Raw genomic sequence first — 230,686 nt, forward strand, 5'->3', positions numbered from 1 at the left:
GATGACGAGTAGTTGATCTGCCCGGCGGAGCCGTAGAGGCCGACGACCGAGGAGATGAGGATGACGCGCCCCCACTTGGCCCGCAGCATCCCCTTCGCGGCGCGCTTGACGACGCGGAAGGCGCCGCCGAGGTTGGTCGAGACGACGGAGTCGAAATCGTCCTCCGTCATACGGAGCAGCAGTGTGTCCTTCGTGATGCCGGCGTTCGCGACGACCACCTCGACAGGGCCGAGCTTCTGCTCGACTTCGGTGTATGCGGCATCCAGCGAGGTGGCATCGGTGACATCCGCACGGACCGTCAGCGTCCCCTCCGGACCCTCCCCCGAGCGCGCGGTGACCGCGACAGCGAACCCCTCCGCCACGAATCGCTCGGCGATCGCACGGCCGATGCCGCGGTTGCCTCCGGTGACCAGGACGACGCGCTCGCGGGACATTCTTCTCCTTGCTCCGAGGCGGGTGGATCGCACCAGCCTACCGGCGCGGTCGAACGGTAGTCTGGAGTCAACTCGCCTGAAGGAGACGGACGTGACCGACGCCACGAACACCCCGCCGCAGCCCACGGACGTGCCGCCGGCACCCCCTGCGCCCGACGCCTCGTCGCCGGTCGCCCCGCCGTACACGCCCCCCGCGTACGGTCAGCAGCCGACCGCCACTCCCGGGTATGTCCAACCGTCGTACCCGCAGTCTGGCTATGGGCAACCCGCCTACGGTCAGCCTGCCTACGGCCAGCCCGCAGCCGGCTACGGGTACGCGCCGGCCCGGCCGACCAACGTCCTCGCGATCGTCTCGCTCGTCGCCTCGATCGCGGGCCTCACGATCCTGCCCTTCATCGCCTCCATCGCCGGCATCATCACGGGTCACATGGCCCTGAAGCAGCTGAAGACCTCTGGCGAGCAGGGTCAGGGTCTCGCACTCTGGGGCACCATCCTGGGTTGGATCGGCGGGGGCATCCTGGTGCTCATCCTCCTGATCTGGGGCTTCTTCTTCGTGATCTTCGCTGCCACCGCCGGCAGCGTCGGCATGTCGTCCTGAGGAGCCTTCCCACGTCTCGCCGCGCCCCACACGACCGCACACCGTCGGCGACCTCGCTCACCACCGCACCCGAGGTCGACGCGCGGTCCCGCACACGCCGATACGTCATCATGATGTCGGTCAGGGTCCTGTGCTTCATCCTCATGGTCACGGTGACCCCGTACGGCTGGCAGACCTGGATCTTCGCCGCCGGCGCAGCAGTCCTCCCCTATCTGGCGGTCGTGATCGCGAACGTCGGTAACGGGGACGAGGTCGTCGTCGCCGAACGCCCCTCTCGCGAGATCGAGTCGACACCATCGGCATCCACGCCTCCGGAGGACCCGAATGGAGGCGTCATCCGCATCCAGGAGAGCCCCCCGCAGGAGGATCGATGAATCCCGCGGCGGGAGGATCGGGTGCTGCACAGTGCTCGCGAGCAGGATGCCGCGCCGACGCCGCATGGCAGGTGGTGTGGCGCAATCCCCGCATCCACGCCGTGGATCGCCGCAAGGTGTGGGCCGCGTGCACCGATCACGTCGAGTTCCTGCGCGACTACTTGGCTTCGCGCAACTTCCCGGTCGAGGTCCTCGCCCTCGCGCCCGCGTCCGCACCATGAACCGCGAGACGACGCTCCGCTGGAGCGGGTACGTGGCGATGGCCATCGTCTTCGCCATCGCCTGCGCGATGCTGTCCAACTGGCAGTTCTCCCGCAACGCGGAACGGGACGCAGAACTCGCTCTCGTGGAGAGCAACTACTCGCAGGCGCCCGTGCCGTTCGACGAACTGCTGCCCGACGGCACGTTCGATCCCACCGACGAATGGCGGCCGGTCGAGCTCACCGGACGCTACCTGACGGATGAGAGCCTTCTGGTGCGGAACCGACCGCACGGCGGCACGAGCGCATTCGAGGTGCTGGTCCCCCTCCGCACGGGCGACGGTCGCGTCGTCCTCATCGACCGCGGCTGGGTCCGGCCCGGCGACGACCAGCCCGCCCCGGACAACATCCCCGCGCCGCCGACGGGCGAGGTGACGGTCGTCGGCCGCCTCCAGCCCGGTGAGGCCGCCGCCCGCGAAGGTCGCTCGGCCGCCGACGGTCAGGTGCCGACTATCGACCTGCGTCTGATCGGGCAGGAGACGGGCCAGGCGGGGAGCCTCGTCGAGTCCGCCTACGTGCTGATGACCGAGGAGACTCCGGCACCCGCCGAGCGTCCGAACGCCCTCGAGGACCCGTCCGCGGATCCCGGGCCATACCTGTCGTACGCGATCCAGTGGATTCTGTTCGCCGTCATGGGATTCGTCTTCATCTGGTACATGATCCGCACCGAGATCCGACACCGCCGCGAGGACGAGGAGAACGGTCCGAGGACCCGGACCCCGCGGAGCGCGCGTCGCCGCGACCGCGACATGGAAGCCGAAGACGAGCTGATCGACGCCCGCTGAGATCGCGCAGCTGCGCGCTGGATCAGGCCAGCGTGATGAGGTCGATGTAGTCCCGACCCCAGATGTCCTCGACGCCGTCCGGGAGGATCAGTACGCGCTCGGGATTGAGTGCCTCGACGGCGCCCTCGTCGTGCGAGACGAGGACGACAGCGCCCTCGTAGTGTGCAAGCGCGCCGAGGATCTCCTCACGGGATGCCGGGTCGAGGTTGTTCGTCGGCTCGTCGAGCAGCAGCATGTTCGCGGACGAGACGACCAGCGTCGCGAGCGAGAGGCGCGTCTTCTCGCCACCCGACAGCACGCCGGCCGGTTTCAGCACGTCGTCGCCGGTGAACAGGAACGAGCCGAGCACCTTGCGCGCTTCGGTGGCCGTGATGTCGGGTGCTGCCGACATCATGTTGTCGAGGACTGAACGGGTGACGTCGAGGTTCTCGTGCTCCTGCGCGTAGTACCCGATCTTCAAGCCGTGGCCAGGCTCGATGATCCCGGTGTCCGCCTTGTCGACTCCGGCGAGGATGCGCAGGAGAGTCGTCTTACCGGCACCATTGAGGCCGAGGACCACGACGCGGGAACCACGGTCGATCGCGAGGTCGACACCGGCGAAGATCTCGAGCGAGCCGTACGACTTCGAGAGGTTCTTCGCCATGAGAGGTGTCTTGCCGCAGGGAGCCGGCTTCGGGAAGCGCAGCTTCGCGACCCGGTCGTCCTGACGGACGTCATCGAGACCGGCGAGGAGCTTCTCCGCCCGCGCGACCATCTGGTGCGCAGCGGCTGCCTTGCTGGCTTTCGCACCGAACCGCGCAGCCTGCTGCTGGAGCGCCGTCGCCTTCTTCTCGGCGTTGGCCCGCTCCTTGCGGCGACGCTCCTCGTCGGCGGCGCGCTGGCGGAGGTAGTTCCTCCAGTTCATGTTGTAGACATCGATGACCTGGCGCATCGCGTCGAGGTAGAAGACCCGGTTGACGGTCTCGCCGACGAGATCGATGTCGTGGCTGATCACGATCAGCCCGCCCTTGTAGCCCTTCAGGAACTCCCGCAGCCACACGACGCTGTCGGCGTCGAGGTGGTTCGTCGGCTCGTCGAGGATCATGGTCTGCGCATCGGAGAAGAGGATGCGGGCGAGTTCGATGCGGCGGCGCTGACCGCCCGACAGCGTCTTGAGCGGCTGATCGAGAATGCGATCCGGGAGCGACAGGTTGTGAGCGATCGAGGCCGCCTCGGCCTCCGCCGCGTATCCGCCGAGGGCCTCGAAGCGCTCGGTCAGCGAGCCGTACTTCCGCATCGCACGGTCGGCCACCGCGGCATCCGTCGACGCCATCTGCTCAGCGGTCTCCCTCATCCCGATCGCCAGCGACCCGAGGCCGCGAGCGTCGAGGATGCGGGTGCGTGCGAGCATTTCCGGATCGCCCGAGCGAGGATCCTGCGGAAGGTATCCGAGTTCACCCGTGCGGTCCACCCCGCCGTCGGCCGGGATGAGATCACCGGCGAGCACCTTGGTCAGCGTCGTCTTCCCCGCACCGTTGCGGCCGACGAGACCGATCTTGTCGCCGGGCGACACGCGGAACGACACGTCCGACATGAGCGTGCGTGCACCGACGCGGATCTCTAGATCGTGCACGGCGAGCACAGCGGACATCCGTTCTTCCGGGGGAAAGCGGCCGAGTGGCCAAACCCCCAGTATACGGCGCTCGCGTGACGTGATCGCTCGTGGGTCACCGTCGCGCTGCCTATGCCGCGTCTATGAAGTTCCCACGATGTAGCCGTCGCGTTCAGCGGGAGCCGCGAGGTCCCACAAGACTGGATCGGAAGGAGCCTCATGAACGTTCTGCTGGGGGTCGGGATCACCGACGGACCCGTCGTCGTCATCACCGACCTGGTCGCGGCGATGAGTCTCTTCGCCCTCCTCGTCCGTCGCCCGTCGCGACGTTGGAGCCGTCGGCGCTGGCTCATCACCTCGGCGGTGACGACACTCCTGGGCGCCGCGACGGGTCTGGGGATGACGTGGCTTCTCTCCGACCGCCTCGATCTCTTCGACGCCGACCTGACTCCCGTCTCCCGCGGATGGATCGTGGCAGGTTTCGCCGGCGTCGCGCTGTCCCTCGTATCACTGTGGCGGGCCACCTGGCGGCGCGCCGTCGGCAGCGTTCTCGCGGCAGCGCTTTTCGTGGGTACAGCGACGATGGGAGTGAACATCGATTTCGGCCAGTACCCCACGATCGGCAGCGCGCTCGGGATCTCCTCCATCGAGGAAGGACTCCCCCACATCGTCAAGGCCGGCGAGGACGCACCCTCGATCGCCTCATGGCGCGTTCCGGCGGACATGCCTTCGCACGGCACGCTGAGCTCCGTCCACATCCCCGGTCCGGTGTCGCACTTCGACACCCGTCCTGCCGTCGTGTACCTGCCGCCTGCCGCCCTCGCCCGCAACCCGCCCCGGCTGCCCGTGCTGATCATGATGTCCGGGCAGCCGGGATCTCCCCAAGACCCACTCGTCACCGATCATCTGCGCGAGAGGCTGGACGAGTACGCGTCAGCGCACCGAGGTCTCGCACCCATCGTCGTGTCGCCTGATCAGCTCGGCTCGCCGGGCATCAACCCGATGTGCCTCGATTCGGCGCGCGCGGGCGACTCCGCGACCTATCTGACCGTCGACGTCCCTCACTGGATCCGGACGCACCTCAACGCGACTCTCACGCCAGGATCGTGGGGCGTGGGCGGGGCTTCACAAGGCGGGACGTGCGCGAGCCAGTTGGGTGCGGGGCATCCAGAGCTCTTCAACGCCATCCTCGACGCCTCGGGACAGCAGTACCCCGGGCTGGGCTCGTACGCGAAGACGATCGCAGACGGATTCGGCGGAGATCTCCGCGCATTCGAGGCCGCCCAACCGTCGACGATCATGGCGGCGCACGCCCCGTACGCGGACACGATCGCCGTCTTCGGCGTGGGAGCGCTGGACAGCAGGTTCATGCCGGGCATCAAGATCCTCGCAAAGGACGCTCGTGCCGCGGGAATGTCGACGCACTACGTCGAGGCGCCGAACACAGCGCACGATGCTCACGCCTGGGGCGCGATCTTCGCCCACGGCCTCCCGTTGATCGCCGCGCACTGGGGGCTCGACCGATGATGACGATCCCGGCCGCCGCATCCGGCGCGGCACGCCGCAGGGCCGTTCTCACCGCCGGCGTCGGCGCAGCGCGGTCCGTCCCCGTGACCTGGGTGATCACCGCCATCGTCGCTCTCGCGAGCATCTACCGCTTCACTCGGCCCCCGGGGGAATCCCGGCGCACTCTCGACGCGATCACCGCCACGGGCTTCGACACGGTACTCCTCAACCATGACTGGCTGTCGGTGTTCACCGCCGTCTTCTTCGTCCCGAAGCCCGGAGGCCTGCTTCCGACCCTTCTCGCGGTGATCATCGGTCTCGCCTGGAGCGAGCGCCGCATGGGGCATGTCCGAACTCTCGGGGTGTTCGCCGCCGTGACAATCCTCGGCGTCATCCTGGGCCTGTCGGCTCAGGCGCTGGGGCTCGTGTCCAACTTGTACGGAGCACAGGCCGGCAGGAGTCACCACGTCTTCGACCCGACGATCGCCGTCGCCGGGACGATCATGGCGGCGAGCGCGTACGCGAGACCCCTCCTTCGTCGGCGGGTGCGGATCGTCGGCTTCGCCGTCTTGGCGGTCCTGGTGCTCTACGCCGGGTCGCCGGCCGATCAGTATCGCCTCGGCGCGGGGGTCGTCGGTGTCCTGGGAGGGGTGTTGCTCGCGCGTCGGGCGTTCGGTCTCCGACGCCTCCGCGCGAGCCGTCGCGAGGCGCGGACCCTGCTGGCAGCGGTCGTCGTCGTCACTGCTCTCGGCCCGGTGGTGTCGATACTCGCCCCTCGCAGCACCGGGGTCCTGGACCCACTCGGCTCCTTGTTCCGTGACGACCTCCACGATCCCGCCTTCGTGACCGCGCACTGCGAGACCGGGGATCTGACACGGCAGTGCCTCGATGCACTCGCCTTGACCCGACTCGACGGACCGGGCGCGGTTCTCGTGACGATCCTCCCGCTCGTCGCCCTGCTACTGGCCGCCCGCGGCATCCATCGCGGCCGACGAGTCGGCTTGTACCTCGCGATCGCCTTGAACGCGATGTTCGCCGTGCTGGCGGCGGTGTACTACGGTTTCCTCCCTCTCATCGCCTCCTCTGAATACACGCGGTTCCAGTCCGCCGCGGCCGAGCAGTACGGCGCCTTCGACCTCGTCGCCACCTTGGTACCGGCAGGACTCGCGATCGTCCTCCTCCTGGCCCGCCCGCTCTTCCCCCCTCCGAACACCGGCCACCCCGCCGCGCGGTTCCTCATCCTGAGCGTGCTGACCTTCGTCGGAACCGCCGCCGTCTTCCTGGCGATCAGCTGGTTCGCGCGAGACCAGTTCTCACCCGCCGCGACGGTCTCGGCACTCATCCTCGACCTGCCCGAACACGTCATCCCAGTGGGGTTCCTGGCTTTCGAGCCCGTGGACATGGTGGCGACGGGACCGATCGCCACCCTCGCTTCCCAGACCTTCGGGCCACTGTTCTGGGTCCTCATCATCGCGATCGCCTGGCGCGGGATGCACAGTCGGTTCCCCACCGACACCGGCCACGGCGCCGCCCGAAACCGCGTCGTGGGCATGCTCCGGGGCGGCTCGGTCGGCACGCTGTCGTGGATGACCACGTGGGAGGGGAACAGCTACTGGTTCGCCCCCGGCGGCGACGCCGTCGCATACCGCGTGATCAACAACGTCGCCATCACGACCGGCGATCCGATCTGCCCAGCCGGCCGCGCCGCAGAAACGGCGGAACTCTTCGCGCGATGGTGCGCCCATCACGGCTGGACCGTCGCGTTCTACTCGATCACGGACGAACTCCGCACTTCCCTCGCCGACCGCGGCTACGGCTCGGTCGCCGTCGCGGAGGAGACCGTCGTCCGCCCCATGGGCTGGTCCCTCCAGGGCGGCAAGATGAAGGACGTACGCACAGCCGTGAACCGCGCCGAGAAGGAGGGCCTCACCGCGTCGTGGGTACGGTTCCGTGATCTGCCGCCGCGGCACGCGGCGCAGGTGCGCGACATCTCGGAGCTTTGGGTCGCCGAGAAGGACCTCCCCGAGATGGGGTTCACCCTGGGTGGGGTGGATGAACTGCAGGACGACGACGTCAGGCTCATGATCGCCGTCGACGCCGAAGACCGCGTGCACGCCGTGACCAGCTGGCTGCCGACGTACCAGAACGGCCGCATCCGCGGGTGGACCCTCGACTTCATGCGGCGTGCGCCGGACAGCATGAACGGCGTCATGGAGTTCCTCATCGGTCGGACCATCCTCCAAGCTGGGGAACAGGAGCTCGACTTCGTGAGTCTCTCGGGAGCACCTCTGGCCGTGGACGTCGATCCGGAAGGGCAGTCGGCGTCCCTCCGCGCCGTACTCGCCGTACTCAGTCGCTCGCTCGAGCCCGTCTACGGATTCAGGTCCCTCCTACGGTTCAAGACCAAGTTCCGTCCCGAGTTCCACCGGTTGCACCTCGCCTACGCCGATCCCTTCGCCCTGCCGGCGATCGGCCTCGCACTCGCCCGCGCCTATCTCCCGGGCCTGACCGCGAGGCAAGCGGTGCAGGCCTTCGGTCGTCGGAGCCCGTCGCGGATGCCAGCGTCGCAGTGAGGACCGGTTTCCACCCCCGGCCGAGTCGATGTAAGGTTAGGCGACCCTAATCACCTCTCTCAGGAGACCTCCGTGCCTCGCATCCGCACCGCGCTCGCTCTCGCCGCCGCATCCCTTCTCGTCCTGACAGGTTGCGCCACCAGCAGCGCCCCGGACGCGGGCGGTGCCGCCTCGACGTCGACGGAGGCGAGCGGCTTCCCCGTCACCATCAAGAACGCCTTCGGGCAGACGACGATCAAGAGCAAGCCGGAGCGCGTCGCGACGGTGTCCTGGGGCAATCAGGAAGCAGCTCTCGCTCTCGGCGTCGTGCCGGTGGGCATGCCCGCTGTCACCTGGGGCGACGACAACGGCGACGGCATCCTCCCCTGGGTGGAGGACAAGCTGAAGGCCATGGATGCGAAGACGCCCGTGCTGTTCGACGAGGCGCAGGGAATCGACTTCGAGGGGGTGGCCGACACCGCGCCCGACGTGATCCTCGCCGCCTACTCCGGCTTGAACAAGGCGGATTACGACAAGCTCAGCAAAATCGCTCCCGTGGTCGCTTACCCCACCGTCGCATGGGGCACCACCTGGCAGGAGCTGACGGTGACCAACGGTACGGCGCTCGGACTCAAGGCGCAGGCGGAGGAGCTCGTCACGAAGCTCACCAAGACCCTGGATGACGAGGTCGCGAAGTACCCCGAGATCGCCGGCAAGAAGGTGATGTTCAGCTCCTACGACGCGACGAACCTCAGTCAGATCGGCTTCTACTCGCTCGCGGACCCGCGCGCGAAGTTCCTGGAGGACCTGGGCATGGTCCCGCCCAAGACGGTCGAAGAGCAGTCGAAGACGTCGACGGAATTCTGGATCACCAACAGCACCGAAGACATCGAGCGCTTCAGCGACGTCCAGGTGATCGTGACGTACGGGGATGACTCGACGCTCGCCGCCATGCAGGCGGACCCGCTGCTGTCCCGCATCCCTGCCGTGAAGAACGGTGCCGTCGTGGTCCTGCCCGCCGTGAACAGCCCTCTCGCTGCGGCAGCCAACCCGAGCCCGCTGTCGATCCCGGACGCGCGTACCGGCGAGTACATCAAGATGCTCGCCGAGGCGGCGAAGAAGGCCTCGTAAGGCGCTTCCCCCCGTAGACGTGTCCACTTCTCTCGCACCCCGCGCGATCGTCGCCGCGGCCCCGCCCTCGGGGCGGCGGCCGCGGCGACGCCGCCTGACCTGGCTCGTCGTCCTCGTTGCGCTCGTCGCGCTGGCCGCCGTCCTGTCGGTGACGTTCGGAGCGAGGTCCGTGAGCCTCCACGACATCCTCGGCGGCGTATCGGGAGACATCGACACCGCCTCCGCTGCAGCCGTGGCCAAGCGCGTCCCGCGCACGATCCTGGCACTCCTCGTCGGCGCCGCGCTCGCCATCGCCGGCACCGTCATGCAAGGCGTGACCCGTAATCCGCTCGCGGACCCGCAGATCCTGGGCATCAACGGCGGGGCCTCCCTCGCCGTCGTCATCGGCCTCGCGTTCTTCGGCATCTCGGATGCCTTCGGGTACATCTGGCTCGCCATGTTCGGTGCGGCCGTCGCAGCCCTGTTCGTGTACATGGTCGGATCACTCGGGCGGGGCGGCGCGAGTCCACTGAAGCTCGCGCTCGCCGGAGCGGCGACCGCCGTGGCGTTCACGTCGCTCATCAGCGCGATCCTCCTTCCCCGCATCGACGTCATGAGCGTGTTCCGGTTCTGGCAGATCGGCGGCGTGGGCGGCGCAACGGCCGATAAGAACCTGCTGGTCCTCCCCTTCCTCATCGTCGGCGCCGTGATCTGTCTCGCATCTGCTCGTGGGCTCAATTCGCTCGCACTCGGCGACGATCTCGCGGCGGGACTGGGCGAGCGGGTGCAGCGGGCGCGCCTGATCGCCGCACTCGGCGCAGTGATCCTCTGCGGCGCCGCCACGGCGGTGGCGGGACCGATCGGGTTCGTCGGGCTGATCGTCCCCCACGTGTGCCGGCTCCTCGTCGGCCCCGACCACCGCTGGCTACTCCCCGTATCCGCGCTCGTCGGAGGTGGGCTCCTGGCCGTCGCCGACGTGGTCGGCCGCGTGATCGCTCCACCCCAGGAGGTCGAGGTCGGCGTCGTCACCGCCCTCATCGGCGCTCCCTTCTTCATCGCCATCGTCCGACGACAGAAGATGCGTGCACTGTGACCGCGGCATCCATCCACCGGCCCACGGTCGACATCGTCGCGCGTGGACGGTCGCGCCGGGCACGCCGGCGTCTCGTCGTCACGACGGTTCTCGCACTCGCCGTCGCGGTGATCTACGCCGTGTCGCTCATGGTGGGTCAGACCTTCTACTCCCCCGCCGAGGTGTGGGGGGTCATGACCGGTCAGCTCGTCCCCGGCGCATCGTTCACCGTCGGTGAGCTCCGCCTGCCGCGCTCGACGGTCGGCCTGCTCGCCGGAGCCTGCTTCGGGATCGGCGGCGCCGTCTTCCAGACCATGCTTCGCAACCCGCTCGCCAGCCCCGACATCATCGGGATCAATGCCGGGGCGAGCGCTGCGGCCGTCGTCGGCATCGTATTCCTCTCGCTCGACCAGACTCCGGTGGCGGTCCTGGCAACGGTCGGGGCCCTGGTCACGGCTCTGACGATCTATCTCCTCGCGTTCAAGGACGGCGGCGCCGGCGCACGTTTCATCCTGATCGGGATCGGCGTCGCGGCGATCTTCAACAGCGTGGTCTCGTACGTGCTCTCACGCGCTGCCGAGTGGGACCTCCAGGCGGCGATGCGCTGGATCACCGGCAACTTGAACGGGGCATCCTGGAACGAAGCCGTGCCTCTCGCGGTGGCCGTTGCCATCGGCGTCCCCGTCATCCTGTGGCTGACGCGCGATCTCGAACTCATGCGCCTCGGCGAAGACACCGCTGCAGCGCTCGGGGTCCCGGTCGAGCGGCGCCGGATCATGCTCATCATCGCCGCCGTCGCACTCCTGGCCTTCGCTACCGCGGCAGCAGGACCGATCTCCTTCGTCGCCTTCCTCGCCGGTCCCATCGCGGCGCGGATGCTGGGCCCCGTGGGGTCGCCTGTGCTCGCCGCCGGTCTGTTCGGCGCCCTGCTCGTCCTCGTGGCGGACCTCGTCGGACAGTACCTCCTCGGCCTCCGCCTGCCCGTCGGCGTCGTCACCGGTGTCCTCGGTGCGCCGTACCTCATCATCCTTCTCATCCGCAGCAGCCGCTCGGGAGGCTCCCTATGACCACCCACCGCACCCTCTCCGCGGAGTCCATCTCCCTCGCCTACGGCGACCGCACGATTGTCGACGCACTCGATTTCACGGTCCCGGCTGGGCAGGTGACTGCCATCGTCGGCGCCAACGCGTGCGGGAAATCCACGCTGCTCAAGGCGATGGCGCGCCTGCTGTCACCGAAGTCGGGTCGCGTCTTGCTGGACGGCAAGGACATCCATCGGATGCCGACGAAGCACATCGCCCGCGACCTCGGGCTCCTGCCCCAGTCGCCCATCGCTCCAGAGGGGATCGCCGTCTCGGACCTCGTCAGCCGGGGCCGCACGCCGCACCACGGGCCGCTCGCCCGGTGGACCTCAGCGGATGACCAGGCTGTCGCCGAGGCCCTCGAGGCGACCGACATCGTCGCGATCGCGGATCGGCCCGTGGACGAGCTGTCGGGCGGCCAACGTCAGCGCGTCTGGATCGCGATGGCTCTGGCTCAGCAGACGGACGTCCTGCTGCTGGACGAGCCGACGACGTTCCTCGACGTCAGCCACCAGATCGACGTCCTGGACCTGCTCACGGATCTGAACCGGTCCCGTGGCACGACGATCGTGATGGTCCTCCACGACCTCAACCTCGCGGCACGGTACGCGGATCATCTGGTCGCCATGTCGGCGGGCCGGATCTTTGCCTCCGGGAAGCCGGGGACGGTCCTCACGGCCGACACGGTTCGCGAGGTGTTCGGCCTCGAGAGCCGCGTCATCCCCGACCCCCTCACCGGGCGCCCACTGGTACTCCCCATCGGCCGCCACCACGTCCCCGCGCCGCTCGACGGCGCCGTCCGCTGACCCACGGAGCGACCCGATGTCTTCGAACACCATGGCCTTCTTCCGCGCACCGGTCGCCTCGATCGCCGAGGTGACCCCTAGTTTCCGCCGGTTCACCTTCAAGGACACCGCCCTCTCCGCCTACGGCGACCCCGGATTCGACCAGCGGGTGAAGATCCTGTTCCCCACGCCGACGGCACCGATCGAATCGATGCCGACCGGCGAGGACTGGTACGACCAGTGGCGAGCCCTCCCCGACGAGGCACGGCCCGTCATGCGGACGTACACGACGCGGGCCGTCCGCAACGCCGACAACGAGGTCGACATCGACATGGTCGCCCATGAGGTGATGGGACCCGCCTCGGCGTGGATCGCCGACGCGAAGGCCGGTGACGAGGTACTCATCCTGGCACCCACGACCGCTCACACCGGAGTCAACTACGGGATCGACTTCGTCCCGCCCGCCAAGACCGAGAACATCCTCCTCGCCGGCGACGAGACCGCAGCGCCGGCGATCGCGCGGATCCTCGAACAGCTCCCCGCTGACGCTCGAGGCGTCGTCATCCTCGAAGTGCCGCACCCGGAGGACGTCGCCTACCTCCCCGCGCATCCGGGCTTCGAGATCATCACCGCGGCCCGTGCCGGAGAGGATCATCGTCACGACCACCTGATAGCGGCTGTCACCCAGGTCGCCGAGCGGCTCGTCCCGGAGGGGATCGGTGCCGAGGTCGAGGAGATCGACGTCGACCACGACATCCTGTGGGAGGTCCCCCGGACGGCGAAGGGAGGCGCCGCTCTCAAGAGCGCCCGGCTCTACGCGTGGCTGGCAGGCGAGGCATCCGCGATCAAGGCGTTGCGCCGCCACCTCGTCAGCGAGGTCGGGGTGGACCGCCGCGCTGTCGCCTTCATGGGCTACTGGCGCCTCGGACGGTCCGAGAACTGAAGAAGCGGTGCGACATCGTCGCACCGCTTCTTCGTCGGCCGAATGGCCGCGGGGTCGGATCAGATCGAGAATCCGAGCGCGCGCATCATGTCGCGACCGTCGTCGGTGATCTTCTCGGGACCCCACGGCGGCATCCAGACCCAATTGATCCGGAAGCGGTCCACGACGCCGTCGAGCGCCTGACCGGTCTGCTCTTCGAGGACGTCCGTCAGCGGGCAGCCGGCGGAGGTCAGCGTCATGTGGATGACGAGTGCGTCGTTCTCGTCATCCCAACCCAGGTCGTAGATCAGCCCGAGGTCGACGATGTTGACCCCCAGCTCGGGGTCCATGACATCCTTCAGGGCCTCGGTGACCTCGTCGTACTTCTCGGGTGCGAGCGTGTCGGTCATGCGAGAATCCTAGGCCTGCTCGCCGCCGACCGGGGCGAGGAAACGGTCGTAACCCTCGTCCTCCAGCCGTGCTGCGAGCTCGGGGCCGCCCTCTTCCGCGACGCGACCGTTCACGAGCACGTGGACGAAGTCGGGCTGGATGTAGCGGAGGATGCGGGTGTAGTGCGTGATGAGCAGCACGCCCATGTCGCTCTGCTCCTTCGCGCGGTTGACACCCTCGGAGACGATCTTGAGTGCGTCGACGTCGAGGCCCGAATCGGTCTCGTCGAGGATCGCGAGCTTGGGCTTCAGGAGCTCGAGCTGGAGGATCTCGTGACGCTTCTTCTCACCGCCGGAGAAGCCCTCGTTGACGTTGCGCGCCGCGAACTTCGGATCCATGCGCAGGTTCTGCATGGCACCCTTCACGTCCTTGGTCCACGAGCGGATCGAGGGCGCTTCGCCGTCGATGGCCGTCTTCGCGGTGCGTAGGAAGTTCGTGACCGTGACGCCGGGGATCTCGACCGGGTACTGCATCGCCAGGAACAGACCGGCGCGCGCACGCTCGTCGACCGACATCGCGAGGACGTCCTCGCCGTCGAGGGTGATCGTGCCGCCCGTGACGGTGTACTTGGGGTGCCCGGCGATCGTGTACGCGAGCGTGGACTTGCCGGAGCCGTTCGGGCCCATGATGGCGTGGGTCTCGCCCGTGCGAACGGTGAGGGTGACGCCGTTGAGGATCGGGGTCTCGCCGGCTTCCGTCTCGACCGTCACGTGGAGGTCGCGGATCTCGAGGACAGACATGTCAGCTTCTTTCTTCAGTTCACGGCTTTGGTCACGGCGGGGTCGATGAGGATGTCGTCCCCGTCGATCGTGACCTCGTAGACGGGCACCGGCTCGTAGGCCGGGAGGTTCAGGGGGCGGCCGGTGCGCAGCGAGAACGCGGACCCGTGGGCCCAGCACTCCAGCGTCTCGCCCTCGACGAAGCCGTCGGCCAGCGAGATGTCGCCGTGCGTGCAGGTGTCGCCGATCGCGTGGACCTCGCCCTGACCGTCGAGCACCACGGAGATGGCGACGCCGCCGACCTCGACGCGCACCGCGGTGTCCTGCTCGAGCTCACTCAGCTGGAGCACCTTCTGGGCGGTCACTCGGCACCCTCCCCGACGAGCTCGGCCTCGATGGCGGCGATGAACTCGTCCTCGAGGGAAGGGATGCCGATCTTCTGCACGATCTCGGCAAGGAAGCCGAGGACGACGAGTCGTCGAGCCTGCTCCTCGTCGATGCCGCGGGCCTGCAGGTAGAACAACTGCTCGTCGTCGAACCGGCCCGTCGCACTCGCGTGCCCCGCGCCGACGATGTCGCCGGTCTCGATCTCGAGGTTCGGGATGGAGTCGGCGCGGGCCCCGTCGGTGAGGACGAGGTTACGGTTCGCCTCGTAGGAGTCGGTGCCGACGGCATCCGGCCCGATCAGCACATCGCCGATCCAGACAGTCCGCGCGGACGCGCCCTGCAGCGCGCTCTTGTAGAGCACGTCGCCATTGGTGTGGTCGCCCTTGTGATGCAGGTACACCTGGCTCTCGAGGTGCTGACCCGCGTCGGCGAACGAGAGACCGTACAGGCGACCCTGCGCGCCGGAACCTGCCAGTTCGACCGACGGGTTCACCCGCACCACGCCGCCGCCGAGGCTGACGACGATGTGGGTGAGGGTCGCATCGCGGTCGACGCGAGCCTGGTGAGCCGCGAGGTGGACGGCATCGTCGTCCCACCGCTGCACGGACACGACGGTGAGCGCCGCACCGTCCCGGACGATGATCTCGACGTTCTGCGCCTGTGCGGCGGATCCCTCGTGACGGAGCACGACCGTCCCGCGCGAGTTCGCCTGCGCCTCGATCACGACGTGTGCATGCGCGACGCCACCGCGACCCGTGAGGGTCACGATCACGGGCTCGTCGAGTTCGACGTTCGCCGGGATGCGGATGAGCGGCGCCTCGGGCTCCTGCGCCCACGCGATCGCGCTGACGACGTCCTCCGGACGGAAGATCTCGCCGCGGGGCGCCTCGTCCTTCTGCAGACGACGGTGCTCCACGGCATCAGGACCGCTCACCTCGACGCCGATGACGTCGTGCGGCGCCTCCTCGTCAGCCAGCAGGGGCGCGACGCGGTCGAGCGGCGTGTGCTTCCAGTTGACCTCGCGCCCGGTGGGCGTGCCGAAGTCGGCGGGATCGAACGACCACGGGCGCTCCGAACGGGTCTGCACGGGCACGCCCTGATCGGTCACTTTCGCCGCAGGGTCGATGTGGCCCTTCGCATCGGATGCGGGGGCCTGAGTCGCTGTCGTCATCAGCCGACGGATCCTTCCATGCCCATCTCGATGAGCTTGTTCAGCTCGAGGGCGTACTCCATGGGCAGTTCGCGGGCGATCGGCTCGATGAAGCCGCGCACGATCATCGCCATCGCCTCGTCCTCGGGCATGCCGCGGCTCATGAGGTAGAACAACTGCTCCTCGCTGACCTTCGAGACGGTCGCCTCGTGGCCGAGCTGGACGTCATCGACGCGGATGTCGATCGCCGGGTACGTGTCGGACCGCGAGATGGTATCGACCAGCAGCGCGTCGCACCGCACGGTGTTGGCGGAGTGGTGCGCGTTCGCGTCCACTCGCACCTCGCCGCGGTAGCCGGCGCGGCCGCCGCCGCGGGCGATCGACTTCGAGACGATGGACGACTGCGTGTAGGGCGCCATGTGGATCATCTTCGCGCCGGCGTCCTGGTGCTGACCGGGACCGGCGAAGGCCACGGACAGGGTCTCTCCCTTGGCGTGCTCCCCCATCAGATAGATCGACGGGTACTTCATCGTCACCTTGGACCCGATGTTGCCGTCGACCCATTCCATCGTCGCGCCCTCGTGGGCGACGGCGCGCTTGGTGACGAGGTTGTAGACGTTGTTCGACCAGTTCTGGATCGTCGTGTACCGAACGCGAGCGTTCTTCTTCACGATGATCTCGACGACGGCCGAGTGCAGCGAGTCGCTCTTGTAGATCGGCGCTGTGCAGCCCTCGATGTAATGGACGTAGCTGTCCTCATCGGCGATGATCAGCGTCCGCTCGAACTGCCCCATGTTCTCGGTGTTGATCCGGAAGTAGGCCTGCAATGGGATCTCGACGTGCACACCCTTGGGGACGTAGACGAACGACCCGCCGGACCACACCGCCGTGTTCAGAGCCGCGAACTTGTTGTCGCCGGCGGGGATGACCGTGCCGAAGTACTCCTCGAAGAACTCGGGGTGCTCGCGCAGAGCCGTGTCGGTGTCCATGAAGATGACACCCTGCTGCTCCAGGTCCTCGCGGATCTGGTGGTAGACGACCTCGGACTCGTACTGGGCGGCGACGCCGGCGACGAGACGCTGACGCTCGGCCTCGGGGATGCCCAGCTTCTCGTAGGTGTTTCGGATCTCCTCGGGGAGGTCCTCCCACGTCTGCGCCTGCTTCTCGGTCGAGCGCACGAAGTACTTGATGTTGTCGAAGTCGATGCCCGAGAGATCGGCGCCCCACGTCGGCATGGGCTTGCGGCCGAACAGCTGGTACCCCTTCAGACGGGTCTTCAGCATCCATTCGGGTTCGTCCTTGAGGGCGGAGATCCCGCGGACGACGTCCTCGTTGATCCCTCGCTGCGCGACGGCACCCGCGGCATCCGCGTCGTGCCAGCCGAATTCGTAGACCCCCAGGCCTTCGAGTTCGGGGCGGTCGATGAGCACATCCGACATGAATTTCCTCCTCACGGGCGGCAACGGTGTCATCCGTTCCGGCATTCCCTCCCGCGAGAGGAGTGCACGAGGGGGATGCCGCTGCTGGCCGCTCTGACGACGCGATACCGCGCCTAGAATCGTTGTGCGGGCTGCGATGGGGATCGCGCTCGCCGACTGCTTCATTCTACAGGCACGGCCGTCCCCCGCGGCGTGCCGGCCCGCGCCCGGAGGCGACCCCATGCTCATCACCGCGTCGACACCGACCGCCCCGCCCGTCACGCGGATGCCGCGTCTGCTGCGTCTGGTCGCCTGGCTCTCCTTCATCGCCGAGACGCTCATCATCGGCACCGGCGGCGCCGTCCGACTCACCGGCTCGGGCCTCGGCTGCCCGACATGGCCGACGTGCACGCCGGAGTCGCTCGTCGCGACGCCCGAGATGGGCATCCACGGTGTGATCGAGTTCGGCAACCGCACGCTCACGGGACTCGTCGGCATCCTCGCGCTGATCGTCGTGGTGCTGGTGTGGCGGATGCGGCGAGCTCGTCGCGACCTGTTCGTCCTGGCGCTCATCGTCCTCGGCGGCGTCGTCGCGCAGGCGATCGTCGGCGGCATCACCGTCCTGACGGGCCTCAACCCCTTCATCGTCGGCTTCCACTACGTCGTGTCCCTGATCCTCGTCTGCGTCTGCGCCGCGTTCCTGGTCCGCATGAAGGAGCCGGCGGGTCCGCGCGAGCGGGTCGTTCCCGCCTGGTATTCCCGTGTGGCTCACCTGACGACAGCCGTTCTCGCCGTGACGATCGGCTTCGGCGTTCTGACCACGGGCGCCGGGCCTCATTCGGGTGACGCCGCCGCCGGGCGCAACGGCTTCGATGCCGAAATCCTCGAGCACGTGCACGCCTGGCCGGGCTACACCCTCCTGGCCCTGACGGTCGTTCTCCTGGGCGTCGCGTGGGCGCGACGGCTTCGTCCGCGCACCTGGGTCACCGTGCTGTTCGCCGCCGAGGTCGTGCAGATCGCCGTCGGCCTCTACCAGGCGCGCAACGGCCTCCCCGAGATCGCCGTCGGCGTGCACATGGTGCTCGCTGCGCTGACCGCGGCCACGATGACGGTCGTCATCCTGCGCCTCAAGGCACCGGTGGCGGCGGCGGCGTCGTCTCACTGACATCTCATAGGGTCCGCATCACTCCCGTCAGGGTCCGTCGGGAACAGTGGCCCGGGCCGCCTGAATCCGGGCGGCTCCGACCCGGAGGAGATTCGATGAACACCCGCCCCCGCCTGACCCGCAGCATCCCGTTCTGGCTGCTCGTCGCAGGCTCCCTCGCATCCAGCGCCGCCGGCGCCGTCATCCTGATCGACAAGCTCGGGACGATGGAGACCGCGCTCACCGCCGGAACCGCGACCGGCGTGGAGGTCTATGTCGGGCAGATCTGGGCCGTCCTCGGCGCGATCCTGATCGGTGTCGGCGCGATCGGCCTGCTTCTGGCCTTCACGCTCGGCTCCCTGCGTGCGTTCGCAACGCCGCGCGAGCAGGTCGCTCCCGTGGCCGAATCATTCGACGACGAGATCGAGACCGAGGCGTCCGACGCGTCTGCGACGACCGAGCAGCCCGTCCTCGACGGGGCCGCACGCTGATCGACCGGTCGACCCGTTGCGTCAGAACGGCAGCAGCGGGTCGACCGCGATGGCGACGAACAGCAGGGTCAGATAGGTGATCGACGCGTGGAACACGCGCATCGGCTGCATCTTCTCGCCACGGACGGCGCGTGCGTACAGGACGTGCGACTCGTAGACGAACCAGCCGCCGAAGACGAGGGCCGACACGGTGTAGACGAGCCCCATCCCCGCGACCGGGATCAGCAGCAGCGAGCTCGCGACCGTCGCCCAGGCGTAGAGGATGACCTGCAGACCGACCTGTGCGCCGTCGCGCGTGGCCCCCAGCATGGGAACGTCGACCTCGGCATAGTCGCCCTTGTACTTCATGGACAGCGGCCAATAGTGCGGCGGCGTCCAGAGGAAGACCAGAAGGAACAGGATGAACGGCGTCCACGCGAGCGAGCCCGTGACGGCGGACCAACCGATGATGACCGGGAAGCAACCGGCGATGCCGCCCCAGACGATGTTCTGCTCGGTGCGACGCTTCAGAAGGATCGTGTAGATCACGACGTAGAAGAAGATGGCGCCGGCGCTGAGGGCGGCAGCCACCCAATTCGTGGACGCCCAGAGCCACACCGTCGAGACGATGGCGAGGGTCCACGAGAAGACGAGCGCACCACGAGGCGACACCTCACCGGTCACGAGGGGACGGTTCTCCGTCCGCTTCATGTGAGCGTCGATGTCGCGATCGAGGTACATGTTGAAGGATGCCGCCGAACCCGCGCTCATAGCGCCGCCGAGGACGGTCGCGACGATGAGCCAGAGGTTGGGAAGGCCGCCCTCCGCCAGGAACATCACCGGAATGGTCGTGACCAGGAGGAGCTCGAGGACACGAGGCTTCGTCAACTGGATGTACGCGCGGACGGTGCGGCCGACCGACTGTCGGGCGGGCGCTGATACGCGCGCGCCGGTGTCCGTGAGTGCCATCGCCCCTGCCGTGTAGATCGTCCTACCGAGTCTACGGCATCCGTCATGGACGGTCCCTTGCGCGGATGCCTCGGCACTTCGCTCACAGCGCACGTCACAGAGCGCCACCCCGGCCTCGGCGGGGGGTCCGCATCGATATGCTGAAAATCCCGGCGCGGGACGCTCCCTCTTCTTCCGAGATCAGCGGCCGTCTGCGCGGAATCACCGACGAAAGGTTTCCAGGTGTCAGAGCTGGTTTGGGACGAGATCGATCGACGCGCGGTTGACACCGCACGGGTGTTGGCGGCGGATGCCGTCGAGAAGGTCGGTAACGGCCACCCGGGGACTGCTATGAGCCTCGCGCCCGCGGCCTACCTGCTCTACCAGCGCGTCCTGCGCCACGATCCCTCCGACACTCATTGGCTGGGCCGCGACCGGTTCATCCTGTCGGCGGGGCACTCCTCGCTGACGCAGTACGTGCAGCTCTACCTCGGCGGATTCGGCCTCGAGCTGGACGATCTGAAGGCGCTGCGCACGTGGGGCTCCCTCACCCCCGGCCACCCCGAGTACGGCCACACGAAGGGCGTCGAGATCACCACGGGCCCGCTCGGCCAGGGGCTCGCCTCCGCTGTCGGCTTCGCCTACGCCGCGCGCTACGAGCGCGGTCTCTTCGACCCCGAGGCGGATGCCGGCACCTCGCCGTTCGACCACCACGTCTTCGTCATCGCCGGTGACGGCGACCTGCAGGAGGGCGTCACCTCCGAGGCCGGTTCGCTCGCCGGGCACCAGCAGCTCGGCAACCTGATCGCGATCTACGACTCGAACCAGATCTCGATCGAGGACGACACGAACGTCGCGTTCACCGAGGACGTTCAGGCCCGGTACGAGGCCTACGGCTGGCAGGTCCAGACGGTCGACTGGAAGAAGACGGGCGAGTACGTCGAAGACGTCGCCGCCCTCCACGCGGCGATCGAGGCCGCGAAAGCGGAGACCTCCAAGCCTTCTCTCATCGTCCTCAAGACGATCATCGGCTGGCCCGCACCCGGCAAGCAGAACACCGGCAAGATCCACGGCTCCGCGCTGGGAGCGGACGAGCTCGCCGGCACCAAGAAGGTTCTCGGGTTCGATCCCGAACAGAGCTTCGCGGTCGCCGACGACGTCCTGGCGCACACACGCTCACTGGCCGATCGCGCCGCGACCGACCGTGTGGCCTGGCAGGAGTCGTTCGACGCCTGGGCCGCCGCCAACCCGGAGCGCAAGGCCCTCCTCGACCGACTCGAAGCGGCGACGCTCCCCGACGGCATCGCTGACGCACTTCCCTCTTTCGAGCCGGGCAAGGATGTCTCCACCCGCGCCGCCTCGGGTGTCGTGATCAACGCTCTCGCGGCTGAACTGCCCGAGCTGTGGGGCGGATCTGCTGACCTCGCCGAGTCCAACCTGACCACGATCAAAGACGCGAAGAGCTTCATCCCGTCCGAGTGGTCCACCCATGAGTGGTCGGGTGACCCTTACGGCCGTGTGCTGCACTTCGGTATCCGCGAACACGCCATGGGCGCGATCATCAACGGCATCAAGCTGCACGGGCCGACGCGTCCGTTCGGCGGCACGTTCCTGATCTTCAGCGACTACATGCGTCCCGCGGTGCGACTGGCTGCGCTCATGAACATCCCCTCGGTGTTCGTCTGGACTCACGATTCCGTCGCCCTCGGCGAGGACGGCCCGACGCACCAGCCGATCGAGCAGCTCGCGACCCTGCGCCTCATCCCGAACTTCACGGTGGTGCGTCCTGCAGACGCGAACGAGACAGCCGCTGCCTGGCTCGAGATCCTGCGGCGCCAGGACGGACCGACCGGCATCGCCCTGACCCGCCAGAACATCGCCGTCTTCCCGCGCGGCGAGAACGGCTACGCGACCACCGAGGGAGTCGCCAAGGGCGCGTACACGCTGCTCGATGCGCCGGAGGGAGAGCCGGACGTGATTCTGATCGCCACCGGCTCCGAGGTGCAGCTGGCCGTTGCCGCCCGTGAGACTCTCGCCGGCGAAGGGATCGGCGCCCGCGTCGTCTCGGCGCCCAGCCTCGAATGGTTCGCCGAGCAGGACTCGGAGTACCGCGACTCGGTCCTTCCCTCGTCGGTGAAGGCCCGCGTCTCGGTCGAGGCGGGAGCCACCGGGCTCTGGCGCGCGGTCGTCGGCGACCGCGGACGCACCGTCGGCATCGACCACTTCGGCGCCTCCGCCGACTACAAGACCCTGTTCGAGAAGTTCGGCGTCACCGCCGATGCGGTCGTGGAAGCGGCCCGCGCAACCGTCAAGGAGAACGCATGAGCACCCCCACTGAGGACTTGTCCGCCGCCGGCGTCAGCATCTGGCTCGACGACCTTTCGCGGTCGCGCATCGACACCGGGAACCTCGCTCAGCTGATCGAGACCCGCGACGTCGTGGGCGTCACGACCAACCCGTCGATCTTCCAGGCTGCCATCGGCAACAAGGAGGACGACTCCTACGACGCGCCTCTCCAGGCGCTCGCGGGCAAGGGTGCGGACGTCGACACGGCGATCTTCGAGATCACCACCACCGACGTGCGCGACGCCGCGGATATCTTCCGTCCCGTGTTCGACCGCACGGACGGCGTCGACGGTCGGGTGTCGATCGAGGTCTCCCCCGATCTCGCACACGACACCGACGCGACCGTCGCGCAGGCCAAGGAGCTGTGGGCCAAGGTCGACCGCCCCAACGCCCTCATCAAGATCCCCGCAACCCTCGCCGGTCTGCCTGCGATCAGCGCCGTGCTGGCCGAGGGGATCTCCGTCAACGTGACGCTCATCTTCAGCCTCGAGCGCTACGCCGCCGTGATGGACGCCTACCTCGACGGCGTCCGCCGGGCCAAGCAGAACGGTCACGACATCTCGACCCTCCACTCGGTCGCCTCGTTCTTCGTGTCGCGCGTGGACACCGAGGTCGACAAGCGCCTCGAGGCGGTCGGAACCGACGCGGCAGCCGCGCTGAAGGGCAAGGCGGGCATCGCGAACGCACGTCTCGCCTACGAGCTGTTCGAGAAGCGGTTCGCGGAGTCGGACGCTGCGGAACTGATCGCCGCCGGCGCGAACGTACAGCGCCCCCTGTGGGCATCGACCGGCGTCAAGGATCCCGCGCTCCCCGACACCCTCTACGTGACCGAACTGGTCGCCCCGGGTACGGTCAACACCATGCCCGAGAAGACGCTCGAGGCCACGTTCGACCACGCGAAGGTCACCGGCGACACGGTGACGGGTGCGTACGAGGACGCCCACCGCGTCTTCGACCAGCTGGCCGAGGCGGGCGTCGACCTGGTCGACGTCACTCAGGTGCTCGAGGATGAGGGTGTCGAGAAGTTCATCGTGTCCTGGCATGACCTGCAGAGCACGGTGCGCGCGGCCCTCGACAGCGCGCGCTGAGCGATGGTTGTGGAGATCTCGCGGGGGACCAACCCCCTCCGCGACCCCGACGATCGTCGGCTCAACCGCATCGCGGGACCGAGTGCGCTCGTGATCTTCGGCGTGACGGGTGACCTGTCACGCAAGAAGCTCATGCCTGCCGTGTACGACCTCGCCAACCGCGGGCTTCTCCCGCCCGGTTTCGCACTGGTCGGGTTCGCCCGACGCGACTGGGAGGACCAGGACTTCGCCAAGGTGGTCTACGAGGCGGTGCGCCAGCACGCTCGGACGCCGTTCCGCGAGGAGACCTGGAACCAGCTGCTGCAGGGCATCCGGTTCGTCCAGGGCGAGTTCGACGACCCGTCGTCCTTCAGCCGTCTCCGTGAGACGGTCGAGAAGCTCGACACCGAGCGCGGCACGATGGGCAACCACGCCTTCTACCTCTCGATCCCTCCGAAGGACTTCCCCGTCGTCGCGCGACAGTTGCGCGATTCGGGCCTCGTCGACGAGCACGCGGACGGCGACACGTGGCGTCGCGTGGTCATCGAGAAGCCGTTCGGCAGCGACCTGCAGACCGCGCGGGAGCTGAACGAGGCCCTCGAAGTCGCGTTCCCCGCCGACGCGATCTTCCGGATCGATCACTACCTCGGCAAGGAGACGGTCCAGAACATCCTGGCGCTGCGCTTCGCCAACGAGCTGTACGAGCCGCTGTGGAACGCCAACTACGTCGACCACGTGCAGATCACCATGGCCGAGGACATCGGCGTGGGCGGCCGTGCGGGCTACTACGACGGGATCGGCGCCGCCCGCGACGTCATCCAGAACCACCTGCTGCAGCTCCTCGCCCTCACCGCGATGGAGGAACCCATCTCGCTCGACGCGGAGCACCTGCGCGCCGAGAAAGAGAAGGTGCTCGCCGCGGTCACGCTGCCCGAGGACCTCTCGACGGCAACGGCTCGCGGACAGTACGCCGGCGGGTGGCAGGGCGGGGAGGACGTCACCGCCTTCCTCGACGAAGACGGCATGGACCCGCAGTCGCGCACCGAGACGTACGCCGCCATCAAGCTGGAGATCGCCACGCGCAGGTGGAACGGTGTGCCGTTCTACCTGCGGACCGGCAAACGCCTGGGCCGCCGCGTGACCGAGATCGCTGTCGTCTTCAAGCACACTCCTCCCCTGCTGTTCCTGCGCTCGCAGGCGCTGCAGCTGGGGCAGAACGCGCTCGTCATCCGCATCCAGCCCGATGAGGGCGTGACGCTGCGGTTCGGCTCCAAGGTGCCCGGTGCCGGCAATGAGGTCCGCGACGTGACCATGGACTTCGGCTACGGCCACGCGTTCACCGAATCGAGCCCCGAGGCCTACGAGCGACTCATCCTCGACGTCCTCCTCGGCGATCCGCCGCTGTTCCCCCGGCACGAGGAAGTCGAGCTGTCCTGGCGCATCCTCGATCCGGTCGAACAGTACTGGGCGGAGCAGGACGAGCCGCTCGAACAGTACTCCCCGGGCTCCTGGGGTCCCCCGTCCGCCGATGAGCTCTTGGCCCGCGACGGCCGCGTCTGGAGGCGTCCATGATCGTCGATCTGCCCGACACCACGGTGTCCACGATCGCGAAGAAGCTCGTGAGCGTGCGCGAAGAGGGCGGCGCCGTCGCCCTCGGACGCGTCCTCACCCTCGTGATCGTCTCGACAGGCGGCCTGGACGAGGAAGCGATCGATGCGGCGAATGCGGCATCCCGTGAACACCCGATGCGCGTCATCGTCCTCGTCGTCGAACCCGACGCTCCGACCGGACTGGACGCGCAGATCCGCGTCGGCGGCGACGCGGGCGCGAGCGAGGTCGTCGTGCTGCGTGCCCGTGGCGCGGCCGCCGGCAACCAGGAGAGCCTCATCAACGGGCTCCTCCTGCCCGACGCCCCTGTCGTCGCCTGGTGGCCGGATGACCCGCCCACCGACACCGCGCACTCCCCCATCGGTCGCATCGCGAAGCGACGCATCACGGATGCCTCGACGGAGCCGTTCTCGCCTGACCGTCTCGAGCAGCTCGGCTCCGGCTACGAGCCCGGCGACACCGACCTCGCTTGGACGCGTCTGACGCACTGGCGCGAGCAACTGGCCGCGGTCCTGGACCAGCCGCCGTTCGAGCCGGTGACGGCCGTCCGAGTGGTGGGTGCCGGCAGCTCGCCGTCCACGGGACTCCTGGCCGCGTGGCTGCGGCTGAAGCTCGACGTGGCCGTGGAGTGGCATTATACCGACGCAGAGGAATGGGCTCACGGCATCCGCTCCGTCACGCTGTCCCGCTCGTCCGGCGACATCGTCCTGGAGCGCACGAACGCGACGGATGCCACGCTCACGCAGCCGGGCCAGCCCACGCACGACATCGTGCTGCCGCGTCGATCGCTCCGCGAATGCCTGGCGGAGGAGCTGCGTCGCCTCGACCCGGACCTCTTGTATGGTCGAGTGATCACCGAAGGGTGGGAGCTCCTCGACCCTCCCACGAGGTAGGAGTCGCATGTCGGAGTTCCGCGCGGAGAAGCGCGTCGTCGTCAGCCCGGATGCCCGGGCCCTGGCCGAAGGTGTCGCGAGGCGCTTCTTCCAACGGATCTCGTCGCGTGCCGCCGAAGGGAAGACGACGCACGTCCTCCTGACCGGCGGCACCGCGGGCACCTCCGTCCTGCAGGCGGCGGGAGAGAGCCCCGCTCGGCACGACGTCGACTGGTCGAACGTGCACTTCTGGTGGGGCGACGAGAGGTTCGTGCCGGCGGATGACCCCGCCCGCAACGAGAACGCGGCGCGGGAGGCATTCCTCTCCCGCATCGACGTCCCGACCCGGAACGTCCACCCGATCGCCGCTGCCGGCACGGGCCGCAGCCACGACGAGGCAGCCGCCGACTACGCCTCGGAGCTCGCCGCACACGGTACCGCGGAGCAGGCGTGGCCGCGGTTCACCATCGCCTTCCTCGGCGTCGGTCCGGACGGCCACATCGCCTCGCTCTTCCCCGATCGGGGCGAGATCGGCGACACCGAGAACTCCGTCCTCGCTGTGCGCGATTCGCCCGTCCCGCCGTCCGACCGCATCACGCTGACGCGCCCGGTCATCAACTCGTCGCGGCGCGTGTGGCTCGTCCTGCCCGGCACGGACAAGGCATCCGCTCTCGGACTCGCGCTCGCGGGTGCGAGTTACCACTCCGTTCCAGCGGCTGGCGCGAAAGGCCGCAAGCAGACCGTGTTCTTCGTCGATGAGGCGGCCGCTCAGGGTGTACCGGAGGAACTGATAGACCCCGAGTTCTGAAAGAACCCGGGGTCTGTCGAAGAGTCGAGTGAGGCTCAGTCCTGGCCGCGCCGCTCCCGAAGCTGCTGGAGCGCGTCGCCGAGGATCGACTCGGCTTCCTCGTCCGTCCGTCGCTCCTTCACATAGGCGAGGTGCGTCTTGTAGGGCTCCGTCTTCGCGACCGCAGGCGGGTTCGCCTTGTCGCGGCCGGCGGGGAGACCGGAGTGAGGCGAATCGATCGTCTCGGGGATCTCCTCCTCGGCGATCCCGGCGGCGAAGTAGCGCACCGTCTCGTTGCCGAGCGCGTCCCAGTAGGACACCGCCACGCGGTCGGCGTGGTGGCCGTGATCCTGCTCCCCCATGGGACCGGCGCCGACGCGCGTGCCCCGGATAGCGTTTCCCCCGGTTGCCATCAGATGCTCTGGAACTTGGTGATGAGCCCGAGCGCCACGATGGCGACGAACCAGATGAGCGCCAGCACCACGGTGAAGCGGTTGAGGTTGCGCTCGGCCAGGCCCGAGGAGCCCATGGCGGAGCTCATGCCGCCTCCGAACATGTCGGAGAGGCCGCCGCCGCGTCCCTTGTGCAGGAGGATCAGAAGCGTGAGCAGGAGGCTGGTGATTCCCAGCAGCACCTGCAGCACAAGCTGGAGGATGTCCACAGTCGTTGAAAGCCTTTCGGGTCGCCGAGTGACTCAGCGTTCGCACGAGTATACCGGCTGAGCGGTGCGACGCCGTGAGGCGCCGCACCGCTCGAGCTCATACGCCGACGTGCTTCTGGTATCGGATGATCGCGGCGAACTCGTCCGCCAAGAGGCTCGCGCCGCCGACGAGGGCGCCGTCGACGTCGGGCTCGCGCATGAAGCTCGCGATGTTGCCGGACTTCACCGATCCGCCGTACAGGATGCGGGTGCGCTCGGCAGCGGTCTCCCCCAGCGACTCCGCGACCACAGTACGCAGCGCCGCGCAGACCTCCTGAGCCTGCTCGGGCGACGCGACCTGACCGGTCCCGATGGCCCACACGGGCTCGTAGGCGACGACGACGTCCGCGTCGGAGGCCACACCTTCGAGAGCGGCACGCAACTGCGCGACGGACACGGCCGTGGGGCCGGACTCCTCGCGCTGCTCGAGTGTCTCGCCGACGCAGATCACCGGAACGAGGCCGTGCCGCAGCGCGGCCTGGACCTTGCCGGCGACGACCTGGTCGGACTCCGCGTGGTACTCACGACGCTCGGAGTGACCGATGATCACGTAGCTGACATCGAGCTTCTTGAGGAACGCGCCGGAGACCTCACCGGTGTAGGCGCCGGAGTCCTTCGTCGACACGTCCTGCGCACCCAGGGCGAACGGGATCTTGTCGGCGTCGATGAGGGTCTGCACCGTGCGGATGTCGGTGAACGGCGGGAACACGGCGACCTCGACCGAGTCGGTCTCGTGCGCGGCATCCTTCAGCGTCCAGTGCAGCTTCTGGACGAAGGCGACCGCCTGCAGGTGGTCGAGGTTCATCTTCCAGTTGCCGGCGATGAGCGGGGTGCGGGTCACGCTTCCCATCCGAGGATCTCCAATCCGGGGAGCTTCTTGCCCTCGAGGAACTCGAGGCTGGCTCCACCACCGGTGGAGATGTGGCCGAAGGCGTCGTCGGTGAAGCCCAGCTGACGCACGGCGGCCGCTGAGTCGCCGCCCCCGACGACGGACAGACCGTCGACCTCGGTGAGGGCTTGCGCGACGGTCTTCGTCCCCGCGGCGAAGGCTGCCATCTCGAACACGCCCATGGGCCCGTTCCAGAAGACCGTCTTCGCCCCGCGGATCGCGTCGGCGAACAGCTCGGCCGTCTTCGGTCCGATGTCGAGGCCCATGCCGTCCGCACCGAAATCGGTGTCTTCGAGGGCATCGGCGGATGCCACGACGTGGTCCGCGTCGGCTGCGAAACCGGACGCCATCACGGCATCGACCGGAAGGATCAGTTCGACGCCGCGCTCGCGCGCCGTCTCCATGTATCCGCGGACGGTGTCGAGCTGGTCGACCTCGAGGAGGCTCTTGCCGACCTTGTGGCCCTGGGCCGCGAGGAAGGTGAAGAGCATGCCGCCACCGACGAGGATCTTGTCCACGCGCGGCAGGAGGTGCTCGATGACACCGAGCTTGTCACTGACCTTGGAACCGCCCAGGACGACCGCGTACGGACGCTCGGGACGCTCGGTGAGGCGATCGAGGACGTCGACCTCCTTCTCGATCAGGAGGCCGGCAGCCGATGGGAGGAGCTCCGCGAGGTCGTAGACCGACGCCTGCTTGCGGTGAACGACACCGAACCCGTCGGAGACGAGCGCATCGCCGTGCGCCGCGAGCTGCTCGGCGAAGCCACGACGCGTCGCGTCGTCCTTCGCCGTCTCGCCGGCGTCGAAGCGGAGGTTCTCGAGCACGGCGACCTGGCCGGCCTCGAGGCCCGCGACGACATCACGGGCCGAGTCGCCCACGGTGTCGGTGGCGAAAGCGACGTCCTGACCCAACAGCTCGGACAGTCGCGTCGCGACGGGCGCGAGGCTGTACTTCGCGTCAGGCGCCCCGTCCGGACGACCGAGGTGGGAGACCGCGATGACGCGCGCCCCCTGCTCGACCAACGCACGGAGCGTGGGGATGGCCGCACGCACGCGGCCATCGTCCGTGATGACGCCGTCCTTCAGGGGGACGTTGAAGTCAACACGGACGATGACGCGCTTGCCTGCGAGCGAACCCAGCGAATCGAGGGTGCGCAGAGCCATCGTCAGAGCTTGCTGGCGACGAGCTCGGTGAGGTCGACGAGACGGTTCGAGTAGCCCCACTCGTTGTCGTACCACGACGAGATCTTGACGAGGTTGCCCGAGACGTTGGTCTGGCCCGCGTCGAAGACCGACGAGTGCGGGTCGAGCTGGATGTCGCTCGAGACGATCGCGTCGGTGTTGTACTTCAGGTAACCGACGAGCTCGCCCTCGGCTGCAGCCTTCTCGAATGCCGCGTTGATGACCTCGGCGGTCAGCCCCTCGGTCGGGGTGACGACCGTGAGGTCGACGATCGAGCCGGTGGGCACGGGGACGCGGTACGACGACCCGCTCAGCTTGCCGTTCAGCTCGGGGAGGACGAGGCCGATGGCCTTGGCCGCACCGGTGGCGGCGGGGACGATGTTGATCGCGGCGGCGCGGGCGCGGTGCAGGTCGCCGTGGGGGCCGTCCTGCAGGTTCTGGTCGGCGGTGTACGCGTGGGCGGTCATCATGAAGCCGCGCTCGATGCCGAAGTTGTCGTTGAAGACCTTGGCGATCGGGGCGAGGCAGTTCGTGGTGCAGGACGCGTTCGAGATGACGTGCATCGTCTCGGAGTCGTACGAGCCGTCGTTGACGCCCATCACGAAGGTGCCGTCGACGTCGGTGCCCGGCGCCGAGATGATGACCTTCTTCGCGCCGCCGTCGATGTGCTTCTTGGCGTCGGCCGCCTTGGTGAAGCGACCGGTCGACTCGATGACGATGTCGACGCCCAGGTCGCCCCAGGGCAGGTTGGCGGGGTCGCGCTCTTCGAAGACCTTGATGGTCTTGCCGTTCACGTTGATCGAGTCCTCGGTGTACGAGACCTCGGCGTCGAGGCGACCACCGACCGAGTCGTACTTGAGGAGGTGAGCGAGGCTCTTGTTGTCGGTGAGGTCGTTCACCGCCACGATCTCCAGGTCAGCTCCCTGCGCGAGTGCCGCGCGAAGGAAGTTGCGTCCGATACGGCCGAAGCCGTTGATGCCGATCTTGACAGACACGTTGTCTCCCGTTTTTCTTCGCGCACGCCCCATGGACGGGGTCGACCCGCGATGTGCTGGAAATGAGAGAGGATGCCGGGGCTCAGCCCCCGTTGCCGGGAGGAGCCCGGCATCCTCACCTGTGAACGACCCTACTACTAGAGCAGGCCCGCCGTCTTCTCGCGCGCGGCGTCGAGACGCTGTGCGACGTTCTGCCAGTTGGCGATGTTCCATGCCGCCTTGACGTAGTCCGCCTTGACGTTGAGGTAGTCGAGGTAGAAGGCGTGCTCCCACATGTCGAGCTGGAAGATCGGGACGGTGCCCTGGGCGGTGTTCGACTGCTGGTCGAACAGCTGCTGGATGATCAGCTGCTGGCCGATGGGGTCCCAGCTGAGGACGGCCCAGCCGGAGCCCTGGATGCCCGTGGCAGCCGCGGTGAAGTGCGCCTGGAACTTGTCGAAGCCGCCGAAGAACTCGTCGATGGCTGCGCGCAGCTCGCCCTCGGGCTCGCCACCGCCGCCCTGCGACGCGGGAGCCAGGTTGGTCCAGAAGATCGAGTGGTTGACGTGTCCGCCGAGGTTGAACGCGAGGTCCTTCTCGAGCTTGTTGACGTTCGCGAGGTTGCCGGTCTCGCGCGCCTCCGCGAGCTGCTCGAGGGCGGTGTTGGCTCCCGTGACGTACGCCTGGTGGTGCTTCGAGTGGTGAAGCTCCATGATCTTGCCGCTGATGCTCGGCTCGAGCGCGGAGTAGTCGTACGGGAGCTCAGGCAGGGTGTACTTCGCCATGTCCTCTTCCTTCTGTCGGTGCCGCGCACGCGGCGCGGCCGGTCGGATTCATCCTATTGAGGACCAACTCACCGGGCACCCGGTTGCTTCCCGGGAAGAGGGGATGTATCCCGTCAGTCCTCGAGACCGGCGGGGACGGCTGACTCCGTGTCAGGGATCCCGTCCTGCGCGGCCTTCTTATCCGCCATCGCGAGGAGACGGCGGATGCGGCCCGCGACGGCATCCTTCGTCAGCGGCGGATCGGCGTGGTGCCCGAGCTCGTCGAGGCTCGCATCCCGGTGCGCGAGGCGGAGGTCGCCGGCCTGCTTGAGGTGGTCGGGGACGGTGTCCCCGAGGATCTCGAGCGCGCGCTCCACACGCGCGCAGGCAGCGACGGCGGCCTGCGCGGACCGGCGCAGGTTGGCGTCGTCGAAGTTGACGAGGCGGTTCACCCCCGCGCGCACCTCCCGACGCTGACGCATCTCCTCCCACGCGGCGGCGGTCTTCTGCGCGCCCATCATGAGCAGCGTGGCGCGGATCGCCTCGCCGTCACGGACGACGACGCGAGGCACCCCGCGCACTTCGCGGGCCTTCGCGGCGATACCGAGGCGGTGTGCGGCGCCGACGAGTGCCATCGCCGCCTCGCCGGAGGGACATGCCACCTCGAGTGCTGCGGAGCGGCCGGGGTCCGACAGGGTCCCGGCGGCGAGGAACGCCCCGCGCCACACGGCGGCGAGATCCGGGCGCGCTCCGGTGGTCAGCTTGTTGGGAAGACCGCGGACAGGACGGCGACGGTTGTCGAGCAGACCGGTCTGCCGAGCGAGGGTCTCACCGCCCTCGATGACGCGAACGGCGACGAGATTGGCAGCGCGTCCGCCCGAGGACTGCACGTGAGCCAGTTCCGGACGGACACCGTAGATCTCGACGAGGTCGCGGGCGACGCGGCGGGCCAGGATGTCGGTCTCGACCTCCGCCTCGACGGCTACCCGACCCGCGATGGAGTGGAGCCCTCCCGAGAACCGGAGGATCGTGGTCAGCTCTGCGACGCGCGCCGTGGGCCGGGGATCACGGACCGAGGTGAGTTCCGTCTTCACGTCAGCAGTCAGCGGCACGGCGATCCTTCGGTGGGGGCGATCGGGGACAAAGGATCAGCTTACTCGCGCACCGGTCACTCGCGACCCAGGTCGCGGTGCGTGACCCTCACCGCGACGCCGGATTCCGCGGCCAGACGCTCGCCGAGCTCGATCGCCGTGACCACTGATCGGTGCTTGCCGCCGGTGCAGCCGATCGCGACAACCGAGTGTCGCTTGTTCTCACGCTGGTACCCCTGCAGAACGGGATGGAGAGCCGCCGCATAGGTATCGATGAATTCGCGAGCGCCCTCCTGCTCGAGAACGAAGTCGCGGACGGCGTCATCCTCCCCCGTCAGGGCGCGCAGGGACGGGTCCCAGTACGGATTCGGCAGGAAGCGCATGTCCGCCACGAGGTCGACGTCGGGGGGAAGGCCGTACTTGAAGCCGAAGCTCATCACCGAGACCGTGTGACGGGCGTCGCCGTCCGCGCTGAACAGGTCGACGATCCGGTTCGCCAGCTGATGGATGTTGAGCGCACTCGTATCGACGATGACGTCGGCGGCCTCCCGGATCGCCGCGACCCGCTCGCGCTCGCGTCGGATGCCGTCGAGGATCGTCCCCTCCCCCTGCAGGGGATGCGGGCGCCGTACGGCCTCGAAGCGGCGCACGAGCACCTCATCGGCGGCATCCAGGAACAGGACACGCAGCTGACGTCCGTCCCGAAGCGAACGTGTCACCGACGGGAGCTCGCCGAACAGCTGGCGCCCGCGGACGTCCACGACGGCGGCCACCTTCGGAAGGGCGTCTGCCGCGAGAGCCGTCAAGTCGAGAAGGTGCGACAGCATCTGCGGCGGAAGGTTGTCGACGACGTACCAGTCGAGATCCTCGAGAGCGTTCGCCGCGGTCGTCCGGCCGGCGCCGGACATGCCCGTGACGATCAGGACCTCGCCTGCCGTCTGGCCGTCCATTCCTGCTCCGCCCTTCACGCGTGTGGACTCAGCCTAACCACCGGACCCGCCCGCGACCGAACCGGTGGCGAGATGAGAATGGATGCTGGAGGCCAGCCGAGGGCCGATGCCGGGAAGCTCCTGGATCTCTTCCGGAGAGGCCTGCTTCAGCTTGCTCACCGAACCGAAATGACGGAGCAGCGCCTTGATCCGCGATTCCCCCAGCCCGGGGACCTCCGCGAGGACCGTCGTGATGTCGCGGCCGCGCTTCTTGCGCTGATGAGTGATCGCGAACCGGTGCGCCTCATCGCGCAGACGCTGCAGGAGATACAGGGCCTCGGAGGAGCGCGGCAGGATCACCGGGAAGTCGTCGTCGGGGAGCCACACCTCCTCGAGCCGCTTCGCGATGCCGCACAGGGCGATCTCCTCATGGCCCGAGTCGCGGAGCGCGCGGGCTGCGGCTGCCACCTGAGGCTGACCGCCGTCGACCAGGAGCAGCTGCGGGCGGTACGCGAAGCGGGGCCGTTTGCGCGTGGAATCCACCTCGCCCTCGGCCGTCGGATCGACCGCGTCCTGTTCCGCCTCGTCCCGATCGATGTGGGCGAGCCGCCGCATGAGCACCTGGTACATGGAGTCGGTGTCGTCGGTGGTCTCGCTCACCGAGAAGGAGCGGTACTGATCTTTGCGGGGCAGCCCGTCCTCGAAGACGACCATGGAGGCGACCACCCCGGTTCCGCCGAGGTGCGAGACGTCGAAGCATTCGATCCGCAGCGGAGCCTCGGACATTCCGAGCGCCTCCTGCAGGTCGGTGAGCGCCTTGGTCCGAGACGTGTAGTCGCTCGTCCTGCGGGTCTTGTGCAGCATGAGGGCCTGCTGGGCGTTCAGGGTCGCCGTGCGCATGAGGTCCGCCTTCTGACCGCGCTGGGCGATCTGGACGGTGACCTTCTTGCCTCGCCGCGACTGCAGCCATTCCTCGAGTTCGGCGGTGTCGTCGGGCAGGGTCGGGACGAGCACCTGCCGGGGGATGTCCTCGGCCCCGGCCGCCCCGTAGGCACGCTGAAGGATCTGGTCGACGAGCTCGGGACCGGAGATGTCGAGCTCCTTGTCGATCGTGGTCGCGCGCACGCCGCGCACGCGTCCGCCGCGGACGATGAAGTGCTGGACCGCGGCGGAGAGCTCGTCCTCGGCGACGCCGAACAGGTCGGCATCCGTGTCCTCGCTCAGGACCAGTGCGCTGCGGTTGAGGACGGCGTCGAGAGCCTGCAGCTTGTCGCGGTACGAGGCCGCGGTCTCGTAATCCATGGCGGCGGCGGCTTCGCGCATGCGCGCTTCCATTCGCTTCGTGTAGCGCTTGTCACTGCCCGACATGAACGCGATGAAGTCATCGACGATCGCGCGGTGCTCCTCGATGGTGACCTTCATCGAGCACGGGCCGCCGCATCGGCCGATCTGACCGGGGAAGCACGGCCGCCCCGTCGCCATCGCCTTCTTGTAGGACGAGTCGCTGCAGGTGCGGATCGGGAAGACCTTGATGAGCTGATCGATGGTGTCGTGGACCGCCCACACCTTCGGGTACGGACCGAAGTACTTCGCCCCGCGGATGCGGCGGTTCCGCGTCACGATCACCCGCGGCGCCTCGTCGCCGAGGGTCACCGCCATGTAGGGGTAGGACTTGTCGTCCTTGTACCGGACGTTGAACGGCGGCGAGTACTCCTGGATCCAGGTGTACTCGAGCTGCAGCGAGTCGATGTCGGTCGCCACGACCGTCCACTCGACCTTCGCGGCCGTCGTCACCATGCGGCGCGTGCGCTCGTGCAGCGTGTGGAGCGGCGCGAAGTAGTTCGACAGCCGCGCGCGCAGGTTCTTCGCCTTGCCGACGTACAGGATCCGGCCGTCCGCGTCGAGGAACCGATAGACGCCGGGGTCGGTGGGGATCTCCCCCGGCTTCGGCTTGTACGGCAGGACGGAGGCCACCTCAGCCCGCCTTGCGCGCGGGCGCCACGTCCAAGAGCTCGGCGAGGAACTGACCCGTGTGGCTCTCGGGAACCGCCGCGACCTGCTCCGGCGTGCCCGTCGCGACGATCGTGCCGCCGCCGGACCCGCCCTCGGGGCCGAGGTCGATGACCCAGTCCGACGACTTGATGACGTCGAGGTTGTGCTCGATGACGAGGACGGAGTTGCCCTTGTCGACGAGGCTGTTCAGGACTTCGAGCAGGCGCTGGACGTCTTCGAAGTGGAGGCCCGTGGTCGGCTCGTCGAGGACGTAGATCGTCCTGCCGTTCGACCGACGCTGCAGTTCGGTGGCGAGCTTGACGCGCTGCGCCTCGCCGCCCGAGAGCGTCGTCGCGGACTGCCCGAGTCGGACGTAGCCCAGACCGACGTCGACCAGCGTCTTGAGGTACCGGTGAATCGCCTGGATCGGTTCGAAGAACTCGGCTGCCTCGGAGATCGGCATGTTGAGCACTTCGGCGATGTTCTTGCCCTTGTAGTGGACCGTCAGGGTGTCGCGGTTGTAGCGCTGGCCGTGGCACACCTCGCAGTCGACGTAGACGTCGGGCAGGAAGTTCATCTCGATCTTGATCGTGCCGTCACCAGAGCACGCCTCGCAGCGGCCGCCCTTGACGTTGAAGCTGAATCGACCCGGCTGGTAGCCGCGCGTCTTCGCCTCGGTCGTCTCGGCGAACAGTGATCGGATCCGATCGAAGACGCCGGTGTACGTGGCCGGGTTCGAGCGGGGCGTCCGCCCGATGGGCGCCTGATCGACGTGGACGACCTTGTCGAGGTGCTCGAGGCCGGTCACACGGGTGTGCTTGCCGGCGACGCGACGAGCTCCGTTGAGCTTTGTCGCGAGGACCTCGTAGAGGATGCCGTTCACGAGAGACGACTTGCCAGACCCGCTCACGCCGGTGACGGCGGTCAGGACGCCCAGGGGGAAGTCCACCGTGACGTTCTGGAGGTTGTTCGCTCGCGCACCGACGACACGCAGCTGGCGGCCCTTGTCGATCTTCCGACGCTTCTTCGGCATCGCGATCGCGCGGCGTCCGCTGAGGTAGGCGCCCGTGATGGACTCCTCATCCGTCAGGAGCTGCTCCACGGGACCGGAGTGGACCACGTTGCCGCCCTCAACACCCGCGCGCGGGCCGATGTCGACGATCCAGTCGGCCGCGTGGATGGTCTCCTCGTCGTGCTCGACGACGACGAGCGTGTTCCCGAGGCTCTTGAGACGTACGAGCGTCTCGATGAGTCGACGGTTGTCGCGCTGGTGCAGCCCGATCGAGGGCTCGTCGAGGACGTAGAGCACGCCCGTCAGGCCGGAGCCGATCTGCGTCGCGAGACGGATGCGCTGCGCCTCACCGCCCGAGAGCGAGCCCGCGGCGCGGCTGAGGCTCAGGTAGTTCAGTCCCACCTGGATGAGGAAGTCGAGACGGGCGCGGATCTCTCGGAGCACCGCAGCCGCGATCGTCGCCTCGCGGTCGGTGAGGGCCATGTCGGCGAAGAAGGCCTGCGCCTCCCCGAGGCTGAGCCGCGAGGCATCCGCGATGGAGTGCCCGTGGACGAGGACCGACAGGACCTCGGGCTTGAGCCGGTCGCCGTTGCAGACCGGACACGGTACCTCACGCAGGAACTCCGACCACCGCTGGCGCTGCGTGTCAGTCTCGGCCTGGGTGAACTGGCGCTCGATGTAGGGGATCACGCCCTCGAACCCGGACGCGTAGCGCATCTCGCGTCCGTAGCGGTTCTTCCACTTGACCGTGACCTTGTAGTTCTCACCCGACAGGACGGCGTCCTGGATGTCGGCGGGCAGCTTCTTCCACGGAGTGTCGAGGGAGAAGCCGAGGTCGTCGGCGAGCCCCACGAGCAGGCGTTCGTAGTACTGGAACAGCCCTTTGCCCTGGGTCGTCCACGGGACGATGACGCCCTCGGCGATGGAGAGTTCCTCGTCGCCGAGGAGTAGCTCGGTGTCGACGGACATGCGCGTGCCGAGCCCGGAGCAGGCGGGGCAGGCGCCGAAGGGTGCGTTGAACGAGAAGGTCCGCGGCTCGATCTCGGTGAGCTGCAGGGCGTGGCCGTTCGGGCAGGCGAGCTTCTCGCTGTAGCTCTGCCACGCGTCGTCACCCTCTTCGTCGACGAAGTTGACCTGGAGGATGCCGCCGGCCAGGCCGAGTGCCGTCTCCACCGAGTCGGTGACACGAGTCAGGATGTCGGGGCTCGCGACGAGGCGGTCGACGACGACTGCGATGTCGTGCTTGTAACTCTTCTTCAGGGTCGGCGGCTCGGCGAGCTGCACAGCCGCGCCGTCGACGATCGCGCGGGCGTAGCCCTTCGCCGACAGCTCCTTGAAGAGGTCGACGAATTCGCCCTTCTTCTGTGACACGACGGGGGCGACGATCTGGTACCGCGTCCGCTCGGGCAGCTCCATGAGCTGATCGGCGATCTGCTGGACCGTCTGTCGCTGGATGCGCTCACCGCACTCGGGGCAATGGGGCACTCCGACCCTCGCCCACAGCAGCCGCATGTAGTCGTTGATCTCGGTGATCGTGCCCACCGTCGAGCGCGGGTTGCGGTTGGTCGACTTCTGGTCGATCGAGACGGCGGGGCTGAGACCTTCGATGAAGTCGACGTCCGGACGGTCCACCTGCCCCAGGAACTGCCGCGCGTAGGAGCTGAGCGACTCGATGTACCGCCGCTGACCCTCGGCGAAGATCGTGTCGAAGGCGAGACTCGATTTGCCCGACCCGGACAAGCCGGTGAAGACGACCAACGAATCGCGCGGGATCTCGAGGTCGACGTTCTTCAGATTGTGGACGCGGGCGCCGCGGACACTGAGTTTGGAGGCGTGGGGAACGGGGACGATGGGCACCGAACAATCCTAGGTTGGGCCACCGACACCGGCTCCGGTCTTCGCTCCGGGCGATCAGTCCGCTACCGTCGTGCGGCTCCCGGCGAAGGGCTGCAACCCGTCCCGGAGGCGCTCGACGTCGTCGGCGGCGAGCCCGACGCGCTCCATCACCTGTCGCGGAACGTCCAGCGCGCTCTCGCGAAGGGCGCGACCCTCGTCCGTCAGCGCAATGTCCAGGACACGCTCGTCGGTCGCGCGACGCCGACGCACCACACGCCCCTGCGACTCCAGGCGTTTGATCGTCGGGGACAGGCTGGCGGGTTCCACGGCCAGAACAGCTGCCAGCTCTCGCAGCGATTGCGGGTCTTTCTCCCACAGCGCCAGCATCACCAGGTATTGCGGGTGGGTGAGACCGAGGGGCTCGAGGATCGGACGGTAGATCGAGACGACGTTGCGTGCCGCGGTCACGATCGCGAAGCAGAGCTGGCTCTCCAGCCTCAACACGTCGTCGTTCATTCCGATCCTCATCCCACTAATAGTTAGTACACTAATCATTATGGACGATGACCGGGAACCTCGACCCCCACTCCGTCAACGCATCCGCGCAGCAGGCGGCTTCTACAAGTGGTGGAACAGTCGTCTCATCCGGTACGCCGGCCCTGCATCCGTCGGCCCGTACGAGACCGAGCCGGAACCGGTGCGTACCGAGCGCGCGTGCCCCCTATGCGGCCGGCCGATGTCTCAGCACACGTTCGACCGCACCGGCGAGCGCCCCCTCATGCACTGTCCCTGACCGCGCTCGCAGCGCCCGGTCAGGCGTGACCTGCCCGCTCCATCGCCCGGTCAGGCGTGACCTGCCCGCTCCATCGCCCGCAGCTCCTTCTTGAGGTCTTGCACTTCGTCGCGAAGACGCCCCGCGAGCTCGAACTTCAGTTCGTCGGCAGCCGCCAGCATCTGCCGGGTGAGATCTTCGATCGTGGCCTCGAGTTGGTTCGCCCCCTCCGCGGCGATCCCCTCGCGGCGGAGCTGTGGTGTCGGGCTCTTGCCCTTGCCCGACTTCGTCTTGCCTTTGCCGCGGCTGTCCATCATGTCGCGCGTGTCGCTCGCCTCTCGGGCGAGGGCGTCGGTGATGTCCGCGATCTTCTTCCGCAGCGGCTGCGGGTCGATGCCGTGCTCGAGGTTGTAGGCGATCTGCTTCTCGCGACGTCGTTCGGTCTCCTCGATCGCGGCCGCCATCGAGTCGGTGATCTTGTCGGCGTACATGTGCACTTCACCTGACACGTTTCGCGCCGCACGACCGATCGTCTGGATGAGAGATGTCCCCGACCGGAGGAATCCCTCCTTGTCGGCATCCAGGATCGCCACGAGTGACACTTCGGGGAGGTCGAGACCCTCTCGAAGGAGGTTGATGCCGACGAGCACGTCGTAGACGCCCTGGCGCAGCTCGGTCAACAGCTCGACGCGGCGGAGCGTGTCGACGTCCGAGTGCAGGTAACGCACCCGCACGCCGTGCTCGCCGAGGAAGTCGGTGAGCTCCTCCGCCATCTTCTTCGTCAGCGTCGTCACCAGTACGCGCTCGTCCTTATCGACCCGTACTCGGATCTCTTCGAGCAGGTCGTCGATCTGCCCCTTCGACGGCTTGACGATGATCTCGGGGTCGATGAGACCCGTCGGACGGATGATCTGCTCGACCACACCGTCGGCGATCCCCATCTCGTACTTCCCGGGGGTCGCCGACAGGTAGACGCTCTGGCCGATGCGCTGCTTGAACTCGTCGAAGCGCAACGGACGGTTGTCCATCGCGCTCGGCAACCGGAACCCGTGGTCGACGAGGGTGCGCTTGCGGGAGGCATCCCCCTCGTACATCGCACCGATCTGCGGCACGGTCACGTGGGACTCGTCGATGACCAACAGGAAGTCGTCGGGGAAGAAGTCGAGCAACGTGTGCGGCGCCTCGCCCGGCATCCGGCCGTCGAGGTGACGCGAATAGTTCTCGATGCCCGAGCAGAACCCGAGCTGCTGCAGCATCTCGAGGTCGAATGTCGTGCGCATGCGCAGTCGCTGCGCCTCGAGGAGCTTGCCCTGCGACTCGAACTCTTTCAGCCGCTCCTGGAGCTCGTGCTCGATCGTGCCGATGGCGCGCTGGACCGTTTCGGTACCGGCGACGTAGTGGGATGCCGGGAAGATCGGGACGCTCTCGAGCTTCTGCACCACATCGCCTGTGAGCGGGTGCAGCATGTACAGCGCTTCGATCTCGTCGCCGAAGAGCTCGATCCGCACGGCGAACTCCTCGTACACCGGAATGATCTCGATGGTGTCGCCCCGCACGCGGAAGTTACCGCGCGAGAAGTCGACGTCGTTGCGGTTGTACTGCATCGCGATGAACTTGCGGATGAGGGCGTCGCGGTCGTACCGCTCCCCCACCTGCAGGGCGACCATCGCCCGGAGGTACTCCTCCGGGGCGCCGAGGCCGTAGATGCACGAGACGGTCGACACCACGACCACGTCGCGCCGACTCAGCAGCGAGTTCGTCGTCGAGTGGCGCAGCCGCTCCACCTCGGCGTTGATCGAGGAGTCCTTCTCGATGAAGGTATCCGTCTGGGGAACGTAGGCCTCGGGTTGGTAGTAGTCGTAGTAGCTGACGAAGTACTCGACCGCGTTGTTCGGCAGGAGATCGCGGAATTCGTTCGCGAGCTGCGCCGCGAGCGTCTTGTTGTGAGCCATCACGAGTGTCGGCCGCTGGACCTGCTCGATGAGCCACGCCGTGGTCGCGGACTTGCCGGTACCCGTCGCGCCGAGCAGCACGACGTCCGTCTCGCCCGCGTTGATGCGCGCGGCGAGATCGGCGATCGCCTGCGGCTGGTCGCCGCTGGGGACGTACTCGCTGATGACCTCGAACGGCCGAACGGATCGCGTGGTCTGCATGGATCCAGCGTAGGCCGGACCTCCGACACCGGCTCCGTCGTTCGCCGTCGGCGTGCGGAGCGCGATCAGGCGGTGAGGCGGTTCCAGAGCTCGTCGGTCTGCGCGATCGTCTCGTCGAGAGAACCGGCTGTGTCGATGACGACATCGGCGATCGCCAACCGCCTCGCGTCGTCCACCTGGGCGGCCATCCGTGCATCCGCGTCAGCGGGGGTCATGCCGCGCAGCGAGAGGAGCCGCTCCCGGCGCAGCTCCGCCGGAGCGTGCGCCACGACGATCAGCTCCCACGGATCCTCCGCGCGCGCCTCCAGCAGGAGGGGCACGTCGTAGACGACGACCGCGTCCGCGTCCGCATCGAGAGCGGCGCGGAAGCGTCGGGCGGACTCGGCGCGCACCGCGGGGTGGACGATCGCGTTGAGGCGACCGACGGCATCCGGGTCGCCGAACACGCGTGACGCGAGTCCGGCCCGGTCCAGCTCGCCGCCCGGGGCCACCATGTCGACTCCGAATTCGGCTGCGATCGCATCGAGGACCGGCGAGCCGGGTCGCTGCACCTCTCGGACGAGCGCGTCGGCGTCGACGACCACGGCACCGTGTTCGGCGAGCCGGCGAGCGATGGTGGACTTCCCCGAGGCGATTCCGCCGGTCAGCGCGATGAGAGGCACCCTCCGAGGATGCCACGGCTGCGTCAGGCCAGGTGCGAACGCGCTTCCTCGAGACCGCCGAACAAGACGGATGCCTCGAGGCTCCGAGAGGCTCGCATCGCCGCCTCCCGAGCGGCGTTCATCAGGACGGTCGGGTCGTAGCCGACCGTCTCCGTCAGCCCGACGCCGATTCCGACGACCGGAAGAAGACCCGTCGGGTTGTCGGCGAGGTCGTCGATGCACCCTCGGTAGATCGCCGCACCCTGCCGCCGTGCGTCCGCCGCGGTCGTCGCCACGCCGCACACGGCCAACGTGGCGTCACCGTCCTCCCCGACGAAAGCCGATGCCGGCGCGTGACGCCGGACCGACCGCCGCCACTGCGCCGCGAGCTCGTCCGCAGCATCCGACCCGAACGCGGCCGCCATCTCGTCCAGTCCGTCGACGTGCACGATGATCACGCTGACGAGTTCCCGGCGCCACCCGGCACGTTCGGTCATGTCTCGCAGCGCGTCGCGGTAGGTGCGCCCCAACAGGATGCCGTCGGCCGCGACGCCGTTCTCGCTGAGCCATTCGTACCGTTGGGTCGCGCTCTTCGCCGCGCGCAGGATGGAGGTGACCACGACGGCGACCATCGTCAGGACGACGGTCGCGATGTTGGCCGAGATGGAACCGAACCATGTCAGGAAGAAGGTCCCCTCGGGACCGTCGAGGACGAAGACGAGGAGGCGAGCCCCGTAGAAGGCCGCCCCGGCGAACAGGACCACCGACAGGAGGTGGGCGTTGCCGATACGGCCCATGGGTCGACGCATCGCCTCCCAGCCGCCGGCCAGGAAGAACACCACGATATGGGCGGCCATGACGGCCCATCCGCCCCACGCGCCCTCGACCGGGACGCGGATGACGGCGGCGAGGAACGTGGTCACGGCGAGGGCACCGACGATCACCGACGACCATCCGATGGGGCGGTCGTTGAAGCGGCGGTTCCCCAGCCACATGAACGCAGGCGTGAGGGCGAACGCGGAGTTCCCGATGGCGATCGCCACCGCTCCCCCGATGCCCGCCGCCCAGGTGATGTAGGCGAACGACGTGGCCGTGCCGCACAAGTATGCGACCGCCCACAGACGCCCCGCCCCGGCGTCGCGGCGGCGCAGCGTCTCGATGACGAAGATGCCGGTGGCGACGAAGGCGACGAGCGCCGTCATGACCGTCACCGAGAAGAGATCCAGTGTCATCCTTCGCCCTTCCCTGCCGAGCCCGCGACGGCTGCCCTCGCCGGCAGCCGGACCATGAACGTCGTACCCTTGCCCTTGGTCGAGGTCACGGTGATGTCGCCGCCGTGCGCCCGGACGATCTCCCGGCTGATGGCGAGCCCCAGCCCTGTCCCTGCAACGCCGGACTCCGCTCGGAAGAACCGCTCGAACAGCCGATCCTGATCCTCGGGCGTCAGACCGATCCCGGTGTCGCGCACGAGGAACCACGAGACATCACCGTCCGTGGAGCTGCTGAGGGTGATCGAGCCGCCGTCCCGGTTGAACTTGATGGCGTTGCTGATGAGGTTGTCGGCTACCTGACGGATCCGGGCGGGGTCGACGAAGGCCGGGGTCTCCAGCACGTCGTCGGACTCGATCCGGATGGCGCGCTCGCGGGCGATCGGTGTGAGGTCGGATGCCGATGCCCGAACGACGGACCCCAGGTCGTGCATCACGGGTGAGATCGTCACTTCCGCTGACATCCGCGACGCCGTGGACGCCGCCAGGATGCCGGACACGATGCCGAGCAGCCTTTCACTGTTCCGGTACGCGACGTCCACCTGACGGCGCACCGATTCGGAGAGGTCCTCGGTGTCGAGGACGAGCTCCAGGTAGCCGAGGATCGACGTGAGCGGTGTCCTCAATTCGTGCGAGACGGAAGCGACCAGACTGTCCCGCGCCTTGAGCGCCGTGCGCTCGTCGGTCACGTCGCGCGCGACGAGGACCACGCCCGCCGGATTGCCGTCGGCATCCCGCATGCGCCGCGCCGTCAGACTCAGAGCCGCACGGCGGGAGTCCGAGACCGCGTACCAGACGACGACGTCGCTGAAGGTCTCCCCCCGGATGATGCGGGACAGCGGACGATCCTCGGTCGCCAGCGGTGTCTCCCCGTCGGCGGCGAAGATCAGCTCGCCACCATCGGCCCTGCCGAATCCGGGGATCCGCTGCTGGAACCGACCGAGGGCGTCGTTGACGAAGGTGATCTCGCCGTCGGCGCCCACGCGAAGGACGCCGAAATCGACGGTGTCGAGGACCTCCGTCAGCAGTTGCTCCTGTCGACTCGCGTGACGGAGCGCCGCCGTGAGGCGCTGCGCCTGACGATCGAGCAGGACACGCTGAGCGAGGAAACGACGTGTCGAGTTGTAGGTGGATGCCCCGATGGCTATGACGACGGCCGGGAGGACGATGACCGCCCAGGTGAGCTGGAAGTCGGGAACGAACAGCAGAGCGACCCAGTACGAGCCGATGGAACCGACGCAGGCGACGATGAACCACAGTCGACCCATCGAGGACAGCCACATCGTCGGAAACGCCCAGAGCAGACCGATCCCCGGCACGTCCGACGTGCGCATGAGCCCGATCGCGACGATGTCGAGGAGAGGGATGACTGCGACCCAGGACGGGTGGAGCCGTGACCAGGGGACGGCCAGACTCGCAAGGGCAGCGACGACGACGATGATGACGCCGGGCGCGAACTGCGGAGCATCGGCGAGCCATCCGCTGGGCAGACCCGATAGGAAGATCGCCGCCACGATCGCCGTCAGGAGAATCTGATTGTTGGCGGCGACCCTGTCCCGGAGCTCGGTCAGCGGGAGCTGACGCGACGGGGCGTCGAAGAAGCGATGCACACGCGTAGCCGCCCGGTCGGACGACGATCGATCCGCGGTCGATCCTTCGTTCTCTTGGGCCACACCTGCACGTTACCGGGCGCCAGGCCCGTCGGCATCCGTCGGTACAACGACCGAGGGGCCGGAGCACACGGCTCCGACCCCTCGATTCAGGTGTTGTCGATCAGCGACCGGACAGCTTCTCGCGAAGAGCAGCGAGCGCCTCGTCGTCGGCGAGGGTGCCGGCGCCGCCGGAGACCTCGGACGAGAAGGACGACGAGCCCGAGTCGGCGGGAGCAGCAGCCTCGGCCTCGAGAGCCTTGGCGACAGCGGCCTTGTGAGCCTCCCAGCGACCCTGAGCAGCCGCGTACTCGGCCTCCCAGGCGAGGCGGGCCTCGTCGAAGCCTTCCTTCCACTGGTTGGTCTCGGGGTCGAAGCCCTCGGGGTACTTGTACTCGCCGTTCTCGTCGTACTCGGTGACCATGCCGTAGAGCGCCGGGTCGAACTCGGTGCCGTTGGGGTCGACAGACTCGTTGGCCTGCTTGAGCGAGAGCGAGATGCGGCGACGCTCGAGGTCGATGTCGATGATCTTGACGAAGACCTCTTCACCGACGGAGACGACCTGCTCGGCGAGCTCGACGTGCTTGCCCGAGAGCTCGGAGATGTGCACGAGGCCCTCGATGCCGTCAGCGACGCGGACGAACGCACCGAACGGAACGAGCTTGGTGACCTTGCCCGGAGCAACCTGACCGATTGCGTGGGTACGGGCGAAGACCTGCCACGGGTCCTCCTGCGTCGCCTTCAGCGACAGCGAGACGCGCTCGCGGTCCAGGTCGACCTCGAGGATCTCGACGGTGACCTCCTGGCCGACCTCGACGACCTCGGATGCGTGCTCGATGTGCTTCCACGAAAGCTCCGAGACGTGGACGAGACCGTCGACGCCACCGAGGTCGACGAACGCACCGAAGTTGACGATCGACGAGACGGTGCCCTTGCGGACCTGGCCCTTGTGGAGGTTGTTGAGGAAGTTCGAGCGCGACTCGGACTGCGTCTGCTCGAGCAGAGCGCGGCGCGAGAGGACCACGTTGTTGCGGTTCTTGTCGAGCTCGAGGATCTTCGCCTCGATCTCCTGGCCGAGGTACGGCGTGAGGTCGCGGACGCGGCGCAGCTCGATGAGCGACGCGGGCAGGAAGCCGCGGAGGCCGATGTCGACGATGAGGCCACCCTTGACGACCTCGATGACGGAACCGGTGACGACGCCGTCGTTCTCCTTGATCTTCTCGACGTCTCCCCAGGCACGCTCGTACTGTGCGCGCTTCTTGGAGAGGATCAGGCGGCCTTCCTTGTCCTCCTTCTGGAGGACGAGAGCCTCGACCTGGTCGCCGACGTTGACGACCTCGTTGGGGTCGACGTCGTGCTTGATCGACAGTTCGCGCGAGGGGATGACGCCCTCGGTCTTGTAGCCGACGTCGAGGAGGACCTCGTCGCGGTCGATCTTCACGACGGTGCCTTCGATGAGGTCTCCGTCGTTGAAGAACTTCAGGGTCTTCTCGACCGCGGCCAGGAAGTCCTCAGCAGATCCGATGTCGTTGATGGCGACCTGCTTGGTGGCCGGGGCGGTCGTTGCGTTAGTCATGTAGGGGGTTGTCCTTGGATGGTGTTGTGATCAGGCTCCGGGGCTCGTCCGCACGAGGACGTGCGGCAGCCGCTCGGAGCAGAGTGGTTGTCGTTGCGATGTCGCGAGCGCACGGCGGATGAGCCACGCGTGCGACGCTCCATGCTATCAGAGGGCATCCACGTAGTACCAGCGTCCGACCCGGCGGACGAAGCGGCTGTCCTCCTCCATCGTCGCGACTTCGCGGGCGGCGCCCTCGCGCCAGGACGCGCGGAATCGCACGCGGCCGGAGCGGCCGTCCGACGCGGTGTCCGAATCGAGGACGACGAGCCCCATCCACTCCGTGTCGGGATCGATCGTCAGGTCGTCGGGCCGAGTTCCCGGGAACCACGTGTCGACGAGGTGCCGGGCGTCGCCGAGCGCGAACGCGGTGTACCGCGACCGCATGAGGTCCTCGGGCGTTTCGGCCGCCTGCCCGTCGAGCACCGGCCCGCAGCAGGAACCGAAATCGCGCCGACCGCACGGACACGCCGCCTCGGCGGCGAGTCGACGCCCTCGATGAGCGGATGCCGCGGCCCCGAACGACATGATTCCTCCCCACACGGAACAAAGACCCGAGTGAGCCTACGCGCTGTGGACAACCCGTGGAGAAGCGATGCGGGTTCACTACCGTGGTCGCATGATCGCTCGACGCACCGCAGCGCTGCTGGCCGCGACCGCTCTCGCCGCCGCCCTCTCGGCGTGCGCCCCGACCGCCTCCCCCACGCCGTCGCCGACATCGACCGGGTTCGCCTCTGAGGAGGAGGCCTTCGCCGCCGCGGAGGCGACCTACCGTGCGTACGTCGACGCTCTGAATGATGTCGATTTGTCCGACCCGGCGACCTTCGAGCCCGTGTACGCGCTGACGTCGGGCGATGCGGCTGACCAGGAGCGCAGAACCTTGAGCGCCTATCACGCGGACGACTTGACGGTCGCCGGCCAGTCGAAACTGACGGTACTTGAGCCGGTCGACTGGGACCCGGGGACCGGCCGCGCGCGCTTGGCCAGCTGCGTCGACGTTTCCCAGGTCGACGTGAAGGATCCTGCGGGAAAGTCCGTCGTCGCGGCTGAACGCCCCGACGTTCAAAGCGTTCTGGTCACACTGCAACGAGACGCTAGCCAGGGCGAGTTCAAGATCATCGCTCTCGACGGACGCGATGGACAGCCGGCATGCTGACGGGAGTCGTCGCGATGCTAGTTGCCCTCGCTCCCCTTGCACAGGTGCCACAGTCCTCGAGCGCCTGCAGTGGAGGCGGGTGGGTCACCACGTGCGAGACCTCGAACAACGGGTCATCCGTCTCTATCGGAGCGACCCGCGGTGAGTCGTCGTCCCCCGATCGTCCGCAGAGCGGCCCTCGCGGCGGCGGCTCGTCGATCGCGCCTCCTCCGCCACCGAACCCCGACGCCGTCTACCCCGGCGGCCGGACCCGCGACGAGTGGCTCGCGGAATGCGCGTTCAACCAGGCGTGCGCGGGCGCCTCCGTCGCGCCGGGCGGCGCACCGATCCCCGGCACCGAACAGGCCGAGCTGCCACCGGCCGAACCCGACGCCCCCGTCGCACCCGACCCGACGACGGCGACCATCCAGGACGTCGCGGAGTTCGCGCCCGCGCCGCCGCCGATCGTCGGTGAACCCGACGGCATGGGTGTCGTGGGGATGCCCACCAACTTCGTTGTGGGCGCCGAGCAGCACGTCGTCAGGGGCGAGATCTTCGACATCCCGGTCACAGTCCGCTTCACGCCCGTCTCGTACGCCTTCGCGTATGGCGATGGCGCCGTGCGGGAGACCAGGACCGCCGGCACGTCATGGGAAGACCTCGGCGTTCCCCAGTTCACCGCGACCGACACCAGCCACAGCTACGACGCGGCAGGTGAGTACCAGGCGGGCGCCACGATTCGCTACGCGGCCGAGGCGGATGCCGGCGGCGGCTGGTTCCCCATCGCCGGTCTGCTCCAAATCGACACACCGACCACCGTCATCCGGATCGTCGACGTCGAGACCGCCCTCGTGCAGCGCACCTGCGACGAGGACCCGGGCGGTCCCGGCTGCTGAGTGCGAGGATGAGCGCGTGACCGAACGCCTCATGCTGCTGGACTCCGCGAGCCTCTACTTCCGCGCCTTCTACGGTGTGCCCGACACAGTCAAGGCCCCCGATGGCCGCCCCGTGAATGCGGTGCGCGGGTTCCTCGACATGATCGCGAAGCTCGTGACCACCTACGAGCCGACCCACCTGGTCGCATGCTGGGACGACGACTGGCGGCCGCAGTGGCGCGTCGACCTCATCCCGTCCTACAAGGCACACCGCGTCGCCGAGTCCGTGGCCGCGGCACCGGACGTCGAAGAGATCCCGGATCCGCTCGAGATCCAGGTGCCCGTGATCCGCGAAACGCTCGGCACGCTCGGCATCCCCATCATCGGCGCTTCGGAGCACGAAGCCGACGACGTCATCGGGACGCTCGCCTCGACGAGCACCATCCCGGTCGACGTGATCACCGGCGACCGCGACCTCTTCCAACTCGTCGACGACGCCCGCGGCATCCGCGTCATCTACACCGGCCGCGGGATGAGCAAGCTCGAAGAGCTGACGGATGCCGCGATCGTCGCCAAGTACGGCATCCTGCCCTCGCAGTACGCGGACTTCGCCGCGATGCGCGGGGATGCCTCGGACGGCCTGCCCGGCGTTGCGGGCGTGGGCGAGAAGACCGCCGCCACCCTTCTCGCTGCACACGGCGACCTCGCGGGCATCCGACGGGCGGCCGAGGCGGGAGAGGGCATGAGCGCGGGAGTGCGAACGAAGATCCTGGCCGCCTCGGATTATCTGGACGTCGCACTGCGTGTGGTCGAGGTGGTGCGAGACCTCCCACTCCCCGCCCCCGACTCTCGGATCACCGCCCCGGGCAGAGCGGACGTCGACACGCTCGCGGAAGCCTGGTCGCTCGGCTCTTCCATCACCCGCGCGGCGGACGCTCTGACCAACCGGTCCTGACGACTCAGCGGGTGGCTTTCCATTCGCGCAGCCGCGTCAACGGCCACGTGGTGACGATCCGTTCCGCCGGCACCCCCGCACGTTCAGCTCGCGCAGCCCCGTGGTCGAGGAGCGACAGCTGTCCGGGCGCGTGCGCATCGGAATCGATGGAGAACAGGCATCCGATCTCCAACGCGAGCGCGAGCAGGTCGTCCGGCGGGTCCTCCCGCTCAGGACGCGAGTTGATCTCGACCGCGGTGCCGTGCTCCGCGCACGCCTCGAACACTGCTCGCGCATCGAAGACCGACGGCGGACGCGTTCCCCGCGACCCCGACACGAGTCGCCCGGTCACGTGACCGAGGACGTCCACGCGAGGATCGGATGCCGCAGCGACGAGTCGGCGCGTCATCGACGCCCGCTCCATGCGCAGGGCCGAATGCGCGGAGGCGACCACGACATCGAGCGATCGCAGCAGGTCATCCGTCTGATCGAGTGAACCGTCATCGAGGATGTCGACCTCGATGCCGCTCAGGAGCGTGAACGAGTCGTCGGAGAAGTCCGGGATCAGGTCCAGCTGCTCCCGCAAGCGCTCCGCCGACAGCCCGCGCGCGACGCGCAGCCGGGGCGAGTGATCGGTCAACGCCAGGTACTCGTGCCCGAGGGTGCGGGCCGCGTCGACCATGAGATCGATCGGCGTCAGCCCGTCGGACCAGTCGGAGTGCGCGTGAAGGTCACCGCGCAGGAGCATGCGAAGGCCGGAAGGCTCCACGGGCGCGACGCGTTCGCGCAGTTCGGCGAGATACGCCGGAACCCGCCCTGAGAGAGCCTCTGCGATCACCTTGTACGTGGAGTCTCCGATGCCCTTGCGTGATCGGAGTCGACCCACGTCCGCCCGCTCGTCGGCGCTCAACCCGGTGAGAGTCTGAGCCGCAGTGCGGAACGCCTTGGACTTGTACCGCGAGGCCCGGTCGCGCTCGAGGAGCTCCGCGATCTCGGTGAGCGCCTCGACAGGGTCCATGACCGTCTCAGCGTCCGCTCGCGGCGACCCAGGCGTCGAGCTTCGCGCGGGCGGCACCGGAGTCGACCGCCGCCGTCGCCTCGGCGTATGCGTCCGCAAGGCGTTCCACGAAGGGGCGTTGCAGCTCGGCGGCATCCCGGAACAGGCGGTACGACACGATCCCGGCGGCCGCGTTCAACAGGACGATGTCGCGCACCGGCCCCGCCTCGCCGTCCAGAACCCGCCGCACGACACCCGCGTTGTGGATCGCATCGCCGCCGAGCAGGTCCGCGATCTCCGCACGAGGGATGCCGAGATCCCGAGGATCGAGGTCATGCTCGCGCACATCGCCGCGGCTGATCTCCCACACCCGGCTGTGGCCGGTCGTCGTGAGCTCATCCAAGCCGTCATCCCCGCGGAAGACCAGCGCTGTCGCCCCGCGGGTCTGGAACACGCCGGTGATCAGCGGGACGCGGTCGAGATGGGCGACGCCGACTGCGTTCGCCTCGGCACGCGCCGGATTGCAGAGTGGCCCGAGGAAGTTGAACACGGTCGGGATGCCGAGCTCAGCGCGCGTCGGCCCCGCGTGCCGGAAGCCGGGGTGGAACGCCGACGCGAACGCGAATGTGATGCCCACCTCGTCGAGCACCTGAGCGACCCGCTCCGGGGACTGGGCGAGGTCGACGCCGAGTGCCGCCAACACGTCGGACGAGCCCGACTTCGAACTCGACGCGCGGTTGCCGTGCTTGACGACCGGGATGCCGCTGGCCGCCACGACGACCGACGCGGTCGTCGAGACGTTCACTGTCCCGTAACGATCACCGCCGGTGCCGACGATGTCGAGCACGTCAGCCCGCACCGGGAGAGGCACTGCCGCCTCGAGGATGGCGTCCCGGAAGCCGACGATCTCATCGACAGTCTCGCCTTTCGCGCGAAGACCGACCAGGAAGCCGGCGAGCTGCGAGGGCGTCGCGTCCCCCTGCATCACCTGACGCATCGCCCAGGTCGATTCGGACACGCTGAGGTCCTTCCCGTCCAGCACCGTGGTGAGGATCTCGGGCCAGGAGTACATGTCCGCCATGACCCCCGATCCTACTCAGCACTCTGACAGGCGACTCCCGGCGGGCCCATCGGCCGCCCTGACGGCAAGGAAAGACGGAAGTACCTTCAGGAATGCGAAACCCTCCCCCAACATCGGCCATAATGGGGAGCGTGACGACCACTCCCGCGACATACAACCAGGCGCTGCGTTCGGTGAAACGACCGGACCCCGTTGCCGTCGGCACGATCGTGTGGCTGGGCAGCGAGGTCATGTTCTTCGCCGGCCTCTTCGCCATCTACTTCACGATCCGCAACACCTCGCCGGAGCTGTGGGCCAGCCGCACCGAGCTGCTGAATGTGCCGTTCGCGGCCGTCAACACGCTCATCCTGGTGCTGTCCTCGTTCACCGCCCAGGCCGGCGTCTTCGCCGCCGAGCGTTTCCAGCCCTACCGCCGCGGTTCGATCTGGAACTTCCGCCAGTGGGGCATGGTCGAGTGGTTCTACCTGACGTTCATCATGGGCGCCGTCTTCGTCTCGGGCCAGGTGTGGGAGTACGCGACCCTGGTCGCCGAAGGCCTGCCGATCAGCGAGGACTCCTACGCCTCCGCCTTCTACATCACGACCGGTTTCCACGCCTTGCACGTGACGGGTGGCCTCATCGCCTTCCTCCTCATCATCGGCCGTGCGTTCGCGGTCAAGAACTTCGGCCGGAAGGAGATGACCTCCGCGATCGTCGTGTCCTACTACTGGCACTTCGTCGACGTCGTGTGGATCATCCTCTTCGCCGTCATCTACTTCATCCGGTAATACAGAGCGGAGCTGAGTTCCTCAATGGCATCCAAGACCCCGCGTCGGCAGACGGGCCGTCGCAGCAAGTGGGCGGCCGCCGCTCTGATTGGCGTCGGCCTGCTGCTGACGGGTGGCATCTACGCCGGCGCGTCTGCAGCGATGGCTTCGACATCCTCGAGCGACTCGGCATCAACGCTGACCGTCGAGGACGGCAAGAAGCTGTTCCAGGCCAACTGCGCGACCTGCCACGGCCTCGACCTCGAGGGAACGGCTGACGGCCCGTCGCTGTACGGCGTCGGAGAGCTGTCGGTCGAGTTCCAGGTCTCCACGGGCCGCATGCCGCTGCAGGCCCAGGGCCCGCAGGCCCCGCAGAAGGCTCCGCAGTTCACGGAAGACCAGATCAAGGCGATGGCCTCGTGGGTCCAGTCGGTCGCACCCGGCCCGACCTATCCCGACAAGCGGATCCTCGACGGGGAGGGCGACCTCACCCAAGGCGCGGAACTGTTCCGCATCAACTGCGCGATGTGCCACAACGTCGCCGCAGCCGGTGGCGCGTTGACCGAGGGCAAGTACGCCCCCGCGCTGACCAAGACCAGCCCGTTGCACATCTACGCCGCGATGGTCACCGGCCCGCAGAACATGCCGGTGTTCAACGACATGACGATCACGCCCGATGAGAAGCGCGACATCATCTCGTCGCTCATGTACCTGCAGAAGAGCGAGCCCGTGGGTGGTTTCACCCTCGGCTCCCTCGGCCCGGTCTCCGAAGGCCTGTTCATCTGGATCTTCGGCATCGGCACACTGATCGGCATCTCGGTGTGGATCACCGCGAAGTCCAACTGACGTAACACTGACGAAGAATTCCAGGACGAGGAGCACAATGTCACACGAGGAAGAGCCGCAGGCGCTCGAGAAGGCTCACCAGCCTTCGTCGGGACTCGTCGTCGCGGTCGCCGACCCCGTGCAGAACCCCGGTCTGCCGCCCCACCGTGAGCGGATGACCGACAAGGACCCGGCGGCGATGAGCCGCGCGGTCCGCACCGTCTACACGCTGTTCTACATCTCACTCGCCGCCAGCCTCTGGGCCGTCGCGGCGTACATGCTCTTCCCGATCGAAAGCGGTGAATTCGGAGACATCCGGAGCAACAACCTCTTCATCGGCCTCGGCATCGGGTTCGCTCTGCTGACCATCGGCATCGCTGCGATCCACTGGTCGAAGGCGATCATGCCCGACAAGGAGCACATCGAGGCGCGACACTCGACCCGCGGTAAGGAGTCGACGCGCGAAGCGGCCGTCAACGTCTTCCGTGAGGCGAACGAAGAATCCGGCTTCGGTCGTCGCACCGCTATCCGAGGCGGTCTCATCGCGGCGGTCGTCGCGTCGATCGTCCCCGGCGTGACGCTCTTCCGGGGCCTCGCTCCGCACTCCTCCGAGGAGAACCCGCTGGCCGGTGACCCGGTCGCCCTCCTGAAGCACACCATGTGGACGGAAGGCGAGCGTCTCGCGCACGACCCTTCCGGCCTGCCCATCCGCGCGGCTGACGTCGCGCTGGGATCAGCGGTCCATGTCATCCCCGAGTCCCTCAAGGATCTCGGTCACCTCGAGGGCTACCTGGAGGAGAAGGCGAAAGCAATCGTCCTCCTCATGCGTCTGCTCCCCGAGCAGCTCCCCGCCGAGTACAACCGCCTCGACTGGTCCTACGACGGGATCGTGGCGTACTCGAAGGTCTGCACGCACGTCGGATGCCCCGTCGCGCTGTACGAGCAGCAGACCCACCACCTTCTCTGCCCTTGCCACCAGTCGCAGTTCGACGTGTCGCGCGGTGCCGAAGTCATCTTCGGCCCTGCCGCGCGGCCGCTCCCGCAGCTGCCGATCACCGTGGACGCAGAGGGCTACCTCGTCGCCAAGAGCGACTTCGAAGAGCCCGTTGGGCCCAGCTTCTGGGAGCGTCATTGAGCACCTCGACTGAATCAGCGCCGGCGACCGCCCTCGCCACGCCGGCCGACAAGCCCCTCGGCGGCCGGTTCATCGGCGCGACGGCGAACTACATCGACGAGCGCACGAGCATCTCGGGCCTCGTCAAGGAGATCGGTCGCAAGATCTTCCCCGACCACTGGTCGTTCATGCTCGGCGAGATCGCTCTGTGGAGCTTCGTCGTCGTCTTCCTGTCGGGCTCGTTCCTGACTTTCTTCTTCGAAGCGTCGATGGCTCCGACCCACTACGACGGCGCCTACGTTCCGTTGCGTGGCATCGAGATGTCGGCCGCCCTCGAGTCGACCCTCCACATCTCGTTCGACCTCCGCGGCGGACTCCTGGTCCGTCAGATCCACCACTGGGCCGCGCTGCTGTTCATCGCCGCCATCGGCGTGCACATGCTCCGTGTCTTCTTCACCGGTGCGTTCCGGAAGCCGCGCGAGCTCAACTGGGTGATCGGTTTCGTGCTGTTCATCCTCGCGATGGCGCTCGGCTTCACGGGCTACTCGCTCCCGGACGACCTTCTCTCGGGTAACGGCCTCCGCATCATCGACGGCATGATCAAGGGCCTCCCCCTGATCGGCACGTGGACCTCGTATCTCCTCTTCGGCGGGGAGTTCCCCGGCAATGCGATCGTCGGACGCCTGTACACCCTCCACATCCTGTTGCTCCCGCTGATCCTGATCGCCCTGATCGCGGCGCACCTCATGCTGATGATCATCAACAAGCACACGCAGTTCGCCGGCCCCGGCCGCACGAACGACAACGTCGTGGGCTACCCGATGGTCCCGATCTACATGTCGAAGATGGGCGGCTTCCTCTTCATCACGTTCGGCGTGCTCGTGCTCATCGCCTCGATGTTCACGATCAACCCGATCTGGAACTACGGACCGTACGACCCCTCCCCCGTTTCGGCGGGTACTCAGCCCGACTGGTACATCGGGTTCGCCGACGGCGCGCTGCGTCTGGCACCGTCGAACCTCGACGTGGTCCTGTTCGACCACACCTGGTCGTTCGGCATCCTTCTGCCTGTCGCCGTGCTCGGTCTGTTCATCGTCCTCGTCGCGATCTACCCCTTCATCGAGGCGTGGGTCACCGGCGACAAGCGTGAACACCACATCGCTCAGCGCCCGCGTCACGCCCCGACGCGCACCGCGATCGGTGTGGCCGGTGTCATCTTCTACGCCGTCCTGTGGGCCGCGGCCTCGTCGGACATCATCGCGACGCACTTCCACCTCACGATGGAAGGCGTGATCCACACGTTGCAGGCGCTGCTGTTCGTCGGCCCGATCGTCGGTTACTTCGTCACGAAGCGCATCGCGATCGCGCTGCAGAAGAAGGACCGCGAAATCGCGCTCCACGGCTACGAGTCAGGTCGCATCGTCCGCCTGCCCGGCGGCGAGTACATCGAGGTCCACCAGCCGGTCGACGCCTATGAGCGCGTGAAGCTGATCGACTTCGAGATTCACGAGCCCCTGGTCGTCCGGCCGAACGACAACGGCCGCATCCCGTGGCACGAGAACTTCCGCGCGTCGCTGTCGCGCTGGTTCTTCGAGGACCGCCTGTCCCCGGTCACGCAGGCCGAGGTGAATGCGGCGATCGCTCACCAGCACCACGAGCTCGAGCACATCGATCACGAGGAGCAGGAAGAGATCCGCGGCGCACACGAGCGTGCCGGCGCCGTGGATGCCCCGCTCCACCCGATCGACGACGGACACAACCCGGAGACCGCCAACCGTCCCTCGAACATCATCGTGGTGGACGAGGAGTCTCCCAAGAAGGACAACCGACCGAGCGACTGATCGCTCTGGCAGGAAAGCGGCGGGGTCTGACCGGAAGGTCGGACCCCGCCGCTTTCTCGTGCCCGTAGCGTCGATGTCATGACCCTCTCCCCCGCATCCGTCCTGTCCTACTTCGAGACGAAACTCCTCGTCGAGACCGACCCGAGCGACGTCTATGCGGCACAGCGGGCGAGTCAACAGTTCGTCCTCGTCGACGTGCGCAACGCCGAGGCGTGGGATCAAGGGCACGCTGCGGGTGCGATCCACATGCCCCATCGCGAGATCGTGGCGCGGGCCGCGACCGAGATCGCGCCGCACGTCCCGGTCGTCGTCTACTGCTGGAGCCCTGGATGCAATGGCGGCGCGCGCGGGGCGGTCGAGTTCGCACGCCTCGGCTACGCGGTGCGGGAGATGGTCGGTGGCTTCGAGTACTGGGCGAGGGAGGGCCTGCCGGTGGAGGATGTCCGTGGGCCGATCCCCCGCCGGTTCGACCCGCTGGTCATGCCCGTCCGCGCGGCGCCATGATCTCGTAACGCCTCACGCCGTCGCCAGTCCGTCCGGCATCCTCCCGAACTGCAGAGACCACCGCGGTCACGTTCTCGCGCGACGAGGCTCGCAGGGAAGGCGGGCGGCCGCAGGTGCCGCCTGCCGAAGTCGCGCACGCCGAAGTCGTCCTCACCGTTTCCGCCGGCAGTGAGGTTCCGGAGCGGGCGGGTCGAGGCCACCTCCGCCGGGCCGGTGGCCTTCGGTGCCCAGCAGCCACGGCGCTGAGGTCGTGCATCCGCGGCCGAAACGAGATCGCGGTACGGACGAACGCCAACGCCGTCCGCCACGGTTGCGGCGGACGGCGTTGTGAGAAGAAGGGAACCGACGTCCGAACTGACGCCTGCGTGAAGACGCGAGGCTCAGCGGGCGAAGTAACCCCGGTAGTACTCGTAAACCCAGCCGACGATGGCGACGACGAAGATGCCGACGCCGATCGGGATCATGAACTCTCCGACAGCCAGCCCGATGAAGGCGATCGCTGCCGAGCCCGCGAGGACGAGTGGCCACCAGGACCAGGGCGAGAACTCCCCCATCTCGGGGTCACCGTCATCGATGTCCGCCGTCAGCGAGTCCTCGGGCAGCGTGCCGCCCTGAGCCTTCTCGACGCGGCTGGAGTAGAACGCGATCATCGCGGCCATCATCGTCACGAAGACCAGGCCGACGGATCCGACCCACTCGATCCGGTTGAACACCGGCAGCTGCGGGTGGGCCAGGATGTTCCACCCGACGTACACGACGGCGACGAGGGCGAAGAACGCCGACAGCACCCACCAGAGGTTGACGTTGGTCTTCACTTACTTGACCTCACCGTTCGACAGATCGACCACCGGAGCGTCGGGTGCGTCCTTCGCAGGACCCACGCCGACGGGGATGCCGGCTTCGGGGTGGTTCAGGTCGAAGGCGGGCCGCTCGCTGCGGATCCGCGGGATCGACGTGAAGTTGTGACGCGGCGGCGGGCAGCTGGTCGCCCACTCGAGCGAACCACCGTAGCCCCACGGGTCGTTGACCGTGACGCGCGGTGCGGTTCGAGCCGTGATCCAGACGTTCAGGAGGAACGGAACCATGGATGCCGCAAGGATCATCGACCCGATCGTCGAGACCTGGTTCTGCCAGGTCCATCCGTCCGCTGCCGAGTAGTCCGCGTAGCGGCGGACCATGCCGTCCGCTCCCAGCCAGTGCTGGATGAGGAAGGTCATGTGGAATCCGATGAACAGCAGCCAGAAGTGCACGAGGCCGAGACGTTCGTTGAGCATCTTGCCGGTCCACTTGGGCCACCAGAAGTAGAAGCCGGCGAACATCGCGAATACGACGGTGCCGAAGACGACGTAGTGGAAGTGCGCGACGACGAAGTACGAGTCCGACACATGGAAGTCGAGCGGGGGCGACGACAGGATGATGCCGGTCAGACCACCGAAGACGAAGGAGACGAGGAAGCCGAGCGCGAACACCATCGGGGTCTCGAAGGTGATCGAACCTCGCCACATCGTGCCGATCCAGTTGAAGATCTTCACGCCCGTCGGGACGGCGATGAGCATCGTCATCAGCGCGAAGAACGGCAGGAGGACCGCGCCGGTGACGTACATGTGGTGGGCCCACACCGAGACGGAGAGTGCGGCGATCGCGATCGTCGCGTAGACGAGGGTCTTGTATCCGAAGATCGGCTTGCGGCTGAACACCGGGAAGATCTCCGACACGATGCCGAAGAACGGCAGGGCGATGATGTAGACCTCGGGGTGTCCGAAGAACCAGAAGAGGTGCTGCCAGAGCAGGACGCCGCCGTTGGCCGGGTCGTAGATGTGAGCGCCGAGGATGCGGTCCGCCGCAGCTGCGAAGATCGCCGCCGCGAGGACCGGGAACGCCATGAGGATCAGGATGCTGGTGACGAGGGTGTTCCAGCTGAAGATCGGCATACGCCACATCGTCATACCGGGTGCTCGCATCGTCATGATCGTGGTGATGAAGTTGACACCACCGAGGATCGTGCCGAAACCACTCATGCCGAGACCCAGCATCCACAGGTCACCACCGGCGCCGGGGCTGAAGCTCTCGCCTGCCAGCGGCTGGTAAGCGAACCACCCGAAGGCCGCCGCACCCTGCGGGGTGAGGAAGCCGGCGACGGCGATCGTCGATCCGAAGGTGAAGAGCCAGAACGCGAACGCGTTCAGACGCGGGAACGCCACGTCGGGAGCACCGATCTGCAGGGGCAGCAGCGCGTTGGCGAAACCTGCGAACAACGGCGTCGCGAACATCAGCAGCATGATCGTGCCGTGCATCGTGAAGAGCTGGTTGTACTGCTCCTTCGTCGGCACGATCTGCATGCCGGGCTCGAAGAGCTCGGCACGGATGATCAGGGCCATGACGCCACCGAGCATGAAGAACAGGACCGAGGCGATCAGGTACATGTACCCGATCGTCTTGTGGTCGGTGGAGGTGATCCACTTGACGACGATGTTGCCCTTGTGCTCGACGCGCGAGCTGCTGAGGAGCGCAGCCTGGCGAGGGGGAAGCGTCGGGGCCGGAGGTGCGATGGTGGCCATCAGTTGTGTGCTCCCTCAGCGGCGGGCGCGCCGGTGCCGGGCGCGTTCTGTTGCCGGTCGAATGCGTCGTCGATGTCGCCGGTCTGACCCTTTGCCTTCAGCGACGCGATGTAGTTCTCGTACTCGGACTCGGAGACGACCTTCACGTTGAAGAGCATCATCGAGTGGTACTGGCCGCACAGCTCGGCGCACTTGCCGACGAACGTGCCTTCCTTCGTGGGCTCGAAGGACCAGTAGTTCTCGCGACCGGGGTACATGTCCTTCTTGTAGAGGAAGTCCACGATCCAGAACGAGTGGATGACGTCGCGCGATTCGAGCTGCAGCGTGACCTTCTTGTTCACAGGCAGAACGAGCTCGGGGATGTCGTTGGTGATGTTGCCCTCGGCGTCGGTCTGCGCCTGGACGCCCATGGTCCACACCGGGTCCTGCGGGTCATCGCAGTTGTTGCCGTTGTACTGGAAGTCCCACGCCCACTGCTTGCCGATCGCCGTGACGCACACGTCGGGGTTCTCGTACTGCGTCTCGAGGATCGCCTGGTCCCGCGCCGTGAAGGCGAAGAAGCCCAGGACGAGGATGACCGGAGTGATCGTGAAGAACATCTCGATCGGCATGTTGTAACGCAGCTGGACGGGAAGACCCGACTGCCCCTTGCGCCGACGGTAGGCGATCGCCGCCCAGCCCATCAGGGCCCACGTGATCACACCGACGGCGAGGACGACGATCCACGACGTGGTCCAGAGGCCCGCGATCATCGACGTGTGGTTCGTCGCCTGCCCGCCTCCCTCGTCGAAGCCGGGGAGGAAGCCGTTCGCTGTCGTGGGGCTGCACGCCGCAAGCGTGACCGCGGAGGCGATCGCGAGCGGGAGGGCTACCCAACGGAGTCGGCGGTTGACGCGCACGGTGCACCTTTCGGGGACATGAAGGTCAGACTCATGCCAGTCTAGGGCAACCTCTTACGGGATTCCGGCCATCCGCTCAGGATGCCGGGGCCCGGGAGGGAACCTGGGATGGATCAGTGGAAGCTGTCGCCGCAGGCGCAGCTGCCCGCAGCATTCGGGTTGTCGATCGTGAAGCCCTGCTCCGAGATCGTGTCCTTGAAATCGATCTTCGCGCCGTCGAGGTACGGCACCGACATGTCGTCGACGATCACCTCGACGCCGTCGAAGTCGACCGTCTTGTCACCGTCGAGGTAACGCTCGTCGAAGTAGAGCTGGTAGATCAGGCCCGAGCATCCGCCCGGCTGCACGGCCACGCGCAGGCGCAGGTCGTCACGGTTCTCCTGCGAGAGCAGGCTCTTCACCTTGTCGGACGCTGCCTCGGTGAGGGCGACGCCGTGCGCGGGAACGGTCTCGGTGGACTGCGTGGCGATGTCGGTCATGACTCTCCCCATGGTCGGGCCGCCAGTGCTCTTCAGGAACGGGGGCGGCGTGCTGAGTCGATTCTACGTCTCGTCGCACGGTCCGGCCCGGCGACGCGGTGATCCGCCCGCGCGGATCAGTCGGACGCGTCGAGGGATTCCAGCAGAAGCGCCTCGGACAGCAGCGCGTGGCGGAACGTGTCGACGTGGAGCGATTCGTTCGGACTATGCGCCCGCGCGTGAGGGTCTTCCACACCGGTCACGAGGATTTCCGCGCCCGGGAACTCCCGGACGAGGTCCGCGATGAACGGGATGGACCCGCCCACGCCGATGTCGACAGGGGTGCGGCCGTATCCGCTCTCGAGAGCGGCGCGCGCCTTCTCGACGGCCGGACCCGAGGTGTCGACGAGGAAAGGGTTGCCGAAGTCGACGTCGCGGAAACTCACGCGCGCTCCGAACGGCGCGTGCGCGCGCAGGTGCGCCTCAATCGCGTCGAACGCCTCCGACGCCGCCTGACCCGGCGCGACCCGGGTGCTGATGACGACGGAGACCTTCGGCGACAGGGTGTTGGAGGCGTTGCGGACACTCGGCGCGTCTATCCCCGTGATGGTGATGGACGGCTTGTTCCAGATCCGGCTCAGGATCTCGTCGCGCCCGATGGGCGAGACTCCGTCCGGCAGTCCTGCTTCGCTCCGAAGCGTCTCCTCGGTATAGGGCGGGGTCGTGGCATCCCGGGACTCCAGTCCCTCGACCGCCACGGCACCATCCTCGTCCCAGAGGGTCGCCAGAAGAGTGACGGCCGCCATCATCGCGTCCGGAACGGCCCCGCCGAACATCCCCGAATGCGAGGCATGGTCGAGCGTCTCGATGTCGAGAGTGAAGCGCGCGTTGCCGCGCAGCGACACCGTCAGCGCCGGGGTCTCGGAGTCCCAGTTGCCCGAATCCGCGACGACGATGACATCGGCACGGAGCGCATCGGCGTTGTCGCTCAGGAACTGCGCGAAGGACGTGGATCCCGCCTCCTCCTCGCCCTCGAAGAACAGGTTCACACCGAGGTCGAAGTCGTCACCGAGCGCCTCTTTCAGTGCGCGGAGCGCACCCAGGTGAGCCATGATCCCGGCCTTGTCGTCGGCGGCGCCGCGACCGTAGATCCGACCGTCGCGGAGCGTCGGCTCGAAGGGCGGCGACTCCCACAGCGACTCATCGCCGACAGGCTGCACGTCGTGGTGCGCGTAGAGCAGGATCGTGGGCCGACCGTTCCGAGGCGCTCGGGTCGCAAGGACGGCCGGCATCCCCTCCTCCCCCGTCTCGGGGACGACAGCGGTCTTGATCTCGACCCGCTCGAAGATGCCGAGATCGTCGACCAGAGCCTTCACCGCCTCGGCGCTGCGCTGCACTTCGGACCGATCGAACCCGGGGAAGGCGACGGAGGGGATGCGGACGAGGGCTCCCAGATCGGCGAGAGCGGCGGGGACCTGGGTGAGGGCCGCCTCCCGCACCGCAGCGGACCGGGTGGTGTCGGAAGTCATGCGGGTAATCTTATGGGGCACGCCTTTTTCGCCGATTCCGAGGAACCGCCCCGTGGCAAAGACACCGCCCCCCGCTGACACCACCCCCGACGCCCCCGCCGGCTCGGGGAAGAACCGCCCGACGCCGACGCGCGCCGAGCAGGAAGCGGCGCGCAAGCGGCCCCTCGTCGCCAACACGAAGGAGGCGCGCGCCCGCGCGAAGGCGGAGCTTGCTGCACAGCGCGAGAAGGCCCGCGTCGGCATGGCGAACGGGGACGAGCGGTACCTGACTCCACGGGATCGCGGACCCCAGCGCCGATTCGCCCGCGACTACACCGATGCCGGATGGCACTTCGGTGAGCTCATCATGCCGCTGCTGGTGATCGTCATCCTTTTCGCCCTCGTTCCCAACACGGCGATCGTGTTCTACGCCTACGTCGGACTCTGGGCCTACCTGCTGTTCGTGGTCGCCGACATGGCGCTCCTCTCCCGCAAGGTGAAGAAGCTGGCTGCCGCCAAGTGGGGCGACCGTCGCGAGAAGGGCCTCGGCTGGTACGCCGCGATGCGGTCGGTGCAGATGCGCTTCATGCGCCTCCCGAAGCCGCAGGTCAAGCGCGGCGAATACCCGAACTGAACTGTCATCGCGAAGGGCCCGCACAGGATCGTGCGGGCCCTTCGTCGTTCCGACGGGATGCCGCCGGTCAGCGCACCAGGCCGCGGTTGATCTGCCGCCCCCAGAACGGTCCGCGGTAGACGAACGCGCTGTAACCCTGAACGAGATCGGCACCCGCCGCGAGCCGTTCGCGCACGTCATCAGCCGTCTCCACTCCTCCGGCGGCGATGACGCAGAATTCGGCAGGGACCGCCGCCCGCACCCGGCGCAGCACCTCCAGCGAGCGCTCGCGCAAGGGAGCGCCGGAGAGTCCACCCGCGCCCATGGCGTCGACCTGATCGGCATCCGTGGTCAATCCGGTCCGGGCGATCGTCGTGTTCGTCGCCACGATCCCTGAGAGACCGGCGTCGACCGCCATCGTCGCGATGCCGTCGATCTCGTCGTCGGAGAGGTCCGGCGCGATCTTCACGAGCAGGGGTGTGTCGCCGGCGGCATCCTTCACCGCCGTCAGCAGCGGGCGCAGGGTCTCTACGGCTTGCAGCCCGCGCAGTCCGGGCGTGTTCGGGGACGAGACATTGACGACGAGGTAGTCGGCGACGGGCGCGACCAGTCGTGTGCTGGCGACGTAGTCCGAGGTGGCGTCGGCGACGTCGACGACCCGCGACTTCCCGATGTTGACGCCGAGGACGGGGCGCCGACGGCGACGACGCATCCGGGCGAGGCGCTCCGCGACCACCGCCGCACCCTCGTTGTTGAACCCCATGCGGTTGATCAGCGCGCGATCCGCGGGCAGGCGGAACAGACGGGGGCGCGGATTGCCGTCCTGTGCGATCGCCGTGACCGTGCCCACTTCGATGTGCCCGAAACCGAGGGCATGAAGGCCGAGCGCCCCGACCGCGTTCTTGTCGAACCCGGCGGCGATGCCGAAGGGTGAGTCGAAGACGAGGCCGAGCGCCTCGGTCCGAAGCTCCGGGGAGGGTCGAGTCAGTCCGCGTGCGATCGCGGACAACGGAGGCACGGCGGCCAGGCGAATAACCGCCATACCGAGGTGATGGGCGGTCTCGGGGTCGAGCCGGCGCAGGACGAGGTCGAAGAGGAGTCGGTACATCGGCTCCCAGCCTAGAGGCGGCGTCCGCGGCGTTACGCCGAGGCGTCCTCGCGGGGAGCGCGCTGCGCCTGGTCCGCGCGCAGCAGCGCGATCGCCGCATCGAAATCGTCGAGCGTCTCGAACGCCTGGTAGACGCTGGCGAACCGGAGGTATGCGATCTCGTCGAGTTCGCGGAGCGGGCCGAGGATCGCGAGCCCGATCTCGTTCGTGTCGATCTGCGAGACACCCGTCTGACGGACCGACTCCTCGACGGCCTGGGCGAGCATTGCGAGGTCCGCCTCGGTGACCGGGCGACCCTGGCACGCTTTGCGAACGCCCGACATCACCTTCTCGCGACTGAACGACTCGATCACCCCGGAGCGCTTGATGACGTTGAGGCTCGCGGTCTCGATGGTCGAGAATCGGCCGCCGCATTCGGGGCACTGACGGCGGCGGCGGATGCTGAGACCGTCGTCGCTCGTGCGCGAGTCGACGACACGGGAGTCGGAGTGGCGGCAGAACGGGCAGTGCATGGCGGCATCCAGCCTACGCGTCGAAGCGCGCCGTGACGGCCTCACCGTGCGCGGGCAGCACCTCGGCGTTCGCGAGGGTCACGATGTCGCGGTGCACCGCCTGCAGCGCGTCGCGATCGTAGGCGATCACCTGTTGCGGCCGCAGGAACGTGGATGCCGAGAGGCCCGACGCGTACCGCGCCTGACCACCGGTGGGGAGCACGTGATTGCTGCCGGCGAGGTAGTCGCCCAGGCTCACGGGGGTCCACTGTCCGACGAAGACCGCGCCGGCGTTGACGTACTCCTCGGGACGGGGGTCGCGCAGGTGGAGTTCGAGATGCTCGGGAGCGTACGCGTTGCTGAATGCCGTGGCCGTCGCGATGTCGTCGACGAGAACCACGGCGGACTGCGGACCCGAGAGCGCCTGCGCCACGCGTCCCGCGTGGTGGGTAGCCGACGCGCGCACCTCGACCGCGGTCACGACCTCCTGGGCGAGCGAGGCCGAATCGGTCACGAGAACGGCCGCAGCCTGTTCGTCGTGTTCGGCCTGGCTCACGAGGTCGGCGGCGATCAGCCGCGCATCGGCGGCGTCGTCGGCGACGATGAGGATCTCCGTCGCACCTGCCTCGGAGTCCGTACCCACCATCCCCGCGACGACGCGCTTGGCGAGCGCCACGAAGTTGTTGCCGGGCCCGGAGATGACGTCGACCGGGGCGAGATCGATCTCGGGGACGCCGTGCGCGTACGCTCCGATGGCCCCCGCCCCGCCCATGGCGTAGACCTCGGTCACCCCGAGGAGCTTGGCAGCCGCGAGGATCACGGGGTGGACGCGGCCACCGTGATCACGCTGCGGAGGCGAGGCGAGCGCGACCTCCTGGACGCCCGCCACCTGCGCCGGGACCACATTCATGACCACGCTCGACGGATAGACGGCCTTGCCTCCCGGAACGTAGACGCCCGCACGGCGAACCGGCCGCCAGTGCTGCTCGACCCGAGCGCCGGGGCCGATCTCGGTCACGACGGGAGCAGGCACCTGCGCAGCTGACGCGAGCCGTACGCGGCCGATCGCATTCTCGAGGGCTGAGCGGATACCGGGATCCAACGCTGCGAGGGCTTCGTCGAGGTGCGCTGCAGGAACCCGCACCGCGTGACCCTCGACACCGTCGAAGCGCGCGGCCTGCTCGCGGAGCGCGACCTCGCCCCGCGCTGCGACGTCGGCCACCACGGCGGCGGCCGTCGTGAGCGCCTCGTCCCGCGCAGCCGTGGCGCGGGGAACAGCAGCGAGGAGGTCGGTCGACGTGACGGCGCGACCCCGGAGGTCGATCGTTCGGAGCATCCCTCCAGGCTACCGGCGCCTCAGCCCCGGGTGACGCCCGAGACGTCGGTCAGATACCCGATCCGGCCGTCCTCGTGGCGGACGACGAACGAGTCGCCGCGATCCTCGATGACGAGAGCCCACGCCGTGGGGCCCACACGGAACAGCGGAGCGCCGTTCTCGTCGACGACGTCGCGCTCGACGGGAGCCAGTGCCCAGAACGCCTGATGCGCCGACGCGGGTGCCGTGGCCGGCTCGTCGTCCTCGACCGGGGCTCCGAACGGGGTCGGGTCCGGCTCGACTTCCGGTGCCGCCATCGTGAAGCGTGCATCGGAGAGAGGACGCGCGACCACAGGACGCGCGCGACGCGCGATGCGGTGAGCGGGCGCCTCCGCCCGGTGGAGGAAGTCCTCGTGGAACGGCGGGATGAACGGCGCGAAGACCGTCAGCGCGACCCCGGCCGCCATCAGGAGGACCTCGACCCACACGACCCAGCTGCTCAGCCAGACACCGGTGGCGGCACCGCGGGCGATGTTCGTCCACAGCCAGCTCAACCAGAGGACCGCGGAGACGGAGAACGCGACGGAGGCGAACTGATCGATGCCGAGCGAGCCCACACGCCGGATGCCGTCCGGCGAGAAACGGCGAAGAGTGATGAGGAACACGGCTACCGTCGGCGCGGCGATCGTCAGGACCCAGTCGATGCCGGACGTCCACACGGTTCCGCCGCCGAGGAGACGGGTGAACTGGTTGTCGCCGTAGAGCGGGAAGAAGGAGAACAGGAACGCCAGGGCCCACACGCCGAGGAGCGAGACCTCGCGAAGGGAGAAGGGGCCGATGCCGTACTGCGGCGGGATGTGACCCGCTCCGGATGCCGCGGCCGACGGCTCGTGCTCGACGGGTGCCGCGGGGGTCTCCGGCTCGTCGGCGACCGTCTCGGCTGCGCCGGGCTCGAGAGTCTCGACCTCCGTCGCGGCTTCCGTTGAGAAGTCGTACGCCTCGGTCTCACGATCGACGCTGGGCACCTCGGTCGACGCGCTCTCCGGAGCCCGCACGACCGTGACGTCGAGGTCCTCGACGGTGCTGCCGGCGTCATCCGGCAATTCGGGGTTCGTCTTCTGGTCGGTCACGATGCTCCTTCCGAACAGCGCGGATCCGCGCCGCCTGCGATCCTACCTGCGTCGGCCCTGCGGATCAGCCCGCATGACACGGCCTGTCGCTCCTGCTCAGCCGAGGCATTGGGGACCGAGGAGACCCTTCAGCTCGCCGTACAGGTCGACGGTGACCCCCACTTGAGCCGGCACCTCGAAGACTTTCGCGACGCCGCCCTTGTGCAGCTTCAGTGTGACCTCGGTCGTCCCCGGGTGGCGGTCGAAGACCGCCGCGAGCTGGCCGATCGTCGTCTCCGTCGCCCGGTGCTCGGGCAGCAGCAGGACGAGCGGACCCGCGGCATCCACTGATCCGAGATCCGGGATGAACGCCGACTGCCCGTGCAGGTTCCGGCCGTCATCGCGCTGCGACACTCGCCCTCGGACGACGAGGATCGAGTCGGCTTGCAGCATCGACTGGAACTCGGCGTAGGTCTTGCCCATGAACATGACGGTGACCTCGCCGTCGAAGTCCTCGACGGTGATCATGCCGTAGGGATTGCCGCTCTGCTTCGCGACGCGGTGCTGAACACTGGTGACGAGGCCCGCGACGGTGACGATGTCGCCGTCGGAGATGTCCTCCGAGACCAGCAGGTCGTGGATCGAGGTCGACGCATGCTTGGCGAGCGGGATCTCGAGCCCGGCGAGAGGATGATCCGAGACGTACAGACCGAGCATCTCGCGCTCGAACGCGAGCTTGTCCTTCTTCGTCCATTCGGGACGTTCCGGAACCCGCGCGACCTGCTGCGGCTCGTCATCGCCCCAGAGGCTGTCGAAGTCGAACCCTACCTCGCCGTTCGCCTCGCGCCGCTTGTCGAGGACGGCCTGTTCGACCGCATCCTCGTGGATCTCCATGAGGGCGCGCCGCGTCGAGCCGAGCGAGTCGAAGGCGCCGGCCTTGATGAGCGACTCCACCGTCCGCTTATTGGCGACGTGCACGGGCACCTTGCCGAGGAAGTCGTGGAAGCTCGTGTACGGGCCGTCGGCGCGGGCAGACACGATGCCGTCGACCACGTTGGTCCCGACGTTGCGGACCGCGCCGAGGCCGAAGCGGATGTCCTCCCCGACGGCGGCGAAGAAGCGGATGGACTCCCCCACGTCGGGCGGCAGCACCTGGATGCCCATGCGGCGGCACTCGTTGAGGTACACCGCCATCTTGTCCTTCGAGTCGCCGACGCTCGTGAGAAGGGCGGCCATGTATTCGGCGGGATAGTGCGCCTTGAGGTAGGCGGTCCAGTAGGAGACGAGGCCGTACGCGGCGGAGTGGGCTTTGTTGAAGGCGTAGTCCGAGAACGGCAGGAGGATGTCCCACAGCGACTTGATCGCCGCCTCACCGAAGCCGCGCTCCTTCATGCCGCCCGAGAAACCCTCATACTGCTTGTCGAGCTCGGACTTCTTCTTCTTACCCATCGCTCGGCGGAGGATGTCTGCTTGGCCCAGGGAGAACCCGGCCACCTTCTGCGCGATCGCCATGACCTGCTCCTGATAGATGATCAGGCCGTAGGTCGTGTCGAGGATCTCCCGCAGCGGCTCCTCGAGCTCGGGATGGATCGGGGTGATCGGCTGCACGCCGTTCTTGCGGAGCGCGTAGTTCGTGTGCGAGTTCGCCCCCATGGGCCCGGGACGGTACAGCGCGATGACGGCCGAGATGTCCTCGAAGTTGTCGGGCTTCATGAGGCGCAGGAGCGACCGCATCGGCCCGCCGTCGAGCTGGAACACGCCCAGCGTGTCACCGCGACTCAGGAGGTCGTACGCCGCCCGATCCTCGAGTTCGAGGTGCTCGAGGTCGAGTTCCTCTCCTCGGTTCGTCCGGATGTTGTCGAGAGCGTCCGAGATGATCGTGAGGTTTCGAAGCCCCAGGAAGTCCATCTTGATGAGCCCGAGCGTCTCGCACGACGGGTAGTCGAACTGCGTGACGATCTGACCGTCCTGCTCGCGGCGCATGATCGGGATGATGTCGATGAGCGGTTCGCTCGACATGATGACGCCGGCGGCGTGGACGCCCCACTGGCGCTTCAGGCCCTCGAGTCCGAGGGCGCGATCGAAGACCGTCTTGGCGTCGGGGTCGGTGTCGACGAGGGAACGGAACTCGCTGGCTTCCTTGTACCGCGGGTGCTTGGCGTCGAACATGCCGCCGAGTTCCATGTCCTTGCCCATGACGGGCGGCGGCATGGCCTTCGTGAGGCGCTCGCCCATCGAGAAAGGGAAGCCGAGGACACGACCGGCATCCTTCAGCGCCTGCTTCGACTTGATCGTGCCGTACGTCACGATCTGCGCGACGCGCTCGGAGCCGTACTTCTCGGTCACGTAGTCGATGACCTCGCCGCGGCGCCGGTCGTCGAAGTCGACGTCGAAGTCGGGCATGGAGACGCGGTCCGGGTTCAGGAAGCGCTCGAAGATCAGGCCGTGCTCGAGCGGATCGAGGTCGGTGATGCGCATCGCGTACGCCACCATCGACCCGGCACCGGAGCCACGGCCGGGACCGACGCGGATGCCGTTGTCCTTCGCCCAGTTGATGAAGTCGGCGACGACGAGGAAGTACCCCGGGAAGCCCATCTGCAGGATGATGCCGGTCTCGTACTCGGCCTGCTTCCGGACACGGTCCGGGATGCCGCCCGGGTAGCGGTAGTGCAGCCCGGCCTCGACCTCCTTGATGAGCCAGCTGTCCTCGGTCTCGCCGTCCGGCACGGGGAAGCGCGGCATGTAGTTGGCGGAGGTGTTGAACTCCACCTCGCAGCGTTCGGCGATCAGGAGGGTGTTGTCGCACGCCTCGGGGTGGTCCCGGAAGAGCTGACGCATCTCCTGCGCGGTCTTGATGTAGTACCCGTCGCCGTCGAACTTGAAGCGGTTGGGGTCGTCGAGCGTCGAACCGGACTGGACGCACAGGAGCGCCTCGTGCGCGTCCGCCTCGTGCTGGTGCGTGTAGTGGGAATCGTTGGTCGCGACGAGCGGGATGCCGAGATCCTTCGACAGCCGGATGAGGTCGGTCATGACGCGGCGCTCGATCGAGAGGCCGTGGTCCATGATCTCGGCGAAGTAGTTCTCCTTGCCGAAGATGTCCTGGAACTCGGCCGCCGCGGCGCGTGCGGCGTCGTACTGCCCGAGGCGCAGGCGGGTCTGCACCTCGCCGGACGGACACCCCGTCGTGGCGATGAGGCCCTTGCCGTACGTCTGCAGCAGTTCGCGGTCCATCCGCGGCTTGAAGTAGTAGCCCTCGATGCTCGAGAGCGAGCTCAACCGGAAGAGGTTGTGCATACCCTCCGTGCTCTGGCTCCACATCGTCATGTGGGTGTAAGCACCCGACCCCGAGACGTCGTCGCTCTTCTGGTCGGGCGATCCCCACGCCACGCGAGACTTGTCGCTGCGGTGCGTGCCAGGGGTGACGTAGGCCTCGAGTCCGACGATCGGTTTGACACCAGCCGCCTTCGCGGCTCGGTAGAACTCGAAGGCCGCGAATGTGTTGCCGTGGTCGGTGACGGCGATCGCCGGCATCCCGTAATCGGCGGCCGCCTGCGTCATCGCTCCGATCTTGGCGGCCCCGTCGAGCATCGAGTATTCGCTGTGGACGTGCAGATGAACGAAGGAGTCGGATGCCACCCATCGAGTCTACGTTCCGGTTCCGACACGGCGCCTAGGCTGGTCGACATGACCACCCCCGAGTTCGTCCTCGCCCTCCGCGAGAAGATCGGCACCGCCCCGCTCCCCCTCGTCGGGGTCACCGCGATCGTCTTCCGCGACGAGAAGGTCCTGCTCGGCAAGCGCGCGGACAACGGCGAGTGGCAGGCGGTCTCGGGGATCGTCGAGCCCGGCGAGGAGCCCGCCGACACCGCCGTCCGGGAATGCCTCGAGGAGGCGGGCGTCGTCGTCCGCGCGACGCGACTGGCCGCCGTGCAGCAGATCCCCCGCATCGTCTACGAGAACGGCGACGAGGTCGACTACCTCGATCTCGTCTTCCGGTGCGACTGGGTCTCGGGCGATCCGCATCCCGCCGACGGCGAGCTGACCGAGGTCGGCTGGTACGGCCTGGGCGAACTGGTCGAGGTCGATCAGACGCACGTCCGCAAGATCGCGCTCGCCATCGCAGAGGACGATCCCGCGACGTTCGCCGGCGGTCGCTGAGTCCGACCGACCGCGAGGACCTCACTGATCGCGGAGGATCTCCAGCGCTCCGGCCAGATCCGCCGGGTAGTCCGAGCGGAAGGTGACCCAGTCCCCCGTCGCCGGGTGCGCGAACGACAGCTCGTGGGCGTGGAGCCACTGACGCGTGAGCCCCAGGCGCTGCGCCAGGGTCGGGTCTCCCCCGTAGAGCGGATCGCCGACGCAGGGATGCCGGTGCGCGGCCATGTGCACGCGGATCTGGTGCGTGCGGCCGGTCTCGAGGTGCACCTCGAGCAGCGAGGCCCGAGGGAACGCCTCGAGGGTCTCGTAGTGCGTCACCGAGTCCTTGCCGTCGGGGATGACGGCGAACTTCCAGGAGTGGTTCGGGTGGCGGCCGATCGGCGCGTCGATCGTGCCGACGAGGGGGTCGGGGTGCCCCTGCACGACCGTGTGATAGACCTTGTCGACCTCGCGCTCCTTGAACGCGCGCTTGAGCGCCGTGTAGGCGCGCTCGGTCTTCGCCACGACCATCAGGCCGCTCGTCCCGACGTCGAGCCGGTGGACCACGCCCTGGCGCTCGGGAGCCCCGGAGGTCGCGATGCGGAAGCCGGCAGCCGCGAGTGCACCGACGACCGTCGGACCCTCCCACCCGAGCGACGGGTGAGCGGCGACGCCGGCGGGCTTGTCCACCACGACGATCTCGTCGTCGTCATGGATGATGCCGAGGTCCGGCACGGCGATCGGCACGATCTCGGGCGCGCGCTTGTCTTCCCAGTCGACCTGCAGCCATGCTCCGGCGACGAGCTTGTCGGACTTGCCGACGGTCCGAGCGTCGAGCTGCACCCCGCCCGCCTCGGCGACCTCGGCGGCGAAGGTCCGCGAGAATCCGAGCAGCTTCGCAAGCGCGGCATCGACACGCGTACCGTCCAGCCCGTCGGGGACGGGAAGACTACGGCTGGGCATGAGGGTCTGGCGGCGTCGTGGCGTCAGCGTCTGCATCCGTCGGAGCCGCGGCGCGCGCGGCATCCTTCTCACGGGTTCCGTCGAAGCGGAGTCCGATGAGGACCAGGATCGCCACGGCGATCATCATCGTGACGATGAACATGTCGGCGACGTTGTAGATCGCCGACGGGAACCACAGCCACAGCCAGGGCGTGTGGATGAAGTCCACGACGTGTCCGACGAGGAAACCGGGTGCGCGCAGCAGGCGATCGGTGAGGTTCCCGAGGATGCCGCCCAGCAGCAGTCCGAGCACGACGGCCCAGGCTCGGGTGCGCACACGGGTGATGCCCAGCGCGACGATCGCGATCGCGGCTGCGGCGAGGACGAGGGTGAAGACCCAGGTCACTCCCTCGCCGAGCGAGAACGCCGCGCCCGGATTGAACGTCAGATAAAGCTGGAGGAAGTCCCCGATGACGGGCACAGCCTGCCGTTCGGGCAGGTTCTCCAACGCGAGGTACTTCGTGAACTGGTCAGCGGCCAGCACCAGCACCGCGAGGATCGCGATGGTGGTGCCGGCCGCTGCTGCGCGCAGTGTCGTCCGCGCCGCGGACGTTCGGCTCGACAATGTGCGAATGGTCAGGACGCGGGGATGGGCGTGGAGCCCGACGTTCCGGCGACGTCCAGGTCGCGGAGCTTGTCCTCGATGAAACCGCGCAGCTGAACGCGGTAGTCGCGCTCGAACTGACGCAGCTCGCTGATGCGGCTTTCGAGCGTGCCACGCTCGCTCTCGAGGCGGGTGATCTCGTCGCGTGCCTTCGAGCGGGCGTCGTTGAGGATGGCGTCGGCCTCGGCCTGCGCCTCGGAGATGAGCTTCTCCTTCTGCGCCTTGCCTTCGGCCACGTGCTCGTCGTGCAGACGCTGCGCGAGCTCGATGATCCCGGCGGATGCGGCGGCCGGGGCGGCGTTCGCCGCGACGGGGGCCTCAGCCGGCTCGGCGGGAGCGGAAACCTCTTCGACGACTTGGGTCTCGGGGGCGGCTTCGGCCTCGGGAGCGGACTCCTGTGCGGCGGGGGTCTCGCCGGACTCGTAGGCGGCGAGCTTCGCCTTCAATTCCTCGTTCTCGGCGATGGTCTTGCGCCACTCGATGACGATCTCGTCCAGGAAGTCGTCGACCTCGTCGGGGTCGAAGCCCTCCTTGAAGCGAACATGCTGGAACTGCTTGGTGACGACGTCTTCGGGAGTCAAAGGCATGTGTCTTTCCTCTTTCGGGGCTCAGGGGGCGGGCCGGTCAATGAAGACCCGCGAGGCGCGAGCCGTACCCCGACAGCATAGTCCGCGGCTGTCACGGGTGCGACGACGGCGAGGTCAGTATCGGCTCAACACCTGCGTGATGGACAGCAGCACGAAGCAGATCAGCATCGTGATAGGGAACGCGAGGTCCAGCGCGATCGGTCCGATGCGCAGCGGGGGGATGAAGCGGCGGAAGAATTTGATGGGCGGGTCCGTCACAGTGAACACGACTTCCGCCACGACGAGCCAGCCGCCGCGGGGACGCCACTCCCGATTGAACATCGGGATGTACTCCAGAACCAGACGTGCCAGGAGGAACAGCACGTAGATGAGCAGGAGCGCGTTGAGGATCCCGGCGATGAGGCCGATGACCGACACGGCGTCAGTGGGTGAAGGGGGTGGAGTCCGTGTCGCCCTGGGCGATCGCGCCCTCGCCGGACACGGCGACGTTCTCCGGCGAGAGCAGGAAGACCTTGCTCGTCACGCGTTCGATACGTCCGTACAGACCCAGCGACAGACCGCTCGCGAAGTCGATGAGGCGGCGCGCGTCGGCGTCGCTCATCTGCGAGAGGTTGATGATGATCGGGATGCCGTCGCGGAAGTTCTCTGCGATCGCCTGCGCGTCGCGGTACTGCTTCGGGTGGACCGTGACGATCTCGCTCACCGTCGTCGGGGCGGGCTGACGGACGACGGCGGGACGGTGGATGGGCGTCACCGGCGCGGTCTTGTTCTCGACCTGCTTCTCCCGGCTCTCGCGGCGGGGAGCCGGCTCTTCGTAGACCTCTTCCTCGTCGGCGAGGCCCAGGTACACCATGGTCTTCTTGAGCGGGTTCGACATCGCATCCTCCGTATTGCTCGTCTGTGACGAGGCTATCCGTGCACGGGCCTCGGGCCCGTGATTGCCGAACCGATCCGCAGGTGTGTCGCACCCGCTGCGATCGCTTCGACGAAGTCGCCGGTCATCCCGGCGGAGATCCACGTGGCATCCGGCACGATCGTGCGGACGCGGTCGGCGTAGGAGGCCAGGCGCTCGAAGGCGGGCGCAGGCTCCTCACCCAGGGGGGCGACGGCCATGACGCCGCGCAGGCGGAGCGACGGGCACGTCGCGGCGACGTGCTCGGCGAGCTCGGCCACACCCGCCGGGGCGACTCCCCCGCGCCCCGGATCGTCGGTCAGATTGACCTGGATGAGGACATCGAGAATGTCGGTGTCGACATCCTCGGACCGCGCGGCGTGCAGCGCGTCGGCGAGACGGGAACGGTCGAGCGAATGCACGGCATCCGCATCGCGTCGCACCGCACGGGCCTTGTTCGTCTGGGCCTGTCCGATGTAATGCCACCGGACCGGGTCCCCGGCATAGGCCTCGCGCTTCGCGGTGAGCTCCTGCTGGCGGTTCTCCCCGACGTCGGCCACACCGAGGCGGGAGAGGTCCTGAACCAGGTCGACCGGGTGGAACTTCGTGACGACGATGCGGGTGATCCCCGAAGGATCGCGGCCCGCCGACCGAGCGGCATCCGAGATGCGCGCGTCGATGTCGGCGAGCCGCGAACGCAGATCCACGAGCCTGTTACTTCAGGAAATCGGGGATGTCGAGGTCGTCGTCGCCGAATGCCGAGTCGTAGTCGCTCGACGAGGACGACGCCGAGACGGACACCGACTCGCGCGAGCCGGCGTTCTCGGCGGCTGCGAGGTCGCGAGCCACCGTGTCGGCCGGCAGCGGCGGCAGGACCGGGGCGGATGCCGGGCGGCTCGCCGTGATCGGCTCGACCTTCACCTGGGGCTCGCCCCCGTCGAAGCCTGCCGCGATGACCGTGACGCGCACCTCGTCGCCGAGGGTGTCGTCGATGACGGTACCGAAGATGATGTTGGCCTCGGGGTGCGCGGCTTCCTTGACCAGCTGAGCCGCGTCGTTGATCTCGAAGATGCCGAGATTCGAGCCGCCCTGGATCGACAGCAGCACGCCGTGCGCACCCTCGATCGAGGCCTCGAGCAGCGGGGACTCGACCGCGAGCTCGGCGGCCTTGATGGCGCGGTCGGCACCGCGCGCGGACCCGATCCCCATGAGCGCGGATCCCGCGCCCTGCATGACCGACTTGACGTCGGCGAAGTCGAGGTTGATGAGACCCGGGGTGGTGATGAGGTCGGTGATGCCCTGGACACCGGCGAGGAGGACCTGGTCGGCCGTGGCGAACGCCTCGATCATCGAGATGCCGCGGTCGCTGATCTCGAGGAGACGGTCGTTCGGGACGACGATGAGGGTGTCGACCTCTTCCTTCAGCTTCGAGACGCCGGACTCGGCCTGGGTCTGACGGCGGCGTCCTTCGAAGGAGAAGGGCTTGGTCACGACACCGATCGTGAGGGCGCCGATCGACTTCGCGATCCGCGCGACGACGGGAGCGCCACCCGTGCCGGTGCCACCGCCCTCACCTGCGGTCACGAAGACCATGTCGGCGCCGGCGAGGGCCTCTTCGATCTCCTCGGCGTGATCCTCGGCGGCGCGTCGGCCGACCTCGGGATCGGCGCCGGCGCCCAGACCACGGGTCAGTTCACGACCCACGTCCAGCTTGATGTCGGCGTCGCTCATGAGCAGCGCCTGGGCGTCCGTGTTGACGGCGATGAACTCGACGCCGCGAAGGCCGAGCTCGATCATGCGGTTGACGGCGTTGACACCGCCACCGCCCACGCCAACGACCTTGATCACAGCAAGGTAGTTCTGGTTCTGGCTCACGCCGGCCTCCGTATCGTCCTGAACCTCGAGTGCAAACCTTCAACCTCAACCAGAGGTTTAAAGAATTGCCGAGTATGCAATTCCTGATTCCGAAGGTATGCGGCGCCGAGGCGCCCGGCCGCAGCGCGGCGGCGTGTCGCCGGATCGGATTCTTCCGTCAGCGGATGACGACCGCGGTCGGCGACGAGACGTCGTATTCCTCGACCTCGGACGGCGGCTTCGCCGTCATCGCGGCGGTCAGGACGCGAGCCTTCTCCCGCGGCTCATCCGGACTACCCCAGACCACGTCGGCACCGTCGATCGAGAGGGTGACATCCTCGGTCGTCGTCGCCGACATGGCACTGATCTGCGAGCGGAGGTCGGCCGGGAGCGACCGGTAGACGGCGCCCACCGCGCGGAAGGCACGGGATCCCGCGCCTCCTGCCGCGTCGATCACGGGGTACCCCTTCGGCGCGTCCTTCGTCGTCGCGAGCACGACTCCGGCAGCGTCGACGAGAGAGAAGCCGGCCTTCGTCGAGACGACACCGACCGGTGTCCGCTCGACGATACGGACCACGAGCTCCTGCGGCGGCCGCGCTTCGATCGAGTAGCTTTCGACCAGGGGGAAGGCGACGAGAGCCGCTTTCACCTCGCTCGAATCGATCATCGCGAGGGGTGTCCCCCTCTCACCGGAGAGCGCCTTCTCGACAGCCGCCGCCTCGAGACGGTCGGTGCCCACCACGGTGATCGTCGACACCGCGAACAACGGACTGTAGGCCGTCGCGACGGCGCCGAGAGCGACGAGGACGACGGCCGCGAGCGCGCCGAGCGACGCGTAGCGCCGACGGCGCTGGCGGACCGTGAATCGTCGGACCTCGCGGCGGAGCGCACGACGGCGGGCGCGCGCCGCCGCCCAGACGTCTCGCACTCCGAGCGGACGCTCCACCTCGGCATCCGGAGCAGGCTCCTGAGACGCGACATCGTCCGCCTGTGCCGGCTGCTCGAACGGGATGACGCGGCCCAGCCGGCCGGACCGCGCAGGCTCGAAGGCCTCGGCATGCTCGTCCGCTACCCGCGGGTCATCCGCCGGGGCGGAGGCGACGGGTCGCTGTTCCTTCGCCGACAGCGTCTCCGTCGTCTGTCCGCGCGGTGGCTCCGCGGCGCGGCGCGCCGTCGGCGTCGACGGGAGGGGCGACGGCCGCCGCATCTCAGTCCCGCCCCATGATCAGTTCTCCGCCGAGCCGAGGGCGTCGAGGACCCGCGGGATGATCCGGTACACGTCACCGCATCCGAGGGTGATGATGTAGTCGCCGGGGCGGGCGATGGATGCCGTGTACTCGGCGGCCTGCTGCCAGTCGGCGACGAATCGCACCCGGTCCTGGTCGTCGAACGCTCCGCTGACGAGAGCGCCGGTGACCCCCGGAACAGGGTCCTCGCGGGCACCGTAGACGTCGAGGACGACGGTCTGGTCGGCGCGCGACTCGAGCACCTCGGCGAACTCGCGGTACATCGCCTGCGTCCGCGAGTAGGTGTGCGGCTGGTGGAGGGCGATGATGCGCCCGTCCCCGACGACGGTGCGGGCCGCCGCCAGGGCCGCGTCGACCTCCGTCGGGTGGTGCGCGTAGTCGTCGTAGACCGACACACCCGATCGGATGCCGTGCAGCTCGAACCGGCGGACGGTGCCGCCGAACTCCTCGACCGCGCGGACGGCGCCCTCGAGGTCGTGGCCGAGCGTGAGGAGTACGGCGACGGCACCTGCGGCGTTGATCGCGTTGTGCGCACCCGGGACGGCGAGGGCGCCGGATGCCGACCGTCCGCCGTGATGGATCGTGAAGGACACCGGCCCCTCGGTGACGATCTCGCTCACGCGGACGTCGGCGTCCGCCGACGTGCCGAACGAGACGACGTTCCGGTGCGTGAGCGCGTTCGCGACCTCGCGGGCACCGGGGTCGTCGGAGGAGATGACGACCGCCTGCGAGGCGGCATCGGCGAACCGGACGAACCCGTCGTAGAACGCCTCGCGCGACCCCCAGTGGTCGAGGTGGTCGGGGTCCACGTTCGTGATGAGCGCGACGGCCGTGTCGTAGAGCAGGAACGAACCGTCCGACTCGTCCGCTTCGATGACGAACAGGTCGTCGGATCCCGTGCCGCTCGAGACGCCGAGCGAGGCGATGACGCCGCCGTTGACGAAGGTCGGATCGGCGCCGATCGCTCGGAGCGCCGTGACGATCATGCCGGTCGACGTGGTCTTGCCGTGCGCCCCGGCGACGCTCACCAGACGACGGCCGCCGACGAGCCAGTGGAGCGCCTGCGACCGGTGGATGACGGGGATGCCGAGCTCTTTGGCGCGAAGGTACTCGGGGTTCTCAGGCCAGATCGCCCCGGTGAACACGACCGCATCGACGCCGTCGGGCAGATTGGCGGCGTCGTGGCCGACGTGGACCTCGGCTCCCCGGGCTGCGAGGCCCTGCATGGCGGCGCTGTCGGACCGATCCGACCCTGAGACCCGGATGCCGCGATCGAGGAACATCCCGGCGAGTCCCGACATCCCGGAACCGCCGATCCCGATGAAATGGGCGGCGGTGATGTCCGTGGGGATGGGGTGCGAGAGATCGGGGCGAATCATGGCCCGTCAAGTCTAGGTCGGGGTCACAGGGAGAACGCCGCGGCGCGCTGGCGCGAGCGGCTCAGCAGGCAGCGCAGCGCCTCAGCGACCGAGGGCGCGGTCGATGAGGCCGAGGACGTTCTCGCTCCCCGAGCGCGTCCCCACCGTCGAGGCCCCGTCGCGCATCCGCTGACGTGCCGTCGGATCGGTCAGTAGCGGCACGACGGTGGAACGGATGCGGTCCCCCGTGAGTTCGCCGTCGGGGATGAGCACCGCCGCGCCCGCGGAGACGGCGGCCGACGCGTTGAGCGCCTGCTCGCCGTTTCCCACCGCGTAGGGCACGTAGACCGCCGGGATCCCGAGCGCGCTGATCTCGCTGACGGTCGCCGCTCCCGAGCGCGACACGATCATGTCGGCGACTGCGAACGCCAAGTCCATCCGGTCGATGTACGGAACGATGCGATAGGCGGGATCGCCCGGGTCGGCGATGTCGTTGCGCTCCCCCGCGGCGTGGAGGATCTGCCAGCCGGCCGCGACGACGTCCTGCCACGATTGCGCGAGAGCACGGTTGATCCGCACGGCGCCGAGAGACCCGCCGAAGACGAGGAGCACCGGCCGCGACGCGTCGAGCCCGAAGGCGGTGATCGCCTCATCGCGCAGGGCCGCACGGTCGAGGTGGACGATCTCGGGACGCAGCGGCATCCCGACGACGTCAGCGCCCCGCAGCGGGGTGCCCTCGAACGCGACCCCGGATGCCGCGGCCCGCCGCGCGCCCAGCACGTTCGCGAGCCCTGGCTTGGCGTTGGCCTCATGGACCACGGTCGGGACTCCGGCACGCCCCGCCGCGACGTAGGCGGGCGCGGAGGCGTACCCGCCGAATCCCACGACAACGTCGACGCCGCGCTCGCGGATGTGCGATCGGACCTGTCCTACGGCGCGGGCGAATCGAGCCGGAAAGCGCAGAGCCGCGGCATCCGGTCGACGCGGGAACGGCACCTTGTCGACGAACAGCAGCTCGTACCCGCGCAGGGGGACCAGACGCGCCTCGAGTCCTTCCCGTGTGCCGAGGACCAGCACCGTGGCGTCGGGTTCGCGAGCCATGAGGGCGTCGGCGACGGCGAGCAGCGGGTTGACGTGGCCCGCGGTCCCGCCGCCGGCCAGAAGGTACGTGGTCACCGGATCGAGCCTACCGGCGGGCAGGTGCGGCGCTCGGCGCCGAGGTGGGCAGCGTCCGGGCGAACGCGAGGAGCACCCCGCACGCCATCAGGACAGACACGAGCGACGTGCCTCCCTGCGACATGAACGGCAACGGGACGCCCAGCACCGGGAAGAGCCGCAACACGACGCCGATGTTGATGAGCGCCTGTCCGATGAGCCAGACCGTGATTCCGCCCGCTGCGATCCGGATGAACGGATCGGGCGTCTTCCGGACGATGTGGAAGGCCCCGACGGCGAGGAGGGTGAACAGAGCCAGGACGACGACGCACCCGATGAGGCCGAGCTCCTCGCCGACGATCGCGAAGATGTAGTCGTGCGACGCCGCCGGGAGCCACGCGTACTTCTCGCGCGAGTTGCCGAGACCGAGACCGAGGACACCGCCGCTTGCGAGGCCCCAGATGCCGTGGAGCGGCTGGTAGCAGCCCTTGTAGTAGTCGTCGAGGCAGTTCGGATCGAGGAAGCTCGTGATGCGGGCCATGCGGTTGGGGCTCGTGACCGCGAGGAACGCGACGACGGCGACCGCGACGATCACGGGGATGATGAACACCCGCAGTTTGACGCCCGAGAAGAAGAGGGCCCCGAGCAGGATCAGCACGAGGATCATGGCCGTGCCGAGGTCCTTGCCCGCGAGCACCGAGCCGATCACCATGACGGACACCGGGACCACGGGGATGAAGACGTGTCGCCACAGGCCCAGGAGGGTGTGCTTGCGGTACAGGACGTACCCCAGCCAGAGGGCGAACGCGAGTTTCAGGAACTCGGACGGCTGCGCCTGGATGCCCGCGATCGAGATCCAGTTGCGGTTGCCGTCGAAGCCGTAGCCGAGACCGGTGAAAACGAGAAGCTGACCGGCCTGCGCGACACCGAGCGCGATCCAGGAGATCCGCTTCCAGAACAGCATCGGCAACCGGCTCAGCACGAACATGAGCGGGATGCCGACCACGGCGAACACGCCCTGCTTGATCGCGGTCTCGAAGGGACCGCCCGCGCCCGAGGTCGCCATGGTCGCCGACAGCACCATGACGAGCCCGAAGATCGTAAGGATCAGCGCCGTCGAGGCGATGAGGAGGAACTCGCTCGGGACCGGAGCGAAGGCCTTGCCGAGGGCGACACGCGCCGTGAAGGCCGAAGACCCGCGGTCAGCCGGATCCGACGGGGCCGGACGGTCGGTCGTGGTTGTCACCGGCGTCCCTTCCGATCCGTGCGTTCACCGCGTCGGCGAAGCGCCGACCGCGATCCGAGTACGAGGCGAACTGGTCGAAGGACGCCGCTGCCGGAGCGAGGAGGACCACGTCTCCGTCCTGCGCGACGCCCGCCGCCAACGCGACGACCTCGGTCATGACGTCCTCAGTCTGGGCGTGGTCGACCTCGAACAGCGGTACCGCCGGGGCGTGTCGCGCGAAAGCGCGCACGATGTCCGCGCGGTCGATGCCGATCACGATCGCGGCCGCGACCGAGGGGCCGCGGGATGCGACGAGTTCGTCGATCTCCACGCCCTTCAGGAGCCCCCCGAGGACCCACACGGCTCCCGGGTAGGCCTGGAGGGAGGATGCCGCGGCGTGCGGGTTGGTCGCTTTGGAGTCGTCGATCCAGGTCACGCCGTCCGACACCGCGACGACCTCGATCCGATGCGGATCGAGACGGAACCCTCGCAGCGCATCTCGGACGGCGGCCGGGGGAACGTCGATCGAGCGGGCCAGGGCCGCCGCGGCGAGGATGTTCGCGACGACGTGGGGTGCCGCGAGCCCCGCCTCCGCGAGCTCGTCGACCGTCGTGAGTTCCAGTGCGTTCGTACGGCGCTCATCGAGGAAGGCGCGGTCGACCAGGATGCCGTCGACGACGCCGAGATCGCTCGGGCCGGGAACACCGAGATCGAAGCCGATGGCGCGGCATCCCTCCACGACTTCGGCGTCTTCGACCATCTCCCGCGTCGCGATGTCGCTCTTGTTGTAGACGCAGGCCACGCGCGTCTGCTGGTACACGACCGCCTTCGCGTCGCGGTAGGCGTCGAACGACCCGTGCCACTCGAGGTGGTCCGCAGCGAGATTGAGGCAGACGCTGGCGTACGGCGACACCCGTCCGGCGTCGTCCGAGAGACCCAGGTACCAGAGCTGGTGGCTCGAGACCTCGACGACGAGCACGTCGAAGCCCGCGGGGTCCCGGACCGCGTCGAGCACCGGCACCCCGATGTTCCCGCACGGGGCGGCGCGAAGGCCACCCGCCACGAGCATCGTCGCCGTCAACTGGGTCGTGGTCGTCTTGCCGTTGGTGCCCGTGATGAGCATCCACTCGGCCGGCGTACCGTCGGGCCGGAGGATCTTGTCGCGGACGCGCCAGGCGAGCTCGATGTCGCCCCACACGGCGACCCCGACCTCACGTGCCCAGGAGACCACGGGGTGGTGCGGCGGGAATCCGGGCGACGCGATGACGACGTCCGGGCGGTGGGCGATCAGCCCCTCGGGGACGGAATCGAGGGGCCCCTCCCACAACCCCGCACCGATGACGGGGAGCAGCCGGGCGTACTCGTCGCTCGCCGTCTCAGTGACGACGAGGACGTCCGCACCCAGCTCGGCCAACGTGTCGGCGACCGAGAACCCCGTCATCGACAGGCCGAGGACGACGACGCGCAGACCCGACCAGTCGGCGTGCCAGCTGGTCAGGCGAGTGAGGTCCGCGGTCACAGGGCCGCCAACCAGCCGACGTAGAACAGTGCGACGCCGAAGATCGCGAGCATGCCGGCGATCACCCACATGCGCACGACGATCGTGATCTCGGGCCAGCCTCGCATCTCGAGGTGGTGATGGAACGGACTCATGAGGAAGAGCCGCTTGCCACCGGTGGCCTTGAAGTAGTACCGCTGCAGGATGACCGATGCGGGAGCGATGATGAACACGCCGGCGAGGACGATCGAGAGGATCTCGGTGCGGCTGAGGACGGCCATCGCGACGATGACACCGCCGATGGCCATCGAACCGACGTCACCCATGAACATCTTCGCCTTCGGGGCGTTCCACCAGAGGAATCCGACGAGGGCGCCGACGAAGGACGCAGCGACGACCGTGAGGCCCATGGGGTCACGCGTGTCGTAGCAGGCGGCGGTGTACTCGGTCACGAGAGCGGCCGAGTGGCAGCGCTGCTGCAGCTGCCAGAAAGTCACCAGACTGTAGGCCGAGACCGTGAAGATGCCGGCTCCCGTGGCGAGACCGTCGAGTCCGTCGGTGAGGTTCGTGGCGTTGGACCATGCGACCGACATGAACGAGATCCACAGGAGGTAGAGGATCCACCCTGCCACGGCCCCGAGAGCCATGAAGGACAGCGTCGGGATGTCGCGGAAGAAGGAGATGTAGGCGGACCCCGGAGTCTCGCCGTACTGGTTCGGGAAGTTCAGCGCCATGACGGCGAACGGCACGGCGACGGCCACCTGGCCGACGATCTTGCGCCACCCCGACAGACCGAGGCTCCGCTGGGAGCGGACCTTCATGTAGTCGTCGATGAAACCGATGATCCCGAGGCCGACCATCATCCACAGCACGAGCAGGCCCGAGACGGTCGGTTCGGTGCCCCCGGTGTAACTGCCCACGAAGAAGCCGACGATCGTTCCCAGGACGAAGACGATGCCGCCCATCGTGGGCGTCCCGCGCTTGGTGTGATGGCTCGGGTTGTTGATGTCCTCGGGTGTGCGGATGACCTGCCCCCAGCCGATCTTCCGGAAGAGCCGGATGAACAGCGGGGTGAGGAACAGGGTGAAAGCCAACGAGATCGTCGCGGCGGCCAGCAGGGATCTCACGAGAAGAATTCTCCCAGACGGTCGCCGAGGAACCTGAGCCCGGCGGAGTTGGAAGACTTCACCAGCACGCGATCACCGTCGCGCAGCTCGGCCGTCAGGTAGTCGTAGGCTTCGTCGGCGGTCTCGAAGAAGACGGCTTCGCCATCCCAAGAGCCCTCGCTGATCGCGGCCAGGTAGAGCCGTCGCGCAGCGGTGCCGATCACGACGATGCGCTCGTAGCGCAAGCGCACGGCCTGCAGTCCGATGCGATCGTGCTCCTCCCCCGCCTGCTCACCGAGCTCGGACATCGCGCCCAGCACCGCGACCTTCCGCTGGCCGGGAGCGGTGATCTGGGCGACCGTCCGCAGCGCTGCGGCCATCGAGTCGGGGCTCGCGTTGTACGCGTCGTTGATGATGCGGACACGGTCCGTACCGAGTGGCTGCATCCGCCAGCGTTCCGCGATCTCGACCGTCCCGATGCGAGCGATGGCATCGGACGGATCCACGCCGAGCAGCTGCGCGACCGTGATGGCTGCGAGGGCGTTCATGACATGGTGCTCACCGAGCACCTTGAGGTGCAGTGGCAGCTCGCGCCCGTCGACGTGAACCGTCGCGGTCGTTCCGGATGCCGTGACCTCGACATCGTCGGCGCGAACGTCCGCTGCGGCGCCGCGACCGAACCACCGCACGTCGGCGCCGCGCTCTTGCGCCGCAGCGGCCATCGCAGCGACGCGGGCGTCGTCTGCGTTGAGAACCGCGGTCCCGCCGGGCCGCAGAGCCTGGACGAGTTCGGTCTTCGCCTTCTGCGTCGCCTCGACACCCCCGAACCCGCCCGCGTGGGCGAGCCCGACCATGAGCACGGCACCGATGTCGGGCGTGATGAGACCCGCGAGTTCCGCGATGCGACCCGGGCGCGATGCGCCCAGCTCGCTGACGAGGAAGCGGGTGTCGTCGGTGACGCGGAGCATCGTGACGGGCGCGCCCACCTCGTTGTTGAAGGACGCGCGCGGGGCGACGGTCGGCCCCTCGTCCTCGAGGATCCGCGCCAGCAGGTTCTTCGTCGTGGTCTTGCCGTTCGAGCCCGTGATGCCGACGACCTGCAGGTTCCCGGCCGTACGTACACGCGCGACCACGTCCCGAGCCAGGGCGGCCAAGGCAGCGACGGCGTCGGGGACGACGATCTGCGAGATCTCCGTGTCGACGCGACGCTCGACGATGGCGAGCGTGGCGCCGGCTTCGGCGGCGACGTCGACGAACAGGTGTCCGTCGGTGACGTCGCCGGGCTTCGCGACGAAGACCGAGCCCGGCCCCATCTCTCGCGAATCGGTGTCGACCGTGCCTGCGACAACGGTCTCAGGCGTGTCCGCACCGTGGAGGTGGAGGGTGCCGCTGACGGCGTGCGTCACCTCGGCGAGCGTCATCCGGATCATGCTGGGGGTCTCCTCGTGCGCTCGGTTCAGCCGGTGACGGGCAGGAGGGGGGTCTCCGAGCCCGACGGCATGATGCGGTAGTGCGTGAGCACCTGCGCCATCGCCTTCTTGAACACCGAGCGGTTGGCCGACGACATGCGCTGCTTCTTGGGCTCGTCGAAGACCGTCAGGACAACATACTTCGGATCCTCGGCAGGAGCGAAGCCGACGAGCGACGTGAAGTACAGGTTCTTCTTGTAGCCTCCGCGACCGTCGGAGATCTGAGCGGTGCCCGTCTTGCCTGCCATCCGGTAGCCGGGGAGGGCCACGTCATCGGCGAGCGTCCCCTGAGCGAACACGTTCTCGAGCATGAGCGACACCTCCTTCGCCGTCTCCTCCTTGATGACGCGTTCCGGGGCGGCGACCTTCGGGTGGATGACCTCGCCGTCCGCCTTCGTGCAGGATTCGACGAGGGATGCCGGCATCCGGACCCCGCCGTTGGCGAATGTCTGATACGCGTTCGCGACCTGGACGGCGGTCACGGTGAAGGCCTGACCGAAGGTCGTGGCGTACTTCGTCTGGTTGTCCCAGGTGTCGGCGGGCCGGAGGATCCGTTCGGGTTCGCCGGACCAGCCCAGACCGTCGGCCTCGCCGGCCCCGAACTTCTTCAAGTAGTCGTATCGGGTCTGCGGATCGACCATCGCACCGAACTGCGACATCGCGACATTCGAGGAGGTCACGAGTCCGCCGTTGAGTGTGAGGTCCTGTGTCGCGTGCTTCTCGGAGTCGTTGACGACCGCGCCGTTCTTGAACACCATGCGGTCGGGAACCGTGACGGTCGTGCCCGGCGTGACGCCCGCCTGCTCGATGGCCGTCGCCGCGGTGACCGGCTTGAACGTCGAACCGGGTTCGAACGAGGTCCGGAGGAGGCGGGAGCCGCGGTCCTCGGACTTACTGGCGCCGGGGTCGTTCGGGTCGACCGAGTCCGTCTCGGCGATCGCGCGGATCTTCCCCGTCGCGACCTCCATCACGAGAATCCCGCCCCAGTTGGCCTGGTAGCGGTCCGTCTCCTCCGCGATCAGCTGCTGCATGTACCACTGCAGGTCCGAGTCGATCGTCAGCTTGAGTGTGCCGCCGTCGACGGCGGGCTTCTCGACGGCCGTGCCGGGGATCGTCACGCCGTTCGCGCCGCGCTGGTACTTGATGCTCCCGCTCGTGGGTTCGAGACACGAGTCCTGCAGCTTCTCGACGCCCTCGAGAGGCTCTCCGTCCGATCCCACGAACCCGATGATGTTCCCGGCGACCGCGCCGTCCGGGTACGAGCGCGAGGCGACTGGTTCGAAGGAGAGGAAGGGGATCCCGAGATCGTCGAGCTCTCGGAACTCCGCCGTGGACACGAGACGCTTGATGACCTGGTAGCGGCTTCCGGAGTTCTTCGCGTATGCGTCGTCGACGATCGCGCGGACCTCGTCGGCGCTCTGTTCGGTGACTTTGGCGATCTCGGCTGCGATCTCCGGCCACGTGACCATCACGGTGTCACCGGCGTCGTCCTTGACGATCGCCCCGGTGTCGTCGCGGAGGGACATGCCCTGTTCGGCGAGGTGGGGGTCGATGACCACGTTGTACCGGAGCATGCTGGTGGCGAGCGGGTTGCCCTTCGCGTCGACGATGGCGCCGCGCGCGCCTTCGAGCGTCGTTGTCTTCTGCATGCCTTTGCTGAAGGCGTCCTCGACGTGCTGGCTCGCGTTGACGACCTGGATGTCGATGAGACGGGCGACGAAGGCGACCAGCACGACCAGGACGACGGCGAGGGCGACGACGGTGCGACGGCGCGGACTGCGGGTTGCTCGAGTCGTCATGTTCTCAGTGTGTGGCGGGGGTCGGAAGTCCGTCGGTGATGGACGGGGGTGTCGGCGTATCGGCCAAGAGCTTCTTGTCGATCGAGACCCCCGTGTCGAGGCTCGCCTCGGGGTCGGTGACCAGCGGAACCCCGGCGACGAGCGCGTTGGAGACCGCGGCCCGCGACAGCGCTTCGATCGACGATGCTTCGGACGCCCCCGTCTTCGGCCCGAGGGTCGCGCCGTCGCTCAGACGGATGTAGCTGGGCTCGCCGCCGGCGACCAGGCCGAGGGCAGCAGCGTTCGCGGCGAGGAACTGCGGCGAGCTGAGGCCCGCCACCTCGTCCTCGAGGATGTTCTTCTGATAGTTCACGTCGCGCTGCTGCGCCGTGAGGTTCTTCACCTCGAAGGCGTCCTGCGTCGTGACGATGGACAGCCCCATCTGCACCCCGGCGATCGCGAGCGCACCCGCCACGGCGATGATCCCGAACGCACGCCGGGGACGACGCCGCGGCTGCGCCGCGACGCTCCAGCCGGCGCGACCGACGGGTCGGAGAGCAGGAGCCGCCGAACCGAGGAGGACCTCATCGGACGCGGTGTCGGTGGCGGTGGTGGCCAGGGCCGAAGCGCTCATGACGCCTCCCTCACTCTCTCGGCCGCACGCAGCCGCACCGGGGTGGCACGGGGGTTACGGGTCTTCTCTTCGTCGGACGCCAGCTCTGCACCTTTGGTGAGGAGCCGGAAACGGGGGGCATGCTCGGGCGGCTCGATCGGGAGACCGGCGGGAGCGGTCGACCTGGTCGCTTCGGTGAACACGCGCTTCACGAGTCGGTCTTCGAGCGACTGGTACGACATGACGACGACCCGGCCCGAGACGGGAAGGATGCCGAGGGCCGCCGGAAGGGCCCGCTCGAGCACCGTCAGCTCGCCGTTGACCTCGATGCGGAGGGCCTGGAAGACGCGCTTGGCGGGGTGACCGCTGCGCTCGCGCTGGACGGCCATCGGCGTGGCTGCGATGAGGATGTCGACGAGGTGCGCGGAGCGCTCGATCGGAGCCTCCTGCCGTGCGGCGATGATCGCCCGGGCGTAGCGGCCGGCGAGCTTCTCGTCGCCGTAGCGTTCGAAGATCCGTCGCAGGTCGCCCTCGCCGTACGTCGCGACGATGTCGGCTGCGGTCGTGCCGGCGGACTGGTCCATCCGCATGTCGAGCGGGGCATCCTTCGAGTACGCGAAGCCGCGGTCCGCCTCGTCCAGCTGCAGCGACGAGACACCGAGGTCGAAGAGGATGCCGTCAGCGTGCGGGAAGCCGGCACCGCGGACCGCGTCGGCGATGCCGTCGTAGACGGTGTGCACGAAGGTGACGCGGTCGCCGAAGCGGGAGAGCCGCTCCCCCGCGATGCGGAGCGCGTCCGTGTCGCGGTCGAGACCGATGAGGTGAGCGGTGGGGAAACGCTCGAGGAGGGCCTCGGAGTGTCCGCCCATACCGAGGGTCGCGTCGACGACGACGGCGCCGTCGTGCTGCAGCGCAGGAGCGAGCAGCTCGACGCAGCGGTCGAGCAGGACGGGGGTATGGATCTCGTCGTGGGCCATGATTCCTTCGGTTCCGCCGGGCCCTCGACCCCGATCCCCATCCGCTCCGACCTGGCGCCGGGGAAGTGCGTCAGGGCGTGCGGCTGGGAGTCGCAGTCGAGGATCAGAAGAGTCCCGGGATCACCTCCTGCTCCATGTCCGAGTACGTGTCCTCGTTGCTGTCGGCGTAGGCGTTCCACGCCTCCGCGTTCCAGATCTCGGCATGTGCACCGACGCCCGTGACGATGAGTTCTCGCTCGAGGCCCGCGTAGGTGCGCAGGTGGGGCGGAATGGTGATGCGGTTCTGGGAGTCGGGCTTCTCAGCGCTCGCGCCCGAGAGGAACATGCGCTGGAAGTCGCGCGCCTGCTTGTTCGTCAGCGGCGCTTCGCGGATGCGCTCGTAGACCCGCTCGAACTCCACCGAGCTGAAGACGTAAAGACAGCGTTCCTGACCGCGCGTGATGACGACGCCGGGGCCGAGGTCGTCGCGGAACTTGGCCGGAAGGATGACTCGGCCTTTGTCGTCCAGCTTGGGGGTGTGGGTGCCCAACAACATCGCTCGGTCACCCCCTTCGTCCGGCCCGCTCCAGGATGACGCCACTTTACTCCACTTTCCTCCACTCCGCGACAGTTCCGGGCATCCGGCATCCTCGGCGCACCACCGGGCGACGACGGAGCGGGCCCGGGCGTCCGCAAAGGCACAAAAAAAGCACCGACCCGGAGGTCGGTGCTTCAGAAGTGGAGCGAGGTGGAGGGTGTCCGATCAGCGATCGTCGTTGCGGCGGTCCCAGCGGTCGTTCATGCGATCCATGAAGGAGGCGGATGCCGGAGCGTTCGCCGTACGAGGCTTGCGCGTGCCGGTGGCGCTGCGCGCAGCAGCGGCGCCCTTCGCCGGAGTGAACGCGAGAACGACGCCGCCCACCATGACGACGAAGGCGATCACGCCGATCACGATCAGCGATGTGGCCACGCCGACGACGAGTCCCGCGATGCCCAGCAGGACGATGACGGACCCGTACACGATGTTGCGGTAGCTGAGCGGGGCCGCCCCGCGGTCCGCGCTGACAACATCGGCGTCGTTGCGCATGAGATGGCGTTCCATCTCGTCCAGCAGACGCTGCTCCTGCTCTGACAGTGGCATGCATCCCCCTCGGTTCGGTCCGTCAAGTGTACGCGTCCGCGCGATCACTAGGCTAGGCCTGTGTCCTCCTCTCACGACCCGATCGTCGCCGTTTCCCAGCGAGTCGAGAGGTTCCTCGGGGCGCAGCGCGAGGCGGCATCCGATTTCGGCGACGAAGCGCGCGCCTTCGTGGCCTCCGGGGCCGCCGCGGCGACCGGCGGCAAGGCCTTCCGAGCCCGCTTCTGCCTCGCGGGATGGCGGGCAGTCGCCACCGCGAACGGCGGCACTCCGAGCACCCCGGAAGAGGTCATCACCGCCTCCGCCGCGCTGGAGATCTTCCACGCCGCAGCGCTCGTGCACGACGATGTCATCGATCGATCCGACACCCGGCGAGGACGGCCTGCTTCCCACCGAGCGTGGGAAGCGGAGCACCGCGCGAACGCCTGGGCGGGTGACGCCGATGAGTTCGGCCGGTCCGCCGCGATCCTCCTGGGCGACCTCCTCGTGGCGTGGAGCGACGACCTGCTCGAAGAGGGGCTGGCGGATGTCGAGAACCCGCGGGCGCATCGTGCACGCACGGAGTTCGCACGGATGCGCCGCGAAGTGACCATCGGGCAGTTCCTCGATGTCGCGGAGGAGTCCGCCTACGTCGTCGCCCCCGTCGACACGCACCCCGATCGCGCCCTACGCGTCGCCTCTCTGAAGTCCGCTCGGTACAGCGTGCAACACCCGCTCCAGCTCGGCGCCACGCTCGCGCACGCAGACGACGAGCAGTACCGGGCGCTGGCGGCGTTCGGCCACCCCGTCGGCCTCGCTTTCCAGCTACGCGACGACGTCCTCGGTGTGTTCGGCGACAGCGCGGTCACCGGCAAGCCCGTGGGCGACGACCTTCGCGAAGGCAAGCGCACGCTCCTCATCGCCTATGCCCGCGCGTCGCTCGGCGCCAGTGCGCTCCGCGTGTTCGACGAACTCGTCGGCGAGCGGGACCTCAGCCCCGACCAGGTCGTACATCTGCAGCAGACGATCGTCGACACCGGCGCACTCGCCCGGGTCGAGCAGCTGATCGCCGATTGGGCGACCGAGGCCGACCGCGCCCTCCGTGGGGCACGACTCGGCCATGCCGCAGTGGGCGAACTGCGCGACCTCGCTCAGGCGGCGACGGTCCGCGCCGCCTGACGGACAGGCATCCGCTCGGTCAGGCGAGCGTCTGCGCGACCCGTCGGACCTCGCTCTTGCGCCCCTGACGCAGAGCCTCGATCGGCGCGAAACCGATCGACTCCTCGGGTGCGAGAAGCCAGTCGATGGCCTCGTCATCCGTGAAGCCGGCGTCGTGCAGGACGATGATCGTCCCCCGGAGCGACGAGAGCGGCGCGCCGTCGACCAGGAAGACGGAGGGGACTCGCGGAGCCCCGAACCGGCGGGAGGCGACGAGCTGATGTTCGTCGAGCATCCGCCGCACGCGCCCGACCGGCTCTCCGGTCAGCTCGACCAGTTCGGGAAGACTCAGCCAATCAGTGGACACGGGCGTAGAAGAACTCACGGTTCCACTATCGCATCCGTTGCGCCGAGCATCCCTCATCGTCGCGAGTAACACCCGCCACATGCACCCCACTGATTGACAGCAGTCACACCGGCGTGTCACGGTTTCGGAGGGGAAATCGACGATCTGGGGCTGAACGAAGGAACACCTGTGTACAGGAACGACGTCATGCCCGCTGCCCTGCGCCACAGGAGCGCCCCCGCCGTGATCGGATCGATTGCGCTCTCGCTGTCGCTCATCCCGGTCGACGCAGCCATCGCCGACGAGCACGAGCGCTCGGCTCCCGAGCCGCTCTCAGCGAAGGTGCACGTCTCCCCCGCGGTAGCCGTGCGTGCTGAGGCTGTCGTCGGGACGCCCGCGGCGAAGAGCGCGGTCCGAACGCATGTCGTGGCCCGCGGAGAGACGGTCAGCGCGATCGCGGCGGCCAACCGCGTCCGCACGGCCGACGTCCTCGCATGGAACGGTCTCGGATGGCGCTCGGTCATCCATCCCGGTGACGTCCTCCGGCTCGGGCCGAAGGCGGAGAAGACGGACACCTCCCCCTCCCGAGCTGCCGAGACGTCGGCGTCCGCCTACACGGTCCGCTCCGGCGACACGCTCTGGTCCATCGCCACGCGACACGGGATGAGCGCCGCCTCTCTCGCGCGTGCCAACGACCTGGGGTCCTCCTCGATCATCCACCCCGGCCAGAAGCTCACGGTCACCGCCCTGTCGTCGCCGCGCGCCGCGACGACGACCTCGCCGCGACCGGCGACGGGGCCCGTGCACGAGGTGTCGGCAGGTGAGACTCTCTGGGCGATCGCTGCCAAGAGCGGCACCAGCCTCGCGCGGCTGCTCGACGCGAACGGGCTCGACGAGGCATCCATCATCTACCCGGGACAGAGGCTCCGCATCCCCACCGCTGCGGCCCCCCGTGCCACGGCATCCGAATCCCGGCCCGCACGGACGGCACTGGATGCGGAGCAGATCGCGAACATCCGCACCATCATCCAGGTCGGACGCGACCGGGGCGTGTCGCGAGACGGGATCGCGATCGCGCTCGCGACGGCCATGGTCGAGTCGTGGATCCGCAACCTCGACGGCGGCGACCGCGACTCCCTCGGCCTCTTCCAGCAGCGCCCGAGCGCCGGGTGGGGAAGCGAGGAGCAGATCCGCGACCCTCGCCGATCCGCGGCCGCATTCTTCGGCGGACCCTCCGACCCGAACGGCGACCGCACGCGCGGTCTCCTCGACGTCGACGACTGGGAGGACATGGCCTTCGGCGACGCCGCACAGGCCGTGCAGATCTCCGCCTACCCGGAGAGGTACGGCCCCTGGAAGGACGAGGCCTACCGCTGGCTCGATCTCTACGGATGATCACGCCTCCCCACCGAGAGGGGTGCGCCGTTACCCGGGCTCGCAGGGTCTGCTCCGTAGACTTCTGACGTGACCGCCACCCCGCAGACCGACCCGTTGATCGGCCACTTGGTCGACGGCCGGTACCGCGTCCGCGGCCGCATCGCCCGAGGCGGGATGGCCACGGTCTACGTCGCCACCGATCTGCGCCTCGAACGACGCGTAGCACTCAAGGTCATGCACGGCCACCTCTCGGACGACACCGTCTTCCAGAACCGGTTCATCCAGGAAGCCCGGTCCGCCGCGCGGCTGGCGGACCCGCATGTCGTCAACGTCTTCGACCAGGGCCAGGACGGCGAGATGGCGTATCTCGTCATGGAGTACCTGCCCGGCATCACCCTGCGCGAACTGCTGCGGGAACAGAAGCGGCTCACGCTCCCCCAGACGATCACGATCATGGACGCGATCCTGTCGGGTCTGTCCGCCGCGCACCGCGCGGGCATCGTGCACCGTGACGTGAAGCCGGAGAACGTCCTCCTCGCCGAGGACGGCCGGATAAAGATCGGCGACTTCGGCCTCGCACGCGCCACGAGCGCCAACACCGCGACAGGTCAAATGCTCCTCGGCACGATCGCGTACCTCGCCCCCGAGCTCGTCACCCGCGGCACGGCCGACGCGCGCAGCGACATCTATGCGCTCGGCATCATGCTCTACGAGATGCTCACCGGTGAGCAGCCGTACAAGGGCGAGCAGCCGATGCAGATCGCCTACCAGCACGCGACGCATTCCGTTCCCCGGCCGAGCGTCAAGAATCCCGCGGTGCCCGAGCCGCTCGACGAGCTGGTCCTGTGGGCCACGGAGCGCTCACCCGAAGACCGCCCCACCGATGCGCGCGAGATGCTGGAGCGTCTGCGGGACATCGAGAAGCAGCTCGGGGTCTTCCCTCAGGTCGTGCGTTCGACGCCCGCGGGCTCGACGGTGGTCGTCGACGATTCCCTCGATTCGGACGAGCTCACCCGCGTCATGCCGGGGACGTTCACCGCACCCAGCGTCACCACCGAGGTCGACAACGCCACGCGACTGCGCCGTCGGTCCCACCGCAACACGGTCAAAGGAACCTGGCTCCTCGCCGTCGTCCTCCTCCTCGCGGCCGCGGCGGGTGGTCTCGGATGGTGGTTCGGCTCCGGCCCCGGATCGCTCGTCTCCGTGCCGACCGTCGAGGGGATGAGCTTCGACGACGCACAGAACGTCCTCGCGGACAACGCGCTCGTTGCGAAACGGAGTGACGTGCACAGTCTGACCGTCCCCGTCGGCCAGGCGATCGGCTCCGACCCCGACCCCGGGACGTTCCTGGACCGCGACGCGACCGTGACGGTGAGGATCTCGTCGGGGCCGGCGACCACCGAGCTGCCGGCGCTGCAGGACAGGACGCGCACCGAGGTCGAGTCGCTGCTGCAGGAGAGGAACATCGAGATCGCCGAGGTCAAGAAGTACTTCACGACCTTCGCCGCCGAACGGGTCGTCCGCGTATACGTCACTCAGGCCGGCGCGGCCGAACCCGTCGAATGCACCGACGGCTGCTCCGTCCTCGAGGGATCCCGCGCCGAGCTCCGTGTATCCCTGGGCGCTCTTCCCGACGTCACCGGAAAGAGCGCTGACGAGGCATCCGCGGCCCTCACGGACGTCGGGATGAAGGTCGACGAAGAGCGGGAGTACAGCAGCTCGGTGTCCGACGACCTCGTCATCCGCGTCGAAGATCGTCCCGGCGGCGGTTCGTGGCAGCAGGGCGAGACCATCACGATCGTCGTCTCCGACGGGCCGAGACCCGTCGAGGTACCGAACGTCGTCGGCGAGACCGTGCGCACGGCCGTCGAAAGACTGCAGTCAGCCGGCTTCAAGGTCAATCCGAACATCGAGGACGCGGAGATCCCTCTCGGAGGACGGTACTGGGACGTCTACCGCGTCCGCTCCATGACGCCCGAGGGCGGGAGTCTGCAGCGCCCGGGGACGACGATCAGCCTGACGCCGCAGTTCCAGCCGTTCGGCTGAGGCCCGGCATCCCCTCGTCGAAACGACGAAGGCCCGACGGTCATCGCCGCCGGGCCTTCGTCGGAACGTGCGTCAGCGTTTGCCGAGCTCCTCGGCCACGAGGAAGGCCAGCTCCAACGACTGCATGTGGTTCAGTCGCGGGTCGCACAGCGACTCGTAACGCGTCGCCAGCGTCGCCTCGTCGATCATCTCCGAACCGCCCAGGCACTCGGTGACGTCGTCGCCGGTGAGTTCCACGTGGATGCCGCCCGGGAACGTACCGACGGCGCGATGAGCCTCGAAGAAGCCCCGAACCTCGTCGACGACGTCGTCGAAGCGACGCGTCTTGTAACCGGTGGGCGTGGTGATGCCGTTCCCGTGCATGGGGTCCGTGACCCAGAGCGGAGTGGCACCGGCATCCTTCACGGCCTGCAGCAGCGGCGGGAGCGCGTCGCGGATCTTGCCGGCGCCCATGCGCGTGATGAACGTGAGACGTCCGGGCTCGCGCTCGGGATCGAGCTTGTCGATGAGGGCCAGCGCCGTCTCGGGCGTGGTCGACGGTCCGAGCTTCACCCCGATCGGGTTGCGGATCTTCGAGAAGTAGTCCACGTGAGCGCCGTCGAGCTCGCGCGTGCGCTCGCCGATCCACAGGAAGTGGGCCGACGTGTTGTACGGCGTGCCCGTTCGCGAGTCGATGCGGGTCATCGGGTGCTCGTAGTCCATGAGCAGACCCTCGTGGCCGGTGTAGAACTCGACGCCGCGAAGCTCGTCGAAGTTCGCCCCCGCGGCCTCCATGAACTTGATGGCGCGGTCGATCTCACCGGCGAGGCGCTCGTAGCGCTGATTGGCGGGGTTCTTCGCGAAGCCCTGATTCCAGCTGTGGACCTCGCGGAGGTCCGCGAAACCACCCTGCGTGAATGCGCGGACGAGGTTCAGCGTCGATGCTGCGGTGTGGTACCCCTTCAGCAGGCGCTGCGGGTCTGCCGTACGCGAGGCTTCGGTGAAGTCGTAGCCGTTGACGATGTCACCGCGGTACGCCGGCAGCGTCACGTCGCCGCGGGTCTCGGTGTCGCTCGAGCGCGGCTTGGCGAACTGGCCGGCCATACGGCCCATCTTCACGACGGGCATCGATGCGCCATACGTCAGGACGACCGCCATCTGGAGGACCGTCTTGATGCGGTCGCGGATCTGCTGGGCCGTGGCACCGGCGAACGTCTCGGCGCAGTCACCTCCCTGCAGGAGGAAAGCCTGACCGGAGGCCGCCTTCGCCAGGCGCGCGCGGAGGTTGTCGACCTCGCCGGCGAACACGAGGGGCGGAAGGGTCGCGATCTCGGCGGAGACGGCAGCGACCGCATCCGCGTCGGGCCACAACGGCTGCTGCTTGATCGGGAGCGAGCGCCAGTGGTCGAGAGGAGTGGGCATCCGCTCATTCTACCGACGAGGGAAGGGGCCGTCGGTCGTGTGACGAGGGCTCGACGGCGCCTCAGGCTGCGGCGGGGCGACGGTCCTTGACCGTGGACGCGTAGACGTCCTCGTACTCCTGCTCCCCCATGCGCTGGAGCGCCACCATGATCTCGTCGGTCACCGAGCGCAGCACGAAGCGGTCGGACTCCATGCCGTAGAACCGGCTGAAGTCGAGCGGTTCACCGATGACCATGCCGACCCGTCCCACCCGCGGTATCGACCGGCCGATCGGCATGACGTCATCGGTACCGATCATGACCACGGGGATCACGGGGACTCGCGCGGTCAGCGCCATCCTCGCCAGACCGGTACGGCCCCGGTACAGCTTGCCGTCGGGGCTGCGGGTGCCCTCGGGGTAGATCCCGAGGATGTCACCGCGGCCGAGGACCTGCAGTCCGGTGTTGAGGGAAGCCTCTGACGCCTTCCCGCCGGTGCGATCGATCGGGATCTGGCCCGTTCCCTGCATGAAGACCCGGGTCGCCCACCCCTTCAGGCCCTTGCCCGTGAAGTAGTCGCTCTTGGCGAGGAAGGACATGGACCTGTCGATCATGAGCGGCAGGAAGATGGAGTCGCTCACGGACAGGTGGTTGCTCGCGATGATGGCGGCGCCGGATGCCGGGATGTTGCTGCGTCCCACGATCCACGGACGGAAGATCGCCTTCACGATCGGTCCGATGATCAGGTATTTCAGGACCCAGTAGATCATGTCAGACCCGGCCACCCGCGAGGTCGGCGACGCCGATGAGCCCGGCGTCGTTGCCGAGGGTCGCAATCGCGAACGAGGCGATGGGCCGCTCGCCGTACCCGGGCAGCGCCGTCGCATACGCCTCGCGCACGGGGTGCAGCAGGTGTTCGCCCAGATCGGCGACACCGCCTCCGATCACGAACAGCGCCGGGTCGAGCACAGCCTGGAAACCGCCGCACGCCTCACCCAATGCCGTCGCGACGCGGTCGACCGCTTCGAGGGCTCCCGCGTCGCCCGCGGAGATCAACGCTTCCATGGCTGCGGCCGGCACGATCCCTTCCGCCGTGCGCGCCGCCGCAAGGGCGGCGCCCCGCGAACCGGAGCCGGCGATGTCGGCGGCCTCGCGCTGCAGCGCGCGGCCGGAGGCATATTGCTCGAGGCAGCCGTTCTGTCCGCATCCGCAGGGACGCCCTCCGCGCTCGAACCGGATGTGGCCGAGCTCGGCACCGATGCCGTTGCCCCCCACGAGAAGCTCGCCGTCGATGATCGCAGCCCCGCCGACGCCCGTTCCGAGGGTGATCATGACCATGTCGCTGACCTCGCGTCCAGCCCCGAAGCGGAACTCGCCCCACCCGGCCGCGTTCGCGTCGTTCTCGAGCGTCACCGGTCGCCCGATACGACGCTCGAGCTCGTCGCGCAGCGGCTCGTCCGTCCAGTCGATGTTGGGCGCGTGGAGGATCACCGAGCGGCTCGCGTCGATGAACCCCGCGGCGGCGACGCCGACGGCGTGGACAACGCGATCCGCGACGAGCTCATCGACCATCCCCGCGACGGCATCCGCCAGATCGTGCGGATCGGCGGGGGTGGGAACGCGGCGGCGGTCGACGATGACACCATCCGGGTCGACGATGCCGCCGGCGATCTTGGTCCCACCGATGTCGATGCCGACGTTGAGCACGCCACTCCTCTCCGCGCGTGCGAGGCCGCACGGCATCCGCGAGTCTAACGGGGCCGTGCATCCCTCTGCCGCCGTGGGATCGAGGATCACGATGCCCTAGACTCGGTCGCACCTGACGCCACCCGGTACCGAAGGAGTTGCCGCCCATGAGCGCCGTACAATTCGACGTCCCCGCTGTCGTGCCCGCGGATCCGACCGCGAACACCTCAGACATCCTCGTGGAGCGGGTGAAGGCGACTCCTTCGCTGGCCCTGTTCGCGGTCCCCGACGGGGACGGCTGGCGCGACATCACCGCAGCGGAGTTCCACCGGGAGGTGGTTGCCCTGGCCAAGGGATTCGCGGCGAGCGGCATCCAGCCTGGCGACAAAGTCGCATTCCTCGCGCGGACCACGTACAACTGGACGCTGGTCGACTTCGCCCTCTTCTTCGCCGGGGCCGTCATGGTTCCCGTCTACGAGACCAGCTCGCCGTCGCAGATCAACTGGATCCTGAGCGACTCCGGGGCCGTCGCCATTGTGGTCGAGAGCGACGCGCACGCCGAGCGCGTCGCCGAGATCCGCTCCGAGGTTCCGCTCCTGCGTGACGTCTGGACGATGCAGTCCGGCGACCTCGACACGCTGCGCAAGAGCGGGTCCGCCATCTCCGATGAGGAGATCGAACGTCGTCGGACTCTGGCCGCCACCGACGACATCGCGACTTTGATCTACACGTCCGGGTCGACCGGTCGGCCGAAGGGCTGCGTCCTGACGCACAAGAACTTCGTCGAACTCTCGCGCAACTCCGCGAAGGCGCTCCACGAAGTCGTCCAGCAGCCGGGAGCCTCGACGCTGCTGTTCCTCCCGCTCGCTCACGTGTTCGCGCGCTTCATCTCCATCCTCAACATCCACGGCGGCGTCAAGACGGGCCATGAGCCCGACACCACAAAGCTCCTGGCCGGACTCGGCTCGTTCAAGCCGACGTACCTGCTCGCCGTGCCCCGTGTGTTCGAGAAGGTCTACAACTCCGCCGAGCAGAAGGCGGAGGCGGGCGGAAAGGGCAAGATCTTCCGCGCCGCCGCCGCCGTTGCGGTCGAGCACTCACGCCGCCTGCAGGACGGGGAGAAGATCCCCCTCGGCATGAAGATCAAGTTCGCTCTGTTCGACCGCCTCGTCTACAACAAGTTGCGCACCGCCATGGGCGGTCGGGTCCAGCACGCCGTGTCGGGGTCCGCTCCGCTCGGGTCTCGCCTCGGCCATTTCTTCCACAGCCTCGGCGTCCAGATCCTCGAGGGGTACGGGCTGACCGAGACGACAGCGCCGGCGACCGTCAACCTCGCCACGAAGTCGAAGATCGGCACCGTCGGTCCGGCGCTCCCGGGCGTGGGCGTGCGTCTTGCCGACGACGGCGAGATCGAGGTCCGCGGCGTCAACGTGTTCAAGGAGTACTGGCGCAATCCCGAGGCGACCGCCGCGGCGTTCGACGACGGATGGTTCCGCACGGGTGACATCGGCACATTCGATTCGGAGGGGTACCTCACGATCACGGGGCGCAAGAAGGAGATCATCGTCACCGCCGGTGGGAAGAACGTCGCGCCGGCGGTGCTGGAGGATCCGATCCGCGCCAACCCGATCGTCGGTCAGGTCGTCGTCGTCGGCGACCAGAAGCCGTTCATCGGAGCGCTCGTCACCCTCGACCGGGAGATGCTGCCGACCTGGATGTCGAACAACGGCCTCTCCGCTGACCTGCCGATGTCTCAGGTCATCACCCACCCGAAGGTCGTCGCCGAGGTGCAAACGGCCGTGGACCGCGCCAACGCGTCGGTGTCCCGCGCCGAATCGATCCGCAAGTTCGTGATCCTGGACACCGAGTGGACCGAGGCATCCGGCCACCTGACGCCGAAGATGAGCATCAAACGCAACGTCATCCTGTCGGACTTCGCTGCCGACATCGACGAGCTGTACCAGGCGAACGTCTCGACGACGAACATCTCGCTCGGCCACTGAGCCTGACGACAGAAGGCCCCGGCATGCCGGGGCCTTCTGTCGATTCGGAGGTCAGAACCAGTCGGATTCCCTGACTTCGCGCATCGCCTGCCGTCGCACGTCCTTCGGGAGCCGGTCGAGGTAGAGCATGCCCTCCAGGTGATCGCACTCGTGCTGAAGCGCCTGCGCGAGGAGACCCTCCCCCTCCACGACGAGCTCGTCGCCGCCCAGGTCGATGCCGGTGACCCGCGCCCACGGGTGTCGCATCGCGTCATGCCAGAGACCCGGCACGGAGAGGCATCCCTCCCCCGTCGGCACAGCGTCCCCCGCGACCTCGAGGACAGGATTCAGGACGTATCCGATCACGCCGTCGACGTTGTAGCTGAAGGCCCTCACCCCCACGCCGATCTGCGGAGCGGCGACACCGGCGCGCCCCGGCTCGCCGACCGAGTCGACGAGATCAGTGACGAGACGGCGAACACCGTCATCGATCCGGTCGATCGGAGCGCACACGCTGCGCAGTACGGGATCGCCGAACAGCCGGATCTGACGCACCGGCATCAGCGCACCGCCCCCGCGGGACGCAGGCCTTCCACCACGACGGCCGCGAGCTCGCGCGCGGCGAGGCGCGTCGACGCCGACAGGGCGCGGAAGGAGATCGGTCCCCCGGTCGCGATGTGAGCGTCGTAAGGGATGGTCACGACCGCGCGCACTCGGGTGCGGAAATGCGCCTCGAGCTCGCTCGGACGCACCAGGCTCGCGCCCGGACGAGACGTGTTGAGGACGACCACCGCGCTGCGGGCGAGCTCGGCGTAGCCGTTCGACTCCAGCCACGACAGCGTCTCCGACGCGAGCTTCGCCTCATCGACGCTGCGGCCCGCGACGACGAGCAGCTGATCGGCCAGTTCGAGGGTGGCATCCATCACCGAGTGGACGATCCCCGTCCCGCTGTCGGTGAGGACGATGGAGTAGTAGTGAGCCGCGATGGATGCGACATCGTGGTAGTCGCGGTCGCTGAACGCCTCGGACAGATGCGGGTCAGCGTCGGAGGCCAGGATGTCGAGCCGCGTCTCGTCGCGCGCGACGATCGCAGACAGGTCGTTGAACCCCTTGACCCCCGCACGCGAGCGGACGAGGTCGCGCACGGTCTTGCCGCTGGAGCGTCCGATCCTCTCGGCGAGGGTGCCGCGGTCCGGATTGGCATCTACCGCGATGACGCGGTCCTCCCGCGCATCCGCGAGAGCCATCCCGAGCAGGGTGGTGACACTCGTCTTGCCCACGCCTCCCTTGCGGGAGAGGACAGGGACGAACTTGGCGCCACCGGCGAGAGGAGCGGAGATGCGACGATCCAGCTCCTTGCGGGCGCGAACGCGGGAGCTGTCGGCGAGGATGACGCGGCGGCCCGTCGCACTGTAGACGAGACGCTGCCACACGCCCTCGGGCTCGGACGCTGCGACGCGCGAACGGTCGATGAGTCGGTCAGCCGTGAGCAACTCGGGACTCTCACGGTCGGCGCCGAGCTGGTCGAGGCGTCGCGACTGCAACGGCTCCTCGTCGATGCGCGCTCCGCGGACCCGCTCGAGCGCGTGCTTGTCACTCGAGGCGGCCTGGTGCATGGCACGACGGGTGGACCCGGTGTGCGTGGTCACGGCCGTCGTCACCGCGGGCGCCACGATCTCTGCCTCCACGACTTCGGACTCATCCGACGCCCCGTCGTCGCCCGAGTGCTCCGATGCGGGCGTCCCCGCGACACCGGCCTCAGCGGCCGTCTCGCCATCGCGGTCGTCAGCGGCCGGGCCCTCATCCGTGACGGCCTCCTCGGGAGAGTCCGCCTCGGCAGACGCAGGCTCGTCGTGAACGAGGTCGTGGTCGTCGACGGGGAGCGCGGCATCCTCGTCGTCGACGTAGTCGTCGTCATCACCCGTGAGCGGCGGGAGCGCGAGGTCGATCTGCGCGGTCGCTCCGTCGACGATGCCGATGCCGGTCGTCTCGAGGTTGTCGGTGCGCTCGAGCACACCGTTGTCGACGTCGTCCGACGTCTCGTTGTCGCGCTCACGCATCACGGGGGTCACTCCTGGTGGATCTCGGGGCTCGAAAAGCCCGACGCACCAGGTTAGTCCGCGGGACGGACCACGAGCAAAAGGTCTCCCGCCTCCACCTGAGCAGTCGACGCGATGACGACACGATCCACGACCCCGTCGACGGGAGCGGCGATGGCCGCCTCCATCTTCATGGCTTCGATCGACGCCACGGGCTCGCCCGCGCGCACCTTCGTCCCCTCATCGGCCTTCACCGTCACGACGCCCGAGAACGGCGCTGCCACCTGGCCGGGCTTCGAGGTGTCCGCCTTCTCGGCTTGACGCGCCTCGACGGCGACGGACCGATCGCGAACCGTCACGGGTCGCAGCTGCCCGTTGAGCGTGGCCATGACCGTCCGCATGCCCTTGTCGTCGACCTCGCCGACGGCTTCGAGGCCCACGTAGAGCTGAACCCCACGCTCGATCTCCACGACGTGCTCCTGGCCCGGCCGCATCCCGTACAGGTAGTCGATCGTGTCCAGCGCACTCAGATCGCCGTACGTCTCCCGGACCTCGTGGAACGCTTTGGTCGGCGCGGGGAAGAGCAGGCGGTTGAGCTTGTCCCGGCGCGTCCGCGAGTCGGCATCGAGGGCGGCGGTGTCGTCCGAGGAGAGCTCCGTGATCCCCGTCTTGACCGAGCGGCCCGCCAGGACCTTCGAGCGGAACGGCTCCGGCCAACCTCCGGGGAGGTCGCCGAGTTCGCCGGCCATGAACCCGACGACCGAGTCGGGCACGTCGTACTTCTCGGGGTTCGCCTCGAAGTCGGCAGGGTCTGCTTTCACTGCCGCAAGGTGCAGGGCGAGGTCGCCGACGACCTTCGACGACGGGGTCACCTTCGGAACGCGGCCGAGGATGCGGTTCGCCGCGGCGTACATGTCCTCGATGAGCTCGAAGTCCTCCGAGAGCCCGAGAGCGATGGCCTGCTGACGGAGATTCGAGAGCTGACCGCCGGGGATCTCGTGGTGGTAGACGCGGCCCGTGGGACCGGGAAGGCCCGACTCGAAGGGCGCGTACAGGTTGCGAACGGCCTCCCAGTACGGCTCGAGGTCCGAGACCGATTGCAGGTCCAGGCCGGTGTCGCGATCGGTGTCCGCCAGCGCCGCGACCAGCGCGGACAGCGACGGCTGACTCGTCGTGCCCGACATCGGGGCGGCTGCCGCATCGACGGCGTCCGCCCCCGCGGCGGTGGCCGCGAGAAGAGTCGCGAGCTGACCGCCGGCGGTGTCGTGCGTGTGCACGTGGACGGGCAGATCGAATCGCTCGCGGAGAGCCGTGACGAGCTTCGTCGCGGCGGCCGGACGCAGCAGACCCGCCATGTCCTTCACCGCGAGGATGTGCGCACCCGCCTCGACGACCTGTTCTGCCAGCCGCAGGTAGTAGTCCAGCGTGTAGAGGTCCTCCGTGGGGTCGAGGAGATTCCCGGTGTAGCAGACGGCCGCCTCGGCGACGGCGGTACCGGTGGAGAGGACCGCCTCGATCGCGGGGCGCATCTGGGCGACGTCGTTGAGTGCGTCGAAGATACGGAAGATGTCGACACCGGATGCCGCGGCCTCCGCGACGAACGCGTCGGTGACCTTCGTGGGGTACGGCGTGTATCCCACCGTGTTGCGCCCGCGCAGGAGCATCTGGATGGCGACGTTGGGGAGCGCGGTCCTGAGCGCATCGAGCCGCTCCCACGGGTCCTCGCCCAAGAACCGGAGTGCGACGTCGTAGGTCGCCCCGCCCCAGGCTTCGACCGACAGGAGCTGCGGCGTGAGCCGCGCGACGTGTGGCGCCACGCGTACGAGATCCTTCGTCCTCACCCGGGTCGCGAGCAGAGACTGGTGAGCGTCGCGGAAGGTCGTCTCGGTCACCGCCAGGCCCGGCTGGGATCGAAGCGCCTCTGCGAACCCGCGCGGACCGAGCTCGAGCAGGCGTTGGCGCGATCCCGCCGGCGGAGCGGCGTCGAGGTCGACGGCCGGGAGCTTGGCTGCGGGATCGGTGTGAACGGGGCTGTCGCCGTTCGGCCGGTTCACCGTGACGTCGGCGAGCCAGGACACGATCTTCGACCCGCGGTCCTTCGACTCGCGTCCGATGACCAGTTCGGGTCGCTCGTCGATGAACGCCGTGCTGAGGTCGCCGGCCACGAAGGCAGGATCGTCCAGCACTCGCTGCAGGAACGGGATGTTCGTCGACACCCCGCGGATGCGGAACTCCGCCAACGCACGGCGCGAGCGGACGACAGCGGCCTGGAAGTCGCGGCCGCGGCAGGTCAGCTTCGAGAGCATGGAGTCGAAGTGCGGGCTGACCTGGGACCCCGCCGCGGTCGTCCCGCCGTCGAGACGGATGCCGGCACCGCCGGGCGAGCGGTAGGTCGTGATCTTGCCCGTATCGGGACGGAACCCGTGAGCCGGGTCCTCTGTCGTGATGCGGCACTGCAGTGCGGCACCGCGCAGGTGGATCTGCTCCTGGCGGAGGCCGAGCTCGTCCAGGGTCTCCCCCGCCGCGATCCGCATCTGCGACTGCACGAGGTCGACGTCCGTGACCTCCTCGGTCACGGTGTGCTCCACCTGGATGCGCGGGTTCATCTCGATGAAGACGACGTCGCCCGTGCGCGGGCCCGCCGTCTCGAGCAGGAACTCGACCGTCCCGGCATTCTCGTAACCGATCGATTCGGCGAAAGCCACCGCGTAGGCATGAAGGCTGCGCCGGACCTCGTCGGCCAGGTTCGGCGCCGGGGCGATCTCGACGACCTTCTGGTGGCGGCGCTGCACCGAGCAGTCGCGCTCGAAGAGGTGAACCGTGTTGCCCACCTTGTCGGCGAGGATCTGCACCTCGACGTGTCGGGGTCGCTGGACGGCCTGTTCCAGGAACACCCGGGCGTCACCGAAGGCGCTGCCTGCCTCGCGCATCGCTTCCGACAGCGCGGGCGGGAGGGCATCCGGGTGCTCGACGCGCCGCATCCCCCGTCCGCCGCCGCCGGCCACGGCTTTCACGAAGATCGGGAAGCCGATCTCGTCGGCCTGCGCGACGAGGGCGTCGATGTCATCCGAGGCGTCCGTCGATCGGAGCACCGGGACCCCCGCCGCGATGGCGTGCTGCTTGGCTGTGACCTTGTTGCCCGCCATCTCGAGGACGGTCGACGACGGACCGATGAAGGCGATGCCGTGCGCGGCTGCCTTCGCCGAGAGCTCCGGGTTCTCGGACAGGAATCCGTAGCCGGGGTAGATCGCGTCGGCGCCGCACTCGAGGGCGACGCGGATGATCTCGTCGACGTCGAGGTACGCCCGCACCGGGTGCCCGACCTCACCGATCTGGTACGCCTCATCCGCTTTCAGCCGGTGCAGCGAGTACCGGTCCTCGTAGGGGAACACGGCCACGGTCCGAGCACCCAGCTCATACGCGGCACGGAATGCGCGGATGGCGATCTCTCCGCGATTGGCGACCAGAATCTTGCGAAACATGCTCTTCACCTCTGTCAGGTGCGGGGCCGCTGCTCCGAGGCCACCGAGGTACGGGCTGAGTACCCTCACAGCCTAGGGGACGGTAACGTTGAGCCTTGTGCACGTACTCTCCGTCAGCTCCCTCAAAGGTGGCGTCGGCAAGACGACCGTGACCCTGGGCCTCGCCTCCGCGGCGTTCGCGCGCGGGGTACGGACCCTTGTCGTCGACCTGGACCCGCAGTCCGACGTGTCGACAGGCATGGACATCCAGGTCGCCGGGCGACTCAACATCGCCGACGTCCTCGCCAACCCGAAAGAGAAGGTCGTCCGTCAGGCGATCACCTCGAGCGGATGGGCGAAGGTCCACCCCGGCACGATCGACGTGATGATCGGCAGCCCGTCCGCCATCAACTTCGACGGCCCGCACCCGAGCGTCCGCGACGTCTGGAAGCTCGAAGAGGCCCTCGCGACCATCGAGGCCGACTACGACCTCGTCCTCATCGACTGCGCCCCGTCACTGAACGCCCTCACCCGTACGGCGTGGGCGGCATCCGATCGCGTCGTCGTCGTCACGGAACCGGGACTCTTCTCCGTCGCCGCCGCCGACCGTGCCCTCCGAGCGATCGAGGAGATCCGCCGCGGCCTGTCTCCCCGGCTGCAGCCGCTCGGCATCGTCGTCAACCGTGTTCGCCCCCAGTCGATCGAGCACCAGTTCCGGATCAAGGAACTGCGCGACATGTTCGGGCCGCTCGTCCTGACCCCTCAGCTACCGGAGCGCACGTCCCTGCAGCAGGCGCAGGGCGCGGCGAAACCTCTTCACATCTGGCCCGGGGACTCCGCGCAGGAACTCGCAGCCGACTTCGACTCGCTGCTGGACAGGATCGTCCGGACGGGTCGCATCCCGGTCACCGGAACGGCGTCCTCGCCCGCCTGATCACGCCGAGCCGGTGGGACGGGATGCCTCTCGGCATCCGGACCACGTCAGGCTGAACGCGCGGCGCGACGAGCGGCGAGCTCGTCCATCTGCTCGGGCTGCTGCGCGTCGAAGTCGACCAGAGTGGTCTCGACCTCACGCAGAACCTTGCCCACGGCGATTCCGAAGACGCCCTGGCCGCGACTGACGAGGTCGATAACCTCGTCGTTCGAGGTGCACAGATAGACGGACGCGCCGTCGCTCATGAGCGTGGTGCCTGCGAGGTCACGGATCCCCGCGGCTCGGAGCTGATCGACAGCGATGCGGATCTGCTGGAGCGAGATGCCGGTGTCGAGCAGACGCTTGACCAGCTTGAGGACGAGGATGTCGCGGAAGCCGTAGAGGCGCTGCGATCCCGAACCGCTCGCACCTCGGACAGTGGGCTCGACGAGCTCGGTGCGCGCCCAGTAGTCGAGCTGACGATAGGTGATGCCGGCGGCTCGGGCCGCCTGGGCACCGCGGTAACCGACTTCGTCGTCCATCTCGGGGAGGCCGTCGGTGAACAGGAGTTCTGTCGAGAACTTCTGCTCGCCCAGCGCGTCGTGCGCGGTCATCGAGGCCTCCTGCAGGTGAGTGGTTCTTCCACGCTAAAGGAGGGACGGTCCTCCGGCAACGACATCCGGCTCCCGGGCGTCGGCGTGTCGCGCACGTCGGTCACGGTGTCAATCGTTCGAGCGCGGCGCTGACGAAGACCTGACGGATCTCTTCCAGTCGGCGCGCGAGTTCCGGAGCCGTCTCACTCGCCTGGGCGCGCGAGCCGGCGTCCGTGCGGCGAAGCAGCGGCGCGATGGCGCTCTCGATGAGCGAGACCTCGCGTTCCGCGCTCTGGCGGATCGTTCGAACGTGGCGGGGCTGGATGCCGTGGGCGTTCAGGGCGGCGAGGGAACGGAGGACGCCGAGGGCCCGCTCGTCGAAGGAGTCGGCCGGGCCGATCAACCCGGCGGAGACCGCCTCGTTCATCAGTGTCGCCGTCGCACCGGCTGCGGTGATGAGCTCGTCTCGTCGGTAGCGCCGGGACGTCTGGACGATCGATGCCGGCGGGGCCGGAGCGACCTCGTCGCCGTGCTCTTCGAGGTACTCGCGGATGCGGGCCAGCGGGATGCCGAAGTCGCGCTGCATCGTCAGGGCGGTGCGCAGCCGCTCGACATCGGCGGAGGAGAACTTGCGGTAGCCGGAGTCCGTCCGGACCGGCGTGACGATTCCCTGCACCTCGAGGAAGCGGAGCTTGCTGGCGGTGAGGGCGGGGAATTCCGGACTCAACCGGGCGAGGACTTGGCCGATGCTCAAGGACCCCGAGGACGCTGCTCGTCCCCGGGTGGCGGCGGCCGAACTCACGCGCTGATCGCCCGCTCGGCCGGTGCGATGAAGAAGTTGAGGCGGAACTTGCCCACCCGAACCTCCGCGCCATCGGTGAGCGTCGCGCGATCGACGCGTTCGCCGTTCACGTAGGTGCCGTTGAGCGAGCGCTGATCGATCAGCTCGAACGTCGCGCCCGTGCGGGTGATCTCGGCGTGTCGACGCGAGACGGTGACGTCGTCGAAGAAGATGTCGGCTTCAGGGTGACGGCCGACGGTCGTGACATCGGTGTCGAGCAGGTATCGCGCGCCCGCCGTCGGGCCGGACCGCACGATCAGCAGGGCAGCCCGTGCCGGAAGAGCGTTGATGGCTTCGACCTCGGCGGCAGTCAACTCGGCACCGAAAGGCACGAAGGAGAGGTCGGAGTCGTGCCCGAACGTCTGCGTCGAGTCCACGAGACGTGGGTGCGCCGACGTCTCGGCACCACGATGGATGTCGCCGTTCGGTCGCTGAGTGTCGTCCACGATGTCCTCCTTCTTCAACAGTAACCGATCGGTCACGCTCTCGGTGGCCGGGCGCCCCGGATCGGCGCACTCCGACGGCGTTTCCGCTCGAGTCGTCGGGCGACGATCGGAACCCCGCCTGGGTAGCCTGGCGCACACCGGCCCCGGGACACAACACGCAGGCGCCGGCCGGTGCATAGTAGCGGCGTCTCGTCGGCGACGACAGGCCCACGGAGGGCGCCGACGAGCCCACTAGCCTCGCCCACATGATCTCCACCACACGCCTCACTTCGCGGCGCGCGGGAGTCGTCGCCGCGACCGTCGCCGCCCTCCTGCTCCTCGCGCCGGCGCCCGCGGCATCCGCACACGACGAACTGCTCTCGTCGGACCCGAAGGCGGACGAGATCGCAGGAACCACGCCGGACGGCATCACCCTGACCTTCAGCGACGCGCCGTCGACGGAACCCGGCGTGACGCAGTTCGCCGTCTACGACGAAGCCTGCAAGAACGTCGCCGTCGGCGACCCCCTGGTCGACGGCAACACCGTCTCGCAGGCGATCAGCGGCCCGGTCGAGGGCGCCGTCCTCGTGCAATGGCGAACGGTCTCGAGCGACGGCCACCCGATCTCGGACGAGTACACGTTCTCCGTCGGGGAGGACGGGAAGGTCGCCGCCGTCGAGCAGTGCGGCGAGACTCTCGCAGAGCAGGCGGAGGGGTCTTCCGAGGGGTTCAACGCGGTCCCGTACGCGGTCGGCGGAGCGATCATCTTCAGTGCAGTCGGGGTCGTCATCGCCGTCGCGATCGTCCGCGGCCGACGGGGCGCCACGAAGGAGTGAGGGCACTCGCAGCGGACTAGGCTGGGGGCATGCCTCACTACGACGTCGTCATCCTCGGTGCCGGCCCCGGCGGCTATGTCGCGGCCGTCCGCTCCGCACAGCTCGGACTGTCCACCGCCATCATCGAAGAGAAGTACTGGGGCGGTGTCTGCCTCAACGTCGGCTGCATCCCCTCCAAGGCTCTTCTGAAGAACGCCGACCTCGCGCACACCTTCACGCACAAGGCCGACCTCTTCGGCATCAGCGGCGACGTGAACTTCGACTTCGGTACCGCGTGGGACCGCAGCCGCAAGGTCGCCGACACCCACGTCAAGGGCATCCACTTCCTCATGAAGAAGAACAAGGTGACCGAGTACGAGGGTCGCGGCTCCTTCGTCGATGCGAAAACCATCGAGGTCACCAAGGCCGACGGGTCGACCGAGACCGTCACCGCCGACAACGTCATCATCTCGACCGGCTCGACGGTGCGCCTGCTTCCGGGCGTCACCCTGAGCGAGAACGTCGTGACGTACGAGGAGCAGATCCTCACCCGTGAGCTGCCGAACTCGATCGTGATCGTCGGTGCCGGCGCCATCGGCATGGAGTTCGCCTTCGTCCTGAGCAACTACGGCGTCAAGGTCACGATCATCGAGTTCCTCGACCGCGCCCTCCCGAACGAGGACGTCGAGGTCTCGAAGGAGATCCAGCGTCAGTACAAGAAGTACGGCATCGAGATCCTCACCTCCACCAAGGTCGAGTCCGTCGTCGACTCCGGCGACAAGGTCACCGTGTCGTACTCCGCGAACTCCGACGGCGCGAAGGGTCAGATCGAGGCCGACAAGGTCCTCATGTCGATCGGCTTCGCCCCGCGCGTCGAGGGGTTCGGTCTCGACAAGACCGGCGTGAAGCTCACCGACCGTGGCGCGATCGAGATCGACGACTACATGCGTACGAACGTCGAGGGCGTGTACGCCATCGGTGACGTCACCGCCAAGCTGCAGCTCGCCCACGTCGCCGAGGCGCAGGGTGTCGTCGCCGCCGAGACCATCGGCAAGGCGGAGACCCAGACGCTCGGCGACTACCGCAACATGCCGCGTGCGACGTTCTGTTCGCCGCAGGTCGCCTCGTTCGGACTCACCGAGCAGCAGGCCCGCGACGCCGGATACGACGTCAAGGTCGCGAAGTTCCCGTTCTCGGCCAACGGCAAGGCCAACGGCCTGGGTGAGCCGGTCGGCTTCGTGAAGCTGATCGCGGATGCCGAGCACCTCGAGCTGCTCGGTGGCCACCTCATCGGCCCCGACGTGTCGGAACTCCTCCCCGAGCTCACGCTCGCGCAGAAGTGGGACCTCACCGCCCTCGAAGCGGCGCGCAACGTGCACACGCACCCCACGCTCTCGGAGGGCCTGCAGGAGGCATTCCACGGCCTCGCCGGCCACATGATCAACCTCTGATCGCCGCGGGAGACCTATCGGAACGCATGGGTCTTCAGTAATCTGGCGAACACGACTGACGCCGCCCCGAACGAAGCCGGGGGCGGCGTCAGTGGGTTAACGAGCACTGAGTCAGAGGCCGAGGGCTCGCTCCAGCTTGGAACCCGAGGTCGATACCTCTCCCCCGGCGGCGCGAACCAGCTGGTCAGCCGCATCGAAGAGCGCGTCGCGGGCCGCGGCATCCGTCGGCGCTGCGGGACCGAGCTCGAGCTCCCACTCCCGCCACGACCTGTCGACACCGCGTCGAACGTCGGTGGCGGTGACGCGATCGTCGACGAACTCCGCGAGGAGCCCGCCCGACGTGTCCAGCAGTGCATACGCCGTGCGTGCGTTCCGGATCCGCGCGAGCGGCGCGAAGGGCGGGGTGGCGATCTCCGCCAGGGCCGCCGCGATCGCCGACGGGACGACGATGTGGTCGGGGTCGCTGTCGTCGAGCGGCCAGCGGGACTCCGCCTTACCCTCAGGCGTCACGCGCTTGATGTGCCACCCCTCGTCCGGGCCGCCGCTGCGACGCCGCAGGGCCACGCGGGCCCGTCCGAGCGAGCCGTCCGCGGTGTCGAGGTAGTGCGCGTCGAGCTCGCGCGGCTCGGGTGCACCGACGACGGCGACGCCGGGGAGCAGTGCCCAGTCGGGCAGAGGCGTCCCGGCGTCGACGTCGTAGGTCCGCTCGATCTCGAGCGAGTGCTCCGGCTCAGTCGTCAAGGGTCGAACGGTCGTCGCGCTCGTCCGCAGACGGGTCGATGTCGTCCTGTGCGGCGACGAAGTGGAAGTCGGCGGACGTCGGCCCGTCGCTCTCCCCTGTGTTCTCATCAGCGCCGCTGCGCTCGTAGGTGATCTGCGTCTCGCTGTAGGGCAGGATCAGCTGATCCGTGTCTTCCTCGAGCGGGATGACCTGGCCGTCGAGCGGGCCGCCGTGAAGTCGTGCAATAGCCATTGTGTACCTCCGGATCCGACTCTAATCGCGGGAACGCGTCGGCCCGCGACGCCTTGTCAGCGCGCCGACCCGGTGATATCCGACGGATCAGACGATCGGCGGAGTGTGCCAGATGCGGTCGATGTAGTCGCGCATCGACCTGTCGGACGAGAAGAAGCCGCACCGCGCGACGTTCAGGATGGCCGCACGCGTCCAGGCATCCTGGTCGGCGTACAGGGCGTCGACACGCTTCTGCGCCGCGATGTAGTCGGTGTAATCCGCCAGGGCCATGAACGGGTCGTGGTGGGTCAGGTTCGACACGACGGGTTCGAAGACCGTTGCGTCCCCGCCCGAGAACGCCCCGGAGGAGACGAGGTCGAGCGCGCGGGACAGGCTCTCGTCCGCGCGGACGAAGTCGATCGGGTGGTACCCCCGGGCCTGGAGGTCGGCGACCTCGGGCTCGGCCATTCCGAAGAGGAAGAAGTTCTCGTCCCCCACCAGCTCGCGGATCTCTACGTTCGCGCCGTCGTCGGTCCCGATCGTCAGCGCACCGTTCAGCGCGAACTTCATGTTGCCGGTCCCCGACGCCTCCTTGCCCGCGAGGGAGATCTGCTCGGACAGGTCGGCTGCGGGGACGACGCGCTCGGCCAGGGTCACGTTGTAGTTCGGCGGGAACAACACCTTCAGGCGCCCTTCGACGCGCGGATCGTCGTTGACGACGGAGCCGACCGCGTTGATGAGGTGGATGATCCGCTTCGCCATCGCGTAGCCCGGCGCCGCCTTCGCGCCGAAGATGAACGTCCGCGGCGTCACCTGATCGGGCGTGACGCGTCCCGAGACGATGGCGTCGTACTCCGTGATGATGTGGAGCAGCTTGAGCGTCTGGCGCTTGTACTCGTGCAACCGCTTCACCATGACGTCGAGCAGGTGATCGTCGGCCACAGTGAGACCATCGCGCTCGGCGAGGGTCCGTGCCAGGGCCCGCTTGTTCGCGGCCTTGACGGCGCGGAACGCGGAGCGGAACTCGGCGTCGTCGGCGTACTCCTCGAGTTCGCGCAGTCGGTCGAGGTCGGTGAGCCACCCCGCGCCGATCGTGTCGGTGATGAGCCGCGAGAGCCCCGGATTCGCGAGGCGAACGAAACGGCGGGGCGTCACGCCGTTGGTGACGTTGGTGAACTTGCCGGGATAGAACTCGTCGAAGTCCGGCAGGACCTTCTCGCGGAGCAGCTGGGAGTGCAATTCGGCGACGCCGTTGACCTTCGACCCCGCGACGGTGGCGAGATACGCCATCCGGATCGCTCCGTCGGGCGACACGATCGACATCCGGCGGATCCGTTCCGGGTCGTCGCCGAACCGGTCTCGGACCTCGTCGAGGAACTCATCGTTGATCCGGTAGATGATCTCGAGGTGCCGAGGCAGCAGCCGGCCCAGCAGGTCCGCCGACCACACCTCGAGCGCTTCGGGCAACAGCGTGTGGCAGGTGTAGGCGAAGCATTGCTGCGTGATCCGCCATGCGGCATCCCACTCGAGCCCCTTCTCGTCGACGAGGACGCGCATGAGCTCGGGCACGCCGATGACGGGATGCGTGTCGTTGAGCTGGAAGATGACCCGGTCGGGCAGGTTCGCGAGGTCGAAGTCGTTCGGCAGGATGAGGTTCACGAAATCGCTGATGGATGCCGCGACGAAGAAGTACTGCTGCTGCAGCCGCAGCTCCTTGCCCTGCGGCGTCGAGTCCTCGGGGTAGAGCACCTTCGAGATGTTCTCCGCGTAGGTCTGCGCGCGGACCGCCTCCTGGTAATCGCCCGCGTTGAACACGCGGAGATCGAAACCCTGGGTCGCCTGCGCGCTCCAGAGCCGAAGCGTGTTGACACGGCCGTTGTGGTAGCCGGGGACCATGTAGTTGTAGGGCACGGCGAGGACGTTCCACGCCGGCACCCACCGCGTCCGTTCGACTCCCCCGTCGTCGTACGTCTCGGTGTGACCGCCGAACGAGATCGTCTGCGCGGCCTCGGGGTGCGGGAACTCCCAGGGAGAACCCAGCGCGAGCCAGGAGTCCGCCTGCTCGACCTGCTGACCGTCGACGAATGTCTGCCGGAAGATGCCGTACTCGTACCGGATGCCGTACCCGATGCTCGGCACACCGAGCGTCGCGAGCGAGTCGATGAAGCACGCGGCGAGTCGCCCCAGGCCTCCGTTGCCGAGCCCGGGCTCGACCTCCATCGCTCGGACGTCCTCGAGATCCAGACCGCACGCGACGAGCGCCTCGTCGGCGATGTCGGTGAGCCCCGTCGCCAGCAGATTGTTGTCGAGTTGGCGACCGAGGAGGTACTCCGCGGACAGATACGCGACGCCCTTCGACTGGATCGTGCGCTGGCGGCGGACGTCCTCGAGCCATCGGGCCATGAGGTAGTCGCGGACCGTCGCGGCGAGCGCGAAGTAGCGGTCGTTCGCCGTGGCCGTCGACAGTGCGACCCCACGACCGGCGTTGAGGTTGCGGAGGAACTGCGTCACGAAGCCGTCGACGGTCGGCTCGGGTGCTTGGACGGGCGCGAGGGCGATCGGGTGGCTCGGTTGAAGGCGCGGGTTCTTCACGCTTAGACGGTACACACCATCGCCCGACAGAACCGAGAGGATGCGTCAGAGTTCACACAGCGGTGACCCCGCCGTGACGGTGGGAGTCACCCCGCCCGCTCGGCGGCGAGAGCGTCGCGCGCGGCGTGGAGCTCGTCGGCCGCTGCCTTCACCTGGTCCTCCGCGGTCTGCACGCGTCGTTCTGCAAGGGTCGTCGCACCGTGCACGCGTCGCACCCGGTCCTCGCTCTCGAGCGTCGCGGCGACGATGTAGGACGATGCGATGAGGATCACCTGGCAGGACAGATTGATCCACAGGAGCAGCGCGATGAGTGAGGCGAACGAGGCCAGCAGGGGGTTGGACCCCGCGCCGCCCACGAACAGGCTCGACAACTGCTGCAGGACGGTGAGCCCGAATCCGCCGATGAGAGCCCCAACCCACAGTGCCTTCGCGGGGGCGCGGACTCCCGACAGCGTGCGGAACAGCAGCGCGACGACGGCGGTGTCGAGGAGGAAGGTGACGAGGATGCCGACCCCGGCGCTCACGGCCACGGTCACGGGGCTGTCGGCGGCGACCCCGAGGAACTCCGAAACGATCCCGACGCCCGCGGTACCGAGGACGGTCGCCACGGCGGCCGCGGCGAGGCCCGCACCGATGACGATGGCCAGGACGAAGTTCCGAGCGAGGACGATGACGAAGAGAGTGTCGTCGTGCACCTTGTCGGCCAGGGTACGCAGGGCCGTTCGGAGCGATCCGATGGCCCCGATGGCCGCCAAGACGAGGCCCACGAGCGACAACGCACCGGCAAGCGAGAACGCGACGGGCTGGCTGAGGCTCTCCGGTTTGATGACGCCGTCGTCACCGACGAGGCCCGGGATGACGCTGTCGACGGCGTCGATGAGTCCCTGCCACGCCTGCGGGTTGCCGGCGAGCCACAGCGCCGCGACGGAGAAGCCGAGCAGGACCCCTGCGAAGACGCTGAAGAGGGTGCGGTAGGTGACGCTGTCGGCGAGGAGGGGGCCGCGACGCTCGCTGTACCGCAGGTAGGCGCGGACGATCCGCCACGACAGCGCCTTCGCGATCAGGCGCGGGACGAGCGGGGTCTTCGTTCGGTCGGCCATCCCCTCACGCTAGCGAGCGAGGGGTGCCGCCCGGACACCCTTGCGTCGCGGCGCGGTATCTGGCATCCGCTCGACTGCTCAGAGCCCGAGGCGGTCGGCGATGACTCCGCCGAGGAGTATTCCCGTCCACGCGCCCAGCAGCATCCACGGCCCGAAGGCGACGGCGGTTCGCCGGCCCGCCCGCCGCGTCGCGAGAAGGATCACCCCGTAGAGGCCGCCGAAGATGAAGCCAGCGAACGCGCCCACGGCGAGCGCCGACCAGCCCGCCCAGCCGAGTGCGATGCCGAGGACACCGGCGAGCTTGACGTCTCCCCCGCCCATACCCCCGCCCGCCCCACGGAGCAGCAGGTAGAAGACGAACAGAGCCGCGCCGCCGACGGCCGCGCGCAGCAGCGACGACCACGGCGCGCCGGACAGGCATGCGACCAGGAGCAGCACGCCGAACACCGGATATCCGGGCAGGACCCAGGCATTGGGCAGACGATGGGTTCGCGCGTCGATGACGGACAGGGCGACGGACGCGACGAGCAGCCACGTATAGGCCGCGCCGACGGCGATGACCGCCCAGAGGCTCGGGGCATCGGCGAACAGGACCTGCATGGGCTCAACCGTCGAACACGTCCAGGCGAGCCCGCACCGTGTCGCCGTCGGAGATGCCCTCCCGCTCGCGCACCGATCGCTTCAGCGGCAGGACGTACACCCCGCGGCCCGCATCGGGGAAGATTGAGGTCCGCCACCGTGATGTGCCGACGGTCGCCTCGACGGGAACCGATCCGAATCCGCGGCCCGGGCGTGGCACCTCCCGGATGTCGGCGCTGACCTCTTCGGGCAGGGCGACGAAGTACCAGTCGTCCCTCCGCGATTCCCAGCGGAACAGGACTCCGGCGACGTCGACGATCATGGGGTCACGGTAGCGATGTCGCGCACACCTCGGCGCGCGGCATCCCCAGCCCGCCGTTCACCACTGGGGGTGGATGTCGGCGCGGAGCCTGCGGTCGTAGACGTCGACGACCGCGGCCGCGAAGGTCTCGAGATCGGCGGGATCGATCGACCCGGCGGCGGCGTTGCTGCGAGCTTGCGCCGTCGTCCGGGCGCCCGGGATGACGGAGGTGACGCCGGGACGGGACGCGATCCAGGCGAGGGATGCCGCGGGGAGCGACACCCCGTCGGGGAGGGCGGCGGCGAGCTCGTCCGCCGCGACGAGCCCGGTCTCGTAGTCGACGCCCGAGAAGGTCTCCCCCCGGTCGAACGCCTCACCGTTGCGGTTGAAGGAACGGTGGTCGTTGCCCGCGAACGACGTCGAGCTGGTGTACTTCCCGCTCAGGAGGCCGGAGGCCAGCGGCACCCGGGCGAAAACGGCGACGCCGGCGGCATCCGCAGCGGGCAGCACCTCGTCGAGCGGCTTGAGCCGGAAGGGGTTGATGATGATCTGCACGTTGGTCACGCCGGGACGCGAGATGGCGGACAGCGCCTGATCGCACGTCTCGACGGAGACGCCGTAGGCCGCGATCGCGCCGTCGGCGACGAGGGCGTCGAGCGCGTCGAACGTCTCGTCGGCATCGATGACGGCGGACGGCGGGCAGTGGAGCTGCACGAGGTCCAGGGTGTCGACCCCGAGGTTCGAGCGCGACCTGTCCGTCCACGCCCGGAAGTTGTCACGGGTGTAGTTCTCAGGCTCCTGCGCGAGGCGGCGGCCCATCTTGGTCGCTACGGTCACGCCGTGGCCCGGGTGCGCGGCCAGGAACGTGCCGATGAGCGATTCGCTGCGTCCGTCCCCGTACACATCGGCGGTGTCGAAGAGGGTGACGCCCGCCTCGACCGACGCGGCGAGCACGTCGAGGGCGTCTGCTTCGGAGACGTCGCCCCAGTCCGCTCCCAACTGCCAGGTGCCGAGGCCGATGGTGGAGACGGAAAGGCCGGTCGCGGCGAGGGGGCGCTGATGCATGGGGCTCACCCTACTTCGGGCCCGGTCCCCTCGGGGCCGGGAGCCGTCATCTCCGTGACCGCTCCCGCGAGGTGCCGGAGGACCGTCGAGACGGCGGGCACCCGCGCCGCGCCGCGGGCGGACACCGCATGGAGCTCTCGTCGATCCCGCGAGGCGAGCGGGCGCGTGAGAATGCCCTCGACGAGCGGGAACGATGCGACGGCCAACCGCGGGAGCGTTGCGACGCCCACCCGTTGAGCGACGAGCTGCTCGACGGCGGCGACGTTGTCGGTTTCGAAACGGATGCGCGGGGTGAAGCCCGCGCGCGAGCACGAGTCGAGGAGATGGCTGCGGCAGCGGGGGCACCCCGCGATCCAGTCATCGGCGGCGAGGGTCTCGATGTCGACGATGGCTTCGACGGCGCGCGGGTGCCCCTCGGGCAGGATCAGCAGGAGGTCCTCGGCGCCGATCCGCCTCGCCTCCAGGCCGCGGATGCTGTCGCCGTGGGCGTCGGTCCCGTCGCCGGGGTGGCTGAAGGTGAGCGCGATGTCCGCCCGATCGGCGCGAACGGCGGCGACCGCTTCGGGCGGCTCGGCCTCGACGTAGGTGAGCGAGACGCCGGGGTCGCTCTCGGCCAGGCGCCGCATGAGGCGCGGGAGGACCGTCGGTGACGCCGACGGGAAGCCGACGAGCCGGACGGTGCCGGTTCGCCCGCCGCTCAGGTCGGCGAGTTCGCCGGCGACCGCGCCGAGCGCCGTCGTGATCGACGCCGCATGACGAGCCAGGATGCGGCCGGCCTCGGTGAGCCGCATCCGCCTGCCGACGCGTTCGACGACCGGCATCCCGAGGCGTCCTTCGAGTCGCCGGATCTGCTGGCTGACCGCCGGCTGGCTGTAGCCGAGGGCGGCTGCCGCCGCGGTCACCGATCCCGCGTCGCCGATCGCCTTGACGATGCGGAGTTCGGCTACGGACAGGTCGGGGAGCGTGGACGGCACAGTGATATATAACGCTGAGTCATGGACCCGATGCAATACCTGCCGTAGTGCACTCAGAACGGAATCGGGACGATGGTCCCATGGCCCTCTCCCCCGCCGATGTCCGCGCCGCATTCTCCGACGCGCGGGGATACGTCGCCGCGTGCACGGCCGGCATCCCGACCCGCGCCACTCGGGCCGCCGTGCGGGAGGATCTCGATGCGCTCCCCGACCCGGTCCGCTATGCCGCGGTGGCCGAGCGGTGCCGCGCGTCGTTCGCGGACCTCGTGGGGGTGGCAGCGGAGTCCGTCGCCCTCGGCGCCCAGACGTCGGCGATGGTGAGCCTCCTCGCGGCATCCCTCCCCGACGACGCGGTCGTCCTCTGCCCCGACGGGGAGTTCTCCTCGCTCGTCCTCCCCTTCGTGCACGCCGGTCGCGGCATCACGGTGCGCACGGTCCCGCTCGAGGCGCTCGCCGCGTCGATCAAGTCCAGCGACACCATGGTCGCCTTCTCGATCGTGCAGTCTGCGACGGGGGCGGTCGCCGATGCGGACGCGATCGTCGCGGCGGCTCGGGCGCACGGCGTCCGCACCCTGTGCGATGCGACGCAGGCGATCGGATGGATGCCGGTTGCCGCCAGCGCGTTCGATGCGCTCGTCTGCCACGCCTACAAGTGGCTGTGCGCGCCCCGGGGCGTCGCATTCCTGGCGCTCTCCGAGGATCTTGCAGCGACGATCATGCCCCGCCAGGCCGGGTGGTACGCGGGATCCGACCCGTGGGCGTCGTGCTACGGCACGGCCGCGACACTGGCGGCATCCGCTCGACGGTTCGACGTCTCGCCGGCGTGGCAGGCCTTCGTGGGGGCCGAGCCCGCTCTCGCTCTGTTCGCAGATGCGGATGCGACGGCGTTGCGCGACGAGGTCACCGGGTTGGCTGCAGCCCTGCGGGAACGCCTGGACCTGCCGCAGCCCGCGCGCGCGACGCCGATCGTGACGTGGCGGGACGAGGACGGGGCGGACGTCGTCCGCCTTCGCGAGGCCGGAATCGTCGCCTCCAGCCGGGCCGGGAACGCCCGCGTCGCTCTGCACGTCTTCAACGACCTGCGCGACGTCGATGACATCGCGCTCACCCTGGGTCGCTGATCCGGGTCACCCTCGGTCGGAGCGGAGCTCTATCGCGATCTGCGACGCGTCGATGACGGCGAGTTCGTGCGCGAGGACGTCGGCATCGAAGGTCCCGCTGTCGCGCGCGTCGAGGAGCACCCGGCGCTGCACGGCCAGCACCTCGAGCCGTCGGGCGCTCTCGATCTCGAAGATGCGGGACCGATCCGCATCCGCCGGCCGTTCGGCCGCCGGTACGCTCGCGGCGCTGTCGCGGAGGAGCTCGAGAATGTGCCGGCGCTCCTCGCGTTCGCGCTGTCGGGTCTCCGCCTGCGAGTCCGCCGATGTGAGAGCGGTGACCATGGGGGCGACGGTGGCCCCCTGCCCGACGAGGGAGAAGACGGCCACCGCGAACGCGACCAGGATGAGAACAGACCGCTGCGGCGTGCCCTCGGGCAAGGTCTGCGCGGCGGCGAGCGTGATGGCGCCCCGCATGCCCGCCCACACCACGAGCGCGCCCTCCCGCCATCCGAGGGGAGCCTCCTGGAAGTACCGGATGTCCGCCAACCCGCGGGTCACGCGCGGTCCGAAGCGGCGCACCGTGTCGCGCGAGACCGTCCGCCCGCGGCGGGCGAAGGCGTCGACGAGCTTCTTCTCGCCCTCCTCGCTCTCGAGGCGATGAGCGATCGTCTCGAGTCGCGGTTGCAGCCGGCGGACGCGCCGCGCACTCGCGGACAGGAGCGCCAGGAGCGGTGCGACGTAAGCGGCCCGGACGACGACGGTGAGCAGCCACGCCCCCGCCGCGATGAGGAGAGCGGGCGCGACACCGGCGTGGGCGGCTTGGACGTCCGAGATGATCGTCGTGAGCTGCAGGCCCATGAACAGGAAGACGAGTCCCTCGAGGATCAGCTCGATCGTGCGCCAGTTCTGCGCATCCGAGAGGCGGTTGCGTGCCGAGAAGACGCGCGGTCCCCCGACGCCCGTGATGATGCCTGCTACGACGGCGGCGACGAGCCCCGAGGCCCCGAGAAGCTCGGCCGGGATTGCGGCCAGGAACGGCACGGTGAAGGACAGGACGGTGTTCACGGTCGGGTCCGTCGCCCGACGACGGACGGTGAGGTTCAGCCAGCCCAGGAATGCTCCGATCAGCACGGCGACGACGACCGCGTAGGCGAACGTGCCGACGGCACCCCAGAACGAGAAGGATGCCGCAGCCGCCGCGATGGCCGTCCGCAGCAGCACGAGCGCCGTGGCGTCGTTGAGCAGACTCTCGCCCTCGAGGATGGCGATGACCCGTTTGGAGACCGGGGTGCGTTTGATGATCGATGTCGCGACCGCATCGGTCGGGCTCACGATGGCGCCGAGAGCGACTCCCCACGCGAACCCGAGGTCGGGGATCACGATCATGAAGAACAGCCCGAGGGCGAGCGCGGTCCCGATGACGAGGAAGACCGACAGCCCGGCGATCGCGCCGAACTCGCGTCGGAAGTGCATGGCCGGCATCGAGACGGCTGCGGAGTACAGCAGGGGCGGCAGGATGCCGAGGAGGATCCACTCCGGGTCGAGGACGAAGTCGTCGAAGACCGGGAGGAAGCTTCCTCCAACTCCGACGGCGACCATGAGGATGGGCGCCGCGATCCCGGCCCACCGGCCCACGACCGTGGTGAGGGCGACGACGAGGAGAGCGACCACCAGGCCGAGGAGTGACTCGATCACACCGAAAGCCTCTCAGAGCATCCGCATCGCCCGTCGACGATTCGGACAGTTCGTCACCGGCCGATAGGCTCCCGGATCGTGCTTCGCCTGATCTTCTCCGCAGCTGTGGGCGCTCTCGTCGGCGGTGCCATCGCCGCTCTCGTCGGCCCTCCTGGAGCCGGCATCTGGATCCTCGCGATCGCGCTGCCCGTCGGCATCCTGAGCCTGGTCTTCATCCGGCTCGGCGCCTCGGGGCTCGCTTCGACGTCCGTGTCACAGGATGATCTGACCCGCGCACGAGCCGAAGATCGTCTGGGCGTGGCGAGGATCGAGGCGGTCCGCCAGACCGGGACGCAGATCAACGATCAGCCTGTGTGCGAGATCGACGTGACGGTGCAGCCGCGTCGGGGTGCGGCGTACGCAACCACCCTTCGGAGCATCGTCCCGCTGGTCGAGCTCGGAGCACTTCGACCCGGCGCGATCCGGCCCGTCGCGATCCTCATCGAGGGCGGTCCCGAGTTCGGATTCATCGACGGCGAGGTCTCGCCTGAGGAGGTCGCCGGTCTCACCGTCCCTCCCCAGGGATCGGTTCCGACATTGGCATGGCCGAAGGCGCAGCGCGTGGTGAACGGCGCGCGGCGCGGGCCGCTCCTGGGCATCGGTCCGCGCGGGCGCGTGCTGCGCGGCATCCTCTTCGTCGTCGTCGCGCTCGCCGTGGCAGCCGCGGTCGTCGCGCCCTACAGTCGCGCCGTCGTCATGACCGTCCAGGCGGCGCAGGAGGGGCGCATCGGCGTCGACCTGCGACGCCCCGACGAGCTGGCCGTCGCCGTTCAGGCCCTCGAGGACGAGATCGGGCACGACGAGGTCAGTTCCGTGCTCATACGGTCCGATTTCATCCGCGTCGAGGCCCCCCTCACCCCCGGGAAGACCGAGACCGACGTGTGGATGTACCGAGGCGGGGTCGTGGACCACGAGGGAGCCGCCCCATCGCAGCCCGACCTCGCGGCCGAGCAGTTCTCATGGAAGGACATCGCCCTCTCGAAGGTGTGGGCGCTGATGGGGAAGGTGTCCGCGGAGTCGGGCATCGCCGTCGGCGACGCGAGCGCTGTCGTGTCCCGAAGCACGGACGGCGACATCGACAGCGAGACGTTCGGGAAGTCCGTCGAAGCCCCCGAGATGTTCATCTCGCTCCGCACGGACTACAAGAGCGTCTCGTTCCGGGTGAACGCAGACGGGTCGGGTGACCTCGTCGCGCAGTGACGCGAGGCTCAGGCAGCGGTGAGGTCCCTCTGCACGGGAAGCGACGCCATCGCGTCGGCGCTGGGAAGGTCGACTCGCAGGCGCGTGGTTCCCGGGCGCGGACCGGCACCGTTGACGATCGCGGCCCCACCCAACCGGGCGAGCGGTGCGGCGAGCGCGGCAGCCGACTCGGCAGGGAGGAATCCGACGACGCGGCCGTGGGAGTGCACGGCGACGTCGGCAGTGCGACGCGTCCGACCGCGGCCGACGCGCAGGACGTAGAGCCGGTCGTTGCGGGTGCGCCGCTCAGGATCGTCGACGAGGTAGTACGTCCGCTCCACGTCTACCCGAGAAGTGGGAAGGTCACGGAGATCCGGGAGATCGTCGTGCGATCGCGTCCGGCCGACCAGGGAGTGACAGAGGTGTTCGAGCCAGGTGGGCACTACGCCCCCCTTTCCTGCACGCGACATGAAACGCCGCTGCGTCGAGCCTCTCACAGTGCGCCTGGCAATCCCCCGGTCTCGGAATGCGTGCGCGCTACGGTCGGTTCATGCCACGTATGAGAGCCATCGTCTACACCTCCCCGGGCGCCTCCGACGTCCTCTCCCTCGTCGACCGCGAGATCGCGGATCCCGGACCCGGTGAGGTGCGCGTCCGCATCGCCGTCTCGGGCGTCAACCCGACCGACTGGAAGTCGCGGGCCGGCGGCACGGCGCGCACATCGTTCGCCGAGACCGTCCCGAACCAGGACGGCAGCGGGATCGTCGACGCGCTCGGCGACGGCGTGGAGGGACTCGCCGTCGGCGATCGCGTGTGGGTGCACCTCGCGCAGCACCAGCGCCCCACGGGCACCGCGCAGGAGCACACGGTGGTACCGGCATCCCGTGCCGTCCGCCTTCCCGGGGGCATCGACTTCGCGACCGCCGCGAGTCTCGGCGTTCCCGCCGTGACAGCGCACCGCGCCCTCACCGTCCACGAGGACGGGCCCGCTCGCCTGGCCCCTGGAGCGCTCGCCGGACGCACCGTGCTCGTCGCGGGAGGCGCCGGAGCCGTCGGTCATGCCGCGATCCAGCTGGCCCGCTGGGCCGGTGCGACGGTCATCACGACCGTCAGCTCCGACGCCAAGGCGGACCTCGCGCGGGCGGCCGGTGCGCATCACGTCATCGACTACACGCAGGGCGACCTCGTCGAGAACATCCGCGAGATAGCGCCCGACGGCGTCGACCAGATCGTCGAGGTGTCGCTCGCCACGAACGCCGCCGTCGACGCGGAGGTCGCGGCGGGACACGCGGTCATCGCGTTCTACGCCGACGACAACGGCGACACGTTCAGCATGCCGATCCGGCCCACCTTCGCGAAGAACATCCGTGTGCAGGGCGTCCTGCTCTACACGGTCGGAGAACCGGCTCTGGATGCGGCGGTCGCCGACATCACGCGCGCACTCGAAGACGGTGCGCTGCCGGTTGGCGAGGACGCCGGGCTCCCGCTGACCTGGTTCACGCTGGCGGAGACCGCGGCCGCGCACGACGCGGTCGAAGCGGCGACGGTAGGCAAGGTACTCATCCGCGTCGCGGAGCTCTGAGAAGAGCGCGAACCGACGCTACGGTGTGCCAAGGTCGGGGTGTAACCACCGCTACGGAGACCGGCATTCCCTTCACCGCTCGTGACGTCCAGATCTATGTCCTGGCCTCGTGGGGATGCATCGCCGTCGTCGCCGGGCTCTACCGGCTCGCCGTCTTCGCCAGCGCGGGGATGTCGCCGGGCTGGGCCGGCATGTACCTGTTCTTCTTCGCGAGCACCGTCACGATCGCTCTGCTGGTCCTGTGGGTGAGCGCCCCGATCGCGTGGCTCGTCGGGCGAGCGATGAGAGGTGTCCCTCAGATCGCGTGGCAGATGGTCGCGTTCTGGGCGATGGGTACCGTCGTGGCGACGATCGCGCTGTGGCTGGCGGCGTTCCTCTTCGTGGCCGCTCGGATGCCGGCGATCGACCTCACGACCGTGGCAATGGGCGCTGTCTTCGGGCTCTGCGCAGCCATCGGCCGACTCGCAGCCTTCCGCTCGCGCCGCCGTCGCGACCTGGTCCGGGCTGCGACGCAGCACGCCGGAGCGAGCTAGGCCTCGACTGTGGCGCCCCAGCCGTCGTAATCGCCGCCGTGGCGCTCGACGATCTCGACCACCTGACGCAGGAAGCGGGCGACCTGCTGATCATCGAGCGCCTCGTTCCGGGTCGCCTTCAGGACAGTCTTGAGCCCACGACGGGCGCGTCCGACCTCGAACCCTGCTGCGATGAGGTCTTCCGCCGCTGCCTGCGCGCGGGACCGACGCGAGAAGTACGCGAAATGCTCGACCGGACGCGGGGTCTCGAGCACGTCGCCCATCTCGGCACGCTGTTCGCGCTGCGGTGCCCACATGGAGAGCTGGTACTCGTACGTCGACGTCATGCCCCCAGTATGTCGGGCAGGATGCCGCAGGTCGTACTTCCGGTGAGCGCGGCCCGCGGCACGAAAAAGAAGAAGGGCACCGGCTCGAAGCCTGTGCCCTGCCACATCCTCTTCTTCGACGACGATGCTCAATCAGTCGCGAGACACCTCGTAGAGAGAGATCCGAACATGGTCGCCTTCGTCTGGAAAGAAGGCCAATTTCCAGGCGGAAACGAGAGCGACGGCTCCGTTGACATGACCCGGATCGGCGAGTCGAACGTTCCGCTTCTAGCTGCCTGGAAGAATTTGGCGCTCGAGCAATTCGAGAAAGGCCTGAGGGCATCCAGCGATCGACTTGCCGACTCGGAACAGATCGCCGTTGGTCACTCATGGGGCCTCACACCGATAGTCACGGTGGAAGGTCATGTTCACTTCGACGAGGTTCACTCGCTCGCGGGCGCTGGCCTTCCAAGCAACTGGCAGCCCGACCCCGCCACTGCGTATCATCACTGCTCCTACTTCGACGTGCTAGGAGCCGCTCGAAGTGCCGGGATCGTTCGGGTTGAAGATTCCTTCTTCGAAACCGCCTTCGACTCGCATGTGTATCTTCGTGCCGACGAGCCCGGGGCTTGGGTCTTCCCAGAGATCGGGGACAGACTGATGGGCAATCACGACCTCATCGCCGCCGACGTCCCGGACAATCGTCGTATGCTTCGCAACCTTCAGCAGGCCATCACCGACGGCGGGGCCGAACGATGAGATCGGGCAGACTCTCAGCGATCGGCGGCGGCATCGCTCTGCTTCTGTTGACTGGCTGCGTCGCCGCGCCCGGAACGCCCCCGTCTCCGACGGCATCAGATCGAAAGGGAGATGGTGTGGGAACCACGCAACCCGAACTCACAGTCGAGAACGCGAAAAGAATCGCCCAAGGCATTGAGAACGATATCGTCGCGGCCTTCCCAGAAGGTTCCGTGAGGACCGTTGAACAAACGCCCGACGGTGTCCTTCTTCGTTGCAGCGCGGACCGCGCATACAGCTGGATCGGGCGAACCACCGTCGAGCTGACCCCGGATGCAGAACCCCAGAACGTCATCGAAACAGTCACGACCGCCTACAGAAACAATGACGAACTGGTTCCAGAGGACATCACGGAGGGAGGTCTACCCGGCGTTCAACTGAACGGCCCTTACGGATCCGGATATGTCGTCTCCGGCGAGCGATCCGGGAACGTCACGATTGACTCGTTCTCGCCGTGTTTCGTGCTCCCCGAAGGTAAGTCTTCCTCTGCGAGGTACTGATAGCCGATCACCCCAAGCGTCGCAGCGCCGCCAGGTCACGGCCGACTCCGCGCGCAAGCCTCGATCGGGAACCACCTACTATCGACCCGCTCCCTCGATTTGCACCGGCCTGGGTCCGCTTCGGGAGCACGCGAGCTCTGGTCGACGCGGAGGTCCGTAGATGGACCGAGGGCATGTGCGGCGTCCGATCTCGCATTGGCGGCAATGGGCTTCGCGCCTGGGTCTGGACGGCGGCCGTGACCCCGGCGCCCTCAGGTCGCTAAGACCCATCCCAACCTGGTCTTGGCGGCTATTGCTCGCCGGTCTACATGTAGATGAGTTGACACCGATCCTGCCGGGCGGGCGTCAGGGAGAGAACGCGTCCGTCGCGGCGGCGAGCCGCAACCTGCCATGATGTGCCTGGGGGGACGGCGAGCGTGCGCGCGGCCCACAGTTGGAACGATTCGCCGCAGGGTGCGAGATGAGGCCGGGGCAACGACCTCGCTTCGCGCCTTCAACCGCAGCCTGGGGCTGCTGACCGGAAGGCTCTAGGCCGCAATGATCACTCCTGCGCGCTCGCGCGCGCTCGCTGTCCTGACCGCCACCGCCATCGCGGTCCTCGGCCTCCCCGTCTCCGCAGCCTCCGCCGCCAAGCCCCCCATCCCCGGCGCCGTCGCTCTCGAGGGTGTCATCCGTGTCCTCCCGAGCGAGGAGGGCATGGCCTCCCCCGAGGGCACGCTCGCGACGGAGAACGTCGTCACGCTCGTCACCTCGGAAGGCACCGCTGTCGAGCTCACCGGCGCCGACATCGCAGGAGCGGAGACCGGCGCCACGTTCGAGGGCATCGTCACGGTCACCCCGAAGGTCGCCGCCCTCGTCGAAGCTGCCCCCGCCGCAGAGCTCGGGGAGCAGGTCGCGCAGGCCGCTGCCGAGCTGGACGTGCCGCTCAAGGTCACCGACGCAACCCTCGCTCCTGTCACGGAGTCGGCCGCGGCTGCGAAGACGCACACGATCGACGTCATGTACGTGAAGGACAGTGCCGACGGTGCTCTCCCCTTCCCCGCCCAGGCGGACATCGCTGCCGCGGTTGACCGTGCGAGCGAGTACTGGACGTCTGAGTCGAACGGTCAGGTCGCCGGGATCACTCGCCCGAGCTCGGTCAAGTACGCCGCGGCACCGGCGAGCCTGCTCTGCGATCCGAACAGCCTGTGGGAGTTCGCTGCCGGGCCCGGCGGGTTTGGCCGTGACTACTACGGCAACACGGACATCGCCTCCGCCCACTACTGGGCCAAGGGCAACGGTGACCACCTGCTCGTCCTCGTCCCCGCCAACATCTGCGGCGTCGGGAACGGCCTCGGCACCATCGGCAGTGTCCACGCCGGTGGGGTCGCATGGGCGTCGGTCGCCGGCGTCGCCACTGATTACGACCAGGTCGTCTTCCACGAGCTCGGCCACAACCTCGGCCTCGGGCATTCCAACGTGACGGCATGCGACCTTCCTTCGGTCGAGGGCGACACCTGCACGCAGTCCGAGTACTACGACTTCTACGACGTCATGGGTGGCGGCATCATCTACCGGTCGCTGAACAACTTCTCCAACATCGGAGCCCTTAACGCTTCGCAGAAGGTCAACCTCGGCGCGCTCCCCCGAACGGGCTCATCCCCCGGCGTCCGCACTGTCACCCACGAGAGCGGCGCCACGCAGGCCTTCTCGCTGAGGGCGGCCGGGTCCGGCTCCGGGCTCCGCGCACTGGACATCGTCAACCAGCACACCGGCGAGCACTACTACGTTGAGTACCGCTCCGGTACCGGCCGGGACGCGAACGCTTTCTACCCCCGCACCACCCCTTACACGGCCTCATGGGCACCCGGAGTCCGCGTCCTCAAGCTCGACTGCGCCGCCCCAGCCACTCAGCAGTGTGCGGGTGCAGCGTCGACCGTCATCCGGAATCCGGAAACCGGCGCACTCTCCTTCCAGCCCGGCCAGCAGTTCGAGTCCGTCACCGCTGGGCAGGAGGCCCCGGGGCTTCGCGTGAAGGTCGACACGACATCGGCCGCGACGCAGACCGCGACGGTGACTGTCTCCTTCGACGCAGGCACGGACGCAGTCATTCCGCCTAACTCACCCGTCATCACCGGGCAGGCCAAGGTCGGAAAGACGCTTACTGCACAGGTGAGCGGGGACCGGTACACGGGGCTGTACACCCTCCAGTGGTTCTCGGAGGGGAAGAAGCTGGCGTCGGGCACAGCGACCTACACGGTGAAGCCCACGGACGCAGGCAACACCATTGAGGTCTGGGCGACAAACATCCAGGGGTGGAACGGCGATCCCGCCAAGAGCCAGCCGACTGCTGTCGTCGACAAGGGCCTGCTCGCCACAGATGAGCTGCTCATCACCGGCGTCCCGACCGTCGGGAACACACTTGAAGTAACTACGGGCGCGTGGGCGAAGGGCGCCGCGCTCGAGGTGCAGTGGAGCGTAGACGGTGAGCCCGTCCCCGGAGCCACAAAGTGGGCCTTCTCGCTCGACAGCCGCCACCTGAACACCACAGTGACGGTCGACGTCACCGGGAGCCTCAAGGGCTACTACCCCGAGACGCGCAGCACCGGCGCCGGGATCATCGGTCTCGGAACCCTCCGAACCATGCCGCCATCGATCAGCGGAACCGCCCAGGTCGGGTCCCCCCTCTCCGTCTCCCACCGCGTCTGGACGGCCGGGACCACTTACCGCTACCAGTGGACCGCCGGTGGCGTCGACGTCGCCGGCGCGACCGGCGCATCATTCACCCCCGCCCCCTCCCATCTGGGCAAAGTGATCACGGTGCGCCTTGCCGGTTCCAAGGCCGGGTACAGAACCGCGTCGATCACCTCCGCCGGCGTGAAGATCGCTGCGGCCACGCTCACCTCCGCCACCCCGACCATCACCGGTACCGCGGCGAAAGTCGGGGTGAAGCTGACCGCGAAGACCGGCACATGGACGGCGGGGACCACGTTCGCCTACCAGTGGGCGGCGAACGGCGTTACGGTCAAAGGCGCGACAGCCTCGACCTTCACGCCCACGGCAGGCCTGGTCGGGAGGACGATCACGGTGACCGTCATCGGGAAGAAGGCCGGACACACGACCGCCGCGAAGACGTCGAAGGCGACCGGGAAGGTCGTCAAGGGCACACTCGCGGTCGCGACCCCGACGATCACCGGGACGGGGAAGGTCGGCGCGAAGCACGCCGCCGGCTCCGTGATGAAAATCACTGGGGTCGCCGTCGCCTACCAGTGGTACGCGAACGGTGTCGTCATCAAGGGCGCTACGAAGTCCACGTACACGCCCACCGCGTCGGTGCGCGGCAAGTCGTTGCAAGTGAAGGTCGGCTACTCCATGACCGGGTACTCCGCCGTGGCAAAGCTGTCCGCGAAGAAGACCATCCGGTGAGGGTGGGGGCGTGGCGGAGCTGGGGACAGCTTCCCTCGCTGTTCGACGTACCAACGCAGGACCGACCGCACTAGCCGGAGCCGGAGCATGAGGAGTTCGACTTCCCGCCGGGTTTGCCGAAGGGGATCCTGGGGCTCATGGTCGACGTAGAGGAAGAGCAGCAGGAGTTGACCTCCGCTCTCATCCAGGAGTTCGACGCGGCGATGCTTGCGGAGGTGGACTTCGTCAACTACGAGACCAACGGAACGAACCGCCTCTTCGTCCGTGAAGTTCTCGGCGACTACGGCATGGGGACCTCGAAGGACGGGTAGGAGCACACCAGTGAATCCCTGCACGTGCTCGGTGAGCCGTGCGTGGACTTCGACTGTGACCTCGTCCTCAACAGCCTGGGTGTGTTCGGCTGGGAGCGAGAGGAGGAGTACGACCGGCAGCGCGACGAAGCTGCTCGTGCCGAGCGGGCTGTCTGTGTACGACAAGCGGAAGCTGGAGCTCATCGCCCAGCAAGGAGTCGCCATAGACGCGATACGCGGCCATGTCGGCACGGCACGAAAAAGGAGATGGGCACTCGCTCTAAGCCAGTTCCCATCTCCTTTTGCGACTGTTCTGCAATCAGTATTACCAACAGTCCGACCGTCGGGATGACAGGATTTGAACCTGCGACCCCTTGACCCCCAGTCAAGTGCGCTACCAAGCTGCGCCACATCCCGGTCCGCTGCCCTCGCGGACAACTCCACTATCCTAACCGGTCCGGAGGCCGCCCGCGAACCGCCACGGGGTTCCGCGTGTCCGATGTCGCCGCTACCCTGCCCGGATGGCCGAGATATCGATCGAACCGGCGCGTGCGGATCGCTTCGCCGACGCCGAGCACGCGTTGACCGGAGGCGGCGACGGCGCCGACTGCTGGTGCCAGTGGTGGATGCTCGCGCCGAAGGACTTCGAAGCGACCAGCGTCGAGGAACGGCGGGAGCGGCTGCGTGAGGAACTCGCCTCTCCGGTCGCCTCAGCGCTGATCGCCTACGTCGACGGCGACGCCGCCGGCTGGGTCAAGGTCTCCCCCCGCCCCGATCAACCCCGCCTCGCCCGCACCCGCAACATCCAGACGTCACCGGAGCCGATGGACGACCCGACCGTCTGGGCGATCACCTGCTTCGTCGTCCGCAAAGAGCACCGCTCCCAGGGCATCGCGAGCCGCCTTCTGGACGCCGCCGTCGACCACGCCCGCACGCACGGCGCCCGCATCGTCGAGGGCTACCCGCTCGACACCGACGTCAAGCGGTTCTCCTCCAACGACCTCTACCACGGCACGCTGTCGAGCTTCCTCGCCGCAGGTTTCATGGAGACCGCCCGCCCCGGCGCGGCCCGTCCGATCGTCGCAAAGGAGCTCTCATGAGCCGCGTCACCGTCGTCCGCGGCGACATCACCCGCCAGCAGGTCGACGCCGTCGTGAACGCCGCCAACCGCGCCATGCGGGGCGGCGGGGGCGTCGACGGTGCCATCCACCGCGCGGGCGGTCCCGAGATCCTCGCCGACTGCATCGCCCGCTTCCCGCATGGCCTCGCGACCGGGGATGCCGGGTGGACGACCGCCGGCGACCTGCCCGCACGCTGGGTCATCCACGTCGTCGGACCGAACCATACGGCCGGCGAACGCGACCGCGGCCTCCTCACCTCCTGCTACCGTCGTGCCCTTGAGGTCGCTGACGACCTCGGCGCGACGACCGTCGCCTTCCCCCTCATCAGCGCCGGGATCTACGGCTGGCCGCTCGAGGACGCGGTCGACGCCGCCGTTACGACCCTTGCCGAGACTCCCTCGAGCGTGACCGAGGCGCGCATCGTCGCCTTCGACGATGCCATCTTCACCCGGGTCGAACGGCGGCTCGCCGCATCCTGACCCGCCTTACGATGGATCCACCGGACGGGAGGAGGACCGATGGCGGATGCCGTGCGTGTCGACTCCTGGCTGTGGGCCGTCCGTGTGTACAAGACCCGATCGGCGGCGACCACCGCCTGCCGCGCGGGCCACGTCCGAGTCAACGGCGACAAGGCGAAGGCCGCGCAGCAGGTGAGGATCGGCGACGAGCTGCGCGTGCGCATCGCCGGCTTCGACCGCATCCTCGTCGTCCGGCAGACGCTCACGAAGCGCGTCGGGGCGCCGCTGGCGGCCGCCGCCGCAGAGGACCGCACCCCGGAGCGGGAACCCGTGGCGCAGATCGCCGTCCGCGATCGCGGCGCCGGCCGACCCACCAAACGGGAACGTCGCGAGATCGAGCGCCTACACGGTCGCTGACGTCGCCCGACGGCGGGAGATCGAGCCTCGCACCGTGGCATCCATCACGAAGAGCGCGGCACCCGTCACGCCGTACACGAGCAGGTCGCGGCCGTCGAAGACGGTCCCGAACACCAGGACGATCGGCGGCCACTCCCCCGCCCACGCAACGGGCAGCCCCGTGAGCTGGAACAGCTCGACGCCTACCGACCACGCGATGACGATCGCGCCGATCAGCCAGGACGACAGCCGAGGCAACAACGCGACCAGCCCACCCCAGACCGCGACGACGTAGAGGGCATCACCGGTGATGTCGGATGCCGCGGTGTCCGCAGCGCCGAGGTGCACGGCGAGTCCGCAGATCACCGCCAGCACAGCGACCGCGGCGCCGAGCAGCCGTCGCCTCACACCCGCTCGCGCAACCACGACACCCGACGGACCTGCGCGCCCACCGCGACCGCCCGCTCCCCGAGCGCGCGGTCGCTGGTCACGAGCAGGACTCGCTCTCCGTCGCCGACGCGCCGTTGCGCCTCGGCGACGAGCGTGTCGTCACCCGCGGCATCCGCTCGCACCACCTCGACGGAGCCGTCCGGGTCCGCGGCGGCGCGCGCCTCACCCTCGAGTATCGCGACCACGCGCGGGTACCAGGTGTCGCCGGGGAGCGACAGCTCGCCCGCCGCGACTCCGGCTCGAGAGAGTCCGCCCAAGCGATGAAGCAGTCTCGATGCGGCCCCGGCGCGGTCGCGCCACCAGCCGTCAGGAACCGAGCCGACGACGTTCGCCGCGTCGACGAGGACGGTGGGTCGGACGGCGAGCAGGTCGCGCAACGCGGGCCACGAGTCCGCAAACCCGGGGTGCAGGGGCAGAGCGTCGACCTCATTCAGCGGCACCCACTCCAGGGCGTAGCTCTCGGGGTCGGCGATCACGGGATCGAACGGGTCGATCACGTCGGCGACGAGCGTCGTGTACGACCACACCTCGAGGTCGAGCACGCTCGTGAACAACGGCCGGAGCGCCGAGGCGGGAACGCCCGCCTCTTCGTGCGACTCGCGGATGGCGGCATCCGTCGCGCTCTCACCCTGGTGCCGCGCACCTCCCGGGATGCCCCACGTGCCGCCGTGGTGACTCCACGAGACCCGGTGCTGCAGCAGCACTCCGCGCGACGGATCGTGCGCAAGCAGGCCGGCGGCCCCGAACCGACCCCAGTACCGCTCGCCGGCGTCGGTCACCACCCAGGCATCGCCCGGATCGCGAGGACCGGAGGGGCGCGGCGGCCCGCTCGACGGTTCCTCGATCCTCATGCGATCAGCCTCTCACGGGCTCGGCGGCGAGGCGCGGCATCCGTCATGTCCCGGAACAGATCCCCAGCGTGCCCGCAACAGCCCAGTCGGCTCTCAGACAACAGAGGAGATGACGGTTCGCGAGGACCGGATCGACCCGATGCCTCCTCGCGAACCGCCATCTCCTCCCGAAGCGACGGCGAACCGGGCGTCAGCGCTGCCGACGCTCGCGCACGCGCATGTTCGTGACGATCGGCGTGCCCTCGAAGCCGAAGATCGCGCGCAGGCGCCGCTGGATGAACCGGCGGTAGCCCGGGTCGAGGAACCCGGTCGTGAACAGCACGAATGTCGGCGGACGCGTCGACGCCTGCGTGCCGAACAGGATGCGGGGCTGCTTGCCGCCGCGGAGCGGGTGCGGGTGCTCGGCGATGAGTTCGGCGAGGAACGCGTTGAACTTGCCGGTCGGGATGCGCTGGTCCCACGACTCGAGCGCCGTCTCGAGCGCCGGGACGAGCTTGTCGAGGTGACGGCCGGTGCGTGCCGACAGGTTCACGCGCGGCGCCCACGTGACGTGCGCGAGGTCCTGCTCGATCTCGCGCTCGAGGTAGCGGCGGCGATCGGCGTTGTCCATGTCCTCGTCGTTCAGGCGATCCCACTTGTTGAAGGCGAGGACGAGCGCACGACCGGACTCGAGGACGAGGTCGATGATATTCAGGTCCTGCACGCTGATCGACTCGGTCACATCGAGGACGACGACGGCGACCTCGGCCTTCTCGAGGGCCGCGCTGGTGCGCAGCGACGCGTAGAAGTCCGCGCCCTGCTGCAGGTGCACGCGACGACGGATGCCGGCGGTGTCGACCAGACGCCAGAGCTTGCCGCCGAGCTCGACGACCTCGTCTACGGGGTCGCGGGTCGTGCCGGCGAGGTCGTTGACGACGACGCGCTCCTCGCCCGCGGCCTTGTTCAACAGCGACGACTTGCCGACGTTCGGGCGACCGAGGATCGCCACGCGGCGGGGGCCGCCGAGCTCGTTCTTGGCGACGGCCGAGACCTCGGGAAGCACCTTCATGATCTCGTCGAGCAGGTCGGCGACGCCGCGGCCGTGGATGGCCGAGACGGGGTGCGGCTCGCCGAGACCCAGGTTCCAGAGCGCTGCGGCTTCGGGCTCCTGACGGGCGTCGTCGATCTTGTTGGCGACGAGGAAGACCGGCTTGTCGGTTTTGCGGAGCATGCGGACGACCTGCTCGTCGGTCGCCGTCGCGCCGACCATCGCGTCGACGACGAACATGACGACGTCGCAGAGCTCGATCGCGATCTCAGCCTGGGCGGCGACGGAGCGGTCGATGCCCTTGGCGTCGTGCTCCCAGCCGCCGGTGTCGACGAGCGTGAACCGGCGGTCCATCCACTCGGCCTTGTAGCTCACGCGGTCGCGCGTGACCCCGGGGGTGTCCTCGACGACGGCCTCGCGACGGCCCAGGATGCGGTTGACGAGGGCCGACTTGCCGACGTTCGGCCGCCCGACGATCGCGACGACCGGGAGGGCCGGCAGCATCTCGACGACCTCGCCGCCGGCGGTGAAGCCCGCGAGCAGGTCGTCGTCCTCCTCGTCGAGCTCGTAGTCGGCGAGCGAGGCGCGCAGGGCGGCAGCCCGCTGCTCGGCCAGGTCCTCGTCGAGGTTGGCGAGCTTCTCCTCGAGCTGGTCGGGGCCGCCTTCGTATTCGTAGTCGTCTTCGGCGCTCATCGTGAGCCTTCCGTTCCCGACCGCACGACGTCCAGGACGGCGTCGACGGTCTGTGCGAAGTCCAGGTCGGTCGAGTCGACGACCGTCACGCCGGGGGCGGCGGTGAGGAAGTCGACGACCTGGGAGTCGGATGCGTCACGCTTGTGCAGCGCGGCGGCGACAGCCGCGGCATCCTCCGTGGTCAGTTCGGCGCTGCGCCGCGCGGCGCGCACCTCGGGGGCGGCGGTCAGGAGGATCCGCACGGGGGCGTCGGGAGCGACGACGGTCGTGATGTCACGTCCCTCGACGATCACGCCCGGCCGACCGGAGTCTGCCACGAGGCGCCGGAACAGCACGTTCACCTGCTCGCGGATCACCGGCACACGGGCCACGCCGCTCACGGCGGAGCTGACCCGCGGCTCGCGGATCGCCTCGGTGACGGAGGTCTCCCCCACCCGCACCCAGTACTCATCGGGGTCGAGCGAGATGGCGTAGTCGAAGTCGCCCGCGGCGTCGACGACGGCCGAGGCGTCGGACGTGTCGGCGCCGTGCTCGAGGACGTGCCAGGCCAGGGCTCGGTAGGCGGCTCCCGTGTCGAGGTAGCCGAACCCGAGACGTCGGGCTGCTTCCTTCGACACGCTCGACTTGCCGCTGCCGGCGGGGCCGTCGATGGCGATCGTGATGGGGTCAGTCATTGAGGCTCGCAATCTTCCACCCGCGCGCCGAGAGGCCGTCGGTGGCGATGGTCACGGCGGACGGGACGACGCTGATCTCGCCGAGGCCGAACTGCGCCCCCGGCGAGTGCTCGAGCCGGAAGTCCTCGACGTTGACGCCCAGCTCCCCGAGGTCGCCGAACAGGCGCCCCAGCTGACCCGGGGTGTCGTCGACCATGACGACCACCGTCTCGAATCGGCGGTTCTGCCCGTGCTTGCCGGGCAGACGTTCGACGCCCTCGTTGCCGCGGCGGATCGTGTCGGCGACGGCACGACGCGAACCGGGGGCATCAGGGTCGCGGAGCGCTCCGGCCACGGTGGTCAGGTCGGCGGCGAGGGCGTCGAGGACATCGACGACCGGCTGAGAATTGGCGCCCAGGATCTGCACCCACAGTTCGGGGGCGGATGCCGCGATCCGGGTCGTGTCGCGAACGCCCTGGCCTGCAAGACGCAGCGACGCGTCCTCGGCGCCGACGAACCGTCCCGCGAGGAGGGATGCCACGAGCTGCGGCACGTGCGAGACGAGAGCCACGGAGCGGTCGTGTTCCTCGGGGGTCATCTCGACGAGGCTGGCGCCGAGGTCGAGCGCGAGACCCTCGACGACGGCGAGGTCGCGCGCGGAGGTCTCCTCGTCGCGGCAGATGACCCAGGGGCGGCCGAAGAAGATGTCGGCGCGGGCGGAGATCGCGCCGCCGCGCTCGCGACCGGCCATCGGGTGGGACCCGATGTAGCGGGAGAGGTCGACACCGCGCTCGCGGAGGACCAGCAGCGGCTCGAGCTTGACGCTCGCCACATCCGTCACGACGGCATCCGGGAAGGCGCTGAGTTCGCGCTCGATGACGTCGGCCGTGACGTCCGGCGGCACGGCGACGACCACGAGGCTCGGCTGGTCGCCCTCTCGAGCCAGGCGTCCCGCCCCGTAGTCGACGGCGAGGCGCAGCTGCGCCGGCGATGCGTCGGCGAGGACGACGTCGACCTCGAGCGCGCGCAGCGCGTGACCGATGCTCGCACCGAGCAGGCCTGCGCCGACGATGCGGACGAGTCCGCTCGTACGGACGGCGCGGGCGCGCGCGTCGATGGCGTCGGTCACAACTGCTCCTGAGTGGGATCCCCGGGCGGGGTCTCCGCCTGGCGCGCGAGAGTCAACAGCGCACCACGCTCCACTGTAGTCAACTCGCGTGCCCGACCCGCTGGGAGCGTGCCCAGGTGGAGCGGCCCGAACTGGCGGCGGACGAGCTCCTCGACGGGGTGGCCGACCGCCGCCATCATGCGGCGGACGATGCGGTTCCGCCCCGAGTGCAGGGTGAGCTCGACCAGGCTCGTGTCCCCGCTCGCGTCGAGCAGCCGTGCTTTGTCGGCCGCGATCGGACCGTCCTCGAGCTCGATCCCCTTCGTGAGCTGCGCGATGGTCTGCGGCAGAACGCGGCCCGACACCTTCGCGATGTAGACCTTCGTGACCCCGAACGACGGGTGGGCGAGGACGTGGGCGAGCTCGCCGTCGTTGGTGAGGACGAGGAGACCGCTCGTCTCGGCATCCAATCGGCCCACGTTGTAGAGCCGCTCGGGCCAGTCCTTCGTGAAACGCCGCAGGTCGGGGCGCCCCTGGTCGTCCTTCATCGACGACACCACGCCGGTGGGCTTGTTGAGGATGACGTACCGCTTGCTCGTGTCGAGCTGGATCGCGGTGCCGTCGACGTCGACCCGATCGGTCTCGGGGTCGATGCGCGATCCGAGCTCAGTGACGACGACGCCGTTCACCCGCACGCGGCCCTCGACGATGTACTGCTCGCAGACGCGCCGCGAGGCGACTCCCGCATTCGCGAGGATCTTCTGCAGGCGGACCCGGTTCTCGTCGGACTGCTCGTTCATCGGATGGTCTCTCCTTCGAATCCCGCTGAGCCGTCGTCCAGCAGCGGGGAGATGGGGGGCAGCTCGTCGAGGGAGTTGATCCCCAGGTGGCCGAGCAGCGCGTCGGTGGTGCGGTAGTTGATGGCCCCGGTCTCGGGGTCGGTGAAGGCCTCGGTGATGAGGCCGCGGGCGAGGAGCGTCCGGACGACGGAGTCGACGTTGACGGCGCGGATCGAGGCGACCTGGCTCCGCGACACCGGCTGCTTGTACGCGATGACCGCGAGCGTCTCGAGCGCCGCCTGCGACAGGCGCGACGGCGCCTGACCGTTGACGAACTCCGCCACCAGGTCGTCGTGCTCGTCACGGACGTAGAAACGCCATCCTCCGCCGACCTCGCGCAGCTCGAACCCGCGCCGAGGCCCTGAACGCTCCCCGTCGTAGTCGGCGACCAGCTCCTCTACCGCGCGGCGGACGGCGGCGACGGGCGCGCCGACGGCAGCGGCGAGCGCAACGAGGCTCTGCGGCTCGTCGATGATCATGAGGATCGCCTCGAGGCGGCGCGCGATGTCGCCGGGGTCCTGCGAACGCGGTGGCGCCTCGATCTCGGTGGCGTCATCGGTCATAGTCGGCTCCCAACGTGGCGAGGTTCTCTTCGGACCACCGGTCGGCGGTCCAGCGCAGCGTCAATTCGCCGAGTGGCTCGAGCTGCTCGAACGACAGCGCTGCATGACGGTAGAGCTCGAGGACGGCGATGAAACGGGCCACGACGACGCCGGTCTGCGCGACTCCGGCGACGAGCTCGCGGAAGTTGAGCTGACCGGCGTCCCGCAACAGTGTGACGACGATCGCGGCCTGCTCCCGGATCGAGACGAGCGGCGCGTGAAGGTGGTCGAGTCCGACGTGCGGGATCTCCTTCGGCGCGAACGCGAGCATCGCGATCGCGGCGAAGTCGTCGGGAGACAGCGTCCAGACGAGCTCGGGGACAGCACGGCGATGCTTCTCGTCGAGTCGCACGGCGCGGGTGTGACGCTTGCCCTCGCGGTCCAGGCAGCGCGCGAACCACGCCGACACCTCTTTGAAGGCGCGGTACTGCAGCAGGCGCGCGAAGAGCAGGTCGCGGGCTTCCAGCAGGGCGACGGATTCGGCATCCACCAGCTCCCCCTGCGGCAGCAGCCCCGCGACCTTCATGTCGAGCAGCGTCGCCGCGACGACGAGGAACTCGGATGCCTGGTCGAGATCGGCGTCGTCGTCGAGACCTTTGAGGTAGGAGATGAACTCATCGGTGACTTTGCTGAGCGAGACCTCGGTGATGTCGAGCTCGTGCTTGGAGATGAGGGTCAGGAGCAGGTCGAACGGACCGTCGAAGTTCCCCAGCGATACGCGGAACCGGTCACCGGGCGCGGTCTCGGCCTCAGGGGTGTCCGCCCGCGGCGGCGCGGCATCGGCGTCGGCGACGTCCTCAGGCGACGGCGCCACGGGCGACCAGTTCCCGCGCGAGGCGCAGGTACGCCTGGGCGGCGGAGTGCTCGGGGGCGAACTTCGTGATCGGGACGCCCGCGACGGACGCGTCGGGGAACTTCACCGTCCGACCGATGACGGTCTCGAGGACGTCGTCCCCGAAGGCATCCACGACGCGCTCGAGGACCTCGCGCGAGTGCAGCGTGCGCGGGTCGTACATCGTGGCGAGGACGCCGTCGAGCGTGATCGCCGGGTTCAGCCGGTCCCGCACCTTGTCGATCGTCTCGATGAGAAGCGCGACGCCGCGGAGCGCGAAGAACTCGCACTCGAGCGGGATGAGGACACCGTGGCTCGCGGTCAACGCGTTCACGGTGAGCAACCCGAGCGAGGGCTGGCAGTCGATGAGGATGACGTCGTAGTCGCCCGCGACTTTGCGAAGCACCCGGGCGAGGATCGTCTCGCGCGCGACCTCGTTGACGAGGTGCACTTCGGCCGCCGAGAGGTCGATGTTGGCCGGCAGGATGTCGAGGCCCTCGACCGACGTCGAGACGATGACCTCGTTCGGGTCGCGCTTCGGGTCGAGGAGGAGGTCGTAGATCGTCGCCGTCTCGTGCGTCTGCACGCCGAGACCGGCCGACAGGGCGCCCTGCGGGTCGAAGTCGACCGCGAGGACGCGGCGGCCGTATGAGGCGAGGCCAGCCGCCAGGTTGATGGTCGTCGTCGTCTTGCCGACGCCGCCCTTCTGATTGCACAGCGAGATGATGCGCGCGGGGCCGTGACCGTCGAGCTTCGGCGGGGTCGGGAAGCCGTGGTAGGGACGACCCGTCGGCCCCATCGGGGTGTCGGTCGCCACCGCCGGATCGACGTCCGCCGTACTCCTCTTGCTCGCCACTGATCTCCCGCCTTCGCCGTGCTCACCCGAGTCTAGTCATCCCGTCGCGGCGCGCCGTGGAGCGACTCCCCGGACGCGCGGAGCGCGGATCACCTCGCTCGAGGGTGCGCCGTGAGGTAGACGTCTCGGAGCGCGTCGACGGTGACGTGCGTGTAGATCTGCGTCGTGGCGACGGAGGCGTGACCGAGGAGCTCCTGCACGACGCGGACGTCGGCGCCGCCCTGAAGGAGGTGGGTCGCGAACGAGTGCCGGAGCGTGTGCGGCGAGACGTGCACGGTGATCCCCGCCCGCTCGGCGGCTTGCTGGATCACGAGCCAGGCGCTCTGGCGCGACAGCGGAGCGCCTCGCGCTCCGAGGAACGCTCGCGGTGTCGCGCCTCCGCGCCGGGAGAGTTCGGGGCGCGCCCGGGTGAGGTACGCGTCGACCGAGGCCCGGGCGTACGAGCCGACGGGGACGATGCGTTCTTTCGCCCCCTTGCCGCGCACCCGCAGGACCTCGCCGTGCATCAGGTCGTCGACGTCGAGGTCGACGATCTCCGATACGCGTGCCCCCGTCGCGTAGAGGAGCTCGAGCAGCGCGCGATCCCGCAGGCCGATGAGTTCGCCGGGTGCGGCGTCCTCGGGCGCCGGGCCGGCGGCATCCAACAGTCGGAGGACGTCGTCGACGGGCAACGCTTTCGGCAGACGCATCGGTGCCTTCGGCGGGCGGAGCTTCGTCGTCGGATCGTCTGTCACGATCCCCTCGCGGGCGAGGAACCGATGGAAGCTGCGGATCGCGGACTGCAGCCGCGCCAGCGAAGTCGAAGCGGGCGGCGGGTCGGATGCCGCGCGTTCCGCGGCGAACCCGGTGACGAGCTCCCCCGTCACGGCGTCGGTGTCGTCGACGCCACGCTCGTCGAGCCACGCGAGGTAGCCGGCGAGGTCGCGACGGTAGGCGGCCACGGTGTGGGCCGACAGCCCGCGTTCGATGGTGATGTGCCGGAGGAACGCGTCGACCGCGCGCGCGAGCCTCACGGGATCTCAGCCCTGCGGACGGTCCGCGCCCACCGGACGCGAGCGCCCCGGCCACGGCGCGTCGGCCGCGCCGAGCGTCGACCACTCACGCGCGCGGCCGGCCGCTGCGGCGAGCGCCGCGATCACGAGCGACGGATTCTGGAGCTTCCGCGCCAGGACCGCGTCCACGACCTCATCGAGCGGGGCCCACCGCACCTCGATGTCGGCCTCCTCCTCGGTGCGCGCGAACGCCTCGGGCGTGGGCGCGAGCCCGCGGGCCAGGTAGATGCGGATCGCCTCGTCGCTGCCGCCGGGGCTCGTGAAGAAGTCGGAGAGCACGTCCCACCGCTCGGCGGTCAGGTCTGCTTCCTCGGCGAGCTCGCGCTTCGCCGCTTCGAGGGGGTCCTCGCCCGGCACGTCCAGCAGGCCCGCCGGGATCTCCCAGTCGCGGAACCCGACCGGGTGACGGTACTGCCCGATGAGGAGGACGCGGCCTTCGTCGTCGAGTGCCAGGATCGCGACCGCGCCGGAGTGGTCGACGTACTCGCGGACGATCGACCCGTCGCCGTACGCGAACTCGTCGCGGCGCAGGTTCCAGACGTGCCCCTCGAACACCGTCTCGGTCTGCGTGACCCGAACCGTGACGGCGTCGTCCTGCAAAGGCGCGGCATCCGTCATAGGTCAGTCCTCGTTCTCGACGTCGAACAGCTCACTCGAGCGGTGCCGGTCGAGCGCCGCGGCGATGAGGCCGCGGAAGAGCGGGTTGGCCTCGGTCGGGCGGGAGCGGAGCTCGGGGTGGGCCTGCGTCGCGATGTAGTACGGGTGCACATCGCGCGGCAGCTCGACGTACTCGACGAGGTCGAGGTCGGGGTTCAGCCCCGAGAACCAGAGGCCGGCGTCCGCGATCTGCTGGCGGTACGCGTTGTTGACCTCGTAGCGGTGGCGGTGACGCTCGGTGGCGCGGTTCGAGCCGTACAGGTCCGCGGCCAGGGATCCCTCGGCCAGCGCAGCCTCGTACAGGCCGAGACGCATCGTGCCGCCCATGTCGCCGCGGTCGAGGATGTCGACCTGCTCCGCCATGGTCGCGATGACCGGGTGGGGGGTCTCGGGGTCGAACTCGCTCGAGGATGCGTCCTCGATGCCCGCGACGTGGCGCGCGTACTCGATGACCATGCACTGCAGGCCGAGGCAGATGCCGAGGGTGGGCAGTCCCTGCTCGCGGGCGAACTTCAGCGCACCGAGCTTGCCTTCGATGCCGCGGATGCCGAAGCCGCCGGGGATGACGATGCCGTCGACGGCCGACAGGGCCTTCGCGGCGCCCTCGGGCGTCTCGCACAGGTCGGACGGGATCCACACGATCTGGACCTTCGTCTCCTGCGCGAACCCGCCGGCCTTCAGCGCCTCGGTGACCGAGAGGTAGGCGTCGGGAAGGTCGATGTACTTGCCGACGAGACCGACGGTCACCTCGTGCTTGGGGTTGTGGACCGCGTTCAGGACTTTGTTCCAGCGGGTCCAGTCGATGTCGCCCGCCTTGGCGTCGAGGCCCAGGCGCCGCACGATGTACGCGTCGAGGCCCTGGTCGCTGAGCGTCGAGGGGATGTCGTAGATGCTCGGCAGGTCGACGGTGTTGATGACCGCGTCCTCGTCGACGTCGCACATGAGCGCGATCTTGCGCTTGTTGGACTCGGTGACGGGGCGGTCGCTGCGCAGAACGAGCGCGTCGGGCTGGATGCCGATGGAACGCAGCATCGCGACGGAGTGCTGCGTGGGCTTGGTCTTCTGCTCACCCGAGGCACCCATGAACGGCACCAGCGAGACGTGCACGAAGAAGACGTTGTCGCGGCCGAGCTCGTGCCGGATCTGACGCGCCGACTCGATGAACGGCTGCGACTCGATGTCGCCGACCGTGCCGCCGACCTCGGTGATGATCACGTCGGGGCGGGGCTCTTCGCTCGCCTGCAGGCGCATGCGCCGCTTGATCTCGTCGGAGATGTGCGGGATCACCTGGACGGTGTCGCCCAGGTACTCGCCGCGGCGCTCCTTGGCGATGACCTCGGAGTAGATCTGACCCGTCGTGACGTTCGCGGCCTGGCTCAGCTCGATGTCGAGGAAGCGCTCGTAGTGGCCGATGTCGAGGTCGGTCTCGGCGCCGTCGTCGGTCACGAAGACCTCGCCGTGCTGGAACGGGTTCATCGTGCCCGGGTCGACGTTCAGGTACGGGTCGAGCTTCTGCATCACGACGCGCAGGCCGCGCGCGGTGAGGAGGTTACCGAGGCTGGCGGCGGTCAGACCCTTGCCGAGAGACGAAACGACACCACCCGTCACGAAGATGTGCTTGGTGATGTCGTTGTTTTTGCGTCCCGCGCCCGAAGAGTCCGTCACGGGCTTTCACTCTATCAGCCCTCTCGAGCCCCCGGTCCGGAGCCGGCCCGGGTGTCGCCGCGGAAGACGCGTCAGCGGGCGCGTCCGAGCGCCAGCAGCTCGCGAGCGTGACCGAGCGCCGCATCCGAATCCGCCATTCCCGACAGCAGGCGCGCCATCTCGGCTGCGCGCTCGTCGCCCTCGAGGCGACGGACGCTCGACGCGGTGACGGATCCGTCGTTCGACTTGACCACCGACAGGTGGTTGCCGGCGAAGGCGGCCACCTGCGCCAGGTGGGTGACGGCGATGACCTGGCTCGTCTCGGCGAGTTTCGCAAGCCGGCGGCCCACCTCGATCGCCGCGGCGCCGCCGATACCGGCATCCACCTCGTCGAAGACGAACGTCGGAACGGGATCGGTGCCCGCGATCACGACCTCGATCGCGAGCATGACACGGCTGAGCTCACCACCGGACGCGCCGCGGGCGACCGGACGCGGAGACGCGCCGGGATGCGGCGCGAGCTGGATCGTCACGACATCGCGGCCGTGAGCGGCCTCGGAGCCGGGGTCGACGGCGACCGTCAGCCGCGCGTCGGGGAGGGCGAGGTGACGGAGCTCCTCGGTGACGGCGTCGCCGAGACGGGATGCCGCGGCCCGCCGTGCGTCCGTCAGCTCCGCCCCGCGGGCGTCGAGCTCCTCGCGGAGCCGATCGCGTTCGGCGGTGAGGCGTTCGATGCGGTCGCCGTCGTCGTCGAGCTCGGCCAACCGGGCGGAACCGGTTCCGAGAAGCGCGATGGCGTCGTCGAGCGAGCCGTGCACTCGGATGAGCGCCCCCAGCGCTGCGCGCCGTTCTTCGACCGCCGCGAGCTCGTGCGGGCCGCCCTCGTCGAGGTCGGCGAGGTACCCGCTCAGCTCCCCCGCGACATCGGCGACGCGATAGCCGAGGTCTTCGATCGCGGCGGCGTGCCCGCGCAGCACGTCGTCGGTGCCGGCGGCGCGTTCGAGAGCTCGTCGCGCCTCGGCGAGGAGCTCCTGCACGTCGGGGAGATCGTCTTCGTTCGAGAGAGCCGTGTGCGCCGTGGCCGCCGCCACCCGCAGCTCTTCGACGTTCGCCAACCGATCGGCGCGCTGCGTCAGTTCGACGTCCTCGCCGGGCTGCGGGTCGACCGCCTCGATGGCGGCGATCGCTTCCCGGAGCTGCTCCGCCTCGCGCGCACGCGCGGTCTGCTCGGTCGTCAGCGTCTCGAGCTCCGCCGCCGCCGCGCGCCACGCGTCCCACACGGCGCGGTAGCGTTCCAGCGCCGTCGAGATCTCGGCGCCGCCGAACCGGTCGAGCGCATCGCGCTGCGCGGCGGCCGACGTCAACCGCAGCTGGTCGGACTGTCCATGCACGACGACGAGCTGGTCCGCGAGATCCGCGAGCACGCCGGCGGGCGCCGTTCGACCTCCCACGGTGGCGCGACTGCGGCCCTCGCTCGACAGTGTGCGACCGAGGTACAGCTCCGCGCTGCCGTCTCCGAGTGGTTCGATGTCGCCCCCGGCATCCCGCACCCGTTCGACGACCGGTCCGTCCTCGGGAACGATCCACACGCCGTCGACCGCCGCCTGATCCGCTCCGGCGCGCACGGCTCCGGAGTCCGCCCGCGCTCCGAGCAGAAGGCCGAGACCCGTGACGACCATCGTCTTGCCGGCCCCGGTCTCACCGGTGATCGCGGTGAACCCCGGACCGATCGGCAGCGTCGCCCCCGCAATCACTCCGAGGTCGCGCAGGCGGATCTGCTCGATCACAGCGCTCCCTCCGCATCGCCCCGCCACCCCGCGATGGGGAGCTGGAACTTGCGGACCAGGCGATCGGTGAAGACCGATCGGTGCAGGCGCGCCAGCCGGACGGGCTGCGTCGACCGCCCGACCGAGACGCGTGCACCGGGCGGCAGGTCGTGCGAGCGGCGGCCGTCGCACCACAGCACACCACGGCCCTGGTTGCGCTCGAGGACGTCGAGCGACACGGACGTCTCGGGTCCGAGGACGAGGGGCCGGGCGAACAGGGCGTGCGCCGACAGGGGCACGAGGCAGAGCGCCTGCACCGACGGCCAGACAACGGGGCCGCCGGCCGAGAAGTTGTAGGCGGTCGACCCGGTGGGAGTCGCCACCACGACGCCGTCGCACCCGAAGGACGACAGCGGTCGGCCGTCGATCTCGATCATCACCTCGAGCATGCGCTCTCGTGAGGCCTTCTCGACGGTCGCCTCGTTGAGCGCCCAGGTCGAGTACACGAGATCCCCGTCGGCGTTGCGGACCTCGACCGAGAGCGTCATCCGCTCGTGGATCTCGTAGTCACGCGCCAGCGCGCGGCCGATCGCCTCGTCGACGTCGTCGGCTTCGAGCTCGGCGAGGAATCCCACGTGGCCCATGTTGACCCCCAGCAGGGGAACGGATGCCGCCCGCACCAGCTCGGCCGCACGGAGGATCGTGCCATCGCCGCCGAGGACGATCGCGATCTCGACGTCGGAGACGTCCATGCCGTCTTCGCCGAGGACCGCCGTGTCGAGGTCTCCGAGTGCCGCCGCGAGTTCGGGGTCATCACCGGGGACGACCGGACGCAGCCCCGCAGCCTCGACGGCGGCGACGACGCGCCGGGCGCCGGCGACGGTGTTCTCACGCAGCGCATGCGCCACCACGAGGATGTTGCGCGTCGCGTCGGTCATGCGGCTCCCGCCAGTCGGTTCACGGTGTCCAACCATTGTGTCGGATTGACGTGGTTCGTCGTCCCGGGTCGCAGGTGGATGAGGAACTCACGGTTCCCGTGGGTCCCGGCGATCGGCGACGCGATCACCCCGTGCGTTCCGAGGCCGGCATCCCACGCCGACCACAGGACGGTCGCCACGGCGTCGGCTCGACGCCCGGCATCCGTCACCAGTCCTTCCCGCACACCCGTGCGGCCCACTTCGAACTGCGGTTTCACGAGCAGAACGAGATCGGATGCCGGTGCGCAGACCGATGCGGCGGCGGGGAGCACGTGCGTGAGTGAGATGAAGGACAGGTCCCCCGTCACGAGCGTCGGCACCTCGGCGACGCCACTCGCGTCCGCGAGAGACATGGACGTCATGTGCCGGACGTTGAAGCCTTCGACCACCGCGACCTGCGGAAGGGCGGCGATCTCCGCCGCGAGCTGCCCGTGCCCCACGTCGACGGCGAGGACACGAGCGGCGCCCCGCTCGACGAGCACCTGGGTGAACCCTCCGGTCGAGGCTCCCATGTCCAGCGCGACGCGCCCGTGCGGGTCCACCCCGAACGCATCGAGGGCGGCCAGGAGCTTGTGGGCGGCGCGGCTGACGTAGTGGTCGGATGCCGCGACCTCGATGTGCTGCTCGTCGCCGACCTTGACCGACGCCTTCACGATGGGCTCGCCATCGACGGTGACCAGTCCCGCGTCGATGAGCTGCGCCGCATGCGTGCGGCTGCGCGCGAGTCCGCGGGCGGCGATCGCCGCGTCCAGCCGAGTGCTCATGCGTTCGGGTCGCGCGGACCCGATTCGAGACGCTTCGCGAGTTCGTCGTGCAGCAGCGTGTATGCGGCTGCCCGTTCCCCCAGCGGCTGGTCCTCGATCACTTCGAGCGTCGAGAGCAGGTCCTCGCGGCGCGGGTCGCCGTCAGCGGCATCGATCGACATGTTCCCCACCCTACGCGGCCCGGATGACGACGGACGTGAACGCGGCGGCGCCGTCGTCAGCGGCGGTGGAACGGGTCGGCGTAGAGCCGCTCGGGCACCCGGAAGCCGTAGATCGCCCGTCCAGTGCCCCAGATCGCGGCGGCGCCCGCGCGCACGAGATCGATCGGGCGATCACCCTCGGCGACGATGCGCACGTCGGGTCCGTCGATCCGCACCGAGGCGGAGCCGACGGTTGTCACATCGCCCTTCACGACCGTTTCGGGATACGGCTCGTGGAGCTCTCGCAGATCGCCGACGATGTAGGTCGGTCGCGAGGAGTTCGGCGCGGCGAGGACGTGCTTGGGCCGGTCGATCCCAGTGAGGACCAGGACGGAGTCGATCCCTGCGGCTTGCGCGCCGGCGATGTCGGTGTCGAGTCGGTCGCCGATGAACAGCGGATGCCGCGCTCCGAACCGCGCGACCGCCTCGTCGAAGATCGGTCGCTCCGGCTTGCCGGCAACGGTCGCCAGCCGCCCGACGGCGGTGTGCACGGCCGAGACGAGCGTCCCGTTGCCCGGCGCGATGCCGCGCGACTGCGGGATCGTCCAGTCGGTGTTCGTGGCGATCCAAGGAATTCCGCCCTCCTCCTCGGGGAGAGCGAGCGCGTACGCGGCCTCGGCGAGCTGTGCCCAGCCTACGTCGGGAGCGAAACCCTGGACAACGGCGGCGGGACGATCATCCGCACTCCGCGTCACGGCGTAGCCGGCCTTCTCGAGCTCGAAGACGAGCCCGTCGCCGCCGACGACGAGGATCGCGGCGCCTGCCGGGACCTTGTCGCGCAGCAGTCGGACGGCGGCCTGCGGGCTCGTGACGACCTCGTGGGGATCGGTCGCCAGACCCAGCTCGGTGAGGTGGGCGGCCACGACGCTGTCGCGCCGCGAGGCGTTGTTCGTGATGTACGCGAGTGGCCGATCGTTCCGCGAGCTCGTCAGACTCGCCACGGCGTGCGGGATCGCCGTGTCTCCCGCATAGACCACGCCGTCGAGGTCGGCGAGGACCAGGTCGACGCCGTCGAGAGGCGTGCGGCGCGTGCGGGAGAAGAGCCCCATCAGGACCGCTCCTCCTCGTCATCCTTCCGAACGGATGCCGGTTCGTCGTCCGCGTCTTCACGATCAGCGTCGTCGAGGTCATCGCCGTCAGTGTCGTCGACCTGGTCGTCGACGTCGTCGTCGACGTCGTCGTCGAGCTCGATCTCATCGATCTCGTCGATCTCGATCGTCTCCGAGTCGGCATCGATCTCACCCAGCGCCGCGGCGGCGATATCGGCACGGCGTTGCCACTGCGCTGCCTCGTCGTCCCGGCCCAGCTCTTCGAGAACGGCAGCGCGTGCTGCGAACAGACCCGGGCTCCACGGGAAAGCGGTGTCAGGGTCGAGCTCGGGGATGTCCAGCTCCTGGAGGGCGCGATCAGGCTGACCGAGATCCAGGCGGGCACCCGACATCGCGATCGCCAGTTCGACGCGCACGTCGGTCGGCAACGACGCGCGATCGACGGCACGACCAACCTCGAGCGCGCGGTCGGGACGTCCGACGCCGCGCTCGCTGTCGACCATGAGCGCAATCTGATCGTCGCGCCCGGAGATGCGACGGAACGTCCGCAGCTCCCGAAGGGCCAGAGCGAAGTCTCCCACGGCGTACGCCGTGATCGCGACGGTCTCACGGACCACCGCGATGCGACCTGCGCTACGGGATGCCGCCAGTGCGTGCTCGTGGGCCAGAGCAGGATCGTCATCGATGAGACGCGCGGCCATGGCCAGGTGCCGGGCGACCTGCTCGGCATTGTCCTTGCTCAGGGTCTTCAGTTCATTGCGCGCCGAACCGTTGAGATCACGAGCCGTGACCTCATCGGGGACGACCGGGCCGGCCGGCATACTCCGACGGTCGGAGTCCTGCGGCGGCCGAGAGGCCCGCCGCTCCCCGTCACGCTGCGGGTACGAGGGACGGTCGCCATCACGGCGCGGGTACGACGGACGGTCTCCGTCACGCCGCGGGTACGACGGACGGTCTCCGTCACGCCGCGGGTACGACGGACGTTCACCGTCGCGCTTCTCGTATGGACGACGCTCACCGTCACGCTTCGGGTACGACGGACGGTCGCCATCGCGGCGCGGGTAGGAGGGACGGTCGCCATCGCGGCGCGGGTACGAGGGTCGGTCACCGTCACGCTTCTCGTACGGACGACGCTCACCGTCACGCTTCGGGTACGAGGGACGGTCCCCGTCGCGCTTCGGGTAGGAGGGACGGTCCCCGTCGCGCTTCTCGTACGGACGACGTTCACCGTCACGCTTCGGGTACGACGGACGGTCACCATCACGCCGCGGGTACGAGGGACGGTCCCCGTCGCGCTTCGGGTAGGAGGGACGGTCCCCGTCGCGCTTCTCGTACGGACGACGCTCACCGTCACGCTTCGGGTACGACGGACGGTCGCCATCGCGGCGCGGGTAGGAGGGACGGTCGCCATCGCGGCGCGGGTACGAGGGACGGTCCCCGTCACGCTTCTCGTACGGACGACGCTCACCGTCACGCTTCGGGTACGACGGACGGTCACCATCACGCCGCGGATACGAGGGGCGGTCGCCGTCACGCTTCTCGTAGGAACGACGTTCGCCGTCGCGCTTCTCGTACGGACGACGCTCACCGTCACGCTTCGGATACGACGGACGGTCCCCATCGCGGCGGGGCGCGTGACCGCGCTCGCTGTCGCGGCGTTCGAACGGACGACGGTCACCGTCCCCGCTCGCGGGGCGCCCGCGTTCCCGTGAACGCTCGTCGCGCGAACTCGAGGAAGCAGGTGTGAACTTCCGTTTGCCGCCCGACGTGTCTGGGCGCTGCTCGTCCGTCATCTGTCTGTCCTCTCACGTACGCGTTAACGAGAAATGGCCACCCAACTCTGGGTGGCCATTTCACGAAAGAAGTCCGGCGGTGTCCTACTCTCCCACAGGGTCCCCCCTGCAGTACCATCGGCGCTGTGAGGCTTAGCTTCCGGGTTCGGAATGTAACCGGGCGTTTCCCTCACGCTATGGCCGCCGAAACACTATTGATGTTTCAGTCTGCACAACGATTATTCGTTATGCGGTTCTCGACCGTACATCGAGAACCACTCAGTGGACGCAAGCACCTAAACGGTGTGTTATCAAGTCATCGGCTTATTAGTACCGGTCAGCTTCACGTGTTACCACGCTTCCACATCCGGCCTATCAACCCAGTAGTCTGGCTGGGAGCCTCTCACCCGAAGGTATGGAAATCTCATCTTGAGGCCGGCTTCCCGCTTAGATGCTTTCAGCGGTTATCCATCCCGAACGTAGCTAACCAGCGGTGCTCTTGGCAGAACAACTGGCACACCAGAGGTTCGTCCAACCCGGTCCTCTCGTACTAGGGTCAGATCCTCTCAAATTTCCTACGCGCGCAGCGGATAGGGACCGAACTGTCTCACGACGTTCTAAACCCAGCTCGCGTACCGCTTTAATGGGCGAACAGCCCAACCCTTGGGACCTACTCCAGCCCCAGGATGCGACGAGCCGACATCGAGGTGCCAAACCATGCCGTCGATATGGACTCTTGGGCAAGATCAGCCTGTTATCCCCGAGGTACCTTTTATCCGTTGAGCGACAGCGCTTCCACAAGCCACTGCCGGATCACTAGTCCCGACTTTCGTCCCTGCTCGACCTGTCAGTCTCACAGTCAAGCTCCCTTGTGCACTTACACTCGCCACCTGATTGCCAACCAGGTTGAGGGAACCTTTGGGCGCCTCCGTTACTTTTTGGGAGGCAACCGCCCCAGTTAAACTACCCACCAGGCACTGTCCCTGAACCGGATTACGGTTCGAAGTTAGATATCCAGAGTGACCAGAGTGGTATTTCAACAATGACTCCACGGTAACTGGCGTCACCGCTTCAAAGTCTCCCACCTATCCTACACAAGCCACACCGAACACCAATACCAAGCTGTAGTAAAGGTCACGGGGTCTTTCCGTCCTGCTGCGCGTAACGAGCATCTTTACTCGTAATGCAATTTCGCCGAGTTCGCGGTTGAGACAGTTGGGAAGTCGTTACGCCATTCGTGCAGGTCGGAACTTACCCGACAAGGAATTTCGCTACCTTAGGATGGTTATAGTTACCACCGCCGTTTACTGGGGCTTAAATTCTCAGCTTCGCCTTACGGCTAACCGGTCCTCTTAACCTTCCAGCACCGGGCAGGCGTCAGTCCGTATACATCGTCTTGCGACTTGGCACGGACCTGTGTTTTTAGTAAACAGTCGCTACCCACTAGTCTCTGCGGCCACCACACCCTTTCCGGAGCAAGTCCGTATAAGTGGATGGCCCCCCTTCTCCCGAAGTTACGGGGGCATTTTGCCGAGTTCCTTAACCACGATTCTCTCGATCTCCTTGGTATTCTCTACCTGACCACCTGAGTCGGTTTGGGGTACGGGCAGCTAGAACCTCGCGTCGATGCTTTTCTTGGCAGCATAGGATCACCCACTTTTTATCCGCATCGTGTCTCAGCCTATGTGAGAGACGGATTTGCCTATCTCTCGGCCTACGCACTTGCCCCGGGACAACCATCGCCCGGGTTGGGCTACCTTCCTGCGTCACACCTGTTAATACGCTAGCCGCACCAGAACGGGGTCGAGCGTTAGACCGGCCGGCTTCACCCCGAAGGGATCCACTCAGCCGGGTTAGGACTCTTAGCACCACTGGATTAGCTTGGGCGGTTCTTCGCCGGTACGGGAATATCAACCCGTTGTCCATCGACTACGCCTGTCGGCCTCGCCTTAGGTCCCGACTTACCCAGGGAAGATTAGCTTGACCCTGGAACCCTTGGTCTTTCGGAGGACGTGTTTCTCACACGTCTTTCGCTACTCATGCCTGCATTCTCACTCGTGTAGCCTCCACGGCTGGTTCACACCGCCGCTTCGCTGGCCACACGACGCTCTCCTACCCATCAACACGGCTGGACCACGAAGGCCTACCAATAATGTCAATGCCACAACTTCGGTGGCGTGCTTGAGCCCCGTTACATTGTCGGCGCGGAATCACTTGACCAGTGAGCTATTACGCACTCTTTCAAGGGTGGCTGCTTCTAAGCCAACCTCCTGGTTGTCACAGCAACTCCACATCCTTTCCCACTTAGCACGCGCTTTGGGACCTTAGTTGGTGGTCTGGGTTGTTTCCCTCTCGACTATGAAGCTTATCCCCCACAGTCTCACTGCTGCGCTCTCACTTACCGGCATTCGGAGTTTGGCTGACGTCAGTAACCTTGTAGGGCCCATCGGCCATCCAGTAGCTCTACCTCCGGCAAGAAACACGCAACGCTGCACCTAAATGCATTTCGGAGAGAACCAGCTATCACGAAGTTTGATTGGCCTTTCACCCCTATCCACAGCTCATCCCCTCAGTTTTCAACCTAAGTGGGTTCGGCCCTCCACGACGTCTTACCGTCGCTTCAGCCTGGCCATGGATAGATCACTTCGCTTCGGGTCTAGGACATGCGACTGAATCGCCCTATTCAGACTCGCTTTCGCTACGGCTACCCCACACGGGTTAACCTCGCCACATATCGCTAACTCGCAGGCTCATTCTTCAAAAGGCACGCTGTCACCCCTACTAAGGAGGCTCCAACGGTTTGTAAGCAAACGGTTTCAGGTACTATTTCACTCCCCTCCCGGGGTACTTTTCACCTTTCCCTCACGGTACTTGTCCGCTATCGGTCATCTGGGAGTATTTAGGCTTATCAGGTGGTCCTGACAGATTCACACGGGATTTCTCGGGCCCCGTGCTACTTGGGATACTCTTCGCGTCAAGAGAAGCATTTCGACTACGGGGTTGGCACCCTCTATGACCCGCCTTTCAATGCGGTTCGCCTATACCTTCTTGTAACGCCGACAGTTCGGCAGAACTATCTGAAAAGTCCCACAACCCCGAATACGCAACTCCTGCCGGATATCACACGTACTCGGTTTAGCCTGTTCCGGTTTCGCTCGCCACTACTAACGGAATCGCGGTTGCTTTCTCTTCCTGTGGGTACTGAGATGTTTCACTTCCCCACGTTCCCTCTACCCGCCCTATATATTCAGGCGGGAGTCACCAGGTACGCACGCGCCCTGGCGGGGTTTCCCCATTCGGACATCCTCGGATCAAAACTTGCTTATCAGTTCCCCGAGGCTTATCGCAGATTGCTACGTCCTTCTTCGGCTCCAGATGCCAAGGCATCCACCGTTTGCTCTTAAAGACTTGAAATCACATGAGTTGAATCGTCAATCGAAATTGACTAATGATCTTTAAGATCATCTTTCTGAACCGATCAAAGATCAGTTCAAAGATGCTCGCGTCCACTGTGTAGTTCTCAAAGTACGGGCGGTACCTCCTCCGCACCAGCAACGCCGGCACAAGAAAAGGCCCAGAGGTTCGGACTTCCATCCGGTCCCTCAGGACCCAACAGCGTGCATGTGCCAGAAGCCTCACCCCGAACCGTTCCAAACCCGAAGGTCGTACTAAATCCGGAAGTCACCCTCCGACACCTCGTCAAATGTTCCACCCATGAGCTCCGGTCGAGAACATTCGTCTCGAAACCGGCTCTGTCACTCCGAAGAGTGCAGTGCTCCTTAGAAAGGAGGTGATCCAGCCGCACCTTCCGGTACGGCTACCTTGTTACGACTTAGTCCTAATTACCGATCCCACCTTCGACGGCTCCCTCCACAAGGGTTGGGCCACCGGCTTCAGGTGTTACCGACTTTCATGACTTGACGGGCGGTGTGTACAAGACCCGGGAACGTATTCACCGCAGCGTTGCTGATCTGCGATTACTAGCGACTCCGACTTCATGAGGTCGAGTTGCAGACCTCAATCCGAACTGGGACCGGCTTTTTGGGATTCGCTCCACCTCGCGGTATTGCAGCCCTTTGTACCGGCCATTGTAGCATGCGTGAAGCCCAAGACATAAGGGGCATGATGATTTGACGTCATCCCCACCTTCCTCCGAGTTGACCCCGGCAGTATCCCATGAGTTCCCACCATTACGTGCTGGCAACATAGAACGAGGGTTGCGCTCGTTGCGGGACTTAACCCAACATCTCACGACACGAGCTGACGACAACCATGCACCACCTGTTTACGAGTGTCCAAAGAGTTGACCATTTCTGGCCCGTTCTCGTATATGTCAAGCCTTGGTAAGGTTCTTCGCGTTGCATCGAATTAATCCGCATGCTCCGCCGCTTGTGCGGGTCCCCGTCAATTCCTTTGAGTTTTAGCCTTGCGGCCGTACTCCCCAGGCGGGGAACTTAATGCGTTAGCTGCGTCACGGAATCCGTGGAATGGACCCCACAACTAGTTCCCAACGTTTACGGGGTGGACTACCAGGGTATCTAAGCCTGTTTGCTCCCCACCCTTTCGCTCCTCAGCGTCAGTAACGGCCCAGAGATCTGCCTTCGCCATCGGTGTTCCTCCTGATATCTGCGCATTCCACCGCTACACCAGGAATTCCAATCTCCCCTACCGCACTCTAGTCTGCCCGTACCCACTGCAGACCCGAGGTTGAGCCTCGGGATTTCACAGCAGACGCGACAAACCGCCTACGAGCTCTTTACGCCCAATAATTCCGGATAACGCTTGCGCCCTACGTATTACCGCGGCTGCTGGCACGTAGTTAGCCGGCGCTTTTTCTGCAGGTACCGTCACTTTCGCTTCTTCCCTGCTAAAAGAGGTTTACAACCCGAAGGCCGTCATCCCTCACGCGGCGTTGCTGCATCAGGCTTTCGCCCATTGTGCAATATTCCCCACTGCTGCCTCCCGTAGGAGTCTGGGCCGTGTCTCAGTCCCAGTGTGGCCGGTCACCCTCTCAGGCCGGCTACCCGTCGACGCCTTGGTGAGCCATTACCTCACCAACAAGCTGATAGGCCGTGAGCCCATCCCAGACCGAAAAATCTTTCCAACTGCTGACCATGCGATCGCAGCTCATATCCAGTATTAGACGCCGTTTCCAGCGCTTATCCCAGAGTCAGGGGCAGGTTGCTCACGTGTTACTCACCCGTTCGCCACTGATCCACAGAGCAAGCTCTGCTTCACCGTTCGACTTGCATGTGTTAAGCACGCCGCCAGCGTTCATCCTGAGCCAGGATCAAACTCTCCGTAAAAGAAAAATACTGACAACGACCGGAATAGGCCGAAGCAGCGAGTTTGAACTGACCAAAGAGATAAATCATTGCTGACTATCCGTTTGCCGACACCCGAAAGTGCCGGACTTTGATCCAAAGGAATCTCACCTCAGCCGAAGCCGAGATCGAGGTTATTTGGCATTTGACAAGTGCACGCTGTTGAGTTCTCAAGGATCGGATGCTCCCACACCACCCCCGCAAGGGCTTCGTAGTGAGGCAACTTCTCTACCTTAGGACGACGCTCTGAAACCGTCAAACCCGACACGCCGACGATCTCGAGAGATCGTGGAGTTCGGATGACGGCGGAGAGCACGTCCCGATGACCCGTCCTAGACCTGAAGGTCAGACCCAATCGCAGAGCGACTGTTTCTTCTTGGAGGGGGTGGTCCGCCAGCTTGAGGGGGCGGCGGGCTTTTCAGCCTCTCGCTCTTCCCTGTGGGGCGAACAAGTAATAAGTTACGCGGGGATCGGGGACTCGGCAAATCTGCCTCGCATCCCGGGCGTGTCGAGCCCCCGGACCCCTGTCAGCGCTTGTAATTCGGCGCTTCGACGACGATCTGCACGTCGTGCGGGTGGGACTCCTTGAGGCCCGCCGAGGTGATCCGCACGAACTTGCCGCGGGCCTTGAGCTCTTCTACCGTGCGGGCGCCGACGTAGAACATCGACTGACGCAGTCCCCCGACGAGCTGGTACGCGACGGCGGACACCGGTCCGCGGTACGCGACCTGGCCTTCGATGCCCTCGGGAATCAGCTTGTCGTCGCTCGGAACGTCCGCCTGGAAGTAGCGGTCCTTCGAGTAAGACGTCTTCTTGCCCCGCGTCTGGAGCGCACCGAGGGATCCCATCCCCCGGTACAGCTTGAACTGCTTGCCGCCCTGGAACACCACTTCACCCGGGGACTCGTCGGTGCCGGCGAGGAGGGAGCCGAGCATGACGGTGTCCGCACCGGCGACGAGCGCCTTCGCGATGTCACCGGAGTACTGGAGTCCGCCGTCCGCGATGATCGGAACGCCCGCTTCGCGCGCGGCGAGGGATGCCTCGTAGATCGCGGTGACCTGGGGGACTCCGACACCCGCGACGACGCGCGTGGTGCAGATCGAGCCCGGTCCGACGCCGACCTTGACGGCATCCACTCCTGCATCGATGAGAGCCTGCGCACCTTCACGAGTGGCGACGTTGCCGCCGATCACGTCGATGTGCGCGAAGGACTCGTCCGCCTTGATCCGCTTCACCATGTCGATGACTCCGGCGGATTGACCGTTGGCCGTGTCGACGACGATGACGTCGACACCGGCATCCCGCAGCGCCTCGGCCCGTTCCCATGCGTCCCCGAAGAAGCCGATCGCCGCGCCCACGCGGAGCCGACCCTGGTCGTCCTTCGTGGCGAGCGGATACTTCTCGCTCTTGTCGAAGTCCTTGATGGTGATGAGACCGGCGAGCTTGCCGTCGTCGTCGATGAGAGGAAGCTTCTCGACACGGTGATGGGCGAAGAGCGCGATCACCTCGTTGGCGCCGATGCCGACTCGCCCGGTCACGAGACCGTCGACCGTCATGACGTCGCGCACCTTGGTGGTCTGCCGCTCGAACCCGGAGACGAAGCGCATGTCTCGGTTAGTGACGATGCCGACGAGCTTGCCGTCGTCGTCGATGACAGGGAGCCCGGAGATGCGGTACTGCCCGCAAAGCGTGTCGACTTCCTCGATCGTCGCGTCCGGCGTCGTCGTGATCGGGTCCGTGATCATGCCCGACTCGCTGCGCTTGACCTGGTCGACCATCTTCGCCTGATCGGCGATGGAGAGGTTCCGATGGATGATGCCGATGCCGCCCTCGCGTGCGATGGCGATCGCGAGGCGGGCTTCGGTCACGGTGTCCATCGCCGCCGACAGCAGTGGAGTCGCGACCGTGATGCGCCTCGTGACCCGGGAGGAGGTGTCGGCCTCGGACGGGATGACGTCCGTGTGGCCGGGCAGCAGCAGGACGTCGTCGTACGTCAGTCCCACGAATCCGAACGGGTCGTTGTGGTCGCTCATGCGCGCTCCTTCTCGGTCTCGATGATTCTAAGCGTCGGGCGCGTCCGCCGTATTCCTCGCCCGCGCGTCCGAGTTGCGCCGCCGAAACACGCAGGCAACAATCAACCAATACGTTCAGGTGTCGCCGAAGCCACCGAACACTGGTACCCCTCGGCGCGTTCGACCACTCAACTCAGGAGGTGCCAGTGGCGATCACCCCGACGACGCGCACTGTCCGTCGCCCGGGGCGGATGACACATCGCGTGTCCGCCCTCGCCGCGTTACTCTTCGCGGCGATCGTGCTCCTCTGCGCGATGCCCACCGCGGCTTTCGCAGCAGCTCCCGATAATCCGGGAGACGACCAGGAGAAGACCTCGTTCTACTTCGCAGGTGTCATCACCTTCGATGACAAGCCCGTGCCCGACGTGGGCATCTCCGTCGAAGGTGACGGATTCGAGGCATCCACCATCACGACCACGGACGGTCGCTGGCGGCTCTACGTGCCCGAGAAGGCCGCGTACACGCTGACGGTCGACGAGTCGACGCTCCCCGAGGGCGTGATCGTCGAAGGCGACTCCGCCTCGCAGGAGGTGGAATTCGGGCTCACCGGCTCGAAGATCGTCAACCTCTTCCTCGGCGAGGGACAGCGGCAGACCCAGTCGTTCGTCGATCAGCTCGCGTCGCGCCTGTTCAACGGACTGAACTTCGGTCTGCTCCTCGCTCTCGCGGCGATGGGCGCCGCACTCATCTACGGCACGACGGGGCTGTCGAACTTCGCCCACGGCGAGCTCGTCACCTGGGGTGCTCTCATCGCGATGATCTTCAGCACGATGTGGCAACTGCCGCTGTGGCTCGGCATCATCGCGGCGCTCCTGGGAGGTGCGGCGCTGGGGCTCGCCTCGGATGCCGCGATCTGGCGCCCCCTCCGCCGCAGAGGACTGGGGGTGGTGCAGTTGATGATCGTCAGCATCGGCTTCTCGCTCGCGCTCCGCTACACGTACCAGTTCGTCATCGGCGGGTCGACGTACCAGCTGCCCGGCGCCAGCCCCGCCCCGATTCAGCTCGGCCCGATCTCCGTGTCGTACATCGACCTGATCAGCATGGGTGTGAGCATCCTGGTGATCCTCGCCGTCGCGTACTTCCTGCTGGGAACCCGGATCGGCAAGGCGACGCGGGCGATCTCCGACAACCCGCAGCTGGCCGCGGCCTCCGGCATCAACGTGGACCGCGTCGTACGGATCGTCTGGATCCTCGCGGGCGTGCTCGCCGCCCTCTCTGGCGTGCTCTGGGCGTACTTCCGCCCGGGCGTCAAATGGGACATGGGCACGCAGATGCTGCTGCTGATCTTCGCGGCGATCACCCTCGGCGGGCTCGGCACCGCCTTCGGCGCACTCCTCGGATCCCTCATCGTCGGCATCGTCGTGGAGACCTCGACGCTGTGGATCCCCTCAGACCTGAAGTACGCGGGCGCTCTCGTCGTACTCATCCTCATCCTGCTCGTGCGACCACAGGGTCTGCTGGGCCGTAAAGAGAGATTGGGGTAGCCCGTGGACTGGGGTGCCATCGTCGGAAACACGCTCAGCTATCTGCTGAGTCCCATCACCATCGCGTACGCCCTCGCGGCGACCGGCTTGGCCGTGCACTTCGGCTACGCAGGCCTGCTGAACTTCGGCATGGCGGGCTTCATGGCCCTCGGCGGTTACGGCTACGCGATCTCCGTCCTCAGCTTCGGCCTGCCGTGGTGGTTGGGCATGATCATCGGGCTTCTGCTCGCAGCCGTCTTCGCTCTCGTACTGGGTATCCCGACTCTGCGACTGCGGGCCGACTATCTCGCCATCGTGACGATCGCGGCAGCGGAGATCGTTCGACTCCTCTTCACCACGCAGGTGTTCGACGAATACACGAACTCGGCCGACGGTCTCGGCAACTACCACGCCGGATTCCGCGACGCGAACCCGTTCCCGGACGGCACGTACGGCTTCGGACCGTGGACGTTCAACGCCGACGGCCTGTGGATCCGCGTCTTCGGACTCCTGATGCTGGCCATCGCGCTGTTCGTCGTCTGGTCGCTCGTGCGCAGTCCGTGGGGCCGCGTGCTGAAGGGCATCCGCGAGGACGAGGACGCGATCCGCGCCCTCGGCAAGAACGTCTTCGCCTACAAGATGCAGGCGCTCGTCGTGGGTGGCATGATCGGCGCCCTCGGCGGCATCGTCTTCGTGCTGCCGTCGGCGGTGGTCCCTTCGAGCTACACCACGTCGCTCACGTTCTTCCTCTGGACGATCCTGCTACTCGGCGGCGCCGCAACGATCTTCGGCCCGTCGATCGGTGCCGTCCTCTTCTGGATGGTCATGGCGCTGCTCGGCAACATGCTCCCCGAGCTCGCGCAGCAGGGCTTCCTGCCGATGACGAGCATCCAGGCCGGTACCCTGCGCTTCATCCTCGTCGGGGTCGCGCTGATGCTGCTGGTCATCTTCCGGCCGCAGGGCCTTCTCGGCAACAAGAAGGAGATGACCTTTGTCAAGTGATCTGACCCCCGAGAACCCGGCAGCGGCGGCAACGCCGACCGGGTCGGTGCGTCGCCCGAAGACCACCGGTCTGGCCAAGGGCGACAACGTTCCCGGTGTCGCGAAGAACGACCCCATCCTCGTGATCGACGACGTCCAGCGACGCTTCGGCGGACTGACCGCGGTGGATGTCGAGCACCTCGAGATCCCTCGCAACGCGATCACGGCGCTCATCGGACCGAACGGCGCGGGCAAGACCACGCTGTTCAACCTCCTGTGCGGATTCGACAAGCCGAACAGCGGTCGCTGGGCCTACGACGGCAAGAACCTCGCCGGCATCCCGGCCTTCAAGGTGGCCCGGATGGGGCAGGTGCGCACCTTCCAGCTCACCAAGGCACTCGCGCTGCTGACCGTGCTCGAGAACATGAAGCTCGGCGCACCCGGACAACGCGGTGAGAAGTTCTGGCAGAGCTTCGTGCCGAAGCTGTGGCGGACCCAGGAGAAGCAGATCGAGGAGAAGGCGCGCGGCCTCCTCGCGCGGTTCAAGCTCGACGCCAAGGAGAAGGACTTCGCGGCGAGCCTCTCCGGTGGACAGCGAAAGCTGCTCGAGATGGCGAGGGCGCTCATGAGCGACCCGAACCTGGTCATGCTCGACGAGCCCATGGCCGGTGTGAACCCGGCCCTGACGCAGTCGCTCCTCGACCACATCCTCGACCTCAAAGAGCTCGGCATGACCGTTCTCTTCGTCGAGCACGACATGCACATGGTCCGTCACATCGCCGACTGGGTCGTCGTCATGGCCGAAGGCAAGGTCGTCGCCGAAGGTCCGCCGGACACGGTCATGCAGGACAAGGCGGTCATCGACGCCTACCTCGGCAGCCACCAGGACGTCGACCTCGGCGTCGTGACCGGCCGCATTCCGGGAGAGCTGGATGAGTCCGCGCGCGAGATGCTCGCGGAGATCGAAGAAGAGGAGGCGTCCTCGATCGCGGACGCCGAGAAAGAGGACAAATGACCGAGGCATCCGGAGTGGCGTCCCCTCAGGTCGGCGCGGTCGACGACCGCGAGATCGTCGTCGAGGTCCGCGACCTGCTCGCCGGTTACCTGCCGGGCATCAACATCATCAACAACGCGAACCTGGTCGCCCGCAAGGGCGAACTGATCGGGATCATCGGCCCGAACGGTGCCGGCAAGTCGACCCTCCTCAAATCGATCTTCGGCATGGTCAAGGTGCGCGGCGGTGAGATCAACGTCGACGGTGAGAGCATCATCGGCTTGAAGTCGGACAGCCTCGTCCGCCGCGGCGTGGCGTTCGTCCCGCAGACCAACAACGTCTTTCCCTCGCTCTCGATCGAGGAGAACCTGCAGATGGGCCTGTATCAGCGCCCCGGCGCATACAAGGAGCGGCTCGAGTTCGTCACGTCGATCTTCGCCGAGCTGGGTAAGCGTCTGAAGCAGCGGGCGGGCTCGCTCTCGGGCGGTGAGCGTCAGATGGTGGCGATGTCACGGGCGCTCATGATGAACCCCTCCGTGCTCCTCCTGGACGAGCCGAGCGCGGGGCTCTCCCCCGTCCGTCAGGACGACGCATTCATCCGCGTCTCGGACATCAACAAGGCCGGTGTGACGACCATCATGGTCGAGCAGAACGCCCGCCGGTGCCTGCAGATCTGCGACCGGGGCTACGTGCTCGACCAGGGACGCGACGCGTACGAAGGTACCGGCCGCGAGCTGTTGAACGACCCCAAGGTGATCGGCCTCTACCTCGGCACGCTCGGCACCGACTGACCACTGAGACGACGACGCCCCCGCAGCGAAGGCTGAGGGGGCGTCGTCGTCTGCGGGCGGTTTCCGCTGACGGACAGGAAAGAGCACGGCCCCCGGGGATCGCTCCCCGGGGGCCGTTCTCGTGGTGACGCGTATCAGTTGATGCGCGTGTGGGTGTTGTCGGCGCCGTACTGGAAGATGCCGATGGTGGCTTCGGTCGGGTCGCCCTTCTCGTCGAAGGTGATCGGGCCGGAGTAGCCGTCGTAGTTCGCGACGCCGCCGTCGAGGATGATGTCGGCGCACTCTGCGAAGGACGTGCACTTCGTGCCGTCACCGCTGCCACCGGAGACCTCCTGCAGCTTGCCGGCCATCGCGGCGCCGCTGGTGTCGTTCGCGGACAGTGCGGCCAGGGCGAGCAGGACCGCGGCGTCGTACGACTCAGCCGCGTACGACTGGTCCTCGAGCTCGCTGTTTCCGGCACCCGTCCATGCCGCGTTCAGGCGGTCGACGAAGTCGTCCTCGAGCACGGGTCCGGGGGTGGTTCCCTGGGCGCCCTCGAGGGAGACGCTGACGTCCTTGCCCCACTGCTTGAGGTTTCCGTCGACCAGGTAGAAGTTCTTCGCGTCCTGACCGGCGTTGACCAGCAGCGGTGCGATCGTGGCGAATTCGTCGAACGTGATCGCGACGATGGCGTCGGGGTTCTCAGCGGCGACGGTGGCGACCTGAGCGTCGAACGAGGTGTCGCCGGTGTTGAACGAGGCCTCCGCGACGACCTTGCCTCCGGTGCCCTCGAACACCTCCTTGACCACGTTGCGCAGACCCGTGCCGTAGGCGTCGTTGATGTAGATGATGCCGACGGTGCTCTTGCCGTCTTCCGCGATCTTGTTCGCGAGGACCTCGCCCTGCAGCAGGTCGCTCGGCGCGGTGCGCCAGTAGAGGTTGTCGTCGTCCCAGTCGGTGAAGTCCGGCGACGTGTTGGCGGGCGAGAAGGTGATGATGCCCTCGGAGACGTTGTTGTCGAGGAACAGCTTCGTGACACCGGATGCCGCGGCACCGATCATGGCCGAGACGCCCTCGTTCTGCAGGCGGGGAACGGTGGTCTCGTAGGCCTTGTTGTCGGTGTCGCCCGAGTCACCGGCGCTCAGGTCGACCGTGATGCCCTTCTTGGCCTCGTTGATCTCGTTGACGGCGAGGAGCACACCGGCTTCTTCGGGCGGGCCGAGGAAGGCCAGGCTGCCCGTCTGGGGCAGGACCGTGCCGAGCTTGAGCGTGAGTTCGTCGCGCTCGACGGCGGGGCCGTTCGACGCGGACGACGCCGGGGCGGTGGGAGAGCCGGCGCAGCCGGCGAGGACGAGGGCGGTGGCGCTGGCGAGGGCGATGCCGCCCATGGCCTTCGCAACGCGCGATCGGGTGAAGACGGACATTGTGCTCCTTGCTGTGGTGACACGGGTCGAATCGGGCCCGGCCCGGTGTGATCAACCTAGCGGTGAGCCCGTCTCGCGAGTGTTGCCGTTCGTTAACGATGTGTAACGAGGTGGGCACGCTCCCATAACGGTGGCGAAAGCGCCGCCGGACCGGGTCAAACCGGGTCGGGAACGGCCGTCACCGCGCGGGCGCGCTGGCGACGGGAGGCCAGGAGGGAGTCGACGGCGAACACCGCGACGGCGACCCAGACCAGGCCGAACCCGATCCACCGTTCGAACGGCATGGGCTCGTGCAGGATGAGCACACCCGTGAGGAACTGCATGATCGGCGCGATGAACTGGAGGATGCCGACCACGGTCAGCGACGTTCGGCGGGCGCCCGCCGAGAAGAACAGCAGCGGGATCGCGGTGACGGCTCCGGCCAGAAGGAGGAGCACCGTGTGGCCGGTGCCCTCGCGCCCCATCGTGAGCCCCGACGTCACTCCCACCGCGATGAGCTGGATGACGGCGATGGGCACGAGCCAGAAGGATTCGAGCGTGAGGCCGCTGACGGCATCCACCGACGGTCCGATCCGCTTCTTGACGAGACCGTACGTCGCGAAGCTGGCGGCGAGGGTGAGGGCGATCCACGGCACGTTCCCGACCGCGACGATGATGACGACGACGGCGGCGCCCGCGATGCCGACCGCGGTCCACTGCGCGGGACGCAGACGCTCCTTCAAGACGAGCACACCGAGGAGCACCGTCGCGATCGGGTTGATGAAGTAGCCGAGGCTCGTTTCGACGACATGGCCGGTCAGCGTGCCGATGAGGAACACCTGCCAGTTGACGTAGATGAGGAGACCCGCGATGAGGGTCCACAGCATGAGTCGACGGTCGCGGAGGATGACGCGCATCCGTCCCCAGCCGCGCGTGATCGCGATCAGAGCGACGCAGAAGACGAGGCTCAGCACGATGCGCCAGCCGACGACTTCCCACGGCGTCGTGGGGGCGAGGCTGACGAAGTAGAGCGGGAGGAAGCCCCAGAGCACGTATGCCGAGAAGACGAAGATGCCGCCGAGGGACTTCTCGCGGGCGGCATCCTCCGGTGTCATGAGTACGAGCCTACGACGGTCATGACAGATCCGTCAGCACGGCGACTGCCGACGTTCGCGCGGATCCTGCCACGCGGAGCGTCGAGGTGCACGAAACAGGGCCCGGATGCCGAAGCATCCGGGCCCTGTGACAGGTGCTGCGTGTCAGCGGACGACGACCGCGAGGACGTCGCGAGCCGAGAGCACGAGGAACTCGTCGGCGCCGAACTTGACCTCGGTGCCGCCGTACTTGCTGTACAGGACGCGGTCGCCGACGGCGACGTCGAGCGGAACGCGGTTGCCGTTGTCGTCGATGCGGCCGGGGCCGACAGCCACGACCTCGCCCTCCTGGGGCTTCTCCTTGGCGGTGTCAGGGATGACCAGGCCACTTGCGGTGGTCTGCTCGGCCTCGACCTGCTTGATGACGATGCGGTCCTCGAGCGGCTTGATGGAAACCGACACGTTCTACCTCTTTCTTGCTGGTGGGGTCCTGCTTCAAGACTCATCAGCACTCGCTTACCGAGAGTGCTAACGAAAGTCTAGAGCGCGGTTGGCACTCATGCAACGCGAGTGCCAACAGTCGTCCCCGGCCACGAGACGCGGATCCCCTACCCCCTACCCACGCTCGCGCGCCCTATCCCCCTATCTCCGCAACCGACCCCCTCACGACTCGCCGATCCATTCCCGCACCACCACCGGAGGAGTAGGAAGAGGGAGGGGACAGTCGGTGCGACGACGCATCGCAGGTTGGGAAGCACGGAGTGGGACGTGTCGGATCGAGCACTACACGTCGCGGTCGACATCGGCGGCGACCGCGTCACAGCAGCCGCAGGGCGGCCGGACGCCGGGGAGCGTCCCGCGGTCATCCGGCTCGGCCACAGCACCGACGCCGCCTCCTCAGCCGTCTTCATCAGTGACGACGGACCCATGTACGGCGACGCCGCGTCGCGTCGAGCGGCCGCCGCCCCCGACAAAGTCCTCCGCGACTACGCGGCTCGCATCGGAGACGAGGTCCCGCTGACGGTAGGACGTCAGGCGATCCGGGCGGAGGAGGCGTACGTCGGCGTCGTGCAATGGGCCGTCGGAGCCGCCTCGGACGCCGCCGCCGAGGCGCCCGACGGGATCACGGTCATCCTCCCCGCGGCGTGGGGAGACCACCGCCGGCGGAACCTTGCGGACGCACTCCGAGCACACGGCATCCTGGCGCACTTCATGACGACCCCCGAAGCCGTCGCCCACCATCGGATGCGCGCCCTGGGCCGTGAGCATGATCTCTTCGCGCTGTACGACCTGGGGGCGACCTCGTGCGATCTCGCGATCGTCATGGTCGAGGCGCGGACAGTCCGCGTGCTCGCCACCCGTTCGCTCGCTCACTTCGGCGGCGCGGACATCGACGACGCCGTGTTCGCCCACCTCCGGGAGATCGCACCCGCCCTGGACGACGCGGGATGGGTGGGCCTCGCCGCCGCACGCCGCGAGTGCACAGCCGCGAAGGAGGCGCTCTCCTTCGACACCGAGACGGTCCTCCCGATCGCCGTCCCCGCCGGCGAGCACCTCGTGCGGCTCGTCCGGGACGAACTCGAAGCACTCGTCGAGGAGGACGTCCGCGACAGCGTAGCCGCGCTAGAGGACCTGTGCGCCCGCGCGGGCGTGAGTCCGTCGGAGCTGCGGGGAGTCTCGCTCGCCGGCGGCGGTGCACGGATGCCGCGGGTCGCGCAGCTGGTGTCCGAAATCCTGGGGGTCGACGTCGACGAGGACGGCGACCCCCAGAGCCTCGCCGTCCGAGGGGCGGCCGGCTCACCCCTGCCCGCAGGAGAGCCGGACCTGTACGAGAGGGAGCCCCTTCCGGTGGAGCCGGTCCCGCCGCAGCCTCGCAGCGCCCTCGCGCGCGTGATGTCCGCGATGATGCGGGCGCTCCTTCCTCCTCCGCTCCCCGCAGAGACGGCGTCACCTGCTGCGTCGCCCATCCCCGTGGCGACGGCCAGGTCTCGTCGCGACTCCCGAGCGGCGGTGTGACGTGTACCAGGACGCGTGGCCGCACACGGGAGTCGCGCGCACGGCAGCACCGGCGACGACGCGCATCCCGTCGCAGGTGCTCGCGACGGCCCTCGCGGAAACGGCGGTGACGCCGCTCCTGGCGGTGGACCTGCCGATCCGCGGGGTCGTGACGGGTCCGATCGGGTCGGGAAAGACGGCAGCGCTGGCCGCGTTGCGGGCGGAGGTGAACGAGCGCGGGATGCCGCTCGCCGGACGCCCGTCGCAGGTGACGGACGGCGAGGTCCTCGTCGTCGACGACGCCGACGGCCTCGCGGAGGACGAACTCGCCTCGCTCCGCAGGGTCGTCGCGTCGGCGGAGGCCAGCGTCGTGATCTCACACCTGCCGCGGCCGCAGGGGCTGCTGCGCGAGATCATGGGGATCCTCGAGAAGTCCGCGCCTCCCGTACTCCTAGGAGACGTCGCACCCGACCGCATCGTGGAGGCCACCCGCATCCCGCTCTCCTGCTCGACCGCGATCGTGGAGCAGACCGGAGGGCTCACCTGGCTGACGCTCGCCGCCGTGGACGCCCACGACCCGGGGACGTGCGGCGTCGATCCGACTCACCGCGCGCTGTGCGTCGCCCTCCGTGGGGCTGTCGCCCATCGGCTGGAGTGCCTCGACGAGCACCACCGGGCGCTCCTCGAGGCGATGTGCGCACTCCCCGCATCGGAGCTCGCGTCGCAGGCGACGGGGACCGTCACCCTCGACGAGATGGTGACCGACGGATGCGCCGCCGGACTGCTCGCTCCGAACGGCGCGCCGCCGCCGATCGTCCGAGCCGCGGTCCGTGCTCTCACACCCGCGCACCGGGTCCCGGTGGACGCACGGCAGAGCGGGCGGGAGAGCGCGTGGCCGGGGGACGCGGCATCCACTCCGGCCTCGCTCGTCGCCCGAGGCGACCGCGTCCGTGCCGATTCCCCCGCTCACGCACTCGCGCTCTACCGTCAGGCGGCCTCCCTCACGGGGGACGAGGGGGACGTCGCCCTGGCCACCGGCATCGCCGCGGTCGGCGCCGGGGATCTGGATGCCGCCGGTGCCGCGTTCGACGTCCTCGTCCGGCTGCCGGCGCATCCTGATCACGCTGCCGCGTGCGACGCCTCGACGGCCGTCTGGGCGGCTCGCGGGCTCCTCGACGTCGGAGCCGGCTCCGGTTCCGACGCCGTCGGGACGCAGGATCCGGCGGCTCGTTCTCGGCGGGCTCTGGCCGCCGCGGGGAGGGGCACTCGGCCCGAGCCGGCGACGGCGCAGACGACCGAGGCGCCCGACACCCTCGCCGTCGCCTCCGCGGCACTGACGGCGGCTCTGTCCGCCTCGTTCTCGGACCAGGTCCTGGCGGCGGTGGACGACCTCGTCGTCGCGTCGGAGATGTACAGCGCGACGCACGACGACTTCCCGCTCGTGGAACCTCCCGCCGTGGTGGCGGCGGCTGCGGCGGTGTCGATCGGCCGACTCGACCTCGCGGCCGCGACGCTGGACTCGGCGCGCCGACGGCGGCAGGGCGGACCCGCGGCACGGTCGCGCCTCGCGCTCTGGCGCGCCTGGGTCGCGATCCACGCGGCTGATCCCGCCGCGGCATCCGCTCTCCTCAACGAGGCTGCGGCCTCCACCGCCGAGCCGACACCGCGCGATCGGCTGATCCGAGCCGCCTGCGAGACAGCGCTCGCCCGGCGCTACGCGGGCACCGCCGAGCTGACCCTCGCATTCGACACGGCCGCGCGCGAGCTGCACCAGCAGCACGTCGACCTCTTCCTGTTCCCGTTCCTCGGGGAGCTGTGCCTGGCGGCGGCGAGGGTGGACGACTCGGAAGCGGTCGACCGCCACGCGGATGCCGCCTTCGCGACGCTCGCGCAGGCAGGCGATCCTCCGCTGTGGAGTCCGCTCCTGCACTGGAGCGGCATCCAGCGCGGCATCATCGTGGGCCGACCCGATGCGCTGACCCCCCATGCTCACGCCCTGGTCGGCGCAGCGGCCCACAGTCCCTTCGCGGCGCGGATGGCGACCGCCGGCCGGGTGTGGACGGACGTCCTGGCGGGCCGGGTCGATGCAGCGGCGGTGCAGTCCGCCGCCCGCGATCTCGCAGCCCACGGCCTCGCGTGGGACGGCGCCCGCCTCGCCGCGCACGGCGCAGCCCGCACCGAGGATCGATCCGCCTCGGCGCAACTGCTGGCCTGCGCTCGCGACCTGCACCCGATCCACAGCGCCCGTTCCGCTCACGCGACCGATGAACCGGATGAGCTGCCGCAACCCGGCTCGACCCTCAGCGCGCGCGAGTCGGACGTCGCGCGGCTCGTCCTGCAGGGCAAGACCTACATCGAGATCGGTCAATCGCTGTTCATCTCGCCGCGGACTGCCGAGCACCACATCGCACGCATACGTCGCCGGGTCGACGCAACCTCGCGCTCCGATCTGCTCACGAAGCTCCGGGCGATGCTCGGCGACGACGCAGGAACCAGGACCACCAGTCACACCCGGGAGGGCACATGAGTAACGTGATCGCGACGATGGCGAATGCGCTGATCGAATTCATCCTGAGTCTCATTCGAGACCCCGACGTAGCCTCCGAGTTCGAGGCGGACCCGGAGGGCGCCCTCGCCGCCCGCGGCCTGGGCAACGTCGGGTACAACGATCTCTGCGCGGCACTGCCTGTCGTCTACGACAACCCCCAGGTCCTCGTCCACAACGAGCCCGGTCTTCTCCTGCGTCCACCCGCCGATCCCGGTGGCGTGTCCCCCACTCAGGTGGTGCAGCAGCTCCACGAACTCATCACGAACACCTCGTACGTCACGAACAACTCGACCGTGCTCGACCAGTCGGTGAACCAGAACCTCTGGGCTGAAGGCGACATCCTGCAGATCTTCGACAACGAGGCGATCGTCGCGAGCGGCCAGGGCTCGACCGCCGCCGGTCGCGACGTCGTCGATGACGACAGCACCGATGCGTCCACCACCGTCACCGTCGGTGGCGATGCCGTCGTCGACAGCACCGTCGACACCGACACCGCGGTCGGCTCGAACAACGACACGACGGTGACGGGGCCCGTGCCGGACAGCTCGGCACCCGCGACGGGCGGGGACACGACCCCGGCCGGACCGTCGCCGGCAGAGGATGCCGCGAGCGGCGACGACGTGGCCGATCAGCCCGCCGACGTGTCCGCACCGCAGGATGCCATGACCACCGACCAGACCACGGTGGAACCGACCGCGGGGCCGGAGCCGGTCGAGGACGCGGCACCGCCCGCGGAGGATCAACCCGTCGCGGACGAGCCGATGACCCTGACCCCGGTCGACGACGGTCCCGACCCGTACGCCACCGCGGACGACAGCACCGCGCTGTCCGAACCGGTCGCTTTCGACGAACCGACGACGGACTCGGAGTACTGACCGCCGATGACCAGCCCCCAGACGGGCTCGCAGAGCCCGTCCCTCTCCCCCAGCCCGTCCGGTCCGCTGCGGACCGGACGGGCGCAACCCGCGCGACCGTCGGTGCACGCACCGAACTCGGCGCCCGTCATCGCCCACGTGGCCCCGCCCCTGTCATCGCGCCTCGCAGAGGCGTTCTGGAGCTTCGGTCTGGCCGCGGGCGCACTGGCGGCGGGCTACTTCTTCATCACGCGTACCGATGAACTGGCGCACATCAAGAAGCGCGTCGAGGCGGTCGACCCGGACCGGGCGGCCGAGAGCGTCGACACGACGGTGGACATCCTGTTCTGGGTGCTCTTCGGCACCTTCCTGACGTTGCTGCTCATCCAGGTGTGGGCGGCGGTCGCCTTCGCGAACCGTCGCTCCGGGGCGCGCGCGTGGCTATGCGGAACGCTGGTCGCCTTCGGCGTGCTGAGCGTCGTCGCGCTGGAGTTCACCCGCCCGGGGAACGACGGGATGCCGCTGCGGACGTTCGCGCTCGCGTATGCCGGCATCCTCATTCTCGCGCTGCTCGCGTCGCTCCTGCCCGCCTCCAGAGCCTGGACCCGCCGCCGTTTCGACGTCCGCCGCGGCCCCGCCTCGGTGGGCGGCGGCGACCTCTGACAGGATCCCGTCGAGGGTCCGCACGGCGATCGAGCAGGCGCGGACGGCGCTGCGCGGTGTGTCCGGCCGCTCGCCGATCCGCCGCCACGTGTCCCGTAGCGCCGCAGCGAGGTCGGCGACCTCGCCGCGGGAGGCGTCCGGGCGCGCTCCGACCCGATCGGCGGGGTCGGTGCCGTCGGCACCGAGGATCCGCTCGAGCTCGTCGGTTTCGGCCGGGGTCACGCCGGCGCCGGACACGCGGATGGCCGCGAGGAGGTCGAGTTCGCGCAGCTCGTGCGATCCGTCGACCAGCGCGTCGAGCGCAGCGCGCAGCGCGTCGTCCTGCCCCGTTCGCGGCCGCTCGCGGAGGAGGTCGTCGAGGAAGGTCTTCAGCGCGCGGACCTTCAGCGCGGCGGTGCGGCCTGCGAACTGCCGGCGCACGGTGGAGCGCAGCTCCTCCAACCCGCTCTGGACGACGAGCTGTTCGGCGAGACGCTGCGACGTGGTGGCACCCCCTCGGACGAGCGCGACGCCGAGACGGATGCCGGTGATGCCGAAGCGGTCGATGAGGCCCCGACGCGCGCGAGACCCCAGGGTCGCCGCTCCCTCACGGACGAACCGATCAGCAGAGAGCAGCAGACGGTCGCGCTGATCGCGGTCCCAGCCGGCGATCTCACGGAGCGCCATGAAGTCGCGCTCCGCCATGCAGCGTGCGCTCTCGGCGATGAGTCCGGCGACCGGCATGACACCGATCGCCAGCGGCCGCATCTCGGGGAGCTCTCGGTACCGCGCCGCGATCCCGCGCGCGGACAGCAGGGCGTCCAGTCGCCCCCCGCCCACCTCGTCGGCGCGGGACAGGACGGCGAGCGCGTTGACGCTGTTGCCCGGCCCGCTGTCGACGTCGCGGAAGGCGGAGAGGAACGACAGATCGGAGGGGTGCAGGTGGCGCAGCAGATAGACGATGGCGTCGGCGTCGGACGGGCCGCCCGTCGCTGGCGTCAGGAAGGTCAGGCTGCGATCGGCGATGCGCGCCGAGACCGATTCGATGCCGGGGGTGTCGATCAGCACGAGGGAGCGGAGACTCAGCGCGGGCCATCTGATGTCGATGTGGTCGATCTCGTCGGGGTCGATCCCGCGGAGATCGAGCCGCAGCCGCCCGTCGGTGCGTGCGAGCGAGAGCGACGAGGTGCGACCGCTGCGGTGGACGGCGTCGACGCGCGGCGTCGCTCCGTAGCGGTACCAGGTCACGATGCGGGTGCACTCCCCCGCATCGGTGGGGGCGATCCGCTCGCCGATGAGGGCATTGAGCAACGTCGACTTGCCGGCTTTGACCATGCCCGCGATCCCGAGGCGAAGCGGCTCCTGCAGTCGGGTGCGCCACGCCTGCAGGTCCGCGACCGTGGTGGTGTCGTCCTGATACAGCGCGAGGGCGTCATCGAGGAGCGCGTCGGCGGCTGCCAGGATGCCGACGCTCACACGATCCCCCGCTGCGCCGGTACCGTCGCGACCGCGTCGGCGGCCTCCGGCGTCGCTGCCACGGCCGCGGGCAACGCGGTCCTCACCCGCGCCAGGTACTGCAGACGCTTCGTCAGCTCGGCGATGCGCGCGTCGCGGTCCTGGGCGAAGCCTGCGGCGGGCTTGCGTGCCGCCTCGGCGGCGGCGGTGAGCGACCGGTGGATCTCGTCGGCCCGAGTTCCGAAGTGATCACGCGTCGCTCGCTGGATGGAGCGGAGTCTGTCGCGCAGCTGCTTGCCGACTTGGAAGGCGATCTCGTCGATGTACCGGCGGACCAGGTTCTTCGCCTCGTTCTGCCGTCGCGACAGCCGTGCCTGCGTGTCCTCGCGGTAGGCCCGACGCCCGACCAGGACGCCGGCGAGCAGCGACAGCGGGTTCAGCACCGCGAGCCCGATGACGCTCGTCGCGAGGCCGACCATGAGCACGCCCCCGTACGAGCCGCGCACACCGATGTAGATCTTCTCCCCCGCTGAGAGGGTCGGGGCGTCGAGCTCCGCCATCTCGTCGACCGGGTCGAGGACGCCGGTGATGTCGCCGACGTCGAGCTGCGGGATGTCCTCCTCGCCCTCGAGGAACTGCCCGGCGACCTCCTGTGCCAGCCACCGCTGACGGTCGTTGGTCCAGATGAACGTGTCGGCGACGGCCTCGCCGACGCGTTCGTCCAGCCACTGCGCGAACTCGCCCCAGACCGGTCCGGGATCGCCGGCTTCGATGGCCTCCTCCGCCTGCCGCTGCACGCGGCGGAGGCGATCGCGGAGGTCGTGCTCGGTGTCGGCGATGAGGTCGGCTACCCCGTCGGTGAGTGTCGTCTGCCAGCGCGACGAGCGGCTGCGGAACTCCTCGGCCTGCCGCTTGGCGTCCTCGAGCCGCTCGATGATCTCCGGGGTGCGTTCCGGGTGCTGCAGAGCGGTCAACTCGGACCGGACGGCGATCGCGAGCTGCTCCACGACGTCGTGCAGGTCGGCCGCGGCGGCTCGGCGTTCGAGCTCGCCGGCGCGGTGCAGGACCTCGCTGTGGAGGTGCTGGATGAGTCGGGGGAATCCCGATTCCTCGTTCAGCTCGCGGTCCTGGCGGGCGGCCGCGGCGAGACGCAGGTCGCTCGAGACGGGGAAGACCGGGATCGGCCCGACGCTCTCGAGATGACGCTCGTCGATCCCGGCGATCTGACGCCACTGCGGGTACGCGTCGGTCTTGGTCACCACCGCCGACACGTGCGGCGACACCCGCACCGCCTGCGACAGCAGACGGATCTCGGGCGCCGTGTACTCCTGCGAGGCATCCGACACCATCAGCATGGCGTGCGCACCGGACAGCGCCGTGAGGGCGGAGAGCGCTCGGAACGCCTGCACGTCGCCGATTCCCGGGGAGTCGACGAGCCGCAGCCCGTTCTGGAGGATCTTGCGCGGCACCAGGATCTCGGCCCCGACGACCTCGCCGCCTTCGAATCGCGGCGCTTCGGCGGCGATGTACTGCCCCACATCGTCGATCGGCACCTCGTGTCGGGTGAGGTCCGGCGAAGAGGGATGCCGCACGAGGACGGCGGCGGAGGGTGAGTCACCGTATCCGACCACCGTCGGGATGCGCGTCGCGATGTCGTCGTCGACGGGGCAGACCGGGGCCCCGACGATCGCATTGATCAGCTTGCTCTTGCCTTGCTTGTACTCCCCGACGACGAGGACCCGGACATACGGGTCGATCAACCGCGCCCGGCTCGCCGTCAACCGGTCGGCGAGATCTTCCCGCCCCCATTCGCGACTCGTCTTCCTGATCTCGTCCGCTACGCGCACGAGCGCGCCGGGAGTCTCTCCCAGCGCGCCCTGCTCCCCCACCGATTGCGGCATGTGTGTCCCCTCGCATCCACGTCGTTGCGGATACTCCCCCAGCGGCACCGTACCGACTCCCCGTCATGCCGACAAGGGATGCCGGCGGAAGGCGCTCCTGCATCCGCAACGACATGATTGGCTCTCGTCCCGCACCCGAGTCGGGTGCGGGACGAGACGTGGTCGTGACTCAGAACGCGGTGTCCGCGTCGGCGTCCGGGACCTCGACGTTCATACCGCCGTCATCCGCGACGGAGTTGTCGTCACCCGTCGTCCAGATGTTCGTCGAGTCATCGTCCGTCCACGTGGTGGTGGGCGAGAATTCGGCATTGAACTGCTCGTTCATCGAGTCGGAGATCGAGGTGTTGATCTGACTCATGTCCGTCAGGGACTCGTCGACGTTGAACGAGTCCGAGATCGACACGTTCGTGTTGATCGAGTTGTCGGAGTTGTCCATCCAGTCGGTCGAGTTGTCGGAGTTGTCCGAGTTGTCGGAGTTGTCCGCCCAGTTGCTCGTGTTCGCCGAATCCGTCCAGGTGTTCGTGTTGATGGTGCTGCCGATCACGGCGTCACCACCCACGTCGTAGTTCACCGAGTTGTCGACGGAGTTGTCCCACCAGGCGTCGCCGCCCGCCGCGACGGAGCCGTCGCCGCTGGCCACGTGGGCCGAGGAGCCGGATCCGATCGTGACGTCGCCGCCGGCACTGATGTTGCCGTTGACGGACTGGTCGACGTTCGTGGAGTTGAACGACACGTTGCCCGAGACGCTGCCGAGGCCGGCTGCGGGAGCGGCGCCGCCGTCCCCGAAGGTGGTGTTGTACTGCCGCACGCCGACGTTGTACTGGTCCCAGTCGATGTGCTGGTTGTACGAGTTCTCGTTGCCGGAGTTGGTGTTCGAGTTGTCGGAGCTGTCGTTGTACGAGTCGTTGACCGAGTTGTTCGAGTTGTCGGAGCTGTCGGAGTTGTCCGAGTTGTCGTTGTTCGAGTCGGTCCAGCTGTTGCCCGAGTCGTTCGTCGAGTTGTCGGAGTTGTCGCTGTTGTCCGAGTTGTCGCTGTTGTCGTTCACCGAGTTGTCCGAGTTGTCGCTGTTGTCCGAGTTGTCGCTGTTGTCGGAGTTGTCGGAGTTGTCGGTCCACGAGTTGTCGTTGTTCGAGTCGTTCGTGGAGTTGTCCGAGTCATCGGAGTTGTCGTTGTACGAGTCGTTCGTGGAGTTGTCCGAGTTGTCGTTCTCGGAGTCGGTCTTCGAGCTGTCCGACGAGTTGTCGCTGTTGTCGGAGTTGTCCGAGTTGTCGGAGTTGTCCGAGTTGTCGCTGTTGTCCGAGTTGTCGGTGTCGGTCGAGTTGTCGTTGCCGGAGTCCGTCGTCGACGCGTCGGTGGTGACGCTGTTGTCGGAGTTGTCGGTGTTCCCGGAGTCGTTGACGCTGTTGTCGGAGTCGTCGTTCGTCGAGTTGTCGTTGTAGGAGTCGGTCGCCTCAGCAACGGCGCTGAGGAAGTTGTTGTCGGCCACGGGTGAGTCCTCTCATCTGGCGCATGTCGCGCTCGTTGCGACGAGTCTCGTTCGCGAGGCGAATCGAGGCATCGGGGGAAATCCCCCCACTCGGCATGCGTTCCCCGGGGTACTCGGGGAACCCCACCGCCCGGGGAGGGGGATCCGTGGCCGCACGTCCGATGCCGACGGGGGATGCCGCGGAAACTAGGCTGGCCGGATGGAACAGGCCGAGCTCACCGCCCTGCTGACCGCGGAGGGCCTTCGCATGGTCGACGAGGTGGGCCCCCTCGCGTCGACGGCGGAGGTCGCCGGCGCGGTGTCGCGTTTGCGGGCCGCGGGGCACTCCCCCGATCTCGTGTCGGCTGTCGTGGGGCAGGCCCACCTCCGCGTGCGGGCTGTCGCGAAGTTCGGCCCGTTCGCAGACCGCATGCTCTTCACCCGAGCGGGCCTCGAGCAGGCGACACGACTCGAGGTCGCTGCGCGTCACGCCGGGCGGTTCCGGGATGCCGGGGTGCAGCGCGTCGCGGACCTCGGCTGCGGCATCGGGGGTGACGCACTCGGCATGGCGGGTCTGGGGCTCGACGTCCTCGCCGTCGACGCCGACGAGACCACCGCTGCCCTCGCGGCCTACAACCTCGCACCGTTCGGCGAGGCGGTCACCGTCCGGAGCGGCCTCGCCGAGGAGACGGACCTCGACGGCTGGGACGCCGTGTGGCTCGACCCGGCGCGCCGCACCGCGGGCCACTCCGAGACCTCCCGCACCCGTCCGGAGGACTGGTCTCCCTCACTGGATTGGGCCTTCGCCCTCGCCGAGCGGACGCCGGTGGGCATCAAGCTCGGACCGGGACTCGATCGCGACCTCATCCCCGAGGGCGTCGAGGCGCAGTGGGTCAGCGTCGACGGTTCGACCGTCGAACTCGTGCTCTGGTCAGGTTCACTGCGACGCGAGGGCGTCCGCCGCGCGGCGCTCGTCATCCGCGGCGGTTCCGCGGCGGAGCTCACGGCCCCGGCGGACTCGCCCGACGAGCCGGTGCGAGAGCTCGGCGCCTTCCTCCACGAACCCGAGGGGGCCGTCATCCGCGCGCGTCTGATCGGCGAGGTCGCCCGCGGGCTGGAGGCGGGGATGCTCGCTGACGGGATCGCCTACCTGACGTCGGATGCCGCGGTGACGAACCCGTTCGTGCAGTCGTTCCGCGTGCGCGAGGTCCTGCCGGTCAAGGTGCCTGCGATCAACGCCGCCTTGCAGGCGAGGGGGATCGGAACGATCGAGATCAAGAAGCGCGGGGTCGATGTGGACCCGGCGCAGTTCCGGCGCAAGCTCGCGCTGCGTGGCGATGCGGCTGCGACGCTGGTCCTCACGCGCCTGGGCGAGGGGCCGAAGGCGAAGCGGGTCGCCGTGCTCGCCGAGCGCGTCTGAGTCAGCCGAACAGAGCGCCCTGCGACGCGGCCCACCAGAGCCACCCGGCGCTGTAGATCAGCGACGCGACGCTGAGCCCGAGCCCCCAGAGCGCGGTCTCTCGTCGTTCCCACGGACGGCGGAGCGCCAGGACGGCGAGGACTGTGCCGATGATGCCGACGGGGAATCCCCACCCGACGAAACAGGCGAGGACGAAGCCGAGGACACCGAACAGGAGCGACCATCCTGCACTCCGCGGGAGGGCGGGCTGCTGCGGGATCCACCGCACGTCGGGCGAGATCTCGTCGTCCGGGTCGGGGTGCACGGCAAGGGGCGGCGCGACGGGGAGCGGCTGCGTCAACTCGCGCTGGAACCCGCCGCGGTGGACGCCGGGGAGCGCGGAGTCGGTCGGCGCGGGCGCGAGATCCTCCGACGCGGGCTCGACGATGGGGCCCCGTGAGGAAGAGATGGGGCTCTGCGGCGCAGAGGCGGGGCGCGGCATCCGCTCGTCGGTCATGACGACGCCGCCACCTGGATCGTCGTGACCGGAAGGGTGGAGTCCGCGCCGAAGGCGAGGGTCGAGGCGGGGTGTCCGCTCATGATGAGCTCGGACGCGAGCGCCGCGATCATGGCGCCGTTGTCGGTGCAGAGCGAGAGCGGCGGTATGCGGACGGCGACACCCGCGGCCTCGGCGCGCTCGAGGGCGACGTCGCGCAGACGCTTGTTCGCGATGACGCCGCCGCCCAGCAGCAGACGCGGCACGTCGTGGCGCGCGCAGGCGTCGAGGGCTTTGGTGACGAGGACGTCGACGACGGCTTCGCGGAAGGATGCCGCGACGTCGGGCACCGACACCGGTTGTCCCGCCGCCTCGTGCTGCTCGACCCAGCGCGCGACGGCGGTCTTCAGCCCGGAGAACGAGAAGTCGTACCGGTGCTCGGCCATGTCGGAGGCCCGGGACATGCCGCGCGGGAACCGGATGGCGTTCGGATCCCCGGTGGACGCGGCGCGGTCGATCTCAGGCCCGCCCGGGTAGGGCAGGCCGAGGATGCGGGCGATCTTGTCGAAGGCCTCGCCGGCGGCGTCGTCCATCGTCTCGCCGAGGAGCTCGACGTCCGAGACGAGATCGCGCACCAGCAGGAGCGACGTGTGTCCGCCGCTGACGAGCAGGGCGACGGTGGGGTACTCGACCTCGTCGCCGGTGAGGATGTCGGCGGCGATGTGGCCGACGAGGTGGTTCACGGCGTAGAGCGGCTTGTCGAGGCTGACGGCGAGGGCCTTCGCGGCTCCGACCCCGACCATGAGCGCACCGGCGAGACCGGGTCCGCTCGTGACGGCGACCGCGTCGATGTCGGTGAGGACGACCTGCGCCTCGGCGAGCGCCGCCTCGATGGCGGGTTGCAACGCCTCGAGGTGGGCGCGGGCTGCGACCTCGGGCACGACGCCGCCGTATCGGGCGTGCTCGTCCATCGAGCTCGCGATGGTGTTCGACAGCAGGGTGCGGCCTCGGACGATGCCGATGCCGGTTTCGTCGCAGCTCGTCTCGATGCCCAGAACGAGGGGTTCGCGCGTCATGTCAGCACCAGCCCTTCTCGGCCGTCGGTGCGGCGGTCGTGCGTGCCTCCCAGGCGACGAGGTTCAGCTGCATCACGACCGCGTCGACGTCGTCGGGCTGGTAGTACCGGGGGCGGCGGCCGACCTCGACGAAGCCCTCCGACAGGTACAGCGCGGTTGCGCCGGGGTTGTCTGCCCGCACCTCGAGGAACATCTCGCGCGCGCCGCGACTGCGAGCCGTGGTCAGCAGTTCGCGCAGCAGCGCGCGGCCGCGGCCATGACCCCGCGCGTCGGCGGCGATAGCGATGGTCTGGATGTCGGCATCCGTTGCGCCCTGCACGGCCCGAACACCGCCGTAGCCGACGAGGCGACCGGCCTCGACGTCGACGACGTAGCGCCCGTGGGGCGAGGCGAGTTCACCCGCCATGAGGGCGTCGCTCCAGGCATCGGTCGGGAACGAGGCACGCTCGAGGCGCATGATGTCGTCGAGGTCGTCGCCGGTGGCGGTGCGGAGGGTCACTGGCCGACCTTCTTCCGCGGGCCGGGCATGGTGACGTCGGGAGCGCGCAGGTACAGCGGCTCGCCCAGGTCTTCGACGCGGCCGGCGGCGACGGCGCGCGCCGCGACGAGGGCGACCATGGCGCCCGGGATGACCGTCGTATCGCGCCGCTCGGCGCCGTGCTCGGCGAGGGCGGCGTCGATGTCGTCCCGCTTGACGAGCGTCGCGTCGGTGACGCGCACCGGCAGGCCGTCGTCGTCGATCCCGTCGTAGACCGTGAACGCGAACTCTTTGCGGCGCGCGTCGGTGACGACCGCGAAGCGGGGGACGTCGGCGAACGGGTCGGTGAGCAGCACCGCGAGGGCGGCCGCATCGTGGCTCCGCACCGGGACGACCGGGATGCCGCGGCCCAGGGCGAACGCGCGCGCCGCCGCGATCCCGACTCGAAGCCCCGTGAACGGGCCGGGGCCCATGCCCGCAGCGACGTGGGTCAGGGCGACGGGTTCGGAAGCCCCGGTCGCGCCGATGGGGCCGAGCGCGGCATCCGTCATCGCCGTCTCGAGCAGCGTGCCGATGATCTCGGCGTGACCGAGGGCATCGGCACTGGCGGCATCCGCTCGCACCGCACCGTCCGCGTCGATCACGGCGACGGCCGTGCCGAGGGAGGTGTCGATGCCGAGGATCACAGGATCAAGGGTATCCGGGCAGACGGAGGCCGAGCGGCGTCAGGGGCGGCGCGTGACCGTGACGATGCGCGGCGCGGCGTCCTCGAGCTCGGCCGCGTAGTGGCCGGTGGTGCCGCAGGCGTTGTCGATGCCGGTGCCGCTCCAGCCGCGTTCGATCTCGAGCTCCCACCACGCGTCGACGAGACCGTCGACCATGCCGCGCCCCCACTCGACGATCGTGACGGCGTTGTCGGGATCGAGGCCCAGGTCGTCGAGTTCGGCGGGCGAGCCGAGCCGGTAGGCGTCGACGTGCACGAGCGGCGGGCCGCCGACCTCGGACGGGTGCGTGCGCGCGATGACGAAGGTGGGGCTCTGCACGGGACCGCGGATGCCGAGGCCCGCACCGATCCCGCGGGTGAGGGTCGTCTTGCCCGCGCCGAGCGGACCGGTCAGCACGAGCAGGTCGCCCGCCGTAAGCGCGGCGCCCAGCTCCCGCCCGAGCGCCTCCATGTCGTCCGGCGAGGCGATCTCGCGACGTCCCTCGAACTGCTCGATTCCGGTCATGACCGCACCTCCCGCCGCGGCACGCGCGGACCGATGCGCGTGACGATCTCGTAGTTGATGGTGCCCGCCGCGTCGGCCCAGTCGGTCGCCGACGGGACGCCCGTCGCCGGGTCGCCGAAGAGCACGGCCTCGTCGCCGACCGCGACGGGCTCGTCGCCGACGTCGACGACGAATTGGTCCATCGCGATGCGGCCGGCGACGCGGAAGGTGCGCCCGCCGATCGAGATGGGACCGGCCCCGGATGCCGCGCGCGGCACGCCGTCTGCGTAACCGATCGAGATGAGCGCGAGGGTCGACTCGCGCTCGGTGCGGTGCAGGTAGCCGTACGAGACGCCCTGACCCGCGGGCACGCGGCGGACCGCGGCGACGGACGCGCGGAGGGTCATGGCGGGGCGGAGCCCGAGGTCGGCCGACGATCGGTCGTCGAACGGCGACAGCCCGTAGATCGCGACGCCCAGGCGGACGCAGCCAAGCCGCGCCTCGGGCAGCCCGATGGCGGCGTGCGAGGCCGCGATGTGGCGCAGCGGAGGTCGCAGCCCGGTCGACTCGGCGGCGGCCTGGGCGACCGTGAAGCGCGACAGGGCGGTGCGGTCGTCGCCGGCCGATGTGTTCGAGAGGTGGCTGAAGATGCCGAGCACCCGGATGACGCCCTCGCGTTCGAACTGCGCCGCCTCGGCGAACACCGCGCTGTAGTCGGCCGGGGCGATGCCGTTGCGGCCAAGGCCCGTCTCGACCTTCAGCTGCACGGTCACCGGCCGCTCCGGCGATCCGGCGCGCGCCGCGGCACGGAGCTGCTCCAGGCTCGAGACGCCGAGCTCGATGTGCGCCGCCGCTGCTGCGGCGAAGTCGGCGCCCGGCGCGTGGAGCCACGCGAGCACGGGCGCGTCGATCCCGGCATCCCGCAGCTGCAGCGCCTCGGGGACGTCGGCGACAGCGAGGCGGGCCGCTCCCCCGGCGAGCGCCGCGCGTCCCGACCGCACGGCGCCGTGCCCGTAGCCGTCGGCCTTGACCACGGCGATGACCTCGGACTCGGTGAGCCCTGCAAGGTGGCGGACGTTGTGCTCGATCGCGCCGACGTCGATCACCGCTTCGCGGGCGACGCCCTCCGGCATCCGGTGAGGGAGGGGCATCCGGGTCATGACGCGGACTCCGCGATCACGTACGCCGTCGCGAGGCCCGCGTCGTGCGAGAGCGACAGGTGGACGGTGGCGATTCCGCGGCTCGCGACCGTGGCTGCGGTCTCGCCGGACAGAGCGAAGACGGGGCGGCCCGAGGGCTCGGAGGCCACCTCGATGTCGGTCCAGTGCACGCCCTCGGATCCGCCGAGCGCCTTGATGAGCGCCTCCTTCGCGGCGTAGCGAGCCGCGAGCGAGTGGGGCTTGAGGGTCTGCTCGGATGCCGTGAACAGCCGCGTCATGAGCTTCGGGGTGCGCTCGATCGAGCGCTCGAACCGCGGGATGTCGACGAGGTCGACACCGATTCCGATGATCATCCCGCCTCCTGTCGCCGCGCGCTACGGCATCAGATCAGGATATCGGGCGCGGCTCAGGAGACGGCGAGGCGCACGACGCGTTCGACGGCGTCCAGGCCAGGCGAGAGCTGCGCGTTCGAGCGCGCATACGTCTCCCTCGAGCGGCCGTACGGGTCGACGACGTCGTCGTCGAGGGGATCGGCGGGCGGCAGGACGAGCCCCCGCTGCCCGGCGAGGACGGCGAGCGCGCCGCGGAGCCGATCACGGGGGTCGGTGCCGGCAGAGCCCGCCCGGATCGCCTCGTCGGAGGTCGCGGCGGCGAGCCGCTCGAACTCGCGGATCGTGAAGGCGACGCGAAGTTTCGAGGGGTCGAGCTCGACGATTCCCCGGCGGTGATCGCGGTCCATCGCGAGGACGAGGTCGGCCTCCCGGAGCAGCCCCTCGGTCAGGAAGCGCGAGCCGTGCGCCTGGATCCGGTCGGTCGGCACGCCGTACCCTGCCGCGAGCTCGGCGGCTTCGACCGGCATCCGATCACCGGCTCGGGCGCGGACCCCGGCGCTCGTCGCGACCACACCGAGGTCACCGAGGCGCTGCTGCAGGACGAGCGCTGCCAGCGGCGACCGGCAGATGTTGCCCGTGCAGACGGTGAGGATGTGGATCACGCGATGCCTTTCGGAACGGATGCCGCGGCTCGCCCCTCGCCGACGTCCCCACCTCGGTGCTCGGCGGAACGATGGCGCGGGGGCGGGACGCGGACGGGCACCCGATACGGTAGGGCCCGTGCAGGATCAGCTTAGCGACGGCCACACGCCCGCCGACTCCGTCTCGGAGGGGGCCGCGACCGATGCACCGCGCCGTCAGGGGCGACGCCGTCGACGCACGGACTGGCGTCTGGGCGGGACGGCGGTCCGTTCTTGGAACGGCAGCCTCCTCGTCGTGGCTCTGGTCAGCCTCGGCGCGGCGATCTTCGCGGGGTCGCTCGTCCAGCTGCTGTGGAAGACCCCGTGGGCGCCCCTGGTCTCGACGATCATCCTGTGGGTGGGCATGCTTGCCCCGGTCGTCGTCGCCTTCCGCCGGGGTCGTCCGGCGGGCCTGCTGCGTTTCCGTCCGGCCGACCTCGTCTTCGCCCTCGCCCTGGGTTTGGCGCTCCGCGTCTTCGACGGATGGGTGACGGATGCCGCGTCCCGCCCCTTCCCCGCGGCCGACCTGACGCCGTCGTGGCTGCTGACGGAGGCGCTCCCCGCCGGGCTCGTCGGCCCGATGATCGAGGAGTTCTTCTTCCGGACCGTGGTCCTGGTCGCGGTCTACTCGCTGCTGAGGCGCCCTGCAGGGCAGCTGGCGGCAGCGGTCGCGGCCGTCCTCGTGTCGACGGCGACGTTCGTCCTCATCCACGCGGTGGACGGCTCGCTGCCGCTGGTCGAGTCGATCTCGGTCGGCGCGGTGGGGCTCGTGTGCGCGACGCTCGTCATCCTCACGGGACGCATCTGGGGCGCCGTGCTGCTGCACATCGTCTACAACGCCTCGATGCTCCTGCTCCTGGCGGCGGGCGGCATCCTCTCCGGCGGACTGTGACGCTCCGGTCCGGAGCGCCGACGGGTCGGGAACCGACCCGTCAGGGCCGCCCCATCCCGAGGTAGGTCCAGCCGGCCGCGCGCCAGGCTGCGGGGTCGAGGCCGTTGCGGCCGTCGACGATGATGCGTCCCTCGGTGAGGGTGTTGGCGTGCTCGGGGCTCAGCTCGCGCCGGTACTCGTCCCACTCGGTGACGAGGATGACGGCGTCCGCTCCCGCGAGCGCCTCGTCGCGGTCGGCGACGTAGGTGAGCTGCGGGTGCTGACGTCGCGCGTTCGGGATCGCTTCGGGGTCGGTGACGGTGACGTTCGCACCGAGTCCGTGGAGCCGGACGGCCACGTCGAGTCCGGGAGAGTCGCGGATGTCGTCGGAGTACGGCTTGAAGGCGGCGCCGAGGACGGTCACGTTCTTCTCGAAGACCTGGCCGCCCAGCCCCTGCACGACGAGCTCCACGGCTCGCTCGCGGCGGCGCATGTTGATCTCGTCGACTTCGCGGAGGAAGGCGACCGACTCACCGCGGCCGAGCTCCTCGGCGCGGGCCGAGAAGGCGCGGATGTCCTTGGGGAGGCATCCGCCGCCGAAGCCGATGCCCGCCCCGAGGAAGCGACGGCCGATGCGTGCGTCGTGACCGATCGCGTCGGCGAGCATCGTGACGTCGGCACCGGCGACCTCGGCGATCTCGGCCATGGCGTTGATGAAGCTGATCTTGGTGGCGAGGAAGGCGTTCGCCGAGACCTTGACGAGTTCCGCGGTCGCGTAGTCGGTGACGATGAAGGGCGTGCCCTTCGCGATCGACGGGTGGTAGACCTCGCGCAGGATCTCCGCGGCCCGCTCGCCCTCCTCACCGGCGGGAACGCCGGCGACGAGGCGGTCAGGATCCACCGTGTCCTGCACGGCGAACCCTTCGCGCAGGAACTCCGGGTTCCAGACGAGGGTCGCGCCCGTCTCGCTGACGCGAGGGGCGAGGGATGCCGCGGTCCCGACCGGCACGGTGGACTTGCCGGCGACGATGTCACCCGCGGACAGGTGCGGGAGGAGGGCGTCGACGGCTGCGTTCACGTAGGTGAGGTCGGCGGCGTAGCCGCCCTTCACCTGCGGAGTCCCCACGCCCACGAAGTGGACGGCCGCGCCGGCGGCGGCGGCGAAGTCGGTCGTGAACGACAGGCGTCCCGAGGCGATGCCCTCCGTGAGGATGTCGGTGAGCCCCGGCTCGAAGAACGGCGCTTCACCGGCCGAGAGCAGGGCGATCTTCTGCGCATCGACGTCGATGCCGACCACCTCGTGGCCGATCGACGCCATCGCGGCGGCGTGGACGGCGCCCAGGTAGCCGCATCCAATGACAGAAAGTCGCATCGTGACAGTCCCCCTCGTTGACGGGGCCGAGTCATCGAACCCCGGTCGTTTCTATCAGAGTCGCGTGTCGACCTCTTCTCGAGTGCATGTCTGGGAGGTGTCGAGGGGAGCGAGCTCCGGACCGGGCACCGGCCCGGCCTGACTCACTCGACCGTGACGGACTTCGCGAGGTTGCGCGGCTGGTCGACGTCGAGGCCCTTGGCCGTGGCCAGGCCCATCGCGAAGATGTGCAGCGGGACGACCGCGAGGAGCGGCTCGAACAGCGGAGCGGCCAGCGGGATGCGCAGGACTTCGTCGGCGAAGGGGAGCACCGAGACGTCGCCCTCTTCGGCGACCGCGATGACGCGGGCGCCGCGGGCGCGGATCTCCTGGATGTTGGAGACGACCTTCTTCTGCAGCTCGGCCGCGCCGCGGGGCGACGGGACGATCACGAAGACCGCCTGACCGGGCTCGATGAGCGCGATGGGTCCGTGCTTGAGCTCACCGGCGGCGAAGCCCTCGGCGTGGATGTACGAGATCTCCTTGAGCTTGAGCGCGCCCTCGAGGGCGATCGGGTACCCGACGTGGCGACCGAGGAACAGCACCGAGTTCGTGTCGGCCATCCAGCCGGCGAACTGCTCGATGTGCTCCTGCTCGGTCTCGATGACGCGGGCGATCTTGGCGGGGATGGCCTCGAGTTCGCGAACGGCCTGAGCCGAATCCTCCGGCGAGAGGACTCCGCGGACGCGACCGACGTGGAGGGCCAGCAGGTAGAGGGCGGTGATCTGCGCGACGAAGGCCTTCGTCGATGCGACGGCGACCTCGGGTCCGGCGTGCGTGTAGACGATGGCGTCGGACTCGCGCGGGATCGTGGCGCCCTGCGTGTTGCAGATCGACAGCGTCTTGGCGCCCTGCTCGCGGGCGTACTTGACGGCCATGAGCGTGTCCATGGTCTCGCCGGACTGCGAGATCGAGACGACGAGCGTGTCGGCCCCGATCACCGGGTCGCGGTAGCGGAACTCGTGCGCGAGCTCGACGTCGACGGGAACGCGCGTCCACTGCTCGAGGGCGTACTTGCCGACCATCCCCGCGTAGGCGGCGGTGCCGCACGCGATGACGATGACGCGGTTGATGCCGATGAACAGCTCGTCGAGACCGTCGAGCTCGGGGATCGTGACGGCGCCGTCCGAGAAGCGGCCGCGGATGGTGTTGGCGACGGCCTCGGGCTCTTCCGAGACCTCCTTCGCCATGAACGACGACCAGCCGCCCTTCTCTGCGGCGGATGCGTCCCAGACGACCTCGAACGGCTCGACCTCGACGGTGTGGCCGTCGAAGTCGGTGACCTCGACGCCCTGCGGTGTGATGGCGACGATCTGGTCCTGGCCGATGGCGAGGGCGTTGCGGGTGTGCTCGACGAAGGCGGCCACGTCGGAGCCGAGGAAGTTCTCTCCCTCGCCGAGACCGATCACGAGGGGCGAGTTGCGGCGAGCGCCGACGACGAGGCCCGGCTGGTCCTGGTGCATCGCGAGGAGCGTGAAAGCACCCTCGAGACGGGCGGCGACCGTACGGAAGGCGGCGACGAGGTCTCCGGATGCCGCGTACTCGCGCCCGAGCAGGACGGCGGCGACCTCCGTGTCGGTTTCGCTGCGGAAGGTGAAGCCGTCGGCGAGGAGCTCGTCCTTCAGTTCGGCGAAGTTCTCGATGATGCCGTTGTGGATGACGGCGAGCTTGTCGTCGTCGGCGAGGTGCGGGTGCGCGTTCGCGTCGGTGGGTCCACCGTGCGTCGCCCAGCGGGTGTGGCCGATGCCGGTCGTCCCGTCGGCCATGGGGTGCGCGGTGAGGTCGTCGCGCAGCACCTGCAGCTTGCCGGCGCGCTTGCGCATCTCGAGGTCGCCTTCGCCGTCGATGACGGCGATGCCGGCGGAGTCGTACCCCCGGTACTCGAGCCGAGCCAAGCCCGAGAGGAGAATGGCCTGGCTGTCACGAGGCCCCACGTATCCGACGATTCCACACATGCGTCCGATTCTAAGTGGGGAGGGCTGGGACTACGCCCCCGTGCACGCGCAGGCGCGTCGCGCACGCCGGGGCTGGCGGGAACCGGCATCCGTTTGATACCCATGTGGGACCGTGTCCCCCGCACGGTCGTGCCCCCCACACGACGGAGTCCCCCATGTCCGCATCCCCCCGTACCCGACGGCGATCCGCCCTCGCGCTCACCGCTGTCCTCGCCCTCTCCCTGTCGGTAGCGCCCGCCGCTGCCGCCTCCGCAGCGACGTCGACGTCGTGCACCGGCACGACGCAGGCCGCCGTCCAGAAGCGCGTCCTCGCCGACGTGAACGCGGCGCGCAAGGCGAAGGGCAAGAAGCCCCTCACCCTCAACGCGTCGATGTCGAAGGTCGCCGTGGCCTGGTCGACGAAGCAGGCCACGGCCAACCGGATGAGCCACAACCCGAAGTACTTCTCGCAGATCCCCTCGGGCTGGACGCGCGCCGCCGAGAACGTCGCCTTCGGCTACACCCCTGCGAAGGTCACACCGGCGTGGATGAAGTCCGCGGGTCACCGCGCCAACATCCTCGGTTCGTACAACCGCATCGGCATCGGCGTCGCGTGCTCGAAGCAGGGTCTGCCGTTCTACACGCAGGTGTTCGGCTCGTACCCGGCGCGCTGAGAGACGTTCAGAGCTTGCGCAGACGCACCGTCTCGACGGTGTGGTCGGCGGCTTTGCGCAGCACGAGCTTCGCGCGGTGTCGGGTGGGCTCGACGTTCTCGCGGAGGTTCGGCAGGTTGATGTCGTTCCAGTAGCCGAGTGCCCGTGCGACCGCCTCGTCGTCGGAGATGTCGGCGAAGACGCGGAAGAAGGAGTTCGGGTTCGAGAAGGCCGCTTCGCGGAGCGCGAGGAATCGGTCGACGTACCACTGCGCGATGTGGTCGACGTCGGCGTCGACGTAGATGGAGAAGTCGAAGAGCTCGCTCACCGCGATGTCGTGCGGGTTGGGCGCCGACGCCAGGACGTTCAGGCCCTCGACGATGATGACGTCCGGGCGCCGGACGGTGACCTGGGCGTCGGGGATGATGTCGTATCGCATGTGCGAGTAGTACGGCGCCCGCACTTCGGGCTCGCCGGACTTCACGGCGACGAGGAAGTCGACCAGCGCGCGGCGGTCGTACGACTCGGGGAAGCCCTTGCGGTCCATGATCCCGCGGCGCTCCAGCTCGGCGTTGGGGTAGAGGAATCCGTCGGTCGTGATGAGCTCGACGCGCGGGGTGCCCGGCCAGCGGCTCATGAGCTCTCGCAGCAGTCGCGCGGCGGTGGACTTGCCGACGGCGACGGAACCGGCGACGGCGACGATGAAGGGCGTCGTGGCGTCCTGCTCGCCGACGAACCCGGCGGTGTCTGCGCCGAGGCGTTTGGTGGCCGACGCGTACAGCGACAGCAGACGGCTGAGCGGCAGGTAGACCTCGCGCACCTCGGTGATGTCGAGCCGGTCGCCGATGCCGCGCAGCTGCACGACCTCGTTCTCGGTGAGGGGCTGCTCCATACCGGCGGCCATGCGCGCCCACTCGGCGCGGGGGATCTCGCGGTACAGCGAGTCGATGGTCGTCAGCGTCTCATCGGTGGACATTGCCGCAACTCTAGCCCGCGCCCGAGGCGCCTCCCGCGCGCGGAACGCACGCGCGCGAGAGGGGGCGTGTCCCGTACTCTTAGCAGCGGGTGTTCCATCGCGGCCGTTCTGCCGCTCTCGACGGGGGTTTTTCGATGCTGCGACGCGTTCTGGCGGTTCTTGCCGCTGTCGTGCTGACGGCATCCCTCGGTGTGGCCTCCGCCCCCGCAACCGCAGAAGCCGCCACGATCCCCTGGTTGAAGACGCACGGCTCGAAGATCCAGGATGCCTCGACGGGCAAGACCGTCACCGTGAAGGCGACCTCGTGGTTCGGGATGGAGACCGACACGTGCGCCCCGCACGGCCTGTGGTCGATCACGCTTGATCAGGGCATGGCTCAGATCTCGGGCATGGGTTTCAACACCGTGCGCCTACCGTTCTCGAACGAGTGCCTGACGAAGAAGTCGGTCGGCTCCGTGAACACCGCGCTGAACCCGAAGCTCGCGAAGGCGTCGACGCTGACGGTGATGGATGCCGTCGTGGCGAGTGCGCGCAAGTACAACCTGCGTGTGATCCTCGACCGGCACCGGCCGGGTTCCGCTGCCCAGTCCGAGCTCTGGTACACGAAGAAGTACTCCGAGTCCCGCTGGATCTCGGACTGGAAGATGCTCGCGAAGCGCTACAAGAACCAGCCGACGGTCATCGGCTTCGACCTCCACAACGAGCCGCAGGGTTCGGCGTGCTGGGGCTGCGGCGTGACGGCGCGCGACTGGCGCGCGGCGGCGACCCGGGCGGGCAACGCCATCCACACCATCAACTCGAAGCTGCTCATCATCGTCGAGGGCGTGCAGTACGGCGCCGACGGCAAGGGCACCTGGTGGGGCGGCAACCTGACCGGCGTGAAGACGAAGCCGGTGACCCTCAAGGTCAAGAACCGCGTCGTCTACTCGCCCCACGAATACCCCTCGTCGGTGTTCGACCAGCCCTGGTTCCACGACAAGCGGTACCCCGAGAATCTCCGCGCCGTCTGGGACAAGCAGTGGGGCTACATCGTCACAAAGAACATCGCACCGGTGTTCGTCGGCGAGTTCGGCACGAAGCTGCAGACGTCGTCCGACAAGAAGTGGCTCTCGAAGTTCGTCGGCTACCTGAAGGACCGTCGCATCAGCTGGGGCTACTGGTCGTTCAACCCGAACAGCGGTGACACCGGCGGCCTGCTGAAGGACGACTGGTTCACGCGCGAGAAGACCAAGCTCGCCGCGTTGAAGCCGATCCTGACGCCGAAGAACGTGCGCTACCCGGCCGCGCCGGCTCCGACGCCCGCACCGCAGCCGCGGCCCTCGTCGCCCGGCACGAAACCCGATCCGGCCGTCGGGAGGTCCGCGAGCGCGTCCTCGAACGGCGTCTCGGCGACCCTGACCGTGACGAGCTCGTGGCCGTCGAAGTACCAGATCGCCCTCGCCCTCACGGCCTCGTCGGGCGTCAAGGTGCGCTCGTGGACGGCGTCGTGGGCATCGCCCGGCGCGACCGCCGTCGACAGCGCCTGGGGCATGTCGTGCCGCGTCGCGAGCCCGGGCACGGCGAGCGCCCGTATCAGCTGCTCGGGTGTCGACTGGGGACTCGCGAACCTGACCCAGGGGTCCCGCGTCGACGTGGGGGCGATCTTCACCGCCTCGAAGGCACCGGCATCCCCCGCCCTGTCGCTCTCGGCGACGCGCTGACCGCTACGGCGTGACCATCCCGCCGTTGACGTTGAGGGTCTCGCCCGACACGTAGCTCGACTCCGCCGAGGCGAGGAACACGAACGCGGGCGCGATCTCGGCGGGCTGCCCGGCCCGCTTGTACTCGTTCTCCTCGTCGAAGGCCTTCATCTGCTCGTCCGACACTCCGTCGCTGACCTGCAGCGCCGACCAGACCGGGCCCGGCGCGACGACGTTGACCCGGATGCCGCGGGGAGCCAGCTGCTGCGCGAGACCCTTCGACAGGTTGTTGACGGCGGCCTTGGTCGCGGCGTAGTCGAGGCGGTCGGGAGCGGGCTTGTAGGCCTCGAGCGACGCGGTGCTGATGATGGATGCCCCGGCCGGCATGTGCGCGAGCGCGGCCTTCACGATCCAGAAGAAGGCGAAGACGTTGGTCTCGAACGTGGTGCGGAACTGGTCGTCGGAGAGGTCCTCGACGCGCTCGACCGCGACCTGCTTTCCCGCGTTGCTGACGAGGATGTCGATGCCGCCGAGGAACTCCGCCGCCTCGGCGACGAGGTCGCGGCAGCGAGCCGGGTCGGTGATGTCGGCGGCGATGGCGTGGCCGCGCACGCCGGCGTCGGCGATGACCTGCAGGACGTGATCGGCGTCCTCCGCCTCGTCGGGCAGGTGCACGATCACGACGTCCGCTCCTTCGCGGGCGAAGGCGATGGCGGCCGCGGCCCCGATGCCCGAGTCGCCGCCCGTGACGAGCGCCTTGCGCCCCCGCAGCCGGTCCGACCCTCGGTACGTGTGCTCCCCCAGATCGGGCACGGGCGTCATCCGCGCCTGCACGCCGGGTTCGGGCTGGTGCTGCACGGGCGGCTCGACGCGGGCGTAGCGGGTGACGGGGTTGTCGAACGTGTACTGGTCGGTCATGCCCGCCACGGTAGGTCGGGGCGCGGCATCCATTCACCCCCTTGCGAGGAGCGCACCGGCGAGGCAGGGCGCGGGATCATCGCACCTCCTCGACCGGTGCGCAAGACGTCGGTCGAGATGATCCGCGTTCCTAGGGTTGTCCCGTGCCGAGCGCTGCGAACCACCCTCACGAGTGCACCGTCTTCTTCCTGCCGGGATTGGGACTGGATGCCGCTTCCGTCGGCGCCATTGCGGCGGCGGCCGATCCGCGACTCCGTGTCGTCGGCATCGACCTGCTCGATCGGGGGCGCGCGGCGTCCGTCGACGACCTCGCCGACACGGCGCTCGAGCGGATCGCGGCGGAGGCCGACGGCGGTCCCTTCCTCGTCTGCGGCCACAGTCTCGGCGGCAAAGTCGCCGCTCGTGTCATGGCGCGCGTGCTGGCCGGCACCGAGCGGGTCTTCGGCCTTGCGGGCGCCGTGCTGCTCGCCCCCTCTCCTCCGACGCCCGAACCGATGCCCGACGACAAGCGCGCAGAGATGCTGGCGACCGCGCAGGGCGAGCACCTGTCGCGGGAGGATGCCGCGGCCTTCGTCGCGGCGAACGTCGCCGCCCCGCTTCCCGCCGACGTGCGGGACGCGGCGATCGATGCCGTCGTGCGGCAGCCGGCGTCCGCCTGGCGCGAGTGGCTCACCGCGGGCAGCCTCGAGGACGCGACGTCGCTCGTGGGTGTGCTCGATCTTCCCGTCGTGGTGCTGGCGGGCGACGCCGACGAGGCGCTCGGCGCCGACGCGCAGCCCGACCTGATCGCCGATGTCTATCCCCGCGCCCGCGTCAAGCGGATGCCGGGTGTCGGCCACCTGCTGCCCTACGAGGCCCCCGAGCGGGTCGCCGCTGTGCTCGCCGAGACGTGGGATGCGATCCGCACGGCGGCTCCGGTGGTGCCGGCGGAGTGGGGGCGCGTCATCGCGTCGTCGCGCGTCGACGTCGCCGTGCGGCGCACGCTCGCGCACCGCGCGATCGCGGACGACCGGGACCGCGCTCCCCGTTCGCTGAACCGTGGGCAGGTCGAGACGCTCCGTGCGCTCGCGGCGCTGCTCGTGCCGCAGGGCGACGGGGCGACGATCGATCTCGCGACGCGCATCGACGACATGCTCGCCGAGGGCGGCACCGACGGGTGGCGTCCGCTGGGCTCCCCTGCCGACCCGATCGCCTACGCGCGCGGACTGGACGCGATCGCGGCGGTGTGGCCGAGCGAGGTCGCCGAGCAGCGCAACCTAGTCGTGACCCTGATCACCGACGGCATCGACGCCGACGGAGTCGGTGCCGACGGCATCCGCTCGTGGTTCGAGGATGCCCGCAACGACCTGCTGCGCATGTGGCTGGCGCATCCGGCGTCGCTCGCGCGCATCGGATTCGACGGCTTCGCGGTCGGGGGCACGGCGCCGCAGCCGGCGGGGTGGGCGACCATCGCGGCCGGCGAACGAGAGACATGGGAGCCGAGCGAGCTCGGCCAGACAGTGGTGGAGGATGCCGCGTGACCGGCGATCATCGCCGGGTGACTGATCACCCGGGCATGCAGAGGTTCGATCTGGACGAGGTCGTCGACGTCGTCGTGGTGGGGACGGGTGCCGGTGGCGCTCCCCTGCTCGCGCGGCTCGCCGAGGCAGGGCTCCGGGTCGTCGCGCTCGAGGCGGGCCCGGACTTCGCGCCGAGCGAGTTCACCCCCGACGAACTCGAGTCCACGAAGATCAACTGGATGTCGGAGCGCCTGAGCGGCGGAGACGACCCGACCGCCTTCGGGCCGAACAACAGCGGCTACGGGGTCGGCGGCAGCACGCTGCACTGGGGCGCGTTCACTCCGCGTCCCGATGCGCGTGACCTGCGCCTGCGCACCGACACGGGTCAGGGCCGCGACTGGCCCATCGACCATGCCGAGCTGATCCGCTACATCGAGCGCGTCGAGTCCGACATCGGCGTCAGCGGTCCGGCGCACTACCCGTGGGACCCCTCCCGGTCGTACGCCTACCCGCCCGTGCGGCGGAACGGTTCGTCGGACGTCATGATCCGAGGGTGCGACGCGCTCGGCATCACCGCGACCGACGGGCCGGCGGCGATCCTCACGCGTGACCGCGACCAGCCGCACTACGGCCTGCGCCCGGCGACGCTCGACAACGGCGACATCCACCAGGGCGACCGCTTCGGCGCGAAGGCGACGACGGCCAACACCTATCTGCCGGCCGCGGTCGCGGCAGGTGCCGAGGTCCGGCCCGACGCGTTCGTCCACGGGATCGAACGGGATGCCGCGGGCAAGGTCACGGCCGTCGTGTACCGCTCGCGCGGTGCCGATCACCGGCAGCGCTGCGGTGCGCTCGTGCTCGCGGCCGGCGGAGTCGAGACACCGCGGCTGCTGCTGCACACCGGGGTCGCCAACGCGAACGGCGTCGTCGGCCGGGGGTTCATGGCGCACGGCGGCGTGCAGGTGTGGGGCACGTTCGACGAGCCGATCCGCGGCTATCGCGGCTACCCGTCGTCGATCATCAGCGAGGACTTCGTCCGCCCCGACGACGCCGATTTCGTCGGCGGCTACCTGCTGCAGAGCCTCGGCGTCATGCCGCTGAACTTCGGCACGCAGCTCGTCCGCGGGGCGGGCCTGTGGGGCGACGACCTCATGTCGGCCATGGGCGAGTACCCCTTCAGCGCCGGTGTCGGCATGAACGGCGAGTGCCTGCCCGACGACCGCAATGCCCTGACTCTCAGCGACGAACTGGCCGAAGACGGGATGCCGCGGGCCGAGATCACCTTCTCGCAGGGCGACAACGAGCGGGCCATCGACCGGCACGGCGTCGCGGTGATGGAGCGGATCCTCCGCGCCGCGGGTGCGCGCAGCACGCGGGTGCTGCAGCGCTCGTGCCACACGCTCGGCACGGCACGGATGGGCGACGATCCCGCGGACAGCGTCGTGGACGCATCCGGTCGCTCCCACGAGGTCGACAACCTCTGGATCTGCGACAACTCGACGTTCCCGAGCGCGTTGACGGCCAATCCCGCGCTGACGCAGATGGCCCTCGCCCTGCGGACCGCCGACCTCATGCTCGCGGGACGCTGACCTTCGTCATCCTCCTGACACGTGCGTCCGCTACGGTGAGCGGCACGTCTTCGCCAACGGTGCCGATCGCCCCAGCCCGAGCGCGTCCGCGCTGCTGCCTAGGAGGTCACCGATGTCCGGTCGTTCGTCGCACCGCCGTTCCCGTCAGCGCTCCGCCCCGAAGCCTCCGGGACTGCCGTGGTGGGCGTACGCGGCGGTGATCCTCGTCGCGGTGGGCGTGGTCGCCCTCGTGGTCGCGGCCCTGCTCGAGTACTGAGCGTCAGCCGACCCGACGGGCTCGCGCGGTGCGGCGCGTCCACCGGGCACGTCTCGGCAGGACGGCGATCGGCGTCGGAACCGTCTCGCGCACAGGGCTCAGCGGCACCGGGACCTCGAGCACGACCGCGTCGTCGCGCTGGTAGATGCGGGCGCCCGACCCGAGCACGCTGATGCCGCGCAGCTGAGGGGCGACGACGGGTGCCTTGTCGAGGGTGCCGGTCGACCAGGTCCGCACGAGCAGCGTATCGCCCGTGACGTCGATGTCGACCCAGACCTGCTTGGCGATGGAGTGCTTGATCGCGTTGACGAAACCCTCGTTGACGATGGTGGCGACACGGCGGGAGAGCGCGGGGTCGGTGAGCGCATCCGTCGCGGCGGGCGAGATGGTGCTGTCGACCCCGACGACGGATCGCCAGGTGGCGACGAGTTCAGACAGATCCTCGTGGGCGCTCTGCACCGTCCCCTCGAGCGCAGCGGAGTCGACCTCGGCGACGAACGCGAGGATCGAATCGAAGGCGGCATCCGTCTCCCGCCGGAACCTCGCGATGTCGTCCGGGGTGAGCTCCCACTCGTCCGCGGCCGCGGCGAGCAGGACGCAGCGCCCTTGCACCCGTCCGTGCAGCACGTGAGCGGCGTTGCGCAGGGGCCTGCGCGCCGCCGCGGTCTTGGCGGTCAGGGTCCGGGCGACGAGGGCCAGCACGGCCTCGAGGCGGTGCGCGCTGTCGGACGCCCGCGCGATCGCGTCGGTGCACGCCGCGAGCGCGACGGCGACCAGCGGCAGCGAGACGAGCGGGACGAAGCGCGTGGGGTTCTCCGGGCCGACGAAGACGTGCGTGACGAGGCTCATGACGACGCCGGCCGCGACCCAGACGCCGACGATGACGCGTCCTCGGTGAGCGGGCGACGCGTCCCGTGCGAGACGCCGGATGAGCAGATCGGCGAGGACGGTCACCGGCGTGGCGAGCAGGATCGCGCCCGCGGCTGCCCACGGACCGGCGAGGTGGTGCACGTACGGGACGGCGCCGAGGAGGAAGACGAAGCCGGTCAGCAGGTACGGCGTCGGTCGCAGCATCGTGAGCGCCGACCGCTGCGGCACGATGTCGTCGTGCTCTTCCGCAGCCGCGGCGATGACGCGCAGGTCGAGCCCGGAACGCTCCTCGAGTCGGTGGCTGGCGGTGCGGACTTCTTCGGAGTAGTCGCGGACCGCGGCGAAGTCGATCGTCCCAGAGAGCATCTCTTCGCGCCGCCGCCGCAGGCGGGAGATGAGCGGGGCGAGCAGTTCGCGGTTCTCGCCTTCGAAGCGTGCCAGCCGGCGGCGGCCGTCGGTCAGGGCGACGAGGGCGACGGAGAGGCGTGCGCGGCTGCCGCGAGTGAGCTCGATCGAGCGCACCGTCATGGCGATGATCGAGAGCCCGGCGACCCACACGACGATGTTCGAGACGACGCGTGCGATCAGGCCCGTGACGTCCGGCGAGCCCGAGTAGAGCAGGACGTACACCCCTTCATTGACGAAGGGACGGAGGGCTGCGGCGATGGTCACGGCCGTGAGGATGAGGATGCCGCGGGTCGTCGCCCGCTCGATCCGCTGCTCCGCGCGGGCCACCGGCAGCAGCGCGGCGACCAGGACGGCCCAGCCGATGACGGCGACGATCACGACGTGCAGGTAGCCCGACGGACCGGAGAAGTGCTGGAACGGTGCCAGCACCGAGACGGAGACGATCAGGCTGATCCAGAGCGCAGGGCGGGTGAAGAAGGCACGACTGGTAACGGCATCCCACCAGACGTGGACGCCGAGAATGAGTCGCCGCCGTGCAGCGAGTTCGGGTGCTCGCCCAGCCATTCTTCGTCTTTCCCCAGAGGGGCCTGCCGGCCCGGCGTCAGTCTAGCGCCGAAGCCCGCGCGGAGATCGTGACGTTTCCGTCGTCATTTGCTGCGTCGCAGGTGCGGGACGAGCGCGACGCTTGTCAACACCCCGGGCACTCCCGACGCCCCGACCTATCGTGGCGGGGTGGGAGAAGAAGTCGAGAAGCAGGAGATCACGGGCGCCGACCGCACCCTTCATCGCGAGAAGATCCGTCGGAACCTCGACGTCTTCGAGAGGATGCTGAGCGAAGCCCGCTTCGATACGGATGACCCGATGACGGGGCTCGAACTCGAGCTGAATCTCGTGGACGCCGTCGGAGACCCGGCGATGCGGAACGAGCAGGTGCTGCGGGCGATCGCCGACCCCGCGTTCGTGACGGAGCTCGGCCGCTTCAACGTCGAGATCAACGTGCCGCCCGCCAAGCTCCGAGAGGGCGGACTGACGACCTTCGAGCAGGGTCTGCGGCAGAAGCTCAACGACGCCGAGGAGCGGAGCGAGGATCTCGGCGCGCATCTGGTGATGATCGGCATCCTGCCCACTCTGGCGGAGCCGCATCTGCGCCGCAGCACGCTGAGCGATGACTCGCGGTACGACCTGCTGAACGAGCAGGTGCTCGACGCGCGCGGTGAGGATATCGCGATCTCGATCACCGGTCGCGAGCGACTCGAGACGACGGCCGACTCGATCGTGCCCGAGGCGGCGTGCACGAGCACGCAGTTCCACGTGCAGACCTCGCCGGCGCAGTTCGCGTCCTACTGGAACGCATCGCAGGCGATCGCGGGCGCGCAGCTCGCGGTCGCGGCGAACTCGCCCTATCTGCTGGGGCGGGAGCTGTGGCGGGAGTCGCGCATCCCGCTGTTCGAGCAGGCCACCGACACCCGCAGCGAGGAGTTGAAGGCGCAGGGCGTGCGTCCGCGGGTGTGGTTCGGCGAGCGCTGGATCACGTCGGTGTTCGATCTGTTCGAGGAGAACGTCCGGTACTTCCCGGCACTGCTGCCGATCATCGACGACGAGGACCCGCTGGAGGTGCTCGAGTCGGGCGGGGTGCCGTCTCTGGCCGAACTGAAGCTGCACAACGGCACGGTGTACCGGTGGAACCGCCCGGTGTACGACGTCGCCGACGGCATGCCGCACCTGCGAGTGGAGAACCGCATCCTCGCGGCCGGACCGACGGTGGCGGACACGGTCGCGAACGCCGCGTTCTACTTCGGCCTGGTGCGGTCGCTCGCCGAGGACGAGCGGCCGGTGTGGTCGCGGATGCCGTTCGCGACCGCGCGGGAGAACTTCCAGTCGGCTGCGCGGGTGGGCATCGACGCGCGGCTGTCGTGGCCCGGCGTCGGTCAGGTGCCGGCGACGGAGCTGATCCTCGACACCCTCCTGCCCCTCGCGGCCGAGGGGCTCGACCTGTGGGGCGTCTCTCCTGACGAGCGCGACCGCTACCTCGGGATCATCGAGGGGCGCTGCGTCGCGAAGACGAACGGCGCCGAGTGGTTCGCCCGTCGGATGGAGGCACGATCGGGCATGGAGCGCGCCGACGCCCTCCGTGCCACGCTGCTCGAGTACCGCGAGGCGATGCACACGAACGAGCCCGTGCACACCTGGAGCTGAGCGCCCCTGGAGACATGCAGAACGCCCCGACCCAATGGGTCGGGGCGTTCTGGGAACGGCTTATTTGAAGGCGTCCTTGACGTTCTCGCCGGCCTGCTTCACGTTGGCCGCGGTCTGGTCCTTGTGACCTTCGGCTTCGAGGCGCTCGTTGTCCGAGGCCTTGCCTGCGGCTTCCTTGCCCTTACCGGTGAGGTCCTGAGCAGCGTTCTTGATCTTGTCGTCGAGTCCCATGGTGTGGTCCTTTCGTCGATGACCCGAAGCAGTGCGTTCCGGGACAATCCACGCTAGGCACGACCGCCGATCCGAGCGACCCCCTGGCGTTCTGCCGGTTGATGAGTTAGGTCCGCGCGAGCGGCTCAGCCGAGGTAGGCGCGGAGCGAGTCGCGCCAGTCGCGCGGCGCGAACCCCGTGGCCTCGATCTTCGCCAGGTCGAGCACCGACCAGCGGGGTCGCGGTGCGACGGCGCCGGATGCCGAGGCGAAGTACTCCTCAGTCGACACTCCCGTCACCTGCGCAGGGTCGTGGCCGGTCTGCGCGTAGACCTCCGCGGCGATCTGCGCCCACGAGACCGCTTCTCCCCCGCCGGTGAGGTTGTAGATCCCGGCGGGAGCCTCGACGTCGACCAGGTGACGGATGCCGCGGGCCAGGTCCGCCGTGAAGGTGAGGCGCCCGATCTGGTCGTCGACGACCGACGGCGAGACACCGCGTTCGGCGAGGGAGGCCATCGTACGGACGAAGTTCTTGCCCTCGCCGATCACCCACGAGGTGCGGACGATGTAATGGCGGGGAACGGTGGCGACGATCGCGTCGGCGGCGGCTTTGGTCTGCCCGTAGACGCCGAGCGGTGCCACCGGCTGGTCCTCGCCGTAGGGCACGTCGGCGGTGCCGTCGAACACGTAGTCGCTCGAGACGTGGACGAGGGTGATGCCGTTCTCCGTCGCGATGCGGGCGAGCTGCGCGACGGCGGTCACGTTGCCGGCCCATGCTCCCGCGCGGTCGGTCTCTGCGACATCCACGGCCGTGTAGGCGGCGGCGTTGACGATGGTGCCGTAGTCGCGCCAGCGGCGTGCGCCGGTCAGGTCGGCGGTCAGGTCGAGGTCCTCGCGACCGGCGAACTCGACCTCGGTGGCGTCCGCATAGGCGGCGCGCAGGGCGCGTCCGAGCTGCCCGTTCGCGCCGACGATGAGCGTCTTCTTCGACGGGATGGGCACGACGTCGGCGAGGCGCGGGTGCGCCAGGTCTTTGGGTGAGATCTCGACGTCGGCGAGCGGGATGGGCCACGCGATCGCGGCGGTCTCGTCGGCCAGGTTGAGGAACGAGTACGACGCGTCGGGCGACCAGTGGTCGTTGACGAGGTACGTGTACGCGGTGTCGGGTTCGAGGGTCTGGTACGAGTTGCCGACGCCTCGCGGCACGAAGATCGCGCGTGAGGGATCGAGCTCTGTCGTGAAGACGGTGCCGAAGCTGGGGCCTTCGCGCAGGTCGACCCAGGCGCCGAAGATGCGGCCGGTCGCGACCGAGACCCACTTGTCCCAGGGCTCGGCGTGGATGCCGCGGGTCGTTCCGACGGCGTCGTTGAACGAGATGTTGTTCTGCACGGGGCCGAAGTCGGCGAGGCCCGCGGCGGTCATCTTCTCGCGTTGCCAGTTCTCCTTGAACCAGCCGCGGCTGTCGCCGTGGACGGGCAGGTCCCAGACGACGAGTCCCGGGATGCCGGTGTCGGTGGGCGTGAGGGCCTTGCCGAACTCGGTCATGCTCACTGACCCTTGCTGGCGTAGAAGGCTTCCACGCCGTCCTTGGCTGGGGCCCACCAGCTCTCGTTCTCGCGGTACCAGTCGATGGTGGCGGCGAGTCCCGCCTCGAAGTCCCGGTACGAGGGCATCCAGCCGAGTTCGGTGCGGAGCTTGGTGGAGTCGATGGCGTAGCGCAGGTCGTGACCGGCACGGTCGGTGACGTGGTCGTAGGCGTCGCGAGGCTCGCCCATGAGCTCGAGGATGAGTTCGACGACGGTCTTGTTGTCCTTCTCACCGTCGGCGCCGATGAGGTAGGTCTCGCCCATCTGCCCCTTGTCGAGGATGGTGAGGACGGCCGACGAGTGGTCGTCGGCGTGGATCCAGTCGCGGACGTTCTCGCCGGTGCCGTAGAGCTTGGGACGGATGCCGCGGATCACGTTCGTGATCTGGCGCGGGATGAACTTCTCGACGTGCTGGTAGGGCCCGTAGTTGTTGGAGCAGTTGCTGATCGTCGCGCGGACCCCGAACGAGCGGACCCACGCGCGGACGAGCAGGTCGCTGCCGGCCTTGGTCGACGAGTAGGGCGACGACGGGTTGTAGGGCGTGTCCTCGGTGAACCGGGCGGGGTCGTCGAGGTCGAGGTCGCCGTACACCTCGTCAGTGGAGATGTGGTGGAGCCGGGTGTCGTGGCGGCGGGCGGCTTCGAGCAGCGTGTAGGTGCCGATGATGTTGGTGTCGAGGAACGGCCGCGGGTCGTGCAGCGAGTTGTCGTTGTGCGACTCTGCCGCGTAGTGGACGACGGCATCCGCCTTGGCGAAGAGACCGTCGACGAGTTCGGCGTCGGCGATGTCACCGACGACGAGGTCGACGCGGTTCTCGGGGAGGCCGGCGAGGGACGCCAGGTTGCCCGCGTAGGTCATCTTGTCGAGCACGGTGACGGTGTGGTCGGTGTGCGCGACGACGTGGTGGACGAAGTTCGAGCCGATGAAGCCGGCGCCGCCGGTGACGAGGAGGTGTGCCATCAGGCGGAACGGCTCAGCATGTCGAGGAGGTACGTGCCGTACCCCGACTTCGTGAGCTTCTCAGCGCGGCCGCAGAGCTCGTCGCGCGAGAGGAATCCCTCGCGCCAGGCGATCTCTTCAGGGTTGCCGATCGACATGCCTGTCCGTCGCTGCAGTGTGCGGACGTAGTCCGCGGCGTCGGTCATGTCGTCGAACGTCCCCGTGTCGAGCCAGGCGGTCCCCCGCGGCAGTACCTCGACCTGGAGCTTTCCCGCGGCGAGGTAGGCGCGATTCACGTCGGTGATCTCGTACTCCCCGCGCGGTGACGGTGACAGGTTCTGGGCGATCTCCACCACATAGTTGTCGTAGAAGTACAGCCCGGGCACCGCATAGTTGCTGCGGGGTGCGACAGGCTTTTCTTCGAGCGAGATGGCGCGGCCGCTGTCGTCGAACTCCACCACGCCGTACGCCTCGGGCGAGCGCACCCAATAGGCGAAGACGGCGCCGCCGTCCACGTCACCGAACCGCTTGAGCTGACGGCCGAGACCCGGCCCGTACAGCAGGTTGTCGCCGAGCACGAGCGCGACTTTGTCGTTGCCGATGAAGTCGGCACCGATCGTGAAAGCCTGCGCGAGCCCGTCGGGCGACGGCTGCTGGGCGAAACTCAAACTGATGCCGAACTGCGATCCATCCCCCAGCAGGCGCTCGAAGAATGGCGCGTCATGCGGCGTCGTGATGATCAGAATGTCCCGGATGCCGGCGAGCATCAGCGTCGACAGCGGGTAGTAGATCATCGGTTTGTCGTACACCGGGATGAGCTGCTTCGACACGCCCAACGTCAACGGGTGCAGCCGAGTTCCCGACCCGCCCGCGAGAATGATCCCCTTCATGGTTCCCCCAACCATTTCCGCCCCCAAGCGGAATCCAGCCCGTTCGACCACCCCAAATGGTCAGAATGCGGGCTCGCCTCATCGCTGAGGCGGTCACAGCCTACCCCCGACTGTGCCGCCGGGGGTAGCGCTGAGTTGTCGTTAGCGCTTGACGACCTCCGCCAGCCGTTCCGCGACCTTGTACGCGGTGTTCTCCGAAGCGGCCTCGACCATGACGCGGACGAGCGGTTCGGTGCCGGAGGGGCGCAGCAGCACGCGGCCGGCGTCGCCGAGTTCGGCTTCCGCAGCCGCGACGGCTTCGAGCACCTCGGGGGCGGTGGCGCGCGAACGTTCCACTCCCTTGACGTTCAGGAGCACCTGCGGGAAGACCGTCATGACTTTTGCGAGCTCCGACAGCGGCTTGCGCTGCCGAACGACTTCGGCTGCGAGGTGCAGGCCGGTGAGGAGCCCGTCGCCGGTGGTGGCGTACTCGCTCATGATGACGTGGCCGCTCTGCTCGCCTCCGAGCGAGAACTTGCCTTCGTTCATGCGCTCGAGCACGTAGCGGTCACCGACGCCGGTCGTTTCGAGGCGGATGCCGTTTGCTTCCATCGCGCGGTGGAGCCCGAGGTTGCTCATGACGGTGGCGACCAGGGTGTCCTGGTGCAGCAGACCGCGCTCTTTCATCGACACGGCGAGGATCGCCATGATCTGGTCGCCGTCGATGACGCGGCCGTCGGCGTCGACGGCGAGGCAGCGGTCGGCGTCGCCGTCGTGGGCGATGCCGAGGTCGGCGCCGGTGCGGAGCACTTCGGCGACGAGGACGTCGGTATGGGTCGAACCGACACCGTCGTTGATGTTGACGCCGTCGGGGTCAGCACCGATGACGGTGACCTTCGCTCCCGCGTCGCGGAAGGTCTCGGGCGAGACGCCCGAGGCGGCGCCGTGAGCGCAGTCGAGGACGACGTGCAGACCGCGCAGCGGGGTGTGCATCGAGGCCAGGAGGTGCACGACGTAGCGGTCTTCGGCGTCGGCGAACCGGCTGATGCGACCGACGGCTCCCCCGGTGGGGAGGAGCTTCGGGCCGGTCATGGCTTCTTCGATGCGCTGTTCGACCTCGTCGGGCAGCTTGACGCCGCCGCGCGCGAAGATCTTGATGCCGTTGTCGGGGGCCGGGTTGTGCGAGGCCGAGATCATGACGCCGAAATCGGCGTCGATGTCGCCCACGAGGAACGCTGCGGCGGGTGTCGGCAGCACGCCGGCGTCGAGCACGTCGACACCCGACGAAGCGAGCCCCGCGGCCACGGCGGCGCTGAGGAAGTGTCCTGATACGCGCGGATCGCGGGCGACGACGGCGGTCAGGCGTTTGCCTGTGGCCTTTCGCGCCTCGGCGATACGGCCCTGGCCCAGGACGACAGCGGTCGCCTGGGCCAGGGTCAGCGCGAGATCTGCAGTGAGCGGGCCGTTTGCCAGGCCGCGCACACCGTCTGTCCCGAACAGTGCCATCGAAGGATTAACGCTTCGAGTACTGAGGAGCCTTACGCGCCTTCTTGAGACCAGCCTTCTTGCGCTCCTTGACGCGAGCGTCACGGGAGAGGAAGCCGGCCTTCTTGAGGGTCGGGCGGTTGTTCTCTTCGTCGATCTGGTTCAGCGACCGAGCGATGCCGAGGCGCAGGGCGCCGGCCTGGCCCGAGGGGCCACCGCCCGAGATGCGGGCGATCACGTCGTAGCCACCGGCGAGGCCGAGGACCGTGAACGGGTCGTTGATGAGCTGCTGGTGCAGCTTGTTGGGGAAGTAGTCCTCGATCGTGCGGCCGTTCACCGTGATGGTGCCGGAGCCGGGGACCAGGCGCACGCGGGCGATGGCCTGCTTGCGGCGGCCGACGGCGGCACCGGGGACGGAGAGCACGGGACGGACCGGGGCAGCCTCAGCGGCGGCCGGGGTCTCGGTCGAGTAGTTGTCGGGGGTCTGGTCGAGGGAGTCAGCGATCTTCGCCATCAGATAATCCTTGTTCTTCTCGGCGGCGCTTACTGGGCGACCTGGTCGAAGGTGTACGTGGTGGGCTGCTGGGCAGCGTGGGGGTGCTCAGCACCGCGGTAGACCTTCAGCTTCGTCAGCTGCTGACGACCCAGGCTGTTTTTGGGGAGCATGCCGCGGACGGCCTTCTCGACAGCGCGAACCGAGTTCTTCTCGAGGAGCTCGGAGTAAGTGACCGACTTGAGTCCGCCCGGGTAACCCGAGTGGCGGTAGGCCTTCTTCTGCTCGAGCTTCTGGCCGGTGAGGGCCACCTTGTCGGCGTTGATGATGATCACGAAGTCGCCGGTGTCGACGTGGTTCGCGAAGGTGGGCTTGTGCTTGCCGCGCAGGAGCGTGGCAGCGTGCGAGGCAAGGCGACCGAGGACGACATCGGATGCGTCGATGACCACCCACTCGCGGGTGATCTCACCAGCCTTGGGCGTGTAAGTGCGCGTCACAGTAGTGCTGCTTTCATAGATTCGAACGGAGGAGTTCGTGAATCCCACTCCGGGGTGGTTCGCTCGGGATGCCGGTCGAACACGCCAGTGGAGGGCTCACGTTCGCGGTGCGAGGCCAGCAGGGCGCACGCACCTCTGATGACACTATCACAGGAGCGACGCACGATGAGCTGAAGCGAAACACACCGGACACCCAATGCCAATACACTTCTCACGGCGTTCCCGCTTCGAACGCCTATCGGAGGCCCCAGTGAATCCCACGGTCGCGGACCAACGCTTGACAGTCATCATGACCTGCCACAACAGGGCAGCACTCACGGAACGCTGTGTACTACAAGTCCTGAGTGAGGCGGATGACTTCAGCGGGAGCGTACGTGTAGTGGTTCTCGACGACGGATCAACCGACGACACCCGAGAACGACTCGAAGGGCTTCGGGGGGTTACCGTCGCGAAAGGCGATGGCTCTTACTTCTGGGCACGAGGCATGTCCACCGCAGAACAAATCGCGTTGGCCCAGTCGCCGCCCCCCACACACTTGCTCTGGCTCAACGACGACGTGGACTTGGCGCCCGGTTCGATCCTCAAGGCGTTGAGTGTTTCTCGAAAGCAGCCAGAATCGGTCCTGGTCGGCGCGACTGTCAGTCCAATTCTTGCAAGCGACATCACGTACTCAGGATTGGTGAACACCGGCCCACACCCTCTTCGTTTTTCGAAGGCGGCGCTTGGTTCGAAACGGTTGGATGCATTCAACGGTAATTTTGTGATGGTTCCGACGTCCGTCATTGAACGTGTCGGAGGCGTTGACGGCCGCTACTCTCACGCGTTGGCTGACATCGACTACGGGGTGCGCGTCAAGCGGGCGGGCGTGCCCGTCATTCTGCTCGACGAGCCGATCGGATCTTGCGCCGCGAATGAAGTGACGTTCGGCTCAACGCGCGAAGAATGGCGAAAGTTCGTCGGGCCGAAGGGCGGAGGGAATCTAAAATCCCTGACGCGGATTCTACGACTTATCACCCCGCACACGTGGCCATTTTGGCTCATCGCCACATACGCGCAGTGGGTCCGGCGCGCAATCCTCCGGAAGATAGCTCGTTCTAAGCTCGTTCGCCGGTGATGACTTGAGGCGCGCTGGACTTCTCTACGTCGTCTTCGGTGGCTTGCAGCGAGGTATTGCCCTGCTCTTACTGCCTTTCGTGACTCGGGCCATGAGTGTCGAGGAGTACGGAGTTGTAAGCATCACGGTAGCTATCGGGACGCTGGTCTCAGCGGCTTTCGGTGCCCCCTTCGTTCCGCTCGTCGTCCGGAGTGCAGCCGTCGACCCCGGCCGCAAAGCGCAGAAGGACCTGTCCACAGTCAGGGCGTGGATGCTTTGGATCGCCCCGACCCTCACGCTGGCAATAGGGGGCGCAGTGTGGCTGACTCAGTTGAGCATAGCTTCAGTCCCACCGAACGTGCTGACTATCGAGTTTATTGCGGTTGGAGTAGCTCTTCACGCCACATACTATGTGCTACCTCTTTTCCGAGGCAGCGAACGCCTCCGCGCTTTCGTATTGATCTCGAGCATCTCCATCGTGACACTTCTTGTGACGAAGCTCCTATTTGTGATCATCCTGCGAAGTGGCCCCACTGGCTGGGTGATTTCGGACTTGATCGCGGCTTTAATCGGCCTCGCTGCGTCGCTACTTTTTCGCGACTTGGGGAGCGCTCGACCTTCACTGACGGGGGCTCGTTCCGTCTTCAAGTTCACCGGGGCAGTTGTCCTCCAAAGCTTAATGACATGGAGTACGCAAAATTTCAGTCGCCCCTTGATGGCGTTATTGATGCCGCTCAGTCAGGTCGGTGTGTTTGCAGCGTCGATAAACGCGTTAGCAGCCGCCACGATTGTTCTATTTGAATTCAATAAGGCAACGGTGGTCGAGTACTCTCGGTCACGGTCAGATCGCCCCTCTCTAAAAGTCCACAAAGCGTCGCGCGTACACAGACTGCTGGCCTTTGTGGCCGCGCTCGCGATGATTGGCTTGGCACCGCCCTTCGTGGCATTCGCGCTCCCCCCGGAGTATTCGTCCGCAACTGCAGTTCTGGTCGCCCTAGCCTTTGGCCTTTTCGCACTCGGCCTTTACGACCTTCCGCTCAATTTCCTCGTCTACAGCGAGGGCAAAACGGGGCTCGCGTGGGTCCCGTCGGCCATCGGGGCCCTGGCCCTCGTGGCCGGTGCACTGTTGTTGGCGCCCTCGCTGGGGGCGCTCGGCGGAGGGATCGCGGTAGCAGTCTCCTACGCGACGATGGCCGCTGGGAGCTGGGTAACCCTCTTGATCGCAGGGGCGCGTGCACCCTGGCGACAGCTCGGTATCAGCTGGCGGACGCTAGCAGCGCTGTTGGCCGGACTCGCACCTGCGGCGGCATCGGTGTCTCTAGCCCTGCCTGCCGCCTACCAGATAGTCTCGCTCGCCTGGGGGGTTGCCTGCGGCATGGCTGTCGGGTTCGCTGACCGAAAGTACTACAAGAAGCAGGACATGCGATGATCGCAGACGGCCCATCGGCGCGCTTGAAGCAGGATCTGGAGCAGCTCTGATCAACATCGTTGGCGCAACTCTGTGCGCGCAATAGCTGAGGAATACCGGTCGCGCCTGGGTTCGGTAACCTCAAGCCATGGCTGTCTCGATCGTCCACAAGGTGGCGTCCCGCGTCGTGCGGGTGGTCTCGTCCGCCTCACTCCGCGGGCGGGGCATCGGAATCGGTCGTGGACTCACCATGCACGGGGTGCCCATCGTCACACGTCACCCAGGATCGATCATCGAGATCGGGGATCGCGTGAGCCTGATCTCGGACCCGCGGTGGACAGCGCTCGGAGTGGCGCGCCCTGTCATCCTCCGCACGATGGCGCGTGGCGCGTCCATCCGGATCGGCGATGACAGCGGCCTGAGCGGGACGACCATTTGCGCGGCCGTAAATGTCACCATCGGTGAGCGTGTCCTGATCGGGGCCGACGTGCTGATCGCGGACACACAGTTCCACGAGGTCGACATGGTGCCCCGACGCCACCTCCCGCTACCCACAGGCGAGCCCGCCGACGCAGTGACGGTCGGGGAGGACGTCTTCATCGGCGCGCGGTCCGTCATTCTCAAGGGCGTGACGATCGGCGCGGGGTCCGTCGTGGGTGCTGGCAGTGTGGTGACAAAGGACATCCCACCCCGCGTCGTCGCCGCAGGCAACCCTGCCCGCGTCATTCGCGAGATCTCGCAATGACAACGATTCTTCGTTCCCCCGCGGCCAAACACGGCCCCGGGGTGAGCACATCCGCCGCGGTATTCATAGTCGTCCTGGGAATTGCAGGAGCCGTGCTTCTTCCTGTCGCGACGATTCCCATCGTGCTTCTCGGCGTCCTGGCTACCTACCGCTACGCCCCCCAGGCGTTGGCTGTTGCGACAATGCTGACCGTTGCCGCCCTGTTCGCTTGGACCAACGCCGGCAAGGGCATCATGGGCGACTGGGGCTGGTACGTACAGCACTATCAGGTGCTCGAGTACACACCGTTCTCTGAGTACATCGGCGCCCGGATCGGGGCGGTGACCGCAGAGGCGAACGAACCCGTCTACTACCTTGTCGCGGACGCGCTGGCCAAGGCGACCGGGGCCAACGTCGCAGTCCTCGCCATCGTCATCACCCTCATCACCTACATCACCATCGGCACCGCCGTATTCATCGCTGTTCTCAGCGTCACCGACAAGAGGGTGGCGGTCATCGCCGCCGTCACTGTCGGAATGATGATGGGCCTCACCTTCACCCTTTCTACCCAGCTCGTACGTCAAGAGATGGCAGCCGCCTTCATCGGACTGAGCTTGGTGCTCGTCGCGAAACGGAGACTCGCAATCGCCATACCCGTCGGCCTGATCGCAGTCCTCACCCACAACTCCGCGCTGATCCCAGCCGCCGGTGTTGCGGCAGCCTGGCTCATCGGCCGCGGAGTGAAGCATGTCCTGATCCGTTGGGTGCTCATCGGCGGGATCTTCTACGGGCTGGGTCGCCTGTATCTCACGCGCATCGGGTTCGAGTACACAGGCCAGAACGACGGCTCCATCAGCACGGCTGTCATCGCTCTAGACGTGGTGATCTTCGTCGCGTTCGCAACTCTCCTTCGCCAGCAACAGCACCGAGATCCGATTGCTCACTTCGTTCTCATGGCCGTCCCGTCCTTCTACGGCTTCGTGCTCGGGGTGGCCTCGCAGCCTCTCCCGCTCTTGCGCATGTACTTCTATGTTGAGGTGCTGCGGGCCCTGATGCTCGCGTTCATCGTCGTCTTCTTAATGAAGGCTCGCTGGTCAGCGTTGCTGGGCATTCTCGCGATCGCCGTCGGCTTCATCTACGTCGAACTGCGCATAGCTCAGTCACCGTTCCATTTCGACTTGACCATGATCCAGATCATCACGCAGTCGCCTTTCCTTGGGCCATGAGCTTGCAGGAATGGCGACTGCACCTTCCGCGGGTTCTGGCTGCTCAGGACGATCGCGAATGAGGGGAACAGCGTCCGCACCGCGGTGATGAACGAGCGCACAGCGCTGTCATACGCCGCCTCGGATCCGCCCATGGAGTTGTGGCTCGACGAGACGAACAAGAGGTCGAGCCCGTCAGGGAACATCTGCGCCAGGCAGGCCTGCTGGTAGTCCAGCGTCGTCCCCGAGACGGATCCGTTGTAAAAGGTGATCTTCGGCGGCGCCGCCGCGGCCGTCGGGGCTACGTCATTCATCCTGATGCCTGCCGACAGGGCCGCCGCCCCGCGCGGTACGCGCCCGCGAGAGCGTCGGATTCAGCTGGATGAGCGTCGCGGTGGCCGTCTTCCCATTCACGACCGGTGAGATCGTGAGACCCGACTTTTTCAACCTGCGCGGTGAGCAGGTTGTCCGCCGTGTTCGTTGCGAACGGCAACGAGATACTGGCGACCTCGGTGGCGACGTTCCCGATCCGCTCGTATATCTTCGCGGTGGTGACGCCCGTGGAGGTGTTGGCGAGCTCGAAGAACACGTTGTTCTGTGAGTCCTTGAACTGCGTCATCAGGCGGACCGCGCGGACAAGACCGCTCAGGGATGGCAGCACGAGCTCGACGTCGAACTGAACATCGCTCGGGTCGCCCACCGAGGCAAGGACCGGCAGCGCTGTAGCTTCCGCTGCGCGAACAGCGGCCGTCCCGTCGAGAGTCCAGTCCCCGGCGGCAGCCGTCCCGTCTCCGCTCCACGGCGCGCCGACGTCCGGGGTCGACCCGTACAGGTCGCCTGTGCGGGAGAACGTGTCGTCGAAGCGGGCCTCCGTGCCGCCCGTCCCGGTCTGGATGATTCGGCTGCGGTGTTGCTCTGCGAGGTGTCGTTCCAACGCCGGGCGATGACCGTGCGCTCGGGGTGAGCGGTCGCGACGTGCCGGGAGTGCAGCTCGAACCATTCCTCGCTGCCCGCCGCGAACTCGTTGCCTGTCGAGTCGCCGGCGACCCCGACCTTCAGGTCGTCGATGCCGAGCTGCAACCGCGCGGCGAGGTATTCGCCGAGGTCTGCCGGGCGGATCAACCCCGCCGCGGTCTGCTGAGCAATGGTGGCCCGCTAGGGACGCTGGTGGTGGGGATCATGAACCATGAGAACCAGATCGGTTTGCCTCTCGCGCGCTCACTCGTCTTCATGGCGCGTGCGTCGCGCGGCCGGACGCGGGTGCTGGCTATTGTGTCGGTTGTGAGCTTCATCGCGATAACTGAAGCCGCACCTCGCTTGTCATACCGTCGCAGTTGCGGCGGCTCTTCTATTTCTCGCGGCGCATCGCCGGAGAAATTGGGAGGCCGGCGTAGTGATTGCTACGGTGTTGACTACATGGGCCCTGGCATCAGTGGTCCCTATAGTCACCTCTGATCTCCGCGCGTTCACAAGTCGGGCACGACTGTGGGAGGTCGCGTCCGATTTGTATCGCGGCTCTCCTCCGGCAGGCGTCCGCATCGACCCGCGGCGGGACCTAGTTGCCAATGCCACTGTTGCCTCGAAGGCTGGCGCGACGCCGTCGAATGCTCGGCTTGACATATTGATGGTTGGCGGCTTCCTCGGAGTGACCTGCGTGGCCCTGGCGCTGACCCTAGCCTTCGAGACCGCCGACGAAGAAGGCCGCATTCACCTTGCGCTGGGCCTTCTCGCGGCTGGCACGATTGCACTCACGGAAAGCCCACTCGTAAACGCCGGCCTATCATCTCCGATCGCATACTTCTGTGTCGCTCTGTTCGCTAGTACTTATACAACAGATCGGGCCGCTCCGCCCTTTGGCTCAGACTCGACTGATTCTAGGTTCGCGATGCGGGATCCAGTGCGGGCTAAGTTGACGTGACCTCGATTACCGTGACAGGCGCGTGAGGGCCCCTACGACGCCGTCGACGAAATTGGCCACCATCTGATCAACTCCGTAAGAGTCCTGGTCGCTGCGACATTGCGTGGCCAGCTGCTGGAGTCGACCCGCGTCGCGCAAGAGCGACAGGACAGAAGTTGCGTACGACTCTTCGTCGTTGGGCGCGATCACCGCATTGCGGCCGTCCTCCAAGTACTCGAATTCCGGGGCATGGTAGGGCCAGTCTGTCGTCGCGATGGGAGTCTCAGCCGCGAAGCTGTCCACAGCCGCCAGCCCGACCCGACCCGGCATCATCAAGACCTGCGCGGCTGCGAAAGCTTGAGCCCGATCACTGCCGTACAGGCTGCTGAGGTAGATGACCCATGGATTGCTAGCCGCGAATTCTTCCACCCGCCGCCTCAGAACCCCGCGGCCCACCACCACTAGACGGAAATCCGGGTCTCGACGATGGATGATGTCAGCCGACTGGAGGAGGAAATCGATCCTTTTGGTCTCGTCCAGCCCACCAATAAAGAGGCCGGTCCGGCCGCGCAGGTCATACCGGCTCGCGAAGGTGCGGCGCGCAGATTCACTGACATCCAGAATCGCGTTCCGGAGACTCACGGTGTCCGTCGAATTGATAACGGCCGTAGTGGACGCTCGAGGGAAGCCGCGCGCGACGACTGTCTCTGCACCCTTCGGCGTGTAGGCAAAGAACCATACGCCCCTGTTGGTGAGCACGGTCTTGAACCGCTCCTCCAGTGAACTCTTGTCCTGGGTGTAGGTCTTGCCGTGCCCCCACCACGCGAGCTTCTCTCTCAAAGAGGGGGTAGCAAGAAGTTGATACGTCTCAAGATTCCGGATCGCCTGCTCCACGATGATGAGGTCGTATGGCCCTCGTTCTTTGAACGCCCTAAGGGATTTATAGCCCAGCGACCGGGAACCAACGTGGACAAATCGAGTCGGCAGTCGAGTCGCGAATTCAGCGACGACTGAGTCTCCCCGCTCTTCCCACTCAGGTGGCGAATCACCGTGGAAGATCTGAATGTCTATTCCCGCTGCATCACAAGCGGACTTGAGCCGCTCGAAGAACTCTTTCCTGTACTGCGGGAACCATGGATGGATGATGGCGACTCGCGGAGGTCTCACTGGATCTCGAAATCTTCATGACTGGTTACGGGCTCGTACCCGGTCTTTTTCAGACGACTCCAGTGCTCTGCGAATTCAGGTGGCGTGAACCTCTTGGAAACGACTCGGGCAGGAGATCCGACGCAGATTGCGTTCGCCGGCACATCCTTTGTTACCACGCTGCCCGCGCCAATGACGGCGCTGTCCCCGATAGTGACACCCGAAAGGATTACTGAACCGAACCCGATCCAGACATCTGCTCCGACGGTTACTTGTCTGCTCAATCTCTCAGGGAAGTCTCCAACCCAGGACGTTCGCCGGACCGCCCGCCCGACCTCGGTGATGTCGTGGTCGTTTCGCCCCACGATCCCCACCCCGTTGGCGATCATCGTTCCGTCACCTATCACCCCGTCGACCTCGATGGTGACGTGCTTGCCGACATACACTTCCCGACCGACGGACAACCCCCGCGGCGCCCAGAGTCGCGACCCGAACCCGGCATGAAAATCCGGCCCTGTGACGACGTTGGCGCGGACTGCGAGAAGCCGAAGGAGTCTCCTCTTAAGTGTCACGTGATAAGCCCGTCCTTTCGACCATCCTCACCGCTGCGACTGCGCGAGGCAGATAACGCACCACCGAGATGAGGTAAACGAAGTTCCCTACTAGGTACCGACGACCCAGCCTCCTTGGCTCCGAGAGGAGCCGATGCAGCCATTCCAGACCGCTGTGTTGAATCCATTTCGGAGCCTCCCTGGTTGACCCCGCGAGGAAATCGAAAGCAGCCCCAACTCCGATCGCCACTACCGGCAACCGGCGAGCTATTTCGTGTGCCACCCAGTCCTGCTTAGGAGTTCCAAGCCCGACCCAGACGTAATTTGCACCGGAGTCCGCGACTCGGCGGACACACTCATCGAGATAGCTCGCCGACAGGTCTGCAAAGGGCGGGGAGTACGAACCGGCGACGGACAGCCTCGGGTACCGCACGTGTAGACGTTCCAACAGCTTGGGCAGGGACTCCGCGCTCCCGCCCAGGAAGAATGAACTGTCATTTGGCCGGGCCTCTAGAGAGGCGAGCACCTGCCGAAAGTAGGATGGCCCCCGAACCCGTCGCGCTTGCCAGTGCCTCCGCGCCAGGGCTAGCGTGACACGCTGCGTGAGGGCGACGGGCGCGCCATCCGGATAGTTCATGCCGCCCGCATTTAAAAGCTCGCGGTAGTCGCGATCGCGGCTTGCGAGCGCAACGTTATACGCGTTTGCAAGCCGAACGGGTGTGCCCACGCCAAGCTCGGCGGCGGCGTGGAGCTCAGCCACGGCTTGCTCCGGGGTCGCGGCGCGGAAGGGAACAGTACCGACGTAGACGACTCTCGGGGCCGCGACTGACTCGTATGCAGGCCATGTCTCGTGCGGACGTTCCCAACTCAAGACTTGCCCCGTCCTATGACCATAGTCATGCTTCCCTGATCCACTGCGTCAAATCAACGCTAATGCACGCGGCTCGCTGGCTCGAGGCTCTGCACGCGCCTTCAGATGACGACCGTGTTAACAAATCGGGGGCCGTGTTTGCTGTTCTGCCGGTCCCGATAGGCTTTCGGCGCGGCCAGGGGGACCGCAATCATTTCCGAGAGGACTCCATGACCAAGCGCGCGCTCATCACCGGCATCACCGGCCAGGACGGCTCGTACCTCGCCGAACTGCTGCTCTCGAAGGGCTACGAGGTGCACGGACTGATCCGTCGTGCGTCCACCTTCAACACCCACCGCATCGATCACCTCTACGTCGATCCGCATGACCCGTCCGCGAAGCTCTTTCTCCACTACGGCGACCTCAGCGACGGTGCGCGCATGGTCACACTCATGAGCGAGATCAACCCCGACGAGGTCTACAACCTCGCCGCCCAGTCGCACGTTCGTGTTTCCTTCGACGAGCCCGAGCACACCGCCGACACGACCGGCACCGGCACGGTTCGCCTGCTCGAGGCTGTCCGCCTCTCCGGCATCAAGACCCGGTTCTACCAGGCGTCCACGTCGGAGCTCTTCGGCGCCACTCCCCCGCCGCAGGGAGAGAACACGCCGTTCTACCCCCGCTCTCCCTACGGAGTCGCGAAGCTCTACTCGTACTGGATCGTGAAGAACTACCGCGAGGCGTACGACATGTTCGCCGTCAACGGCATCCTCTTCAACCACGAGTCGCCCCGCCGCGGCGAGACCTTCGTCACCCGCAAGATCACGCGCGCGGTCGCGCGCATCAAGGCGGGCGTCCAAAAGGACGTCTACCTCGGCAACCTCGACTCCATCCGCGACTGGGGCTACGCGGCCGAGTACGTCGAGGGCATGTGGCGGATGCTGCAGGTCGACGAGCCCGAAGACTTCGTCCTCGGTACCGGGGTCGGCTACACGATCAAGGACTTCCTGGAGACCTCGTTCGGGCACGTCGGTCTCGACTGGCAGGAGTTCGTCAAGTTCGACGAGCGCTACCTGCGCCCCACCGAGGTCGACGCGCTCATCGGCGACCCGTCGAAGGCCGCCGACAAGCTCGGCTGGGTTCCCACCATCCACGGGAAGGAACTCGCGACCCTCATGGTTGACGCCGACGTGGAAGCACTCGAAAAGGGTCCGGAATGGATCGACACCGTGAAGCTGGCGTCGTGGGGAACCGCATGAGCACCGCCATCGACGGTGTGAACTACACGCCCGGCGAGCTCGACCGCGACGCGACCTTCTACGTCGCCGGTCACCGCGGGTTGGTCGGTTCCGCGATCGTCCGGAAGCTCGAGGCCGAGGGTTTCACCCACGTTGTGGGCAAGACATCCGCGGAGCTCGACCTGAAGAACCGCGACGACGTCTTCGCGTACATGGCCGAAATCAAACCCCGCTACATCGTCCTCGCGGCAGCCAAGGTCGGCGGCATCCTCGCCAACAGCACCTACCCGGTCGACTTCCTCTCCGACAACATGCGCATTCAGACGAACGTCCTCGATGCCGCGCTCGCGAACGACGTCGAACGGGTCGCCTTCCTCGGGTCGTCCTGCATCTACCCGAAGTTCGCCGAACAGCCCATCCGCGAGGACTCCCTCCTCACGGGGCACCTCGAGCCCACGAACGACGCGTACGCGATCGCGAAGATTGCCGGCATCCTGCACACCCAGGCGGTCCGCCGCCAGTACGGGCTCCCGTGGATCAGCGCGATGCCGACCAACCTCTACGGGCCGAACGACAACTTCTCGCCGAAGGGATCCCACGTTCTGCCCGCCTTGATCCGTCGCTATGACGACGCCGCGAAGGCAGGCACTGGTTCGGTTACGAACTGGGGCACGGGGACGCCCCGACGCGAGTTCTTGCATTCGGATGACATGGCCGACGCTGTGCTCCACCTGATGGAGCACTACGACGGGCCCGATCAGGTCAACGTCGGCACCGGCAGCGACGTGACCATTCGCGAGATCGCCGACACGATCGCTCACGTGACCGGGTTCTCGGGCGAAACCGAGTGGGACACATCGAAGCCCGACGGCACTCCGCAGAAGTTGCTTGACGTCTCGAAGCTCGCCGACGCCGGCTGGACCGCCCAGATCAGCCTGCAAGAAGGCCTCGAGCGCACGGTCGCGTGGTACCGCGACCACGTCGACACAATTCGCGAGTAACACGTGGCGTACCGCCACATCGTGCTCTTCCGCGTACACGACCACGTCGAAGAACACGATGTGGCAAGGGCCGTCGACCAGCTGAGATCGCTCGAGGACCTGCCGGGGATCACGAACTGGCAGATCGCGAGGTCACTCGATGAGCGCAAGGGGCGCATCGTCATCGAGGAGGCCGAGTTCGTCGACGCTGACGCCTTCGCGGCGTTCCGGACCCATCCCCGACATCAGCTCGTGGCGGCGGGAATGGCGGAGATCTCCGACTGGTGGATCGGCGACCGACTCAGCTGACGAGGTGCTGCAGCAACCTGCCCGACCCCGGCCACATCGGGTCGGGCAGGTCGTCAACGGGGAAGTAGTCGAAGGCGATCGCCTCGTTCCGCGGCGACGGCTCGCCGACAAGCGTCACCACGTAAGACAACCCGACGGAATGCTTCCGCGGGTCCTGCCCATGCTCCGTTCCATCCTCCGGAGCGAGATCGGCGGGGAACCATTCGTAGACGCGACCGGGCTGCGCGTTCAGGTCGATGTCGAGGTCGACCGTCAAGGTGTCGCGAGCGTGGCGCCGCAGCGCGTTCACGAGCGTCTCCCCCCTCAGGACGCGTCCGCCCAGGTGGCACCACACAGCCCCGAAGGGCGAATCGCGCATGATCAGGCCGACCTCGCGACCGCGGGTGGTCGCCCGCACCGGCACGAAGTCGACGCACAGCAGCGGGACGGATTCTTCTACGAGGGCGTAGACGTCGTCGGGGAGATAGGTCACCGGGCGATCCTCTCGCGTCATTTGCCCGACACAGCCCTGTGGCAGACTGAGCCGCATTGACCCTACGCCCGCCGGGCGTGAGCACGAGAGGCACCATGGAGCTCAGCGACTACATCCGCGTCCTCCGCAAGAACTGGCTGATCATCGTCGTGCTGACGCTGGTCGGGCTGGGCGCGGCGGCGGCGTACTCCCTGACCCGCACTCCCGTCTACGAGTCGTCGAGCAGCGTCGCCGTCTCGACGCAGACCGGCGGCACGGCATCCGACATCCAGCAGGGCGCCAACTTCGCGCAGACGCGCATCAACACGTACGTCGGGCTGGTGACGACACCGATCGTCCTCAACCCGGTCATCGCCGACCTCGACCTCGGCGTGACGGCCGACACCCTCGGGAAGCAGATCACGGCGTCGTCGGCGCTGAACACGACCATCATCACCATCACGGCGACCGACCCCGACCCCGTCGTCGCAGCGAACCTCGCGAACCAGGCTGCGGCCAGCCTGTCGAAGGTCGTCCCCGAGATCGAACCCGAGATCGGCGAGGGCGGCAGCCCCGTGCGCCTCACCCGCGTCAGCGACGCACAGCCTGCTCTCGCGCCGTCGAGCCCGAACGTGCCACTCAACCTCGCGCTCGGAGCCCTCGTGGGTCTCGCGCTGGGCATCGGCCTCGCCGTCCTCCGCACCGTCCTCGACAACAAGGTGCGCACCCCGCGCGACGCCGAAGGCATCACCTCGGCGCCGTCGCTCGGAGCGATCGCCTACGACGCGAAGGCGAAGGAACGCCCCCTCATCGTGCACGCCGACCCGCTCAGCCCCCGCGCCGAGTCGTTCCGAGCGCTGCGCACGAACCTGCAGTTCCTCGACATGGGTGGTCGGTCCAGCTTCGTCGTCACGAGCTCGGTGCCCAGCGAGGGCAAGTCGACCACGACGATCAACCTCGCGATCGCTCTCGCCGACGCCGGGAAGAAGGTCGCGCTGCTCGACACCGATCTGCGCAAGCCCAAGGTCGCCGAATACCTCGGCATCGAAGGCGGCGTCGGCCTGACCGACGTGCTCATCGGGCGCGTGCGCGTCGGCGACGTCATGCTCCCCTGGGGCGGGCGCAGCCTGTTCGTCCTGCCCGCCGGCAAGATCCCGCCGAACCCGAGCGAGCTGCTCGGCTCGAAGCAGATGGCCACGCTCCTCGAGGTCCTCGAGCGCGACTTCGACGTCGTGCTGTGCGACGCTCCCCCGCTGCTCCCCGTCACCGACGCAGCCATCCTCTCCCGCAGCACGAGCGGGGCGATCCTGGTCGCTTCAGCCGGCCGGGTCACCCGTCACCAGCTCGAAGGTGCCGTCGAAGCCCTGCACACCGTCGGCGCGAAGGTGGCCGGCTTCGTCATGTCGATGGTCCCCACTCGCGGGCCCGACTCGTACTACAACGGCTACGGATACGGGTATGGCTACGGCTACATGCAGGAGCAGCCCAAGGCCGCCCGCGGACGCAAGCGCAAGACACCCGTCGCGGTCGTTCCCGACACCGCGCCCATGATCGGCGACACCGGCTTCGACTCGCGACGCGACGCGCGCAGCGCGGGCGACGCCGGCGCGCGCTGACGCATGGCCCGCCGCTCGCCGGCCCGCCGCGGGGTGCCCTCAGCCGTCGTCGCGATCCTCGTCGTCGCGCTCACCGTCGCCGTCGGCGCCCTCGTGGTCCTTGCTCTGGATCGCGGACGCGGCACCGACACCGACGCGGTCGCGAAGCCTGCGCCCTCGATCGGTCTCGACCCCTCGCCCACGCCCTCTCCGACGGCGAGCGCCGCCACACCTGACGAGCCCGGCGCTGCCGAGCGCTTCCTCGCCGTGGGAGCCGGCGCGATGTGGCGAGCGACGGCGGGCGCCTGCGGCGACGACGCTCCCACCGTCGAGCGGTCCGATGACGACGGCGACACCTGGACTGACGTCACACCCGCGTACCGGGGCATCGCCCAGGTGCGCGACCTGACGCCCTTCGCCGAGACCGAAGCCGACCTCGTCGCCGACATGGGACCGGACTGCGAGACGCAGGCCCTGCGCACCTTCACCAAGGGCCGGTTCTGGTCTCCCTACGAGGACCTCCTGCCGCAGTCCACCTACCTCGACGGCGCGACCGTCGTCATCGACGGCACCCGCATCGACGCCCCGTGCGAGCGCCCGTGGGGCCTCCGCGCCTCGGGCGACACCACAGCCTTCATCTGCGACGGCGCCGCCTACGCGATCACCCAGGGCACCACGACCGAGGTCGGCAACGGGGTCACCGCCCTCGACGTGCGCGACGGGCAGATCGTGGGCGCCCTCGTCCGCCCGGACTGCAACGGACTGCAGGTTGCGCCGCTCACGCCCGACGCCGCACCGCTCGGTTGCCTGAACGCGGATGCCGACGGCCCCGTCGCGCTCGCTGTCACCGCCGACTCGATCCGAGTGTGGGCGGGGGACGATCTCGTCAGCATGGCCCGGTGATGCGCCGGGGTGACCGCGTCTGGCGGGCTCTGGGAGCGACGTTCGTCGGCGGTGAGTACTTCACCCGATGGTCGCTGATCCTCGCCCTCGCGGTGGGCGTCCTCCTCAGCGTTCCGAGCGTCGGCTCGCCCTCCTTCGGCGGCTACCTCCGTGGCGTGACCGTCGCCGCACTGGGGTCGCCCGTGCTCATCGCGATCGGCGCGTGTGCGGCCTGGGCCGAGCGACGGCTGACGAACCACGCCGCACGCGCGGCCATCGTCCTCGGCGCGATGGTGGCGATCTCGGGCGTCCGCCCCTTCGTCAACGACGCGATCAGCACCGTCGTGTTCGCGACCTCCACGGGGGGCAACTGGGCCACCCGCATCACCACCAACCTCGTCACCTGCCTCGCGCTCTTCACGGTCTGCGCGGTCGCGATCACCTATCACCGCCGGCTCCGCGCCACGACCGAGCGCCTGCAGCTCGCCGGAGTGCAGATGCGCGCCGGGATCGCCGAGGTCCGTCGCCTTCGCGACGCGGCCACCGCGACACGCCACCGCCTCGTCGACGAACTGCGAGCCGCACGCGACGAGCTCCTGGCCTCCCAGGTGACCTACGAGCGGGTGCGCGACTACTCGAACCGCGTTCGAGCGGCGTCCCACCACCTCGATGCCCTCCCCACCGCCCCCGCGCCCGGCAGCATCATCCCGGTCGACCCGGGCGAAGGTCAGCGCATTCCCGTACTCGGCCGGCTGGGCAGGACCCCGCCCCTCGCCGTCGGGCTGACCTACGTCGCCGCGACACTGCCGTTCGGCCTCGCCCACGGCGGGCCGTCCGTCGCCGGCGTGGCGATCGTCGCGTGCGCCGCGATCGACCTCGGCGCCGTCGGCATGGTGCGGGCCACTCGCCCTCTGCGGCCGCGGCTGCGCGGCATCCTCTTCCTGCTCATCTGGCTGGCAGCGGGCGCCGGCGTCATGGCGCTCACCTTCACCCTCATCCCCGACGTCGGTTCGCTCGGACTGGTTCCCCTCCTGGGCGTGCCGCTCGTCGCGGTCGTCATCAGTCTGTCGGTCGACGCCTACCGGCGAGCGCGGGCCGAGGAGAAGCGCGCCACGACGGTGCTGCTCGAGTCGGCCCGCCGACTCGCCGCCGAGGTCGACACGACGGACGCGCCCCTGCAACGGGCCATCGACGTGCTCCACGGAAGGTTGCAGGGCCGGTGCGTGATCCTCGCGGCCCACGTCGACGAGAACGAGGCCGATTCGCGGACCCTCGACACCTTCCGCGCGCAGACGGACGACATCCTCGACGAGGTCTGCTCGGGCGACGCACCGACGACGGACGACGTCGAGGAGGTCGATGACCTCGTGCGCGCCTGGTCGGTGGTCATGGGCGTCACCCTCAGGGTCGATGACGAGACGCGCGGAGGGCTGAGCTCGCCGGCGATCGCGGAGGGCGTCCGCAGCCTCGTGAACGAGGGGCTCGTCAACGCCGTCAAGCACTCGGGCGCGAGATGGGCCGACGTCGAGATCGACCGCGACGGCGAGGTGATCGCCGTGCGCATCTCGAGCCCCGGCATCCTCGCAACGGCCAACGCTTCGACGGGCGAAGGCGTCACAGGCATCGGCACGCGAGGGTCGTCGACGACGCTCCGCCAAGTCGGCGACCGCGTCGTCCTCGAGGGGACGTTCCCGCTCCAGCCCGCGGACGCCTCGGCCTGAGTCAGGCGGTCTCGAGCAGCGCAGCGACGCGCTCGCGCAACTGACGCGGCGTGAAGGGTTTGACGACGTAGTCGTCGATGCCCGCCGCGTGCGCCTGTGCGACATCCTGCGGCGACGAGCGAGCGGTGAGCATCAGGATGCGCGTCGACGAGAACTCAGGGTCGGCACGCAGCGTGGAACACACTTCGATCCCCGTCTTGATCGGCATCATCCAGTCGAGGATGACCATGTCGGGATGCCGCTGGAACGCCCGTTCGAGCCCGGCGCCGCCGTCGTGCGCGACCTCGACATCGTGCCCGACACCTTGCAGCACATGACTGAGCAGCGAGGCCACGTCGATGTCGTCTTCGACGACCAGGACAGATGCCATCGCGGCTCACCTCGGGGTTCACTAGCCGATCGAGACATCGGCGATGGCATGAGACTACACGCGGGATGACCGCGATGTACGGTGTACGCGTGACGACCGCCACCGCCGCAGGGAAGGCGCCTTCCACCCGGTTGTTACGCGGGCGCCGCTGGGGCTACTGGTCCACCGCCCTCGCGTGCATCGTCGTGGCGAGCCTGGCGGGTCTCACGCTGCAGTCGCCGGGGCTTCCCATCGCCTGGTGGTGGCCCGCCGCGGGCGCCGCCGCCTGGTTCGCCCTGCGCGCGCCGCGGGCCGACCGCACGTGGCTGATGCTGGCCATCCCCCTCGCCACCGTCACGACGAACATCCTCGTCGGCCGCCCCTGGTATCTCGGCCTGGTCTACGGGTTGTGCAATACGGTCGAGATCGTCGTCTTCCTCGCAGCGCTCGGCAGGCAGCGGGACGCCTTCCGGCTCGACACGCTCGGGAACGCCGTCCGCTTCGTCAGCGCGGCCGTCCTCGGTGCGGTGGTGCTGGGGATCACGATCGCCGGCGCGGGCGCTCTGCTGACCGGCGCCTCGTTCGCCTCCGTCGCGATCGTCGCGTTCGCGTCGCACAGCAGCGCGGTGATGCTGATCGGCGCGTTGGCCGTGCTGCCGCCACGCGAGTCGCAGGGCGCCCGTCCGGTCGAGGTGGCCGTCTACGCGCTGGTCGCTGCAGCGACGCTGTTCCTCACCTTCGGTCCCGGCGGGGCCACGCACGTGACCTTCCTGGTGTTCGCCGTGCTGGCCGCCGCGTGCCTGCGGTTTCCCATCCGTGTCGCGATCTCGCTGTCGCTCCTGACGTGCGTCGCCGCGCTGCTCCTGACGCTGACGGCCGGCGGGTCGTTCGGCTTCGACCTGGCGGCGTCTCGCACCTCGCCCGTCATCCTCGTGGTCTTCATGAGTACCGTCGGCGTCTTCAGCATCCTCGTCTCGGCGGCGCGGTACGAAGGGCGCGTCAACGCCGCTCTGGCCCTCACCGCGGCCGAAGACATCGCGCGAGCCGAACGCGCCCGTGTCGCCGCCCTCGCCGAACAGCTCGAGCTGCAGCGCCAGCGCGAGGACTTCGCGGTCGCGACCAGTCACGAACTGCGCACGCCCCTCACCAACATGCTCGGCTACACCGACCTGCTGCTCGACACCCGACTCGACGACGAGCAGCGCTCCTGGCTCGACGCCGCCCGGCGCGGTGCGGAGCGGCTGAGAGGCCTCATCGACACGATGATCGATGCTCGCGAGTCGCAGAGCAGCGACGCGATCGCGGTCGATTCCCTTCTCGCGCGCGTCGAGAGCGCGTACGCCACCGAGGCGGGCACCCGACGAGCCTCGATCATCACCCACTCGTGCGGCCTGGTCGTGCGGGCCAACGACGGCGACGCCGAGCGCGCGCTGTCGCATCTGGTGTCGAACGCCATCACCTTCGCCGAGAACGGCACGGTGACACTCGAGGCGACCCGTGTTGATGACGACGTACTCATCTCAGTGACCGACGACGGACCCGGCATGTCACCGACCACCCTGAGCCACGCCTTCGACAGGTTCTACCGCGGGCCGGAGGCCGAGGGTCGCGGTTCGTCCGGGGTGGGGCTCGGGCTGGGCAACGCGCGCGACCTCGCGCGACGCAACGGCGGCGACGTCACCGTGACCTCCGCCGCCGGCCACGGCGTATCGGCCGTGCTCCGCCTCCCCGCCCTCACGAGCGCCGACGCATGACGTCACGGTCGTCACACCCCCGTTACACCACCCTGCTAACGTGCGCCGAGGGAGTGGACGTCCCGGGGGGAGCGGCGGAAGCATGGCGAGCACCATGACGACGAGAGCAGAGGGCGACGACGCGACGGTCATTCGCGTCCGTCGTGACGCGCCGACGCGCAACTGGCGGCGCACGTACGCGCGCCGCCTCTGGGTCAGCGACCTTCTCGTCCTCATCTGGGTCGTCTACGGCACGCAGATCGCCTGGTTCGGTTTCGGCGCCGCTGACCTCGCGATCCAGACAGGACGCGTCGCCGGCGAGATCTCGTACTGGGTCTTCTCCGCGGCACTGATCTTCGTGTGGATGCTGACCCTCGGCCTCGCCGACACCCGCGACCACCGGGTCATCGGCGCGGGAAGCGCGGAATACGCCCGCACCGCACGCTCCAGCGTCACCCTTTTCGGCGTCATCGCGATCTTCGCCTTCCTCACCCAGATCGAGGTGGCACGCGGCTTCCTCCTGCTCAGCCTTCCCCTCGGCATCCTCGTCCTCCTGTTCGAGCGGTGGCTGTGGCGGCAATGGCTCATCGCCCAGCGGCGCTCAGGCGCGTATTCAGCGCGCGTGCTGCTGGTGGGGTCTCGGCGATCCGTCGTCGACATCGCCCACGAGCTCCTGCGCACGCCGAGTGCGGGCTACCACGTCGTCGGCGCGTGCGTGCCCGGTGGGGCCACTGCCGACATCATCGAAGACACCGACATTCCGATCATGGGCTCGTTGTCGGCATTGAACGCGGCGCTCGAGGAGTCGAAGGCCGACACCGTCGTCGTCACCAGCACCGACGAGCTTCCGGCAGACAAGGTCAAGCAGATCTCGTGGGGCCTCGAGGCCGGCCGGCAGCACCTCGTCCTCGCGCCCGGCATCGCCGACATCGCCGGCCCTCGGATCAGCAGCCGTCCCGTCGCGGGCCTGCCCCTCCTCCACGTGGAGACCCCGCGCTTCAGCGGCGGTCAGCGCGTCGCCAAGCGCATCATGGACGTCACCGCGGCATCCCTGGGCGTCGCTCTCATCAGCCCCCTGCTCGCCTTCCTCGCCGTCTCGATCCGGCTCTCGAGCCCCGGCCCGGTGCTGTTCCGGCAGAAGCGGGTCGGTCACGGCGGCCGCGAGTTCACGATGCTGAAGTTCCGCTCGATGGTGACCGACGCCGAAGACCGCCTGGCGGCGCTCATGGAGCAGGACCGGGATGCCGGCAACGCCGTCCTGTTCAAGATGAAGAACGACCCCCGCGTGACGCCGATCGGCCGGATCATGCGCAGGCTCAGCCTCGACGAGCTCCCCCAGCTGTTCAACGTCATCGGCGGGTCGATGTCCCTCGTCGGCCCCCGCCCTCCGCTCCCCCGCGAGGTCGAGCTCTACGCCGATCACGTGCACCGACGGTTCCTCGTCAAGCCCGGCATCACGGGGCTCTGGCAGGTCAGCGGCCGGTCGTCGCTGTCGTGGGAGGAATCGGTGCGCCTCGACCTGTCATACGTCGAGAACTGGACGCTCGTCGGCGACTTCGTCATCCTCGTCAAGACCGCCCGCGCCGCGCTCGCGCCGGGAGAGACCGCGTTCTGACGGCCCCCATCGATCCGTGCCACACTGGCGGCGGAGTAACCCTGATGCCGAGAACCGATAGCCACGCAGTTGTGAGCCGCGCCGTAGAAAGCCGCTGGGCGGACAACCAACTGATCGGCACCCGCGTACGGTCGGTGTGGCAGTGGCAGCTGATCTTCACCTTCAGCGTCGTGGCGATCACCGTCGCCGTCGGTGTCCTCGACGTCGGGCTGCTCGCCACCCCCGGCTTCCTCTTCGGCATCCTCGTCATCGTGATCGCCTCGATCGCGACACTCGTCACACCGTGGGCACGGATCCCCAAGCATTCGGCCTTCGTCCTCCCGCTCGTCGACATCGTCGCGATCGGGTTCCTGACCCTCAGCCAGCCGAGCCTCGGTTTCCTCTGGGTCTTCCCCATCGCCTGGATCGCGACGTACTACGGCAACCTCGAGATCGTGGCGTCGCTGGCCGCCGTCGCTTTGATGAACCTGGCCGACCCCCAGCACTGGGACTTCTCGCCCGGCGTGATCGTCGAACTGCTGATCATCCTGCTGGCCCTCGCCTTCCTCGCCATCACGATCTCGGTGGGGGCCTACCGGATCCGCGCCTTCCGCAATCTCGCCCGCAATCAGGCACGGCGCCTGGCGAGCACGCTGGAACGCGTCCAGTCGGCCGAGCACCGGGTCAACACGGTCTTCGACTCGATCACCGTCGCCCTCGCCCGGGTCGCTCGGGGAGGCGAGATCGTCTCGGCGAACGCCGCCTACCGCGAGCTCTACTCGCTCGACGCGCAGGACCTCCGCTTCCCCCTCGGCGGTGCGGTCGAGTACTCCGCCTACCGCGGCCGTGCTCTGGCGCCGACGGAGACCGCGCTCGCACGCGCCGGCCGCGGCGAGATCGTCGAACGCGAGCGGCTGTGGCTGTTCGACCGCAGCGGAACCTGGCGCGCCCTCGGACTCTCGATCCGCCCGGCCGGAGCGAACTCGATCGGCGAGGACACCTTCGTCGTCGAACTCGAAGACCTCACCGCCGTGGCCGAGGCGCAGCACGAACGCCCGCACGTCTCGCGCGTCGTCGCCCACGAGCTCCGCAACCCTCTCACCGCGATCCTCGGCCACGCCGATCTTCTTCTCGAAGGCGCCCCCCTCAGCCCGGCGCAGCGAGATCACGTGAACGTCATCGAGTCCGCGAGCGAGCGCATGCTCACCCTCATCCAGGGGATCCTCGCCCCGGCGACGGATGCTGATGAGCAGCAGACCCGCTTCGACGCCGCCGACCTGGTCACCTCCGCGATCGAGGCGTTCACACCTGCGGCATCCGCGTCGGAATTGGCGCTCGACACCGTCGTCGCGGGGCCGCTCGTCGTCGAGGGAGACGAGTTCCGCCTGCGACAGGTGATCGACAACATCCTGAGCAACGCGATCAAGTACAGCGATCGCGGGACGCTCCGTGTCGCAGCCGCCGTCGACGACGACGGCTGGGTCGCTGTGAGCATCGCCGATGAGGGGATCGGCATGTCCGCCGACGACGTCGAGAAGGTCTTCACGCCCTACTTCCGCGCGCAGACCGCGCAGGAGGGCGGGGTGCCCGGCACGGGTCTCGGTATGGGGATCGCGCGCGACATCGTCGAGAGCCACGGGGGTAGCATCACCGTGGAGAGCGCTCTCGGACGCGGGACGACCGTCACGGTTCGTCTGCCCGCCGCAGGCCGCAGCGAGGGGGCGTACTGATGGAGCACATCGATGTGACGATCGTGCTCGTCGCGGTCGCGACGACCTGCACGATCATCATGATCGGGCTCGGCTTCCTGCCCTATCCCGGACGAGCGGCCTCCATCTGGTCCTCCGGCTTCGCGCTGGCGATGCTGAGTTGCTACCTGCTCGTCGCGGCAGACCAGATCGGCTCCGCGGCGCTCCGCGGAGCAGCCCACGGCCCGATCCTGTGCGCGGCGGCCTTCGTGTGGATCGGCCTGCGCGCCCGCCGCGGCCGGGAGCCGATCATGCTGATCCCGACCATCGTCGTGTTCAGCGCGTCCACCATCGCCCTCGGCCTCACCGCCGAGACGCTCGCCTACGGCGCCGTGTTCCGGGTCTCGTTCCTCCTCGCCGCCGTCACCGCCGGGCTCGCCGCGTGGGAGTTGCTGCGCCTACGCAAACCCGAACGCGAGATGTCGCTGCCGGTCATCGTGGTCTCGTGCGGGTTCGTCGGCCTCGCGCTCCTCGTCGCGATCGACGGACTCGTGCGCGTCGCCGACGGCACGATCGGCGAGACCGAGTCCGACCTGCAGAACCTGTACGACCTCAACGAGGTCGTGGCGCTGCTGTATCTGATCTGCGCCCTCGTGACGCTGCTCTACCTCGTCCGCCGCGGTGCGCAGTCCTCGGACCCGCGCCAGACCGTCGAGTTCTTCGGCGTCGCTCGTGACCGACTGGTTCGGGCCAAGGACGCCGGCGACCGCTGGTGGTCACTGATCGACGTGCGCCTCGACGACGCCGGCGAGCTCCTCGACGCCTCGAGCGGCCGGGCCTTCCAGCGCATCACGGCGCGCTTCGCCGACGACATCCGCACCGTCATGCCGCCCGAAGCCGACATCTACGCGGTCTCGCCGACGCGGATCCTCGTCCTCCTCCCCCGCCCCGACACCGCCGTGCGCGGTCTGCTGTCTCGACTGCTCGACCGCATCGGCACGCTGACCGACCAGCCCGCCGTGCCGATCCGTCTATCGGCGAGCATCGGCGTGGCGGCGGCCCCGTTGGCCGATTACGACCTCGATCGCCTCCGCGAGGCCGCGAGCGAGGCCGCGGCGCACGCTCAGGTCTCGGGCGGCGACCGGTGGGAGCGCGCGGTCTTCGCCCCCTGATACACCGCCGATACGGCATCACCGTAGGATCGTGCCGATGCCCGAGACCTTCCTGCCCCCTGCCGCCCGCACCGTGGGCCGCGTCGTCGTGTGGGTTCTCGGACTCGCGCTGCTGTTCGTGCTGTTCGTCGTCGGATGGATCGGCGTCCGGGGCTTCCTCGCCTACGACCACCTCGCCTCCGCCCAGAAGCAGGCGCCCGGGATCGCGCAGAACATCGGCGACCTCTCGGCGGCGACCGCCGCGCTCGACGAAGTGGGGCGCCACACCTCGTCGGCCCGCGACCTGACGTCCGACCCCCTCTGGCGGGGCGCCGAAGACGTTCCGTGGGTGGGTCCGCAGTTGGCTGCCATCGCGGATGCCGCCGCCGCGGTCGACGACGTCGTCACCGGCACGGCCAAACCGATCGCCGGAGTGGCGGACGGCTTCGGCGTGGAGGCGTTCGTCCCCGTCGACGGGCGCATCGACGCCTCGGTCTTCGCAGCGCTCGCAGGTCCCGCCGAGAACGGGGCCCGGGTCGCGGCATCCGCTCGTGACGACCTCGAGGCGATCGACCGCGCTCCCCTCGTCGCTCCCCTCGCAGACGCCGTCGACACGCTCGACGGCCTGCTGTCGGAGGTCGCGTCGGGAACCGACGCCCTCTCGCGTGCGAGCCGGTTGCTGCCGTCGATGCTCGGCGCCGACGGGCCCCGAGAGCACCTGCTGCTCGTGCAGAACAACGCCGAGTGGCGGTCGCTGGGCGGGATCGTCGGCGCGTCGACCCTGCTCCGCACCGACAAGGGCGCGATCGAGCTCGACGGGCAGCTGGCGTCCGGAGACTTCGACCGGTACGACGACTCGGTGCTCGATCTCGGCGAATACGCCTCGCTCTACGGCGCGAAGCCGGGACGCTACATCCAGAACGTCACGCAGGTCCCGGACTTCTCGCTGACCGCCCGGCTGGCGCAGGAGTTCGCGAAGCGCGAAGGACGCGACGTCACCAGCGTCATGTCGATCGACCCGGTCGCGCTGTCGTACCTGCTCGAAGCGACCGGACCGGTGCGGCTCCCCACCGGCGACGAGCTGACGAGCGACAACGCCGTTCAGCTCCTGCTCAACGAGGTGTACCTGCGGTACGAGGACCCGCGGCAGCAGGACGCGTTCTTCGCCTCAGCTGCGGGGGCGGTGTTCACCGCGATGACGAGCGGGCAGGTCGATCCCGGCGCGCTCATCAGCGCCCTCGGTCGCGCCGGGTCGGAGCACCGTCTGTACCTCTGGAGCGCGAACGAGGACGACGAGAAGGTCCTGTCCGGAACGACCCTGGCCGGTGCTCCCCCCGCGAGCGACGCCGACACCGCCCGATTCGGTGTCTATTTCAACGACGGCACGGGGTCGAAGATGGACTACTACATGACGCCCGACGTCCGGCTCGGCTGGTCGGGGTGCGGAACCGGCACCACCCCCCGCACGCTGTCGCTGACCGTCAGCCTGACCAACGACGCCCCCGCCGACGCCGCCTCGCTGCCCGAGTACATCACCGGCGGAGGCCTGTATGGCGTGCCGGCCGGAACCGCGCGCACCGTCGGTGAGATCTACCTGCCGAAGGGCTTCACGATCAGCACCGCAACTCCCCCGACGGACCGCGCGTTCGGCGGCGCCATCGTCGGCGGGCGGCAGGTGCTCTCGTACTCCGCCGACCTGAAGCCCGGCGAGTCCGCGACCGTGACCGTCGACGTCACCGCCGACACCGGCATCCGCGACGCCGAAGCATGGGTCACCCCCACCGCGGACGCCTCGCTGCCTCCGATCGTGCGGGCGTCCTGCGCGCCGGCGGGCACCGGGCTCTCGCTCGACTGAGGCGTTGCGCAACCGTCACCTGCAGGAAATCCCAGGTCGGAGCGCCTCGGTTACACTCAGGTACGTACCTCGCCTGAAAGCAGCACCCATGCGCCGTTCCCCCCGCGCCCTCGTCACGATTCTTCTTCTCTCCGCCCTGACGTTCGGCGCGCCCGCGGTCGCGAGCGCTTCTACGATCTACCCGCCGGTCGACGCCTGTTCGTCGGATGCCGCCGGTGCCGGTCCGGGCGACACCATCGAGTTCTCGTGCGACTCCCGCACCTTCGCGCCGAACGAGACCGTCACGGTCACCGTCACCGGTGAGAACGGCGCCGGTGCGCGCTTCGCCATGGTGCGCATGTCGATCTCGACGGCGAGCGCCGCCTTCGAGTCGGATGCGTCAGGCGCGCTCCCCGCGATCCGGATCGTCCTGCCGTCGGATGCGCGCGGCGTCTACAACATCGCCGCCATCTCCGCGACCTCGACCGGCGGAACGTCGAGCGCCGTCATCGACTCGTCCAAGAGCAGCGATCCGCTCGTGCGGGCCGGGTTCGACGGCAATCAGCTGATGGGCCTGTGGATCGGAGCCGGTGCGCTCCTCGCCGCCGGCGCCGTCATCGTGATCGCCTCGGCGGTGCGCCGCCGCCGCGACCGCACCGACGACTGACGCAGCCCCTCGGGCTCAGGCGACGCTCGACGACTTCCGCTGGATGGGCTTCGCCGTCACGAGGATCGGCAGGTGGTCGCTCGCCCCCTGCGGGAGTGTCTTGACCTGCTCGATCTCGAACCCGCTCGAGGTCGCGAAGTCGTAGTAGCCCTTGAAGAACTTGTACCGCGTGTACGTGCGCGCGTCGCTGAGACTCAGCTCGTAGCCGCTCTCGCGGATCACCTGCCCCAGGTTCTCCTTGAAGACGGGGTAGTTGAAGTCGCCGACCATGAGGATCGGCGCCCCCTTGCCGAGCGTCGACAGCTCGCGCAGGGCGGCGCGGATCTGGTGCCGCCGCAGCGAGTTCAACGCCGTCAGCGGAGCCGCGTGGAACGAGGACACGATGAAGTCGATGCCCGAGTCGATGTCGTGCAGGCTGAGGCCCAGCATCCGTTCGTCCGCCGGCTTCAACACGATGTCGTGCAACGACTTCTTCAGCGAGAACGTCTTGCTCGCGCCGGGGCGGAACCCGTTCTCGCGGTAGTAGATCGCGAGCCCCAGCCGGTTCGAGCGGGTCGCGTCGGCGAGCACGAGACCGCCGATACGCTCGGGCATGTCGGTCGTGTCCACCTCTTGCAGGCACAGCACGTCGACGTCGTAGCGGCCCACCAGTTCGGTGAGTTCGCCCGCTGCGGCGTGCTTGCGCAGGTTGTACGAGACAACGGTGATCATCGAGCATCAAGCCTATGGCTAGAGTTCAAGAGTGGCTCCCAGGAAGCTGCGGATGCCCTCGGTCCGCGTACTCGTCCCCGTGGCGATCCTCGCGGCGCTCGTGCTCGTCCTCGTGCTCGTCGGCGTCGTCGGCAGCGCCGTGACCCGCGGCTTCCACGCGCTCACCGCGCAGCCCCCGCACGTGGGGACGACGATCATCGCGCCGGCGCAGGCGAAGGCGGCCGCGGCATCCCGCGACCTGTCCGGTGACGAGAAGGATGCCGCCACCTACCTCGCGGAACAGCCCACCGCGTACTGGCTCACCCCCGAGCAGGACCCCATCGGCACCGCCGGTGGCACCGTCCTCGACCTCGTTTCGCAGGCGCGCGATCAGGGCCGCTCCGCCGCGTTCGTCGTCTACGGCCTGCCGGGACGCGATTGCGGCAACCACTCCGCGGGCGGCCTGTCGGAGCAGGACTACCCCGTCTGGCTCGGCGAGATCGGCAAGGCACTCGACACCGCACCCGAGGTGCAGAAGATCCTCATCCTCGAGCCCGACAGCATCGCGCTGTCGGAGGAGTGCGGCAACATCGGCGAGCGCGCGCGTCAGCTCAGCACCGCCGTGGACGAGCTGACGACCGCCAACACCTGGATCTACCTCGACGGCGGACACAGCAACTGGCTGCCGGCGGAGAAGATGGCCGACCTCATCGGGCAGACCGGCGTCATCGACCGCGTCCGCGGGTTCGCGACGAACGTCTCGAACTATCAGGCATCCGCCGACGAGTTCACCTACGCGGCGGCGCTCTCGCAGCTGCTCGGCGGTGCCCACGCGATCGTCGACACGTCGCGCAACGGCACGGCGAGCTCCGGCGGTGAGTGGTGCAACCCTCCCGGGCAGACCGTCGGCGAGCCCAGCGGCACCTTCCACGACGACGTCGTCGACACGAACCTCTGGATCAAGCCGCCCGGAGAGAGCGACGGGACCTGCAACGGCGGACCGGCGGCCGGCGTGTACTGGCCTCAGGCCGGCGTCGAACTGACGCAGGGCGTTCGCTGAGGCCTGTGTAGCATGAGGACCGACTTTCATACTGGATCGGGGGGCAGTCGGCGATGAGCGATTCGATGTCGATGCATAAGACAGCGGTCATCGTCGAGGACGATCCGGACATCCGGCACCTCATCGTCGAGGTGCTCGAGGCGGCGGGGTTCTCGACCGTCTCGGTCGGCAACGGAATCGACGGCGTGCGCGCCGTGCTGTCGTACCAGCCGCTCATCACGACGCTCGACGTCAACATGCCCGGCATCGACGGCTTCGAGGCCGCACGCCGCATCCGTGCGCAGAGCGACACCTACATCATCATGATCACCGGTCTCGAAGAGGAAGCCGATGTCGTCCTCGGCCTCGGAGCCGGTGCCGACGAGTACGTCGTCAAGCCGTTCCGTCCGCGCGAGCTCCGCGCGCGCGTCGAGTCGCTTCTGCGTCGCCCGCGGGCGACCGGCACGACTGTGGCCGCTGCTCCGCGACAGGATGCCGCCGGCCCCTCCTTCCCCGGTGCGCGCCCCGCCGCGCAGCCGCAGTACGATCCCGCGCCGACGAGCCCGGTGTTCGACGAGCGCGTCATGACGCCCGTCTACCCCGACCCGCAACAGGGCGGCGCGGTCATCGTGCCACCGGGACAGTGGGGTGTTCCGCCGCAGGGTGCTCCGGGTGGTGTTCCGGACGGTGCGCCTGGCGGTGCACCTGGGCAGGGTGCGCCCGGTCAGGGCGCTCCGGGACAGGGTGCTCCGGGGCAGGGGCTCGTGCCGCAGGGTGCGCACCCGGGGAACGCTGTGGCCCCGGCATCCGCGACCCCGCCCGTCGGCGGACCCGGGTGGACCGTCCACCGCGACCTGGCCGTGCACGCGGAGCACCGCGTGGTTCTCGTCGCCGGACGCGAGCTGACGCTCACACGCACCGAGTTCGACCTGCTGTCGACCCTCATGGAGTCCAAGCGACGCGTGCGCAGCAAGGCGGACCTCACACTCGTGCTGCGCGGAGAGTCCTACGTCACGAGCTACTTCGTCGGCGAGGCCGACAAGCGGGCCATCGAGGCGCACATGACGAACCTGCGCCGCAAGCTCGGCGACAACCCGAACAACCCGCGGTACATCGAGACCGTCCGCGGCGTGGGCTACCGCCTCACCTCCGAGACCGTCGCCAGCGCCTGACCCGGGCCGGGCCGCGGGCGCGGTGGTGCGCGGGCGTGGTCTGGTGCGCGGGCGTGCGGCGTGCGTGCGTGCGTGCGTGCGTGCGCGGATGCAATAGATGGCGCCCGACACCCGGCATCCACGCCCCGAAACGCGGCGTGTCGCGGTCAAACTATTGCATCCGCGAACGCCAGGCCCGACCTGGCCCCCAAATCGGCCCCGGCGCCGCCCCGGCCTCTCCCCGAATCACCCAGCGGCGTAAAACCCCGTGATGATTCGACACCCGAGGAATGACTAGGCGCGCGGGTGCGGCTGCAGATGCCCACGCCGTTCGCGGATGCAATGGATGCCGGGCGACACCCGGCATCCACGCCCCCGCTCGCGGCGTGTCGCGACCGAACTATTGCATCCGCGCGCACCCAACGCCCCCACACAACCCAGGCGCGCGGACACCGCGCCCGCGCGGATCAGACCTTATAGCCCTGGTGACGCTGGAACAGCTTGATGGCCATCGTGAGGGTCTGCAGCACCGTGACGACGCCGACGATGGGCCAGCCGACCCACAGGATCGCGGACTGCGTCACGGGGTCGAGGAGGTTCCAGATGACGGCGATCGCGATCGCGACGATGCCGAGGATGATGAACGGCGTCCAGTGGCCGAAGCTCACGCCGCCCTTCTCGGCTCTCGCCTGCAGCGCCCAGTTGTCGACCTTCTTCTTCGAGAGGAAGCGGGTCCATGATCGGATGAAGTGGCTGATGCGGATCCACATGAAGATCTCGGCCGGGAAGAGCAGCACCGCGAAAGCGATATCGCGTCCGTTCGCCTTCTGCATCGACCGCGCCATGCGGAAGTTCAGCCCGGCTGCCACGAGGGGCGGCAGCAGCCACCACGGCGAGAAGACGAACGCGTTGATCGACAGCGAGGCGATGAGCAGCGTGATGAACGCGACGCGGACGAAGAAGTTCGTGAGCATCGAGAACTGCTCGAACCAGCGCAGACGCAGGTTCGGGTGGAACGGCTGACCCTTCGTGTCGCCGCGCTGGCCGGGCCACATGAGCTCGATGGCGCCGTAGGTCCACTTGACCTGCTGGGCGTCGTAGCCCTTGAGCGTGGTCATGCCGCCGACATCCGCCCGCGCGAACGGGCTGATCTTGGTGAGGTAGCCGGCCGACTTGATCTGCAGGGAGAGCAGCGAGTCCTCGACCTCGGAGTCCTTGACCCACGGCGAGTTCTGGTGGTTCTCCTTCATGATGTCGCGGAGCGCGGTCGTCGAGAAGATCGAGAACTGCCCGCCCAGCACGGCCATGTTGCGTCCGCGCAGCAGGTTCTGCATGTTGAACGCGGCGAACTGGGTGCGCTGACCGGCGATCAGCCACTTGGCGATGAAGCCCTTGATGGGGCGGTCGTCGATCGTGTAGATCGCGGAGATGCCGCCGATACGCGAATCGGCGACGGCCTCGTTCTCGAGGTACTCGACCGCGCGGCGGTCGGCGGTCGTGTCACCGTCGACGCCCAGCAGGTAGTCGTACCCCTCGACGAGGGCGTAACCGTAGTTGAGGGCACCGACCTTCTTGTCGGGGTTCTTGCCGATGTCGTGTACGAAGACCTCGGTGAACTGCAGACCGAGCTCGGTCTCGACCTCGTGGGGTCCCGAGAACTCGGACGCGATCTTCACGGTGTCGTCCGAGGTGTTGTTGACGACGATGTGGATGACGTCGGGCACGCGGC

General features: G+C 68.2%; 213 protein-coding genes, 1 tRNA gene and 3 rRNA genes (2 of these 217 running past the window's edge). 82 read left to right on the forward strand and 135 right to left on the reverse strand.

Translation table 11 applies throughout. The annotated features are described in order from the left end of the window. Positions 1–434: the 5' portion of a 3-oxoacyl-ACP reductase FabG gene (fabG, locus tag BBA86_RS06085; protein WP_065570744.1), read on the reverse strand. 277 nt of this gene lie to the left of the window's left edge; 434 of the gene's 711 nt are visible here — the first part of the coding sequence; the start codon lies at positions 432–434; the stop codon falls past the left edge of the window. 91 nt (positions 435–525) lie between these two features. Between fabG and BBA86_RS06090 the strand changes: the two genes are divergently transcribed. From BBA86_RS06090 to BBA86_RS06105, 4 genes are read left to right on the forward strand one after another with little or no spacing between them, the layout of a single operon-like run. Beyond that, the gene (locus BBA86_RS06090) at positions 526–1,032 is read left to right on the forward strand and encodes a DUF4190 domain-containing protein (protein WP_065570745.1); all 507 of its coding nucleotides are present in this window, start codon (positions 526–528) and stop codon (positions 1,030–1,032) included. Next, a complete protein-coding gene (locus tag BBA86_RS06095; protein WP_223247036.1) occupies positions 933–1,406 on the forward strand; it encodes a DUF3099 domain-containing protein in 474 nt (157 codons plus the stop codon). The genes BBA86_RS06090 and BBA86_RS06095 overlap by 100 nt, the downstream gene beginning before the upstream one ends. After that, entirely contained in the window at positions 1,403–1,627 is a 225-nt protein-coding gene (locus BBA86_RS06100) for a hypothetical protein (protein ID WP_065570747.1), read from the forward strand. The genes BBA86_RS06095 and BBA86_RS06100 overlap by 4 nt, the downstream gene beginning before the upstream one ends. Continuing rightward, positions 1,624–2,451, forward strand: coding sequence for an SURF1 family protein (locus BBA86_RS06105; RefSeq protein WP_065570748.1), 828 nt, complete (start codon positions 1,624–1,626; stop codon positions 2,449–2,451). The genes BBA86_RS06100 and BBA86_RS06105 overlap by 4 nt, the downstream gene beginning before the upstream one ends. A gap of 22 nt (positions 2,452–2,473) precedes the next feature. Here BBA86_RS06105 and BBA86_RS06110 read toward each other — a convergent pair whose 3' ends face one another. Further along, a complete protein-coding gene (locus BBA86_RS06110; protein ID WP_223247115.1) occupies positions 2,474–4,024 on the reverse strand; it encodes an ABC-F family ATP-binding cassette domain-containing protein in 1,551 nt (516 codons plus the stop codon). Positions 4,025–4,261: 237 nt separating this feature from the next. On the opposite strand from BBA86_RS06110, the gene BBA86_RS06115 reads away from it, so the two are divergent. The 7 genes from BBA86_RS06115 to BBA86_RS06145 all read left to right on the forward strand — a co-directional run bounded on the left by BBA86_RS06115 (position 4,262) and on the right by BBA86_RS06145 (position 13,092). Next, entirely contained in the window at positions 4,262–5,569 is a 1,308-nt protein-coding gene (locus BBA86_RS06115; protein ID WP_065570749.1) for an alpha/beta hydrolase, read from the forward strand. After that, positions 5,566–8,121 (forward strand): bifunctional lysylphosphatidylglycerol flippase/synthetase MprF, encoded by a 2,556-nt coding sequence (locus BBA86_RS06120; protein ID WP_065570750.1) that lies wholly within the window; start codon positions 5,566–5,568, stop codon positions 8,119–8,121. Before BBA86_RS06115 ends, BBA86_RS06120 begins: the two co-directional genes overlap by 4 nt. Before the next feature lie 72 nt (positions 8,122–8,193). After that, positions 8,194–9,231: an iron-siderophore ABC transporter substrate-binding protein gene (locus BBA86_RS06125; protein ID WP_065570751.1), complete on the forward strand. Its 1,038-nt coding sequence runs from the start codon at positions 8,194–8,196 to the stop codon at positions 9,229–9,231. Positions 9,232–9,250: 19 nt separating this feature from the next. Continuing rightward, positions 9,251–10,303 (forward strand): FecCD family ABC transporter permease, encoded by a 1,053-nt coding sequence (locus tag BBA86_RS06130; RefSeq protein ID WP_065570752.1) that lies wholly within the window; start codon positions 9,251–9,253, stop codon positions 10,301–10,303. Further along, the gene (locus tag BBA86_RS06135) at positions 10,300–11,349 is read left to right on the forward strand and encodes a FecCD family ABC transporter permease (protein WP_065570753.1); all 1,050 of its coding nucleotides are present in this window, start codon (positions 10,300–10,302) and stop codon (positions 11,347–11,349) included. Before BBA86_RS06130 ends, BBA86_RS06135 begins: the two co-directional genes overlap by 4 nt. Continuing rightward, positions 11,346–12,170 (forward strand): ABC transporter ATP-binding protein, encoded by an 825-nt coding sequence (locus tag BBA86_RS06140; protein WP_065570754.1) that lies wholly within the window; start codon positions 11,346–11,348, stop codon positions 12,168–12,170. The genes BBA86_RS06135 and BBA86_RS06140 overlap by 4 nt, the downstream gene beginning before the upstream one ends. Before the next feature lie 16 nt (positions 12,171–12,186). Further along, entirely contained in the window at positions 12,187–13,092 is a 906-nt protein-coding gene (locus BBA86_RS06145; RefSeq protein ID WP_065570755.1) for a siderophore-interacting protein, read from the forward strand. Between the two features lie 59 nt (positions 13,093–13,151). On the opposite strand, the gene BBA86_RS06150 is transcribed toward BBA86_RS06145, so the two are convergent. The 5 genes from BBA86_RS06150 to sufB are packed head-to-tail and all read right to left on the reverse strand — an operon-like array spanning position 13,152 to position 17,216. Beyond that, positions 13,152–13,481, reverse strand: coding sequence for a metal-sulfur cluster assembly factor (locus BBA86_RS06150; protein WP_036308596.1), 330 nt, complete (start codon positions 13,479–13,481; stop codon positions 13,152–13,154). 9 nt (positions 13,482–13,490) lie between these two features. Then, a complete protein-coding gene (gene sufC / locus BBA86_RS06155) occupies positions 13,491–14,261 on the reverse strand; it encodes a Fe-S cluster assembly ATPase SufC (RefSeq protein ID WP_065570756.1) in 771 nt (256 codons plus the stop codon). A 14-nt stretch (positions 14,262–14,275) separates the two neighbouring features. Next, the gene (locus BBA86_RS06160; RefSeq protein WP_065570757.1) at positions 14,276–14,605 is read right to left on the reverse strand and encodes a non-heme iron oxygenase ferredoxin subunit; all 330 of its coding nucleotides are present in this window, start codon (positions 14,603–14,605) and stop codon (positions 14,276–14,278) included. Further along, a complete protein-coding gene (sufD, locus tag BBA86_RS06165; RefSeq protein WP_065570758.1) occupies positions 14,602–15,798 on the reverse strand; it encodes a Fe-S cluster assembly protein SufD in 1,197 nt (398 codons plus the stop codon). Before sufD ends, BBA86_RS06160 begins: the two co-directional genes overlap by 4 nt. Beyond that, the gene (sufB, locus tag BBA86_RS06170; protein WP_065570759.1) at positions 15,798–17,216 is read right to left on the reverse strand and encodes a Fe-S cluster assembly protein SufB; all 1,419 of its coding nucleotides are present in this window, start codon (positions 17,214–17,216) and stop codon (positions 15,798–15,800) included. The genes sufD and sufB overlap by 1 nt, the downstream gene beginning before the upstream one ends. A gap of 220 nt (positions 17,217–17,436) precedes the next feature. Here sufB and BBA86_RS06175 point away from each other — a divergent pair, with 220 nt between their 5' ends. Next, entirely contained in the window at positions 17,437–18,360 is a 924-nt protein-coding gene (locus tag BBA86_RS06175; RefSeq protein WP_065570760.1) for a COX15/CtaA family protein, read from the forward strand. A gap of 95 nt (positions 18,361–18,455) precedes the next feature. Further along, positions 18,456–18,830, forward strand: coding sequence for a dinucleotide-utilizing enzyme (locus BBA86_RS06180; protein ID WP_065570761.1), 375 nt, complete (start codon positions 18,456–18,458; stop codon positions 18,828–18,830). 21 nt (positions 18,831–18,851) lie between these two features. On the opposite strand, the gene BBA86_RS06185 is transcribed toward BBA86_RS06180, so the two are convergent. Continuing rightward, a complete protein-coding gene (locus BBA86_RS06185; protein WP_065570762.1) occupies positions 18,852–19,778 on the reverse strand; it encodes a heme o synthase in 927 nt (308 codons plus the stop codon). Between the two features lie 222 nt (positions 19,779–20,000). On the opposite strand from BBA86_RS06185, the gene tkt reads away from it, so the two are divergent. The 5 genes from tkt to pgl are packed head-to-tail and all read left to right on the forward strand — an operon-like array spanning position 20,001 to position 26,458. Further along, a complete protein-coding gene (gene tkt / locus BBA86_RS06190; protein WP_065570763.1) occupies positions 20,001–22,082 on the forward strand; it encodes a transketolase in 2,082 nt (693 codons plus the stop codon). After that, complete coding sequence (gene tal, locus BBA86_RS06195) at positions 22,079–23,191, forward strand: transaldolase (RefSeq protein WP_065570764.1); 1,113 nt, start codon at positions 22,079–22,081, stop codon at positions 23,189–23,191. Before tkt ends, tal begins: the two co-directional genes overlap by 4 nt. Before the next feature lie 3 nt (positions 23,192–23,194). Continuing rightward, a complete protein-coding gene (zwf, locus tag BBA86_RS06200; protein ID WP_065570765.1) occupies positions 23,195–24,742 on the forward strand; it encodes a glucose-6-phosphate dehydrogenase in 1,548 nt (515 codons plus the stop codon). After that, entirely contained in the window at positions 24,739–25,671 is a 933-nt protein-coding gene (locus tag BBA86_RS06205) for a glucose-6-phosphate dehydrogenase assembly protein OpcA (protein ID WP_065570766.1), read from the forward strand. The genes zwf and BBA86_RS06205 overlap by 4 nt, the downstream gene beginning before the upstream one ends. A gap of 7 nt (positions 25,672–25,678) precedes the next feature. Beyond that, entirely contained in the window at positions 25,679–26,458 is a 780-nt protein-coding gene (gene pgl / locus BBA86_RS06210) for a 6-phosphogluconolactonase (protein WP_065570767.1), read from the forward strand. Positions 26,459–26,493: 35 nt separating this feature from the next. Here pgl and BBA86_RS06215 read toward each other — a convergent pair whose 3' ends face one another. The 11 genes from BBA86_RS06215 to BBA86_RS06265 all read right to left on the reverse strand — a co-directional run bounded on the left by BBA86_RS06215 (position 26,494) and on the right by BBA86_RS06265 (position 38,324). After that, entirely contained in the window at positions 26,494–26,850 is a 357-nt protein-coding gene (locus BBA86_RS06215; protein WP_065570768.1) for an RNA polymerase-binding protein RbpA, read from the reverse strand. Next, positions 26,850–27,098, reverse strand: coding sequence for a preprotein translocase subunit SecG (gene secG, locus BBA86_RS06220; protein ID WP_065570769.1), 249 nt, complete (start codon positions 27,096–27,098; stop codon positions 26,850–26,852). The genes BBA86_RS06215 and secG overlap by 1 nt, the downstream gene beginning before the upstream one ends. Positions 27,099–27,195: 97 nt before the next feature. Further along, positions 27,196–27,987, reverse strand: a complete 792-nt coding sequence (gene tpiA / locus BBA86_RS06225; protein WP_065570770.1) for a triose-phosphate isomerase — start codon at positions 27,985–27,987, stop codon at positions 27,196–27,198. Beyond that, positions 27,975–29,192 carry a phosphoglycerate kinase gene (locus BBA86_RS06230; protein ID WP_065570771.1) on the reverse strand — a complete coding sequence of 406 codons (1,218 nt, stop codon included), beginning with the start codon at positions 29,190–29,192 and terminating at the stop codon, positions 27,975–27,977. The genes tpiA and BBA86_RS06230 overlap by 13 nt, the downstream gene beginning before the upstream one ends. A 2-nt stretch (positions 29,193–29,194) precedes the next feature. Continuing rightward, a complete protein-coding gene (gap, locus tag BBA86_RS06235) occupies positions 29,195–30,205 on the reverse strand; it encodes a type I glyceraldehyde-3-phosphate dehydrogenase (protein ID WP_065570772.1) in 1,011 nt (336 codons plus the stop codon). A 137-nt stretch (positions 30,206–30,342) separates the two neighbouring features. After that, a complete protein-coding gene (locus tag BBA86_RS06240; protein ID WP_065570773.1) occupies positions 30,343–30,969 on the reverse strand; it encodes a superoxide dismutase in 627 nt (208 codons plus the stop codon). A gap of 113 nt (positions 30,970–31,082) precedes the next feature. After that, on the reverse strand, positions 31,083–32,060 hold the full coding sequence (gene whiA, locus BBA86_RS06245; protein WP_065570774.1) for a DNA-binding protein WhiA: 978 nt from the start codon (positions 32,058–32,060) through the stop codon (positions 31,083–31,085). 56 nt (positions 32,061–32,116) lie between these two features. Then, positions 32,117–32,989: an RNase adapter RapZ gene (gene rapZ, locus BBA86_RS06250; RefSeq protein ID WP_065570775.1), complete on the reverse strand. Its 873-nt coding sequence runs from the start codon at positions 32,987–32,989 to the stop codon at positions 32,117–32,119. A gap of 33 nt (positions 32,990–33,022) precedes the next feature. Continuing rightward, a complete protein-coding gene (uvrC, locus tag BBA86_RS06255; protein WP_065570776.1) occupies positions 33,023–34,942 on the reverse strand; it encodes an excinuclease ABC subunit UvrC in 1,920 nt (639 codons plus the stop codon). 1 nt (position 34,943) lies between these two features. Next, entirely contained in the window at positions 34,944–37,829 is a 2,886-nt protein-coding gene (gene uvrA, locus BBA86_RS06260; RefSeq protein WP_065570777.1) for an excinuclease ABC subunit UvrA, read from the reverse strand. 54 nt (positions 37,830–37,883) lie between these two features. After that, on the reverse strand, positions 37,884–38,324 hold the full coding sequence (locus BBA86_RS06265; protein ID WP_065570778.1) for a MarR family winged helix-turn-helix transcriptional regulator: 441 nt from the start codon (positions 38,322–38,324) through the stop codon (positions 37,884–37,886). 40 nt (positions 38,325–38,364) lie between these two features. Here BBA86_RS06265 and BBA86_RS14675 point away from each other — a divergent pair, with 40 nt between their 5' ends. Then, positions 38,365–38,601: a hypothetical protein gene (locus BBA86_RS14675; protein WP_083199479.1), complete on the forward strand. Its 237-nt coding sequence runs from the start codon at positions 38,365–38,367 to the stop codon at positions 38,599–38,601. A gap of 50 nt (positions 38,602–38,651) precedes the next feature. Here BBA86_RS14675 and uvrB read toward each other — a convergent pair whose 3' ends face one another. The 6 genes from uvrB to BBA86_RS06295 all read right to left on the reverse strand — a co-directional run bounded on the left by uvrB (position 38,652) and on the right by BBA86_RS06295 (position 46,434). Continuing rightward, on the reverse strand, positions 38,652–40,733 hold the full coding sequence (uvrB, locus tag BBA86_RS06270) for an excinuclease ABC subunit UvrB (RefSeq protein ID WP_065570779.1): 2,082 nt from the start codon (positions 40,731–40,733) through the stop codon (positions 38,652–38,654). A gap of 65 nt (positions 40,734–40,798) precedes the next feature. Further along, entirely contained in the window at positions 40,799–41,395 is a 597-nt protein-coding gene (gene coaE, locus BBA86_RS06275; RefSeq protein ID WP_065570780.1) for a dephospho-CoA kinase, read from the reverse strand. Between the two features lie 23 nt (positions 41,396–41,418). Continuing rightward, positions 41,419–42,606, reverse strand: coding sequence for a diguanylate cyclase (locus BBA86_RS06280; protein WP_065570781.1), 1,188 nt, complete (start codon positions 42,604–42,606; stop codon positions 41,419–41,421). Then, positions 42,603–44,315, reverse strand: coding sequence for a sensor histidine kinase (locus BBA86_RS06285; protein WP_223247037.1), 1,713 nt, complete (start codon positions 44,313–44,315; stop codon positions 42,603–42,605). The genes BBA86_RS06280 and BBA86_RS06285 overlap by 4 nt, the downstream gene beginning before the upstream one ends. A 100-nt stretch (positions 44,316–44,415) precedes the next feature. Then, a complete protein-coding gene (rpsA, locus tag BBA86_RS06290; RefSeq protein ID WP_065570782.1) occupies positions 44,416–45,867 on the reverse strand; it encodes a 30S ribosomal protein S1 in 1,452 nt (483 codons plus the stop codon). A 147-nt stretch (positions 45,868–46,014) separates the two neighbouring features. Next, entirely contained in the window at positions 46,015–46,434 is a 420-nt protein-coding gene (locus BBA86_RS06295) for a YchJ family protein (RefSeq protein ID WP_065570783.1), read from the reverse strand. Between the two features lie 91 nt (positions 46,435–46,525). Here BBA86_RS06295 and BBA86_RS06300 point away from each other — a divergent pair, with 91 nt between their 5' ends. The 3 genes from BBA86_RS06300 to BBA86_RS06310 are packed head-to-tail and all read left to right on the forward strand — an operon-like array spanning position 46,526 to position 48,871. Beyond that, a complete protein-coding gene (locus tag BBA86_RS06300) occupies positions 46,526–47,062 on the forward strand; it encodes a hypothetical protein (RefSeq protein WP_223247038.1) in 537 nt (178 codons plus the stop codon). A 44-nt stretch (positions 47,063–47,106) separates the two neighbouring features. Continuing rightward, positions 47,107–47,937, forward strand: a complete 831-nt coding sequence (locus BBA86_RS06305; RefSeq protein ID WP_223247039.1) for a hypothetical protein — start codon at positions 47,107–47,109, stop codon at positions 47,935–47,937. A gap of 16 nt (positions 47,938–47,953) precedes the next feature. Then, complete coding sequence (locus BBA86_RS06310; protein ID WP_065570785.1) at positions 47,954–48,871, forward strand: 5'-3' exonuclease; 918 nt, start codon at positions 47,954–47,956, stop codon at positions 48,869–48,871. Between the two features lie 4 nt (positions 48,872–48,875). Here BBA86_RS06310 and BBA86_RS06315 read toward each other — a convergent pair whose 3' ends face one another. Together BBA86_RS06315 and trpD are read right to left on the reverse strand one after the other, a co-directional pair. Next, a complete protein-coding gene (locus BBA86_RS06315) occupies positions 48,876–49,868 on the reverse strand; it encodes a PHP domain-containing protein (RefSeq protein ID WP_065570786.1) in 993 nt (330 codons plus the stop codon). Between the two features lie 7 nt (positions 49,869–49,875). Continuing rightward, the gene (gene trpD / locus BBA86_RS06320) at positions 49,876–50,928 is read right to left on the reverse strand and encodes an anthranilate phosphoribosyltransferase (RefSeq protein WP_065570787.1); all 1,053 of its coding nucleotides are present in this window, start codon (positions 50,926–50,928) and stop codon (positions 49,876–49,878) included. Positions 50,929–51,050: 122 nt separating this feature from the next. Here trpD and BBA86_RS06325 point away from each other — a divergent pair, with 122 nt between their 5' ends. The 5 genes from BBA86_RS06325 to BBA86_RS06345 all read left to right on the forward strand — a co-directional run bounded on the left by BBA86_RS06325 (position 51,051) and on the right by BBA86_RS06345 (position 55,958). Continuing rightward, positions 51,051–51,695 carry a heme-copper oxidase subunit III gene (locus tag BBA86_RS06325; protein ID WP_065570788.1) on the forward strand — a complete coding sequence of 215 codons (645 nt, stop codon included), beginning with the start codon at positions 51,051–51,053 and terminating at the stop codon, positions 51,693–51,695. A gap of 24 nt (positions 51,696–51,719) precedes the next feature. Continuing rightward, entirely contained in the window at positions 51,720–52,520 is an 801-nt protein-coding gene (locus BBA86_RS06330; protein WP_065570789.1) for a c-type cytochrome, read from the forward strand. A 37-nt stretch (positions 52,521–52,557) separates the two neighbouring features. Then, positions 52,558–53,634, forward strand: a complete 1,077-nt coding sequence (locus BBA86_RS06335; protein WP_065570790.1) for a ubiquinol-cytochrome c reductase iron-sulfur subunit — start codon at positions 52,558–52,560, stop codon at positions 53,632–53,634. After that, entirely contained in the window at positions 53,631–55,454 is a 1,824-nt protein-coding gene (locus tag BBA86_RS06340; protein WP_065570791.1) for a cytochrome b, read from the forward strand. The genes BBA86_RS06335 and BBA86_RS06340 overlap by 4 nt, the downstream gene beginning before the upstream one ends. 78 nt (positions 55,455–55,532) lie before the next feature. Next, positions 55,533–55,958, forward strand: coding sequence for a rhodanese-like domain-containing protein (locus tag BBA86_RS06345; protein ID WP_065570792.1), 426 nt, complete (start codon positions 55,533–55,535; stop codon positions 55,956–55,958). A 380-nt stretch (positions 55,959–56,338) separates the two neighbouring features. Here BBA86_RS06345 and BBA86_RS06350 read toward each other — a convergent pair whose 3' ends face one another. The 5 genes from BBA86_RS06350 to BBA86_RS06370 all read right to left on the reverse strand — a co-directional run bounded on the left by BBA86_RS06350 (position 56,339) and on the right by BBA86_RS06370 (position 61,402). After that, the gene (locus BBA86_RS06350) at positions 56,339–56,773 is read right to left on the reverse strand and encodes a cytochrome c oxidase subunit 4 (RefSeq protein ID WP_018186479.1); all 435 of its coding nucleotides are present in this window, start codon (positions 56,771–56,773) and stop codon (positions 56,339–56,341) included. Then, positions 56,774–58,516, reverse strand: coding sequence for a cytochrome c oxidase subunit I (gene ctaD, locus BBA86_RS06355; RefSeq protein WP_065570793.1), 1,743 nt, complete (start codon positions 58,514–58,516; stop codon positions 56,774–56,776). Then, on the reverse strand, positions 58,516–59,415 hold the full coding sequence (coxB, locus tag BBA86_RS06360; RefSeq protein WP_065570794.1) for a cytochrome c oxidase subunit II: 900 nt from the start codon (positions 59,413–59,415) through the stop codon (positions 58,516–58,518). The genes ctaD and coxB overlap by 1 nt, the downstream gene beginning before the upstream one ends. 113 nt (positions 59,416–59,528) lie before the next feature. Continuing rightward, on the reverse strand, positions 59,529–59,894 hold the full coding sequence (erpA, locus tag BBA86_RS06365; RefSeq protein ID WP_065570795.1) for an iron-sulfur cluster insertion protein ErpA: 366 nt from the start codon (positions 59,892–59,894) through the stop codon (positions 59,529–59,531). Between the two features lie 116 nt (positions 59,895–60,010). After that, positions 60,011–61,402 (reverse strand): dipeptidase, encoded by a 1,392-nt coding sequence (locus BBA86_RS06370; protein ID WP_065570796.1) that lies wholly within the window; start codon positions 61,400–61,402, stop codon positions 60,011–60,013. 52 nt (positions 61,403–61,454) lie between these two features. Between BBA86_RS06370 and BBA86_RS06375 the strand changes: the two genes are divergently transcribed. After that, positions 61,455–62,015 (forward strand): DUF3043 domain-containing protein, encoded by a 561-nt coding sequence (locus tag BBA86_RS06375; RefSeq protein WP_065570797.1) that lies wholly within the window; start codon positions 61,455–61,457, stop codon positions 62,013–62,015. Positions 62,016–62,082: 67 nt separating this feature from the next. Here the strand turns inward: BBA86_RS06375 and BBA86_RS06380 are convergent, their stop codons facing one another. The 5 genes from BBA86_RS06380 to dnaE form a co-directional block, all read right to left on the reverse strand. Continuing rightward, complete coding sequence (locus BBA86_RS06380) at positions 62,083–63,102, reverse strand: quinone-dependent dihydroorotate dehydrogenase (RefSeq protein ID WP_065570798.1); 1,020 nt, start codon at positions 63,100–63,102, stop codon at positions 62,083–62,085. A gap of 32 nt (positions 63,103–63,134) precedes the next feature. Further along, complete coding sequence (gene nrdR / locus BBA86_RS06385) at positions 63,135–63,614, reverse strand: transcriptional regulator NrdR (protein ID WP_065570799.1); 480 nt, start codon at positions 63,612–63,614, stop codon at positions 63,135–63,137. A gap of 13 nt (positions 63,615–63,627) precedes the next feature. Next, positions 63,628–64,929 (reverse strand): histidinol dehydrogenase, encoded by a 1,302-nt coding sequence (gene hisD / locus BBA86_RS06390; RefSeq protein WP_065570800.1) that lies wholly within the window; start codon positions 64,927–64,929, stop codon positions 63,628–63,630. A gap of 20 nt (positions 64,930–64,949) precedes the next feature. Continuing rightward, positions 64,950–66,038 carry a hypothetical protein gene (locus tag BBA86_RS06395; protein ID WP_065570801.1) on the reverse strand — a complete coding sequence of 363 codons (1,089 nt, stop codon included), beginning with the start codon at positions 66,036–66,038 and terminating at the stop codon, positions 64,950–64,952. Positions 66,039–66,134: 96 nt separating this feature from the next. Beyond that, the gene (gene dnaE / locus BBA86_RS06400; protein WP_083199481.1) at positions 66,135–69,653 is read right to left on the reverse strand and encodes a DNA polymerase III subunit alpha; all 3,519 of its coding nucleotides are present in this window, start codon (positions 69,651–69,653) and stop codon (positions 66,135–66,137) included. A gap of 48 nt (positions 69,654–69,701) precedes the next feature. Between dnaE and BBA86_RS06405 the strand changes: the two genes are divergently transcribed. Beyond that, a complete protein-coding gene (locus tag BBA86_RS06405) occupies positions 69,702–70,175 on the forward strand; it encodes an NUDIX hydrolase (RefSeq protein WP_065570802.1) in 474 nt (157 codons plus the stop codon). Between the two features lie 21 nt (positions 70,176–70,196). Here the strand turns inward: BBA86_RS06405 and BBA86_RS06410 are convergent, their stop codons facing one another. The 19 genes from BBA86_RS06410 to BBA86_RS06500 all read right to left on the reverse strand — a co-directional run bounded on the left by BBA86_RS06410 (position 70,197) and on the right by BBA86_RS06500 (position 88,639). Continuing rightward, the gene (locus tag BBA86_RS06410; protein ID WP_065572206.1) at positions 70,197–71,117 is read right to left on the reverse strand and encodes an RluA family pseudouridine synthase; all 921 of its coding nucleotides are present in this window, start codon (positions 71,115–71,117) and stop codon (positions 70,197–70,199) included. Beyond that, a complete protein-coding gene (lspA, locus tag BBA86_RS06415) occupies positions 71,104–71,721 on the reverse strand; it encodes a signal peptidase II (protein WP_065570803.1) in 618 nt (205 codons plus the stop codon). The genes BBA86_RS06410 and lspA overlap by 14 nt, the downstream gene beginning before the upstream one ends. 11 nt (positions 71,722–71,732) lie before the next feature. Then, positions 71,733–72,347: a DivIVA domain-containing protein gene (locus tag BBA86_RS06420; protein ID WP_065570804.1), complete on the reverse strand. Its 615-nt coding sequence runs from the start codon at positions 72,345–72,347 to the stop codon at positions 71,733–71,735. Positions 72,348–72,461: 114 nt separating this feature from the next. Next, a complete protein-coding gene (locus tag BBA86_RS06425) occupies positions 72,462–72,764 on the reverse strand; it encodes a YggT family protein (protein WP_065570805.1) in 303 nt (100 codons plus the stop codon). A gap of 4 nt (positions 72,765–72,768) precedes the next feature. After that, positions 72,769–73,224: a cell division protein SepF gene (locus tag BBA86_RS06430; protein ID WP_065570806.1), complete on the reverse strand. Its 456-nt coding sequence runs from the start codon at positions 73,222–73,224 to the stop codon at positions 72,769–72,771. A gap of 32 nt (positions 73,225–73,256) precedes the next feature. Next, positions 73,257–73,946, reverse strand: coding sequence for a YggS family pyridoxal phosphate-dependent enzyme (locus BBA86_RS06435; protein WP_065570807.1), 690 nt, complete (start codon positions 73,944–73,946; stop codon positions 73,257–73,259). Positions 73,947–73,953: 7 nt separating this feature from the next. Then, positions 73,954–75,114, reverse strand: coding sequence for a cell division protein FtsZ (gene ftsZ, locus BBA86_RS06440; protein ID WP_065570808.1), 1,161 nt, complete (start codon positions 75,112–75,114; stop codon positions 73,954–73,956). 157 nt (positions 75,115–75,271) lie between these two features. After that, positions 75,272–76,300: an FtsQ-type POTRA domain-containing protein gene (locus BBA86_RS06445; protein ID WP_065570809.1), complete on the reverse strand. Its 1,029-nt coding sequence runs from the start codon at positions 76,298–76,300 to the stop codon at positions 75,272–75,274. A gap of 18 nt (positions 76,301–76,318) precedes the next feature. Next, positions 76,319–77,719, reverse strand: a complete 1,401-nt coding sequence (murC, locus tag BBA86_RS06450; protein WP_065570810.1) for a UDP-N-acetylmuramate--L-alanine ligase — start codon at positions 77,717–77,719, stop codon at positions 76,319–76,321. Positions 77,720–77,800: 81 nt separating this feature from the next. After that, positions 77,801–78,874 carry a UDP-N-acetylglucosamine--N-acetylmuramyl-(pentapeptide) pyrophosphoryl-undecaprenol N-acetylglucosamine transferase gene (locus BBA86_RS06455; protein ID WP_065570811.1) on the reverse strand — a complete coding sequence of 358 codons (1,074 nt, stop codon included), beginning with the start codon at positions 78,872–78,874 and terminating at the stop codon, positions 77,801–77,803. A 10-nt stretch (positions 78,875–78,884) separates the two neighbouring features. Beyond that, positions 78,885–80,099, reverse strand: coding sequence for a putative lipid II flippase FtsW (ftsW, locus tag BBA86_RS06460; protein ID WP_065570812.1), 1,215 nt, complete (start codon positions 80,097–80,099; stop codon positions 78,885–78,887). Beyond that, a complete protein-coding gene (gene murD / locus BBA86_RS06465) occupies positions 80,056–81,597 on the reverse strand; it encodes a UDP-N-acetylmuramoyl-L-alanine--D-glutamate ligase (RefSeq protein WP_065570813.1) in 1,542 nt (513 codons plus the stop codon). The genes ftsW and murD overlap by 44 nt, the downstream gene beginning before the upstream one ends. Further along, positions 81,594–82,703 (reverse strand): phospho-N-acetylmuramoyl-pentapeptide-transferase, encoded by a 1,110-nt coding sequence (mraY, locus tag BBA86_RS06470; RefSeq protein WP_065570814.1) that lies wholly within the window; start codon positions 82,701–82,703, stop codon positions 81,594–81,596. Before mraY ends, murD begins: the two co-directional genes overlap by 4 nt. After that, the gene (locus BBA86_RS06475) at positions 82,700–84,112 is read right to left on the reverse strand and encodes a UDP-N-acetylmuramoyl-tripeptide--D-alanyl-D-alanine ligase (RefSeq protein ID WP_065570815.1); all 1,413 of its coding nucleotides are present in this window, start codon (positions 84,110–84,112) and stop codon (positions 82,700–82,702) included. The genes mraY and BBA86_RS06475 overlap by 4 nt, the downstream gene beginning before the upstream one ends. Before the next feature lie 26 nt (positions 84,113–84,138). Continuing rightward, positions 84,139–85,950 (reverse strand): peptidoglycan D,D-transpeptidase FtsI family protein, encoded by a 1,812-nt coding sequence (locus BBA86_RS06480; RefSeq protein ID WP_065570816.1) that lies wholly within the window; start codon positions 85,948–85,950, stop codon positions 84,139–84,141. 4 nt (positions 85,951–85,954) lie between these two features. Next, on the reverse strand, positions 85,955–86,563 hold the full coding sequence (locus BBA86_RS06485; RefSeq protein ID WP_065570817.1) for a hypothetical protein: 609 nt from the start codon (positions 86,561–86,563) through the stop codon (positions 85,955–85,957). After that, on the reverse strand, positions 86,560–87,519 hold the full coding sequence (rsmH, locus tag BBA86_RS06490; protein WP_065570818.1) for a 16S rRNA (cytosine(1402)-N(4))-methyltransferase RsmH: 960 nt from the start codon (positions 87,517–87,519) through the stop codon (positions 86,560–86,562). Before rsmH ends, BBA86_RS06485 begins: the two co-directional genes overlap by 4 nt. 103 nt (positions 87,520–87,622) lie before the next feature. Then, the gene (mraZ, locus tag BBA86_RS06495) at positions 87,623–88,054 is read right to left on the reverse strand and encodes a division/cell wall cluster transcriptional repressor MraZ (RefSeq protein WP_065570819.1); all 432 of its coding nucleotides are present in this window, start codon (positions 88,052–88,054) and stop codon (positions 87,623–87,625) included. A gap of 207 nt (positions 88,055–88,261) precedes the next feature. Further along, positions 88,262–88,639 carry a DUF3040 domain-containing protein gene (locus BBA86_RS06500; RefSeq protein WP_065570820.1) on the reverse strand — a complete coding sequence of 126 codons (378 nt, stop codon included), beginning with the start codon at positions 88,637–88,639 and terminating at the stop codon, positions 88,262–88,264. Between the two features lie 60 nt (positions 88,640–88,699). On the opposite strand from BBA86_RS06500, the gene BBA86_RS06505 reads away from it, so the two are divergent. Further along, positions 88,700–89,794 carry a polyprenyl synthetase family protein gene (locus tag BBA86_RS06505; protein WP_065570821.1) on the forward strand — a complete coding sequence of 365 codons (1,095 nt, stop codon included), beginning with the start codon at positions 88,700–88,702 and terminating at the stop codon, positions 89,792–89,794. A 19-nt stretch (positions 89,795–89,813) separates the two neighbouring features. Here the strand turns inward: BBA86_RS06505 and BBA86_RS06510 are convergent, their stop codons facing one another. Continuing rightward, positions 89,814–90,140 carry an Rv2175c family DNA-binding protein gene (locus BBA86_RS06510; RefSeq protein WP_083199483.1) on the reverse strand — a complete coding sequence of 109 codons (327 nt, stop codon included), beginning with the start codon at positions 90,138–90,140 and terminating at the stop codon, positions 89,814–89,816. 186 nt (positions 90,141–90,326) lie between these two features. Between BBA86_RS06510 and BBA86_RS06515 the strand changes: the two genes are divergently transcribed. Both BBA86_RS06515 and pknB read left to right on the forward strand, forming a co-directional pair. Further along, complete coding sequence (locus tag BBA86_RS06515; RefSeq protein WP_223247040.1) at positions 90,327–91,514, forward strand: LysM peptidoglycan-binding domain-containing protein; 1,188 nt, start codon at positions 90,327–90,329, stop codon at positions 91,512–91,514. A 69-nt stretch (positions 91,515–91,583) separates the two neighbouring features. Continuing rightward, positions 91,584–93,542 (forward strand): Stk1 family PASTA domain-containing Ser/Thr kinase, encoded by a 1,959-nt coding sequence (gene pknB / locus BBA86_RS06520; RefSeq protein WP_065570822.1) that lies wholly within the window; start codon positions 91,584–91,586, stop codon positions 93,540–93,542. Between the two features lie 72 nt (positions 93,543–93,614). Here pknB and BBA86_RS06525 read toward each other — a convergent pair whose 3' ends face one another. The 3 genes from BBA86_RS06525 to BBA86_RS06535 all read right to left on the reverse strand — a co-directional run bounded on the left by BBA86_RS06525 (position 93,615) and on the right by BBA86_RS06535 (position 96,628). Then, positions 93,615–94,943, reverse strand: coding sequence for a class II 3-deoxy-7-phosphoheptulonate synthase (locus tag BBA86_RS06525; RefSeq protein ID WP_065570823.1), 1,329 nt, complete (start codon positions 94,941–94,943; stop codon positions 93,615–93,617). A 61-nt stretch (positions 94,944–95,004) separates the two neighbouring features. Beyond that, positions 95,005–95,691: a lysophospholipid acyltransferase family protein gene (locus tag BBA86_RS06530; RefSeq protein WP_065570824.1), complete on the reverse strand. Its 687-nt coding sequence runs from the start codon at positions 95,689–95,691 to the stop codon at positions 95,005–95,007. 1 nt (position 95,692) lies between these two features. Further along, positions 95,693–96,628, reverse strand: coding sequence for an ROK family protein (locus tag BBA86_RS06535; protein WP_065570825.1), 936 nt, complete (start codon positions 96,626–96,628; stop codon positions 95,693–95,695). Between the two features lie 146 nt (positions 96,629–96,774). On the opposite strand from BBA86_RS06535, the gene BBA86_RS06540 reads away from it, so the two are divergent. Then, the gene (locus tag BBA86_RS06540; RefSeq protein WP_065570826.1) at positions 96,775–98,610 is read left to right on the forward strand and encodes an AMP-dependent synthetase/ligase; all 1,836 of its coding nucleotides are present in this window, start codon (positions 96,775–96,777) and stop codon (positions 98,608–98,610) included. 51 nt (positions 98,611–98,661) lie between these two features. Here the strand turns inward: BBA86_RS06540 and BBA86_RS06545 are convergent, their stop codons facing one another. The 3 genes from BBA86_RS06545 to BBA86_RS06555 are packed head-to-tail and all read right to left on the reverse strand — an operon-like array spanning position 98,662 to position 104,110. Continuing rightward, complete coding sequence (locus BBA86_RS06545) at positions 98,662–99,150, reverse strand: peptide deformylase (RefSeq protein ID WP_065570827.1); 489 nt, start codon at positions 99,148–99,150, stop codon at positions 98,662–98,664. Continuing rightward, the gene (locus BBA86_RS06550; protein ID WP_065572209.1) at positions 99,150–100,649 is read right to left on the reverse strand and encodes a MinD/ParA family protein; all 1,500 of its coding nucleotides are present in this window, start codon (positions 100,647–100,649) and stop codon (positions 99,150–99,152) included. The genes BBA86_RS06545 and BBA86_RS06550 overlap by 1 nt, the downstream gene beginning before the upstream one ends. Before the next feature lie 53 nt (positions 100,650–100,702). Continuing rightward, the gene (locus BBA86_RS06555; protein WP_065570828.1) at positions 100,703–104,110 is read right to left on the reverse strand and encodes a pyruvate carboxylase; all 3,408 of its coding nucleotides are present in this window, start codon (positions 104,108–104,110) and stop codon (positions 100,703–100,705) included. 97 nt (positions 104,111–104,207) lie between these two features. Here BBA86_RS06555 and BBA86_RS06560 point away from each other — a divergent pair, with 97 nt between their 5' ends. After that, complete coding sequence (locus tag BBA86_RS06560) at positions 104,208–105,023, forward strand: ParA family protein (RefSeq protein WP_065570829.1); 816 nt, start codon at positions 104,208–104,210, stop codon at positions 105,021–105,023. Positions 105,024–105,070: 47 nt separating this feature from the next. Here BBA86_RS06560 and BBA86_RS06565 read toward each other — a convergent pair whose 3' ends face one another. The 3 genes from BBA86_RS06565 to BBA86_RS06575 form a co-directional block, all read right to left on the reverse strand. After that, positions 105,071–105,616: a MerR family transcriptional regulator gene (locus BBA86_RS06565; protein ID WP_065570830.1), complete on the reverse strand. Its 546-nt coding sequence runs from the start codon at positions 105,614–105,616 to the stop codon at positions 105,071–105,073. 100 nt (positions 105,617–105,716) lie between these two features. Then, positions 105,717–106,349 carry a MerR family transcriptional regulator gene (locus BBA86_RS06570; protein ID WP_083199484.1) on the reverse strand — a complete coding sequence of 211 codons (633 nt, stop codon included), beginning with the start codon at positions 106,347–106,349 and terminating at the stop codon, positions 105,717–105,719. Between the two features lie 44 nt (positions 106,350–106,393). Further along, positions 106,394–106,882 (reverse strand): FHA domain-containing protein, encoded by a 489-nt coding sequence (locus BBA86_RS06575; RefSeq protein WP_065572210.1) that lies wholly within the window; start codon positions 106,880–106,882, stop codon positions 106,394–106,396. 245 nt (positions 106,883–107,127) lie between these two features. On the opposite strand from BBA86_RS06575, the gene BBA86_RS06580 reads away from it, so the two are divergent. After that, positions 107,128–107,697, forward strand: a complete 570-nt coding sequence (locus BBA86_RS06580; protein WP_065570832.1) for a copper resistance protein CopC — start codon at positions 107,128–107,130, stop codon at positions 107,695–107,697. A 29-nt stretch (positions 107,698–107,726) separates the two neighbouring features. Beyond that, positions 107,727–109,127: a dihydrolipoyl dehydrogenase gene (lpdA, locus tag BBA86_RS06585; RefSeq protein ID WP_065570833.1), complete on the forward strand. Its 1,401-nt coding sequence runs from the start codon at positions 107,727–107,729 to the stop codon at positions 109,125–109,127. Between the two features lie 111 nt (positions 109,128–109,238). Here lpdA and BBA86_RS06590 read toward each other — a convergent pair whose 3' ends face one another. From BBA86_RS06590 to BBA86_RS06625, 8 genes are all read right to left on the reverse strand, one after another. After that, on the reverse strand, positions 109,239–109,868 hold the full coding sequence (locus tag BBA86_RS06590; protein ID WP_065570834.1) for a CYTH domain-containing protein: 630 nt from the start codon (positions 109,866–109,868) through the stop codon (positions 109,239–109,241). Continuing rightward, a complete protein-coding gene (locus BBA86_RS06595; protein WP_065570835.1) occupies positions 109,858–110,100 on the reverse strand; it encodes a response regulator in 243 nt (80 codons plus the stop codon). Before BBA86_RS06595 ends, BBA86_RS06590 begins: the two co-directional genes overlap by 11 nt. A gap of 87 nt (positions 110,101–110,187) precedes the next feature. Continuing rightward, a complete protein-coding gene (locus BBA86_RS06600; RefSeq protein WP_141677840.1) occupies positions 110,188–112,671 on the reverse strand; it encodes a glycogen/starch/alpha-glucan phosphorylase in 2,484 nt (827 codons plus the stop codon). An 86-nt stretch (positions 112,672–112,757) separates the two neighbouring features. Next, on the reverse strand, positions 112,758–113,771 hold the full coding sequence (locus BBA86_RS06605) for a YihY/virulence factor BrkB family protein (protein WP_065570837.1): 1,014 nt from the start codon (positions 113,769–113,771) through the stop codon (positions 112,758–112,760). A 78-nt stretch (positions 113,772–113,849) separates the two neighbouring features. Then, the gene (locus tag BBA86_RS06610; RefSeq protein WP_065570838.1) at positions 113,850–114,371 is read right to left on the reverse strand and encodes a prepilin peptidase; all 522 of its coding nucleotides are present in this window, start codon (positions 114,369–114,371) and stop codon (positions 113,850–113,852) included. Between the two features lie 4 nt (positions 114,372–114,375). After that, positions 114,376–114,672, reverse strand: coding sequence for a DUF1905 domain-containing protein (locus tag BBA86_RS06615; protein WP_065570839.1), 297 nt, complete (start codon positions 114,670–114,672; stop codon positions 114,376–114,378). Positions 114,673–114,729: 57 nt separating this feature from the next. Beyond that, entirely contained in the window at positions 114,730–115,716 is a 987-nt protein-coding gene (locus BBA86_RS06620) for an aldo/keto reductase (protein WP_065570840.1), read from the reverse strand. A 5-nt stretch (positions 115,717–115,721) separates the two neighbouring features. Continuing rightward, positions 115,722–116,690 (reverse strand): LysR family transcriptional regulator, encoded by a 969-nt coding sequence (locus tag BBA86_RS06625; protein WP_065570841.1) that lies wholly within the window; start codon positions 116,688–116,690, stop codon positions 115,722–115,724. Between the two features lie 80 nt (positions 116,691–116,770). Here BBA86_RS06625 and BBA86_RS06630 point away from each other — a divergent pair, with 80 nt between their 5' ends. Next, a complete protein-coding gene (locus BBA86_RS06630) occupies positions 116,771–117,811 on the forward strand; it encodes an aminotransferase class V-fold PLP-dependent enzyme (protein WP_065570842.1) in 1,041 nt (346 codons plus the stop codon). A gap of 6 nt (positions 117,812–117,817) precedes the next feature. Here the strand turns inward: BBA86_RS06630 and BBA86_RS06635 are convergent, their stop codons facing one another. Next, on the reverse strand, positions 117,818–119,485 hold the full coding sequence (locus BBA86_RS06635) for a cation:proton antiporter (RefSeq protein WP_065570843.1): 1,668 nt from the start codon (positions 119,483–119,485) through the stop codon (positions 117,818–117,820). Between the two features lie 78 nt (positions 119,486–119,563). On the opposite strand from BBA86_RS06635, the gene BBA86_RS06640 reads away from it, so the two are divergent. Continuing rightward, a complete protein-coding gene (locus BBA86_RS06640) occupies positions 119,564–120,724 on the forward strand; it encodes a hypothetical protein (protein WP_065570844.1) in 1,161 nt (386 codons plus the stop codon). Positions 120,725–120,732: 8 nt separating this feature from the next. Here BBA86_RS06640 and BBA86_RS06645 read toward each other — a convergent pair whose 3' ends face one another. Next, the gene (locus BBA86_RS06645) at positions 120,733–121,044 is read right to left on the reverse strand and encodes a hypothetical protein (protein ID WP_223247041.1); all 312 of its coding nucleotides are present in this window, start codon (positions 121,042–121,044) and stop codon (positions 120,733–120,735) included. 218 nt (positions 121,045–121,262) lie between these two features. Here BBA86_RS06645 and BBA86_RS06650 point away from each other — a divergent pair, with 218 nt between their 5' ends. Both BBA86_RS06650 and BBA86_RS06655 read left to right on the forward strand, forming a co-directional pair. Beyond that, entirely contained in the window at positions 121,263–122,285 is a 1,023-nt protein-coding gene (locus BBA86_RS06650) for an NADPH:quinone reductase (protein ID WP_065570846.1), read from the forward strand. Between the two features lie 23 nt (positions 122,286–122,308). Further along, positions 122,309–122,818 carry a hypothetical protein gene (locus tag BBA86_RS06655; RefSeq protein WP_065570847.1) on the forward strand — a complete coding sequence of 170 codons (510 nt, stop codon included), beginning with the start codon at positions 122,309–122,311 and terminating at the stop codon, positions 122,816–122,818. Here the strand turns inward: BBA86_RS06655 and BBA86_RS06660 are convergent. Then, positions 122,815–123,144, reverse strand: a complete 330-nt coding sequence (locus tag BBA86_RS06660) for a ribonuclease E inhibitor RraB (protein WP_065570848.1) — start codon at positions 123,142–123,144, stop codon at positions 122,815–122,817. The two genes, BBA86_RS06655 and BBA86_RS06660, sit on opposite strands and share 4 nt — an antisense overlap. Positions 123,145–123,165: 21 nt before the next feature. Between BBA86_RS06660 and BBA86_RS14400 the strand changes: the two genes are divergently transcribed. The 4 genes from BBA86_RS14400 (at position 123,166) to BBA86_RS14550 (ending at position 128,137) form a co-directional block, all read left to right on the forward strand. Next, positions 123,166–123,882 (forward strand): hypothetical protein, encoded by a 717-nt coding sequence (locus BBA86_RS14400; RefSeq protein ID WP_141677841.1) that lies wholly within the window; start codon positions 123,166–123,168, stop codon positions 123,880–123,882. Positions 123,883–123,998: 116 nt separating this feature from the next. Then, positions 123,999–124,421: a hypothetical protein gene (locus BBA86_RS14405; protein WP_141677842.1), complete on the forward strand. Its 423-nt coding sequence runs from the start codon at positions 123,999–124,001 to the stop codon at positions 124,419–124,421. A gap of 537 nt (positions 124,422–124,958) precedes the next feature. Next, complete coding sequence (locus BBA86_RS06665) at positions 124,959–127,826, forward strand: hypothetical protein (RefSeq protein WP_065570849.1); 2,868 nt, start codon at positions 124,959–124,961, stop codon at positions 127,824–127,826. A gap of 137 nt (positions 127,827–127,963) precedes the next feature. Further along, entirely contained in the window at positions 127,964–128,137 is a 174-nt protein-coding gene (locus tag BBA86_RS14550; RefSeq protein WP_189318427.1) for a hypothetical protein, read from the forward strand. A gap of 322 nt (positions 128,138–128,459) precedes the next feature. Here the strand turns inward: BBA86_RS14550 and BBA86_RS06670 are convergent. After that, positions 128,460–128,533 (reverse strand) — tRNA-Pro (locus BBA86_RS06670). Between the two features lie 104 nt (positions 128,534–128,637). On the opposite strand from BBA86_RS06670, the gene BBA86_RS06675 reads away from it, so the two are divergent. From BBA86_RS06675 to BBA86_RS06685, 3 genes are read left to right on the forward strand one after another with little or no spacing between them, the layout of a single operon-like run. After that, on the forward strand, positions 128,638–129,216 hold the full coding sequence (locus BBA86_RS06675; RefSeq protein WP_065570850.1) for a GNAT family N-acetyltransferase: 579 nt from the start codon (positions 128,638–128,640) through the stop codon (positions 129,214–129,216). After that, complete coding sequence (locus BBA86_RS06680; protein ID WP_065570851.1) at positions 129,213–129,716, forward strand: O-acetyl-ADP-ribose deacetylase; 504 nt, start codon at positions 129,213–129,215, stop codon at positions 129,714–129,716. The genes BBA86_RS06675 and BBA86_RS06680 overlap by 4 nt, the downstream gene beginning before the upstream one ends. Positions 129,717–129,755: 39 nt before the next feature. Next, positions 129,756–130,112, forward strand: a complete 357-nt coding sequence (locus BBA86_RS06685) for an RNA-binding S4 domain-containing protein (RefSeq protein ID WP_065570852.1) — start codon at positions 129,756–129,758, stop codon at positions 130,110–130,112. Here the strand turns inward: BBA86_RS06685 and BBA86_RS06690 are convergent. From BBA86_RS06690 to BBA86_RS14680, 18 genes are all read right to left on the reverse strand, one after another. Further along, positions 130,098–130,499 carry a DUF2809 domain-containing protein gene (locus BBA86_RS06690; protein ID WP_065570853.1) on the reverse strand — a complete coding sequence of 134 codons (402 nt, stop codon included), beginning with the start codon at positions 130,497–130,499 and terminating at the stop codon, positions 130,098–130,100. The genes BBA86_RS06685 and BBA86_RS06690 overlap by 15 nt on opposite strands. After that, the gene (locus BBA86_RS06695; protein WP_065570854.1) at positions 130,496–131,392 is read right to left on the reverse strand and encodes an NUDIX domain-containing protein; all 897 of its coding nucleotides are present in this window, start codon (positions 131,390–131,392) and stop codon (positions 130,496–130,498) included. Before BBA86_RS06695 ends, BBA86_RS06690 begins: the two co-directional genes overlap by 4 nt. A gap of 190 nt (positions 131,393–131,582) precedes the next feature. After that, positions 131,583–133,112 carry a ribosome biogenesis GTPase Der gene (der, locus tag BBA86_RS06700; protein WP_065570855.1) on the reverse strand — a complete coding sequence of 510 codons (1,530 nt, stop codon included), beginning with the start codon at positions 133,110–133,112 and terminating at the stop codon, positions 131,583–131,585. Further along, the gene (gene cmk, locus BBA86_RS06705) at positions 133,109–133,786 is read right to left on the reverse strand and encodes a (d)CMP kinase (RefSeq protein ID WP_065570856.1); all 678 of its coding nucleotides are present in this window, start codon (positions 133,784–133,786) and stop codon (positions 133,109–133,111) included. Before cmk ends, der begins: the two co-directional genes overlap by 4 nt. Beyond that, positions 133,779–134,894, reverse strand: coding sequence for a prephenate dehydrogenase (locus BBA86_RS06710; RefSeq protein ID WP_065570857.1), 1,116 nt, complete (start codon positions 134,892–134,894; stop codon positions 133,779–133,781). Before BBA86_RS06710 ends, cmk begins: the two co-directional genes overlap by 8 nt. Further along, the gene (locus BBA86_RS06715) at positions 134,891–135,673 is read right to left on the reverse strand and encodes a pseudouridine synthase (protein WP_065570858.1); all 783 of its coding nucleotides are present in this window, start codon (positions 135,671–135,673) and stop codon (positions 134,891–134,893) included. The genes BBA86_RS06710 and BBA86_RS06715 overlap by 4 nt, the downstream gene beginning before the upstream one ends. Then, the gene (gene scpB, locus BBA86_RS06720; RefSeq protein ID WP_065570859.1) at positions 135,670–136,275 is read right to left on the reverse strand and encodes an SMC-Scp complex subunit ScpB; all 606 of its coding nucleotides are present in this window, start codon (positions 136,273–136,275) and stop codon (positions 135,670–135,672) included. The genes BBA86_RS06715 and scpB overlap by 4 nt, the downstream gene beginning before the upstream one ends. Beyond that, positions 136,265–137,128: a segregation and condensation protein A gene (locus BBA86_RS06725; protein WP_065570860.1), complete on the reverse strand. Its 864-nt coding sequence runs from the start codon at positions 137,126–137,128 to the stop codon at positions 136,265–136,267. Before BBA86_RS06725 ends, scpB begins: the two co-directional genes overlap by 11 nt. Further along, positions 137,112–137,945 carry a ParA family protein gene (locus BBA86_RS06730; RefSeq protein ID WP_141677895.1) on the reverse strand — a complete coding sequence of 278 codons (834 nt, stop codon included), beginning with the start codon at positions 137,943–137,945 and terminating at the stop codon, positions 137,112–137,114. The genes BBA86_RS06725 and BBA86_RS06730 overlap by 17 nt, the downstream gene beginning before the upstream one ends. Positions 137,946–138,091: 146 nt before the next feature. Further along, positions 138,092–139,015 (reverse strand): site-specific tyrosine recombinase XerD, encoded by a 924-nt coding sequence (gene xerD, locus BBA86_RS06735; protein ID WP_065570862.1) that lies wholly within the window; start codon positions 139,013–139,015, stop codon positions 138,092–138,094. A 6-nt stretch (positions 139,016–139,021) separates the two neighbouring features. Beyond that, complete coding sequence (locus BBA86_RS06740; RefSeq protein WP_065570863.1) at positions 139,022–139,672, reverse strand: NUDIX domain-containing protein; 651 nt, start codon at positions 139,670–139,672, stop codon at positions 139,022–139,024. 3 nt (positions 139,673–139,675) lie between these two features. Continuing rightward, the gene (locus BBA86_RS06745; protein ID WP_065570864.1) at positions 139,676–141,376 is read right to left on the reverse strand and encodes a CTP synthase; all 1,701 of its coding nucleotides are present in this window, start codon (positions 141,374–141,376) and stop codon (positions 139,676–139,678) included. A 71-nt stretch (positions 141,377–141,447) separates the two neighbouring features. Continuing rightward, on the reverse strand, positions 141,448–143,142 hold the full coding sequence (recN, locus tag BBA86_RS06750) for a DNA repair protein RecN (RefSeq protein ID WP_065570865.1): 1,695 nt from the start codon (positions 143,140–143,142) through the stop codon (positions 141,448–141,450). Beyond that, positions 143,139–144,059 (reverse strand): NAD kinase, encoded by a 921-nt coding sequence (locus BBA86_RS06755; protein ID WP_065570866.1) that lies wholly within the window; start codon positions 144,057–144,059, stop codon positions 143,139–143,141. Before BBA86_RS06755 ends, recN begins: the two co-directional genes overlap by 4 nt. Further along, positions 144,056–144,862: a TlyA family RNA methyltransferase gene (locus BBA86_RS06760; RefSeq protein WP_065570867.1), complete on the reverse strand. Its 807-nt coding sequence runs from the start codon at positions 144,860–144,862 to the stop codon at positions 144,056–144,058. Before BBA86_RS06760 ends, BBA86_RS06755 begins: the two co-directional genes overlap by 4 nt. Beyond that, positions 144,859–145,023, reverse strand: a complete 165-nt coding sequence (locus BBA86_RS14555) for a hypothetical protein (protein ID WP_189318428.1) — start codon at positions 145,021–145,023, stop codon at positions 144,859–144,861. The genes BBA86_RS06760 and BBA86_RS14555 overlap by 4 nt, the downstream gene beginning before the upstream one ends. Before the next feature lie 56 nt (positions 145,024–145,079). Beyond that, positions 145,080–146,111: an HAD-IIA family hydrolase gene (locus BBA86_RS06765; protein ID WP_065570868.1), complete on the reverse strand. Its 1,032-nt coding sequence runs from the start codon at positions 146,109–146,111 to the stop codon at positions 145,080–145,082. Continuing rightward, positions 146,111–146,812, reverse strand: a complete 702-nt coding sequence (locus tag BBA86_RS14680) for a hypothetical protein (RefSeq protein WP_223247042.1) — start codon at positions 146,810–146,812, stop codon at positions 146,111–146,113. The genes BBA86_RS06765 and BBA86_RS14680 overlap by 1 nt, the downstream gene beginning before the upstream one ends. Here BBA86_RS14680 and BBA86_RS14685 point away from each other — a divergent pair. Next, on the forward strand, positions 146,771–147,823 hold the full coding sequence (locus BBA86_RS14685) for a hypothetical protein (RefSeq protein WP_223247043.1): 1,053 nt from the start codon (positions 146,771–146,773) through the stop codon (positions 147,821–147,823). The two genes, BBA86_RS14680 and BBA86_RS14685, sit on opposite strands and share 42 nt — an antisense overlap. A gap of 152 nt (positions 147,824–147,975) precedes the next feature. Here the strand turns inward: BBA86_RS14685 and rrf are convergent. From rrf to guaB, 4 genes are all read right to left on the reverse strand, one after another. Beyond that, positions 147,976–148,092 (reverse strand): 5S ribosomal RNA (rrf, locus tag BBA86_RS06775). 98 nt (positions 148,093–148,190) lie between these two features. Continuing rightward, positions 148,191–151,297: ribosomal RNA gene (locus BBA86_RS06780) — 23S ribosomal RNA — on the reverse strand. Positions 151,298–151,666: 369 nt separating this feature from the next. Then, a 16S ribosomal RNA gene (locus tag BBA86_RS06785) occupies positions 151,667–153,189 on the reverse strand. The 16S, 23S and 5S rRNA genes sit together here, the layout of an rRNA operon. Before the next feature lie 545 nt (positions 153,190–153,734). Next, on the reverse strand, positions 153,735–155,240 hold the full coding sequence (gene guaB, locus BBA86_RS06790) for an IMP dehydrogenase (RefSeq protein ID WP_065570870.1): 1,506 nt from the start codon (positions 155,238–155,240) through the stop codon (positions 153,735–153,737). A 230-nt stretch (positions 155,241–155,470) separates the two neighbouring features. Between guaB and BBA86_RS06795 the strand changes: the two genes are divergently transcribed. From BBA86_RS06795 to BBA86_RS06810, 4 genes are read left to right on the forward strand one after another with little or no spacing between them, the layout of a single operon-like run. Further along, positions 155,471–156,763 carry a branched-chain amino acid ABC transporter permease gene (locus BBA86_RS06795; RefSeq protein ID WP_065570871.1) on the forward strand — a complete coding sequence of 431 codons (1,293 nt, stop codon included), beginning with the start codon at positions 155,471–155,473 and terminating at the stop codon, positions 156,761–156,763. Positions 156,764–156,766: 3 nt separating this feature from the next. Then, positions 156,767–157,744, forward strand: coding sequence for a branched-chain amino acid ABC transporter permease (locus tag BBA86_RS06800; protein WP_065570872.1), 978 nt, complete (start codon positions 156,767–156,769; stop codon positions 157,742–157,744). A 46-nt stretch (positions 157,745–157,790) separates the two neighbouring features. Then, positions 157,791–158,738, forward strand: a complete 948-nt coding sequence (locus BBA86_RS06805; RefSeq protein WP_065570873.1) for an ABC transporter ATP-binding protein — start codon at positions 157,791–157,793, stop codon at positions 158,736–158,738. Then, positions 158,735–159,508, forward strand: a complete 774-nt coding sequence (locus BBA86_RS06810; protein ID WP_065570874.1) for an ABC transporter ATP-binding protein — start codon at positions 158,735–158,737, stop codon at positions 159,506–159,508. Before BBA86_RS06805 ends, BBA86_RS06810 begins: the two co-directional genes overlap by 4 nt. Before the next feature lie 134 nt (positions 159,509–159,642). On the opposite strand, the gene BBA86_RS06815 is transcribed toward BBA86_RS06810, so the two are convergent. The 3 genes from BBA86_RS06815 to groES all read right to left on the reverse strand — a co-directional run bounded on the left by BBA86_RS06815 (position 159,643) and on the right by groES (position 162,446). Then, a complete protein-coding gene (locus BBA86_RS06815) occupies positions 159,643–160,911 on the reverse strand; it encodes an ABC transporter substrate-binding protein (RefSeq protein WP_065570875.1) in 1,269 nt (422 codons plus the stop codon). A gap of 155 nt (positions 160,912–161,066) precedes the next feature. Then, complete coding sequence (gene rarD / locus BBA86_RS06820) at positions 161,067–162,005, reverse strand: EamA family transporter RarD (protein ID WP_065570876.1); 939 nt, start codon at positions 162,003–162,005, stop codon at positions 161,067–161,069. A gap of 144 nt (positions 162,006–162,149) precedes the next feature. Then, entirely contained in the window at positions 162,150–162,446 is a 297-nt protein-coding gene (gene groES / locus BBA86_RS06825; RefSeq protein ID WP_017203655.1) for a co-chaperone GroES, read from the reverse strand. Positions 162,447–162,752: 306 nt separating this feature from the next. Here groES and BBA86_RS06830 point away from each other — a divergent pair, with 306 nt between their 5' ends. From BBA86_RS06830 to BBA86_RS06840, 3 genes are read left to right on the forward strand one after another with little or no spacing between them, the layout of a single operon-like run. Further along, positions 162,753–164,000 carry an Hsp70 family protein gene (locus BBA86_RS06830; RefSeq protein ID WP_065570877.1) on the forward strand — a complete coding sequence of 416 codons (1,248 nt, stop codon included), beginning with the start codon at positions 162,753–162,755 and terminating at the stop codon, positions 163,998–164,000. A 1-nt stretch (position 164,001) separates the two neighbouring features. After that, positions 164,002–166,506 (forward strand): helix-turn-helix transcriptional regulator, encoded by a 2,505-nt coding sequence (locus BBA86_RS06835; RefSeq protein ID WP_065570878.1) that lies wholly within the window; start codon positions 164,002–164,004, stop codon positions 166,504–166,506. Further along, positions 166,503–167,402 (forward strand): IniB N-terminal domain-containing protein, encoded by a 900-nt coding sequence (locus BBA86_RS06840; RefSeq protein WP_065570879.1) that lies wholly within the window; start codon positions 166,503–166,505, stop codon positions 167,400–167,402. Before BBA86_RS06835 ends, BBA86_RS06840 begins: the two co-directional genes overlap by 4 nt. A gap of 420 nt (positions 167,403–167,822) precedes the next feature. On the opposite strand, the gene BBA86_RS06845 is transcribed toward BBA86_RS06840, so the two are convergent. From BBA86_RS06845 to BBA86_RS14560, 3 genes are all read right to left on the reverse strand, one after another. Further along, complete coding sequence (locus BBA86_RS06845; RefSeq protein WP_065570880.1) at positions 167,823–169,499, reverse strand: dynamin family protein; 1,677 nt, start codon at positions 169,497–169,499, stop codon at positions 167,823–167,825. Then, on the reverse strand, positions 169,496–171,379 hold the full coding sequence (locus BBA86_RS06850) for a dynamin family protein (RefSeq protein ID WP_065570881.1): 1,884 nt from the start codon (positions 171,377–171,379) through the stop codon (positions 169,496–169,498). The genes BBA86_RS06845 and BBA86_RS06850 overlap by 4 nt, the downstream gene beginning before the upstream one ends. Positions 171,380–171,548: 169 nt before the next feature. After that, entirely contained in the window at positions 171,549–172,865 is a 1,317-nt protein-coding gene (locus BBA86_RS14560; RefSeq protein ID WP_065570882.1) for a hypothetical protein, read from the reverse strand. Positions 172,866–173,064: 199 nt separating this feature from the next. On the opposite strand from BBA86_RS14560, the gene BBA86_RS06860 reads away from it, so the two are divergent. Then, complete coding sequence (locus BBA86_RS06860; RefSeq protein ID WP_065570883.1) at positions 173,065–174,264, forward strand: class I SAM-dependent methyltransferase; 1,200 nt, start codon at positions 173,065–173,067, stop codon at positions 174,262–174,264. A 1-nt stretch (position 174,265) separates the two neighbouring features. On the opposite strand, the gene BBA86_RS06865 is transcribed toward BBA86_RS06860, so the two are convergent. The 8 genes from BBA86_RS06865 to BBA86_RS06900 are packed head-to-tail and all read right to left on the reverse strand — an operon-like array spanning position 174,266 to position 179,655. Then, positions 174,266–174,760 carry a hypothetical protein gene (locus BBA86_RS06865; protein WP_065570884.1) on the reverse strand — a complete coding sequence of 165 codons (495 nt, stop codon included), beginning with the start codon at positions 174,758–174,760 and terminating at the stop codon, positions 174,266–174,268. After that, positions 174,757–175,815: a tRNA (adenosine(37)-N6)-threonylcarbamoyltransferase complex transferase subunit TsaD gene (gene tsaD / locus BBA86_RS06870; protein ID WP_065570885.1), complete on the reverse strand. Its 1,059-nt coding sequence runs from the start codon at positions 175,813–175,815 to the stop codon at positions 174,757–174,759. Before tsaD ends, BBA86_RS06865 begins: the two co-directional genes overlap by 4 nt. A 1-nt stretch (position 175,816) precedes the next feature. Then, entirely contained in the window at positions 175,817–176,314 is a 498-nt protein-coding gene (rimI, locus tag BBA86_RS06875) for a ribosomal protein S18-alanine N-acetyltransferase (protein ID WP_065570886.1), read from the reverse strand. Continuing rightward, positions 176,311–176,979, reverse strand: coding sequence for a tRNA (adenosine(37)-N6)-threonylcarbamoyltransferase complex dimerization subunit type 1 TsaB (gene tsaB, locus BBA86_RS06880; protein WP_065570887.1), 669 nt, complete (start codon positions 176,977–176,979; stop codon positions 176,311–176,313). The genes rimI and tsaB overlap by 4 nt, the downstream gene beginning before the upstream one ends. 39 nt (positions 176,980–177,018) lie before the next feature. Then, positions 177,019–177,522: a tRNA (adenosine(37)-N6)-threonylcarbamoyltransferase complex ATPase subunit type 1 TsaE gene (gene tsaE / locus BBA86_RS06885; RefSeq protein ID WP_065570888.1), complete on the reverse strand. Its 504-nt coding sequence runs from the start codon at positions 177,520–177,522 to the stop codon at positions 177,019–177,021. Further along, complete coding sequence (gene alr / locus BBA86_RS06890; RefSeq protein WP_065572211.1) at positions 177,519–178,634, reverse strand: alanine racemase; 1,116 nt, start codon at positions 178,632–178,634, stop codon at positions 177,519–177,521. The genes tsaE and alr overlap by 4 nt, the downstream gene beginning before the upstream one ends. A gap of 23 nt (positions 178,635–178,657) precedes the next feature. Then, positions 178,658–179,014, reverse strand: coding sequence for a holo-ACP synthase (locus BBA86_RS06895; RefSeq protein ID WP_065570889.1), 357 nt, complete (start codon positions 179,012–179,014; stop codon positions 178,658–178,660). Between the two features lie 53 nt (positions 179,015–179,067). Continuing rightward, the gene (locus BBA86_RS06900) at positions 179,068–179,655 is read right to left on the reverse strand and encodes a low molecular weight phosphatase family protein (RefSeq protein WP_189318430.1); all 588 of its coding nucleotides are present in this window, start codon (positions 179,653–179,655) and stop codon (positions 179,068–179,070) included. Between the two features lie 118 nt (positions 179,656–179,773). Here BBA86_RS06900 and BBA86_RS06905 point away from each other — a divergent pair, with 118 nt between their 5' ends. Further along, on the forward strand, positions 179,774–180,565 hold the full coding sequence (locus BBA86_RS06905) for a CPBP family intramembrane glutamic endopeptidase (RefSeq protein ID WP_065570891.1): 792 nt from the start codon (positions 179,774–179,776) through the stop codon (positions 180,563–180,565). 40 nt (positions 180,566–180,605) lie between these two features. Here the strand turns inward: BBA86_RS06905 and BBA86_RS06910 are convergent, their stop codons facing one another. Beyond that, complete coding sequence (locus BBA86_RS06910; RefSeq protein WP_065570892.1) at positions 180,606–181,916, reverse strand: UDP-glucose dehydrogenase family protein; 1,311 nt, start codon at positions 181,914–181,916, stop codon at positions 180,606–180,608. A gap of 143 nt (positions 181,917–182,059) precedes the next feature. Next, positions 182,060–183,910, reverse strand: a complete 1,851-nt coding sequence (glmS, locus tag BBA86_RS06915) for a glutamine--fructose-6-phosphate transaminase (isomerizing) (protein ID WP_065570893.1) — start codon at positions 183,908–183,910, stop codon at positions 182,060–182,062. 155 nt (positions 183,911–184,065) lie between these two features. Between glmS and BBA86_RS06920 the strand changes: the two genes are divergently transcribed. After that, the gene (locus tag BBA86_RS06920) at positions 184,066–184,563 is read left to right on the forward strand and encodes a CAP domain-containing protein (protein WP_065570894.1); all 498 of its coding nucleotides are present in this window, start codon (positions 184,066–184,068) and stop codon (positions 184,561–184,563) included. Positions 184,564–184,570: 7 nt separating this feature from the next. Here the strand turns inward: BBA86_RS06920 and coaA are convergent, their stop codons facing one another. Further along, positions 184,571–185,518: a type I pantothenate kinase gene (gene coaA, locus BBA86_RS06925; RefSeq protein WP_065570895.1), complete on the reverse strand. Its 948-nt coding sequence runs from the start codon at positions 185,516–185,518 to the stop codon at positions 184,571–184,573. A gap of 134 nt (positions 185,519–185,652) precedes the next feature. Between coaA and BBA86_RS06930 the strand changes: the two genes are divergently transcribed. Continuing rightward, the gene (locus BBA86_RS06930; RefSeq protein WP_065570896.1) at positions 185,653–187,218 is read left to right on the forward strand and encodes a cellulase family glycosylhydrolase; all 1,566 of its coding nucleotides are present in this window, start codon (positions 185,653–185,655) and stop codon (positions 187,216–187,218) included. A gap of 3 nt (positions 187,219–187,221) precedes the next feature. Here BBA86_RS06930 and BBA86_RS06935 read toward each other — a convergent pair whose 3' ends face one another. Further along, the gene (locus BBA86_RS06935; protein WP_065570897.1) at positions 187,222–188,115 is read right to left on the reverse strand and encodes an SDR family oxidoreductase; all 894 of its coding nucleotides are present in this window, start codon (positions 188,113–188,115) and stop codon (positions 187,222–187,224) included. Positions 188,116–188,258: 143 nt separating this feature from the next. Between BBA86_RS06935 and BBA86_RS06940 the strand changes: the two genes are divergently transcribed. The 3 genes from BBA86_RS06940 to BBA86_RS14565 all read left to right on the forward strand — a co-directional run bounded on the left by BBA86_RS06940 (position 188,259) and on the right by BBA86_RS14565 (position 191,459). Further along, positions 188,259–189,635 (forward strand): alpha/beta fold hydrolase, encoded by a 1,377-nt coding sequence (locus tag BBA86_RS06940; RefSeq protein ID WP_065570898.1) that lies wholly within the window; start codon positions 188,259–188,261, stop codon positions 189,633–189,635. A gap of 17 nt (positions 189,636–189,652) precedes the next feature. Continuing rightward, positions 189,653–191,203 carry a GMC family oxidoreductase gene (locus BBA86_RS06945; protein WP_223247044.1) on the forward strand — a complete coding sequence of 517 codons (1,551 nt, stop codon included), beginning with the start codon at positions 189,653–189,655 and terminating at the stop codon, positions 191,201–191,203. A gap of 112 nt (positions 191,204–191,315) precedes the next feature. After that, complete coding sequence (locus BBA86_RS14565) at positions 191,316–191,459, forward strand: hypothetical protein (protein ID WP_189318431.1); 144 nt, start codon at positions 191,316–191,318, stop codon at positions 191,457–191,459. A gap of 3 nt (positions 191,460–191,462) precedes the next feature. Here BBA86_RS14565 and BBA86_RS06950 read toward each other — a convergent pair whose 3' ends face one another. After that, entirely contained in the window at positions 191,463–193,301 is a 1,839-nt protein-coding gene (locus BBA86_RS06950; RefSeq protein ID WP_065570900.1) for a hypothetical protein, read from the reverse strand. A gap of 168 nt (positions 193,302–193,469) precedes the next feature. On the opposite strand from BBA86_RS06950, the gene BBA86_RS06955 reads away from it, so the two are divergent. Then, a complete protein-coding gene (locus BBA86_RS06955) occupies positions 193,470–194,933 on the forward strand; it encodes a hypothetical protein (protein WP_065570901.1) in 1,464 nt (487 codons plus the stop codon). A gap of 60 nt (positions 194,934–194,993) precedes the next feature. On the opposite strand, the gene BBA86_RS06960 is transcribed toward BBA86_RS06955, so the two are convergent. The 7 genes from BBA86_RS06960 to rplM all read right to left on the reverse strand — a co-directional run bounded on the left by BBA86_RS06960 (position 194,994) and on the right by rplM (position 201,011). Then, complete coding sequence (locus BBA86_RS06960) at positions 194,994–195,164, reverse strand: CsbD family protein (RefSeq protein ID WP_065570902.1); 171 nt, start codon at positions 195,162–195,164, stop codon at positions 194,994–194,996. A 125-nt stretch (positions 195,165–195,289) separates the two neighbouring features. After that, positions 195,290–196,687, reverse strand: a complete 1,398-nt coding sequence (rfbD, locus tag BBA86_RS06965; protein ID WP_065570903.1) for a dTDP-4-dehydrorhamnose reductase — start codon at positions 196,685–196,687, stop codon at positions 195,290–195,292. Between the two features lie 2 nt (positions 196,688–196,689). Further along, a complete protein-coding gene (rfbB, locus tag BBA86_RS06970; RefSeq protein WP_065570904.1) occupies positions 196,690–197,688 on the reverse strand; it encodes a dTDP-glucose 4,6-dehydratase in 999 nt (332 codons plus the stop codon). Beyond that, entirely contained in the window at positions 197,688–198,557 is an 870-nt protein-coding gene (rfbA, locus tag BBA86_RS06975; RefSeq protein WP_065570905.1) for a glucose-1-phosphate thymidylyltransferase RfbA, read from the reverse strand. Before rfbA ends, rfbB begins: the two co-directional genes overlap by 1 nt. 141 nt (positions 198,558–198,698) lie before the next feature. Beyond that, positions 198,699–200,042 carry a phosphoglucosamine mutase gene (glmM, locus tag BBA86_RS06980; RefSeq protein WP_065570906.1) on the reverse strand — a complete coding sequence of 448 codons (1,344 nt, stop codon included), beginning with the start codon at positions 200,040–200,042 and terminating at the stop codon, positions 198,699–198,701. A gap of 7 nt (positions 200,043–200,049) precedes the next feature. After that, a complete protein-coding gene (gene rpsI / locus BBA86_RS06985) occupies positions 200,050–200,535 on the reverse strand; it encodes a 30S ribosomal protein S9 (RefSeq protein ID WP_065570907.1) in 486 nt (161 codons plus the stop codon). A 29-nt stretch (positions 200,536–200,564) separates the two neighbouring features. After that, positions 200,565–201,011, reverse strand: a complete 447-nt coding sequence (gene rplM / locus BBA86_RS06990) for a 50S ribosomal protein L13 (protein ID WP_065570908.1) — start codon at positions 201,009–201,011, stop codon at positions 200,565–200,567. Positions 201,012–201,207: 196 nt separating this feature from the next. Here rplM and BBA86_RS14275 point away from each other — a divergent pair, with 196 nt between their 5' ends. The 4 genes from BBA86_RS14275 to BBA86_RS07005 all read left to right on the forward strand — a co-directional run bounded on the left by BBA86_RS14275 (position 201,208) and on the right by BBA86_RS07005 (position 205,462). Continuing rightward, entirely contained in the window at positions 201,208–202,125 is a 918-nt protein-coding gene (locus BBA86_RS14275) for a glycosyltransferase family 2 protein (protein ID WP_083199489.1), read from the forward strand. Between the two features lie 91 nt (positions 202,126–202,216). Continuing rightward, positions 202,217–203,533: a lipopolysaccharide biosynthesis protein gene (locus BBA86_RS14425; RefSeq protein WP_141677844.1), complete on the forward strand. Its 1,317-nt coding sequence runs from the start codon at positions 202,217–202,219 to the stop codon at positions 203,531–203,533. Between the two features lie 127 nt (positions 203,534–203,660). Continuing rightward, positions 203,661–204,257: an acyltransferase gene (locus tag BBA86_RS07000; RefSeq protein WP_065570910.1), complete on the forward strand. Its 597-nt coding sequence runs from the start codon at positions 203,661–203,663 to the stop codon at positions 204,255–204,257. Positions 204,258–204,298: 41 nt separating this feature from the next. Then, on the forward strand, positions 204,299–205,462 hold the full coding sequence (locus BBA86_RS07005) for an EpsG family protein (RefSeq protein WP_189318433.1): 1,164 nt from the start codon (positions 204,299–204,301) through the stop codon (positions 205,460–205,462). On the opposite strand, the gene BBA86_RS14430 is transcribed toward BBA86_RS07005, so the two are convergent. Beyond that, positions 205,393–205,755 carry an SGNH/GDSL hydrolase family protein gene (locus BBA86_RS14430; RefSeq protein WP_141677845.1) on the reverse strand — a complete coding sequence of 121 codons (363 nt, stop codon included), beginning with the start codon at positions 205,753–205,755 and terminating at the stop codon, positions 205,393–205,395. The genes BBA86_RS07005 and BBA86_RS14430 overlap by 70 nt on opposite strands. Beyond that, a complete protein-coding gene (locus tag BBA86_RS14435; protein WP_141677846.1) occupies positions 205,752–206,141 on the reverse strand; it encodes a hypothetical protein in 390 nt (129 codons plus the stop codon). The genes BBA86_RS14430 and BBA86_RS14435 overlap by 4 nt, the downstream gene beginning before the upstream one ends. A 260-nt stretch (positions 206,142–206,401) precedes the next feature. Here BBA86_RS14435 and BBA86_RS14440 point away from each other — a divergent pair, with 260 nt between their 5' ends. Continuing rightward, complete coding sequence (locus tag BBA86_RS14440) at positions 206,402–206,896, forward strand: hypothetical protein (protein ID WP_141677847.1); 495 nt, start codon at positions 206,402–206,404, stop codon at positions 206,894–206,896. 469 nt (positions 206,897–207,365) lie between these two features. On the opposite strand, the gene BBA86_RS07015 is transcribed toward BBA86_RS14440, so the two are convergent. The 3 genes from BBA86_RS07015 to BBA86_RS14775 all read right to left on the reverse strand — a co-directional run bounded on the left by BBA86_RS07015 (position 207,366) and on the right by BBA86_RS14775 (position 209,795). Then, the gene (locus BBA86_RS07015) at positions 207,366–208,232 is read right to left on the reverse strand and encodes a glycosyltransferase family 4 protein (RefSeq protein WP_189318434.1); all 867 of its coding nucleotides are present in this window, start codon (positions 208,230–208,232) and stop codon (positions 207,366–207,368) included. Between the two features lie 269 nt (positions 208,233–208,501). Beyond that, positions 208,502–209,056 (reverse strand): acyltransferase, encoded by a 555-nt coding sequence (locus tag BBA86_RS14280; RefSeq protein WP_223247045.1) that lies wholly within the window; start codon positions 209,054–209,056, stop codon positions 208,502–208,504. Next, positions 209,046–209,795, reverse strand: a complete 750-nt coding sequence (locus tag BBA86_RS14775; RefSeq protein ID WP_141677848.1) for a WecB/TagA/CpsF family glycosyltransferase — start codon at positions 209,793–209,795, stop codon at positions 209,046–209,048. The genes BBA86_RS14280 and BBA86_RS14775 overlap by 11 nt, the downstream gene beginning before the upstream one ends. A 320-nt stretch (positions 209,796–210,115) precedes the next feature. Here BBA86_RS14775 and gmd point away from each other — a divergent pair, with 320 nt between their 5' ends. The 3 genes from gmd to BBA86_RS07030 are packed head-to-tail and all read left to right on the forward strand — an operon-like array spanning position 210,116 to position 212,412. Continuing rightward, positions 210,116–211,144 (forward strand): GDP-mannose 4,6-dehydratase, encoded by a 1,029-nt coding sequence (gene gmd / locus BBA86_RS07020; protein WP_065570913.1) that lies wholly within the window; start codon positions 210,116–210,118, stop codon positions 211,142–211,144. Beyond that, positions 211,141–212,124 (forward strand): GDP-L-fucose synthase family protein, encoded by a 984-nt coding sequence (locus BBA86_RS07025; RefSeq protein WP_065572213.1) that lies wholly within the window; start codon positions 211,141–211,143, stop codon positions 212,122–212,124. Before gmd ends, BBA86_RS07025 begins: the two co-directional genes overlap by 4 nt. Before the next feature lie 3 nt (positions 212,125–212,127). Beyond that, positions 212,128–212,412, forward strand: a complete 285-nt coding sequence (locus tag BBA86_RS07030; RefSeq protein ID WP_065570914.1) for a Dabb family protein — start codon at positions 212,128–212,130, stop codon at positions 212,410–212,412. Here BBA86_RS07030 and BBA86_RS07035 read toward each other — a convergent pair. Next, positions 212,405–212,884, reverse strand: coding sequence for a DUF4916 domain-containing protein (locus BBA86_RS07035; protein WP_189318435.1), 480 nt, complete (start codon positions 212,882–212,884; stop codon positions 212,405–212,407). The genes BBA86_RS07030 and BBA86_RS07035 overlap by 8 nt on opposite strands. 95 nt (positions 212,885–212,979) lie before the next feature. On the opposite strand from BBA86_RS07035, the gene BBA86_RS07040 reads away from it, so the two are divergent. From BBA86_RS07040 to BBA86_RS07050, 3 genes are read left to right on the forward strand one after another with little or no spacing between them, the layout of a single operon-like run. Continuing rightward, positions 212,980–214,479 (forward strand): polysaccharide biosynthesis tyrosine autokinase, encoded by a 1,500-nt coding sequence (locus BBA86_RS07040; protein ID WP_065570915.1) that lies wholly within the window; start codon positions 212,980–212,982, stop codon positions 214,477–214,479. Positions 214,480–214,482: 3 nt separating this feature from the next. Then, positions 214,483–215,361, forward strand: a complete 879-nt coding sequence (locus BBA86_RS07045) for a hypothetical protein (RefSeq protein ID WP_065570916.1) — start codon at positions 214,483–214,485, stop codon at positions 215,359–215,361. Continuing rightward, positions 215,361–217,061 carry a hypothetical protein gene (locus BBA86_RS07050; RefSeq protein WP_065570917.1) on the forward strand — a complete coding sequence of 567 codons (1,701 nt, stop codon included), beginning with the start codon at positions 215,361–215,363 and terminating at the stop codon, positions 217,059–217,061. The genes BBA86_RS07045 and BBA86_RS07050 overlap by 1 nt, the downstream gene beginning before the upstream one ends. 1 nt (position 217,062) lies before the next feature. On the opposite strand, the gene BBA86_RS07055 is transcribed toward BBA86_RS07050, so the two are convergent. Further along, on the reverse strand, positions 217,063–217,431 hold the full coding sequence (locus tag BBA86_RS07055; protein ID WP_065570918.1) for a response regulator transcription factor: 369 nt from the start codon (positions 217,429–217,431) through the stop codon (positions 217,063–217,065). Between the two features lie 89 nt (positions 217,432–217,520). Between BBA86_RS07055 and BBA86_RS07060 the strand changes: the two genes are divergently transcribed. The 6 genes from BBA86_RS07060 to BBA86_RS07085 all read left to right on the forward strand — a co-directional run bounded on the left by BBA86_RS07060 (position 217,521) and on the right by BBA86_RS07085 (position 226,077). Then, positions 217,521–219,164 carry an ATP-binding protein gene (locus tag BBA86_RS07060; protein ID WP_189318436.1) on the forward strand — a complete coding sequence of 548 codons (1,644 nt, stop codon included), beginning with the start codon at positions 217,521–217,523 and terminating at the stop codon, positions 219,162–219,164. Between the two features lie 82 nt (positions 219,165–219,246). Continuing rightward, on the forward strand, positions 219,247–220,758 hold the full coding sequence (locus BBA86_RS07065) for a sugar transferase (protein ID WP_065570920.1): 1,512 nt from the start codon (positions 219,247–219,249) through the stop codon (positions 220,756–220,758). Between the two features lie 71 nt (positions 220,759–220,829). After that, entirely contained in the window at positions 220,830–222,467 is a 1,638-nt protein-coding gene (locus BBA86_RS07070; RefSeq protein WP_223247046.1) for a sensor histidine kinase, read from the forward strand. After that, positions 222,467–223,597: a hypothetical protein gene (locus BBA86_RS07075; protein ID WP_065570921.1), complete on the forward strand. Its 1,131-nt coding sequence runs from the start codon at positions 222,467–222,469 to the stop codon at positions 223,595–223,597. The genes BBA86_RS07070 and BBA86_RS07075 overlap by 1 nt, the downstream gene beginning before the upstream one ends. 37 nt (positions 223,598–223,634) lie before the next feature. Continuing rightward, on the forward strand, positions 223,635–225,431 hold the full coding sequence (locus BBA86_RS07080; RefSeq protein ID WP_065570922.1) for a DUF4012 domain-containing protein: 1,797 nt from the start codon (positions 223,635–223,637) through the stop codon (positions 225,429–225,431). A gap of 88 nt (positions 225,432–225,519) precedes the next feature. Further along, positions 225,520–226,077 (forward strand): cell wall protein, encoded by a 558-nt coding sequence (locus BBA86_RS07085; RefSeq protein WP_065570923.1) that lies wholly within the window; start codon positions 225,520–225,522, stop codon positions 226,075–226,077. A gap of 15 nt (positions 226,078–226,092) precedes the next feature. On the opposite strand, the gene BBA86_RS07090 is transcribed toward BBA86_RS07085, so the two are convergent. After that, positions 226,093–226,788 (reverse strand): endonuclease/exonuclease/phosphatase family protein, encoded by a 696-nt coding sequence (locus BBA86_RS07090; protein WP_065570924.1) that lies wholly within the window; start codon positions 226,786–226,788, stop codon positions 226,093–226,095. A 31-nt stretch (positions 226,789–226,819) separates the two neighbouring features. Between BBA86_RS07090 and BBA86_RS07095 the strand changes: the two genes are divergently transcribed. Beyond that, positions 226,820–227,827, forward strand: a complete 1,008-nt coding sequence (locus BBA86_RS07095) for a glycoside hydrolase family 6 protein (protein ID WP_223247047.1) — start codon at positions 226,820–226,822, stop codon at positions 227,825–227,827. A gap of 53 nt (positions 227,828–227,880) precedes the next feature. Then, a complete protein-coding gene (locus BBA86_RS07100) occupies positions 227,881–228,978 on the forward strand; it encodes a response regulator transcription factor (protein WP_223247048.1) in 1,098 nt (365 codons plus the stop codon). 446 nt (positions 228,979–229,424) lie between these two features. Here BBA86_RS07100 and BBA86_RS07105 read toward each other — a convergent pair whose 3' ends face one another. Then, on the reverse strand, positions 229,425–230,686 hold the 3' portion of the coding sequence (locus BBA86_RS07105) for a glycosyltransferase family 2 protein (protein ID WP_065570926.1). The gene runs 433 nt beyond the window's last position; 1,262 of the gene's 1,695 nt are visible here — the last part of the coding sequence; its start codon lies off the right edge, out of view; the stop codon is at positions 229,425–229,427.

Origin of the sequence: Microbacterium oleivorans (genome assembly GCF_001691565.1) — a bacterium.
GTDB lineage: Bacteria > Actinomycetota > Actinomycetes > Actinomycetales > Microbacteriaceae > Microbacterium > Microbacterium oleivorans_B.

Excerpts from the sequence above, each read along its gene's own strand:
- BBA86_RS06100 (WP_065570747.1), top strand. The coding sequence starts at position 1,403 with ATGAATCCCGCGGCGGGAGGATCGGGTGCTGCACAGTGCTCGCGAGCA.
- alr (WP_065572211.1), bottom strand. The coding sequence starts at position 178,634 with ATGCCGGAGGGCGTCGCCCGCGAAGCGGTGATCGACGTCGGCGCGATC.
- BBA86_RS06815 (WP_065570875.1), bottom strand. The coding sequence starts at position 160,911 with ATGTCCGTCTTCACCCGATCGCGCGTTGCGAAGGCCATGGGCGGCATC.
- BBA86_RS06420 (WP_065570804.1), bottom strand. The coding sequence starts at position 72,347 with ATGCCTTTGACTCCCGAAGACGTCGTCACCAAGCAGTTCCAGCATGTT.
- ctaD (WP_065570793.1), bottom strand. The coding sequence starts at position 58,516 with ATGGCCACCATCGCACCTCCGGCCCCGACGCTTCCCCCTCGCCAGGCT.
- BBA86_RS07045 (WP_065570916.1), top strand. The coding sequence starts at position 214,483 with ATGGCCCGCCGCTCGCCGGCCCGCCGCGGGGTGCCCTCAGCCGTCGTC.
- rfbD (WP_065570903.1), bottom strand. The coding sequence starts at position 196,687 with ATGACCGAGTTCGGCAAGGCCCTCACGCCCACCGACACCGGCATCCCG.
- nrdR (WP_065570799.1), bottom strand. The coding sequence starts at position 63,614 with ATGCACTGCCCGTTCTGCCGCCACTCCGACTCCCGTGTCGTCGACTCG.
- BBA86_RS06935 (WP_065570897.1), bottom strand. The coding sequence starts at position 188,115 with ATGACCGACCAGTACACGTTCGACAACCCCGTCACCCGCTACGCCCGC.
- murC (WP_065570810.1), bottom strand. The coding sequence starts at position 77,719 with ATGATTCGCCCCGATCTCTCGCACCCCATCCCCACGGACATCACCGCC.
- BBA86_RS06715 (WP_065570858.1), bottom strand. The coding sequence starts at position 135,673 with ATGAACGAGCAGTCCGACGAGAACCGGGTCCGCCTGCAGAAGATCCTC.
- BBA86_RS06110 (WP_223247115.1), bottom strand. The coding sequence starts at position 4,024 with ATGTCGGACGTGTCGTTCCGCGTGTCGCCCGGCGACAAGATCGGTCTC.
- BBA86_RS06765 (WP_065570868.1), bottom strand. The coding sequence starts at position 146,111 with ATGGGGCTCTTCTCCCGCACGCGCCGCACGCCTCTCGACGGCGTCGAC.
- sufB (WP_065570759.1), bottom strand. The coding sequence starts at position 17,216 with ATGTCGGATGTGCTCATCGACCGCCCCGAACTCGAAGGCCTGGGGGTC.
- gmd (WP_065570913.1), top strand. The coding sequence starts at position 210,116 with ATGACCAAGCGCGCGCTCATCACCGGCATCACCGGCCAGGACGGCTCG.
- BBA86_RS07100 (WP_223247048.1), top strand. The coding sequence starts at position 227,881 with ATGAGCGATTCGATGTCGATGCATAAGACAGCGGTCATCGTCGAGGAC.
- der (WP_065570855.1), bottom strand. The coding sequence starts at position 133,112 with ATGAGCGCCGAAGACGACTACGAATACGAAGGCGGCCCCGACCAGCTC.
- BBA86_RS06595 (WP_065570835.1), bottom strand. The coding sequence starts at position 110,100 with ATGGCTATTGCACGACTTCACGGCGGCCCGCTCGACGGCCAGGTCATC.
- BBA86_RS06695 (WP_065570854.1), bottom strand. The coding sequence starts at position 131,392 with ATGAGGATCGAGGAACCGTCGAGCGGGCCGCCGCGCCCCTCCGGTCCT.
- BBA86_RS06620 (WP_065570840.1), bottom strand. The coding sequence starts at position 115,716 with ATGCATCAGCGCCCCCTCGCCGCGACCGGCCTTTCCGTCTCCACCATC.
- BBA86_RS06795 (WP_065570871.1), top strand. The coding sequence starts at position 155,471 with ATGACACATCGCGTGTCCGCCCTCGCCGCGTTACTCTTCGCGGCGATC.
- BBA86_RS07055 (WP_065570918.1), bottom strand. The coding sequence starts at position 217,431 with ATGGCATCTGTCCTGGTCGTCGAAGACGACATCGACGTGGCCTCGCTG.
- tsaE (WP_065570888.1), bottom strand. The coding sequence starts at position 177,522 with ATGACCGGAATCGAGCAGTTCGAGGGACGTCGCGAGATCGCCTCGCCG.
- rpsA (WP_065570782.1), bottom strand. The coding sequence starts at position 45,867 with ATGACTAACGCAACGACCGCCCCGGCCACCAAGCAGGTCGCCATCAAC.
- BBA86_RS06410 (WP_065572206.1), bottom strand. The coding sequence starts at position 71,117 with ATGCCCAGCCGTAGTCTTCCCGTCCCCGACGGGCTGGACGGTACGCGT.
- BBA86_RS06380 (WP_065570798.1), bottom strand. The coding sequence starts at position 63,102 with ATGTACCGACTCCTCTTCGACCTCGTCCTGCGCCGGCTCGACCCCGAG.
- BBA86_RS07000 (WP_065570910.1), top strand. The coding sequence starts at position 203,661 with ATGGCTGTCTCGATCGTCCACAAGGTGGCGTCCCGCGTCGTGCGGGTG.
- BBA86_RS06860 (WP_065570883.1), top strand. The coding sequence starts at position 173,065 with ATGGAACAGGCCGAGCTCACCGCCCTGCTGACCGCGGAGGGCCTTCGC.
- sufD (WP_065570758.1), bottom strand. The coding sequence starts at position 15,798 with ATGACGACAGCGACTCAGGCCCCCGCATCCGATGCGAAGGGCCACATC.
- BBA86_RS06185 (WP_065570762.1), bottom strand. The coding sequence starts at position 19,778 with ATGGCACTCACGGACACCGGCGCGCGCGTATCAGCGCCCGCCCGACAG.
- rpsI (WP_065570907.1), bottom strand. The coding sequence starts at position 200,535 with ATGGCGAAGATCGCTGACTCCCTCGACCAGACCCCCGACAACTACTCG.
- BBA86_RS06680 (WP_065570851.1), top strand. The coding sequence starts at position 129,213 with ATGAGCCGCGTCACCGTCGTCCGCGGCGACATCACCCGCCAGCAGGTC.
- BBA86_RS06675 (WP_065570850.1), top strand. The coding sequence starts at position 128,638 with ATGGCCGAGATATCGATCGAACCGGCGCGTGCGGATCGCTTCGCCGAC.
- BBA86_RS06120 (WP_065570750.1), top strand. The coding sequence starts at position 5,566 with ATGATGACGATCCCGGCCGCCGCATCCGGCGCGGCACGCCGCAGGGCC.
- BBA86_RS07085 (WP_065570923.1), top strand. The coding sequence starts at position 225,520 with ATGCGCCGTTCCCCCCGCGCCCTCGTCACGATTCTTCTTCTCTCCGCC.
- BBA86_RS06650 (WP_065570846.1), top strand. The coding sequence starts at position 121,263 with ATGAGAGCCATCGTCTACACCTCCCCGGGCGCCTCCGACGTCCTCTCC.
- rsmH (WP_065570818.1), bottom strand. The coding sequence starts at position 87,519 with ATGGCCCACGACGAGATCCATACCCCCGTCCTGCTCGACCGCTGCGTC.
- BBA86_RS06300 (WP_223247038.1), top strand. The coding sequence starts at position 46,526 with ATGATCGCTCGACGCACCGCAGCGCTGCTGGCCGCGACCGCTCTCGCC.
- BBA86_RS06145 (WP_065570755.1), top strand. The coding sequence starts at position 12,187 with ATGTCTTCGAACACCATGGCCTTCTTCCGCGCACCGGTCGCCTCGATC.
- BBA86_RS06580 (WP_065570832.1), top strand. The coding sequence starts at position 107,128 with ATGATCTCCACCACACGCCTCACTTCGCGGCGCGCGGGAGTCGTCGCC.
- BBA86_RS06475 (WP_065570815.1), bottom strand. The coding sequence starts at position 84,112 with ATGATCCGGATGACGCTCGCCGAGGTGACGCACGCCGTCAGCGGCACC.
- BBA86_RS06500 (WP_065570820.1), bottom strand. The coding sequence starts at position 88,639 with ATGCCACTGTCAGAGCAGGAGCAGCGTCTGCTGGACGAGATGGAACGC.
- hisD (WP_065570800.1), bottom strand. The coding sequence starts at position 64,929 with ATGCTCCGAACGATCGACCTCCGGGGTCGCGCCGTCACGTCGACCGAC.
- BBA86_RS06555 (WP_065570828.1), bottom strand. The coding sequence starts at position 104,110 with ATGTTTCGCAAGATTCTGGTCGCCAATCGCGGAGAGATCGCCATCCGC.
- BBA86_RS06540 (WP_065570826.1), top strand. The coding sequence starts at position 96,775 with ATGAGCGCCGTACAATTCGACGTCCCCGCTGTCGTGCCCGCGGATCCG.
- rfbB (WP_065570904.1), bottom strand. The coding sequence starts at position 197,688 with ATGGCACACCTCCTCGTCACCGGCGGCGCCGGCTTCATCGGCTCGAAC.
- zwf (WP_065570765.1), top strand. The coding sequence starts at position 23,195 with ATGGTTGTGGAGATCTCGCGGGGGACCAACCCCCTCCGCGACCCCGAC.
- BBA86_RS07090 (WP_065570924.1), bottom strand. The coding sequence starts at position 226,788 with ATGATCACCGTTGTCTCGTACAACCTGCGCAAGCACGCCGCAGCGGGC.
- BBA86_RS06240 (WP_065570773.1), bottom strand. The coding sequence starts at position 30,969 with ATGGCGAAGTACACCCTGCCTGAGCTCCCGTACGACTACTCCGCGCTC.
- BBA86_RS06215 (WP_065570768.1), bottom strand. The coding sequence starts at position 26,850 with ATGGCAACCGGGGGAAACGCTATCCGGGGCACGCGCGTCGGCGCCGGT.
- trpD (WP_065570787.1), bottom strand. The coding sequence starts at position 50,928 with ATGGCGGACATGTACTCCTGGCCCGAGATCCTCACCACGGTGCTGGAC.
- BBA86_RS06730 (WP_141677895.1), bottom strand. The coding sequence starts at position 137,945 with ATGGGGCCGACGGGTCGTCCCTACCACGGCTTCCCGACCCCGCCGAAG.
- BBA86_RS06430 (WP_065570806.1), bottom strand. The coding sequence starts at position 73,224 with ATGTCGAACCCGCTCAAGAAGACCATGGTGTACCTGGGCCTCGCCGAC.
- BBA86_RS06895 (WP_065570889.1), bottom strand. The coding sequence starts at position 179,014 with ATGATCATCGGAATCGGTGTCGACCTCGTCGACATCCCGCGGTTCGAG.
- BBA86_RS06660 (WP_065570848.1), bottom strand. The coding sequence starts at position 123,144 with ATGACGTCGACGTACGAGTACCAGCTCTCCATGTGGGCACCGCAGCGC.
- BBA86_RS06335 (WP_065570790.1), top strand. The coding sequence starts at position 52,558 with ATGTCACACGAGGAAGAGCCGCAGGCGCTCGAGAAGGCTCACCAGCCT.
- BBA86_RS07080 (WP_065570922.1), top strand. The coding sequence starts at position 223,635 with ATGCCCGAGACCTTCCTGCCCCCTGCCGCCCGCACCGTGGGCCGCGTC.
- BBA86_RS06910 (WP_065570892.1), bottom strand. The coding sequence starts at position 181,916 with ATGCGACTTTCTGTCATTGGATGCGGCTACCTGGGCGCCGTCCACGCC.
- BBA86_RS06960 (WP_065570902.1), bottom strand. The coding sequence starts at position 195,164 with ATGGGACTCGACGACAAGATCAAGAACGCTGCTCAGGACCTCACCGGT.
- scpB (WP_065570859.1), bottom strand. The coding sequence starts at position 136,275 with ATGACCGATGACGCCACCGAGATCGAGGCGCCACCGCGTTCGCAGGAC.
- BBA86_RS06345 (WP_065570792.1), top strand. The coding sequence starts at position 55,533 with ATGACCCTCTCCCCCGCATCCGTCCTGTCCTACTTCGAGACGAAACTC.
- BBA86_RS14555 (WP_189318428.1), bottom strand. The coding sequence starts at position 145,023 with ATGTCGATCGATGCCGCTGACGGCGACCCGCGCCGCGAGGACCTGCTC.
- sufC (WP_065570756.1), bottom strand. The coding sequence starts at position 14,261 with ATGTCTGTCCTCGAGATCCGCGACCTCCACGTGACGGTCGAGACGGAA.
- BBA86_RS06485 (WP_065570817.1), bottom strand. The coding sequence starts at position 86,563 with ATGAGCGCTTCGGCCCTGGCCACCACCGCCACCGACACCGCGTCCGAT.
- BBA86_RS06265 (WP_065570778.1), bottom strand. The coding sequence starts at position 38,324 with ATGAACGACGACGTGTTGAGGCTGGAGAGCCAGCTCTGCTTCGCGATC.
- glmS (WP_065570893.1), bottom strand. The coding sequence starts at position 183,910 with ATGTGTGGAATCGTCGGATACGTGGGGCCTCGTGACAGCCAGGCCATT.
- BBA86_RS07065 (WP_065570920.1), top strand. The coding sequence starts at position 219,247 with ATGGCGAGCACCATGACGACGAGAGCAGAGGGCGACGACGCGACGGTC.
- BBA86_RS06685 (WP_065570852.1), top strand. The coding sequence starts at position 129,756 with ATGGCGGATGCCGTGCGTGTCGACTCCTGGCTGTGGGCCGTCCGTGTG.
- BBA86_RS07075 (WP_065570921.1), top strand. The coding sequence starts at position 222,467 with ATGGAGCACATCGATGTGACGATCGTGCTCGTCGCGGTCGCGACGACC.
- BBA86_RS06180 (WP_065570761.1), top strand. The coding sequence starts at position 18,456 with ATGAACACCCGCCCCCGCCTGACCCGCAGCATCCCGTTCTGGCTGCTC.
- BBA86_RS06230 (WP_065570771.1), bottom strand. The coding sequence starts at position 29,192 with ATGGCTCTGCGCACCCTCGATTCGCTGGGTTCGCTCGCAGGCAAGCGC.
- BBA86_RS06605 (WP_065570837.1), bottom strand. The coding sequence starts at position 113,771 with ATGGCCGACCGAACGAAGACCCCGCTCGTCCCGCGCCTGATCGCGAAG.
- BBA86_RS14400 (WP_141677841.1), top strand. The coding sequence starts at position 123,166 with ATGCCGCAGGTCGTACTTCCGGTGAGCGCGGCCCGCGGCACGAAAAAG.
- BBA86_RS06760 (WP_065570867.1), bottom strand. The coding sequence starts at position 144,862 with ATGAGCACTCGGCTGGACGCGGCGATCGCCGCCCGCGGACTCGCGCGC.
- guaB (WP_065570870.1), bottom strand. The coding sequence starts at position 155,240 with ATGAGCGACCACAACGACCCGTTCGGATTCGTGGGACTGACGTACGAC.
- BBA86_RS07050 (WP_065570917.1), top strand. The coding sequence starts at position 215,361 with ATGCGCCGGGGTGACCGCGTCTGGCGGGCTCTGGGAGCGACGTTCGTC.
- BBA86_RS06445 (WP_065570809.1), bottom strand. The coding sequence starts at position 76,300 with ATGCGGCGGCCGTCGCCCCTCCCGTCGACGCCGACGGCGCGCCGCGCC.
- BBA86_RS06530 (WP_065570824.1), bottom strand. The coding sequence starts at position 95,691 with ATGATCTACTGGGTCCTGAAATACCTGATCATCGGACCGATCGTGAAG.
- BBA86_RS06480 (WP_065570816.1), bottom strand. The coding sequence starts at position 85,950 with ATGACGACTCGAGCAACCCGCAGTCCGCGCCGTCGCACCGTCGTCGCC.
- BBA86_RS06105 (WP_065570748.1), top strand. The coding sequence starts at position 1,624 with ATGAACCGCGAGACGACGCTCCGCTGGAGCGGGTACGTGGCGATGGCC.
- BBA86_RS06850 (WP_065570881.1), bottom strand. The coding sequence starts at position 171,379 with ATGCCGCAATCGGTGGGGGAGCAGGGCGCGCTGGGAGAGACTCCCGGC.
- mraZ (WP_065570819.1), bottom strand. The coding sequence starts at position 88,054 with ATGTTGTTGGGCACCCACACCCCCAAGCTGGACGACAAAGGCCGAGTC.
- erpA (WP_065570795.1), bottom strand. The coding sequence starts at position 59,894 with ATGACCGACATCGCCACGCAGTCCACCGAGACCGTTCCCGCGCACGGC.
- BBA86_RS14425 (WP_141677844.1), top strand. The coding sequence starts at position 202,217 with ATGAGTGTCGAGGAGTACGGAGTTGTAAGCATCACGGTAGCTATCGGG.
- BBA86_RS06615 (WP_065570839.1), bottom strand. The coding sequence starts at position 114,672 with ATGATCGTCGACGTCGCCGGAGTCCTGTTCCGCTGGGAATCGCGGAGG.
- pgl (WP_065570767.1), top strand. The coding sequence starts at position 25,679 with ATGTCGGAGTTCCGCGCGGAGAAGCGCGTCGTCGTCAGCCCGGATGCC.
- BBA86_RS06865 (WP_065570884.1), bottom strand. The coding sequence starts at position 174,760 with ATGACCGACGAGCGGATGCCGCGCCCCGCCTCTGCGCCGCAGAGCCCC.
- cmk (WP_065570856.1), bottom strand. The coding sequence starts at position 133,786 with ATGACTGACCCCATCACGATCGCCATCGACGGCCCCGCCGGCAGCGGC.
- BBA86_RS06755 (WP_065570866.1), bottom strand. The coding sequence starts at position 144,059 with ATGACCGACGCGACGCGCAACATCCTCGTGGTGGCGCATGCGCTGCGT.
- BBA86_RS06325 (WP_065570788.1), top strand. The coding sequence starts at position 51,051 with ATGGGGAGCGTGACGACCACTCCCGCGACATACAACCAGGCGCTGCGT.
- BBA86_RS06950 (WP_065570900.1), bottom strand. The coding sequence starts at position 193,301 with ATGGCTGGGCGAGCACCCGAACTCGCTGCACGGCGGCGACTCATTCTC.
- tal (WP_065570764.1), top strand. The coding sequence starts at position 22,079 with ATGAGCACCCCCACTGAGGACTTGTCCGCCGCCGGCGTCAGCATCTGG.
- BBA86_RS06740 (WP_065570863.1), bottom strand. The coding sequence starts at position 139,672 with ATGACGGATGCCGCGCCTTTGCAGGACGACGCCGTCACGGTTCGGGTC.
- rarD (WP_065570876.1), bottom strand. The coding sequence starts at position 162,005 with ATGACACCGGAGGATGCCGCCCGCGAGAAGTCCCTCGGCGGCATCTTC.
- BBA86_RS14275 (WP_083199489.1), top strand. The coding sequence starts at position 201,208 with ATGCCAATACACTTCTCACGGCGTTCCCGCTTCGAACGCCTATCGGAG.
- BBA86_RS06150 (WP_036308596.1), bottom strand. The coding sequence starts at position 13,481 with ATGACCGACACGCTCGCACCCGAGAAGTACGACGAGGTCACCGAGGCC.
- BBA86_RS06525 (WP_065570823.1), bottom strand. The coding sequence starts at position 94,943 with ATGCCCACTCCTCTCGACCACTGGCGCTCGCTCCCGATCAAGCAGCAG.
- BBA86_RS06140 (WP_065570754.1), top strand. The coding sequence starts at position 11,346 with ATGACCACCCACCGCACCCTCTCCGCGGAGTCCATCTCCCTCGCCTAC.
- rfbA (WP_065570905.1), bottom strand. The coding sequence starts at position 198,557 with ATGAAGGGGATCATTCTCGCGGGCGGGTCGGGAACTCGGCTGCACCCG.
- BBA86_RS14680 (WP_223247042.1), bottom strand. The coding sequence starts at position 146,812 with ATGGCCGCGCGTCTCATCGATGACGATCCTGCTCTGGCCCACGAGCAC.
- BBA86_RS14430 (WP_141677845.1), bottom strand. The coding sequence starts at position 205,755 with ATGAATGACGTAGCCCCGACGGCCGCGGCGGCGCCGCCGAAGATCACC.
- BBA86_RS14550 (WP_189318427.1), top strand. The coding sequence starts at position 127,964 with ATGGTCGACGTAGAGGAAGAGCAGCAGGAGTTGACCTCCGCTCTCATC.
- BBA86_RS06515 (WP_223247040.1), top strand. The coding sequence starts at position 90,327 with ATGCCCGCTGCCCTGCGCCACAGGAGCGCCCCCGCCGTGATCGGATCG.
- BBA86_RS06295 (WP_065570783.1), bottom strand. The coding sequence starts at position 46,434 with ATGTCGTTCGGGGCCGCGGCATCCGCTCATCGAGGGCGTCGACTCGCC.
- BBA86_RS06930 (WP_065570896.1), top strand. The coding sequence starts at position 185,653 with ATGCTGCGACGCGTTCTGGCGGTTCTTGCCGCTGTCGTGCTGACGGCA.
- glmM (WP_065570906.1), bottom strand. The coding sequence starts at position 200,042 with ATGGCACTGTTCGGGACAGACGGTGTGCGCGGCCTGGCAAACGGCCCG.
- BBA86_RS14565 (WP_189318431.1), top strand. The coding sequence starts at position 191,316 with ATGTCCGGTCGTTCGTCGCACCGCCGTTCCCGTCAGCGCTCCGCCCCG.
- BBA86_RS06565 (WP_065570830.1), bottom strand. The coding sequence starts at position 105,616 with ATGACCGCGCACGACGCGCTGGGCGAGCAGAAGTTCTCGACAGAACTC.
- BBA86_RS07040 (WP_065570915.1), top strand. The coding sequence starts at position 212,980 with ATGGAGCTCAGCGACTACATCCGCGTCCTCCGCAAGAACTGGCTGATC.
- BBA86_RS06810 (WP_065570874.1), top strand. The coding sequence starts at position 158,735 with ATGACCGAGGCATCCGGAGTGGCGTCCCCTCAGGTCGGCGCGGTCGAC.
- BBA86_RS06630 (WP_065570842.1), top strand. The coding sequence starts at position 116,771 with ATGGCCCTCTCCCCCGCCGATGTCCGCGCCGCATTCTCCGACGCGCGG.
- BBA86_RS06205 (WP_065570766.1), top strand. The coding sequence starts at position 24,739 with ATGATCGTCGATCTGCCCGACACCACGGTGTCCACGATCGCGAAGAAG.
- BBA86_RS06840 (WP_065570879.1), top strand. The coding sequence starts at position 166,503 with ATGAGTAACGTGATCGCGACGATGGCGAATGCGCTGATCGAATTCATC.
- BBA86_RS06545 (WP_065570827.1), bottom strand. The coding sequence starts at position 99,150 with ATGCCGGTGCGTCAGATCCGGCTGTTCGGCGATCCCGTACTGCGCAGC.
- BBA86_RS06405 (WP_065570802.1), top strand. The coding sequence starts at position 69,702 with ATGACCACCCCCGAGTTCGTCCTCGCCCTCCGCGAGAAGATCGGCACC.
- BBA86_RS06330 (WP_065570789.1), top strand. The coding sequence starts at position 51,720 with ATGGCATCCAAGACCCCGCGTCGGCAGACGGGCCGTCGCAGCAAGTGG.
- coaA (WP_065570895.1), bottom strand. The coding sequence starts at position 185,518 with ATGTCCACCGATGAGACGCTGACGACCATCGACTCGCTGTACCGCGAG.
- tsaD (WP_065570885.1), bottom strand. The coding sequence starts at position 175,815 with ATGACGCGCGAACCCCTCGTTCTGGGCATCGAGACGAGCTGCGACGAA.
- BBA86_RS06175 (WP_065570760.1), top strand. The coding sequence starts at position 17,437 with ATGCTCATCACCGCGTCGACACCGACCGCCCCGCCCGTCACGCGGATG.
- BBA86_RS06115 (WP_065570749.1), top strand. The coding sequence starts at position 4,262 with ATGAACGTTCTGCTGGGGGTCGGGATCACCGACGGACCCGTCGTCGTC.
- BBA86_RS14675 (WP_083199479.1), top strand. The coding sequence starts at position 38,365 with ATGGACGATGACCGGGAACCTCGACCCCCACTCCGTCAACGCATCCGC.
- BBA86_RS06370 (WP_065570796.1), bottom strand. The coding sequence starts at position 61,402 with ATGACTTCCGACACCACCCGGTCCGCTGCGGTGCGGGAGGCGGCCCTC.
- rapZ (WP_065570775.1), bottom strand. The coding sequence starts at position 32,989 with ATGGACGGCCAGACGGCAGGCGAGGTCCTGATCGTCACGGGCATGTCC.
- BBA86_RS06550 (WP_065572209.1), bottom strand. The coding sequence starts at position 100,649 with ATGCGTGAGCGCGACAACGAGACGTCGGACGACGTCGACAACGGTGTG.
- BBA86_RS06610 (WP_065570838.1), bottom strand. The coding sequence starts at position 114,371 with ATGCAGGTCCTGTTCGCCGATGCCCCGAGCCTCTGGGCGGTCATCGCC.
- BBA86_RS07025 (WP_065572213.1), top strand. The coding sequence starts at position 211,141 with ATGAGCACCGCCATCGACGGTGTGAACTACACGCCCGGCGAGCTCGAC.
- BBA86_RS06280 (WP_065570781.1), bottom strand. The coding sequence starts at position 42,606 with ATGACACTGGATCTCTTCTCGGTGACGGTCATGACGGCGCTCGTCGCC.
- BBA86_RS06920 (WP_065570894.1), top strand. The coding sequence starts at position 184,066 with ATGTCCGCATCCCCCCGTACCCGACGGCGATCCGCCCTCGCGCTCACC.
- uvrB (WP_065570779.1), bottom strand. The coding sequence starts at position 40,733 with ATGCAGACCACGCGATCCGTTCGGCCGTTCGAGGTCATCAGCGAGTAC.
- BBA86_RS06665 (WP_065570849.1), top strand. The coding sequence starts at position 124,959 with ATGATCACTCCTGCGCGCTCGCGCGCGCTCGCTGTCCTGACCGCCACC.
- lpdA (WP_065570833.1), top strand. The coding sequence starts at position 107,727 with ATGCCTCACTACGACGTCGTCATCCTCGGTGCCGGCCCCGGCGGCTAT.
- tpiA (WP_065570770.1), bottom strand. The coding sequence starts at position 27,987 with ATGGGAAGCGTGACCCGCACCCCGCTCATCGCCGGCAACTGGAAGATG.
- BBA86_RS06315 (WP_065570786.1), bottom strand. The coding sequence starts at position 49,868 with ATGGACCCTGTCGAGGCGCTCACCGAGATCGCGGAGCTCCTCGAGCGC.